The organism is Aquimarina algicola, assembly GCF_006443095.1.
Classification (GTDB): Bacteria; Bacteroidota; Bacteroidia; order Flavobacteriales; family Flavobacteriaceae; genus Aquimarina; species Aquimarina algicola.
This window is the reverse complement of the sequence record NZ_VFWZ01000007.1, coordinates 1-230,686: the sequence shown is the minus strand read 5'-3', so window position 1 is coordinate 230,686 and position 230,686 is coordinate 1. Positions and strand designations below refer to the sequence as shown.

The 230,686-nt window shown below is 31.6% G+C and carries 183 protein-coding genes, 3 tRNA genes and 2 pseudogenes (1 of these 188 cut by a window edge); 122 read left to right on the top strand and 66 right to left on the bottom strand.

The annotated features are described in order from the left end of the window. The 4 genes from FHK87_RS20065 to FHK87_RS20050 form a co-directional block, all read left to right on the top strand. Nucleotides 1-2,783: the 3' portion of a TonB-dependent receptor gene (locus FHK87_RS20065; protein ID WP_140595862.1), read on the top strand. It extends 670 nt beyond the left edge of the window; 2,783 of the gene's 3,453 nt are visible here — the last part of the coding sequence; the start codon falls outside the window, past its left edge; its stop codon occupies nucleotides 2,781-2,783. Between the two features lie 11 nt (nucleotides 2,784-2,794). After that, nucleotides 2,795-4,561 (top strand): RagB/SusD family nutrient uptake outer membrane protein, encoded by a 1,767-nt coding sequence (locus tag FHK87_RS20060; RefSeq protein WP_140595860.1) that lies wholly within the window; start codon nucleotides 2,795-2,797, stop codon nucleotides 4,559-4,561. 190 nt (nucleotides 4,562-4,751) lie between these two features. Further along, nucleotides 4,752-8,039: a VCBS repeat-containing protein gene (locus tag FHK87_RS20055; protein ID WP_226294335.1), complete on the top strand. Its 3,288-nt coding sequence runs from the start codon at nucleotides 4,752-4,754 to the stop codon at nucleotides 8,037-8,039. A 500-nt stretch (nucleotides 8,040-8,539) separates the two neighbouring features. Next, the gene (locus FHK87_RS20050) at nucleotides 8,540-8,893 is read left to right on the top strand and encodes a T9SS type A sorting domain-containing protein (RefSeq protein ID WP_140595852.1); all 354 of its coding nucleotides are present in this window, start codon (nucleotides 8,540-8,542) and stop codon (nucleotides 8,891-8,893) included. Between the two features lie 85 nt (nucleotides 8,894-8,978). On the opposite strand, the gene FHK87_RS20045 is transcribed toward FHK87_RS20050, so the two are convergent. The 12 genes from FHK87_RS20045 to FHK87_RS19990 form a co-directional block, all read right to left on the bottom strand. Further along, nucleotides 8,979-9,386, bottom strand: coding sequence for a hypothetical protein (locus FHK87_RS20045; protein WP_140595849.1), 408 nt, complete (start codon nucleotides 9,384-9,386; stop codon nucleotides 8,979-8,981). A 135-nt stretch (nucleotides 9,387-9,521) separates the two neighbouring features. Then, a complete protein-coding gene (locus FHK87_RS20040; protein ID WP_140595846.1) occupies nucleotides 9,522-10,625 on the bottom strand; it encodes a DUF3103 family protein in 1,104 nt (367 codons plus the stop codon). Between the two features lie 393 nt (nucleotides 10,626-11,018). Next, nucleotides 11,019-11,783, bottom strand: a complete 765-nt coding sequence (locus FHK87_RS20035) for a leucine-rich repeat domain-containing protein (protein WP_140595843.1) — start codon at nucleotides 11,781-11,783, stop codon at nucleotides 11,019-11,021. A gap of 349 nt (nucleotides 11,784-12,132) precedes the next feature. Then, nucleotides 12,133-12,675: an acyl-CoA thioesterase gene (locus FHK87_RS20030; protein ID WP_140595840.1), complete on the bottom strand. Its 543-nt coding sequence runs from the start codon at nucleotides 12,673-12,675 to the stop codon at nucleotides 12,133-12,135. A gap of 32 nt (nucleotides 12,676-12,707) precedes the next feature. Beyond that, nucleotides 12,708-13,076 (bottom strand): 6-phosphogluconate dehydrogenase, encoded by a 369-nt coding sequence (locus FHK87_RS20025; protein WP_140595837.1) that lies wholly within the window; start codon nucleotides 13,074-13,076, stop codon nucleotides 12,708-12,710. 39 nt (nucleotides 13,077-13,115) lie between these two features. After that, entirely contained in the window at nucleotides 13,116-14,288 is a 1,173-nt protein-coding gene (locus tag FHK87_RS20020; RefSeq protein WP_140595834.1) for a serine hydrolase domain-containing protein, read from the bottom strand. A gap of 337 nt (nucleotides 14,289-14,625) precedes the next feature. After that, the gene (locus FHK87_RS20015) at nucleotides 14,626-14,964 is read right to left on the bottom strand and encodes a hypothetical protein (protein WP_140595830.1); all 339 of its coding nucleotides are present in this window, start codon (nucleotides 14,962-14,964) and stop codon (nucleotides 14,626-14,628) included. A gap of 40 nt (nucleotides 14,965-15,004) precedes the next feature. Continuing rightward, on the bottom strand, nucleotides 15,005-16,405 hold the full coding sequence (gene rmuC, locus FHK87_RS20010) for a DNA recombination protein RmuC (RefSeq protein ID WP_140595827.1): 1,401 nt from the start codon (nucleotides 16,403-16,405) through the stop codon (nucleotides 15,005-15,007). Between the two features lie 84 nt (nucleotides 16,406-16,489). After that, nucleotides 16,490-17,191, bottom strand: coding sequence for an ABC transporter ATP-binding protein (locus tag FHK87_RS20005; protein WP_317133556.1), 702 nt, complete (start codon nucleotides 17,189-17,191; stop codon nucleotides 16,490-16,492). A 278-nt stretch (nucleotides 17,192-17,469) separates the two neighbouring features. Then, nucleotides 17,470-19,860 (bottom strand): gliding motility-associated ABC transporter substrate-binding protein GldG, encoded by a 2,391-nt coding sequence (gene gldG / locus FHK87_RS20000; RefSeq protein WP_140595819.1) that lies wholly within the window; start codon nucleotides 19,858-19,860, stop codon nucleotides 17,470-17,472. Nucleotides 19,861-19,922: 62 nt separating this feature from the next. Next, a complete protein-coding gene (locus FHK87_RS19995; protein ID WP_140595815.1) occupies nucleotides 19,923-20,216 on the bottom strand; it encodes a putative quinol monooxygenase in 294 nt (97 codons plus the stop codon). Between the two features lie 190 nt (nucleotides 20,217-20,406). Then, nucleotides 20,407-21,237 (bottom strand): SAM hydrolase/SAM-dependent halogenase family protein, encoded by an 831-nt coding sequence (locus tag FHK87_RS19990; protein ID WP_140595812.1) that lies wholly within the window; start codon nucleotides 21,235-21,237, stop codon nucleotides 20,407-20,409. A gap of 252 nt (nucleotides 21,238-21,489) precedes the next feature. Here FHK87_RS19990 and FHK87_RS19985 point away from each other — a divergent pair, with 252 nt between their 5' ends. The 4 genes from FHK87_RS19985 (at nucleotide 21,490) to FHK87_RS19970 (ending at nucleotide 26,191) form a co-directional block, all read left to right on the top strand. Beyond that, the gene (locus FHK87_RS19985) at nucleotides 21,490-22,446 is read left to right on the top strand and encodes a PhoH family protein (RefSeq protein WP_140595808.1); all 957 of its coding nucleotides are present in this window, start codon (nucleotides 21,490-21,492) and stop codon (nucleotides 22,444-22,446) included. Nucleotides 22,447-22,499: 53 nt separating this feature from the next. Then, nucleotides 22,500-23,456, top strand: coding sequence for a phosphoribosylaminoimidazolesuccinocarboxamide synthase (locus FHK87_RS19980; RefSeq protein WP_140595803.1), 957 nt, complete (start codon nucleotides 22,500-22,502; stop codon nucleotides 23,454-23,456). A 147-nt stretch (nucleotides 23,457-23,603) separates the two neighbouring features. After that, nucleotides 23,604-25,808: a PAS domain-containing sensor histidine kinase gene (locus tag FHK87_RS19975; protein WP_140595800.1), complete on the top strand. Its 2,205-nt coding sequence runs from the start codon at nucleotides 23,604-23,606 to the stop codon at nucleotides 25,806-25,808. Then, on the top strand, nucleotides 25,805-26,191 hold the full coding sequence (locus FHK87_RS19970; RefSeq protein ID WP_140595797.1) for a response regulator: 387 nt from the start codon (nucleotides 25,805-25,807) through the stop codon (nucleotides 26,189-26,191). The genes FHK87_RS19975 and FHK87_RS19970 overlap by 4 nt, the downstream gene beginning before the upstream one ends. A gap of 7 nt (nucleotides 26,192-26,198) precedes the next feature. On the opposite strand, the gene FHK87_RS19965 is transcribed toward FHK87_RS19970, so the two are convergent. The 3 genes from FHK87_RS19965 to FHK87_RS19955 all read right to left on the bottom strand — a co-directional run bounded on the left by FHK87_RS19965 (nucleotide 26,199) and on the right by FHK87_RS19955 (nucleotide 28,861). Next, a complete protein-coding gene (locus tag FHK87_RS19965) occupies nucleotides 26,199-27,308 on the bottom strand; it encodes a DEAD/DEAH box helicase (RefSeq protein ID WP_140595794.1) in 1,110 nt (369 codons plus the stop codon). A 77-nt stretch (nucleotides 27,309-27,385) separates the two neighbouring features. Continuing rightward, on the bottom strand, nucleotides 27,386-27,760 hold the full coding sequence (locus FHK87_RS19960) for a hypothetical protein (protein WP_140595791.1): 375 nt from the start codon (nucleotides 27,758-27,760) through the stop codon (nucleotides 27,386-27,388). 210 nt (nucleotides 27,761-27,970) lie between these two features. After that, nucleotides 27,971-28,861, bottom strand: a complete 891-nt coding sequence (locus tag FHK87_RS19955; protein WP_140595789.1) for a DUF72 domain-containing protein — start codon at nucleotides 28,859-28,861, stop codon at nucleotides 27,971-27,973. Nucleotides 28,862-29,218: 357 nt separating this feature from the next. Here FHK87_RS19955 and FHK87_RS19950 point away from each other — a divergent pair, with 357 nt between their 5' ends. Continuing rightward, a complete protein-coding gene (locus FHK87_RS19950) occupies nucleotides 29,219-29,626 on the top strand; it encodes a glyoxalase (RefSeq protein WP_140595786.1) in 408 nt (135 codons plus the stop codon). A gap of 93 nt (nucleotides 29,627-29,719) precedes the next feature. Here the strand turns inward: FHK87_RS19950 and FHK87_RS19945 are convergent, their stop codons facing one another. From FHK87_RS19945 to FHK87_RS19935, 3 genes are all read right to left on the bottom strand, one after another. Continuing rightward, nucleotides 29,720-29,926, bottom strand: coding sequence for a hypothetical protein (locus FHK87_RS19945; RefSeq protein ID WP_140595783.1), 207 nt, complete (start codon nucleotides 29,924-29,926; stop codon nucleotides 29,720-29,722). A gap of 146 nt (nucleotides 29,927-30,072) precedes the next feature. Continuing rightward, nucleotides 30,073-30,597, bottom strand: coding sequence for a DUF6985 domain-containing protein (locus tag FHK87_RS19940; protein WP_140595780.1), 525 nt, complete (start codon nucleotides 30,595-30,597; stop codon nucleotides 30,073-30,075). Between the two features lie 2 nt (nucleotides 30,598-30,599). Continuing rightward, nucleotides 30,600-31,256, bottom strand: a complete 657-nt coding sequence (locus FHK87_RS19935) for a suppressor of fused domain protein (protein ID WP_140595776.1) — start codon at nucleotides 31,254-31,256, stop codon at nucleotides 30,600-30,602. 309 nt (nucleotides 31,257-31,565) lie between these two features. Here FHK87_RS19935 and FHK87_RS19930 point away from each other — a divergent pair, with 309 nt between their 5' ends. Next, entirely contained in the window at nucleotides 31,566-31,970 is a 405-nt protein-coding gene (locus FHK87_RS19930) for an SRPBCC family protein (RefSeq protein ID WP_226294334.1), read from the top strand. Nucleotides 31,971-32,043: 73 nt separating this feature from the next. Continuing rightward, nucleotides 32,044-32,532 (top strand): hypothetical protein, encoded by a 489-nt coding sequence (locus FHK87_RS19925; protein ID WP_140595770.1) that lies wholly within the window; start codon nucleotides 32,044-32,046, stop codon nucleotides 32,530-32,532. Between the two features lie 21 nt (nucleotides 32,533-32,553). Here FHK87_RS19925 and FHK87_RS19920 read toward each other — a convergent pair whose 3' ends face one another. Both FHK87_RS19920 and FHK87_RS19915 read right to left on the bottom strand, forming a co-directional pair. After that, nucleotides 32,554-32,916 carry an antibiotic biosynthesis monooxygenase family protein gene (locus FHK87_RS19920; protein WP_140595768.1) on the bottom strand — a complete coding sequence of 121 codons (363 nt, stop codon included), beginning with the start codon at nucleotides 32,914-32,916 and terminating at the stop codon, nucleotides 32,554-32,556. Between the two features lie 5 nt (nucleotides 32,917-32,921). Beyond that, nucleotides 32,922-33,908, bottom strand: a complete 987-nt coding sequence (locus tag FHK87_RS19915; protein WP_140595765.1) for an alpha/beta hydrolase — start codon at nucleotides 33,906-33,908, stop codon at nucleotides 32,922-32,924. A 90-nt stretch (nucleotides 33,909-33,998) separates the two neighbouring features. Between FHK87_RS19915 and FHK87_RS19910 the strand changes: the two genes are divergently transcribed. The 18 genes from FHK87_RS19910 (at nucleotide 33,999) to FHK87_RS19830 (ending at nucleotide 52,092) form a co-directional block, all read left to right on the top strand. Next, on the top strand, nucleotides 33,999-34,697 hold the full coding sequence (locus FHK87_RS19910; protein ID WP_226294333.1) for an ArsR/SmtB family transcription factor: 699 nt from the start codon (nucleotides 33,999-34,001) through the stop codon (nucleotides 34,695-34,697). 165 nt (nucleotides 34,698-34,862) lie between these two features. Further along, on the top strand, nucleotides 34,863-35,306 hold the full coding sequence (locus tag FHK87_RS19905; RefSeq protein ID WP_140595762.1) for a GNAT family N-acetyltransferase: 444 nt from the start codon (nucleotides 34,863-34,865) through the stop codon (nucleotides 35,304-35,306). A 255-nt stretch (nucleotides 35,307-35,561) separates the two neighbouring features. Next, complete coding sequence (locus FHK87_RS19900) at nucleotides 35,562-36,629, top strand: helix-turn-helix domain-containing protein (protein ID WP_140595759.1); 1,068 nt, start codon at nucleotides 35,562-35,564, stop codon at nucleotides 36,627-36,629. A 59-nt stretch (nucleotides 36,630-36,688) separates the two neighbouring features. Next, entirely contained in the window at nucleotides 36,689-37,849 is a 1,161-nt protein-coding gene (locus FHK87_RS19895; protein WP_140595756.1) for an NAD-dependent epimerase/dehydratase family protein, read from the top strand. 401 nt (nucleotides 37,850-38,250) lie between these two features. Further along, nucleotides 38,251-39,762: a S41 family peptidase gene (locus FHK87_RS19890; protein ID WP_140595752.1), complete on the top strand. Its 1,512-nt coding sequence runs from the start codon at nucleotides 38,251-38,253 to the stop codon at nucleotides 39,760-39,762. Nucleotides 39,763-39,954: 192 nt separating this feature from the next. After that, on the top strand, nucleotides 39,955-40,563 hold the full coding sequence (locus FHK87_RS19885) for a hypothetical protein (RefSeq protein ID WP_140595749.1): 609 nt from the start codon (nucleotides 39,955-39,957) through the stop codon (nucleotides 40,561-40,563). Nucleotides 40,564-40,612: 49 nt separating this feature from the next. After that, on the top strand, nucleotides 40,613-41,344 hold the full coding sequence (locus FHK87_RS19880; RefSeq protein ID WP_140595746.1) for a YqjF family protein: 732 nt from the start codon (nucleotides 40,613-40,615) through the stop codon (nucleotides 41,342-41,344). Nucleotides 41,345-41,477: 133 nt separating this feature from the next. Then, complete coding sequence (locus tag FHK87_RS19875) at nucleotides 41,478-42,152, top strand: M24 family metallopeptidase (protein WP_140595743.1); 675 nt, start codon at nucleotides 41,478-41,480, stop codon at nucleotides 42,150-42,152. A 318-nt stretch (nucleotides 42,153-42,470) separates the two neighbouring features. Continuing rightward, nucleotides 42,471-43,163, top strand: coding sequence for a hypothetical protein (locus tag FHK87_RS19870; RefSeq protein WP_140595739.1), 693 nt, complete (start codon nucleotides 42,471-42,473; stop codon nucleotides 43,161-43,163). Nucleotides 43,164-43,191: 28 nt separating this feature from the next. Beyond that, a complete protein-coding gene (locus FHK87_RS19865; RefSeq protein WP_140595734.1) occupies nucleotides 43,192-44,307 on the top strand; it encodes an AraC family transcriptional regulator in 1,116 nt (371 codons plus the stop codon). After that, nucleotides 44,307-45,146, top strand: coding sequence for a DUF2911 domain-containing protein (locus tag FHK87_RS19860; protein ID WP_140595731.1), 840 nt, complete (start codon nucleotides 44,307-44,309; stop codon nucleotides 45,144-45,146). The genes FHK87_RS19865 and FHK87_RS19860 overlap by 1 nt, the downstream gene beginning before the upstream one ends. A gap of 194 nt (nucleotides 45,147-45,340) precedes the next feature. Beyond that, nucleotides 45,341-46,009 carry a class I SAM-dependent methyltransferase gene (locus FHK87_RS19855; protein ID WP_140595726.1) on the top strand — a complete coding sequence of 223 codons (669 nt, stop codon included), beginning with the start codon at nucleotides 45,341-45,343 and terminating at the stop codon, nucleotides 46,007-46,009. A gap of 52 nt (nucleotides 46,010-46,061) precedes the next feature. Then, nucleotides 46,062-47,420 (top strand): OmpA family protein, encoded by a 1,359-nt coding sequence (locus FHK87_RS19850; RefSeq protein ID WP_140595721.1) that lies wholly within the window; start codon nucleotides 46,062-46,064, stop codon nucleotides 47,418-47,420. Nucleotides 47,421-47,482: 62 nt separating this feature from the next. Next, nucleotides 47,483-48,331: a helix-turn-helix domain-containing protein gene (locus tag FHK87_RS19845; protein WP_140595717.1), complete on the top strand. Its 849-nt coding sequence runs from the start codon at nucleotides 47,483-47,485 to the stop codon at nucleotides 48,329-48,331. A 69-nt stretch (nucleotides 48,332-48,400) separates the two neighbouring features. Next, nucleotides 48,401-49,123, top strand: coding sequence for a metallophosphoesterase family protein (locus FHK87_RS19840; RefSeq protein WP_140595713.1), 723 nt, complete (start codon nucleotides 48,401-48,403; stop codon nucleotides 49,121-49,123). After that, nucleotides 49,113-49,319: a DUF7220 family protein gene (locus tag FHK87_RS26630; RefSeq protein ID WP_449371677.1), complete on the top strand. Its 207-nt coding sequence runs from the start codon at nucleotides 49,113-49,115 to the stop codon at nucleotides 49,317-49,319. Before FHK87_RS19840 ends, FHK87_RS26630 begins: the two co-directional genes overlap by 11 nt. A 180-nt stretch (nucleotides 49,320-49,499) precedes the next feature. Continuing rightward, entirely contained in the window at nucleotides 49,500-50,936 is a 1,437-nt protein-coding gene (locus FHK87_RS19835; RefSeq protein WP_140595710.1) for a glycoside hydrolase family 47 protein, read from the top strand. A gap of 28 nt (nucleotides 50,937-50,964) precedes the next feature. Further along, the gene (locus tag FHK87_RS19830; protein ID WP_140595706.1) at nucleotides 50,965-52,092 is read left to right on the top strand and encodes a serine hydrolase domain-containing protein; all 1,128 of its coding nucleotides are present in this window, start codon (nucleotides 50,965-50,967) and stop codon (nucleotides 52,090-52,092) included. 75 nt (nucleotides 52,093-52,167) lie between these two features. Here FHK87_RS19830 and FHK87_RS19825 read toward each other — a convergent pair whose 3' ends face one another. Continuing rightward, entirely contained in the window at nucleotides 52,168-53,604 is a 1,437-nt protein-coding gene (locus tag FHK87_RS19825) for a hypothetical protein (protein WP_140595703.1), read from the bottom strand. A 528-nt stretch (nucleotides 53,605-54,132) separates the two neighbouring features. Here FHK87_RS19825 and FHK87_RS19820 point away from each other — a divergent pair. From FHK87_RS19820 to FHK87_RS19785, 8 genes and pseudogenes are all read left to right on the top strand, one after another. After that, entirely contained in the window at nucleotides 54,133-54,552 is a 420-nt protein-coding gene (locus FHK87_RS19820; RefSeq protein ID WP_140595700.1) for an HYC_CC_PP family protein, read from the top strand. Nucleotides 54,553-54,650: 98 nt separating this feature from the next. Then, on the top strand, nucleotides 54,651-58,394 hold the full coding sequence (locus FHK87_RS19815; RefSeq protein WP_140595696.1) for an efflux RND transporter permease subunit: 3,744 nt from the start codon (nucleotides 54,651-54,653) through the stop codon (nucleotides 58,392-58,394). A gap of 15 nt (nucleotides 58,395-58,409) precedes the next feature. Next, nucleotides 58,410-59,675, top strand: coding sequence for a TolC family protein (locus tag FHK87_RS19810; protein ID WP_140595693.1), 1,266 nt, complete (start codon nucleotides 58,410-58,412; stop codon nucleotides 59,673-59,675). Nucleotides 59,676-59,688: 13 nt separating this feature from the next. Continuing rightward, on the top strand, nucleotides 59,689-60,204 hold the full coding sequence (locus FHK87_RS19805; RefSeq protein ID WP_140595688.1) for a DUF3347 domain-containing protein: 516 nt from the start codon (nucleotides 59,689-59,691) through the stop codon (nucleotides 60,202-60,204). 9 nt (nucleotides 60,205-60,213) lie between these two features. Continuing rightward, nucleotides 60,214-61,434 (top strand): annotated as a pseudogene (locus tag FHK87_RS19800) (efflux RND transporter periplasmic adaptor subunit); the annotation flags it as partial. 100 nt (nucleotides 61,435-61,534) lie between these two features. Next, nucleotides 61,535-62,074, top strand: coding sequence for an AraC family transcriptional regulator (locus tag FHK87_RS19795; protein WP_394344943.1), 540 nt, complete (start codon nucleotides 61,535-61,537; stop codon nucleotides 62,072-62,074). Nucleotides 62,075-62,175: 101 nt separating this feature from the next. Further along, entirely contained in the window at nucleotides 62,176-64,431 is a 2,256-nt protein-coding gene (locus tag FHK87_RS19790; RefSeq protein WP_140595680.1) for a heavy metal translocating P-type ATPase, read from the top strand. Nucleotides 64,432-64,443: 12 nt separating this feature from the next. Then, nucleotides 64,444-64,653: a heavy-metal-associated domain-containing protein gene (locus FHK87_RS19785; RefSeq protein ID WP_140595677.1), complete on the top strand. Its 210-nt coding sequence runs from the start codon at nucleotides 64,444-64,446 to the stop codon at nucleotides 64,651-64,653. Nucleotides 64,654-64,959: 306 nt separating this feature from the next. Here the strand turns inward: FHK87_RS19785 and FHK87_RS19780 are convergent, their stop codons facing one another. The 4 genes from FHK87_RS19780 to FHK87_RS19765 all read right to left on the bottom strand — a co-directional run bounded on the left by FHK87_RS19780 (nucleotide 64,960) and on the right by FHK87_RS19765 (nucleotide 68,258). After that, nucleotides 64,960-65,877, bottom strand: coding sequence for an AraC family transcriptional regulator (locus FHK87_RS19780; RefSeq protein WP_140595673.1), 918 nt, complete (start codon nucleotides 65,875-65,877; stop codon nucleotides 64,960-64,962). A 144-nt stretch (nucleotides 65,878-66,021) separates the two neighbouring features. Continuing rightward, nucleotides 66,022-66,327, bottom strand: coding sequence for a hypothetical protein (locus FHK87_RS19775; protein WP_140595670.1), 306 nt, complete (start codon nucleotides 66,325-66,327; stop codon nucleotides 66,022-66,024). 123 nt (nucleotides 66,328-66,450) lie between these two features. After that, nucleotides 66,451-67,179 carry a LytR/AlgR family response regulator transcription factor gene (locus FHK87_RS19770; RefSeq protein WP_140595667.1) on the bottom strand — a complete coding sequence of 243 codons (729 nt, stop codon included), beginning with the start codon at nucleotides 67,177-67,179 and terminating at the stop codon, nucleotides 66,451-66,453. Further along, entirely contained in the window at nucleotides 67,176-68,258 is a 1,083-nt protein-coding gene (locus tag FHK87_RS19765) for a sensor histidine kinase (RefSeq protein WP_140595664.1), read from the bottom strand. Before FHK87_RS19765 ends, FHK87_RS19770 begins: the two co-directional genes overlap by 4 nt. 134 nt (nucleotides 68,259-68,392) lie before the next feature. On the opposite strand from FHK87_RS19765, the gene FHK87_RS19760 reads away from it, so the two are divergent. From FHK87_RS19760 to FHK87_RS19695, 14 genes are all read left to right on the top strand, one after another. Further along, complete coding sequence (locus tag FHK87_RS19760; RefSeq protein WP_140595661.1) at nucleotides 68,393-70,666, top strand: GH92 family glycosyl hydrolase; 2,274 nt, start codon at nucleotides 68,393-68,395, stop codon at nucleotides 70,664-70,666. Between the two features lie 7 nt (nucleotides 70,667-70,673). Next, nucleotides 70,674-72,494, top strand: a complete 1,821-nt coding sequence (locus FHK87_RS19755) for a sodium:solute symporter family protein (protein ID WP_140595657.1) — start codon at nucleotides 70,674-70,676, stop codon at nucleotides 72,492-72,494. Continuing rightward, entirely contained in the window at nucleotides 72,494-73,480 is a 987-nt protein-coding gene (locus FHK87_RS19750) for a glycoside hydrolase family 130 protein (RefSeq protein ID WP_140595653.1), read from the top strand. Before FHK87_RS19755 ends, FHK87_RS19750 begins: the two co-directional genes overlap by 1 nt. Nucleotides 73,481-73,531: 51 nt before the next feature. Continuing rightward, the gene (locus tag FHK87_RS19745) at nucleotides 73,532-74,602 is read left to right on the top strand and encodes a carbohydrate-binding family 9-like protein (RefSeq protein ID WP_140595649.1); all 1,071 of its coding nucleotides are present in this window, start codon (nucleotides 73,532-73,534) and stop codon (nucleotides 74,600-74,602) included. Between the two features lies 1 nt (nucleotide 74,603). Beyond that, a complete protein-coding gene (locus FHK87_RS19740) occupies nucleotides 74,604-75,743 on the top strand; it encodes a putative glycoside hydrolase (RefSeq protein WP_140595644.1) in 1,140 nt (379 codons plus the stop codon). A 1-nt stretch (nucleotide 75,744) separates the two neighbouring features. Continuing rightward, the gene (locus tag FHK87_RS19735) at nucleotides 75,745-78,006 is read left to right on the top strand and encodes a GH92 family glycosyl hydrolase (RefSeq protein WP_140595641.1); all 2,262 of its coding nucleotides are present in this window, start codon (nucleotides 75,745-75,747) and stop codon (nucleotides 78,004-78,006) included. Nucleotides 78,007-78,008: 2 nt separating this feature from the next. After that, nucleotides 78,009-79,010, top strand: a complete 1,002-nt coding sequence (locus FHK87_RS19730; protein WP_140595638.1) for an isoaspartyl peptidase/L-asparaginase family protein — start codon at nucleotides 78,009-78,011, stop codon at nucleotides 79,008-79,010. Nucleotides 79,011-79,012: 2 nt separating this feature from the next. Then, nucleotides 79,013-81,355 (top strand): GH92 family glycosyl hydrolase, encoded by a 2,343-nt coding sequence (locus FHK87_RS19725; RefSeq protein WP_140595634.1) that lies wholly within the window; start codon nucleotides 79,013-79,015, stop codon nucleotides 81,353-81,355. 19 nt (nucleotides 81,356-81,374) lie between these two features. Further along, on the top strand, nucleotides 81,375-83,687 hold the full coding sequence (locus FHK87_RS19720) for a GH92 family glycosyl hydrolase (RefSeq protein ID WP_140595631.1): 2,313 nt from the start codon (nucleotides 81,375-81,377) through the stop codon (nucleotides 83,685-83,687). 677 nt (nucleotides 83,688-84,364) lie between these two features. After that, the gene (locus FHK87_RS19715; protein WP_140595628.1) at nucleotides 84,365-87,481 is read left to right on the top strand and encodes a SusC/RagA family TonB-linked outer membrane protein; all 3,117 of its coding nucleotides are present in this window, start codon (nucleotides 84,365-84,367) and stop codon (nucleotides 87,479-87,481) included. A 21-nt stretch (nucleotides 87,482-87,502) separates the two neighbouring features. After that, nucleotides 87,503-89,026: a SusD/RagB family nutrient-binding outer membrane lipoprotein gene (locus FHK87_RS19710; RefSeq protein ID WP_140595625.1), complete on the top strand. Its 1,524-nt coding sequence runs from the start codon at nucleotides 87,503-87,505 to the stop codon at nucleotides 89,024-89,026. 235 nt (nucleotides 89,027-89,261) lie between these two features. Beyond that, the gene (locus FHK87_RS19705) at nucleotides 89,262-90,662 is read left to right on the top strand and encodes a sugar MFS transporter (RefSeq protein ID WP_140595622.1); all 1,401 of its coding nucleotides are present in this window, start codon (nucleotides 89,262-89,264) and stop codon (nucleotides 90,660-90,662) included. 6 nt (nucleotides 90,663-90,668) lie between these two features. Continuing rightward, a complete protein-coding gene (locus tag FHK87_RS19700) occupies nucleotides 90,669-91,571 on the top strand; it encodes an ROK family protein (RefSeq protein WP_140595620.1) in 903 nt (300 codons plus the stop codon). Then, a complete protein-coding gene (locus FHK87_RS19695) occupies nucleotides 91,568-92,212 on the top strand; it encodes a copper homeostasis protein CutC (protein WP_140595617.1) in 645 nt (214 codons plus the stop codon). The genes FHK87_RS19700 and FHK87_RS19695 overlap by 4 nt, the downstream gene beginning before the upstream one ends. 135 nt (nucleotides 92,213-92,347) lie before the next feature. Here FHK87_RS19695 and FHK87_RS19690 read toward each other — a convergent pair whose 3' ends face one another. After that, nucleotides 92,348-93,457, bottom strand: coding sequence for an alkene reductase (locus FHK87_RS19690; RefSeq protein ID WP_140595614.1), 1,110 nt, complete (start codon nucleotides 93,455-93,457; stop codon nucleotides 92,348-92,350). A gap of 210 nt (nucleotides 93,458-93,667) precedes the next feature. Here FHK87_RS19690 and FHK87_RS19685 point away from each other — a divergent pair. After that, nucleotides 93,668-93,979 (top strand): annotated as a pseudogene (locus tag FHK87_RS19685) (outer membrane beta-barrel protein); the annotation flags it as partial. Nucleotides 93,980-94,084: 105 nt separating this feature from the next. Here FHK87_RS19685 and FHK87_RS19680 read toward each other — a convergent pair. After that, on the bottom strand, nucleotides 94,085-97,279 hold the full coding sequence (locus FHK87_RS19680) for an AsmA family protein (RefSeq protein ID WP_140595608.1): 3,195 nt from the start codon (nucleotides 97,277-97,279) through the stop codon (nucleotides 94,085-94,087). Between the two features lie 507 nt (nucleotides 97,280-97,786). On the opposite strand from FHK87_RS19680, the gene FHK87_RS19675 reads away from it, so the two are divergent. After that, nucleotides 97,787-98,860: a Fic family protein gene (locus FHK87_RS19675; RefSeq protein WP_140595605.1), complete on the top strand. Its 1,074-nt coding sequence runs from the start codon at nucleotides 97,787-97,789 to the stop codon at nucleotides 98,858-98,860. A gap of 75 nt (nucleotides 98,861-98,935) precedes the next feature. Here the strand turns inward: FHK87_RS19675 and FHK87_RS19670 are convergent, their stop codons facing one another. After that, nucleotides 98,936-99,262, bottom strand: coding sequence for a phosphotyrosine protein phosphatase (locus FHK87_RS19670; protein ID WP_140595602.1), 327 nt, complete (start codon nucleotides 99,260-99,262; stop codon nucleotides 98,936-98,938). A 103-nt stretch (nucleotides 99,263-99,365) separates the two neighbouring features. On the opposite strand from FHK87_RS19670, the gene FHK87_RS19665 reads away from it, so the two are divergent. The 8 genes from FHK87_RS19665 (at nucleotide 99,366) to FHK87_RS19625 (ending at nucleotide 111,515) form a co-directional block, all read left to right on the top strand. After that, nucleotides 99,366-100,160 carry a type IV toxin-antitoxin system AbiEi family antitoxin domain-containing protein gene (locus tag FHK87_RS19665; protein WP_140595599.1) on the top strand — a complete coding sequence of 265 codons (795 nt, stop codon included), beginning with the start codon at nucleotides 99,366-99,368 and terminating at the stop codon, nucleotides 100,158-100,160. A gap of 201 nt (nucleotides 100,161-100,361) precedes the next feature. Continuing rightward, a complete protein-coding gene (hsdR, locus tag FHK87_RS19655) occupies nucleotides 100,362-102,746 on the top strand; it encodes an EcoAI/FtnUII family type I restriction enzme subunit R (protein WP_140595596.1) in 2,385 nt (794 codons plus the stop codon). Nucleotide 102,747: 1 nt separating this feature from the next. Next, nucleotides 102,748-104,172, top strand: coding sequence for a class I SAM-dependent DNA methyltransferase (locus FHK87_RS19650; protein ID WP_140595593.1), 1,425 nt, complete (start codon nucleotides 102,748-102,750; stop codon nucleotides 104,170-104,172). Then, a complete protein-coding gene (locus FHK87_RS19645; protein WP_140595590.1) occupies nucleotides 104,172-106,331 on the top strand; it encodes a restriction endonuclease subunit S domain-containing protein in 2,160 nt (719 codons plus the stop codon). Before FHK87_RS19650 ends, FHK87_RS19645 begins: the two co-directional genes overlap by 1 nt. 61 nt (nucleotides 106,332-106,392) lie before the next feature. Beyond that, a complete protein-coding gene (locus tag FHK87_RS19640) occupies nucleotides 106,393-107,385 on the top strand; it encodes a hypothetical protein (protein WP_140595587.1) in 993 nt (330 codons plus the stop codon). An 82-nt stretch (nucleotides 107,386-107,467) separates the two neighbouring features. Beyond that, on the top strand, nucleotides 107,468-109,537 hold the full coding sequence (locus FHK87_RS19635; protein ID WP_140595584.1) for a DUF262 and DUF1524 domain-containing protein: 2,070 nt from the start codon (nucleotides 107,468-107,470) through the stop codon (nucleotides 109,535-109,537). Between the two features lie 902 nt (nucleotides 109,538-110,439). Then, nucleotides 110,440-110,850 carry a BfmA/BtgA family mobilization protein gene (locus tag FHK87_RS19630; RefSeq protein WP_140595581.1) on the top strand — a complete coding sequence of 137 codons (411 nt, stop codon included), beginning with the start codon at nucleotides 110,440-110,442 and terminating at the stop codon, nucleotides 110,848-110,850. After that, entirely contained in the window at nucleotides 110,850-111,515 is a 666-nt protein-coding gene (locus tag FHK87_RS19625) for a hypothetical protein (protein WP_140595578.1), read from the top strand. Before FHK87_RS19630 ends, FHK87_RS19625 begins: the two co-directional genes overlap by 1 nt. Before the next feature lie 3 nt (nucleotides 111,516-111,518). Here the strand turns inward: FHK87_RS19625 and FHK87_RS19620 are convergent, their stop codons facing one another. Next, a complete protein-coding gene (locus FHK87_RS19620) occupies nucleotides 111,519-112,739 on the bottom strand; it encodes a site-specific integrase (protein WP_140595575.1) in 1,221 nt (406 codons plus the stop codon). 230 nt (nucleotides 112,740-112,969) lie between these two features. Next, nucleotides 112,970-113,054 (bottom strand) — tRNA-Ser (locus tag FHK87_RS19615). A gap of 174 nt (nucleotides 113,055-113,228) precedes the next feature. Here FHK87_RS19615 and FHK87_RS19610 point away from each other — a divergent pair. Beyond that, nucleotides 113,229-114,290: a M28 family metallopeptidase gene (locus tag FHK87_RS19610; RefSeq protein WP_140595572.1), complete on the top strand. Its 1,062-nt coding sequence runs from the start codon at nucleotides 113,229-113,231 to the stop codon at nucleotides 114,288-114,290. A gap of 69 nt (nucleotides 114,291-114,359) precedes the next feature. Here FHK87_RS19610 and FHK87_RS19605 read toward each other — a convergent pair. The 4 genes from FHK87_RS19605 to FHK87_RS19590 form a co-directional block, all read right to left on the bottom strand. After that, nucleotides 114,360-114,435, bottom strand: a tRNA-His gene (locus tag FHK87_RS19605). 60 nt (nucleotides 114,436-114,495) lie between these two features. Next, entirely contained in the window at nucleotides 114,496-115,212 is a 717-nt protein-coding gene (gene bshB1 / locus FHK87_RS19600) for a bacillithiol biosynthesis deacetylase BshB1 (protein ID WP_140595569.1), read from the bottom strand. Between the two features lie 15 nt (nucleotides 115,213-115,227). Beyond that, nucleotides 115,228-116,388: a trans-sulfuration enzyme family protein gene (locus tag FHK87_RS19595; RefSeq protein WP_140595565.1), complete on the bottom strand. Its 1,161-nt coding sequence runs from the start codon at nucleotides 116,386-116,388 to the stop codon at nucleotides 115,228-115,230. 125 nt (nucleotides 116,389-116,513) lie between these two features. Beyond that, nucleotides 116,514-118,748, bottom strand: a complete 2,235-nt coding sequence (locus tag FHK87_RS19590; protein ID WP_140595562.1) for a tetratricopeptide repeat-containing hybrid sensor histidine kinase/response regulator — start codon at nucleotides 118,746-118,748, stop codon at nucleotides 116,514-116,516. 271 nt (nucleotides 118,749-119,019) lie between these two features. Here FHK87_RS19590 and FHK87_RS19585 point away from each other — a divergent pair, with 271 nt between their 5' ends. The 5 genes from FHK87_RS19585 to FHK87_RS19565 all read left to right on the top strand — a co-directional run bounded on the left by FHK87_RS19585 (nucleotide 119,020) and on the right by FHK87_RS19565 (nucleotide 121,270). Further along, the gene (locus FHK87_RS19585) at nucleotides 119,020-119,658 is read left to right on the top strand and encodes a peroxiredoxin (RefSeq protein WP_140595558.1); all 639 of its coding nucleotides are present in this window, start codon (nucleotides 119,020-119,022) and stop codon (nucleotides 119,656-119,658) included. Between the two features lie 73 nt (nucleotides 119,659-119,731). Continuing rightward, on the top strand, nucleotides 119,732-120,046 hold the full coding sequence (locus tag FHK87_RS19580; RefSeq protein WP_140595554.1) for a thioredoxin family protein: 315 nt from the start codon (nucleotides 119,732-119,734) through the stop codon (nucleotides 120,044-120,046). Then, the gene (locus FHK87_RS19575) at nucleotides 120,027-120,284 is read left to right on the top strand and encodes a DUF6952 family protein (protein ID WP_140595551.1); all 258 of its coding nucleotides are present in this window, start codon (nucleotides 120,027-120,029) and stop codon (nucleotides 120,282-120,284) included. The genes FHK87_RS19580 and FHK87_RS19575 overlap by 20 nt, the downstream gene beginning before the upstream one ends. A gap of 110 nt (nucleotides 120,285-120,394) precedes the next feature. Further along, nucleotides 120,395-120,895: a thiol peroxidase gene (gene tpx / locus FHK87_RS19570; RefSeq protein WP_140595546.1), complete on the top strand. Its 501-nt coding sequence runs from the start codon at nucleotides 120,395-120,397 to the stop codon at nucleotides 120,893-120,895. 15 nt (nucleotides 120,896-120,910) lie between these two features. After that, on the top strand, nucleotides 120,911-121,270 hold the full coding sequence (locus FHK87_RS19565) for a diacylglycerol kinase (protein ID WP_140595542.1): 360 nt from the start codon (nucleotides 120,911-120,913) through the stop codon (nucleotides 121,268-121,270). A 79-nt stretch (nucleotides 121,271-121,349) separates the two neighbouring features. Here FHK87_RS19565 and FHK87_RS19560 read toward each other — a convergent pair whose 3' ends face one another. Continuing rightward, on the bottom strand, nucleotides 121,350-122,489 hold the full coding sequence (locus tag FHK87_RS19560; RefSeq protein WP_140595539.1) for a hypothetical protein: 1,140 nt from the start codon (nucleotides 122,487-122,489) through the stop codon (nucleotides 121,350-121,352). A gap of 319 nt (nucleotides 122,490-122,808) precedes the next feature. Here FHK87_RS19560 and FHK87_RS19555 point away from each other — a divergent pair, with 319 nt between their 5' ends. The 4 genes from FHK87_RS19555 (at nucleotide 122,809) to ribB (ending at nucleotide 128,711) form a co-directional block, all read left to right on the top strand. Further along, nucleotides 122,809-125,283, top strand: a complete 2,475-nt coding sequence (locus FHK87_RS19555) for an FtsK/SpoIIIE family DNA translocase (protein WP_140595535.1) — start codon at nucleotides 122,809-122,811, stop codon at nucleotides 125,281-125,283. 38 nt (nucleotides 125,284-125,321) lie between these two features. Then, a complete protein-coding gene (locus FHK87_RS19550) occupies nucleotides 125,322-125,951 on the top strand; it encodes a LolA family protein (RefSeq protein ID WP_140595930.1) in 630 nt (209 codons plus the stop codon). Between the two features lie 110 nt (nucleotides 125,952-126,061). Beyond that, a complete protein-coding gene (locus tag FHK87_RS19545) occupies nucleotides 126,062-127,507 on the top strand; it encodes an LptF/LptG family permease (protein WP_140595532.1) in 1,446 nt (481 codons plus the stop codon). Nucleotides 127,508-127,556: 49 nt separating this feature from the next. Beyond that, nucleotides 127,557-128,711: a 3,4-dihydroxy-2-butanone-4-phosphate synthase gene (gene ribB / locus FHK87_RS19540; protein ID WP_140595528.1), complete on the top strand. Its 1,155-nt coding sequence runs from the start codon at nucleotides 127,557-127,559 to the stop codon at nucleotides 128,709-128,711. Between the two features lie 60 nt (nucleotides 128,712-128,771). Here the strand turns inward: ribB and FHK87_RS19535 are convergent, their stop codons facing one another. Next, nucleotides 128,772-129,962 (bottom strand): DegT/DnrJ/EryC1/StrS family aminotransferase, encoded by a 1,191-nt coding sequence (locus FHK87_RS19535; protein ID WP_140595524.1) that lies wholly within the window; start codon nucleotides 129,960-129,962, stop codon nucleotides 128,772-128,774. A gap of 140 nt (nucleotides 129,963-130,102) precedes the next feature. Beyond that, on the bottom strand, nucleotides 130,103-130,738 hold the full coding sequence (locus FHK87_RS19530) for an NAD(P)H-dependent oxidoreductase (RefSeq protein ID WP_140595521.1): 636 nt from the start codon (nucleotides 130,736-130,738) through the stop codon (nucleotides 130,103-130,105). Nucleotides 130,739-130,826: 88 nt separating this feature from the next. Here FHK87_RS19530 and FHK87_RS19525 point away from each other — a divergent pair, with 88 nt between their 5' ends. Next, entirely contained in the window at nucleotides 130,827-131,213 is a 387-nt protein-coding gene (locus FHK87_RS19525) for an acyl-CoA thioesterase (RefSeq protein WP_140595518.1), read from the top strand. 44 nt (nucleotides 131,214-131,257) lie between these two features. Here the strand turns inward: FHK87_RS19525 and nhaC are convergent, their stop codons facing one another. After that, the gene (gene nhaC / locus FHK87_RS19520) at nucleotides 131,258-132,745 is read right to left on the bottom strand and encodes a Na+/H+ antiporter NhaC (protein ID WP_140595515.1); all 1,488 of its coding nucleotides are present in this window, start codon (nucleotides 132,743-132,745) and stop codon (nucleotides 131,258-131,260) included. A 1,062-nt stretch (nucleotides 132,746-133,807) separates the two neighbouring features. Here nhaC and FHK87_RS19515 point away from each other — a divergent pair. Further along, nucleotides 133,808-134,440 (top strand): CPBP family intramembrane glutamic endopeptidase, encoded by a 633-nt coding sequence (locus FHK87_RS19515; RefSeq protein ID WP_140595510.1) that lies wholly within the window; start codon nucleotides 133,808-133,810, stop codon nucleotides 134,438-134,440. On the opposite strand, the gene FHK87_RS19510 is transcribed toward FHK87_RS19515, so the two are convergent. The 3 genes from FHK87_RS19510 to FHK87_RS19500 all read right to left on the bottom strand — a co-directional run bounded on the left by FHK87_RS19510 (nucleotide 134,437) and on the right by FHK87_RS19500 (nucleotide 136,355). After that, a complete protein-coding gene (locus FHK87_RS19510) occupies nucleotides 134,437-135,009 on the bottom strand; it encodes a non-canonical purine NTP diphosphatase (RefSeq protein WP_140595507.1) in 573 nt (190 codons plus the stop codon). The genes FHK87_RS19515 and FHK87_RS19510 overlap by 4 nt on opposite strands. A 73-nt stretch (nucleotides 135,010-135,082) precedes the next feature. Next, entirely contained in the window at nucleotides 135,083-135,607 is a 525-nt protein-coding gene (locus FHK87_RS19505) for a KdsC family phosphatase (RefSeq protein ID WP_140595505.1), read from the bottom strand. Then, nucleotides 135,591-136,355, bottom strand: a complete 765-nt coding sequence (locus tag FHK87_RS19500; protein WP_140595503.1) for a Rossmann-like and DUF2520 domain-containing protein — start codon at nucleotides 136,353-136,355, stop codon at nucleotides 135,591-135,593. The genes FHK87_RS19505 and FHK87_RS19500 overlap by 17 nt, the downstream gene beginning before the upstream one ends. A gap of 271 nt (nucleotides 136,356-136,626) precedes the next feature. Here FHK87_RS19500 and ccsA point away from each other — a divergent pair, with 271 nt between their 5' ends. After that, complete coding sequence (gene ccsA / locus FHK87_RS19495; RefSeq protein ID WP_140595501.1) at nucleotides 136,627-139,806, top strand: cytochrome c biogenesis protein CcsA; 3,180 nt, start codon at nucleotides 136,627-136,629, stop codon at nucleotides 139,804-139,806. Nucleotides 139,807-139,916: 110 nt separating this feature from the next. Here ccsA and FHK87_RS19490 read toward each other — a convergent pair whose 3' ends face one another. Further along, nucleotides 139,917-140,822: a DUF1963 domain-containing protein gene (locus tag FHK87_RS19490; RefSeq protein WP_140595499.1), complete on the bottom strand. Its 906-nt coding sequence runs from the start codon at nucleotides 140,820-140,822 to the stop codon at nucleotides 139,917-139,919. Between the two features lie 204 nt (nucleotides 140,823-141,026). Between FHK87_RS19490 and FHK87_RS19485 the strand changes: the two genes are divergently transcribed. Continuing rightward, nucleotides 141,027-141,761: a YARHG domain-containing protein gene (locus tag FHK87_RS19485; protein ID WP_140595497.1), complete on the top strand. Its 735-nt coding sequence runs from the start codon at nucleotides 141,027-141,029 to the stop codon at nucleotides 141,759-141,761. A gap of 15 nt (nucleotides 141,762-141,776) precedes the next feature. Here FHK87_RS19485 and FHK87_RS19480 read toward each other — a convergent pair whose 3' ends face one another. The 4 genes from FHK87_RS19480 to FHK87_RS19465 form a co-directional block, all read right to left on the bottom strand. Then, complete coding sequence (locus tag FHK87_RS19480) at nucleotides 141,777-142,421, bottom strand: response regulator transcription factor (RefSeq protein ID WP_140595494.1); 645 nt, start codon at nucleotides 142,419-142,421, stop codon at nucleotides 141,777-141,779. Between the two features lie 19 nt (nucleotides 142,422-142,440). Continuing rightward, the gene (locus tag FHK87_RS19475; RefSeq protein WP_140595492.1) at nucleotides 142,441-144,558 is read right to left on the bottom strand and encodes an ATP-binding protein; all 2,118 of its coding nucleotides are present in this window, start codon (nucleotides 144,556-144,558) and stop codon (nucleotides 142,441-142,443) included. A 234-nt stretch (nucleotides 144,559-144,792) separates the two neighbouring features. Then, a complete protein-coding gene (locus FHK87_RS19470; RefSeq protein ID WP_140595490.1) occupies nucleotides 144,793-145,203 on the bottom strand; it encodes a hypothetical protein in 411 nt (136 codons plus the stop codon). A 106-nt stretch (nucleotides 145,204-145,309) separates the two neighbouring features. Beyond that, the gene (locus FHK87_RS19465) at nucleotides 145,310-145,897 is read right to left on the bottom strand and encodes an outer membrane beta-barrel protein (protein WP_140595487.1); all 588 of its coding nucleotides are present in this window, start codon (nucleotides 145,895-145,897) and stop codon (nucleotides 145,310-145,312) included. 394 nt (nucleotides 145,898-146,291) lie between these two features. Here FHK87_RS19465 and FHK87_RS19460 point away from each other — a divergent pair, with 394 nt between their 5' ends. Further along, a complete protein-coding gene (locus FHK87_RS19460; RefSeq protein ID WP_140595485.1) occupies nucleotides 146,292-146,969 on the top strand; it encodes a hypothetical protein in 678 nt (225 codons plus the stop codon). A gap of 20 nt (nucleotides 146,970-146,989) precedes the next feature. Then, nucleotides 146,990-147,400 carry a hypothetical protein gene (locus FHK87_RS19455; RefSeq protein WP_140595483.1) on the top strand — a complete coding sequence of 137 codons (411 nt, stop codon included), beginning with the start codon at nucleotides 146,990-146,992 and terminating at the stop codon, nucleotides 147,398-147,400. Nucleotides 147,401-147,509: 109 nt separating this feature from the next. Here the strand turns inward: FHK87_RS19455 and FHK87_RS19450 are convergent, their stop codons facing one another. From FHK87_RS19450 to FHK87_RS19435, 4 genes are all read right to left on the bottom strand, one after another. Continuing rightward, the gene (locus FHK87_RS19450; RefSeq protein ID WP_140595480.1) at nucleotides 147,510-148,169 is read right to left on the bottom strand and encodes a peroxiredoxin-like family protein; all 660 of its coding nucleotides are present in this window, start codon (nucleotides 148,167-148,169) and stop codon (nucleotides 147,510-147,512) included. Between the two features lie 21 nt (nucleotides 148,170-148,190). Further along, complete coding sequence (locus tag FHK87_RS19445; protein ID WP_140595478.1) at nucleotides 148,191-148,799, bottom strand: cysteine hydrolase family protein; 609 nt, start codon at nucleotides 148,797-148,799, stop codon at nucleotides 148,191-148,193. A 17-nt stretch (nucleotides 148,800-148,816) separates the two neighbouring features. Beyond that, nucleotides 148,817-149,227: a nuclear transport factor 2 family protein gene (locus FHK87_RS19440; protein WP_140595476.1), complete on the bottom strand. Its 411-nt coding sequence runs from the start codon at nucleotides 149,225-149,227 to the stop codon at nucleotides 148,817-148,819. 95 nt (nucleotides 149,228-149,322) lie between these two features. Beyond that, on the bottom strand, nucleotides 149,323-150,204 hold the full coding sequence (locus tag FHK87_RS19435) for an AraC family transcriptional regulator (RefSeq protein WP_140595473.1): 882 nt from the start codon (nucleotides 150,202-150,204) through the stop codon (nucleotides 149,323-149,325). A gap of 91 nt (nucleotides 150,205-150,295) precedes the next feature. Between FHK87_RS19435 and FHK87_RS19430 the strand changes: the two genes are divergently transcribed. Further along, entirely contained in the window at nucleotides 150,296-150,640 is a 345-nt protein-coding gene (locus FHK87_RS19430) for a rhodanese-like domain-containing protein (RefSeq protein WP_140595471.1), read from the top strand. A 58-nt stretch (nucleotides 150,641-150,698) separates the two neighbouring features. Then, nucleotides 150,699-151,706, top strand: coding sequence for a Tll0287-like domain-containing protein (locus FHK87_RS19425; protein WP_140595469.1), 1,008 nt, complete (start codon nucleotides 150,699-150,701; stop codon nucleotides 151,704-151,706). A 146-nt stretch (nucleotides 151,707-151,852) separates the two neighbouring features. On the opposite strand, the gene FHK87_RS19420 is transcribed toward FHK87_RS19425, so the two are convergent. The 3 genes from FHK87_RS19420 to FHK87_RS19410 form a co-directional block, all read right to left on the bottom strand. After that, the gene (locus FHK87_RS19420) at nucleotides 151,853-152,842 is read right to left on the bottom strand and encodes an alpha/beta fold hydrolase (protein WP_140595467.1); all 990 of its coding nucleotides are present in this window, start codon (nucleotides 152,840-152,842) and stop codon (nucleotides 151,853-151,855) included. A 121-nt stretch (nucleotides 152,843-152,963) separates the two neighbouring features. Next, a complete protein-coding gene (locus FHK87_RS19415) occupies nucleotides 152,964-153,374 on the bottom strand; it encodes a nuclear transport factor 2 family protein (protein WP_226294331.1) in 411 nt (136 codons plus the stop codon). Nucleotides 153,375-153,431: 57 nt separating this feature from the next. After that, the gene (locus FHK87_RS19410) at nucleotides 153,432-153,995 is read right to left on the bottom strand and encodes a TetR/AcrR family transcriptional regulator (RefSeq protein ID WP_140595463.1); all 564 of its coding nucleotides are present in this window, start codon (nucleotides 153,993-153,995) and stop codon (nucleotides 153,432-153,434) included. 257 nt (nucleotides 153,996-154,252) lie between these two features. Between FHK87_RS19410 and FHK87_RS19405 the strand changes: the two genes are divergently transcribed. From FHK87_RS19405 to FHK87_RS19365, 9 genes are all read left to right on the top strand, one after another. After that, nucleotides 154,253-154,486 carry a YgjV family protein gene (locus FHK87_RS19405; protein ID WP_140595460.1) on the top strand — a complete coding sequence of 78 codons (234 nt, stop codon included), beginning with the start codon at nucleotides 154,253-154,255 and terminating at the stop codon, nucleotides 154,484-154,486. Between the two features lie 403 nt (nucleotides 154,487-154,889). Then, the gene (locus FHK87_RS19400; protein WP_140595458.1) at nucleotides 154,890-155,648 is read left to right on the top strand and encodes a flavodoxin family protein; all 759 of its coding nucleotides are present in this window, start codon (nucleotides 154,890-154,892) and stop codon (nucleotides 155,646-155,648) included. Nucleotides 155,649-155,695: 47 nt separating this feature from the next. Further along, on the top strand, nucleotides 155,696-156,469 hold the full coding sequence (locus tag FHK87_RS19395; RefSeq protein WP_140595456.1) for a hypothetical protein: 774 nt from the start codon (nucleotides 155,696-155,698) through the stop codon (nucleotides 156,467-156,469). Between the two features lie 45 nt (nucleotides 156,470-156,514). Continuing rightward, nucleotides 156,515-156,910 carry a DUF2721 domain-containing protein gene (locus tag FHK87_RS19390; RefSeq protein ID WP_140595454.1) on the top strand — a complete coding sequence of 132 codons (396 nt, stop codon included), beginning with the start codon at nucleotides 156,515-156,517 and terminating at the stop codon, nucleotides 156,908-156,910. Between the two features lie 629 nt (nucleotides 156,911-157,539). Next, the gene (locus FHK87_RS19385; protein ID WP_140595452.1) at nucleotides 157,540-158,118 is read left to right on the top strand and encodes a hypothetical protein; all 579 of its coding nucleotides are present in this window, start codon (nucleotides 157,540-157,542) and stop codon (nucleotides 158,116-158,118) included. Next, nucleotides 158,119-158,739 carry a hypothetical protein gene (locus tag FHK87_RS19380; RefSeq protein WP_140595449.1) on the top strand — a complete coding sequence of 207 codons (621 nt, stop codon included), beginning with the start codon at nucleotides 158,119-158,121 and terminating at the stop codon, nucleotides 158,737-158,739. Nucleotides 158,740-158,783: 44 nt separating this feature from the next. Continuing rightward, complete coding sequence (locus FHK87_RS19375; protein WP_140595448.1) at nucleotides 158,784-159,233, top strand: hypothetical protein; 450 nt, start codon at nucleotides 158,784-158,786, stop codon at nucleotides 159,231-159,233. A gap of 407 nt (nucleotides 159,234-159,640) precedes the next feature. Beyond that, a complete protein-coding gene (locus FHK87_RS19370) occupies nucleotides 159,641-160,237 on the top strand; it encodes a hypothetical protein (protein WP_140595447.1) in 597 nt (198 codons plus the stop codon). A 288-nt stretch (nucleotides 160,238-160,525) separates the two neighbouring features. Next, nucleotides 160,526-161,269 (top strand): hypothetical protein, encoded by a 744-nt coding sequence (locus tag FHK87_RS19365; protein WP_140595446.1) that lies wholly within the window; start codon nucleotides 160,526-160,528, stop codon nucleotides 161,267-161,269. 223 nt (nucleotides 161,270-161,492) lie between these two features. Here the strand turns inward: FHK87_RS19365 and FHK87_RS19360 are convergent, their stop codons facing one another. Beyond that, nucleotides 161,493-162,494: a YhdH/YhfP family quinone oxidoreductase gene (locus tag FHK87_RS19360; RefSeq protein ID WP_140595445.1), complete on the bottom strand. Its 1,002-nt coding sequence runs from the start codon at nucleotides 162,492-162,494 to the stop codon at nucleotides 161,493-161,495. Nucleotides 162,495-162,629: 135 nt separating this feature from the next. On the opposite strand from FHK87_RS19360, the gene FHK87_RS19355 reads away from it, so the two are divergent. After that, nucleotides 162,630-162,956, top strand: a complete 327-nt coding sequence (locus FHK87_RS19355; protein ID WP_140595443.1) for a winged helix-turn-helix transcriptional regulator — start codon at nucleotides 162,630-162,632, stop codon at nucleotides 162,954-162,956. 176 nt (nucleotides 162,957-163,132) lie between these two features. Here FHK87_RS19355 and FHK87_RS19350 read toward each other — a convergent pair. Beyond that, a tRNA-Arg gene (locus FHK87_RS19350) sits at nucleotides 163,133-163,206 on the bottom strand. Nucleotides 163,207-163,692: 486 nt separating this feature from the next. Here FHK87_RS19350 and FHK87_RS19345 point away from each other — a divergent pair. After that, on the top strand, nucleotides 163,693-167,376 hold the full coding sequence (locus FHK87_RS19345) for a BamA/TamA family outer membrane protein (protein ID WP_140595441.1): 3,684 nt from the start codon (nucleotides 163,693-163,695) through the stop codon (nucleotides 167,374-167,376). A 122-nt stretch (nucleotides 167,377-167,498) separates the two neighbouring features. Here the strand turns inward: FHK87_RS19345 and FHK87_RS19340 are convergent, their stop codons facing one another. Next, nucleotides 167,499-167,963: a DUF2267 domain-containing protein gene (locus FHK87_RS19340; RefSeq protein WP_140595439.1), complete on the bottom strand. Its 465-nt coding sequence runs from the start codon at nucleotides 167,961-167,963 to the stop codon at nucleotides 167,499-167,501. A gap of 766 nt (nucleotides 167,964-168,729) precedes the next feature. Here FHK87_RS19340 and FHK87_RS19335 point away from each other — a divergent pair. From FHK87_RS19335 to FHK87_RS19320, 4 genes are all read left to right on the top strand, one after another. Continuing rightward, nucleotides 168,730-171,630 carry an RICIN domain-containing protein gene (locus tag FHK87_RS19335; RefSeq protein WP_140595437.1) on the top strand — a complete coding sequence of 967 codons (2,901 nt, stop codon included), beginning with the start codon at nucleotides 168,730-168,732 and terminating at the stop codon, nucleotides 171,628-171,630. A 33-nt stretch (nucleotides 171,631-171,663) separates the two neighbouring features. Next, on the top strand, nucleotides 171,664-173,205 hold the full coding sequence (locus FHK87_RS19330) for an RICIN domain-containing protein (RefSeq protein WP_140595435.1): 1,542 nt from the start codon (nucleotides 171,664-171,666) through the stop codon (nucleotides 173,203-173,205). 32 nt (nucleotides 173,206-173,237) lie between these two features. Further along, nucleotides 173,238-175,085 carry an RICIN domain-containing protein gene (locus tag FHK87_RS19325; protein WP_140595432.1) on the top strand — a complete coding sequence of 616 codons (1,848 nt, stop codon included), beginning with the start codon at nucleotides 173,238-173,240 and terminating at the stop codon, nucleotides 175,083-175,085. Nucleotides 175,086-175,174: 89 nt separating this feature from the next. Continuing rightward, on the top strand, nucleotides 175,175-177,688 hold the full coding sequence (locus FHK87_RS19320; RefSeq protein ID WP_140595430.1) for an Ig-like domain-containing protein: 2,514 nt from the start codon (nucleotides 175,175-175,177) through the stop codon (nucleotides 177,686-177,688). 88 nt (nucleotides 177,689-177,776) lie between these two features. On the opposite strand, the gene FHK87_RS19315 is transcribed toward FHK87_RS19320, so the two are convergent. Then, nucleotides 177,777-178,340 (bottom strand): RNA polymerase sigma factor, encoded by a 564-nt coding sequence (locus tag FHK87_RS19315; protein ID WP_140595428.1) that lies wholly within the window; start codon nucleotides 178,338-178,340, stop codon nucleotides 177,777-177,779. A gap of 205 nt (nucleotides 178,341-178,545) precedes the next feature. On the opposite strand from FHK87_RS19315, the gene FHK87_RS19310 reads away from it, so the two are divergent. From FHK87_RS19310 to FHK87_RS19280, 8 genes are all read left to right on the top strand, one after another. Beyond that, a complete protein-coding gene (locus tag FHK87_RS19310; protein WP_140595426.1) occupies nucleotides 178,546-179,568 on the top strand; it encodes a FecR family protein in 1,023 nt (340 codons plus the stop codon). 189 nt (nucleotides 179,569-179,757) lie between these two features. After that, entirely contained in the window at nucleotides 179,758-183,357 is a 3,600-nt protein-coding gene (locus FHK87_RS19305) for a SusC/RagA family TonB-linked outer membrane protein (RefSeq protein ID WP_140595424.1), read from the top strand. 12 nt (nucleotides 183,358-183,369) lie between these two features. Continuing rightward, nucleotides 183,370-184,878, top strand: coding sequence for a SusD/RagB family nutrient-binding outer membrane lipoprotein (locus tag FHK87_RS19300; RefSeq protein ID WP_140595422.1), 1,509 nt, complete (start codon nucleotides 183,370-183,372; stop codon nucleotides 184,876-184,878). A gap of 211 nt (nucleotides 184,879-185,089) precedes the next feature. Beyond that, nucleotides 185,090-186,256: a metallophosphoesterase family protein gene (locus tag FHK87_RS19295; RefSeq protein WP_140595421.1), complete on the top strand. Its 1,167-nt coding sequence runs from the start codon at nucleotides 185,090-185,092 to the stop codon at nucleotides 186,254-186,256. 268 nt (nucleotides 186,257-186,524) lie between these two features. Continuing rightward, nucleotides 186,525-187,550 carry a Ca2+-dependent phosphoinositide-specific phospholipase C gene (locus tag FHK87_RS19290; RefSeq protein ID WP_140595420.1) on the top strand — a complete coding sequence of 342 codons (1,026 nt, stop codon included), beginning with the start codon at nucleotides 186,525-186,527 and terminating at the stop codon, nucleotides 187,548-187,550. A 183-nt stretch (nucleotides 187,551-187,733) separates the two neighbouring features. Then, entirely contained in the window at nucleotides 187,734-187,892 is a 159-nt protein-coding gene (locus FHK87_RS26375) for a hypothetical protein (RefSeq protein WP_226294330.1), read from the top strand. Between the two features lie 263 nt (nucleotides 187,893-188,155). Beyond that, complete coding sequence (locus tag FHK87_RS19285) at nucleotides 188,156-189,877, top strand: sigma-70 region 4 domain-containing protein (protein ID WP_140595419.1); 1,722 nt, start codon at nucleotides 188,156-188,158, stop codon at nucleotides 189,875-189,877. Nucleotides 189,878-190,073: 196 nt separating this feature from the next. Next, nucleotides 190,074-191,099 (top strand): alpha/beta fold hydrolase, encoded by a 1,026-nt coding sequence (locus FHK87_RS19280; RefSeq protein ID WP_140595418.1) that lies wholly within the window; start codon nucleotides 190,074-190,076, stop codon nucleotides 191,097-191,099. Between the two features lie 600 nt (nucleotides 191,100-191,699). Here FHK87_RS19280 and FHK87_RS19275 read toward each other — a convergent pair. Continuing rightward, nucleotides 191,700-192,095, bottom strand: a complete 396-nt coding sequence (locus tag FHK87_RS19275; protein ID WP_140595417.1) for a VOC family protein — start codon at nucleotides 192,093-192,095, stop codon at nucleotides 191,700-191,702. Between the two features lie 199 nt (nucleotides 192,096-192,294). Further along, complete coding sequence (locus FHK87_RS19270) at nucleotides 192,295-193,431, bottom strand: glycoside hydrolase family 5 protein (RefSeq protein WP_140595416.1); 1,137 nt, start codon at nucleotides 193,429-193,431, stop codon at nucleotides 192,295-192,297. Between the two features lie 673 nt (nucleotides 193,432-194,104). On the opposite strand from FHK87_RS19270, the gene FHK87_RS19265 reads away from it, so the two are divergent. Continuing rightward, complete coding sequence (locus FHK87_RS19265; protein ID WP_140595415.1) at nucleotides 194,105-195,073, top strand: lipid A-modifier LpxR family protein; 969 nt, start codon at nucleotides 194,105-194,107, stop codon at nucleotides 195,071-195,073. A 158-nt stretch (nucleotides 195,074-195,231) separates the two neighbouring features. Here FHK87_RS19265 and FHK87_RS19260 read toward each other — a convergent pair whose 3' ends face one another. The 3 genes from FHK87_RS19260 to FHK87_RS19250 all read right to left on the bottom strand — a co-directional run bounded on the left by FHK87_RS19260 (nucleotide 195,232) and on the right by FHK87_RS19250 (nucleotide 198,408). Then, entirely contained in the window at nucleotides 195,232-196,329 is a 1,098-nt protein-coding gene (locus FHK87_RS19260; RefSeq protein WP_140595414.1) for a formylglycine-generating enzyme family protein, read from the bottom strand. Between the two features lie 1,084 nt (nucleotides 196,330-197,413). Further along, the gene (locus FHK87_RS19255; RefSeq protein ID WP_140595413.1) at nucleotides 197,414-198,004 is read right to left on the bottom strand and encodes a hypothetical protein; all 591 of its coding nucleotides are present in this window, start codon (nucleotides 198,002-198,004) and stop codon (nucleotides 197,414-197,416) included. After that, a complete protein-coding gene (locus FHK87_RS19250; protein WP_140595412.1) occupies nucleotides 198,001-198,408 on the bottom strand; it encodes a lipocalin family protein in 408 nt (135 codons plus the stop codon). The genes FHK87_RS19255 and FHK87_RS19250 overlap by 4 nt, the downstream gene beginning before the upstream one ends. A gap of 146 nt (nucleotides 198,409-198,554) precedes the next feature. Here FHK87_RS19250 and FHK87_RS19245 point away from each other — a divergent pair, with 146 nt between their 5' ends. From FHK87_RS19245 to FHK87_RS19205, 9 genes are all read left to right on the top strand, one after another. Beyond that, a complete protein-coding gene (locus tag FHK87_RS19245) occupies nucleotides 198,555-199,424 on the top strand; it encodes an AraC family transcriptional regulator (RefSeq protein WP_140595411.1) in 870 nt (289 codons plus the stop codon). A 158-nt stretch (nucleotides 199,425-199,582) separates the two neighbouring features. Then, on the top strand, nucleotides 199,583-200,242 hold the full coding sequence (locus FHK87_RS19240) for a hypothetical protein (protein WP_140595410.1): 660 nt from the start codon (nucleotides 199,583-199,585) through the stop codon (nucleotides 200,240-200,242). 97 nt (nucleotides 200,243-200,339) lie between these two features. After that, a complete protein-coding gene (locus tag FHK87_RS19235) occupies nucleotides 200,340-200,615 on the top strand; it encodes a hypothetical protein (protein WP_140595409.1) in 276 nt (91 codons plus the stop codon). Nucleotides 200,616-200,728: 113 nt separating this feature from the next. Further along, nucleotides 200,729-201,541, top strand: coding sequence for a hypothetical protein (locus FHK87_RS19230; protein ID WP_140595408.1), 813 nt, complete (start codon nucleotides 200,729-200,731; stop codon nucleotides 201,539-201,541). Nucleotides 201,542-201,556: 15 nt separating this feature from the next. After that, nucleotides 201,557-202,558: a hypothetical protein gene (locus tag FHK87_RS19225; protein WP_140595407.1), complete on the top strand. Its 1,002-nt coding sequence runs from the start codon at nucleotides 201,557-201,559 to the stop codon at nucleotides 202,556-202,558. Between the two features lie 51 nt (nucleotides 202,559-202,609). Next, nucleotides 202,610-203,251 carry a hypothetical protein gene (locus tag FHK87_RS19220; protein WP_140595406.1) on the top strand — a complete coding sequence of 214 codons (642 nt, stop codon included), beginning with the start codon at nucleotides 202,610-202,612 and terminating at the stop codon, nucleotides 203,249-203,251. A 55-nt stretch (nucleotides 203,252-203,306) separates the two neighbouring features. Beyond that, nucleotides 203,307-204,467, top strand: coding sequence for a hypothetical protein (locus FHK87_RS19215; RefSeq protein ID WP_140595405.1), 1,161 nt, complete (start codon nucleotides 203,307-203,309; stop codon nucleotides 204,465-204,467). A 207-nt stretch (nucleotides 204,468-204,674) separates the two neighbouring features. Further along, a complete protein-coding gene (locus FHK87_RS19210) occupies nucleotides 204,675-205,343 on the top strand; it encodes a hypothetical protein (RefSeq protein ID WP_140595404.1) in 669 nt (222 codons plus the stop codon). 90 nt (nucleotides 205,344-205,433) lie between these two features. Further along, on the top strand, nucleotides 205,434-205,901 hold the full coding sequence (locus FHK87_RS19205; protein WP_140595403.1) for a hypothetical protein: 468 nt from the start codon (nucleotides 205,434-205,436) through the stop codon (nucleotides 205,899-205,901). A gap of 183 nt (nucleotides 205,902-206,084) precedes the next feature. Here FHK87_RS19205 and FHK87_RS19200 read toward each other — a convergent pair whose 3' ends face one another. The 3 genes from FHK87_RS19200 to FHK87_RS19190 all read right to left on the bottom strand — a co-directional run bounded on the left by FHK87_RS19200 (nucleotide 206,085) and on the right by FHK87_RS19190 (nucleotide 208,823). Then, nucleotides 206,085-206,951: a tetratricopeptide repeat protein gene (locus FHK87_RS19200; RefSeq protein ID WP_140595402.1), complete on the bottom strand. Its 867-nt coding sequence runs from the start codon at nucleotides 206,949-206,951 to the stop codon at nucleotides 206,085-206,087. Nucleotides 206,952-207,091: 140 nt separating this feature from the next. After that, nucleotides 207,092-207,793 carry a LytR/AlgR family response regulator transcription factor gene (locus FHK87_RS19195; protein WP_140595401.1) on the bottom strand — a complete coding sequence of 234 codons (702 nt, stop codon included), beginning with the start codon at nucleotides 207,791-207,793 and terminating at the stop codon, nucleotides 207,092-207,094. A gap of 1 nt (nucleotide 207,794) precedes the next feature. Beyond that, the gene (locus FHK87_RS19190) at nucleotides 207,795-208,823 is read right to left on the bottom strand and encodes a sensor histidine kinase (protein WP_140595400.1); all 1,029 of its coding nucleotides are present in this window, start codon (nucleotides 208,821-208,823) and stop codon (nucleotides 207,795-207,797) included. A 429-nt stretch (nucleotides 208,824-209,252) separates the two neighbouring features. Between FHK87_RS19190 and FHK87_RS19185 the strand changes: the two genes are divergently transcribed. The 4 genes from FHK87_RS19185 to FHK87_RS19170 all read left to right on the top strand — a co-directional run bounded on the left by FHK87_RS19185 (nucleotide 209,253) and on the right by FHK87_RS19170 (nucleotide 214,445). Beyond that, nucleotides 209,253-210,245: a Kelch repeat-containing protein gene (locus FHK87_RS19185; RefSeq protein WP_140595399.1), complete on the top strand. Its 993-nt coding sequence runs from the start codon at nucleotides 209,253-209,255 to the stop codon at nucleotides 210,243-210,245. An 18-nt stretch (nucleotides 210,246-210,263) separates the two neighbouring features. Beyond that, nucleotides 210,264-211,829: a BspA family leucine-rich repeat surface protein gene (locus tag FHK87_RS19180; RefSeq protein ID WP_140595398.1), complete on the top strand. Its 1,566-nt coding sequence runs from the start codon at nucleotides 210,264-210,266 to the stop codon at nucleotides 211,827-211,829. A gap of 498 nt (nucleotides 211,830-212,327) precedes the next feature. Beyond that, nucleotides 212,328-213,557 carry a pyridoxal phosphate-dependent aminotransferase gene (locus FHK87_RS19175; RefSeq protein WP_140595397.1) on the top strand — a complete coding sequence of 410 codons (1,230 nt, stop codon included), beginning with the start codon at nucleotides 212,328-212,330 and terminating at the stop codon, nucleotides 213,555-213,557. A 111-nt stretch (nucleotides 213,558-213,668) separates the two neighbouring features. Then, nucleotides 213,669-214,445 carry a ThiF family adenylyltransferase gene (locus FHK87_RS19170; protein ID WP_226294329.1) on the top strand — a complete coding sequence of 259 codons (777 nt, stop codon included), beginning with the start codon at nucleotides 213,669-213,671 and terminating at the stop codon, nucleotides 214,443-214,445. A gap of 169 nt (nucleotides 214,446-214,614) precedes the next feature. On the opposite strand, the gene FHK87_RS19165 is transcribed toward FHK87_RS19170, so the two are convergent. Beyond that, on the bottom strand, nucleotides 214,615-215,376 hold the full coding sequence (locus tag FHK87_RS19165) for a response regulator transcription factor (RefSeq protein ID WP_140595396.1): 762 nt from the start codon (nucleotides 215,374-215,376) through the stop codon (nucleotides 214,615-214,617). Nucleotides 215,377-215,570: 194 nt separating this feature from the next. Between FHK87_RS19165 and FHK87_RS19160 the strand changes: the two genes are divergently transcribed. The 6 genes from FHK87_RS19160 to FHK87_RS19135 form a co-directional block, all read left to right on the top strand. Then, nucleotides 215,571-216,260 carry a hypothetical protein gene (locus tag FHK87_RS19160; protein ID WP_140595395.1) on the top strand — a complete coding sequence of 230 codons (690 nt, stop codon included), beginning with the start codon at nucleotides 215,571-215,573 and terminating at the stop codon, nucleotides 216,258-216,260. A 383-nt stretch (nucleotides 216,261-216,643) separates the two neighbouring features. Then, nucleotides 216,644-217,162, top strand: a complete 519-nt coding sequence (locus FHK87_RS19155) for a UpxY family transcription antiterminator (protein ID WP_140595394.1) — start codon at nucleotides 216,644-216,646, stop codon at nucleotides 217,160-217,162. A gap of 456 nt (nucleotides 217,163-217,618) precedes the next feature. Then, on the top strand, nucleotides 217,619-218,704 hold the full coding sequence (locus FHK87_RS19150) for a bifunctional 3-deoxy-7-phosphoheptulonate synthase/chorismate mutase type II (RefSeq protein ID WP_140595393.1): 1,086 nt from the start codon (nucleotides 217,619-217,621) through the stop codon (nucleotides 218,702-218,704). 249 nt (nucleotides 218,705-218,953) lie between these two features. Next, nucleotides 218,954-219,571 (top strand): DUF2306 domain-containing protein, encoded by a 618-nt coding sequence (locus FHK87_RS19145; protein WP_140595392.1) that lies wholly within the window; start codon nucleotides 218,954-218,956, stop codon nucleotides 219,569-219,571. Between the two features lie 188 nt (nucleotides 219,572-219,759). Beyond that, a complete protein-coding gene (locus FHK87_RS19140; RefSeq protein ID WP_226294328.1) occupies nucleotides 219,760-221,838 on the top strand; it encodes a chorismate-binding protein in 2,079 nt (692 codons plus the stop codon). Between the two features lie 318 nt (nucleotides 221,839-222,156). After that, nucleotides 222,157-230,686 (top strand): SDR family NAD(P)-dependent oxidoreductase (locus FHK87_RS19135; protein WP_140595390.1); only part of this gene is annotated, 8,530 nt, incomplete at its 3' end.

Below are 230,686 nucleotides of genomic sequence, written 5' to 3'. Positions count from 1 at the left end.
GATATACAAGACAAAATACTAGAAATATTACAGGATCTGTAACAATTGTTGAATCAGAAACCGTTGCTGCTACAACACCAAATAGTATTGAACAAGCATTGCAAGGGCAAGCAGCAGGGGTAACAGTTGGAGTAGAAGGTGGTCCTGGAGGAAATGCAGCCGTTCGTATTCGAGGGTATGGAACAATAAATGGAAACGATCCCTTATATGTTATAGATGGTGTACAGACAGGGCAAGGGTTAAACGATTTGAATCCTGATGATATTGCTTCAATTCAGATATTAAAAGATGCCGCTGCTTCTTCTATTTATGGAATTGGTGCAGCAAATGGGGTAATAATTATTACTACAAAAAGTGGAAAGAAAAATAATAAAGTAACCTTTAGTTATAGTGGGCTTACAGGAGTTGATTTTATACCAAAATCAGTATTTCCTGATTTTGCTTCCCCTCAACAAATAGCAGATGCACGTTGGGCAGCCTTAAGAAATGATGGCTTAGAACTTTCTCATCCTCAGTACGGTTCAGGTAATAATCCGGTTTTGCCTGATTATACTATACCTGAAGGAGTTTCAGGTTCTGTAGATGAAAGTGCATATAGTTTCCCAAATAATAGAATCACCAGAGCAAATAAAGCAGGAACAGATTGGTTTGATGAGTTTTTTGACGCTGCTTTTGTACAGCAACACAACATTTCAGTGAATGGAGGAGGAGAAAATTCAAAATTATATGTAGGATTAGGAATCCTTGATCAAGAAGGAGTTGGTAGAGCAACCAGTTTTGAACGTTATAATTTAAGGGTTAACTCAGAACTTGATATTACAGACAAATTCAGAATCGGTGAGTCTATAAACGTTTCATATTCAGAAAGAATAGGAGTTATTGATCCTGTAGGAAGTTTTAGTAACCAAGATAACGAAGGACAGATAGCTGCATTGTATAGAAGCAACCCTTTGATTCCTGTTTTTGATGTAGGAGGTAATTATGCTGGTACTGGTTCTACAAATGGAGTAGGTAATGCTTCTAATCCTATAGGAATTGCTGATAGAAATGCAGATAACCCTACAGAAACTATACGTGCACTCGGGGCAATTTATGCAGAATTTGATCTTTTTGATGGTTTGTCGTTCAAGTCTACTTTTACTGCGGACATGAGTAGTGCTAAATTTTCATTTTTTAGACCGGTAGATGTTGAAAACGCAGCTGCGAGACAAGTTAATTTATTAAGAGAAACTTCTACGGATATTATAAATACAAACTGGTTTAATATTTTACAATATACCAAGACGCTTGCAGATGTTCATAGTATTGATGCTTTTGTAGGAACGGAGTTTAAGAAGAATAGGTTTGAACAGTTCTTTGGTCAAATTACAGACTTTTTGGTTGATACTCCCGAATTTACTTTTTTAAGTGCTGGAACAGGTACTCAAACCGTAGGTAGTGGACAATCAAAATCATCTAGTTTCTCTGTATTTGGAAAGGTAGATTACAAATATGATGATAAATATTTACTAAGTGCAACGGTTAGACGAGATGAATCTTCGTTATTCGAAGGAGGAAATCAAGATGCTGTCTTTCCTGCATTTAGTGTAGGTTGGAGAATGTCTAGCGAAAGTTTTCTTGAAGACTCTTCTTTTGTAAACAACTTACTACTTAAGTTTAGTTGGGGAGAATTAGGGAATAACTCAATTCCTGCTTTTAGAGGGGTAACTGCATTTACATCTAATCTTGATTTTTATGATTATAATGGACAAACAGGTGTATTCTTGTCAAACATTGCAGATCCAAACTTAACTTGGGAGACCACTACCACTACTAACTTAGGTATTTCTACTACATTATTAAATAATTCAATAAACTTTGATTTAGATGTATATAGAGCTGTAACTAAAGATATGCTTTTGGCTGTTCCTGTAGATCCTACTGTATTTGGAAACACTATTGGTACGATCTTTAGAAATTTTGGTGAAATGACCAATACTGGTTTTGATCTTGGGATTTCATATTCAAATAATCGTGACGCAGCATTTAAATATTCGATAGGTGTAAATGTTTCACATTATAAAAATGAGGTAGACTTTTTAGATATCGAGAATCCGGATCAAGTGATACCAAACCCTAATTTAGGTTCACAAACTAGGTTTGAAACTACTAATACTGTCGCAGGAGAGCCGATATCTTCATTTGTAGGGTTTACTTGGGAAGGTATTGATCAAGATACAGGTCGAGCAATTATTACAGGTGACTCTAGAGATATCATAGGGAATCCACACCCTGACTTTACATACGGAATCAATTTTGATGCAGAATATAAAAACTTTGACCTCTCTATGCTTTTTCAAGGGTCTCAAGGTAACGATATATATAATTTAACTAAATTCTGGACAGATTTTTCAAATTTTGAAGGTGCTAGGAGTTTAGATTATATTCAAAATTCTTGGACTCCAGAAAATAGAGGAGGTACACTTCCTGCATTTACATTAAGTGCGGACGAATCAGTTGGATCCTCATATTACATAGAAGATGGATCTTATATAAGGCTTAAAAATATAGCTGTAGGATATACCTTAGGTGAAACCATAAGTGAAAAGTTGAGAGTTGACAAAATTAGACTTTTTATACAAGGAAAAAACCTAATCACTATAACAGATTATAGCGGTTTAGATCCCGAAATTAATTTATCGAATTATACCAATCAACAACAAGCAAACCTAGAAATAGGAGTTGATAGAGGGGCATATCCGGTGTCAAGATCAGTTAATTTAGGCTTAAATGTTTCATTTTAAAAAAGACTGCGATGACAAAAATATTTAAAGTATTTACAACTAAAACATCAATACTAATACTCGGTGTTTTCTCACTAATAGCAATCACTTTTCAATCTTGTAAAGATGAGTTGGAATTACCATTGCAAGGTCAGGTAAATGAGAATGCAATTATTTATGATAATGATTGGGTTACATTACAGGTTAATGCTGCGTATGGAATGTTAGATCTTAATGTTTCGACTTCGGATCCTTGGCGTTCAGATCCTTCTCATTGGATTTATGGTGAGGTAGCCTCGGATAATGCATATAAAGGAAGTGATCCAGGAGATCAACCTATTATAGATAATGTAGAAGGATATAAGGCATTAGCTACAGAAAATAGCTATTACGGATTTTTATGGAGAGCTATTTTTGAAGGAGTTGCCAGAGCTAATGAAGCTATTAGAGGAGCTCAACTTGGTTTAGAAGAAGGTGATTTGACAGAAGAGCAATCAGTTAGACTAATTGCCGAAGGAAGGTTTCTGAGAGCACATTATCATTTTGAGGCTAAGAAAATATGGGACAATATCCCTTATGTCGATGAAACTGTAACAGAATCTACAACAAATATAGATGTTGATTCGTGGACAGCAATAGAAAATGATTTTCAATTTGCGATAGATAACCTTACTGAAGATTCTCGTTTTGATGGAGCTGCTAATAGTTGGGTTGCCAAATCTTATTTGGCTAAAGTTCACATGTATCAATTAGATTACGATGCTGCGCAGCCTTTATTGGATGATGTAATTAATGGAGGACCATATAGCTTAGCAATGAAATATTCTGATAACTTTAATGCTGCAACAAAGAATTCTAGTGAATCTATTTTTGCTATTCAGCATACAGTTAACGATGGTACATCTAATGATGATAATGGAAACTGGGGACAAGCCCTTAATTTTCCGAATGGAGCTCCTGTAGGGACTACAGGTGGTGCATGTTGCGGTTTTTTTCAGCCTTCTCAAAATTTGGTAAATGCTTATAAAACAGATGCCTCGGGATTACCATTGTTAGATACATTTAATGACGAAGATGTAACCAATGATGATGGTGTTGCTTCAGATGCTGCTTTTACTCCGTATGAAGATGAATTAGACCCAAGATTGGATTGGAAAGTAGGACGTAGAGGCATAGATTTTAATGGATGGGGAATAATGCCCGGACAAGATTGGATTCGAAATCCAGCTAATGGAGGACCATATTTGCAAAAAGTATCTGTATTTAGAGCAAGTCAATTTAATGATATATCAGTAGATGCTAATTCTGCATGGGCTCCTGCTGTAAGTTCAATAAATACTAATATCATTAGATTTGCAGAAATATTGTTGTGGAAAGCAGAAATTCTAGCAGCAAAAGGAGAAGGTGATTTAGGAGTTTCGCTTGTAGACATGGTTAGAATGCGTGCAGCAAACCCAGAAGATTTTGTAAAAGAGTTAGATGCTGATGGCAATCCAACAGATGCACCAGCTGCAAACTATGTAATTAGTCCTTATGGTTCATTTACCGGGCAAGATCAAGCGATTAAAGCTGTTGCTCATGAGTACCGTATAGAAACTGCATTAGAAGGGCATCGCTTTTTTGATTTGGTAAGAAGAAATCAAGCTATGACAGTATTAAATGCTTATCTAGCTGAGGAATCAACAAAAAGAAGCCATTTAGGAGGAGTAACATTTACTCCAAAAAGTGAACGATATCCTATTGCACAAAGTATAATAGGTGTTAGTAATGGAGAAATTAAACAAAATACCGGTTATTAATTAAGCCGTAGTAAGTTGAATTAGTTTTTGGCACTGTCTGAAAATTTGGTTTATTGGTGACTAAATATTGTAATGTATTTATAAAACCAAATAACTTTGATTTTCAGACAGTGTATTTTATATATTTAAGAATTGTTAGTAATATTATATGGTTTATTATCACATTTTATCTAGGTATATTGTATTATTTGTGTTCAGTATTTTGTTGTATAGCTGTTCTAAGGATAATGATAAGAAAGATAAGATAGTTGATACTCCTATTTTTCAAGCGTTGGAATCTTCTGTTACAGGGATTGATTTTAATAATATACTAACAGAAAATGACTCGGTTAATTATTTTACATATTCTTATCTATACATGGGTGGAGGAGTTGCTACAGGTGATATTAATAATGACGGGCTCATTGATATTTTTTTTACAGGCAATCAAGTTCCAAATAAATTATACCTCAATAAAGGAAATCTTGTATTTGAAGATATAAGTCAAAAAGCCGGTATAGAAGGTGATAAAAGATGGTATACAGGTGTTACTATGGCAGATGTTAACGCAGATGGATATTTAGATATCTATTGTTCTGTCGGAGGTAAATTCGAACCCAAACAAAATCAATTATTTATAAATAATAGAGATGGTACTTTTGTAGAAAAAGCAGAGGAGTATAATCTTGCTGATATTGGTAATAGTGTACAAGCAACATTTTTTGACTATGATAAAGATGGAGACTTAGATTTGTATGTAGCTAATTATCCACCTACTGCGTTTGATGCCCCCAATTTTTATTACAAGTTTAAAATGAAAAATATAAAAGATCATGAAACTGATCATTTATATCGTAATGATGGGAAAAATTTTACAGATGTTACCGAAGAAGCAGGAGTAAAAAGTTTTGGTCTTACATTAAGTGCTACTGTTGGAGATGTCAATAATGATGGATGGCCTGATCTTTATGTTTCAAATGATTTTAGTACACCTGATTATTTTTATATAAATAACAAAAACGGAACTTTTAAAGAAGTGGTAAAACAAGCTGTAGGACATACTGCTTTTTTTGGTATGGGAGCCGATATAGCAGATTACAATAACGACGGATATTTAGATATCTTTCAAGTTGATATGGATGCGCAAAGTAATCGTCGAAAAAAAGCAAATATGGCAAGTATGAACCCATCGCTATTTTGGAGTACCGTAAATTCAGGGTTTCATTATCAATATATGCATAATTGTTTTCAGGTGAATACCGGTATAGTTAAGAATGGAATTCCACAATTTGCAAATGTCTCTAGGATAACAGGAACTTCATCAACAGATTGGAGCTGGGGACCACTTTTTGCTGATTTTGATAATGACGGTCGTAATGATCTGTTTATTACAAATGGAACCCGAAGAGAAATTAACAATAACGATTATTTTAAAAAACTAAAAAATAAAAAAATTAATAAAGATAGTCTGTTGCAAAGAAGTCTTCTCATCCCTTCAGAAAAAATAGATAATTTTATGTTTCGTAATGTAGGAGATTTTGAATTCGAAAAAGTAAATGCCGAATGGGGAATCGAATATGAAGGTTTTTCTAATGGTGTTGCTTATGCAGATTTGGATAATGATGGTGATTTAGAAATAATTACAAATAATATAGACGATTATGCTTCAATTTTTGAAAATAAAAGTGCTGATCGACATAATTATCTGACTGTTGGTTTTTCTGGTGATAATAAAAATACTTTTGGATTAGGGAATAGGGTGTATGTAACCACAGAAACCGATACCCAAATGAAAGAGCTTACCTTAACCAGAGGGTTTCAATCTTCAGTAGCACCTGAATTACATTTTGGACTTTCTAAACTTGAAAATATAAAAGAACTAAAAGTCGTTTGGACAAATGGTAATGTTCAGGTATTAAAAGATGTAAAAGTAAATCAAAAAATTATACTTAAACAGTCTGATGCAAAAATAGACACAATACAAACTGAATCAGATCAAACTCTTTTTGCAAATCAAGAAAATAATTTTTTCCCTAAGTATAAGCATGAAGAAAATTATTTTGATGATTTTAAGACACAAGTATTGCTTCCTCATAAAATGTCTAGATTTGGTCCGGCATTGGCTGTAAAAGATGTTAATAATGACGGAAAAGATGATTATTTTGTAGGAGGAGCTGTTGGCCATTCTGCAAGCTTGTTTTTACAAACTGAAGAAGGCTTTGATAAGCAAGAGAATACTGTTTTTGAAGATGATATTGCTCATGAAGATACAGGAGCGCTATTTTTTGATGCCGATAATGATGGAGACCATGACTTATATGTAGTAAGTGGTGGATATGAATTTACCTCTACATCTCAGATGCTCCAAGATAGACTTTACATTAATGACGGTCAAGGTAATTTTACAAAATCTGATGAACAGGTACTGCCAGAAATGCTTACCAGTGGTTCGCGAGTATATCCAATAGACTTTAATAAAGACGGAAAACAAGATTTACTGGTCTTAGGTCGTCAAACTCCAGGTAATTATCCGATTCCTGCAACTACTTATTTGTTAGAAAATCAAACAGAAAAAGGAGAGGTCAAATTTATAAATGTAACCGAGAAATATGCAAAAGATTTTGTAAATCTAGGCATGGCTACAAGTGCTTTGATTACAGACTTTGATAATGATGATTGGTTAGATATCATTATAGTAGGAGAGTGGATGCCGATTAAAGTGTTTAAAAATAATAACTCATTAGGTTTTACAGATGTATCTGAAACGCTTGGATTAAATAATGATACGACAGGATGGTGGTGGAGTATAAATGAAGGAGACTTTGATAATGATGGTGATATGGATTATATCATTGGAAATAATGGTTTGAATTATAAATATACAGCTACAAAAGATGAAACTTTTGATATGTTCATTAGTGATTTTGATAAAAATAGTAAAAATGATATCGTTTTGAGTTATTATAATGACGGTAAACAATATCCTTTACGAGGTAGACAATGTTCTTCTGATCAAATACCAGCGATAAAAAATAAATTTAAGGACTATAAAAGCTTTTCTGAAGCAACGCTTGTAGATGTTTATACCAAAAAATCTCTGGAATCATCTACACATTATCAAATCAAATCTTTCGCCAGTGTGTACCTAGAGAATAAAGGGGATACATTTGCAATTAAACAACTGCCAATAGAAACCCAACTTTCTTCCATAAATCAAATTTTAGTTAATGATTTTGATAAAGATGGATTTCTAGATGTTATTTTGGCGGGTAATTTACATACGTCAGAAGTAGAAACGCCTAAAAATGATGCTGGGTATGGTCTGTTTTTGCAAGGAAATGGTAAAGGGGATTTTAATATCATTTCTGCACCAAAAAGTGGCTTGCACATATCTGGTGATGTTAAGGATATGGCTATTGTAAATACTCCAACAGATACTTATATTTTAGCAGTAAAGAATAATGATTATTTACAGTCTGTAAAAATCAACACAAAGTAAACTTTATATAATTGATTGATTATATTTTCTGTAAACCAAATTATGGTTGATTAATATTAATCGTTTATAAATAGAATTCTTGTAAATGAGTAATAAACTATTATTTATGGTTAAATAACTGATGTATATAATTAGTTTTATTGTTTGTAAACAAGTATTTATTTCCCAATTTTTTTATAAAGTACAGTTAATTTACCTCCCATTTGTGCTTTTGTTAACGTCAAATTTTAAGAAATAATAGTACATTATAGTGATTAGTTTATTAGTGTTTATAATTTATATACAGATTATAAGCACAAAATATTTTATTGAATAGATAAATAAAAAGACGAAGAACGAGATTGGGTAAGAGAACATAACGCTAAGATGTAATTTTGGTTTAATCCATATACCACCCAATGGTCTTTTGGTAAAAATACTATAAGGCAAATCTCTGTCTTCGTCTTATTTTAAAAAATAGGATATGAAGAATAAGTACAATTAGATAAAAAATGTTTGTTATGAAAAATGTAATATTAATAATTGTTGTATTAATGCTAGGTCATACAACGTATTCTCATGATTTTAGGTTTAAAAAGAAAATAGAACTGAATGAAATTACTTTTTCTTTTGAATTGCAATCTAATGCTACATCAGAATCTTTAACACTTCTGACAAATGACCGATATCAAGAACTTTTAGTAAAAGTGATAGATAAATCAGGGTTTGTAAGAATACAAAAAAGATTACATGCTGACAAAGAGATTGATGTGTCTTTTTTAAGAGAGGGGTTTTATTTAGTAAAGGTTTACCATAAAAATAATATGGCCGTACAAAGGTTTTATAAAGGAAAAGATAGATTAAACGTTAAATAGTATTTCTTAATTTTTGAATTAATACAATAAATGAGGATCATAAAACAATATTTATGATCCTCATTTATTGTATTTGTCGTTAAATTTAATTTTCTAAAAGTCCATCAGCTCTCCAATCTAAGAAAAGATCTACATCATCCTGAGACAATCTTCCAGCAGGAGGCATTACATTTCTTCCTGTGGTTTCAACTCTTCCAAAGATATCTCTGTTACTGTTGCGGTAAGCATTCACAATTTCTTGATAATTACGCATAGGAAACGTCGCTCCTTGAGTTCGTGGTTCTGTATGACATTGTATACAATGTTGATCAACTAATACTTTAATATCTCCATCAAATGTAGTTGTTTTATTAGGAATAGGATTTGTTGGATTGTCTGGATTATCAGTATTTCCTGAATCATCAGGCATCTCACCACTATCATCACTACTACTACAATTCATACAAATTAGAACAGTAAAAAGTATCATAAAAGATTTCAATATAACTTTCATAGGTCGGGGTTTTTGATCTCTAATATACAAATAGTAAAATAATTCGATAAAATATCATAATTACTATACTTATATATTCGTAATGTAAACGATAAAAAACAGCTGGGATTGTATCTTTTTATAAAGATCAACAAATTAATTACCTAGTACTGTAAATGGACTAAGATCTACCTTTGCATTTTTGGAAGCACCATAATGATTAGAATAAGACTTATTTTTTTCTATAGTGTAAAAAGAATCAATATAATCATCATCATCTGTATACCATTGTTCTGGTAAAGCATCTATAATTGCTCCTGCGATGTTTCCTAATGCATTAACCCAAGGTTGACCACTCAAAGTCCCTGTTATTTGGGTAACACCATCAATAATTATACTTATTAATTCTTGATAATTGTAATTAGAATCTTGTTCAAAAAGTTGAATATTGGCTGCTTGATATTGATACTCATCCCAAAATAACATGATTTGATTTGGATAATACGTTTCGTCTTCATCATCAAGATAATACATTGGGATGATTTTTAATTCAGGAGCGTTATTAGTATCTCTTATTCCAGATGTAATAGCATATATTTCAGCACCTCCTTTAATCCATGGCTCCTGATCGTCTTTTAAAGAAATTTTATCCAGTTTAGTTGTCTCTAAGTTTGTTTTTTGATATGATTTGAAATTTTTAAGTGTAACTGCTGTTTTAGATTGTAAACCAGCTTTTTGAAGTTTATCATTCATGTCTTCTACACGTAATTGCAAAGCATGAAAACCATTTTTTTCTATAACAATAACAGGAACTTCCGGTGGTGTTTTTGCATCAAGCTCTATCTTATTTCCTTGTAAATCAAATGCTGTAATACTTTTTAATTGCTCAGCATTGTCTGGAGCGTATGCAACTAATACTTCTTCTGGGTTAAAAGTATCAGTATTATGATGTAACCAAAACTCATAGACTTCGCGGTTGTCTGCTTTTTTACTGATTGAAGCAGAAAATAAAAAACGCATTTGTTTCTCTGAAGGAATAAGTCTAGAAAACATATCTGTAAGCGATATGGGCAAGTCACTGTTTTGTAATTGACTAAAAATATTTTGTTGATTTGTCTCTTCATTAAGAACTTTGACAAAACTAGAAGCTATTTGATCATTAGAAGGGATGTTTTCTGCCGACAATTCAGGTAAGCCTTCTTTTTTTTCACAGTTGGTAAACAACAGTACAGCCACCGCAATTAAGATAATTTTTTTCATTATGAGTAAGTTTTAAGATGTATCTCAAAAATAAAAGGTTCTATTAAAAAATGAAAATAGAATTTTGTTTAAGATACTCTCAAAAAACTAATAATCAAAATTACTCTTTATTGTAAATGACAAAAATGTGCTTATTGAATTATTAAATATACCCGTTGTGCATTTAGAAAATTAAAAGCCCAAAAGTTTTAGAAACAAGAATATGCTAATTTTAGGCCTATTGGATATATTATAAACCACCAAGTAATTAAAAACTTCTAACTCCTCTAGATATGTTTTTAAAGTAAAGTAATAAAATGACCTGAAGATTGATTTTTTGAAGTATTGATTGGTAGTGTTATGTTTAAAAATCAATCAATTGTTTTCAGGTCATTATAATTAGATAACAAAACATTAAAATTTAAAGTTCAGTTTAGAAAAACTAACTTTGATGTTTTCTTTTTCTTTTTCTTCAAATGGATTACCTGTAAGTTGAACAGGGTTTAAGTTTATTAATTTACCAAAAGAACTTGGTAACTTTGTAAGTTGATTGCCGTTTAGAAATAGTTCTGATAAGTTTACCAGATTTCCAAAGGATTCCGGTAATGCTGTAATATTATTATATCCTAAATATAATTCAGTCAATGCTGCTAGTTTTCCTATTGATTGAGGTAAACTTGTAAGCTTACTTTTATAGATATCTAATCTTTTCAGGCTTGATAGATTTCCAAAAGACTCCGGTAGACTTTCTAATTGGTTATGCCCTAGATCAATACGAGTTAATTTTTTAAGATTCCCTATGCTTTCAGGTAATTGCGTAAGTTGGTTATAGGACAAATCAATTCTTTCAAGATGCTCTAGATTACCGATTTCGTTTGGTAATGTAGTAAGTTTATTTTGTCCAATATCTAATCGTTTTAATTTCTTGAGTTTTCCAATGGCTGCAGGTAGAGTAGTAAGTTGATTTGCAGTAAGGTCCAGATGTTCTACGTTTATAAAACGACCAATGCTTTCTGGTAATTCTGTAAGTTGTTTTGCAGATAAATTTAATCGTTTTACAGCTTCTGGATGTTCTAATCCTACTTCTATAGAAGCAGCATATTCTGTTGGTGCCTGCCCTTGTATATAGTTAATGGTTATACAACATAAAACCATTAAAGTTTTAATTGATTTTATCATAGGTATTAAGATTTAAATAAGACAATCATAAAGCAGAACTACTATTTAGTATGTTATGAAAAATATAGCAGTTACTGCTTTACAATCATCAAAAGTTTATTATTTGTGTGCAAATCGTCGGTACAAATATATTTGTAGTGTCTTTATGATAAATCACTGTTTTCAGGGGTATTTTAATTTTTTGAAAAATAGTCGACTAGATTTTGAAGCAAATGATTTATATCCAGTTACTAAAAGCTAAATTCACTATAGAAAATTTTAGTTCTTTTAATAATATATTTAGTTATATAATGGGATAAGATTTATAGAAGATTTCTTCTAAGCATTGATTTTTGGAGGTGTTGTGAGGTTATAATTCTATTCTAACGTTGTATTGTTTTAAAATATCCATATGAGATTCTAGATCAAATTCGGATGCTTTGAATCTATTACGTCTTGTTGTGGCATCTTCTTTCCTAATAATGCTCCTTACAAATCGTCTTATATCAGTTTTATTAGTAAGAATTAAGCCCGGTACAGGAACGCTTTTTCCTGTATCATTTTTGGCTACCATAGTAAAATAGCTAGAATTGCAATGTTTTACTTTTCCTGTTTGGATATGTTCGGATTCGACCCGTACACCAACAACCATAGATGTATTACCAACATGATTTACAGATGCTTTTAAAGTGACTAATTCTCCAACTTCTATTGGTTTGAGAAAATCAACCTTGTCTACACTAGCCGTTACACAGTAAGTTTCTGAATGTTTTGAAGCACACGCAAATGCAATTTGATCCATGAGTGATAAAATATATCCACCATGTATTTTGCCACTAAAATTAGAATGAGACGGAAGCATTAATTCAGAAATAACAACTTGAGATTCTGTATTTATTTTATATTTTTTCATCTTATTCTAAAATTTGGATGCTGATCTTTGCATTATTTATTTCTGAAATGTGGAGATGTTTCTTCTTCTGCATCAATTATAAAGTATTTGGTATCTCCTAACCAAACTATTTTTGAAAACCGCTCTTTATATTTCAATTTTACATACCTACCTTGAAGTTCTTCTAGTTTTTTGATAATTTCTTTATTATTATCTTCTACAGAAAAGCTAAAGATTTGTGCTCCTGATATCCCTTGGCTGATTTCACCTTCCCAGGTTTTAAAAACAATTCCTTTATTACTAAATTTTATAAGTTCTCCACTGCGCGTTCCCTCGCTATAAGAAGCATAATATACAAAAGCGTACCAGATAGCAAATAGAGCAACAATAGCTGCAATAATAATAGCAAGTACTTTTTTCATTTTTAATTTATTTTATTTAAACTTTAAAATTTGGATGGTTTATAAAGCTGTATATACCTTAGATATAAACTCATTAATTTTATTTGGTTCTAACCAGCGTGTTACGATCACAAGATTTTGTTTTTGGTCAATTACGATAAAATTACCTCCAAAACCGGCTGCATAATAGATATGTTCTGGCAGTCCTGTCCATTGTCGTTTTCCTTTTTGATTTAACCACCACATAAAACCATAATTAGAATTTGCCTGAGAAGGTTTGATCGCTTCTTTTATCCAATTTTCAGAGATTAATTGTGTGTTATTCCATTTTCCGTTATTCATAAATAAAAGACCAAATCTCGCATGATCCAGAGTGTTGATAAAGAGTCCGCCTCCAGAATGACCACCACCACTTACAGACTGCATTTTGAGACCGTCTATAGGTGTCCAAGAGTTTTTATATCCATGCCATCGCCATGTAGTTGAAGCTCCAATAGGATCCATTATTTTTTCTTTCAACACTTGTGGTAAGGGTTTTCGCCATACTTGCAAAAGGGAATAAGCTAATACATTTACACGTACATCATTATATTCAAAAACAGTACCGGGAGGATGAAATTTTCTGTTTTTCCAATCATCAATTCCTCCTTCTTTTGGTGGACGATCAGCCCAATCATATCCGCCCCATAGTTGTCCGGACCAATCAGAGGATTGAGTGAGAAGGTGCCTCCATGTTATTTTTTTATTGTGGGCTCCGTCAAAAGTACGATCCCAAATTGTTTGGTATACAAAATCATCGACATCAGAAATAAGCTGTTGGTCTACTGCTAATCCTGCCATTGTAGAGAGATAACTTTTGGTTACACTAAATGTCATATCGACTCTTTTAACATCTCCCCATTTGGCGATAATATATCCATCTTTTAGTATCACACCAGCGGGAGTTCCTCTTTTTTTGGTTGGCCCCAAAATAGTGTGATATGGTTCGTGTTGAAACCCTTTTAGTATCGCTTGTCTGAGATCTCTAGAACCAGAATACTCATTTTTTTCTGCAAACTGTATAGCTTCTTGAAGTTTTTCGGTACTAATACTATAAGTCTCGGGTTTTTTTTCTTCCCAAGAACCACGCTCAGGAAAATAAAGTTGCGCACTAGCTATTTGTATAACCAATGTTGAAACTAAAAAAAATAAATGTACTCTATTTATAGAACAGATATGTTGTATACCATTCATGCCGATTGTAATTTATATTTAACCATCTTTCTAACTAATAGTAAGAAACCAATTGTAAAAAGTATAGATGCTAGAAATGATATCCCATTGATACTATATAAAAAGTAAGTATAAATTTCTGTACCCCAACTTCTTATAAAAATGGTAGATATTGTTTGTGAAATAGAGCAAAGGATAAGAATAATATTACCCAAAATAAGTAAGGTACTATCTTTTTTTGATCCAGTTTTTTTTCTATAGTAAATAGAAATAATTAAAGTGAAAATATAAGGAATGGAGGAAATAAGACCAACGAATATCATTGATAATATTTCGAAAAAGCCTGAATTTATCATATCTATTTTAATTTAGTAGTATTGATTACTTTTTTTATGATAAAGTAAAAACCAATCAAGAATAAAACAGAACCTATAAACGATATAAAGTTTATGGTTATGTTGATAAATGAAAAAACTTCATAACCTAACGCGTCTATCAACAAGTATAAAAATTGATGAATTACAGCAACAATAAAAATTAGGATATTACCAATGAGTACCATCATACCTTCTCTGGTTTTTCCTACTTTGTTGATATAATATACAGCGAGAATCACAAAGAATACTATTGGTAATGTAAAAAATAGAATTCCTGAAATTCTCATTAAAATATCTAGCATGTCAAAGTTATCGATCATATGAATTTGTATTTTGTGTTTTAAAAAATCAAGATACTAATTATTCTGTATCTTCTGTTGCTCTTTTGATAATTGCTTCGGGTAATGATTTTTTAGCTTTTGCCCCCATTTTTTTGAGTTTTTCTACGCTTGTAATCAGATTACCTCGTCCTTCTACCAACTTATTCATTGCAGCAGCATAATCTTTTTTTGCATCGTCGATCTTTTTGCCCACTCCCGTTAGATCTTTTAATAATCCCTCAAATTTATCATATAGCGCTCCGGCTTGTCGAGCGATTTCAATAGCATTACGTTGTTGTTTTTCATTATTCCACATTGTATCTATTGTACGTAGTGTTGCTAATAATGTAGAGGGGGTAACAATGACTATGTTTTTTTCGAAGGCCTGGTTATATAGCTTGTTGTCATGATTAATTGCAATAGCAAAAGCAGGCTCTATGGGAACAAACATCAATACAAAATCGGGAGATTCTATATCGTACAAGTCTTGATAGTTTTTTTGCGATAGTTGATCAATATGCCTTTTTAGTGAGGTGATATGCTCTTTTAAATAGGAAGCTTGTAGTGTCTCGTCTTCTTCATTGCTATAGCGCTCATAAGCAGTTAGTGTTACCTTGGCATCAATGATCATTTTTTTATTATCGGGAAGATAAATCACTACATCCGGCATAACACGTTGCCCATCTTCTTTTGTAAAACTTTGTTGAATAAAATATTCGCGATCTTTTTCGAGGCCTGATTTTTCGAGTACACGCTCTAAGACGAGTTCTCCCCAGTTTCCTTGCATTTTACTATCACCTTTTAGTGCTTTGGTAAGATTGGTAGCCTCCTTACTCATTTGCTCGTTGAGGTCTTTGAGTCCAAGAATCTGTTGCCTTAATGCGGCGTGATAATCGATACTTTCTTTATGTGTTTGCTCTACTTTTTTCTCAAACGTATTAATTTTTTCCTGCAAAGGGTTCAGGATACTTTTTATGTTCTCTTTATTTTGTTGTGTGAACTTATTTGATTTTTCGTCTAGAATTTTGTTGGCAAGATTTTCAAACTCTTTGGTGAATTTTTCTTGTAATTGTGTGACTTCTTCTTTTTGCTCTTTGTTTTTGAGCATAAGGTTTTCAAATTCTGTATTACGTCTGGTAAGTTCTGTATTTAAAAAATCTTTCTCTCTGCGGATATCTTCACGCTCTTTAATACTATCAGATAATTGTTTTTCTAAGGACTGTTTGTACTCGTCGTATTGCTGTTGTGTAAATTGTAATTGTTGTTGTGTTGCTTTTTGTACTTCTTCTAGTTGTAATTGTAGTTGTCGAGTACGCTCTTGATCGTTTGCGCTCTCGCTTTTATGTTGTAAAGAAGTTACATATTTACCAATAAAGAAACCTATAATAATAGCTATAAAAATTACCCCAACAGCTATAATGATTGGTGTGTATTCGGTCATGAATTTTTTATTTATTCAAAGATAAAGATAAGCAACGAAAAACCTTGATAAAGCATATTTAAGTTTTTGAAAAGAAACATCTGTTTAACTCCTTACAGAGAAACGCCTTGATTTTTCATCAAAAAGAATCAAATCTTCTGGAAATAATGAAGAAAAAGCCATGCATTGTATCAGCTCTTTTGGTCTTCCAAATTCAAAACCATTTTTGTTTAATACAATCATCTTATCGCATAATTGTATTGCAAAATCGATTTCGTGGGTAGAGAATAGAATTGTTTTTTTGGTTTCTGTAGCTAATCGTTTCAGTAACTTTAAGATATATGCTTTATGATAAATATCTAAATGTGTGGTAGGTTCATCTAGCATTATAAATGGAGTATCTTGTGCTATGGCTCTAGCAATAAGTACTTTTTGTAATTGCCCATCGCTCAATTCATAACACCTCTTGTGCGCCAAATCTGTGATATGGGTAACTTCAATAGCTTTTTCTACCTTTTCTATATCTTCTTCAGTAAGTTTACCTACCCAATTGGTATAAGGTTGTCTTCCTAAAGCAACTAACTCTTTTACCAAAAGATTTTTTGAAGTAATTTGCTCTGTAAGTACAATACTTAGTTGAGAGGCTAATTCTAACGATTTATAAGAATTTAATTCTTTATCAGACAAATATACTTTGCCATGAAGAGTAGGTTGTACACGAGAGAGTGTACGTAATAATGTTGATTTTCCGATACCATTTGCTCCAACAAGCCCTACAAGTTCTCCTTCATGTAATTTTAGATTAATATCAGTAGCTACAACGTGTAATTTTTTGTTGTTCTGATACCCAATTGATAAGTCTTCGGTTCTAATTACGGTATGTAGATTTTCAGGTTCGATAGACTTTATTTTATGATATTTCTATTTTCAAATATAGAAAATAGAATTCTAATGAGGTTATGTTTAGAATGTATTGCTTTAATTTACAATAAAATAAGGTGTTTTTATGTTGTTTTGGGTTGCTTCCAAATAAGAATGCATTGCTTCGTGTTATCTCTTATAAAAGCTAATAATTACTGCAAAGCCTATTTTTGATATTTTTTCTTTCTTATAAAAGAGAAGATAGCACCGAATATTCCCAAAGTCAAAAGGGGAACAATCATATTCATAATTTGCCACATGGTTTTGCTGGCTATTACTTTTTCTATATCCAAAAATGGAATTTTAATTACTTTGCTTCGTATTTCTATCAAGCCGGAATCATCTAATAAATAATTCACAGTATTCAATAAGAATTCTTTATTACCATATTTCAAATTGGTAGAAGGGTCAAAACCAAGCTCAAGAGGCTGACCTTTCAACGTTTTATTTTTGATAATATCGCCATCAGAAATCACAACCATTTTTGTGTTTTTACTTTGATCTATTTGTGATTCAGCTTTGAATGGTTTTATTCTTCCTTTGTATACGGATTTGAATTTTCCCTCTAATAATACTGCCAGATTTTGTTTTCCTTCTGTGTAACTGCCAATATCAGGTTTTTTTCTAATAATATTCTCAAGTCTTATTTCTTTTGGTACTCCTTCGGTTTTGGATTTTTCTGAACTTGTTAATAAAATGGTTTTTTTAATATTATTTTCTAAGGTATCGATTTGGTTAGAAAACTCAAACCGTACCGATTCTATATTTTTTACAATGGGGTGATTACTGCTATTTTTTGTGAGGGAACCATAAAACCACGGATAAGGGGTGAATTGGGAGTCGTTTCCTCTTCCTGAGGCCAAAACTAAGGGAGCAGAATATAAATCATTTACAAGAACAGGATTAACCCTTACTCCATAAGAAAATAGAGCGTCTCCTAATCTTAAATCTTGCATCACAGCAACTCCCATCCCTTCTGGATTCATAAGGCTATCGATTTCCATCGTAACAGATTCTAATAACCATAAGGATTTACCGCCACTCATGATAAACTGATCAAGTACATATTTTTCTTTTTCAGAAAAGGCTTGATTGGGTTTAGCATTGATGACCATATCAAATTTCTGTAATTCTTTGAGTGTTTTTTGCGGATTAGCGGCTACAGAATCTAGGGTAAATGCACCAACAAAATAGTAGTCTTGTAGTGTTTTAATAAAATCTGCAATGTTTCTATCTGGTAATTGCCCATTTCCCTTTAGTACAGCAATTTTATGCTTTTTTGGATTTAATAGTTTTGTGAGGCCATCTGCAAAAGCATATTCAAGTTGTTGGATCGAATTTTGAACTCTCTCTTCTGTTTTGGCACCAATTGTATTTTTTATTAAAGGTATTTTTACACTTTTGTTTTGATAACTTACGATTGCCCAAGGGACTACAGTTTCGATTTGAGTTTTTCCACTTTCTTTTACACTTACTTCCATAGGAGTTAATCCAAATTTTTGTAATTCTCCGATGGTTTGTTGACGTAGTTCTTCTTCTTTTAGAGGATTTGTAAAAATATACTGAATATTACTGTTTAGAGAATTGAACTCTTCTAATAATTGTCTGGTTTCTGATTGTAGTCGTCTAAATTCTGATGGAAATTCACCTTCTAAAAGTACATCTACAACAACAGGTGCAGATGCAGAAACCACTAGATTTTTTGTAGCATCAGATAGCGTAAATCGATGATCTTGTGTAAGGTCAAAACGATAATATGTTGTTTTGATCGCTATATTAAGGATGACTAAACCGATTAATGCAATAATTATCGGTTTTATCTTTTGTTTTAGATCAGTTTTTTTGATGTTAATGATAGTAAGGGCAATAAAAAAAATAGTAATACCTAAAAAATAAAAAATATCTCTGGTATCTAGAACCCCTAAACTCATTCGTTCATAATGCAACTGCATGCCTAATTGTTCGAGACTGTTTGTAGCAGACAGTACTCCGTAATCTGCCAGACTACTTAATCCAAAATAAAAGATGAAGCATACAAATAGAGAAATCAAAAATGCGACAATCTGATTTTTGGTAAGAGAAGAAGTATAAACCCCTATAGCGGTATGTGACGAAGCTAAAAGGAATAAAGCAACATATGATCCCACAATACTGCCTACATCAAGATTGCCTACGGGCTTACTTAATTGATGTAGCGTAATGATATAAAGTAAACTTGGGATCATCGCAATGATGATCAGAAAGAGACTTCCAAAATACTTACCAATAGTAAGTTGAATATTTGAAATAGGTTTTGTGAGAAGTGTTTCTAAAGTACCTTGTTTTTTCTCTTCGGCAAAACTTCTCATGGTAACCGCCGGGATCAAAAACAATAATATCCAAGGTGCAATTTCAAAGAAAGGAGAAAGATCAGCAAAACCACTATCTAGAATATTATATTGCCCTCTAAACACCCAAAGAAATAAACCATTAAGAATTAAAAATATAGTGACAACAAGGTATCCTACGGCAGATGAAAAAAAAGTATTGATCTCTTTTCTTATTAATGCGATCATAAAATAGAATTGAGTTTTGATTTAGAATTGTGACACTTCGAGTAGTAGTGCTGATATTAGGTTTATAAAGGATAAATCATATCTGTGCTCCATGCTTCCGGTCTTTGATTAAATTTATTTTTTGTGTTTGCCCAAACTTCTTTGAATAACGAAGAGTTTCTGTAGTTATTGAGGTGTGCCTCAGATTCCCAATGACTATAAGTGAAAAATTGACTAGTATTGTATGTATCTCTTAATAATTTGAGATGAGTACAACCTTCAAAGTTTCTGATTTTATCTTTGTTTTGATCAAAAACATCTAAGAAATTATCTACCTGATCCGGGACAAATCCCATTTTTACAATTCGTATTATCATTTTAATTTAAGCTTGCTGTAAAATCTATGTTCTTACTGTCACAAAACTACAAAGTTTTACTATTTAATTCGATGTAGTCTGATTTATATTGAATAAAGGCAAAAAATCTACACACCAAAATTTAAAAAGTATAAAAATATGTTTACTCGATAATCGAGATTTAAATGCTCCAAGGTCTATGTGAGGTTTTTTACTCAAAATTTATGGTAACGGTATCTCTATAATTCAAACCAAATAAAGTAGAAGCCCCACCAACGGTTTTTGGATTACTTTTATAGATGGCAAGCTCTAAATAGCCGGAAGAATTAAAAATAGCCAATTTTTTACCATCTTCTTCACGTTTATTTTTTTCTATATTAAAATTTATAGCATCACTATATCGTTCATATACATTGCCAAAAACGGCAGTTCTAGCAATGATTTTAAATTGTCTTCCTTTACCTATATCTTTAAAAAGCTTTTGAGTAATATTTGTAATCAGATTACCATAATTATCAATGTAAATAATACTCCCTACAATTTGTTTGCCTTCTAGATTAACAATAGGAGTGATGCCTTTGATCGTTTTAATTTCTGAGACTGTTTTACCAATAACTTCTAATGTTCCACCACGTGCAATATGACAGGCTACGGTTACAAATACATCCAATACAGGAAAATTTGATTTTACAGTATCATGGATATTGATTTCAACTGTTTTTTCCGGATTAAATTCTGAAGTAATCAAACCTATTAAGCCATTATTAGCACAGATAAAATAATGCCCATCTAGCAACACTGCAATATGTTTATTCTCTGGGGTAAACTCGCTATCAATGCCTACAATATGGATGCTTCCTTTTGGAAAGTTTTTGTAAGCATTTTGGATCACATATGCAGCCTCTGTAATATGAAAAGGAGATATCTCATGAGATATGTCTACAATTTTAGCATCAGGCAATTGGGTATAAATAGCCCCCTTAACCGCAGATACAAAATGATCTTTGAGTCCAAAATCTGTAGTTAAGGTAATTATAGACATGTGTGTTAATTGTTAATATTTTTTATAGGGAAGCATTTAAAAATATGTAAATTTGTATTCAAGTTACTTAAAGTTTTTGTCTGGATTAAGAAATAAATTAAAAATCATGATAACATTGCTTTAATATTAAACTTGATGTTTCTTGTAAATTGTTGTATTGACTATTTTTGTTTTCCCTTCAAAAACTTTAAAAAACAACATGACAAACATAGTCAATCCTAAAAAAAAATCATACTAAAATTCGTATAGCTTTTGAACGAACTTATCATTGAACTAACCGAGATCAACCCGAGAGAATTTTTCGGACTGCAGAATAGCAATATTCAATTACTCAAAAAATATTTTCCAAAATTAAAAATAGTAGCACGAGGTAGCAAGCTTAAAGTCTATGGAGACGAAGACATGCTAGAAGAGTTCGATATGAGACTCAATATGCTATTAGAACATTTTGCAAAATATAATAAACTAGATGAAAATATAATAGAGCGGGTACTTACCAGCGATAGCAAAGAAGATTATGAAACTTCTGCTAATAGTGGAGAGACACTTGTGCATGGAGTAGGAGGTAAAGTTATTAAAGCTCAAACAGCTAATCAACGTAAATTGGTTGAAAGTTGTAACAAAAATGATATGGTTTTTGCTATTGGACCCGCAGGTACAGGAAAAACATATACAGGTGTCGCACTAGCAGTACGAGCATTGAAGGAAAAACAAGTACGAAGAATTATACTTACACGGCCGGCAGTAGAAGCCGGAGAAAATCTTGGTTTTTTACCCGGAGATCTGAAAGAAAAGCTAGATCCCTACATGCAACCTCTTTATGACGCATTACGAGATATGATCCCTGCAGAAAAGCTAGATAGTTTTATCGAAAAAGGTATTATACAAATCGCTCCTATGGCGTTTATGAGAGGTAGAACACTTGACAATGCATTTGTGATTCTAGATGAAGCACAAAATACTACTCACGCCCAAATGAAAATGTTTTTGACGCGTATGGGTAAAAATGCAAAATTTATAATTACAGGAGACCCAGGACAAATCGATTTGCCAAGACGTGTAACGTCGGGCCTCAAAGAAGCTTTATTGGTTTTGAAAAATATACAGGGTATAGGAATGATTTATCTCGATGATAAAGATGTGATCAGACACCGACTGGTTAAAAAAGTAATTGCAGCTTACAAAGAAATCGAAAATAGAAATGGATAAAAATTGTTAGAAATAAAGTTTTTATATATCCGTATTTCTTCAAAAACTAATCAATGAATACTATTACAGATACCAATTATAATTTTCCGGGACAACAATCAATTTATAAAGGAAAAGTAAGAGAAGTTTATACTCTTAACAATGATTTGCTAGTCATGATCGCTACAGATAGATTATCTGCTTTTGATGTAGTAATGCCCAAAGGGATTCCGTTTAAAGGACAGATTTTAAATCAAATAGCAACAAAAATGATGAAAGCTACAGAAGATATCGTGCCTAATTGGTTGATTGCTACTCCTGATCCTAATGTAGCTGTAGGACATCAATGCGAGCCTTTTAAGGTAGAAATGGTCATAAGAGGATATTTATCAGGACATGCAGCCAGAGAATATGCTTTAGGAAAAAGAACTTTGTGCGGTGTAGCAATGCCAGAAGGAATGAAGGAGAATGACAAATTCCCTGAACCTATCATTACACCTGCAACCAAAGCAGAACAGGGAGCACATGATGAAGATATTTCTAGAGAAGAAATATTATCTAAAGGAATCGTATCTGAAAAGGACTATACAATTCTTGAAGAATATACAAGAAAGTTATTTGAAAGAGGAACAGAGATTGCTGCAAAACAAGGTTTGATTCTGGTTGATACAAAATACGAATTCGGAAAAACCAAAGAAGGTAAAATTGTGTTGATTGACGAAATTCACACACCTGATTCCTCTCGATATTTTTATGCAGACGGTTATGAAGCAAGACAACAAAAAGGAGAATCTCAAAAACAATTGTCAAAAGAATTCGTACGACAATGGTTGATTAGTAATGGATTTCAAGGGCAAGAAGGTCAAAATGTACCAGAAATGACAGATGAATATATAGAAACAGTTTCTAATCGATATATCGAATTATACGAAAACATTGTTGGTTCGACCTTCGAAAAAGCAGATGTTGTTGATATTCAGAACCGTATTGAAAACAATGTTATAACATATTTGCAAGAGTATCGCAAATAACTATTTGAAAATAATTTAAAAAAACCTTTATGCATTTTTAATGTATAGAGGTTTTTTGTTATATATTAATCACTTTTTGGGTTTGGAAAATAATTAAATAAGAATTACAAATCATTTTGTAACTTTAAGTATCATTAATCAACTTATATGCCTTTCACTCTACAACAATTTGGGATCTTATCAGAAAATACATTACTCTTCCTCTTAATACTAAAAAAAAACGGAGAAGTTGTTGCTTCAAATAACCGGTGCGAAGTATTATTTCCCTCGACAGAGATAGATACTTCGCCGATATATCTTGCTGATTATCTGATAGATGAAGATGTTCCGTTTTTTTTAGAAATGCTTTCTAAACTATCAGAAGAACAAAAAATGATTAGTGAATCGTTTAGTTTTTCGTTAGGAAATAAAGGAGTAATATCATTAAAGTTTGATTTTACCTTTCATGAAGATCAAATATATGCTGCCGGGATAGATACAACAGAAGAGTACAAAGAACATCGGGCATTATTAACGATTTCTAAATTGACAAAAACAGGAGCATGGTATTTTAATCCTAAAAATGGAGAAATGTTTTGGTCTAAAGGGTGTTACTTGATCAAAGGGTTAGATCCTGAAGTTAAGATGACAAGAGAAAAAGGAGCAAGTTTTTATCCGGAAGCCTCGAGAAAAAGAGTAGACAATTATCTTGATACACTTATTGAAACCAAAAAGCCTTATGAATATACAGAACGAATCATTACGGCAAGCGGAAGTGAAAAATGGGTAAAAGTAGTCGCACATCCTGTCTTATATAAAAATGAAGTCATTTTTGTAAATGGTACTATTGCAGATGTTACAGCACGACATAATTATATAAATAAGTTAAAGCATAGTGAAGAAACCAAGCATCTAGCCTTAAAAGGAATACAGTCTGGATTGTTTGATCATAACCTCGAAAAAAATGAAGTTTTCTACAGTTCAGATTTTAAAAAAATGTTGGGTTTACCACTAGATAAAGACTTTGTGCCTATTAGTGATTTTAGAAAAATGGTACATCCCGATGATTTAGAAAGCGCTATTAATAGACATCGAGCTAATCTTTCGAAAGAAGGAAATCATTATTATAATTATTATCGTATAAAACATCTTAGGGGAGGGTACAGGCACTATGAGGTTTATGGATTTCGTAGAAAAAATCGTGCCGGAGATACTACTAGAATGATAGGCAACCTTATTGATGTACATCAAAGAAAAATTAATGAAAGAACAATAATAGAAAGTAAAAACAGACTACAAGCAATGGTCAATAATGGGTTTGCTTATACCATATTACTTAATGATAAAGGCGAAATTCTTATGACTGATGAAAAAACACGTGAGATCATTAAGAGAGATTATCAAAAAGATCCGGTGTTTGTTACTTGTAGGTTTATTGATGTTATGCCTCTTAACTTTAAAAATACATTTGCTCATGAGTTTAACGAAGCATTAAAGGGCAATATCGTTAAAAAAGAAATAGAGCGTATAACGCATAAAGGTAATATACAATGGTTAGAATCAAAATATACTCCAATAAAAGGTCAAGATGAAAACATTAACTCTATATTAGTAAGTTTTCATGATATTACGGAGCAAAAATTAGCTGAGATTGTTATCAAAGAATCACATATCAAAGAGCAAGAGTTGAATAGCTTAAAAACAAATATATTATCAAATTTCAGCCATGAGATCCGGACACCACTCAATGGTATTATGACTGTTAGCCAGTTATTACTAGAAGAAGAAAGACCTGAAGAGAAAAAAAAGTTGTACGAATACCTTCAAGAAAGTAAAGACAGGCTCTTAGATACAATTACAAACCTTTCTAACTTTAGTGATATAGAGGCAATAAAGAAAAATCTCGATTTACAAGAAGTAGACATGAATTATACAGTAGAAACCTCTTATCGGGAACACAAACATATGGCAGAAGCCAAAAAATTGGCATATAAACTAGAACTGGATGAATCGTGTCCTCAGGTCAGTATTGATGTGGATTTGTTTAAAACAGCCATCAATAATATTATCCATAATGCAATAAAGTATACGAATACCGGAAGTATAATTATCTCAATTAATTCTGAAAATTCAAAAAATAATGTCTATATTTCTATCAAAGATACTGGTATAGGGATAGATCAAAAGAATATAAATAAGGTTTTTGATCCTTTTGTACAAGAAAGTATTGGTATAAGTCGCAAATATGAAGGTACTGGCATCGGTCTAAGTTTATCAAAGCGATATATAGAAATTTTAAGTGGAAAAATAAAAGTGAAAAGTGAGGTAGGAGAGGGAACCGAGTTTATGATTATAATTCCGAAACGCCTATGAATGTTCTTTACGTTGAAGATAATAAGATAAATGCAATGGTAATGGATAAAATGCTATCCAGGCAAAAATCTAATGTAATCATTGCAGAAAATGGTTTAGAAGCACTGAAAGTGGTAAAAGAAAGCACTCTTGATTTGATTTTAGTTGATATTAATCTAGGTCTTAATCAGATGGATGGGTGCGAATTGTTGAAGAGATTTCGAAAACTAGATATCCTTAATGGTATCCCGGTCTTTGCAGTGACTGCATATGCAATGCCTGGCGACGAGCAACGATTTTTGGATATTGGATTCGATAATTATTTTTCTAAACCTGTAAATTTTGAATCCTTATTACTTACCATTTCTAATATCAAAAATAAATTGAATCTAAAAAGTAATTAAAAAGGTCTTATCTAATCTGATGAAATCTTAAAGACAACTGTTTTTCTATTTCACGTATGGTTTTTACCTCCGGTCTCGTAACAAGAGCCAATGATAATCCTTTATTACCTGCTCTTGCTGTTCTTCCACTACGGTGCGTATAATATTCCATTTGATCCGGTAATTGATAATGAACAACAAATGCTAAATTCTTGACATCAATTCCTCTTGCAGCAACATCTGTAGAGACCAATAATTGTAACGTTTTATTTCTAAAAGCTCTCATGACCTTATCTCTTTCTTTTTGGGTCATCTCTCCTTCCAGTAATCCTACTTCATAGTTTTTTGCTTTTAACTGCTTGGATAATGTTCTGGCAGTGACTTTAGTTCTTGTAAAAATAATACCTCTATTTTCTTTCTGAGTTTTTAAGAAAAAGGCGAGTGTATCTAATTTACTACTTTCATCACCTACTACAAATTGATGTTCTATAGCTTTATTTATAGCATCGTTTTTATCAATATGGATTCTAACAGCATTTTTATTCACATGAGTATTAATAATGTCATTAAGAGATGGTGGCATTGTTGCAGAAAATAACCATATACTTTTACGTGATTTGGTCTTACTCAATATTGTATTCAAATCTTTTTTAAAACCCATACTCAACATTTCGTCAGCCTCGTCCATAATAACAGTATGTACTTTTGAAATATCTACTGTATTTCTATTCATCAGGTCGATTAATCTTCCTGGGGTAGCTACGATAATATGTGTAGGTCTTTTAAGTCTTTGGATCTGAATATCTATTTTTTCACCGCCATATACAGCTTCTGTAAAAACTTTTTCGCTGTATTTTGTGAATTTAAAAAGTTGTTTGGCTATTTGTTGTCCCAATTCTCTTGTTGGAGCAAGTATTAGCCCTTGAACATGTTTTTTTGTAGTATCTATTTTTGTAAGCAAAGGAATTCCAAATGCTGCAGTTTTTCCAGTTCCGGTTTGTGCTTTTCCTATAAAATCTATTTCAGATTCAATTAAAATAGGAATAGCTTGTTCCTGAATTTTTGTAGGTACAGTAATCCCAATCTCATTTAATCCTTTACTCAGTTTTTTGGGTACTCCTAATTCTAAGAATGTCATGGCATCTGATTTAAGATGCAAAAATAATCGAATTATCTTATCAAGTTATGTTCTATTTAGAAAATATAAGAGATGTATTAACAAGATATACTTATAAAGTAATAAAATAATTGTCTATTAAGAGTTAATCCTTTTTTATGAAAATGAGATTCATTCATACAGAAACCACCTGAACAATTAAAGTCTGTGCTTTCATCAGAGGATAAAAAGTCTAATGTTAAGGCTATATCTTCATGTTCATGATCGTGGTCATGATCTTCGTTAAAGTTACATGAGAATAAAATAGTAGTATTTGCTTGAGATATTTTATGAAATAAAATATTTTCTTTTTCAGATATAATAGTTTGCCCAAATTCCTTATCAGAATGGTGAGACGTATCGAATTGTGAATAACCAAAGTTGAAACTAAAAACAAGTAAAATTAATATTTTAGAAAGTAGATATTTTGACATAAGTTTTACATTTAAGGTTAATAAAATTATTTCTCAATTCGAAGATACATCTACGGGGCAGTTAAAATTGTTTATGATAGATGTATAAACCAAAAATATCGACGAAATGCTCAAATATACGGTTAAATGGTTTATTTAGTAAAAAATTAACATAAAAAAGTATAAAAACCTTTAATTTTTTTAAATAGTACTTGTCAAAATCTTTTTTATTTAGAATAATTTCAAATCATCAGTAATATGATTTGGTAATTTTAATTGCATGTTTAATTGATCATTTATGGCATTGATAAAATACTTTGATAATAAAGGAGATTCTTCTTCTATATTTTGGTGTACAAAAAAGTGAATATGATTAATACCTTGCATTTTCCAGGTAGTGAGTCTTTTTGTCCAATCGTCTAATCTTCTATAATCAGTTTCATGATTAGCACCTACATATCTTATAAATGCTTCGTCATTAGTAAGTCGCATGTGTAATAGATCTCTTCTGCCTGCTGTATCGGTTATAATATTTGAGATCTTGTTTTTCTCTAGTAAATCATAAAGCTCATTGGCTATGCTGGTATCATTGAACCAGTCGGTATGTCTAAACTCTACTGCTAAACGTATTTCTTTTGGCCACTTTTGGATAAACTGTATCACGCGATCAAAATTTTTTGGAGCAAAATTTCCATGCATTTGTAAAAAGATTGTTCCAAGCTTTTCTTTTAGATGTACGACATTATTTAAATATTGATCAACATAAGGTTGTACATCATCATTCAATCTTTTGAGATGAGAAATGTTTTGGACTAATTTTGGGAAAAATTTGAAATCAGCAGGAGTTTTGTCATACCATTTTTGAAATTGTTCTTCAGGAAATATTCGATAAAAAGTAGCATTAAGTTCTATGCAATTGAACTGTTTAGAATAATATTCTAATTCGTCTTTGGTACCTCTGGGATAAAAACCTTTTAAATCTTGCCGATTCCATTTGGCACAACCTACATGAACTGACAAATCATTTTTGCTATTTTGTTGTAGGACTCTCTTTGTATCCTTATGATCTTCTGGTAATTTAAAATCTATAATTTCGGGGTGTTCTACTTTTCCAAATTTCATTAATACAATTTTAAGATGATTGATTAAAAGTGTTATTTGATGGTTTATGAATGAATTTATAATAACATCACCAATTTATAAAAACATCTCGATAGTTGTTATCATATGTTCATAGATATTTGAAATTTTCTCAGTCAAGGATACACAATAGGATATAGTCGTCATCATTATGATAAAGTTATTGTTTAGTTAATATTATCCGAATTTAGAATGATTACATTAGTGTAATAGAAAAGTTACATTTGTATATCATTGTGATTTTGTAATACGTTCATTGTTTATAAGTCTTTAAAAACTCAGAGAATACTATTGTTTTTTGAATTCAGCAATTAAGTAATTTTAGTAAACTTCGTTATTATGGAAAACAGGGAATTAAATTTATTGGCCATGCGCCCAAAATTGTTAAATGTTAGAGTTTCTGATAATATGTCTAGTGATGAGCAATTTCAGAACAAAACTATTAGACCGATCGTGAAGTTACAAGCAGATCTTTTGATCGATGTTTTTAAAAACTACATAAAGAAAAGAAAAAATACTTTTTATGAATTATCTATAGAAAAGCGTTTAAAGTTTATTGAAAATGCAGTTCAGAAAGATATGAAGTTCAGAAATAGTTTAAAAGGCATGATTATAGGGCATTTTACGGTAGAGGAATATCGTACCTATACCAAAAATTCTTCAGCTTTAAATAAACGTATGATGAATATTGTAAAGGAAAGATTACAGGATAATATTCAAATGCTGGATTTTCCTCTGGCGATATAATATTGAAAAAGAATTATTAAGTCTATAAACAACAAGAGGCTATCCATTAGCCTCTTGTAACTATTATTTCTACAAATGTTTTGCTCCATTTTCTTATGCAAAACAAAAACAAGTTCCATTTATGTAGTCACCTCCACCAAGAGGACCAGTGCCACATTGCCAGGGTTGGTTACCACAACACACAAAATCTCCACCAAGAGCACAATCATTTGACCCGGTTAGCTCTCCGCCTACAATGATTTTTTGTTGGCTTTTTTGTAATTTACTTACATTGTCTAAATTTAAAATGCTTTTTAACATAACTGATAAGGTTTTAAGTTGTTATGATTAAAGTAGCTGTTTTATTTCTAAAAATATATTTATGAATAGTTAATCTATTTTTAAAAATAAAAACGTTTTAAATACTAGGAGGTATAATCATATTTTGGTTATAATATTTTTTAACGTTATTCAAATTGAGTGAGCCATGTGTCTGATTCTCCATAATGATCTAGTAGCACTCCATTTTTTAAGATTAATTCGCAACCATGTTCTTCTTCCCACTCAGGATAAAAGACTAATTTAGCATATCTGTTTTTTCGTTTTTCTACTTCATCATCTTCGATATTTATATAATTTAGGTTAGCATTTGCAAATGCATCATCTTCATTTTTGATCCCAAATTCTCTTAGGTTTGCTTCTGTTTCAGTTTCTCCATCTTTTACTTCAAATCCATATGAGGTAGCGTCACAACATTCTAAACAGTGTTTATACAATAGACTTTTCATAAGAGGTAAACTACTGGCATCAAGTTGTAATACATCATTTATGGTTTGTACCATTTTTTCTGATATGATAGGGCCTTCTACATGTTGTAAACTATAAGGGTGTGCATATAAGTTCACTGTTATTTCAGTATTAAAGAACGAAGAGAACACTTTCATTTTTGCGTCAGTCCATATGCTATTGATTAATATTTCTTCTCGAGTCATTTTTATTTACGATTTAGATCTGTAACTAGTAATGGATTATCTTTTTTCAGTTCTTCTATAAGTTGTGCTACAGCAGTTGTGGTGGGATCAGTTTTTAAGCGATCAACTTCATTACTGGTGATACCGACCATTTGTAAAAAGGAAACCTCACCATGAGGAGTGTCAATTTTACCTAATTCGGGATCAAGCGCAAATACCAAACCTGTTATTTCTGTGTCGGTATTCAAACGTATTGGACCATTTGCAGGTACAAAATGATTTTCTTCGAACCATTTTCCGCTATTCAGTACATATCGAGCAAGATTGTTCATGACTTGTACAGCCCATATGGGGTCTTCTTTATCGTCTTCAAAAGGCTTTAGTCTAAAGGTAAATTCAAATCCCCATTTACTAAATTCACCTCCAGCTTGTTCGGGGTTATAATACAATTCAGACATTCCATAACTTATAAGATGTCTGTGATATTCTTGATTTTGGGTATCATATATACTTGTACCATCTATAGGATCAGATCCTCCCGCACTATAATGCAACCCGCATAAAGGGCCATAATGTCTGGGTTCAATTTTTGGATATATATTCTCTAAGGCAGTATCGATAGATTGCCAACCTACAGCATCGTCTTGCGTGAATGTTTTTTGATATGCTTTTTTATCCATATTCAGAGTTTTGAAGAATTAAATTTAGTAACAAGATTATTATAAAATTGTTTGATAAAAATAATGCTTTATACCTAAGAATTTTCTCCCTGAAAACAGTGATTTTATATAGAATACTATATTTTTATTGTGAGAAGATTCAAAATAAGGTGATGTAGTTTATTTTTAATTCTTAATAGATTAAAGTTTATTGATAAAAAACTCATTTTTAAGTGTTTGTAAGTGTGTAAAAGGTGTTGTTTTTATATTTATTGAAGGGGATAATTAAAAAATAAATCAATTACTATATCACATTCAATTTATCATGATTTGCTAATTAATACACCGATCAAAGAAATTTATGACGCTATTACTGAGCCAAAACACTTAGTTAATTGGTGGCCTCTTCGTTGTGAAGGGAAACCTAAAGAAGGCGAAATCTATAATTTTTTCTTTGCACCCGAATATGATTGGTATGGAAAAGTCATTAAAGCAGAAAAGGAAAAGTCTTTTCATATTAAAATGATCAAATCTGATGCGGATTGGGATGCTACATCTTTTGGTTTTGAACTAGAACAAAATGATAGCAATGTTTTGGTTAATTTTTGGCATGTTGGATGGCCAGAATGTAATGCTCATTATAGAAGATCATCTTTTTGTTGGGCTATATTGCTAAATGGGTTAAAAAAATATGTAGAAAAAGGAATCATCATACCATTTGAAGAAAGGGAATAAACTATTACAGGCAATATTATTTGAAAATACGCGCTTATTGTCTAATTAGAAGCTGCATAAATCATTTACATTAATGAAAACTGATAACAATCAAACCCATAATGAAAATAATAAAACAATTACTTTTAAAAAACATGCTTATGTATCAACCGGGGTGTTGTCAATTATTATTTTTTGGATTTCATTTTTCTCAATGATTATAGGAACAAAAATGTATTTAAAAAATTGGTATGTTGTTTTATTTTGCTTCATTTTCTTCTTCACTTTTTCAATTTTTATATCTCACTATACCCTTTACTACCTAGTTATAAATCAAAAAGAAATTATTATTAAAAATTTATGTTTCTTTTGGATAAAAAAAACATACCAAATAGAAAATATAGAATCTATTTCAAAAACTTTGAAAAGAAAAGGAAGAGGAGGTTTTTATGGGATTGTGATTTATTTAAAAAAACCTCTTGAAGGGTATACTTATTACATGAATTCTTTTAAACCTAATTTTTGGAAAAATATAGAGGAGGAACTAAATAAAGCGAATATTAAATTTGAAAATAGAAGCTAGTCATTTTTAACATCAATTATATTATTTCTTGCTATGAATTGACTTGCTATCAGACGGAGCTTCTTTTCTGTTGCGTATTCCATAATCTCTTACAACATGAGCAACTCTTAAATTATAGTCTTCAAAAATATATGCTCTCCCTTTTGTTTGTGCAGTTCGATGCATGTCTATATTTCTCCATTCTTTTATAGCTTCTTCATTTTTCCAAAAAGATAAAGACAAGATTTTTTCTGGTTGAGAAATACTTTGAAACCTTTCGATAGAAATAAAACCTTTTATTTTTTCTAGCTCAGACTTCAAACCTGAAGCGATATCCAGATATTCATTTTTATAATTACTCTTAGGAATCACTTCAAAAATTACAGCAATAGATTGGCTATTCATTTTTATTATAGTTTTAGAAAATTCAATGTTTCATTGTATAGTTGGGAGCGACTTTTTTCAAGATGAAGTACATGTGTACCTTTTTTGATAACAATATATTTTTTGAAAGGTACATTTTTTATTTTCTCAAAAGCTTTGCTTGCTTCTTCTTCATTTAATACAGTATCCCATTCTCCACGGATTAATAAAGTAGAATTCTTTAGTTTTGATGGGTCAAAAAAACATTTTCCATTCCAACAATCATATAAATCCTTTTGCCAAGCAGATGGATATCGAACCGAAGCCGGATTTCTTTTGGTAGTGGTAGTATCGCTTTTCTGCCAAGCGATTTTCCATGTTGTAAATATTTCTTGTTCCAACGTCATTTGCTCTCCCTTAGGAATTTGGTTTGTGAATTCTTGCACCCTTTGTTTGGGTGTTTTATCAGTATAGAGTGTAGTAGGTTTGCTCCATGATGTTGGGCCTGTCCTTTGAATAAAAGGTGCAAATAATATCAACTTATTAATTTTTTCAGAATATATTGTTGCATAATATCCAGAAACAGTAGCTCCCCAAGAGTGACCAATAAGTTGAATCCTATTAATTTGAAGCTTTTTTAAGATAAAATCTACTGCAATATCAATATCTTGTATGATATCTCTTCCGCCACTATTATTGGCAAATTCAATACCTTTGTTGGACATGTAATCGTATCGATCAGACTTACCATATCCCAAAAAATCCAGAGCAAAAACATCATACCCGGCTTCAGAGAGTTGATCTGCCCAAGAAATTTCATTCATCCGAAATCCTGAAGCCAATGCTGATGGAAATGAAGCTCCGTGAATGAACAAGACCGCTTTATGTAAGCGATTAGATTTTGGTTTCTGATATGTGATATTTAACATTTTTCCTTTGATTCTACTATTAATCCTTATATCCTGTTGCGCCTTGATAACAAATGGCTTGATAATTATTGTTAAGAGTAAAAATGGTAAGCGTAATGTTCTCATATTTTATTTTTTTCAAAAATATGAGGAGAATACTCAAGACAGTTCAGTATAAAATGAACTATGAAATAGGATTACATCTATCTTTGTAATATGGAAATAGAAAATCAATTTTCGAAAATAGCATCCCTCATCGGAGACAAAACTCGTTCTATAATGTTATGGTATTTACTAGATGAAAAAGCATATACCGCAACAGAATTAGCTGTTGCAGCTAATATTTCAAGACAGTCAGCAAGCAATCATTTGTCTAAACTTATAGAAGCGAATATCGTATCTGTTGAAAAACAAGGACGACACCGATATTTTCAATTGGCGAATGAGCAAGTTGCCCAAGTGATTGAATCTATGGCAAGTTTAATTCCTGATCAAAAAATAGAAGTTAAGAAGAATGCCGAGGCACAAAAACTTGCTTTTGCCAGAACATGTTATGATCATCTAGCTGGTAACATTTCCATTCAAATTACAAATTCTTTATTGGAGCAAAAAATTATTGTCTTAAAAGATGATTCTTTTGAGGTTACAGATTTTGGTATAGATTGGTATAGAGAGTTGGGTATTGATATTAATAGTTTGAAAAATAAAAAACGGTCATTTGCCCACAAATGTTTGGACTGGACAGAAAGAAAGCATCATATTGCTGGTGCTTTAGGATCAGCAATGCTAGAAAAATTTTTGGAGAAAGATTGGATGAGAAAAAAACAAAATTCACGCGAAATAGTAATCACTACTCTAGGAGAAATAAAACTACTCAATGAATTAAAATTAATGATAAATAACACGGAATACTAAGTGCTATAACATTTTAAAAAATAATAAGATCAAAAAATACACCTTTCATTTTACCAATGAACGAATTAAAACCCAGTAAAATTTAAAAAACTACTACTTTTATATTTTATTTTTTAGGTGATAGGATGCGACCTGTTACTTTATTATTGATGATAGCATAAGAGAATGAAACAAAAAATAGACATAATCAATACGTCAGAGTATATAGAAGTAGTAAATGTTTGGGAAGCTTCTGTGAGAGCGACACATGACTTTTTAAAAGAAGAAGATATCGAATATTTTAAACCTTTAATTTTAAATACTTACTTGGATGCAGTCGAATTGAGATGCATTAGAAATGATACTAAAAAAATAGTAGGGTTTGTTGGTGTTGCAGAACAAAATTTAGAAATGCTCTTTATTTATCCGGATTATAGAGGACAAAAAATAGGGACATCATTATTAGATTATTCGATAGAGCACCTAAATGTGAGAAAGGTTGATGTAAATGAACAAAATGAGCAAGCAGTTGGATTTTACAAACATTATGGATTCGAGGTGATTAGTCGTTCTGAATTAGATGCCTCAGGAAAACCTTATCCTACGTTGCATATGGAATTAAAAAAGTGAAAACACATAATAAATAGTCTTAACTTTATTCTATATGTCTAAGTAATACTTGTTACAGAAATAAGCTTAATACAGATGATATAATTCTGTATTACGATTCATTTAATTTTTTTTAATAATATAATTTATCGATCATTAGTTTTTGTAGTTTTATTCTGTAACTAAAGAAAAAGTAAGTGATTATAAATACCTATCAATGTTTAACCAAATAAGAAGTGTTATTTTTCTGTTTAGATAAATTTCGTAGTAAGAAAAATGTCAAATAAACTATTAATCGTATCGGGTATTGGAGCAATTCAATGCGTTTTATTCATATTATTACTTTTAATCAAGAAAGGCAAAAAAATATCTGATATAATCTTAATGTGTTGGTTTTTTGTGTTTTTTGCACATCTTATGATTTTTATAAATAAAGAGTTGATTGCTGATAATTTAGCGACAACATTTATAAGAACCATAGGTTTTTTACATGGACCTTTATTTTATTTATATGCTAAATCATTATTCAATCTAAACTTTAATCGAATAGATTCGCTACATTTTTTACCATTTTCTTTCTTTACGGTTTTTAGTTTTTTTATTCCATCAGATATCGAATTATTTTGGAAAATTACAATTTTGATCACCAAATTAATCTCTGTTATTTTTTATACCGTTTACATACTGTTTTTGTATCATAGAAAACGTAATCAACAAAAAAATAGAAAACTTGCGAATAGAATCCACGAGCTTTCCTGGATAAGAATCATTGCTATTTTATTTTTGATTAGTATAGGGGTTAGTATTGTTAGACTTACAGTAGAGCGTATTGTGGGGGTTTCATATTTTGAAATTTGGGATTTATTACGATATATTATTCTAGTCACCGTTATTGGATTTTATGGATTAAAATATGGGATGGTTTATAAACCTGAAATACCCTATGAATCAATAGAAGATGACAAAAAATACAAGCATAGTCCACTCAAAAATGATGAAATAAAAGGATTATTAAACACCATTGATAATTTTTTTAAAGAAAATCAGATGTATCTAAAACCAGAATTTTCTCTTGATATGCTAGCCACATCTATCAAAGTTCCTAAGCATCATCTTTCTCAAGTTATCAATTCAGAAATGAAAACGACATTCTATGATCTAGTAAATACAAAAAGAATAGAATATGCAATGCTCAAAATAAAAGAGGCACATAATCTAAATATAACACTCGAGGGAATTGGCTATGAATGCGGCTTTAATTCTAAGTCTGCCTTCTTTCGCAACTTTAAGAAAAAAACAGGGAAAACACCGGGTCAGTATCAAAAAGAAATTAGTACTGATTAATTAAGCGCTTCTTTTGCTACTATTTTAATCTTTTCTTTTGCTCAAAAACATAAACCATCATGAACAAAAGAGATTTTATTAAAACTATAGGAGCCGGTACAGCATTCACACTTTTAAATCCAATAGAAGCTTTAGGCTTTACAGATTCCATAAAAAAGACCAATGGTAAAAAAGTACTAATTCTTGGCGGAAGAGGGTTTATAGGACCCACTATTGTGCAATCATTTTTGGATAATGGTTATGAGGTTACTTTGTTAAACCGAAATAAAACAAATACACATCTTTTTAAAGAATTACCATTGATCATCTGTGATCGAGAAAAAGAGAACAAAGCAGGATTGCGGGCAATAGATAAAAAATATAAAAATACGTATTGGGATGTAGTAGTAGATACATGGCAAAAATCATCAAAAGCTGTATCAGATTTTTTAGAGGAGTTTAAAGGTAATTTTGGGCATTATCACTACATATCTACAATCGCCGTTTATGACGATTGGAATAAAAAATTTATTAATGAAAATGAGGCTTTAAATCCTTTACCTAAACTTCCGAAATCAATAGCCGAAGGAATGCAACATCGTTATGCAATTCGCAAAACATTTGCAGAAGAAGCCATACAAGAACAAATAACTAACTATACGATATATCGATCGCACGGAATGAGGGATTTTAGAAGTGCTAATACTATTGATGTCGTAGACGAACCTTTCTGGCCGGTACGTTTTTATAGAGGAGGCGAAATTTTACTGCCTAATGTCAAAAATCATCATATGCAGGTTCTTGATGTCAAAAGTATGGTAGATTTTATTATACATTGTTCTAATAAGAAAACGTATGGAGCATTTAATATTGCTTGCCAACCCACAAGATTTAAAGATTATGTGTCTAGTTTGATACACGCCACCCAAAAACCCGAAAAATTGCATTGGATTGATGGAGAGTTTTTAATCGAAAACGGATTAATACCGTATAAAGTTGTTCCTTTTTGGCGACCAAAACCTATAGCAATGTATTATTTTAATGTTCAAAAAGCCATTGAAGCCGGTTTTGTACATAGGCCGCTGGTCGATATGATAAAAGATCAAATAGAGGGATACAAATACAGATATCCAAAAGACGATGTCAAGTTTGGAAAACAAGCAGATGGTAGTGTGAAATGCTATTCTTTGGATAAAGAAAAAGAGATCATACAAAAATGGCTTGCTCACCAAAAACAATAGGTTTTTAATTTTTTTTGATTTCTCGCAATAGTTCTTCAAGTTTTGGATGCTATAATCTATAACACTCTATATGATAGAATCAAATCCTAAGTGCTGCCTGTCAAATTTGATAAATAGATGTCTTACTACCATTGTAAGGCTTCAGGCGATAAATTCGACATGTCTAATTAAACGATGGTTAGGACTTCAATATCTAAATTAGCAAAGTTTTTGTGTGATATATAAAAAACGTTTATCAATACTATAGGTATTCATTGATAACTTAAAGATTCTTTTATATTTGCCATAATACGAAGATCTTGGATTGGATAATTTTATATAATTAGCACAATCTGTGTGTATCTTGGTAACATTTTGACCACTTAATCAACTTTGTTAATTATTAGAATAAACGATACTGAATGACAAAAACTGTAACCACTTTCATTTTTATGGTTTCATCTTTAATTGTCTTTGGACAAAATATAGACGGAGCTTTTTCTCAGAAGAAAATGAAAAAGGATTTGAAAATTTTTAAAGAAATTAGATTAAAAGCAAACTCTGGACTTTATAAATATCGAACAGAACAGCAAATAGACAGCATATACAATTGGGCAGAAAATAAAATTCTGGAATCGTCAACATATCTTGATTTTTATAATATTATTTGTCAGTTAACTGATTTTGAGGGGAGTCTACATAATGAAACAACCTTGCCAGAGAAGTATTTTAGAAAACTAAAAGAAGAAAACTATGGTTATTTTCCATATCCTATAAAATGGATTGAAGGTAAATGGGTTATCAATTATCAAACAGAAAAAATTCCACTTGGTTCAGAGATTCTAGAAATTAATGGAGTTCCTGTTTCTCAAGTGATTCCTAATTTATATAAGTATTACACAACTGATGGACAGAATATAACAGGAAAAAAAGTTGGAATTAGAAAATATTTTTCTGAGTACTATAGACTTCATTATGGACAAATAGAAGAATTCAATGTTATTTATAAAACAAGAGATTCTGAGATAAAGAAAAATATAATTTTAAAAAGCGTAAGCTATTCTAACTATTATAAAAACTTTGAGGGTAGATATTCAAAGCCCTATGATCAAACATATTATATTGATCTAAAAGAAAATGAAAAATACACATATAAAAAATTAGATAATTCAACAGGTATTTTAACGATTAACACCTTTAGTATGGGGAATGAAAATACCACAGAACATAAGAATTATGTTACTTTTCTTGATAGTATCTTCACCAAAATCAAAACAGAAAACTTAAAAAATCTAATTGTTGATGTTCGGATAAATAGTGGTGGGACAGACCCCAATGATGTGATCACCTATTCATACTTAACTTCTAGAGATTTTCAAGAGAGCAAACAGGCTTGGATTAGTTTTAGTAAAATCCCTCTTTTAAAATATTTTGATATTTCGGTTCCTAGTTTCTTAAGACCACTTGGTGTAGGAAAGTTTAATAGGCATTTTCAAAATAGATTTCCGATTAAAAAGAATGAAAAATACTTTATAGGAAAGAAAGAAAGTGAGATGGAAGTTAGAAAGCCTAATAAAAATACTTTTACAGGTGAAATTTATCTTTTGACGAGTCCAGAAGTAGCTTCAGCAGGCAGCTTGTTTGCATCAATGGTAGCAGGAAATAAAAATACCACTGTAATCGGCGAAGAAACAATGGGAGGGTATTACGGACATAATGGTCATACTTCTTTTGGTTATGTGCTCCCAAAATCAAAGATAATTACAGATTTCTCAATTGATAATATAGAACAAGACGTTCCAAAAAAATCTAATCAACTTTATGGTAGAGGTATTATTCCTGATCATATCGTTTCTCAAAATTATGACGACTTTTTAAACCAAAAAGACACTCAAATGAAGTTTACATTAGAGCTCATAGATAACGAAAAATAAAAGGACTAAATGAAGGTATGTGTAGTTTACATCACTCTGCAGTCAATTTTTTGAGGAATTTATTTTATCAATCATTAGTTTTTGTAGCTTTACTTTTGTATTAATATAAACGAATGTAAATACTAAAAAAGGGGTATGTACATATGGTTTTGTGGAGGATTAAAAAATAGATTACAATAAAATATGGGAGGAATGCTTCATCCTACATCAAAAGGAATAATTGATGGACGAATAATAGGTTTGAATAATTCTATTCATATTACCTCATATATTTTGAATAACGGAAGGGAAAATTTAAAAGTTCCCGATTACTACTCATCTCCTGGCGTTGAATATTATATTGGATTTGGTACTGGATATGAACTGGGACAAAAAATAAGAAAACTATTAGAACAAGATACGAGTAGTAAGATGCTCTTAAATGAGAAAATAAAATGCCTTACATTTTTATTAGAAAAACAAGAAATATGTAGAGAAGATGTGACGCAGTCATTTTTGGATAATATCAAATATTGGGATGAATTTGATATCCCTTTGAACATCATTAATGAAATAAAAATACTATTAGAAGAAAACAAAATTCAAAGATCAGTTGATAAACTATTTTCTTATTTCAAAGATAATTTTAGATTAAAACCTTTAATGCAATTTTATGAGGTTCGTAACCAACTAAAAAAAATTAGAGAACAGAAAAAGAAAAATAAAGAATATCTTATTTCCGAAAGATTAGAAAAGATAAAAGCTGAGATGTATTACTGGATAGACGGGAATAAACAAAAAATAACAAACAACAATTTGTAAAAATTTACTAAAACGCATTTTATACAAAATGTTATAGTCTATTAAAGAAATGACAATTCGTGAAATATTAAATACGACAGAACACAGGCCTTGGAATATTCCGGCTGATAGTTGGAAATTTTATCAGGAATGGAATAGAGCCATATTTCTTCATTATCAAGTTGACTTAAATGAGTTAGAAAAATTCATTCCCAACGGATTAGAAATTGACCTCATTGATGGCAAACCTTGGGTTTCAGTTGTTGCCTTCACAATGGAAAAAATAAGACCAAAAAACGTACCTTATTTTCCACCAATATCTAACTTCGACGAAATAAATATTAGGACTTATGTTACATCCAATAATAAATCAGGAGTTTATTTTTTGAGCATCGAAGGAGGAAAAAGTTTATCCTGTAAAATCGCAAAAACCATTTCAGAACTTCCATATAGGTTTTCTAAAATTAAAAGAACGAATCAAAAATATGAATCCAAAAATTCAGAGTTTAATGATGCATTGAACATTGAGTTTACTATTGGACAGGAATTGACCCAAAAAACATCATTAGACAAATGGTTGACAGAAAGATATGCACTTTTTCAAGATACAGCCAAATCCATCAATGAGTTTGAAATACATCATTTAGAATGGCCAATTAATGAAATACATTTAGATAAGCTAGAGTTAAATTATCCAAGGTTTGAAAAATTAATAAGCGAAAAACCGAATAAAATTCACTATTCTGAAGGAGTAAAAGTATTGGCTTGGGATAAAATAAGTAAAGAAAAAACAGATGTGTAATCGTAATTGCAGTGGATGCGATTACCTATTCATTTATTCAGAATTATAACAGAAGTGCTTAACTGAAAAACAGTAACTTTAACATCATAACTGTTGTTATACATCACTCAAACACTTATGAGACAAAAATTAAATGGACGTGATCAAATCAAAACTGATTAAAGTAGAACAAATAGCGATTCAATTATTTGATGAGGTAGAAAAGAGAAACTTAATTGTTGGTGGCAAAGATGAAGAGACACTAAATAAAGAGATATTCTTACTGGCAAAAGAACTATTCGGTATTGAAAAACACTGGCATAAAAGGATCGTAAGATGTGGAGAGAATACATTGTATCCATACAAAGAAAACCCTCCGAATAGGAATATTCAGAAAGATGATATATTGTTTTTTGATTTCGGACCAATCATCGAAAATTGGGAAGCAGATTTAGGACGAACATATGTATTAGGTAATGATCCGTTAAAACTGAAACTCAAAAATGATATAGAAATAGCTTGGCAAGAAACCAAAAAATGGTTTGAGCAGCAGACGACATTAAAAGCTTCAGAATTATTTGAATTTGCAGAGCATAAAGCAATCGAATACGGTTGGGAGTTCGGGGGCGAAATTGCAGGGCATTTGATAGGAGAGTTTCCGCATGAAAGCCTGGAGCCTGGTAATTATGGACTGTATATTCATCCCGAAAATCAAAATGATATTTTTGAATTAGATGATAATGGTCAAAAAAGAAATTGGATTTTAGAGATGCACTTTGTTGATAGAACAAATAAAATAGGGGCGTTTTATGAACAATTATTGACCTAGAAAAATAAAAATCCAACAATCTATACTTATAATTTGATATCAAATTAAGAAAGAGACATTCAAAAACGATTGTTTTTTATTAGTATAATTTATGACCATGTTCAGTTTGTTTTTCGAACCTCAGTTGTGTAACTGAGGTTTCAAACAACATATTACGATGTATAAAAACTGTCATGTATCAAATACACTTCATACACGTTAGCCCTTTATAATTAGGTACATGTACGGTATGCGTACGTTTCTCAGGTGCAAAAAATTGGTAGAACAAAAAGCTTCTTATTCTTTTGCAACAGTTAAACATTTAATTTCAATTTTAATATGAGAATTTTAATCCTAACAGTATATGCCTTGTCACTTTTGTGTACATCTATTACTGCACAAGAAAATGTAAAAACCTATACACTTAAAAGAGGAGAAGTACTTGATATACTTTTACTTTCTACAGTATCTAATTCAGAAACACTTTTTGATAAGTATAAAAAAACAGCTTTTCCTGTAGCGTTCGAATATAGTTATAAACCTTTGCCTGGTTTTGCAATTCGTAAACGTGTTTTTGGGAGTGCATCGCCAAGCACTTTTATTTTTGGAAAATGGGATAATAAATCAAAAAGAGAAGGCTTCTTGAATAATATCGCAAAACGGGTACCTGATTTTCATCAACAACGTAATGACTTATTTCCTCATTTTGAATTGGTATATTATGAGATGTCAAAAGACACCAAGTTTTCAATACACAAAGATCAACATACGGTCGTAACCACACTTTGGCAAAAAGACAAAAATGATTTTGAAACGCTTTTTTCGCAATGGAAAAAAGATATCGTACAATCAGGAGGTAAAGTAGTGCTTCAGCTTAAAGACGGATATTCACCAATAGGATATGAGTATAATCCTGATGTTTTGGTTATTGCAGAGTGGGAGGATGAAATTGCTTTTCAGAAATTTAAAAAAGAATATCCTTTAGAACGTTTTACAGCATTACAGGATATCCATCAATTTGTTTTAAATTAACTTACTGATCACAATAAAGTTTATCTCAATGCAAACTATACTTAATCAACTCGTATATTTTGGGTTTCTTCAGAGCCTTCTGCTACTTGTTATCTATCTATTTTCTCCAAGAAAAAGAAGACATATCAATGGGTATATGGCTTTTTTGATCCTTACTCTTTTTATAGGGTTGGCAGGTAAGGTATTGTATTCTGCCGGGGTATGGGATCAAAATTTTAGATTGATTTCTTTATCAGAAATATCAGCACTATTATTTGGTCCTACCCTTTATTTATTTTCACGATCGGTGTTAGAGAGAAAATCATATTCACACGAAGATTTATTACACTACGTGCCAGCACTATTTTATTGTGGATTTGTCCTTTTTTACTTTGTGTTACCTTCTGATACTACAATTAGTGAACGTATTGTTACAGGAGAATTAATGCGTGCAATCTATACGTGTCATGCTATCGGTTTAATTGTTAATGTAGGGTATTGGATATTAAGTTACCAGATATTTTCTACATTTCATAAACAAGTACAAAATGAGCTTTCTTATGTTTTACAAACACGTTTTATGGTTAATTTTTTATGGGTAGTAGGAGGGTGTCTTTTAATATGGGTAACATTTTTGATCATCAGTTTTATTGGAGCTGAAATGCTAGAGCGTAAGGCCCGACCATATATCTGGATTGTATTGACTCTCATTATTCTTTTTATAACTTATTACAGTATGATCTCTCCGCAGGTATTGCGTATTGCAGAAAATGTTGTATCACAAAAATACAAGCAATCAAAATTAAGCATTTCAGATCTAGAGCGCTTAAAAAAAGAGTTGGATCAACTCATGATAGATAAAAAACCGTATCTCAATCATAAATTATTAAAGGCAGAACTAGCAGAAATGCTAGGGGTAAGTAATCCTGAATTAGCCCGCTTACTTAATGAAAATATAGGAATGAATTTTTTTGAATATGTAAACTATTATCGAGTTAAAGAGTTTGTAAACCTTGCGCAGTCTAGTCGAGCAGAACAGCTTACCTTTTTTGGATTAGCACAAGAAGCAGGGTTTAATTCAAAAACCACTTTTAATAAATCATTTAAACAACTGATGGGGACTTCGCCTTCAGCATACTTTAAACAACATCAATCCTTATCTTAATGAAAACGAATAGTATTACCTTATATATTTTTTTGATCACTGCAACTGTATTTGGACAGTTAAAAACGCCTTCTCTAAGTGTTACCGGGTCTCTAGACCAAACTGTTGGATTAACAAAGATTAAAGTCGATTATTCACGCCCTAATGTAAAGGGACGAAAAGTCTTTGCCAAAGATGGGCTATTACCTTATGGCGAAATATGGCGAGTAGGTGCAAATGCAGCTACAAAAATTACATTTTCAGACGATATAAGTATCATGGGCAATGCTCTAAAAAAAGGAGAATACACCATTCTTGTGGTTCCGCAAGCTGATTCCTGGTCGCTACACTGGTATACATATGAAAGTACGAATTGGAATACTTATGTACCCAAAACTCCCTTGTTGACTTTACAATTACCAGTAGAAAAAAAACAAAAATTATTGGAAACGATGGAGATTCGTATTACAGATATCACATTTGATCAGGCAACAATAGCTATCGAATGGGAAAAAGTTAGGATTAGCATCCCGATAGAGGTTAAGACTAAAGAAAAGACACTGGCCTCTATCAAAAATACAATGAATGGTCCAAGTACAAGTGAATATTTTAGAGCTGCATTATACTTACATGAATCTAAGATTGATATACCTAAGGCACTAGAATACATACAAAAAGTTACTGCGTCTGACAAAGCCCTATTTTTTCAAGTAACTCGAGAAGCTTTAATTTTAAAAGACTTACGACAATATCAAAAAGCTGTTACGGTGGCAAAAAGAGGACTGGATTTGTCTAAAAAAGCAAAGAATAAGGATTTTATAAAACTCAACACGGATCTAATTAAAGAGTTAGATAAATAAATTATGGTTTTTTAATCATTCATCAATGATTAGATATAGACAATAATAAAGGGATATTAAATACAAAAAGGGTCACAAAAGAGACGAAATCTCATTACATTTATACCAATCATGTAAGTATATATTATTTTACATGATTGGTAATTATGTTTATGAACTCATCCTAAGTTCAATAAAAATATCCGTATAGAAAAATGAGTACAGTCGAAATATTTGAAGATCAAAGAGCCTCTAATTACAATGAATTTGTTCAAACCTGGATTCCTAATTATGATTATTTTTTAGATAAACTACCTTTACTTCTCAAAGAAACCGAAAACAAAAACCTTCTTGTTGCAGGGTGTGGAACAGGTAATGAGATCGAGAGATTTGTAAGTTCAGAAAAAGATTGGAAAATGACGGGGGTTGACCCATCGCCAGATATGATACGTCAAGCGCAACGCAAACTTGAAGATTATGAAAATGTAAATCTGATAGAAGGATTAGTAAGTGATGTAGACGAATCTCAAAAATTTGGTGCAGCAACATTATTATTAGTGTTACATTTTATGAAAGATAGTGGTGCAAAATTGAATTTACTTAAAGATATTGCCAAAAGATTAGAAAGTAATGCTCCACTCGTGATTCTTGATATTACAGGTGATAAAACACAAATCAAAGAGAATTTAAGTGTATTAAAACGATTTTTACCCGATCATTTAAGTAAAGAGGATATTGATAATCGATTATATCGAATTGAAAATAAATTACATGCAGTGTCAGAAGAAAGATTGATTGAATTATTTGTAGAAGCTGGTTTTGAAAAACCATTAAGGTTCTTTCAAACATCAATTTATATGGGGTGGATAGCAAACAAAAAATAGTATAAAATTTTTGAATCAAATCATACTAAAACATCACTAACAAAAAATATCAATGAAATTAAAAGACCTTTTAATAAGTATACTGTGTCTATGCTTTATCAATTCTATATTTGCTTCGGATCATACCTTTTCTGATAATATAAATACTCAGAATGTATCGATCAAGATACTAACAAAAGATATTAAATCAGGTCAATCTTTTTATGTAAAAGTAAGTGGTGCTGACAAAATGAAAGAAACTGCCTGGTTGGGTATTTTTAAACCAAATTTAAATCCTAAAAATGCTTCTGGTTATGAATCCTATGTATATCTAAAAGATCAAAAATCAAATGGATCAGAAATGACCGCCCCGATACAAACGGGAGAATATGAAATACGATTATATGATGCAGACCCGGGAAACTTTGTTATGTCTGTAAAATTTAATGTCGCTACAGTAAGTCCAGATCAGTATAAGATTACTGTACTCACAGATCAAATCAAAACAGCTCAAACCTTTAAAGTAAATATAACAACAACATATAAGATGAGCGCTCAATCCTGGTTAGGAATATTCAAAGCAAATCATGATCCTTCAGCAGCATCGGGATATTTATCATATAAATACATATTACAAGAGTATGGCGAAGATGTTACATTAACAGCACCAAGTGAATCTGGAGATTATGAACTAAAATTTTATTCTGCCGATCCCGGGATACTTATAGATCAAGTGCCTTTGCGAATAGGGCAACCTAACCTGCCCGGTATTGCATTCAACTTAAATAAGACATCTTATGACCCGGGAGAAGAAATTATTGTTAATTATGTTGGACATCAAGATTTGACAGAAAGCTCTTGGATAGGAGTATTTAAAGACACCAATGAAAAAAAATACAATAAGTATCTTGACTATCACTATCTGAAACCAAAAACTAAAGGACAGCTGATTTTTCAAGCACCATCGATAAAAGGTAAATATAATGTCAGAATGTTTTATGCAGAGACTGGACCTGAATTATTAACACCGGTTTCATTTGCAGTAACATCCTCTCTAGACGATACGACAATCAAAAAAACATTGAACGAAAAAGGAAAAGTCATTCTTTATGGAATATACTTTGATACGGATAGAAGTGATGTTAAAAAAGAGTCGTATCCATTACTTCAAGAAATCGCAAAGATGCTTACCTCTGATTCATCAATAAAAATCCAAATAGAAGGGCATACAGATTCGCAAGGTGATAATGCCTACAATCAAAATTTATCTCAAAAAAGAGCTGAGGCAGTTTTGGCAATATTGAGCTCACAATATAATGTAAACAAAGCCCAGTTAAAAGCCAAAGGATTTGGAGAAACCAAACCTATTGGGGATAATAATACCGCTAGTGGCAGGGCTAAAAATAGAAGAGTAGAATTAAAAAAAATCTGAAAAGGAGCGGTGAAATGTAGTTGAATAAAATTTTATTTATAAATTACAGTTTCTGATGCTGTATGGTAAAACTTGAAGAAATATCAACAAAACCTTCATTTTCTAATCAGTTAGAAAATAAGATGTTATATTCTAATCATTCTAATGATATTTCTATATCGTATACTTCTACATACACATTAAAATATGTTATAGAAGGGATAAAGCATTATAACTATAATAATGAGAATATTGAGGTTTCAAAAAATCAATATTTGATTCTGAATAACAGTAAAATTACTACAGAAGCAAAAAAAGGAACTAAAGGATTATCATTCTTTTTATCATCAGAACTCCTCAATGAGATTCTGAATTATCATACAACTAGTACCACTTCTTTTGAATTTATTGAAGCGACCCAAAAACAATCAAACAATAAAGTAAGATTGTTTCTTGAACAGATTACTTATCTATATGAGAACGATCGAATGACTTTACAACAACAAATAGAAGATCTGTTTATTAAATTATCAGAATTAATTGTTCAGGAACAGAATGCTATAGACAATAAATTTACAAGACTTAAAATAGTTAAACACGATACAAAAAGAGATTTGTATAGATCAATACTTAAAGCAGAAGAATATTTGCAGGATAATCTTGCAAGAGATATTTCTCTCGAAATACTAAGCAAAGATATAGGGATAAGCAAATATTATTTACATCGATTATTTACAGAAATCCATGGTGATACGCCTCTTAAGTATTTAACGGGAATTCGTTTGCAAAAAGCAAAAAATAAACTCAGATACTCGACAGCATCTATTTTTGAGACTGCCATTGCATGTGGTTTTGACAATACTTCTTATTTTTCTAATATATTTAAAGCACACACAGGTGTTTCTCCTTCGCAATTCAGAAAAGCCTTCTAAAAAATCAGCAAGATTCTATAAATCAATATAAAGGTGTCGGATTATTTTTGTGCTACCTAAGAGTAAAAAATGATCGAAAGAATAGCCCATATTACAGACTTACATTTAGACGAATCATTTCCTTTTAATGATCAGATATCTGCCAGAAAGAGGTTTGATGCGGTTTTAAAAAGTATAGAAAGAGAAAATATTACTCAGATTGTTTGTACAGGTGATATTGGAGAAAATGATGGAGTTCAATACTTTTTTGAGAAAATTAAAACTAAAGATATATCCATTGCTTTAGGTAATCATGATACATTCAATCAAATGTCTACATATTATACGATTGGGGTAAATCATGATTCAAAGAAAATATATAGCAGTATCGTCAAAACGTATTATAAATATATTTATTTAGACTCTTCAGCAGGGAGTATAGATGATAAACAATTGTTTTGGCTTAAAGAAGAGTTGATTTCAAGCAAACCCATTATCATTTTTGTTCATCACCCAATTATTGGCCTCAACCTAAAAGTTGATGAAATTGGAAAACTTGAAAATAGAGATCAGGTCATTGCGATCTTAAAAACAGTCAAGAATACAATTACGATTTATTGTGGACACTATCATCTAGAGAGTACTTTGAATGAAGAGAATATTACTCAATATATCACTCCAGCAGTAAGTTTTCAAATTAAAAAAGATGTCAATACAATAGAGATAGAAACTACTGTTTCTGGCTATAGAATTATTGAAATAACAAAAGATAGTATCACTTCACAAGTAAAATACATTACTTATGCAAACTAAAAAACAGTCCTTAATAGAAAGCTTGCTTAATGTAACTATCGGTTTTTGTATCACGATGATTTCACTACATTTTATTTTTCCGCTGTTGGGGATTGAAAACCATTCAGGAAAAAACTTGGTTGTCACCATTTATTTAACCCTTTTGAGCATTCTTAGAAATTATATTTTAAGACGTTATTTTAATAAAAAAAACTAACTGTGTATTATCATGCATTGAGACAAGTATTTTGTACTATAGACATTTGGTTGTATAGGATGTTTCTGTTATTGAGGTAAGAAGTAATTGGGACAATTGTAACGTATTGAATATAAAATTAATTACATTTATATTTATAAGTTACATACAAGTAAAAACCTAATTATTTTAAGAGTATATATGAAACGTCAAATTGTATCTGTATTAGTAATTGTTTTATTGGTTTGTTGTGGTAAATCTCATAAGGATGATAAGGTCAAAGAATCAAACGTTGAAGAATCAAAAGCATTTGCGTATACGGCAGAACAGGTGAAATTTGAAATGATACGATCCTGGAATGCTTACAAAGAATATGCATGGGGATATGATGTTCTTTTACCACTTTCAAAATCCGGGTATAATTGGTATGATACTTCTCTTGGGATTTCTCCTTTTGATGCTTACAGTACACTAGCCGTTATGGGACTTGATAAAGAAGCAAAAGAAATTGAAGAGTATGCAGTTTCCAAAAATTGGGATCAAGATGTTTTTGTACAGGTTTTTGAAGTAAATATTAGAATTCTAGGAGGCTTATTAGCAATTTATGACGATACAAAAAATCCCAAGATCTTAGAAAAGGCCATAGATTTTGGTGACCGATTGCTCCCGGCTTTTGATTCTCCTACAGGGATCCCTTATCACTCGGTTAATCTTAGAACAGGCAAAACTGCGGGTAATTTGGGAGAAGGTAAAGGAAATATTGTAAATACAGCACAAGCAGCAACATATCTCTTCGAATTTGGTGTTCTTAGCTACTATTCAAAAGACAGTAAATATTATCAGGCAGCCAAAAAGGCTACTTTAGCAATATTCAACAGAAAGTCTGAGATTGGTTTGCCTGGCGATTTTATAGATATAGAGACAGGGGAGTGGACAAATGATTGGTCTTACTTGCAAGCCGGTATGGACTCGTATTACGAATATTTGTTTAAAAGTAACGTACTTTTTCCTGATCCTGAAATAGAAAAAATCTGGAACTATAGTCTGGAACGAATTAATCAATATTATAGTGAAGACTATAATGACAAGCGATTTTATACCTGTGTTAATATGCATACCGGCGAGATCGTAAAAAGATCGATTTCTCTGTATGATGCCTTTTTTCCTGCAGTACAAGCATTACATGGAGATATAGAAAATGCTAAAAAAAATATGGCTACATGGGATTGGTTGTGGGATAAATACGGACTTTTACCAACACGATACATGTATGAAAAAGATTCTATTGAATATGCAAATTCTGAATTAAATCCTGAAATAATAGAGTCAGCTTATTATTTGAATCAAATTACCGGAGAGCAACAATATAAAGATATGATCAGTAAATACTGGAAAGATATAAAACTGTGTTGTCAAAATGAAGTAGCATTCAATGCCGTAGAAGATGTACGCACTAAGAAACCCAGAGATTATTTAGCAACTTATTTTTATGCAGAAACCTTAAAATACTTTTATGTGGCTGCTGTTGATAAAAGTGTCTTTAATTTTGATGATTATATTTTTAATACAGAAGCACATCCTTTTAAGAAAGATAACTTTGATAAAGAAAAAGTCGCTATATATCTAGGAATACAATAGGTATGATGATCACATAAACTGACAAATAATGAAAAACGCTCTCTATTATTCTTTTAAGTTATTACCGTTATTATTGCTATGCTTTTTAATACTAACAAGTTGTAATGACAATCCACAATCCACAACTACTAATAATAAGGCATATGAAGACATAGACACAATGGTAGCTTCTATTAAAGAGGATTTTGAAATTGTGGGACTTAATTATGCCATTCTTATAAATGGAAAATTAGTACATAAAAATACTATGGGAATTGCTAATATAGAACAACAAGTCCCAATGACAATTGATAAATTATTTGCTGTCGCTTCAATTTCTAAATTATTCAGTTCAACAGCATTACATGTTTTATTAAAAAGTAAGGGCAGAAATGTAAATGAAACTGTAGGTGATTTTTTGCCGGATCAGAATCTACCCGAATCGTGGAAAAAACTTACGCTAAAACAATTATTATCGCACACATCGGGCATACCGGATCAAATAGACTATCAGATTTATTTGGCGCCAGAGAGTGATGATTTTGTAATAAAGCAACTTTATGACAAACCTTTTTCTTCAGAACCGGGCGAAAAAAATAAATACAATGCTACTGGTTTTTTACTCATTCGTATGATTATTGAAGAATTATCAGGTCAAAATTTTGAAGTACACATGCAAGAAAAATATTTTAATGAATTTAATCTTACAAAAGCAAACTATGCCGGATTTAAACAGATAGTTTCTGATAGAGTAACAAGCTACAGAAAGGTAGAAGAAAGATTTGAGTTATTTCCATTGTCATATGCTCCACCTATGTATGCAGCGGCAGGACTCAATATAGATATAGGGGAATTAACAGTATGGTTTCAAGAAGTACTAAACGAAAGTATGCTCAGTCAAAGTGAATTGATCGATATTTGGACACCAGTCAAACTGAACAATGGAAAAAATGGGGCATTTGGATTAGGTTGGGATACCTATTCTTTAAAAAAGGGATGGTTTGCCACGGGACATGGAGGAGCAGGTATATCATCATTAAGACATTATTGGAATGCAAAATCATCAAAAACAGTAACCGTTATTTTGTTAACCAACGGAGCAAGTAATTGGATCGAGATGCCAGATGATATTAATTTGAAAATTGCCATGCGAGTACTGCCCGAAATCTCAGAATAAAATAACACGCACAATTCGATTACTGTTTGATTAGATACGATTCTAATAGGATTATTTAGAATTCAAAATATCTCTTTACGTAGTTCTGCTGGTTCGCTCAATTGATTCTTTAATACTAAGATTAGTACTCGAAGCATAAGACTCTGAATTGTTTTCTTCTAACCTTTTATACATATCAGGGTCAACTTCTTTTAGTTCTTGCATGTCTTCATAATTTTTTCCGAGGCTTGTAGCCATAAGATATGTCAAAAGTGCAGCAGAGAACATAGGATTTCCTCTAATTCTTGATAGCGGTTTGGCAAACATCAATCGGTTTGGTAAAAATCTAGCTGCTTTTCCATACAGGGTATCTTTTGGAAACATACGATCCATAGCCCACATAGTTCGTTCTCTTCTCTTGCCTGTATTGTACATCGCAAATGTAGCCAATGCTACACCTAACCCAGGAGCTATATTATCCTGAGCAAAATCTACTACAGCACGTCCCCCATGAGTTACAGCTCCCATAAGACCCGGGTCTAGACTATTATAATGTGCATATGCATTGCTGAGACTATTTCCTATTTGATGATATTTTGCATGACTAAACCCTTTGGGATCTTGATAGAAACGTATAGGTTGCATGATTTGTTCTTTACGTTGAGAGAGATAATGACTAATAAAATCAGGATGCTGCATTATAGTCCAAAGATGTGAAGGATGCACTCTATCTAGAGTAGTTTCCCCTATTTTATCACCAATTCCACTTGCAAAACCTGCTGTAGCGTTCAGAACAGGAGAGGCTAACATTGCTGCTACATCAATCCCTGCATTAAAAGCATATTTCTGAAACATCCATCTATAGCTATCGTCAGAGTGATGATCTAATTTAAAATTATCTCGGCTTATGTCTAACATGCTATTTCCTATATAATGCATTCCACTATCAATTCGGTCAGAAGCAAATCGTTTTGCTCCTCCTGCAAATTCTAAAGCAGAGGTATGCGCATTTTGTAAATGAGGCATCATCCATGGATATCGAGAGGCAAACTGTTCTTGCATAGGGACCATACTTTGCATAACATGTTGCATAGGGTTATAAGGCATTCCAGTGTCAGGATTGGTAATGCTTTTCATCATGGTATCCCAGTGCGTACTCGGAGGTACTGTCATAGCTTGTCTTATCGTGGCTCTCATACTGTCTAAAGGAGTAGTAAAAGAGGGAGTACCCCAAGAGGAAGATCCGGATTGAGACTCAGGAACACCATCCTTTGTGAACTGAATAGGAGACGAACGTTTTGAGAATCTTTGTATAGAAACTTGATTAGAAATTTTAGGTCGATTATCTTCAAATTGTACAGATGTATGAATAGCACTATTATCCGCTAGTTTTTGTAGTTTTTTCATCTGTAGCGTTACTGGTCTATGATCAGTAAATCCAAAAACAGATCCATTATTATCTTGTTTCTGAGAGACAGTAGCATGCAAAGATTGTTTTTTTTCTTTTTGCGCCTTGTGAATATAATTGGGCATAAAGGTTTAGGTTTTAAGGATATTCAATATTCTTTACATCTAATTTCAGAAATATAACGACATGAAAATTCCGGAAAACCATAATTGATTATTTTTTTAGAGAAAAGTCAAAAAAATACTCAAATTTTAATCCTAGTGATTACTGTTTTAGACGTTACATATCACTTTTGTCTATCAAACCACAATAATTGTAATAGAAACTTCTGATTTTATACATCAACTTACAAATGAAGTGGGTAAACCAACAAATCTATTATAATGCCCTGGTAACTTAAGTACCTAAACTTAGAAACGTACCGGGTTCTTTAACAAATGAAGTACCCTTATTAACAATTCTACTAAAAGCTTTAACAAATTTAGTGGGGCATCTTACTATCGAAGTACGGGGGGGGTACTTCTGAAGTACCCCCCTTTGAAAAAATTGAGAGTATTTTGAATAGGTTTTTAATAAGAATAGCGGTTATAATGTGTCGATAAAAAAGAAAAAACAGGAAGAGTTTTTAATTTTTTGTAATTTTATGCTTTAGTATGTTAGAAAAAGTACGGAAAATAGGATCATTATTATTAGCACTTATGGTGTTGACTTCGACAATGTCGTTCACAGTGAATATGCATTATTGTGGTGATACATTGGTAGACACAGTACTTTTTAAAGAAGCAAAGAGATGTGGTATGGAAGTTCAGAAACCAAATCCATCTTCTAATGCTTGTAAAATAACCCAAAAAAGCTGTTGTAGTGATCAAACTCTTATTATAGAAGGACAAAATGAATTAAAAGTAACATTTCATGATCTATCCTTTGAACAACAACTTTTTATTTCTTCTTACATCTATTCATATATCAACTTATTTGAAGGGTTAGAACAAAATATCATTCCCTTTCAAGATTACCCACCTCCTTTACTCACAAGAGATATCCTGATTCTCGATCAGACATTTTTGATTTGATATTTAACTATTAGAAAATTTATCTATACCATAGTTATGAGCTGATATAACTAATAGGTAGTGTTACAGTACTTTATACTAATATTTAATATATCATCATGCTTAATAAAAGCATCAAATTTTTAATAGAACATAAAATTATTGCCATAATCGTATTGCTATTATGTGTGGTTTGGGGGATGAGTACAGCTCCTTTTGACTGGGATATAAAGATGTTTCCCAGAAATCCGGTTTCAGTAGATGCAATTCCTGATATTGGAGAAAATCAACAAATTGTCTTTACTCAATGGGATGGGAAGTCTCCACAGGATATCGAAGATCAAATTACATATCCTTTAACAGCTTCGCTATTGGGAATCCCAGGTGTAAAAACGATACGAAGTTCTTCAATGTTTGGTTTTTCTAGTATCTATATCATTTTTGAAGAAGACATAGAGTTTTACTGGAGTCGCAGTCGAATTTTAGAAAAACTAAATGCATTACCCAAAGATATATTACCAAAAGGGGTACAGCCTACACTAGGACCAGATGCTACGGCATTGGGACAAGTATTTTGGTATACTTTAGAAGGAAGAGATAAAGAAGGAAATGTAACCGGAGGATGGGATTTACACGAATTACGCAGCATACAGGATTTCTATATAAAATATGCACTGGCTTCGGTAAATGGAGTTGCAGAAGTCCCATCAGTAGGAGGGTATGTTATGGAGTATCAAGTTGATGTACAACCCGAATTGATGAAACAATATGGTATAGATCTCAATCAGGTTGTAAAAGCGGTACAACAAAGTAATCGTGATACAGGTGCACAAACACTAGAGATTAATAGAGTAGAATATATTGTAAGAGGGTTAGGGTATATCAAATCGATAAAAGATATAGAAAATGCAGTCGTGACCTCAGAAGATTTTACATCTATTAGGATTAAAGATATAGCAAAAGTATCATTAGGTCCTGCGGCAAGAAGAGGGATTCTAGACAAAGAAGGAGCAGAAGTTGTAGGGGGAGTTGTAGTCGCCAGATACGGGGCTAATCCGATGGAAGTAATCCGTGCAGTAAAAACTAAAATCAAGGAATTGGAGTCTGGATTACCAACCAAAACACTTAGTGATGGTCGGACCTCACAATTAACAATCGTACCTTTTTATGACCGATCTGAATTGATTCAAGAAACGCTGGGGACGCTCAATCATGCCATAACACTACAAATCTTGATTACAATTCTGGTGATAATTGTTATGGTGATCAATATAAGAGCTTCGGTGTTAATATCAGGGCTTTTACCCGTAGCAGTATTACTGGTCTTTATTGCAATGAAAATTTTTGATGTAGATGCCAATATTGTAGCCCTATCAGGTATCGCTATTGCCATTGGTACAATTGTCGACGTAGGAGTAATTCTTTCGGAAAATATACTAAGGCACATAGATGAAAATCAAAAAAAACTTTCAATCGATACAGTCGTATATAATGCTACAGTAGAAGTCTCGGGAGCGATACTAACAGCTGTATTAACTACCATTATAAGTTTTATTCCTGTATTTACTATGGTAGGAGCAGAAGGAAAGTTATTTAGGCCATTAGCATTTACCAAAACTACAGCATTATTAGCGGCAATTGTGATCACGTTATTTTTTATACCTCCCTTTGCAGCTATTCTATTTAAGAAAAGAAAATATGCAATAGTACCGAAGCATATCTTTAATATACTGATGTTATGCCTTGGGGGTATTGCGGTTATTTACGGATATATTTTGGGGATTGTTTTGATTGCTTTTGGAGTAGTACACTTTATAAGAATACAAAAGAAGTTCTATTTTGCCAAAATAGCCCATGCCGAGCTATATATTTCTGTTATGGCGATAGTTTTGTTATTGGCAGAATACTGGCGACCTTTAGGAATTGGACATTCGTATGTAATCAATTTGATACTTGTAAGTGTAATCTGTTTTGGTCTGTTAGGTGGTTTTACACTTTTCAAAAAACGATATGTACGGATACTTCATTGGGCATTACATCACAAGCTACTCTTTCTGTCAATACCTTTATTAATTATCATTTGTGGAGTAGTAATTATGCTTCGTACAGGGAAAGAGTTTATGCCATCATTAGATGAAGGTTCTTTTCTTTTGATGCCCACTTCTATGCCTCATGCAGGAGTCGAAGAAAACAAACGGGTATTGCAACAATTGGATATGGGAGTAGCAAGTATACCTGAAATTGAAACTGTTGTTGGAAAATCCGGTAGAATAGCATCAGCATTAGACCCTGCACCATTATCAATGTATGAAAATGTAATTCTATACAAACCCGAATATATACTTGATGAAAATAAAAAACCACAACGTTTTAAGATAGATTCAGATGGTTTTTTTGTATTGAAAGATGGCACTCTGTTTCAAAATCAAAATAATCCGGTAGATGCAGTAATTTTTCGTAACGATCCAAAAAAAGCATTACAACTATCGCGCGAAATAGCTATAACATCAAGAGATCTGATTCCTGATGATGATGGAGAATATTTTAGAAATTGGAGACCAAAAATTAATTCTCCTAATGATATTTGGCAAGAAATTGCAAGAGTTACCAAACTACCCGGCATTACTTCTGCTCCAAAGTTACAACCCATAGAAACGCGTTTGGTCATGTTACAAACAGGGATGAGAGCCCCAATGGGAATTAAGATTAAAGGTCAAGACCTCAAAGAAATTGAAGCCTTTGGAGTACGATTAGAACAAATTTTAAAAGAAGTAAAAGGAGTTAAAACCGAAGCTGTATTTGCAGATCGTATTGTGGGTAAACCCTATGTACATATGCATATTGATAGAGAGCGATTAGTGCGCTATGGAGTCTCTATCGATCAGGTACAAGAAATACTCCAAGTAGCAATAGGAGGAAAAATAAGTACTCAAACCGTAGAAGGTAGGGAACGGTATGCGATACGTGTTCGATACCCGAGAGCATTAAGAACAACTCCCGAAGATTTAGGCAATATCTATGTACCTGTATCCAAAGGAACTTCAATACCACTTAGTGAGTTGGTTACAATAACATATAGAAAAGGTCCTCAAACTATAAAAAGTGAAGATACATTTTTAGTGGGGTATGTACTTTTTGATAAAATAGAAAATTATGCAGAGGTTGATGTGATCAAAAATGCACAAAACCTAATACAGCAAAAATTAAAAACAGGAGCACTTGTAATCCCCAAAGGATTGAATTACACATTTACCGGTACATACGAAAATCAATTACGAGCAGAAAAAACATTAAGAATAGTTATCCCTTTAGCTCTGATTATCATATTTATGATTTTATATTTTCAATTTAAATCAATTAGTACTTCTCTAATCATATTTACAAGTATTGCCGTTGCATTTGCAGGAGGGTTTATCATGATCTGGTTATATGGGCAGAGTTGGTTTTTGAACATTAATGTTTTTAATGAAAATCTTAGAGAACTCTTTCAAATCCATACCATTCACATTAGTGTAGCGGTTTGGGTGGGATTTATTGCATTATTCGGGATCGCTACAGACGATGGTGTGGTGATGACGACTTATTTGACACAAATATTTAAACGGAATACTCCTGTAACTATTGCCGATATACGTCAATCTGTTATAGAAGCAGGTCAAAAGCGTATTCGTCCTTGTTTAATGACTACAGCAACTACAATTCTTGCACTTTTGCCAATACTAACAGCCAGAGGACGGGGGAGTGATATCATGATTCCGATGGCGATACCTGCCTTTGGAGGAATGTTTATGGCGCTAATAACACTTTTTGTAGTACCTGTGCTTTATAGTTGGAAAGAAGAAAGAAAAATAAACCAAAAATAAAATATGAAAAGGTGGATGAACAATATAAAAACTGAGACGTACACGATACTTTCTTGTTTTCGTCGCAATTTGTCTTTGGTAGTATTGATTACAATATCTTTGCAATACGCTCATGCTCAGCGTTTAGATGGGTATATAAAATATGCTCAAAATAATAATCCTGAGATACAAGCACTAATACTTAATCACACAATTGCTTCAGAAAAGGTTAATGAAACTCAATTTATACCCAATACTGAGATTAGTGCAGGATATTTTGTGAGCGAACCCGAAACAAGAACAGGAGCACAAGAGATTAGACTTTCTATAAAACAAATGTTACCATGGTTTGGAACCATAACAGCACGTAAAAATTATGCAGCTTCACTTGCAGATGCACAGTATGAAGATTTGGCAATTGCTAAACGTAAATTGGCTTTATCCGTAGCTCAATCCTATTACAAATTGTTTGCAATACAGGCCCAAAAAAATGTTTTAGATAAAAATATACAACTTTTACAGACCTATGAGCAGCTTGCACTAACTTCTGTAGAAGTAGGAAAAGCATCTGCAGTAGATGTACTCCGTTTACAAATACGACAAAATGAGCTAATACAACAAAAAGAAATTTTATCACACAATAATCTTGCAGAAAAGGCACGATTTAATTACCTTTTACATAGAGAAAAAACTATGGATATAGAAGTTCCGGATACTTTGATATTACCCGATAAAGACCCGGTTCTTGAAAAGAAAAAAGTAGAAATACACCCCGAACTTATCAAGTATGATAAGTTATATGAATCTATCAACACATCTGAAACATTAAACCAAAAGAAATCAGCTCCTAATCTTGGATTCGGACTTGATTATATTGCTGTAGCAGAACGTCCCAATATGAATTTTAATGATAACGGAAAGGATATTATTATGCCAATGGTATCTTTATCAATACCCATATTTAATCATAAATTTAAATCAATAACCCGTCAAAATAAATTAAAACAAGAAGAAATATCTTCTTTAAAAGAAGAACGAAGTAATAGACTCAATACTATTTTAATTAAAGCAATTAATACAAGAAAATCGGCGAGGCTGAGTATTGATTTGCAGTTAAAAAACATAGAAAAAGCAAAAAATGGAGAAGAAATAGTCATAAAAAATTATGAAACAGGTACAATAGACTTTAATGATATTCTGGACATACAAGAATTACAATTAAAGTTTGAAATGAATCATATAGAATCTGTCAAAATGTATTATGAGCAAAGCGCTCTTATCAATTATTTAATTACACAATAAAAATTCATCAATAATGAGAACAATAATTCTAATAGTAGCATTGGTTTTAGCATTTTCCTGCAAAAATGCGACACAAAGCCCTTCTAAAGAGGTTGAAGAGCAAGTAACTACAGAACCAGAAATTCATAGCCATGCAAGGCTCGAGTTTGAAGATGATATGACAGAAATGATATTTCAGCATTATCTACACATCAAAACAGCTTTGGTTAATTCTGATGTTGAAGAAGCTCAGTTTGGAGCATCTATGTTAAAGAAAAACACAAATGACGAAAAATTAAAACAGACCGTTTCAAAAATTACAAATGCCAATGATATCGAGGCACAGCGAACTGCTTTTTCTGAAGTAACAGTATTAGTTGAAGAACTAGTAAAAAAATCATTGTCATCAGGAGAAGTATATAAACAATTTTGCCCTATGGCTTTTAATAATGAAGGAGGATATTGGTTATCGCCTGATAAAATTATTCGTAATCCTTATTTTGGTGACAAAATGCTAAAATGTGGACAAATTTCTGAAACGATTCAATAAAAATAATCAATGAACAAGAGTTTAATACAAATTAGTATTGCCTCGATTGTAGGTTTATGTATTGGATATTTGGTCTTTGGTACAGATACAAATGCTGAGGTTTCTTCTTTAGAAAAGGATCATATACATAATCAGGAAGAGTCATGGACATGTTCTATGCATCCTCAAATTGTGCAATCAGAAGAAGGAGACTGTCCGATTTGTGGTATGGATTTGACCCCTATGTCTGCAATATCTGGTACTGTACATCCAGAGGAGTTTACAATGACAAAAAATGCAGTTGCACTAGCAAATATACAGACAACAAAAGTGGGTAATAGAATTGCAAAAGGAGCATTAATATTGTCTGGAAAAATTACTGCAGATGAAAGTACCAATACGATACAAGCAAGCTATTTTACAGGAAGAATCGAGAAGCTTTTTGTAAATACTACGGGAGAACGCATTACCAAAGGTCAAAAATTAGCTGTTATTTATGCCCCCGAGTTGATTGCAGCGCAACAAGAATTGCTTACAGCAGCATCTGTAAAAGAAACTCAACCACAATTATATACAGCAGTTCGTAATAAATTAAGATTATGGAAATTATCAGATGCACAAGTCAACGCTATTGAAGAAGCAGGTCGGATACAAGAGAAATTTCCGATTTTTGCAACGGTTTCAGGTATTGTGACACATAAAATATCAGAAGAAGGGGATTATGTAAAACAAGGACAACCTCTTTTTAACGTATCAAATTTAAATACCGTTTGGGCAGAATTTGATGCATATGAGAATCAAATAAGAGTATTACAAGATGGTCAGCATATTACAATACAAACTAACGCTTATCCTGACCAAAAATTTGAAACAAAACTTACATTTATTGACCCTCAGTTAAACTCAGCGACAAGGACAGTAAAAGTAAGAGCAGTGTTAAAAAATAAAAATAATATGTTCAAACCGGGTATGTTTGTAAAAGGAAGTGTTACAAGTATAGAATCAAATACAGATCAAAACATTACGATACCTACTAGTGCAATACTGTGGACAGGTAAGCGCTCTATCGTTTATGTAAAAACAAAACCTGATCAACCTGTTTTTGAAATGAGAGAAGTTACATTAGGGAGTTCTGGTGATGATTATTATACGATTCTAGGAGGTCTTGCATTAGGAGATGAAGTGGTAACCAATGGAACATTTACTGTTGATGCGGCTGCGCAATTACAAGGCAAAAAATCAATGATGAATCAATAAATTAGTCATCAACTATTTTGAGGCAAGCCCTACAGCATTTACATCTCAATTATTGAGTAAATATAATTTGATAGTGAAAATTAATATTAAAAATATGGTATGCCCGCGTTGTATCACAGCAGTAGAGCATATCTTCAAAAAACTGAATATACATTATAGTTCTGTAAAACTAGGAGAAGTGCTTGTTGAAACCTCTTTAGATAAAATACAAATACAAGAACTCAAAACAGAGCTTGAAGAAATAGGTTTTGCATTGATTGATGATCGAAAAAGTCATTTGATTGCGCAAATGAAAAACCTTGTTATTGCCAAAATTCATCATTCAGACAAAGTATTAGAGGTTAATTGGGCAACTTATATTAGTGAGAAACTCCATTTGGATTATAAGTACCTAAGCTCTTTATTTTCTTCGGAAGAGAACATCACTTTTGAGCATTATATTATTCATCAAAAGATAGAACGTTGTAAAGAACTTATAACATACGATGAGCTCAATTTGAGTGAAATTGCATTCAAACTAAATTATAGTAGTGTTGCTTATTTGAGTACTCAATTTAAAAAAGTAACAAACATGACTCCTTCACAATTCAAAAAATCTAAATATAAAAATAGAAAACCTCTTGATGAATTTTAGATTCATATACAATCAGGATATTTTACAAATCATTAAGCCTATTTTATAAGTTTAAATCATGTGCTATTCCGAAATTTGCAGAAACGTCAAGGTGATCGGTTATGGAAGCAACCAATGTATCTAAACAAAAAGATATAATACAACAGTCTTTGATCACAAAAACATTTCCGGTTACGGGAATGTCTTGTGCAGGATGCGCCTCTAGTGTAGAATCAATTTTATCACAAACAGATGGCGTGCATAGTGCTGCTGTAAATTTTGCATCTAGTACAGTATTGGTAGACTTTGAAACTTCTACAACAGAAGAAAAACTACAACATGCATTACAGCAAGTAGGTTTTGATATCATTATTGATGTAGAAGATCCTATTGAGGTGCAGCAAGAACAACAAAAAAAACAGTATCAGGATATAAAACGCCGTACTATTTGGTCTGCTATTTTTACGGTACCCGTATTTATTTTAGGAATGTTTTATATGCATTGGGTTCCCGGAAAATGGATTTCGTTACTCTTAACTATTCCTGTATTATTTTGGTTTGGAAGAAATTTCTATAAAAATGCAATACAACAGGCAAAACATGGTAAAGCAAATATGGATACCTTGGTCGCTGTAAGCACTGGTGTAGCTTTTCTATTTAGTCTATGTAATACATTTTTTCCTAAACTTTTATCCGATAGAGGTATAGAAGCACATGTATATTATGAAGCTGCTACAGTGATCATTACTTTTATTTCTTTAGGTAAACTTTTAGAAGAAAAAGCAAAGTATCACACATCTTCTGCATTACAAAAATTAATGGGGTTACAGCCAAAAACACTTAAGATTATTGATAAAGGAGAAGAAAAAGAAATTCCTATAACCGCTGTTTTAAAAGGACAAACAATTTTGGTGCGTCCTGGAGAGAAAATTCCTGTAGATGGCACAGTAGTACAGGGTCATTCTTATGTTGATGAAAGTATGATTACTGGTGAGCCGGTGCCTGTTGCCAAACAAAAAGGAGAAAAAGTTTTTTCGGGAACGATCAATCAAAAAGGGAGTTTTCAATGTATAGCAGAAGAAATAGGAAGTAAAACGATTCTTGCTCAAATAATTCAACGTGTTCAAGAAGCTCAGGGGAGTAAAGCGCCCGTGCAAAAATTAGTTGATAAGATTGCAAGTGTATTTGTACCTGTAGTACTCATACTAGCTTTATTTACTTTTTTGATCTGGATATTCGTAGGTGGGGAACATGCGTTCACACATGCATTATCTACTTCTATAGCCGTATTGGTTATTGCATGCCCATGTGCTCTGGGATTAGCAACACCAACAGCAATTATGGTTGGTATAGGGAAAGGGGCAGAGCATAACATCCTTATCAAAGATGCAGAAAGTCTCGAGATTGCTCACAAAGTAGATACGGTGATCCTTGATAAAACCGGAACCATAACTCAAGGACAACCGGTGGTTACAGATATTGTTTGGAATAATGATGAATTGGCAGAAAAACATGAACCAATTATATACGCGATAGAATCTCGTTCTGAACATCCACTAGCAAATTCGATAATAGCGTATCTAAAAAAGGGAGAGACACTGACTACTAATATTACAAATTTTGCTAGTATTACAGGAAAAGGGGTCGAAGCAGAAACAACGTATGGAACAAAACATTATATAGGGAATGAAAAGTTTATAAAAGAACAAAATGTTTACATTCAACCTTTACTTGCGGAGCAATCAGAATCCCTAAAAAAAGAAGCAAAAACCGTAGTGTTGTATGCAAATCATAAAGAAGTACTAGCCGTTATCGGAATAGCAGATCAGATCAAAGAAAAGTCTAAAGATACCATCAAAACATTACAACGCAAAGGTATTGATGTATATATGCTTACCGGTGATCACGAAAAAACAGCGGCAACCGTAGCACAAAAAGTTGGGATCACTCATTATATAGCCAATATGTTACCTACTCAAAAATCTGATGTTGTAAAAGAACTTCAATCGCAAGGCAAAGTTGTGGCCATGGTAGGTGATGGGATTAATGATTCTGAGGCACTTGCTCAGGCAGATATTAGTATAGCAATGGGCAAAGGGTCAGATATCGCTATCGATGTTGCTAAGATTACATTGATGACCTCTGATTTAAATCTGATCCCTAAAGCATTGCTGCTTTCTACACATACAGTAAAAGGAATTAGACAGAACTTGTTTTGGGCATTTATTTATAATGTCATTGGTATTCCGATTGCGGCGGGAGTATTATATCCCATTAATGGCTTCTTGTTAGATCCTATGATTGCAGGAGCAGCTATGGCATTAAGTAGTGTTTCTGTAGTTTCAAATAGTCTTCGTTTAAAACTTTCAAAAATCTAAACAAAAAATAAAATGAATACATTACAATTCAAAACCAATATCAACTGTGGAAACTGTGTATCTAAAGTATCTCCGTTTTTAGATCAACTTCAAGGCATTAAAAATTGGAAAGTTGATACCGATCATCCAAATAAAATTTTAAGTATTGAAAGCAACGGTACTACAAGTGAAGACGTTAAAAATACACTACAAAAAATAGGATTTTTGGCAGAAGAGATGTAAAGTTAAAGTGGTTTTGATGAGCATTATTCAGAAAGCTTATTTAGAAGTATATTTTTCAAAATATTTTAATGAAAAATAATTAGAATACGGACAAAAATAGTAGTATGAGTAGAAGACTTAGAGTAGCAGTAGGTTGGATTCTAAATCATTAGAATTAATTTTTAAATAAGAAAAAGCTAAAGTTATAAGGCAACATTGAACATAAGAATGTGTTACAACATTTTTAATTGTTGCCTTACTTTTTCTAGCTTTTAAAACTTTTTGAACCGTTAGCTCTTTATGAATAATAAATACATAAGGTTAACCTTATAAAGGTTTTACAGGAATACAAATTTCTACCAAAAAGGTTTCATTTTTAGGAGTTTCAGGATATAATTCAAAAAAAGGCTTGTCATCAGGTTGATAACCACTATTGGGGAACCAACTGCCCATTAACCAATCCCATGCTTCTTGAAACTGATCTACTTTTATCGCAAAACAAGCAACGACGTATTTGGTTTTTTCGATTGTCATTTTACCAATCGGAGCTTCAACTTTGGTTTCTTTAGGGATGGTCATACTTACACTTACTCTCAGTTTAGAAGACTCTGTTACTCGTATATCATCATGATAAATGATTAAAGATTTAACATCCGGATGTTCTAGTATACCATTTGGTTCTGCCCAACTAAGCAATTTACTGTGTAGGGATTCAAATAATTTAGCATCTCCCTTGTATGGCCCTACATGCCTTACATAAGCAACAGTCATTTCAGGTAATTCTTTTACTTCGACGTTTTTTAAAATTTCCATATTGGTTTTATATTTTATGTTTTTTAGATCGTGGCTAAGGTATAACGTCGTCGATGTTGGTAATTGATCATTGTTGCGATCTATTTTACTTAAATTGCTTTTTTGTTTTCTATAAGCTGTAGCAGAAATGTTGAAGTAATTTTTAAAATTTCTAGAAAAGATAGATAAACTCGTAAAACCACAAAGAGTAGAGATGTCTGATATAGTATGGTTTGGATGATGTTTTAGAAGTGATGCAGCTCGTTCTAGTCGAAGTCTGTTTAAAAATTGAAATGGGGTTTCGCCAGTAATACCTTGAAAAATTCTTGTAAAATGAAACTTAGAAAAGTTAGCGACTTCTGCAAGTTCATCAAGGGTAAATGATTTGCTCAAGTCTTTTTCTATATAATCACAAACTGTATTAATTCTTTTGGTATATTCATTTTGAACCATAGTGACATTTTAATTTGTAAATATAAAACGTACCTAATTTTTTTCAACAAAAAAATCTTGATCTTATCATAAAAAAACCGGGTATTACGCTACATGGTAATACCCGATCGCCACTAATTTAATCTATACTCGTAACTAAAATTATTAATCTAATACAAAAACAATATTTCGTTGAGGTCCGGAAGGTGTGCCATATCGCAGAGCAATTTTTCTATCAACACTTCGATCTACAAAAGCTAGATTACCGGGAGAAATCGTAATATTTCCAGGAGTTTCTTGCCTATAAATCGATAATGGTTCAGAATTGCCTACACCAATAGCATCAAATCGTATATCGAGCGTATTTGCTTGATTATATGTTAACTTAGCTTGTGGGCTATTATTTAATAAAAAAGTAATGGTAAATTCTAAAGTATTGCTGGTCGGAATATCATTTAAATCTACAGCCATGATGTTTTCTTTTGATTTGTGATTGGTTTTATGAGCACAATACAAATGTTTTAAAAAAACATCAATAATACTATTTCATACTATTTCCCAATAAATGAAAAGAGTAGATTACATGAATAGAAGTTATGGGTTGATATCCGTTTCTCTAAAAATAACATTTTTAACTTCATTAATATAACTTCTTCCGATAGGATAGCGTATATCTGCGATTTCGATGCTATTGCCTTCTACAGCTTCTACTTTATCAATAGAAATAGTGTAAGACCGATGGATTCGAATAAACTTATCAGAAGGCAGTTCTTCTGTAAAACTACTTAGAGTTTTATGTACCATGTACTTACTGGATATGGTATTGATACGGATATAATCTCTAAGACTTTCTACTGATAAGATTTCATCGAGATATATTTTTTTAATTTTTTTCTTATCAATTTTGATAAAAATATATGCTCTTTCGTTAGTAGAAGCATGATCCTCTTTTTGTTGTAATCCTTTTATTCTAAAAGCCTTATTAACAGCCATAATAAATCGCTGAAAAGATATAGGTTTCATAAGATAATCAAGTACTTCTAACTCATAACTTTCTACGGCAAACTCTTCGTGTGCTGTTGTTATAATCGTCAGCGGTTTTTTTGCTAAACTTTTTAATAGATTTAATCCATCTAGTAAAGGCATATTGATATCTAGAAAGAGCACATCGATTTCATCTCCTTTTTCAGCCATAAAGTCAATACTTTCTACTGCATTATCAAAAGAAGTTAAGAATTCTAAACCTTTAGTCTGATCAATATAATTTTTAATGACATTGATAGCAAGAGGTTCATCATCGATTATTACACACTTTAAATTCATTGTACTTTTATTTTAAGATTAACGATATACTGATTATGCTCTGTTTTTAAGTCAAGGTGATAATCTTCTTTGTTATACCCTAGTTCGAGTCTCTTTTTTACATTTTCAATACCAATTCCTTTGGGCTGAAACCACAGTTGATCGTGATTTGTTGTACTGGGAATCGGATTCGAAATCCTGAAATATAAGAAATCATCAACAACCTTAAAATCAATATCAATATTTATCTGTCCAAGATTTTTGTTAGCTCCATGCTTAAAAGAATTTTCAATAAATGTCAATAAAAGCATGGGAGCTATTTGTTTATTTTCAATATCCCCAGATATATTAATGGAAACATTAAGCGCATCCCCATATCGAATTCGTTCTAGATCGACATAGTTTTGCAAATACATAATCTCATTTGTTAGGCTTTGTCTTTTTTGCTTGGTCTCATGTAGCAGATACCTCATTAATTCTGAAAGTTTCAGAATCGTTTTAGGAGTTTTGTCGGATTTTTCTACTGATAGTGAATAGATATTATTCAATGTGTTAAAAAAGAAATGAGGAGAAATTTGAGTTCTTAAAAACCGTAATTCGGTTTCTAGTTGCAATTTTTCTACATCAACTAATTTTTTATGCTCTCTTAACCAATCGAGTGTAACTTTTATAGCGGCGACAAATGTCATTACATATAATTCTCCCAGCATCATTTCTATTGCATAATTAAAAGTAAGTTCATTGGTAACAGCTGGGCCTTCTGGCCATACATTATGGCTCACTAAAAAATAGGTTAAGTAAAACTTTACCAATAACATCACATATAAAGAAGCAATAACCAAAATGATATACAGTATATATTTTCGTTTATACACGAATTTTGGCATTAAGAAATAAATGTTAAAATAACATAAAGTCATATGTATGGCAAATCCTAAAACTGTAGTTTTAAAGGAATAAACATAGTCGTTAAAATAGCTACCCCATCTAAAAGTTGTGAAGATAAAATATACCAACCAAAAGATAAGATGATGTTTTAAAGTAATATTATAATTATTATCAGGGGTAATATGTAAAGCTTCTTTAATTTTTTGAAACATATTTTATCCGTTTTTTTCAGACGTTTAACATAGTTACGTTGTTATTGGTCTAAATTTATTCTTTTAAAGATAAGATTTGTAAATATTTACGTTGATGTTGTTTTCCGATACTATAATAAGAAAAAAATGATGATATGAAGAATTTTTATCCTCTAATACTATTAATCATAGTATCTATGATCCCTTTTTCTTGTTCAAAAAAAGACACTCAATCAGATAGTAAAAGCATAAAACAAGCAAGTGTATCTGCATTTGTCGACCCTTTTATAGGAACAGGAGGTCATGGGCATACATATCCGGGAGCAACAGTACCTTTTGGTATGGTGCAAGTAAGTCCTGATAACGGAATTTCTGGATGGGATTGGTGTTCTGGTTACCACTATTCAGATGATATAACAATTGGATTAAGCCATCTTCATCTTAGCGGCACAGGTATAGGAGATCTTTATGATATAAGAGTTATGCCAATTTCGAAAAAAGTAAATCTTTCTACGACAGTGCAATCTAGAGATGACATTCCTTATCGTTCTCGTTATAATCATGAACAGGAAACTGCAACTCCCGGATATTATAGTATGTTTCTTGAGGATCATGCAATACATGCTGAAGTAACAGCTACTTTACGAACAGCTTTTCATAGATATACATTTAAAGAAGGAGATGATCAATCTATGATTATTGATCTTGGATACACTGTAAACTGGGATGAGACTACTGAATCAAAAATAGATGTAGAAGATAAATTTACTGTTTCGGGTTATCGATATAGTAAAGGATGGGCCAAAAATCAAAAAGTATTTTTTGTAATGAAGTTCTCCAAATCGATCAATGCACACGATCTTTATGTTGATCATAAAAAGGTGAGCAAAACCAATATAGTTGAAGGAAAAGAAACTGCAACACAATTGTTTTTTAATGAAGGATCAAATGAACAGTTAGAAGTCAAAGTAGGTATTTCTTCGGTAAGTATTCAGAATGCAAAGCAAAATATCAAAGAATACCAAGGTAGTTTTCAATTTGATACCGTAAAAAAAAATACAGAAGCAATATGGGAAAAAGCACTTTCCAAAATAAGAATTGAAACTCCTGTAGATTCACTCAAAACTATTTTTTATACGGCATTATACCATTCACAAGTAGCTCCTGTAGTGTATAGCGATACTAATGGAGATTTTAGAAAAGAAAATGATAGTATCGTTACAGCAAAAGACTATTCTGTATATTCTACACTCTCCTTATGGGATACCTTTAGAGCAGAACATCCTTTACTTCTGTTTTTGGCTCCTGATAAGGTTTCTGATATAATTAATTCTATGTTGGCATATTATGAAGACACCAAAATTTTACCTGTATGGACACTATATGCCAATGAAACGAATACCATGACAGGATACCATTCGGTTTCTGTTATTACAGAAGCATTTTTAAAAGGGATTAAAGGGTTTGATATAGAAAAAGCTTATCAAGCAATGAAAGAAACTATGAAGCAAGATGATAGGGGGCTTAAAGCCTATAAGAAATATGGGTATATTCCTTTTGATACTGTAGATGAGTCTGTAACCATCACATTAGAATATGCATATAATGATTGGTGTGTAGCACAAGTAGCCAAAGCATTGGGTAAAGAAGAAGATTATCAATACTTTATAGAAAGATCAAAAGCGTATACACATCTTTTTGATCCTGAAACAGGTTTTATGAGAGGTAAATCATCTAATGGGATAGATTGGAAAGAACCTTTCGATCCAAAATTTTCTGCACATCGTGTAAAAGCTGAATATACAGAAGGAAATGCCTGGCAACATAGTTGGTTTGTACCACATGATGTAGAACAACTGATAACGCTTCATGGTGGGGAACACAATTTTATCACAAAATTAGAACAACTATTTACAGAAGATTCTGAGATTACAGGAGATAATATCTCTGCGGATATTTCAGGACTAATAGGACAATATGCTCATGGTAATGAACCCAGTCATCATATTGCTTATATGTTTAATAAAGCAAATGCCCCTTGGAAAACACAATATTGGGTTAATACCATATTGAAAACACAGTATAATACAACTCCAAATGGTCTAAGTGGTAATGAAGATTGTGGGCAAATGTCTGCCTGGTATGTGTTTAGCGCTTTGGGGATTTATCCTATGAACCCTGCCTCTGGCATATATGAAATAGGAAGCCCAATTTTTGAGAAGAGTACAATACAATTGTCGGAAGGAAAAACTTTTACCATAAAAGCAGATAATGTTTCTGATAAAAATATATACATCCAGTCGGCTTCCTTAAACGGAAAACAATTGAATAGATCACATATTACCCATCAAGAAATAATACAGGGAGGAACACTTCATTTTGTCATGAGCGAATCTCCTAATAAAACTTGGGGTGTAAAGAAATTATAAAATATACATGAACCTTACCAATATAGATATTGCGATAATATTATGTTATATTATTGTGACCATTTTTCTTGGATTTTATGTCTCAAAAAAAGCATCAAAGAGTATAAAATCTTACTTTTTAGGAGGTAATGAGATTCCATGGTATTATTTAGGACTCTCTAATGCTTCAGGAATGTTTGATATTTCTGGTACAATGTGGGCAGTTACCGCAATGTTTGTATATGGGCTTAAAAGTGCATGGCTACCTTGGATATGGCCGGTATGGAATCAAGTATTTATTATGATTTTTCTTGCAGCATGGTTAAGAAGATCGAATGCAATGACAGGTGCGCAATGGATTACATATCGTTTTGGAACCGATATGGGAGCAAAACTATCTCATATTATTGTTACAGTCTTTGCTGTAATCAGTACTTTGGGTTTTATTGCTTATTTTTTTGAAGGGATAGGAAAATTTGCAACCATATTTTTCCCTTGGGATCTGTCCTTTCATCTGGGGATTTTAAATATTTCGTCAGAGCAAGCTTATGCGTTGATTATTATATCAATCACAACTTTATATACCTTAAAGGGAGGGATGTATAGTGTCGTTGGTACAGAGGTTATTCAATTTGTTATTATGACAATTTCATGCATTGTCATCGGGTATATTGCATTTACTACAGTAACGGCAGATCAGATACTAGCAGCAACACCACAAGGTTGGGATCATTTATTTTTTGGAAAACACCTTGATCTAGACTGGACAGGGTATATCGATCATGTAAATATAAAAATAGAAGAAGATGGTTTTTCTTTATTTGGATTTTTATTTATGATGATGATTTTTAAAGGGATTTTTGCCAGTCTCGCAGGACCTGTACCTAGCTACGATATGCAACGAGTACTCTCTACAAAAAATGAAGTAGAAGCCTCAAAAATGAGCGGTTTGACTATTGTAGTATTATCAATACCTCGTTATCTTATGATTACAGGTTTTGCTGTTTTGGGATTGGTATATCTGGGACCAGAGCTTCAACAATCTGGAACCCAAATAGATTTTGAAACCATACTCCCATTAGCAATTCAGCGTTTTGTGCCTATTGGTTTTAAGGGACTATTGCTTGCAGGACTATTAGCAGCATTTATGGGTACGTTTGCAGCATTTATTAATGCCGCTCCCGCTTATATTGTTAATGATATTTATAAAAAGTACATAAAACCTGAAGCATCCAATAAAACATATATTCGATTTAGTTATATATCTTCAATCTCTATTGTAGCCATTGGTTTGATATTTGGATTTTTTGCGTCTTCTATTAATACTCTTACTTTATGGTTAACCTCTGCATTGTATGGTGGGTATGCAGCGGCAAATGTATTAAAGTGGATTTGGTGGCGTTTTAACGCGTACGGATATTTTGGTGGGATGCTAGCAGGTCTTTTTGCAGCAACCTTAGTACCGTCATATTTTCCTGATATCCCTGATATATACTTATTTCCTTTAATCTTATTAATTTCATTTATAGGTTGTTTTTTAGGTATCGTACTGGGGAAACCTGACGATATAGAAGTGCTAAAGAATTTTTATAAGACAACAAAACCCTGGGGATTTTGGAAACCTGTTTATGAAAAGCTCAAAGAAGAAGATCCTACATTTTCGGCAAATACAGATTTTGCAAGAGATATGATGAACTGTGTGATAGGTATTATATGGCAAATGACTTTTGTATTGAGCCCTATATATCTTATTGTGAAAGATTATTATAGTTTGGCTATCGTATTATTTTTAATGGTTGTAACCTCTATAATTTTAAAATATACATGGTATAATAGACTAAAAAAATAATGAAAACAATACAAACAAATAATCAACAAATTCCTTGGCAAGACAAACCTGATACTTGTACAGATGTTGTATGGAGATACACTCAAAATCCTATTATAGAAAGAGATGCTATCCCAGCATCAAATAGTATTTTTAATAGTGCAGTAGTTCCTTTTGGTGATGGTTTTGCAGGTGTCTTTAGATGTGATAATAAAGCTGTACAGATGAATATCTATGCCGGATTTAGTAAAAATGGAATAGATTGGCAGATTAATCACGAACCGATTACCATGCAATCTGGAAATACAAATATGATTGCTTCAGATTATAAGTATGACCCCAGAGTTACTTTTATCGAAGATCGATATTGGGTAACTTGGTGCAATGGATATTATGGTCCAACTATAGGAATTGCATATACATTTGATTTTGAAGAATTTTTTCAATGTGAAAATGCCTTTTTACCCTTTAATCGTAACGGAGTCTTGCTCCCTCAGAAAATAAATGGTAAATATGCAATGCTAAGCAGGCCAAGTGATAATGGACATACTCCCTTTGGCGATATATTTATAAGTTATAGCCCAGATATGAAATACTGGGGAGAACACAGATGTGTAATGCAGGCAACCGATTTTGAAGATAGTGCATGGCAATGTACCAAAATTGGAGCAGGATCAGTACCTTTTTTAACAAAAGAAGGATGGTTGTTATTTTATCATGGAGTTATTACTACTTGTAATGGATTTAGATATGCTATGGGAGCTGCTATTCTTGATAAAGAACAACCAAGTAAAGTCAAATATCGTACACAACCTTATTTGTTATCCCCAAATGAGAGTTACGAACAAATAGGCGATGTACCCAATGTTATATTTCCTTGTGCAACGGTTCAAAATATAGAAGAAGATAAAGTAGCTATATATTACGGAGCAGCCGATACAGTTGTAGCACTGGCTTTTGGAAAAATAAGTGAGATTATAGCATTTACCAAAGAAAACTCAATGTAGTTATGTAATAGTATGATTCATTTCAAACATCCATCATCAACAAAAACATTCATGAGATATCAAATATCTTATTTGTTTTTCTTAATCATTACAATAGGTTCAGGACAAGAAGCTACTAAAAAGTCCTTGCCTAAATCATATATTTCTTATTTTACAGAGGAACCTATTATTATTGATGGAATACCAAATGAAACTTCGTGGCAAAAAGTACAAGCAACATCTGCATTTATTGATATTGAAGGTATAAAAACACCAAAGTATACTACTACAGTAAAAATGCTATGGGATTTAAAAAACATCTATTTTCTCGCAGAAATAGAAGAACCTCATGTGTGGGCTGATTTAAAACAGAGAGATACGATTATCTTTTATAATAATGACTTTGAAATTTTTATAGATCCGGATAATGACACGCATAACTATTACGAAATAGAAATTAATGCTTTGAATACAGTTTGGGACCTCTTTCTTACAAAACCATATAGAGAGAATACTCCTGTGCTCAATGATTGGAATGCCAACGGATTACAATCGGCAGTCAAGATTCATGGTACTTTAAACAATCCTAACGATATTGATAAAGGTTGGACACTAGAAGTAGCAATTCCATTCAAAGTCTTTAGAACATCATATTATGAAGATAATACACCCGGAGATCAATTTTGGAGAATAAATTTTTCAAGAGTAAATTGGGATTTTCAGTTAGAAAATAAGAAATATTATAGGAAAAAGAATCATCAAGGTAAGTTTGAACCAGAGTATAATTGGGTTTGGTCGTCTATGGGAGTTATTAATATGCACCGACCAGAGGATTGGGGATATGTTTATTTTTCTTCGAAAAAAGCTGGAGAAAAAGATATGTTTACAATCCCTAAAGATTATAAAGTAAGACAACTACTTTATGCATTATACCGAAAACAAAAGGAATATTTTGAAAAGCATAAACGTTGGGCTACCTCTTTTTCAGAATTATCCCAGAATCGTATAGAAATAGAAGGTAAAAAGATTATACACAGTATAGAAAATCACCAAACAGGATGGAATATTATTGTAGTTAGTCCTTTTACCCGTAAGGTATTTATTATTAAAGAAGATGGTAAGGTCATTCAAAAAGTAAACTAGTATGAAATTGTCTAGAATTATAATAGTATCCATTTTGTTTGTTCATATAGGTTGTAACACAGAAACAAAGAATGAAAAACAAGAAGTAATACAAGAAATAGTAAAAGAACAACCTCAAAAAGAGATCAAAACAAAAGCATTTAAATATTGGACATGGTTTACAGTAAATGACTCTTTGTCTACTGAGGATTATAAAAGAGAATTTCAAAAATATAAAGAAAATGGCATAGATGCTATTTTGATTAATACCGAAGCCAATGCCAAAAAATTAAGTGTAGTAACACCAATTGCAAAACAAGCCGGATTAGAAGTACATGCGTGGATGTTTACTATGAATCGACCAAATGATAGTATAGCATTACAACATCCCGAATGGTATTCAGTAAGCAGAGAAGGAAAATCCTGCTATGATACAAGACCATATATAGATTATTATCAATGGTTATGCCCAACTAGAAAAGAATCTCGTAATCATGTATTAAGTCTTGTAGAAAATTTAGCACAAGTCGAAGGGGTTACAAGTGTACATTTGGATTACATACGATATCCTGATATTTTTCTTCCGATAGGATTATTGCCTAAGTATAATCTTGTTCAAGATGAAGAATTGCCGGAATTTGATTTTTGTTATTGTGATGTTTGTCTAAATACATTTGAAAAACAACATCATAAAAACCCAAAAGATTTTAAAAATCCAGCTATTGACATGGAATGGAAGCAATTTAGACTTAATCAAGTTAAAAAAGTAGTTGATGATGCCTATGCCATAGCGCACAAATATGACAAAATACTTACTGCAGCTGTTTTTCCCTATCCTGAAATGTCGGATCATATGGTTCGTCAACGTTGGGATAAGTGGACTGTAGATATGGTATTGCCTATGGTATATCACAATTTTTATAATGAAGAAACAGATTGGATTGGTTATGTAACGCAACAAGGAGTGAAAGACCTAAAAGGAAAACCGGTTGAATTACATACAGGGATATATTTACCACCTATGAGTCCCGAAGAAGTCAGTATAGCCATACAATTAGCAAAAGATAATGGAGCATCAGGAGTATCATTTTTTGATGGACATGCCATTACAGATGAACAATTCAAAGCCATAAAAGCTTCCAAAAGTAATATCAGAAATTAAAATGTCTTTACAAAAAGGATTCATATATGTTATTATCGTTGTTGTTGCATTTGCTTGCAAAAAAGAGACACCAACGGCTTCTATATTGGTATCAAAAGAAGCATTAACATCTTTTGTAAATCCTTTTATTGGTACAGATGGCCCGGGTAATACCTATCCCGGTGCAACAGTTCCTTTTGGAATGGTTCAGTTAAGTCCAGATATTGGGATTCCTGGTTGGGATAGGATTGCCGGATATTTTTATCAAGATTCTATCATCACCGGTTTTTCTCATACACATTTAACAGGAACAGGAGCTGGAGATTTATACGATATTCTCGTAATGCCTACAAATAGTAAATTTTCTAAAAGGATAGAAGAAAATAATTACAAGCCTTTTTCATCCTATCAACACGATAAAGAAAAAGCATCACCTGGATATTATTCGGTAGATCTTTTAGATTATGAGATCAAAGCAGAACTGACCGCAACATCTAGAGTTGGTATCCATAGATATACATTTCCTAAAGACACTGCAACATCGATACATGTTGATTTGGGATATGCTATCAATTGGGATAAACCTACAGATACTTATATCGAAAAAATAAATGAAACAACAATCAGAGGATATAGAAAATCGACAGGTTGGGCAAAAGACCAACGTATATATTTTGTAATGCAATTTTCAAAACCATTTTTAGCGTATGAGGTCTTTACTAATGAAAAAATAGATACGCTTCCCGCACAAGGCCTAAATACCAGAATTGTTTTACATTATAATACCTCAGAAAAAGAGCAAATCATTGTCAAAACAGCACTATCAACTGCTAGTTTTGAAGGGGCTGAAGCTTCTATGGCTCAAGAAACCCAGGATTTTGACTTTGATAAATATAAAGAAGAAGCCCGCGAGATCTGGGAAAAAGAATTACAAAAAATAAAAATTACGACTACAGACCAGGATAAGAAAGCGATTTTTTATACCATGATGTATCAGTCAATGTTAGCCCCAACACTATTAAGTGATCCTTTGGGAACGTATAAAGGAGCTAATGATACAATAATGAAAGCAGAAGGATTTGAACGATACGATACATTTTCATTATGGGATACATTTCGTGCAGCACATCCGCTGTATACGATTATCCAGCAAGAACGTGTACCTGATATGATAAAATCATTGTTAGCGCATTATCAGGAGACAGGTGTATTACCTGTTTGGTCTATGCAAGGTAATGAAACGAATATGATGATTGGCTATCATGCCGTTCCAGTACTGGTAGATGCTTATTTTAAAGGATTTGATTTTGATGTAAATTTAGCTTATGAAGCCTGCAAAAAAAGTGCTATGGTCGATCAAAGGCAGATTGATAGCTATAAAAAGTTAAACTATGTCCCCGTAGATCAACATCATGAAAATTGGTCTGTTTCAAAAACAATGGAGTATGCTTATGATGATTGGTGTATTGCTATGTTTGCAAAAGATCTAGGCAAAGAAGAAGACTATAGATACTTTTTACAACGCTCTCAAAACTGGAAAAATCTATATAATGAACAAAGATCATGGATTCAACCCAAAGATACTTTAGGCAGATTTATAGAACCCTTTATCCCCAAAGTGTATTCTCCATACTATTGCGAGAGCAATGCATGGCAATATTATTGGTTTGTACCTCATGATATCAAAGGATTAATTCAAAAAACAGGAGGGAAAGAAAGATTTACTCAAAAATTAGATTCGATGTTCTCTTACGATCCTATGCCAGAGGATAAACTACCGATATTTAGTACAGGAATGATAGGGCAATATGCACATGGTAATGAACCTAGCCATCATGTAGCCTATTTATATAACTATATCGATCAACCTTCAAAAACTCAGGAGCTTATTCGTAAAATTTTAGAAGAACAATATAAGAATCAACCCAATGGACATTGTGGTAACGAAGATTGTGGACAAATGTCATCATGGTATATATTGAGTGCATTAGGGTTTTATCCAGTCAATCCCGCTCAGGGCGCATATATGATCGGAACTCCTTTTTTTGAAGAAGTAGAAATACAATTGCCTAACAACAAGGTGTTCCATATCGTTGCAAAAGGGCTTTCAGAAGAAAATAAATATATACAAAGTGTTTTGTTTAATGAAAAACCAATAGAAAATGTGTTTATAACACACAAAGAGATTAGTAATGGAGGTGTTCTTGAATTTGAAATGGGGAATACGCCAAATGATTCGTTATTTATAAATTTAGGATTACCAGAAAACAACCATATATATTAGGAATGAGAAGATATACAATACAACTATGTTTTACATTATTTCTTACCTTTTTGGGGTGTACTACCCATGAAAAAACAAAAGAGACCAAACAAGAAGTAGGAACAGCAATAGAAAAACAAAGTAGTAAGCCGATAGTGATATCCACCTGGAATCATGGTGTACCCGCCAATGAAACTGCCTGGCAAATACTTAATCAAGGCGGAACTGCACTGGATGCTGTAGAGCAAGGTGTGCGAACGGCAGAAGCCAACCCCGAAATTCAAACTGTAGGGTTAGGAGGTTTTCCTGATCGCGAAGGTAATGTAACTCTTGATGCTTGTATTATGGATCATAACAGTGATTGTGGGGCAGTATCATTTTTACAACACATCAAGCACCCTATTTCTGTAGCAAGAAAAGTAATGGAAGAAACTCCGCATATTATGTTAACAGGAGAAGGAGCCTTACAATTTGCATTAGAACAAGGGTTTAAAAAAGAAAATTTGCTTACAGAAGCCTCTAAAAAAGCTTATGAAGAATGGTTGGAAACATCAAAATATAAACCAGTTATCAATGTAGAAAATCATGATACGATTAGCATGCTAGCTCTTGATGAAAATGGTAATCTATCGGGTGCTTGTACGACTAGTGGCGCTGCATGGAAAATGCACGGTAGAGTAGGAGACTCCCCAATTATAGGAGCAGGATTATTTTTGGATAATCAGGTGGGAGCCGCAGCAGCTACAGGATTAGGAGAAGCAGTGATAAGAACTGCAGGTAGTGCTATGGTTGTAGAACTGATGCGACAAGGAAAATCCCCATACGATGCCTGTAAAGAAGTCGTAGAACGCATTTATGCCCTACATAAAAACCATAAAGATATAGAGTATCTGCAAGTTGGATTTATTGCACTAAATAAAAAAGGAGAGTACGGCTCATATTGCTTACGATCAGGGTTTAATTTTGCAGTAAAAAGTAAACTTATCGATAATCAATTGACAGATGCTGATTTCAAAATACAATAGTTATGTTGGGTAAAATTATAGTATATATAGCAGTAATTGGGATCATATATTCTTGTAACCCAAAAGAAGAAAAAAGTAGTGCTGTTGAAATAAAGAAAGAGATTTCAAGTGCTACTATCGATTATGTAAACCCTCTTATGGGTACGGATTCTTCATTTGATTTGTCAAATGGAAATACCTATCCTGCTATTGCTACCCCCTGGGGAATGAACTTCTGGACACCTATGACTTCAAAAATGGGAGATGGATGGACATATAAATATGACGAAAATAAAATAAGAGGGATTAAGCAAACACACCAACCAAGCCCATGGATCAATGATTATGCTGCATTTTCATTTATGGCAGTTACAGGAGATCTTAAGTTTCATGAAGAAGAAAGGGCTTCTTGGTTTTCTCATAAAGCAGAAACAGTTACTCCACATCACTATAAAGTATATTTGGCAGATTATGATACTACTGTAGAAGTCACCCCAACTGAAAGAGCAGCACATTTTAAGTTTACATTTCCAGAGGCAGAACGATCTTATATCATGTTAGATGCTTTTTTTAAAGGTTCTATGGTCAAGATTATTCCCGAAGAACGAAAGATTATAGGGTATTGCCAAAATAATAGTGGCGGAGTACCTGATAATTTTCATAACTATTTTGTAGTCGAACTTGATAAAGATTTTGAAGTATATCATACTTGGGGAGACAATTGGCAATTGTATGAAAACACATCTGAACAAAAAGGAGAACATGTAGGGGCAATTATAGGTTTCAAAACCAAAAAAGGAGAAGTTGTACATGCAAAGGTAGCCTCATCATTTATCAGTCCGGAACAAGCACAACTAAATTTAGACAGAGAAATTGGGAAAGACACTTTTGAACAAACGTATGCCAAAGCAAAGAACACTTGGGAAAAACAATTGAGCAGAATCAAAATAGAAGATGATAATATCGATCATATCAGAACTTTTTATTCATGTTTGTATAGAGTACTACTGTTTCCGAGAACGTTTTACGAAATAGATAAAAACGATCAAATCATACATTACAGTCCGTACAATGGTCAGGTACTTCACGGATATATGTTTACCGATAATGGTTTTTGGGATACGTTTCGAGCTGTATTTCCATTTTTCAATATGATGTATCCAGAATTGAATAGCAAGATTATGCAGGGGCTTGCCAATACCTATAAAGAATCAGGATGGCTACCAGAATGGGCAAGCCCGGGACATCGTGATTGTATGATAGGGTCTAACTCTGCACCGATTATTGCCGATGCCTACCTTAAAGGAATTAAAGATATGGATACCGATATTTTGTTTGAGGCAATGATAAAAAATGCAACAACCTCAGAGGGTAGGCCTTTGTCTAATAGGAATGTAATTCGTTCTGTAGGTAGAGAAGGAGTAGAATATTACAATACATTAGGATATGTGCCGTATGATGTAAAAATTAACGAAAACGCAGCACGAACCTTGGAGTATGCCTATGCAGACTTTACAATCGCAAAAATGGCAGAAAAATTAGGGAAACAAGATATAGCAGATACGTTTTATAAACAGTCACTAAATTATAAACACCTATTTGATCCCTCAACAAAGTTAATGCGGGGAAAAAATAAGGATGGAACTTTTCAAACTCCTTTTAATCCATTGAAATGGGGAGATGCCTTTACAGAAGGAAATAGCTTACATTACACATGGTCTGTATTTCATGATATAGAGGGGTTAATTCAGTTAATGGGAGGAAAAGAAGCATTTGAGAAACAGTTAGATGCTGTATTTACAATGCCTCCTGATTTTGATGATTCGTATTATGGATTCACCATTCATGAGATTAGAGAAATGCAGATTGTCAATATGGGCAATTATGCTCATGGTAATCAGCCTATTCAACACATGATTTATTTATATGCATATGCCAATGCAGCACACAAAACTCAGAAAAAAGTTAGAGAGGTACTTACTCGACTGTATGCTGCAACACCAGATGGCTATTGTGGTGATGAAGATAATGGGCAGACTTCGGCATGGTATGTATTTAGTGCTTTAGGATTTTACCCTGTAACACCGGGAGTCAATCAATATGTGATAGGAAGTCCTTTATTTAAAAAAGCTACACTCACTTTGGCTAATAATAATACATTAGAGATCAATGCTCCTCAGAATTCACCTGATAATGTATATATATCATCTATGCAATTAAACAAAAAAGAATACTATAATAGTTTTCTCAATTTTGAAGAAATACAAAAAGGGGGCGTGATAGATTTTACAATGGATAGTATTCCAAATAAAAATTGGGCAAGTAAGGATGAAAACATACCATATTCTTTAAGTAAACAAAAATAATAGCGCAATTCTTTTTAAAATGAAAAGCACAACTCTCTTTATCTTCTGTAGTATTCTTGTTCTTTGTTCTTGTAAAGAAACTGTCTCTCATCAAGAAATCAATAAGGACAAAACAGGTGCATCGATAGAAGAACAAAAAGTTGTAAAAGATGTGACCACATATGTAAACCCATTTATAGGGACATCAAATTTTGGAGCAACATATCCTGGGCCTATTGCAGTTCGTGGAATGGCAAGTGTTGTGCCTTTTAATGTTTCTGGGATAAAAAATCTACCATTAGAAAAAGATAGTCGATGGTTATCTACACCCTATGTACACGAAAATACTTTTTTAACAGGGTTTAGCCATGCTAACCTTAGTGGGGTAGGATGTCCTGAGTTGGGAGTTATCTTGGCAATGCCAACTACAGGAGACTTAGAAACAAATCATTTAAAATATGGGACGACATATTCTGATGAGGTTACAGAGGTAGGGTATTATTCAAATCGGTTAGATGCATACGATATTAAAGTTGAAACTACTGCAACTACAAGAGTTGGGGTTAGTACATATTCTTTTCCCAAAGGAAAATCAAATATCCTTATCAATTTAGGACTAGGTCTTACCAATGAACAAGGAGCTTCAATTAGAGTTGTTTCTCCAACAGAGATAGAAGGAGTACGTTCTGTAGGCTCATTTTGTTACTATAAACCCGAAGAAGCGTATCCTATTTATTTTGTGGCAAAGTTTTCAAAATCAGCAAAACAATTTGGCGTCTGGAAAACTCCAATGAAACAACAAGGTACAGAAACCCAATGGATGGAGACCAAAGGAATATCCTATAATGGAAGAACAAGAGTCAAAGAGGGATATACCAAACAGGTTGTAGGGGATAGTATAGGGGCATATATGCAATACTATTTTGATACCCCAACACAAGTCGAGATAAAAATTGGTATCTCTTATGTGAGTATCAAAAATGCACGAGAGAATCTAGAAAAAGAAACGTCTGGTAAAACTTTTGAGCAAATCAAAAAAGAAACCCGTAACAATTGGAATCAATACCTCTCTAGAATAGAAGTTGAAGGTAAAGAAGAAGATAAAATCAAATTTTATACCGCACTCTATCATACATTGATCCACCCTAACACGTTGAATGATTATAATGGGGAATATCCCAAAATGCGAACCAGAGAAACCTTAAAGACCAATGGAACAAGGTATACTGCATTTTCACTTTGGGACACCTATAGAAATCTACATCAACTCATGACGTTATTATATCCAAAACAGCAATCGAATATGATAAACAGTATGTTGCAGGTGTATGATGAAAGTGGGTGGTTACCCAAATGGGAATTAAATGCCACAGAAACTACAACAATGGTTGGTGATCCTGCCGGAATAATTATCACAGACTCATACATAAAAGGGATTAGAGATTTTGATATAGAAAAAGCTTACAAAGCAATGTTGAAAAGTGCAGATCAAATAGATAATAACCCTTTACGACTTGGTATTTCAGAATATTTAGAAAAAGGATATCTCACAACTAAAACCACTAGTAGTGGCACTGTTTCTATTACTCAAGAATATAATGTTGCTGATTTTGCAATAGCACAATTAGCAAAAATATTAAAGAAAGAAGAAGATTATGAGCGATTTTCACGACGATCATTATCCTATAGAAAACTTTTTAACAAAGAATACAGTGTATTACGACCCAAAAACGAAGATGGAAGCTGGTTTTCGCCTTTTGATCCCGGTACGGGGGCAAACTTTGTAAAAAATCCCGGGTTTATAGAAGGCAATGCATGGCAATATACATTTATGCTATCACATGATGTAGAGGGGGTAAAAGAAATGATGGGTGGAGATCAACCATTTATCCAACAATTACAAAAGGTATTTGATACAGGACAGTATGATATGGCAAATGAACCTGATATTGTATATCCCTTTTTGTTTAATTATGTAAAGGGCGAAGAATGGCGTACACAAAAAACAGTAGATACATTATTAAAGCAATATTATAAAAATACTCCTGATGGTTTACCTGGTAATGATGATACAGGTACAATGTCTGCATGGGCAGTATTCGCTATGGCAGGGATTTATCCGATTAGCCCTGCAACACCTGTATATACATTCTGCAAACCAAAGTTTGATACTATCAAAATTCATTTAGATTCTGAATATTACTCTAGTAAAATATTAACTATTGCAGTAGATAAGAGTGAGGAAGATAGTTTTATAAAAACTATAGAAATCGATGGTAAAATTCACAATAGTTTTTTTATTACTCATGAAAAACTGATCAATGCAAAAAATATTACTTTTTATCTCAAATAGATAAGGTATTATTTAAAACAAATTATAGCAGCAAAAAAAAATAATTCTCAAGGCTTTATAAAGTTTTGAGAATTATTTTTTTTGGACAAAACTAGGATGTAATAATGAGCAAAAGAATTACTATTTCTAAGGGATTTTTATTCATTATCAAACATCAAAATATATTGTATGTATTATATGTAAATCGATTTACTATTGAGACCTGATTTAGATCATTAGGATATTCTGTGGATTAGAGATGATTATAAGTGTTGATTAACAATTAGTTGGTTAGTGTGTTTACTTTTTAAAGAATTTCTAAAAAAGATTTATTATAACAAGTATTTTTATTGATCTCTCATTTTTTACATAAAAAAACAACATATATTTTTTTAATACTCTTTCGGACAATTTTATGCATAGATGATATATTGTAATAGTGTTTTTCTTAACATTATTATTGTTATTGTTTTGATTTTTATGTTAAAAATGTTCAAAATAAATGGACTCAAACGTTTTCATAATTACGTTCTTTGACTTTTCAGGCTTGTTATTGGTCGAATTTATTTTCTAAAAGTTAATGATATTATAAAATTTATAAAGGCTTAAAAATAGCTCTCTTATCGAATTAGAGAGAGATTAGTATTTATGACCGGGCAAACAGAAATCAATACTAAACGTAAACTAAAAAATTAAGTATGTGTAAGAAATTACTAATGACCTTACTTCTTATAACAATAAGTAGTTATATATCAGTGGGGCAGGAAATAACAGTATCGGGAAAGATTACTGAAAACAAACAGGGTACTCCTTTACCAGGAGTAAACATTTTGGTAAAAGGAACATCTACAGGAACACTTTCAGATTTTGATGGTAATTATTCGGTTACCTTTTCTCAGGAAAATGCAGTTTTGGTTTTTTCATCATTAGGTTTTGAAACCAAAGAAATTGCTGTGGGTAATCAAACAGAAATTAATGTTTCTTTATCTGAATCTACAGAAGCTTTAGGAGAGGTAATTGTTACAGCACTTGGTATAGAGCGAGATCGAAAAACGCTAGGTTTTGCAGTAACACAATTACAATCAGAGTCTATTTCAGAAGTAAGAACTCCGAGTGCTCTTAATGCATTGCAAGGAAAAGTTGCTGGGGTTAATATTACTCCTCCTTCTACAGGGGCGTCAGGCTCTAGTAGAGTTGTCATACGAGGAGCTTCTAGTATCTCGGGAACAAATCAACCACTATATGTTGTTGATGGAGTTACCATAGATAATACACAATTAGGAGAAGCCGGACCTTTTGGTGGATCAGATTTTGGTGATGGTGTATCTAGTATCAATCCTGATGATATCGAATCTGTAAGTGTACTAAAAGGAGGTGCAGCTGCCGCTTTATATGGTTCTAGAGCTTCTAATGGAGTAATTTTGATTACTACAAAAAGCGGAAAAAAACGAGAAGGACTTGGGATAGAATATAGCAGTCAGATCACTTTTGACCGTTTGCTTACAAATATTCTTGATTTTCAAGATACATACGGACAAGGAGAGGAAGGACAAGCTCCCACAACAGCAGAAGGAGGATTAGATACAGCATTTTCTTCATGGGGGCCAAGATTAGGTAGTATTCCTTCTTCTGTTCAGTTTGATGGAGTATCCAGACCTTTTGTAGATGCAGGAAATAACCTAAGAAGATTCTATGATACAGGAACAACCTTGATCAATACTCTTGCGATCTCAAAAAGTAAAGAAAACTTTAATTATAGATTTGCTCTTACAGATTTTGATAACGACGATATATTGCCAAACTCTGAAATGAATAGAAAATCAATATCTCTCAACCTAGGTTCTGTAGCTGCAGAGAAATTATCACTTAATGTAAGCGCAAGATATGTCATCGAAAAAGTAACTAATCGACCCCGAGTATCAGATGCACCAGGAAATGCAAACTTTTCTGTAGGATTATTACCTGCCAATGTTAATGTAGAAAGCTTGGCACCTGGTTTTACAGATACAGGGGTAGAACAACGGATATCGTCTAGTCCTTTTGTACAAAACCCATTTTGGGCAGCAGAACGGTTTAGAACATTTGATCGTAGAAATCGAATATTGAGTTCTGCTACGGCAAAATACCAAATTTTTGACTGGTTAGACATTACAGCAAGAGCAGGTATTGATCATTCTACAACACGTACAACACAGATCGAAGGGTTTGGTACCGCATTCACCCCACAGGGTAGTATAGAAGAAAGAGAGAATATCATTACTCAAGTAGATGCAGACCTTATTTTAGGATTTAATAAAAGTATAGGAAATGATTTCTCAATAGATGGATTTGTAGGTGTAAACAAAAACACACAACGTAGAGACTTTTTAAAACTAAGAGGAGAACGTTTTATCATTCCTTTTTTAGAAATTATAGGTAATGTAGAGAACTCCAGCAATGAAAGAGAACTTACAGAACTAGCTTTTTCCGGGATTTATGGATCGTTAGAGTTTGGTTACAAAGATTATTTATATCTTACAGTAACAGGACGTAATGATTGGTTTTCGACATTATCCGGTGAAAACAAAACGTCTCCTAATAATGATTTCTATCCTTCGGTAAGTGGTAGTTTTGTATTTTCTAATGCTTTTGAACTACCCTCATGGTTTACTTTTGGGAAAATTAGAGCAGGATATTCTGAAGTTGCAGGAGGAGCAGAAACTCCATATCAGCTGAGTTTCCCTTATAGAATTTTTGGGCAAGGGCATTTAGGACAACCTTTAGGAGAAATTGCAACAAATATTTTACCTAATCCAAGCTTGGTTCCATTTAATAAAACAGAAATAGAAGTAGGGCTTGATTTAAGTTTTTTTAATAGTAGATTTGGTATAGACCTCGCATATTATACCAATACCACCGAAAAAGATATTTTACCAGTTAATATTTCTAATACATCAGGCTTTCAACAAATCGTTTCAAATATTGGAGAATTAGAAAATACGGGAGTTGAATTATTAGTAACTGCAACACCAATTCAGTCCTCTAACTTTCAATGGGATGTAAGTTATAATTTAGGATTCAATGATAGTGAAATTATAGCAACTGACGACGAAAATAATATTCTTACAGTTGGAGATGTACGTACCTTTGATGCTAATATTAGTCAAATAGTAGGACAACCTTTTGGTGTAATTTATGGTACTGCTTATGCCAGAAATGAAAGCGGAGATATTATTTTTGATAGTCAAGGAATACCGCAAATAGATTCTGAAAGAAAAATTCTAGGAGAAGGAGTCTCGCCTTGGAACATGGGACTTACCAATACTTTTAGATATAAAAATATAACATTAAGCTTTTTGATTGATGCCAAGTTTGGAGGACAGATATACTCGGGAACAAATGCAATTGCTACTTCTGCCGGATTACACAAACGTACTTTAGAAGGGAGAGAAGGAGGACTGACGGTAAGTGGAGTAACCAATGTGACAGATGCAAACCCTAATGGAACACCATTTCAATTTACTCATGATGACTCTACTCTAGAAGCCTATTATGGCAGAATTTCAAGTATTGCTGAAGAACAAATCGAAGATGCAGATTTTATAAAACTGAGACAATTAAGTATCGGATATAAATTTCCTTCACGATTATTAAATAAAACCTTTCTAACCGATGGTTCTATCTCTCTTGTAGGAAGAAATCTGTTTTTTATTAGTAGAGATGCAGAAAATATTGATCCAGAAGCAGGCTTTAATGCTAATAATGCACAAGGGTTAGAATACTTCGGGTTACCTTCTGTTGCAAATTATGGGGTAACACTTAATTTAAAATTTTAAACATAAAAAGGTATTATCGTAATGAAAAAATATATAACAGCAATTTTAGCAGTTTTTCTATTTATTACTTCTTGTGATGATGGTTTTGAAGAACTTAATCAAGATCCCAATACTGCAAATGATTTGGTTCCCGGGCCCAAACTTACCAATGCAATTTTGAGAGCTGCGGGAGATCGTTTTGAGAACTGGAGAGGAAATCTAATTTATTCGTCAACAATGATCCAACACATGTCTGCTACAGGTGGTGTTTGGGCAGGTGATAAGTATTTGTACAATGCTCAGTGGTCTGGCGCTTGGTTTGAAAGAACCTATAATGACATGGTAAAAATTATTGAAGATGTTGTGAATCAATTAGAAACTGACCCAGATGATCAATACGCTGAAGAAATGTTGTCTATTGCAAGAATTCTTAGAGTTTTTATTTATCACAGAGTTACTGATCTTTATGGAGATGTTCCCTATAGCGAAGCAGGTAGAGGGTTTATAGACGTAAATTTGAGACCAAAATATGATCCACAAAGTGAAATTTATACAGATATGTTAAATGAACTCGAAGAGGCTACAGCAGCGCTGGGAACAGAAACTTCTCAATTTGGAGATGCAGATATCCTTTTTTCAGGAGATCAGGGAAAATGGAAACGCTTTGGGTATTCTCTAATGCTACGATTAGGATTACGTTTAATAAAAGTAGATCCAGAAGCCTCTAGACAATGGGTACAAAAAGCGATTGATGGTGGTGTAATGCAGTCTAATGATGATATTGCCTTTGTAAATCATACTGATGGGCCCGAAGGAATTAATAGAAATGGAAATGGTCAGGTATTTTTAGCTGATGATGATGTAAGACTTAGCGATACTTTTATAAATGCTTTAGAAGATGACCCAAGGTTAAGAATTTATGCAGCACTACCAAACGATGATGACGACAGAAGAACTAGTGGTAGTAATGATCCTACTTTACAAAGAGGCTTGCCTAATGGTCTGACTACAGAAACGGTTCAGGATATACCAGGAGGAGATGATATCAATAATTTTTCTGAACCCAATAGAAATCTTATTACCGGAGAAGATGATCCATATTTTTTTCAATCCTATGCAGAAGTAGAATTTATGCTTGCAGAAGCAGATATACGATGGGGGATTGCCGGAGGAGATCCAAAAGCACATTATGATGCAGGAATAACAGCAGCGATGAAACAAATGGATTTGTATGATATTGGAGATCAGAGTGTAACAGATACAGAAATTAGCGATTTTTTGACTGCAAAACCATATGATGCAGCCAATGGATTAGAGCAGGTAAATACTCAATATTGGATTGTAACATTTCTTAATGACATCGAATCTTTTGCGAATTGGAGAAGAACCGGTTTTCCTGTGCTAACACCTGTTAATTTTCCAGGAAATGTTAGTAATGGACAAATCCCCAGAAGACTTCGGTATTTTGAAAGAGAGCAAACTGCTAACCCGCAAAACTATCAAGAAGCACTCTCAAGACAAGGTCCGGATGAATTTTTTACAAGAATTTGGTGGGATGTCGAATAAAATCTCATGATCAACAACAAACGTAATATTCTTTAACTAAAGAATAATAAATCATTAGCTTCACTCTATAATATCATTCAATATTGTAGAGTGAAGTAATTTTTGATTCTATTTAATATTATTTTACTACATCAGTATAAAAGATATTTCAAAGACTTTTACCTAGCAAACAAATTAATTCTAGTATAAATAATTAAATTACATTTTAATTAAAAGCTCAAAAAGCCAATATATAATGGATACATCCAAAACTAATTATACCAAACCCTTTATAACAATAATTTTTCTATTCTTTATGTGGGGGTTTATAACAGTAATGAATGATGTACTGATCCCACATCTAAAATCTGTTTTCGAACTAAGTTATTTTCAGGCAGCACTCATTCAATTTGCTTTTTTTGGCGCTTTTTTTGTGATTTCATTACTATATTTTATTATTTCGGTGAGCCAAGGAGACCCTATTTCAAAAATTGGATATAAAAAAGGAATCATTTTAGGATTGGTATTATGTGGGATAGGGTGTTGTCTTTTTTATCCAGCAGCAACATATCAGCGATATATTATTTTTTTAGGCGCATTATTTGTTCTGGCTTCGGGAGTTACTATTCTACAGATTACAGCAAATCCTTATGCTGCTATTTTAGGAAAACCTGAAACAGCATCAAGCAGACTTAATCTTGCACAAGGTTTTAACTCTTTTGGAACTACTTTGGCTCCTATTATAGGAGCAATATTATTGTATAAAGTATTTTCTGATGGAGAAGTTACAGTAGATGCTTTAAAAATACCTTATTTAATTTACGGAGCACTCTTTTTTATATTGGCCATTATTATACAATTTATTCACCTTCCTTCTTTTGTAAATACAGATCCGATAGAAAAAGGGATTAGAGTACTCAAATTCAGGCATGTTGTATTAGGCATGTTTGCCATATTTTTTTATGTAGGAGGAGAAGTATCTATTGGAAGTTTTCTCATTAATTTTTTTGGTCTCGATGAGATTATGGGCATGGATGAAGCAGAGGGAGGAGTTTTTCTATCCTATTATTGGGGAGGAGCAATGATAGGAAGATTTCTAGGATCTGTTTCTATGGGAAGTATGGCTGATAAAACAAAAAAACACATATTAATGGCAGGTTTGTCTGCTTTGTTTTTTTTGATACTATATTTTATTACGGCAATCAAAATTGAAGCAGAAGAGTTTTCTATACAATTTCTTCCGTTTTCTAATATTTGGTTATTTATTGTTTTTTTGGTTGTTAATTATCTTGCTTTTGTTGTAGCAGGTAAACAAGCTTCAAAAGTATTAACAATATTTGCTGGGATTGTAATTATATTATTGATGATAATGCTCTTGTTTGACGGCAAAGTCGCTTTTTGGAGTGCTATAGCTATAGGAGCTTTTAATTCAATTTTATGGTCTAATATATTTACATTGGCAATAAAAGATTTAGGTAAGTATACAAGTCAGGCATCTTCATTATTAGTAATGATGATTGTAGGAGGAGCATTGATACCCTTATTACAAGGAGCAATGGCCGATTATCTTGGGATTAAATTATCTTTTATCATTCCTATGGTATGCTACCTTTATCTGGTGTTTTACGGTGTATCTGGATATAAGATTAAAAAATAAAGAAAAATGATTTTAGGAGTAGATATAGGAGGAAGTCATATCTCAGTTGCAGTAATAAATGAAAATAAACCTGATCAAATTGAGGAGCTTTATACTATGAAAGTTAATCATAAAGACGATCAAAACCTTATACTTGAAAGCTGGATATGTGCGTTAGATCTTGCAATCACTAATTTAGGAGTTGAGAAATTAAAAGGAATAGGGATTGCAATCCCGGGACCATTTGATTATATGCATGGCATTTTTCCTGATCAAGGAGAAAGTAAATTTGATACATTATCTAATGTCAATTTTAAAGAATGTATTCAAAAACAACTAAAATTGGATCCATCAATTACAATTAGGTTTTACAATGATGCAGCATGTTTTGGTATTGGAGAAGCCTGGGCGGGTGATATGGCAAAATATCATAAGTCTATAGCCATTACTTTGGGTACAGGTCTGGGGGCTACTTTTTTACTGAATGGAGTTCCTATAACTTCTGGAAAAGGAGTACCATTATATGGGGAATTATATCATTTACCTTTTGGAAATGATATCGCAGATACTCATTTTTCTACGCAATGGTTTCAAAGAAGATATAAAGAACTTACGCAAAGAGAAATAAAAGGAGTCAAAGAATTGATAATGCTAAAAGAAGAAAGAGATATTGTGGTTTCAATCTTTGAAGAGTTTTCAAGCAACCTGGCTTTATTTTTAAAACCGTGGTTAAAGGATTTTGAAGCAGAAGCATTAGTGATAGGAGGTAATATAAGTAATGCATGGCCGTATTTTTCAAAAAACTTACAACTTGTTTTGCAACAGCTAAAATTAGAAGTGCCTGTTTATAAAAGTAAGCTGCAAGAAAAAGCGGCATTAATAGGAGGAGCGAGACTGGTAGATTCTCATTTTTATCAACAATTAGGATGAAATTCTTAAAAGAAGCTTGCGTAGAAAACGTTGAACAAGCGATATTAGCAGAAAAAAAAGGTGCTGATAGAATCGAATTGTGTGCAGATTTGATATCAGGTGGCATTAGTCCTTCTTATCAAACAGTAAGAAAAGCTAAAGAAAAATTATCGATACCTGTACGAGTAATGATACGACCTAGAAAAGGAAACTTTGTGTATTCTGAAGCTGAGTTTGAAACCATGAAAGAATACATTCGGTTTTGTAAAAAAGAGAAAGTAGATGGGGTTGTCTTTGGTATTCTAAATCTTGATAATACTTTGGATATAGAAAGGATCAAAGAATTAACCGCTATTGCTTTTCCATTAGACATAGTGATACATAAAGCTATAGATGAAACACCGGATATCATCAAATCACTATATCAACTTATAGAACTCGATACAATTACAACGGTTCTGACCTCTGGTGGAAAATTATCAGCAAAAGAGGGTAGGTATACTTTAAAAGAAATGATAGCAATATCAAAAAACAAAATAGAGATTCTTCCTGCCGGATCAATAACAGATCAGAATATTTTAGAATTACATCAACTTCTGAATGCAACCTCTTACCATGGACGAAAAATAGTTGGGAATCTACAAGAAAATAACCTGCTATAGTAAGTAGAATAAGCAATTATTTTTTTATATTTTTTTCTTCCTATAAGTACATATCAATGGATAACGGACCGATAACTGATAGCATACCAAGTACGTAAGCAAGTTGTCTTTTACTTAAAGCCATTATAGTTCAGATTATTTAGAAATAGTAGTTATTGTTTCTTCTAAAAATGGGTAATCCGTATAGCCAGTATGATCACCTCCATAGAATAGATCTACATTCAGTTCATTTAAAGGAGCATTTTGTTTAAATCGTGCTACCAAGTCGGGATTTGCAATATAAAAACGACCATATGAAATCGCAGTCGCTTTACCATTTTCAATACGTTTTGCTCCAGATTCAGCAGTATAATTTCCATTGGCAATATATACTCCTTGATATAAAGACTGTAACTCCTCGATAGTAGCTTTTTGACTCTCAGATAGGTTACTAAAAGGCATTGATTCATTCACTTCCAAAAAAGCAAGTTGATATTTGTTTAATTGATCAATGACATATTTGAAAGTAGTTAGAACATCGCCTTTTCCCATATCATTATATGCACTTACAGGAGATAGTTTAACTCCTACACGATCAGAGCCCCATATGGATACAGCATCATCAAGGATTTCACCCAAAAACCGAAACCTGTTTTCTAATGATCCACCATATTCATCGGTACGATGATTTGTCTCTTCTTGTAAAAAAGTATCGATTAGAAACCCTCCGGCGGAATGAATCTCTACTCCATCAAAATCAGCCTGTAGCGCAAATTGGTTTGCTTCTGCATAATCTTGTCGTAATTGTTTGATTTCTTTGAGAGTTAATTCTCTAGGTAATGTTGGTGTTTGCATTCCTTCATAAGTCATTACTTTTTCAGTACTGGCAATAGAAGAAGGAGCAACAACCTCACAACCTTCTGGAAGAATTGATTTGTGTGCAGCACGGCCTGAGTGCCATAATTGAAGAAATATTAGTCCACCTTCTTTATGCACAGCTTCTGTCACTTTTTTCCAGGATGCTGCTTGATTTTCATTATAAATCCCCGGGCAGTTAATGCCTCCTGATCCTTTATTAATTTGAGTGGATTCAGCCATTATTACACCAGCAGTTGCTCGTTGTCGATAATATTCGATTGTCATTTCAGGATTAATGCCTCCTTCTATGGCTCTATAACGACTCATAGGAGCCATAAAAATTCTGTTTTTTGCAATGTATCGCCCTATTTTTAAAGGATTAAAAATTGATTTTATTGATTCTTTCATTGTTTTTATTTTTTTGGTGTACTACCAGGTTTAAACTGGGTATAAAATTAGTTTGAGAGCCTAAACAAACTGTTATCAATCTATAAGTAATACTAGTCAAAGTGTAACTGGACTTTACATTTTAATGATATTTTAGGTCTAGAATTCCTTTATAATTTCTCTTACGCAAAAACAAATTAGAGTCAAGAAGCTTTTGAAGATTTAAAATTTAATAGTCAGAATACTTCCATTAGGACTACTTTCGAATGGCCTAAAAATATTATTTTAAATAATTACTTCACATATCTATACAATGGTAATATAGATCCAGGTTTTGATAAGTGCGCCTATTTTTGGAATATAGATTTAGGGATGAAACTTTTTAATGATAAAGCTACCATTAGTTTACTGGCTTATGATATATTGAACCAAAGCATTAATAGTAGAAGAACAACTACAAATGATTTTATAAAAGATAGAAGAGGTACTGTATTACAACAGTATTTTATGATTAGCTTTAAATATGCTCTTAATAGATTTTAAGTGTAAAATATATAATCACATACAAGAAACGAGGGTAAGTTTTTGTAATTTATTAGTTTAGAATATTGATGATATGATTGGTAATATTTTTACAAGAGTTAAATACTACTTTTCTTTTTTCTTACCTAATGAAATCTTGTAGTCGTCTATGTTTCCTTTGATCTTTAGGTTGAGGTACTTTATTTTTTTATTAGGATCTACTTCTACAATTTCGTCTTCTTGCTGCTGACCACTGATTGTATCTTTCTTACTTCCGAATAGTTTTTGCCAAGCAGCTTTTCTCACAGTTTTCCATGGTATACGTAAATAATAATCAATATTTTGATTCTTATCATGTGTACCGGATAATTCCATATGACCTAATGTAGATTCGATCGTCATAGAAGGAATATTAATTTTTCCTTTCTTTATATCCAAACTATTTTGTAGCGTATCAAATTTTATGTTTTGCAAGTTTTTATCTCCCATATAATCTGAAAAGGCTAGCATTGGTTTGTAATTTTTTAATTTTCCGTTTAATACTTTTACATCCATTTCTATAGTAGACTGATCTAGATCTGGCACCATATCAGGATATACTCTTATTTTACCTTTAATTCTAGAAGTGAGTTTTCCTTGTAAATTTTCTGAAACGAGATGGTCTTGTCCAAAATTTTCGAATTTAAACAGTAATTTATCCAAATCAACATTATTCATAACCAAATCCGGCTGCATATAGATATGTTTTGGGTCGCTACCATTAAAATAACCATTTAATCTAATACTTCCTCCTGCAGCATCCATATCTAGTGTGTCAATATAAATGTAATGGTTAGGTGTTGTTCTTAAATCTGCTTTGATATTTTGAAGATCTATTCTATGGTAAATAAAGTGGGCGATATCTGCTTTAAATTGCATATCGGTGAATGGTAATTCGTACAGGTTGAAGGCATCTGCATGTTCTTTGATATCTTCTGTTTTTGAAGTAACAACTTCTGTTGTTTTTGGAGCACTTAAATTAAAATTAAAAAGTGCATCAAAGTCAATATAATTTGCTTTTACTTCGAGATAATTATCTCTTTTCTTTATTTGTGGATCTTTTCCTAAATAATAGTTTAAATCAAAATTAAAATTGGTAGACCCTATTTCTCCATGAAAGTCTTTTATAACCAAATGTTCTTCTTCATAATGTATATTTCCTCTAAAATTATCAAAGCGAAGAGGATGTAATTTCATTTTTGTATCTAACTTGTCTAAAGATAGATCGATAGATTGTAAAGTAGAATCTTTATAATGCATACTAGAAGTAAAATGCAATGCCAAATTATCGAAAGTTTCATGTCGATACTCTTTTGGGACATAATTTTCTCCTTTATAAGAAAAAACATCTTCTAGTCTTAACTTGTTAGAAGTAAGATTGATATCTAGATCAACATCTCCATTAAGTTGAGGTTGCATCCAAAAAGCATAATCGTGTATTAGTCCATCAAAATGAAAATCACTATCATCTATATACCCTGTAAAATCTTTTATTTCTAAATCTTGATTATCTATTAGTATATCGGCATGAAAATCGTGTAGTTTGTGAGGATAATGTTTCAAGTCTGCATTTAAACTATCGATAAAAAATTCACCTTTGGGCAAATATTTAGATTCAGTAAAATCTTTTGCAGAGGATTTAAAAGAAAGCCCTAATTTTAAATCTTTTATTTGTTCATCTAAACCGGTTTGAGTAGAGTCTTTTTTTGAAAAACCAGTTAATTGAGCAATATCTAAATGATTAGAGACAATATCTAAATGAGCTTCTACCGGAATATTAGTATGATGTACAATTGCAGGTAAATCAGAAAGAAAACCACTTATGGATAAGTCCGAATTTCCCATCAGTAGCTCAAACTGGTTTAGCGTTGCTTCTTTACCATTCATTACTAAATGCACATTCAAATCATGCAAAGGCGCGGGGAGTTCTTTGGAAACTAGGCTTAAGTCTTTTATGATTAATTCTGTAAAGTATGCCTGATTAAGTTTTTGTAATGCTTCTTCAGGGTTATCAATATCAATTATATCGTGAAAATTCATTTTCAGCGAAACTTCCCCTGAGGTATCTTGTACTTGCTCTAGTTCTAAAAAGTCAGCGATAAAATCTAAACTAAAATTCGAACTTATTTGCATGTCCACTTCTGGAGATTCAAAATTCTTGACAAAAACAGACCCTTTGAATTCTCCTTTTTCTAAAGAGGCAGTCATATCGGTTAGAGAAAATTCCATAGTACTTGCGTCTCTATTTTCTCCATTTGTAAAATGACCGTTGAATCCCATATGATCAATCTTTTTTTCTTTTGCGGTATTTTCCAAAAAGGCTTTTCCTGCTCCAAAACTGGCATTAATAAAAGGTCTGTTTCCTTTGTTAGCTGGTCCTTTAATACTAGCATTAAAATAGATTTCACCAGCATTTTTGTATTTTTCTAGAACAGGTATTATATCTGTCGGAGCAAAAGCGATAAGCATATCAAAATTAGGTTTTGTTCCTTTTATAGAGAGGTCAAGATCTACATCATTCTTTGTGTCTATAGAACCTTCTAATTCAAAATCGCCATTTTCCATTACGATACCAGAGGGTTGTATATCAATAATACCAGTATATTCATTAAATATCAGGTCTGTGTGAATTTCAAAATGCTTTTTATGGATAAAGGTTGTATCTCCGTCCTTGATTACATTTAATTCAAAATCTGTATCGATATGCCCGGCGATTATACTATCTTTTCTGCTAAACCCCCCTTTACCTGCATATATAAATTTTTCGACATCTGTATTGGTAGCTTCATCTAGTGTGTGAATGTCTAGATTTTTAAGTTTAATCTTTTTTAGATGAATGTTGGTTGAAGGTGTTTCTGTTTCAGAGGTATTCGCTAAGGAGTTTTGAATATTAGTAGTATTATTTTCATGAATAACAATATTAAAAACGCCTTCTTCAATTAATAAAGACTGAATATCATAATTTCCTTTTACAATATCCCATAGATTGAAACCTATGTATATCTCTTTTACATCCATTATAATAGGTGCATGATCTTCTTTTGTTTCAAAAACTTGCACATCATCAACTTTTATAGAGATATAAGGGAAGCTACCAAACAAGGATAATTCACTATTACCAACACTAATAAGACCTTTATGTTCTTTGTTTAGTTTTACTATTTCTCCTTTAATAATTTCAGATTGGTTACTTTGAATATATAGCAATATGCCTCCTACTAATACAGGAGGAATCAAGAGTAGTGCTAATAAAATTCGTTTCCAGAATTTTTTAATCTTCAAATTAGACGTCTTTAGGGTTAGAAAAAGTATTAGACTTTAAAAATAACGAATTAGTATTAAAAAATCTTATTTTAAAATACGATTTAGTTTTTAGGTTAACCGAATTTATTGATTAAATATTATAATTCTTATAAGTTCTTAATTGGTTAATTATGATGCTATTATGGGAATTTTTGAGAATAAATAGAATTAAAAAAGCCGATAAACATATTGCTTATCGGCTTTTGATGGATTTTCATAAATCCTCTGCGGAGAAAGAGGAACTATCCAAAATCTCAATTTTATAGCATTTACAGGGCTTAAAACAACCCTCAAAATTTACTGACACCGAATTCGCCCCTTTTTAACAAAAGTTTGTGAGTTTAGGAAAGATTATGTGTACTTGACATCATTTGAACACATTCAGTATGGTGATTTAATGAAATATGTCTATAAAATAACAAAATTTCGACATATATTTGCATTGTGTCGAAATCATCGACATACTAACCTCAATATGTCGATTGTATGTACCATCCCGAAAAACCTTATAACAATTTACCACTATTACCGCCAGCTACAGAAGTTGAGACTAAAAAAGTATTGAAGCAAGCCATCGCTTCAAATAAAATTTTAGCGGAGTTAAAAGGACGGGCAGACGAAATTCCAAATCAGTCTATGCTGGTCAATGCCATTACATTGCAAGAAGCAAAAGACAGTTCTGAAATTGAAAATATAATTACAACACAAGATAGCCTATATAAAGCTTTTTCTTCTAATATCTCAGGGACTGACGCACAAACAAAAGAAGTTTTGAGGTATAGACAAGCACTGTGGGAGGGATTTAATGATTTAAAAAACAGACCACTTTCAACAAATTCTTTCATAAAGATTGTACAAACCATTAAGGAAAATAATTCTGGAATACGTAATGCACCAGGAACAACTATATCTAGCAATAATAAGGTGCTGTACACGCCACCAACTGGAGAGGAAACGATTCGAGATTTATTGAGAAATTTGGAAAATTTTATTCACGAGGACGATACTATTGACCAACTAGTCAAGTTAGCCCTCATGCATTATCAGTTTGAGGCGATACATCCATTTTTTGACGGTAATGGTAGAACTGGCAGGGTGCTTAACATGCTTTACATTGTAGAAAAGGGATTATTAGATAAACCCATTTTATATCTCAGTAAGTTTATCATTGAAAATAAAAATGAATATTACAGACTTCTAAGAAACGTAACAGAACAGCAAGCCTGGGAAGATTGGGTGCTCTTTATGCTTAAAGGAATTGAAGAAACCTCGAGATACACACTTAATAAGATAAATGATATTAATAGTTTGATGCAGGAAACCATTGCGTTTGCAAAAACAAATTTACCAAAACGAGTGTATTCTAAGGAGTTGATTGAAATTCTATTTGAGCAGCCTTACAGTAAAGTAAAATATTTGGTTGATAATGATATTGCGAAACGCCAAACAGCTGCAGAATATCTCAATGCGTTAGAAGATATCGGCGTATTGAAATCCCAGAAAGTAGGCGTAGAAAATCTGTATCTTAATGTAAAGCTCTTTGAATTATTGAAAAGTTAAACTTGGTATAACAGTTACCATTATATTGGTAAATACCATAGTTTAGTACATAAAATTACCATTATAATGGCTATTCTAAAGCACAATTCTCTCGTCCAAAATTCTTAATAGCGCTTTGTCATAATATTGATAAACGTCAGGAATATGTAATACTGTAATCTTTGAATAATATGTTGACCCAGTATGCTTTTGAATCTGGCCAAGATGTTTTTTTTCCATCACAAAGACTTTATCTGCCCACTGTAATAAATCTTCAGTTAATTCAGTAGTGCCTTCCTTTCTACAAATTTTATTATTAGTTCCAGCACTTCGGAATTTGTGTTCGAGATACTTTTCAGCAAAGTAGTCCTCAGCTGTTATTGAGCGTTGTTTGTTAGCGGAGCAGATAAAAAGGTAGTTCATAATAGATTTTAAATGTATACAAAGCTATTTAAATATAAAATACTTTAGTAAACTTTCGAGAAAAAGGGTGATTTTTACTACCTTTCTCAAAAATTTACTAAGATTGACTTTATCAGCCTTTATTAATAATCAATTATCGCTTGAAAATTATGCATTCACTTTTGATGAAATTGCTGAGGCTTATAAAGATAAGTCCGAAACATCGGTAAACAATGATTTAAAATATGCTACTCAAAAAGGCGACATTGTTCCGCTAAGGCATCATTTCTATTTAATCATTCCGCCACGTTATTCAAGGCAAGGTAAATTACCTTTGGAACTATACGTCGATAAGCTGTTCTCTTTTTTAAAGCGTAAGTATTATGTGGGCTTATATTCTGCAGCTCGCTTTCATGGAGCGGCACACCAGCAAATTCAGAAGGATTATGTGATTCACAGTGGTTCTGCCTTTTTGGACATAAAGAAGAATGCAATTCAGATTCATTTTATAAGTACCAATAAATGGAATAAAGATAACATAGTATCCCGCAAAAGCGATTCAGGATTATTCAATATATCAAGTCCAGCCCTAACGGCTGCCGATTTACTCTATCATCAGTCAAAAATAGGTGGGCTAAACAGAGTGTTCACTGTAATAGAAGAACTCATTGAAGTTATTAATCAAGAAGACATAGCGAGATTGCTTGATTGGTATCCACATAAAAGTGTATTGCAACGTCTCGGTTTTATATTACAAGAAGTTGAAGGGGAAACAGATAAAACCGCCTGTCTTTACGAACATTTAAGTAACCTTAAATTTTATCCTACGTTATTGAGTCCAAAATCAAAAGAGAAGCCTGGTGCGGTTAGTAATCGCTGGAAAGTTGATGTGAACGTTAAAATGGAAAGTGATTTATGATTCTGAAAAATTATATCGCAAAATGTAAAGAGCAAAACCCAAATTTCACAGGAGATATGGAGGCTTTATTGAGGGCAGGTATAGAATGCAATCAAGAAAAAGCTTTTGAGTAGCTAAAGAATGAAGTAATTGCAAATATTTAAAATGAGGAAAAAGTAATACTGTGAATAGTATGAATAAATTTTTAGTAAACTAAAATAGATGAACAAAAAAGACCTATCCGAATCTGATATAAAAGCGAAATTCATTACGCCTGCAATACTGAATTCAGGTTGGGATGAGCAAACTCAAATTGGTCGAGAAATATTTTTCACGGATGGTCGAATCTATGTTAAAGGGAAACTGACCGCAAGAGGTAAAAGAAAATTTGCCGACTATATTTTATTCTACAAACCAAATGTTCCGATTGCTATCATTGAGGCAAAGGATAATAAGCATAGCATAAAAAGTGGAATACAACAAGCTCTTGGCTATGCCAATACTTTGGACATCCCCTGTGTGTTTAGCAGTAATGGAGACGGATTTTGTTTTCACGATAAAACCGCAACCGATGGAACAATTGAAAAAGAAATCGCTTTAGACGAATTCCCAAGTCCCGAAGAACTTTGGAAAAAATATAAAAAGTATAAAGGAATTGAAACAGAAGAAGTTGAGGAAATAGCAAAACAAGACTATTTTCAAGACAACTCTGGAAAGACACCAAGATATTATCAGCAAATTGCTATCAATAGAACTATTGAAGCTGTAGCCAAAGGACAGAACAGAATTTTATTGGTAATGGCTACTGGCTGCGGTAAAACATACACAGCCTTTCATCTTATTTGGAGATTATGGAAAAGTGGAGCGAAAAAGAGAATACTTTTCTTGGCAGACAGAACTGCTTTAATTGACCAAACATTCCGTAAAGACTTTGCGCCTTTTAAGGAAGCAATGACCATAATAAAAAAGAAAAAAATTGATACAGCTTACAATATTTATTTAGCGTTGTATCAAGGACTATCGGACAGCAAATCAGAAGATGCATATAAACAATTCAGCCCTGATTTTTTCGATTTGATAATTATTGACGAGTGTCATAGAGGAAGTGCAAAAGAAGATAGCAAATGGCGTGAAATTCTCGCATACTTCGATAAAGCTACTCACGTTGGTTTAACAGCCACGCCAAAAGAAACTACTGAGGTTTCAAACATTGACTACTTCGGAGAACCAATTTACACGTATTCTTTAAAACAAGGAATTGACGATGGTTTTCTAGCACCTTATAAGGTTGTAAAAGTAACTTTAGACATTGATGCCGAAGGTTGGCGACCACCAATAGGATTTTTAGACAAAAATGGAAACCCAGTAGAAGATAGAATTTACAACAGAACTGATTTTGATAAAAACATAGTTGTTGATGAACGCAGACAATCTGTGGCAAACAAAATAACGGAGTTTTTAAAGGGTTATGACCGTTTTGCAAAATCGATTGTGTTTTGCATTGATATTGAACACGCAGAAGGGATGCGAACAGAATTGGCAAACACTAATTCCGATTTATTCTCGCAGAACAATAAATATGTAATGCAAATTACAGGCGACAATGAAGAAGGCAAGCGAGAATTAGACAGTTTTATAAATCCAAGTGAACCATATCCTGTAATTGCAACGACTTCCAAATTAATGACAACAGGTGTCGATGCTCAAACGTGCAAGTTGATTGTTTTAGATAGTAATATTGGTTCAATGACTGAATTCAAACAAATAATTGGTCGAGGAACTCGAATAAATGAAGAATATGGTAAAACGTATTTTACGATTATGGATTTCCGTAATGTTACCAACTTATTTGCTGACCCTGATTTTGATGGAGACCCAGTAATGATTAAGCAAATAAATGAAGACGATGATTTAAGTGGTGTTGAAGATGAAACAACAGAAGAAATTATCACAGATATTTTAGACGGAGAAGAAATTGAATTTCCCGAAGAACCTGATTATCCTGAAATCGAAGGTGGAGGAGATATTATCAACGAACCAAGCGGAAAAATCAGGGTAAATGGAGTTCCAGTAAAAATTGTAAACGAGCGCATTCAATATCTAGGAACGGACGGGAAAATCATCACAGAAAGCTTAAAAGATTACACAAAGAACAACATTACAAAACACTACCAAACGTTAGAAAAATTCCTCACCCATTGGAACAAAGCAGAAAAGAAAGAGGCAATTATCCAAGAGTTAGAAGAACAAGGGATTTTCTTTGATGCACTAAAGGAAGAAGTAGGTAAAGATTTTGACCCATTCGATTTGATTTGCCATTTAGCGTTTGAGGCGAAACCATTAACAAGAAAGGAAAGAGCCAACAACGTTAAGAAGCGAAATTATTTTACCAAATATGGCGAAAAAGCACAAACGATTTTAAACAGTCTTTTAGATAAGTACGCAGAAGATGGCTTACTAACAATTGAAAGTACAGAAGTTTTAAAACTCGACCCATTAAATAAGTTGGGCACACCGATGGAATTGATACAAGCTTTTGGTGGGAAACAACAATATTTATCAGCATTAAAAGAATTAGAAACAGAATTATACAACAGCATAGCATAAAATGGCGAACGTAGGAGCAGTAATAACGAGCATAAGAAACATAATGCGTCAAGACAGGGGTATCTCTGGAGATGCTCAAAGATTGGAACAGTTGGGTTGGATGCTTTTTCTAAAAATAATTGACGACAAAGACCAAGAACTTGAAATCATAAAAGATAATTACGAATCTGTAATCCCTACAAAATTTCAATGGCGAAATTGGGCAACAGACGCAGAAGGTATTACAGGAGACGAATTGCTCGATTTTATTGACAGAACAACACAAAATGACAAAGGTCTTTTTGCGACATTAAGCACATTAACCAATCCCGAAAACCCAAAACGAGCAAGTATAGTTCAGCAAATTTTTGATGGCACAAATAACTTTATGAAGTCAGGTTATGAAATGCGAAAAGTAATTAATGAACTGAATAAAATTGATTTTAATAGTTCAAAGGATAAGCAAGTTTTTGGTACTATTTACGAAAGTATTTTAGTAGAATTAAGAGACGCTGGTAACAAAGGCGAATATTACACACCAAGGGCAGTTACGCGATTAATGACTGAAATGACCAATCCTAAACTGGGCGAAAAAGTATTAGACCCAGCATCGGGAACGGCTGGGTTTTTAACGGAAGCAATTGACCACGTTCGTGAGAAATATGTAAAAACGGTTGATGATGAACACATTTTGCAAAAAAGTATCACAGGTTGGGAGTTTAAGCCAGTACCCTTTGTATTAGGATTAACAAACCTGATTCTACACGAAATTGAAGTACCAGACTATCATTATATTGACAGTCTTAAAAAAGAATACAATAGTATTGGGCGAAAAGACCAGGTAGATGTTATTTTGGCAAATCCGCCATTTGGTGCAAGTATTGCCGATGGTGTGGTAACCAACTTCCCTTCTACATATCGGTGTAAAGAATCAGCAGACTTATTTGTGATTTTAATGTTACAGTTATTAAAGCCAAAAGGGCGTTGTGCTATCGTTTTACCTGATGGTTCTATTACAGGTGATGGTGTAAAAGCAAGAATAAGAGAAAAGTTATTGACCGATTGTAATTTACATACAATCATACGTTTACCACAAAGCACATTTTTCCCTGCAACAGTTAGTACTAACTTATTATTTTTTGAAAAAGGTGGTAAGACGAAAGATATTTGGTACTACGAACACAAATTACCAGAGGGGCAAAAAAGTTATAGTAAAACAAAACCGATACAATTTAACGAGTTTGAACCAATCATAAAATGGTGGAGTAATAGAAAAGAAAGTGAATTGGCTTGGAAAGTAAATATAAAGGATTTAAAAAATTGGGATTTAGATATTAAAAACCCATTTGAAGAAGTTGAAGAAATAGAATTTTCAAAAAGCGAGTTAATTGAAAAACTACAAGTGAGCCAGAAAAAAATTGCAAACCTATTAAATGAAATAAGTTAATGAGTTTGAAGTTTAGATACGTTCCGCTAACCTTTATTACAGATGAAGAACAGATAAAGGCTCAAATTAAGAATACTATAATTCTCAAATATTTTTTTGATTTAAATAATTCCACAATTAAACTTAACAAACTGATTGAAGGTACTCAATATGGATACAATGCATCTGCCTTAAAAAGTGGCACAAATAAATTTTTAAGAATAAGTGATATCACAGATGGAAAAGTAGATTGGGAATCTGTTCCATATTGTGACTGTTCGGATGAAGAAACATATTTATTAGAACAAGAAGACCTTTTAATAGCCAGAACAGGAGGAACAACTGGGAAAAGTTTTTTAATTACAAATCCCCAAAAAAAATCGGTATTCGCGGGATATTTAATTCGCATCAGGGCAAATGAAAATAGTAATCCAGAGTTTTTAAACCTATTCTTAAATAGTTATGTTTATTGGTCTCAAGTTACGTCTTTGAATAAAGGAGAATTTAGACCAAGTGTAAATGCGAGTAAATTGAAAGCTCTTTTGTTGCCAAAATGTAACGAACAAGAACAGTTAGATGCTATAAAACTATCCCAAGGTAAATCTGTAAATGGTTATAAAAAGCTAAAAAATGAAATTAATAAAGCATTACTTGATTATGAGAAATGCAAAGAAATTTCAAAAAACATAAGGAGTCAAAATGATATTGTTGGTAAACTAAAACAATCCATTTTACAAGACGCAATTCAAGGAAAACTGACAGAAGATTGGCGTAAAACTAATAAAAATATTGAGCCAGCATCTGAATTACTAAAGCAAATAAAAGCTGAAAAGGCAAAACTCATAAAAGAGAAAAAAATAAAGAAAGAAAAACCTCTGCCAAAAATTTCAAAGGAAGAAATTCCTTTTGAAATCCCTGAAAATTGGGATTGGATTAGACTTGGTAATTTATGTTCGAAAACAGGTTCAGGTAAAACACCTAGGGGCGGTAAATCAGTTTATATTCATAGTGGGATCAAATTTATACGTTCACAAAATGTTTATGATTATGGTTTAATCTTAGATAATATAGCTCATATTTCAGAATCGATACATTTGAGTATGAAGAGCACATCAGTTCAGTCAGAAGATTTACTTTTAAATATTACTGGGGGCTCGATAGGTAGGTGCTGTGTTGTATCAAAAGATTTTGATACCGCTAATATCAATCAGCACGTTGCTATCATAAGACCTATTTTTTCACGAATCAGCTACTATCTTCATAGTGTAATTTGTTCACCTTATTTTCAATCTGAAATTATCCGATGTCAAACAGGAGCTGGACGAGAAGGCTTGCCAAAAGGTAAAATGGACAACATTCTTATTCCATTTCCGTCCCAAGATGAACAAGAGGCTATTATTGAAAAAATTGACGGTTTAAAAGCAAGAAGTGAGTCATTAAAACATGAAATAGCCAAAAGCGAAACTAACGCTAAAATGCTAGTGCAAGCAGTTTTAAAAGAAGCCTTTGAAAGTAATGAAAATAAGGGAACTAAAGTCATAGCACTACCTACTTTACAAGACATAGAAGAAAAACACTTTGTCAAACGAAAGATGCTAGCTTCTTACATAATTAATAAATCTGCCAATGATGAAAAGTTCGGAGACACAAAGTTTGAAAAGTTATTGTATCTAGCGGATTACCATATTCTAAAAAGAAATTTCGGTCAAGAATATAAGCAAAAAACGGCTGGTCCTTACGACAACAAATTTACTTATGCTTTCTTTCAACAAACTATAAAGGCGGGTTGGTTTTACAAGCAAAAGTTGGGTAATATGAACAGAATTTTACCTGGTGACAAGAATAATAAATCTCAAATCAGTTATGATTTTTTCTCTAATAAGGAGCTGCAAAGGATTGGTGAATTAATCAACAAATTTATAAGCTTCGATTACAAGATTCCTGAAATTATTTCAACACTTTATGCGGTTTGGAACAATAGGATTATTAGAAAGCAGGAAATTAGCGATGAGTACATAAAACAAGATTTCTTGAATTGGGATAAAGGAAAAGCTCAATATGTTTATCCAAAAGATAGAGTTGCGCCTGCAATCAAGTGGATGAAAGAAAATGGATTTGTTCCTGATGGTTGGGGGAAAATAATCGAACCGCCTAAAAACAAGACTAAAAAGAAAAAGTAATAAAAGAAGCTTTAAGTAAGAATTGAGTGCATTCTTATCAAAATCTTATATATCAAATGTGATGAATTACGATACTGAAATAAAATTAGCCAAGGAAAAAGACGCCATCAATAGCGCAGATATATTTGATTTTAGAGGAACCCCTTTCGAATATTTATGTGATGATTTTTATAGATTTTGTAGGCAACATCTAAACGATAATTTAAAAAATTACAATATTGACCCATCCATTTTTATTTATACAGGGTATTTTGACTCTAATGCAATGGCTCAATACAAAAACGACACCTTTTCGATTCATATCAATGTGGGCTTAATCAAAAATTGCGCAGACAATTATCTACAAAATAAATCCTTTGATGAATATTTAGAAAAGCAATATTCAGATATAATTAAGAATTTTGACAACCCTATAACAGCATTGGCTTTTCAAGTAGCAACACAGTTTACGTATTATCACGAATTTGCCCATTTAATTCAATTCGAAAAAAAAAGGCAGACCATAACATTGCAAGAACGATTCGTAAAGACATCGACTTATGATAAAGTAAAGCAACATCTTGAAACCAATGCTGATACTCTTGCTTCAATTGCTATTGCAAGTCATATTCAACAGTATATCAAAAAAAGTTTTGGAGATAAAATAACTCAAGAGAATGCAGAATTTACGATTATCATCCTATGCTCTTGTTTGCTAAATCACATTGCAAATTTTTGTGACGACCTTCCTGAAATTTATTATAAAGAACATAAGCATCCACATCCATTTCTTCGACTTTTCACGGTTAATCTTAATATTATTAATTATTTAAATCAAAGCGATTTTTTCAAAGAAAAAGGAATTGACATTAAAATTAATCAAGTGTTTAAAAAGGTTTTGGATTTCTATGAAGAACTTGAACAAAACAAGATTTTTGATACTGAAATAACCGAAACTATGGCGAATGCATCTAAACAACAAAGAGAAATTGTTGAATATATGGGAGACCTAATCCAATTTGATGTAACGGACTATAATAATGCTGTTGAACAATGGAACAAAAACTTTCAATAATAAAGGTATAATTATGTTTAAAGTTCCTACCGAATCTTTTGAAAACAATGACACCATAAATTAAAAACCCTACACAGTCTTTATGAAAGCATCAGCAAAAAATTTGTTATCCATTATAAAAGAGCCTAAACAGTTCATCATTCCTATTTATCAACGCACATATAGTTGGCAATTCAAGCAATGTGCTTTATTGCTAAAAGATATACAGGAAGCATCTAAATCTGAGCAAGGACATTTTATTGGCTCTATTGTTTACTTTCAACCAGATATACATACAATTGCAGAGATAAACAAGTATTTGGTAATTGATGGACAGCAGAGACTCACAACTATTTCCTTGTTAATTGCGGCCATAGTAAAGTTCATAGAAGAAAATCCAGACTGTGAAGTAGACACCACAGCCAAAAAGCTAAAAAATTATTACTTGTTCAATGCAGAAGAAGATAATGATTTGTACTTCAAGTTATTGTTGACAAGAAGGGATAAAGAAACGCTCACCAACCTTTTAACCAATGAACCGTTACCAACAAAACATTCACAAAGAATTATTGAAAATCACGAGTATTTCTTTAAACAAATTGATAAAAGCAATATCAATAAAATATACAAAGGACTTCAAAAATTAATAGTGGTAGATGTAGCCTTAGAAAGAGACAAGGATAATCCACAATTAATATTTGAGAGTTTAAACTCAACAGGTTTAAATCTTTCACAAGCAGACCTCATTAGAAATTATATTTTGATGGGGCAAGAAGCCACCTTTCAAAAACACCTCTACGAAACCTATTGGTATCCTATGGAACAAAGTTTTGGGGAAAACATAAGTGCTTTACCTTGGTTTATGAGGGATTATTTAACAATGAAGTTGAACACCATTCCTAAAATTGGAGAAGTGTATGATACATTCAAACTGTATTTTAATAACCATAATGATAAATTAGGAACTGAAAACATTGTAAAAAGTCTTTATAAATATTCACAATACTATGTTGCTATTGCTTTACAGAAAGAAGAAGATAAAACTCTAAAATCTGTATTTAAAGAAATTACCAAATTACGAATGGATACGTCCTATCCTTTCTTATTGGCAGTTTATGGCGATTATAAAAATGAACATATTACGTTTGATGAATTTATAGAAATTCTCAATCTTACAAAAAACTATGTTTTTAGACGAGCTATTTGTGGCATACCAACCAACAGTTTGAACAAGACATTTGCGACAATTTATAAAAGCCTTAAAAGTGAAACTTATTCAGAATCTATTAAGGCAGCTTTTATGTTAATGGATGGATATAGAAGATTTCCTGATGACGCAGAATTTACAAAAGAAATTCAATTAAAAGATGTATACAATTTCAGGTCAAGAAATTATTTGTTAGAATCTTTAGAAAACTTCAAGCGTAAAGAACTGGTTAATGCCGAAAATTATACTATTGAGCACATTATACCACAAAACCCAAAAACGCCAATTGAATGGCAACAAGAATTAGGTGAAAACTGGAAACAGGTAAAAGAAAGGTATTTACACACTCTGGGCAACCTGTCTTTGACAGCCTATAATTCAGAATTGTCAGATAAACCATTTACCAGTAAAAAGACCATTACAGGAGGTTTTAATGATAGCCCATTATTCTTAAATAAATCAGTTAGAGTAGCAGATGTTTGGAATGAACAATCAATCAATAATAGAGCAGGAGAATTAGCTCAAAGAGCATTAAAAGTATGGCCATCCCCTTATTTAGATGATGATGTTTTGGATATATATAGAGCACCTGAAACAACTAGAGATACCATTCAATATTCAATAGACCAGTACGAACACTTACAAAATGATATGCTAGACCTTTATCGTTTATTTGAAAAAAGAGTCCTAAATATAGATGCTATCGCAAAAGTTGAATTTAAGAAGCTATACATAGCATTTAAGGCCCAAACTAACTTTGTTGATGTAGTACCTCAAAAATCAAAATTACGTATATCATTAAATATGGATTTCGAAAATATTAAAGACCCTAAAAATCTTTGTAGAGACATAAGTGGTTTAGGCAGATGGGGTAATGGTAATGTTGAAGTTAATTTACGTCACGCTTCAGAATTAGATGATATTATCGAATTAGTAGAACAAGCATTTGAAGAACAGCTTAATTAAAAATTTCATAAATAAAAACAACCTAATCAACTCAAAATATTCAAAAATATGAGCCGAATAGAATTTTTAATCGCCTCATAACACTAAATTTATATAGTAATTACTAACCGTTCCACCCCATTTCTCTACATTTCGAGCCCGCCTGCCAGACGGGCAGGAAAAGCTTTATTCCGAGAAAAGAGGTTCACTACACTATCTTGAACCCAGTCGCAGAAAAAGCGACAGCGTTCGCCTGGCAAAAAGATTACCACAACCTATTTCTTCACAAAGTTTAAAATTCTGCCAGAGACGAACTGCATAACCGTTCGCTCACTCACTTTTATAAGTTCTTACTCAGTCATAATTTTAGTTTCGGTTACCGAAAAGGTAACGGCGATGGCACTATGGGAAGTAAGTGAATAAAACTGAATTGAATCGCAATCTGTATCATTTTGCTACAAATGAACTTGGTAATTATTAAAGCACATAGAATTCAATACCAAAAGAAAAGGAAAACGCTCAAGATATAATAAGTAGGTGATTTCAAAAGGAAAAATATATCAAAATACATTAAATAAAACCATCTAAAATGAATATGAAAATTAGTTTATTTATATGATTGTCAGTTGTTTAAAAATAAGTAACTTCATTTTATTACTAAAAAAGTAATGGTGTTGAAAGTGCCCAAAATAGCTTTTCAACATAGGTTGAAAAGTATGAAGATCCTGAAATGAAATGAAGGAATTGTATAGCAAGAGGGTAACACGCTTCGCGATGTTACGATTATACGATTTTCGCTATAAACCCATATTTTATAGGGTCTAGCACAGTTTTTAGGCTTTTTGAGATTTAGATATAAACGCTACTTTTTACTAAAAATACTTTGTAGCCACTGTAAATAGGCAATTATTTTACTAAAAACTATGGATAAAGGATTTGAAAAAGAAAAGTTTGAAACGCTAAAGATTAAGAAGTCTGTGGCTAGTGAATTTAGAAAATTTAGTAAAATGCTCTCTAAATCGCAATCAATGACATTACTCTTAATGATGGAATTTTTTAATGAAAATGGAATTTCCCCGACGGAGCGTTTAGGACCACGGATGGAAACGATGGAAAACAGAATTTCCGTTCTAATCAAAAAGCGAATAAACGGAATGATAGCTATTATGAAAGATATTGAAAAATCGCAAACCAAACCGACCATGGCTATGATGCAAGCTCTTTTCCAGGCAGCAGAACCGCCCAAAGAAAAATTGATTTTAGAAAAAAAATATTTTGAAGAAAAGAAAGAAGTTAAATATAGAGCAACGAAGTTCATTGATAAGAATGAGTAATGAAAAAGGTCAACTACATCATTCAGCTCAACGCTGCTTTTGAGCTTTTCAATAATGACAGTAGAATTAAACAGGGTCATATCATATTGTACCTAGCATTCTTTCAGAAATGGAATCGAGAGTTCTTTAAAACGTTCATAATTATAAACAGGGAATGGATTATGGAAAAAGCGAAATTCAAATCAAAAACGACCTATCACAATTATCTTAAAGACCTTAATGACTGGGGCTATTTAAGATACTATCCATCGTATCATCCTGCCATAGGTTCAAAAGTCCAAATGTCCATTTTTTTTACCTCAGATGGTCAAAGATTGGCTAACTGCGTCCCAGAACCAGGCCAAAATCTGGTACCTTCTTATAAACATAAAACAATAGAAAACTTAAATAAACTGGCAAGGCCAAAAAATGAACAGGTTGTTTTAATTTTTTTTAAAGAAAAAAATTGGTCAGCTATGCAAGGAAAAAAATTCTATGCATATTACGAAGCCAGAGATTGGGAACTGAGCAGAGGACTTAAAATAACAAACTGGAAAACAGCTGCTAGTGATTTTGTCCAGAAAGGTCTTCAAATAAAAGAGGAAATCACTAGGCCAAATTCTGGCCAGCAAGATAATTTGCGAAAATATGATAATAGAAATAAGGACTATGGTATGCCTCTTTAATCGCTACTTAAACTTATTCCTCAAAATTTCCATATCCTTACTTACTTTCATATCCAAGATTTTAGCGTAGTGCTGAGTAGTTTTAAGATTGGTATGACCAAGCATTTTACTTACGGATTCTATGGGAACGCCATTGGTAAGTGTTACCGTTGTTGCAAAGGTATGTCGAGCTAAATGAAATGTTAGGTTTTTGGTAATACCCGCTAAAGTTGCTATCTCTTTAATGTACGCATTCATTTTCTGATTGCTTAGTACAGGTAGGACTAAATCTTTTTCTTTTAGTTGCTCATTGTCTTTGTATTTTTCAATGATGACTTTGGCAATTGGTAAAATTGGGATATTACTTCTAGTATCGGTTTTAGAGCGTTTGGTTTTTACCCATTCCTCACCATCAGTACCCAAAACGATATCACCTCTATTTATTTTTTTTACATCGGCATAAGCCAGACCTGTAAAACAGCAAAAGATAAAAATATCGCGTACTTGGTCGAGCCGTTCCATCTTGAGCTCTAGCTCGATAATCTTCTGAATTTCTTCTTCTGTTAAAAATTCACGCTCTACAATTTTAAGCTTTGCTTTCCAATGCAAAAAAGGGTCTTTATCAATCCAATCATTAGCGTGAGCAATTCGAATAATCTTTTTAAAATTGGTGATATACTTAATCGCAGAGTTGTGGGCACACTTACGAGTAGTTTTAAGATAGTACTCAAGACCTGTGATGAATTTATGGTCTACATCCTGCACAGGAATGTCATTCTTCTTGTATTTCTTCTTAATAAATTCAGCTATGTGTTTTTTACAAGTTCGATAGCGTTCGGCAGTTCCTGCGGCAAAATCTTTCCCAATAAGACTATCAACTTCATCATTATGTTCTTGAAAAATTTCAAGAAGCATCTTTTTTGTTTTGTCCTTACCGAGATATACATCGCGTAATTGCACAGCGGAGTAAGTTGTTCCGTCTCTTTGAAACTTTTGTTCTATGGTGTAGATTTTATTTCTAATTAAGTCAATCTCTCTATTTATTTCCTGATTCTCTGGTGAATTACCTAAAGCATTTTGTGACCTACTATTCCATAAATCGGTATGTACTTTTCGATTAATACTACACTCAGCCCGCTTGCCGTCTAGGGTTATGCGTAGATAGATATTGGTATATCCCTGAAGATTAGCCTTACTTTTTTTGATATAAAATAATATGGAGAGCTGAACTGACACCGAATACATTTAAAATTTACTTCAATGTAGCAAAAAATAATCAAATAGTTATATTTTTAAATAACTGAATATCAATTATTTATATGCTATTCGGTGTCAGTTGGAGATAGTTTTTAAGTGACACCGAATTAGCCCCTTTTAGGATGATATTATATGATATCAAATGAAATCATATAAAATGAAAAACCCTCTAAATCAAATGATTAGAGGGTTTTTGTTGCCTTTTGTAGGACTTTTCGCGGAGAAAGAGGGATTCGAACCCCCGGAGGTGTGACCCTCGCCGGTTTTCAAGACCGGTGCATTCGACCACTCTGCCATTTCTCCATAAATAGAATACTAATGAAGTATTCCCTGAATGCGGGTGCAAATATAAAACCTTTTTTCAATCTAAAAAGAATATTTTGAAAATAATTTAATATGTTTTTTAAACAGTTAAGTTTGTGTACTCATATGGCATGAATTATTTATCTTGTGCTTTACAAAAACTAAAATATTTACATGAAAAATATTATTATAATTGCTAGCTTGTTAATTGCTTGTTGTTGCGGGACTTCTAAAAATTCTACATCAGAAAAATCTGATCAGAATGATACAACATTAATAAGTAATACTTCTGTTGCAAAAAAATATGCAAATCGTATCACAGCAAAAGAACTTAAAGATTATTTGTATGTATTTGCAGGTGATGATTTTGAAGGGAGAGATACAGGAGAGCCTGGGCAAAAGAAAGCTGTAGAATATTTAAAAACACAGTATAAGAATATGAATATTCCTTCTCCAATGGGTGGAGATGATTATTTTCAAGAGATACCTGAGAGTTATTTTAGAGGTGGAATCAAATCATCAGAAAATGTACTTGCATATATAAAAGGGACCGAAAAACCAGATGAAATAGTAGTTATTTCTGCTCATCTTGATCATGTTGGTGTTGATGATAGTGGGAATATATATAATGGAGCAGATGATGATGGCTCTGGTACAGTGGGTTTGCTAGAGATAGCAGATGCATTTATGAAAGCTAAAAAGGATGGTGTAGGCCCTAAAAGATCTATTTTGTTTTTGCATGTTACAGGAGAAGAAAAAGGTTTGTATGGATCTAGGTTTTATACAGAAAATCCTGTTTTCCCTCTAGAAAATACTATTACAAATCTAAATATTGATATGATTGGTAGAATAGATGATGCTCATAATGAAGGAGGAAAAGAAAACTATATATATTTGATAGGAAGTGATAGGTTAAGTACAGAATTACATGCAATAAGTGAAGCTGTAAATACAAAGTATACAAAACTAGACCTAGACTATACCTATAACGATAAAAATGATCCCAATAGATTTTATTACAGAAGTGATCATTATAATTTTGCAAAACATAATATACCTATTATTTTCTATTTTAATGGTGTTCATGAAGATTATCATAAACCAACCGATACTGCTGATAAAATAGATTATGATCTTTTAGCTAAGCGTTCAAAACTTGTTTTTTATACTGCATGGGAAGTTGCCAATAGAATAGATAGACTTGTTGTAGATGGAATTGGAAAAGAGCAAGAATAATTAAAATTGAATAGTAATAGTTTTCAGAAAATAAAAAAGCCCTTTCAAAAAGGGCTTTTTTATTTTTAAGGGTGGAAGATCGGTCTCGAACCGACGACCTCCTGAACCACAATCAGGCGCTCTAACCAACTGAGCTACAACCACCATTTAATTTTATGGCTGCAAAAATAAGGCATTTCTTGGTTTCTGCAAACATTTTTTTGCATTAAATTAAATCAAAAATGGAATTAACTGCTACATAGCGTTCTACAGTAAAACCTTCTGCGTATTTTACACCAATAATTCTCCCTAAATCGGCTGCTCTATATTTTACACTATCCAAAAAGTTCTTACTCGATATAGGAGTATTAGGTTCTTTATTGTCCTTATCATAAAATTGGGAACTATATGCTAAAACACTTTCAATTTTTTTATCAATATGCTCACTAATATCAACAACAAAATCTGGATTTATATTTGCCCATTGGATATAATGATAAACATTTTTGGGCCTCCATGGTGCTTGTAGATCATTATTATAAATGGTTTCAATTTTTCTTAAACCTGACAAAAAGCAAGCGTCACTAACAAGTTTACTAGCTTTTCCATGATCAATATGTCTATCTTTTATAGCATTACAGAGTACAATTTCTGGTTGGTACTTTCTTATAATTTCAATGATTTGTAACTGGTGAGTTTTATCGTTAGTAAAAAATGCGTCTTTAAAACCCAAATTCTCCCGAATAGCAACATTTAAAATATCTGCCGCTTTTTTTGCTTCTTGATCTCTGATCTCTTGAGTACCTCTAGTACCAAGTTCACCTCGAGTAAGGTCTAAAATTCCTACTTTTTTACCTTTTTCAACTTCTTTTGCTATAGTTCCGGAGCAACTAAGTTCTACATCATCTGGGTGTGCACCAATAGCAAGAATATCTAATTTCATATGTTTTTATTATTCTTATGCTGTAACTTTTATTTTTTCTAAAGCATGTTGTATGTCATTTATTAAGTCGTCTTTTTCTTCAATACCTACACTAAATCTTAATAAACCGTCTTTGATACCCTGTATATGCCTTTCTTCTTGAGATAATAAAGCATGAGATGTAAGTGCTGGTGATAAAATCGTACTTTCTACTCCTGCTAGACTCATTGAACTTTTAATAATGTTAAGTTCTTTTTGAAAAATACTGGCATCCAGTCCTTCTTTAAGCTCAAATGATAACATACCTCCAAAGCCTTTCATTTGTTTTTTTGCAATTTCATGGTTTGGGTGAGAAGATAATCCCGGATAGTATACTTCTGCTATATCATCATGGTTTTTAAGCCATTTTGCTAGCTCTAACGCATTATAATTTTGTTGTTTTACTCTTAACCCTAGTGTTTTGATACTTCTTTCAAGCATCCAAACAGTAAAATCACTTAAACTACCACCAAAGTTTTTAGCTACCTGAAATATTTGGTCTATATTTTTTTCAGAAGATACAACTGCACCGGCTAGAATATCACTATGACCACCTAAATATTTAGTTGCAGAATGTATAACGATATCAATACCGAATAGTATGGGATTTTGATTAACTGGAGATGCAAATGTATTGTCTATAATGGTAATAATATTCTTCTCCTTAGCAATTTTGGCAATAGCTTCGATATCTATTATCGATAATAATGGATTCGAAGGAGTTTCTATATAGATAACTTTTGTATTGGGTTTAATTTTTTCTAAAAAACCTTCTGCTGTTTGAGTATCAGCATAAGAAAATTCTATATTATGCTTTTCAAATTCTTCATTAACAAGATTAGCAGTACCACCATATATAGCACGTTGTAATACAATATGGTCTCCTTTTTTTAGGAAAGCAAATAGCGTAGTGCTTATAGCAGCCATACCACTGCCAAAAATTAGTGATGCTTCTCCTTTTTCTAAAGCTGCTATTTTTTTGCCAAGTGCTTCTTGATTGGGCGTATTAAAATATCTTGGATATCTTTTTATATCAACATCTTCAAAAGCATAAGATGTAGACATATATATAGGGGATACTGCCCCTTTAAATTGTTGGTCTTTAATTTCTCCTAAATGTGTACAAATAGTATTAAAGCCTATATTTTTTGAGCTCATATGATTAATTGAATTCTTTAAGATTGAGCCTCTAAATTAAAACATTCAGAAGAAATCATATAAAAATTACATATTTATCTTATAAATATTTGTCGACATTTTAAGAATATGGGAATTGTAAAGCTTTAGACCATCTTTACTTTAGAAATGTTTTTCATAATGGTTTGAAAGAATTGTTCTGTATCATATGGCTTAATGATAACATCATTCATACCTACAGACAATGCTTGTGCTCTTACTTCTCTTTCTTCTACAGCAGTTAGCGCAATAATAGGAATATTTGTGTTAAATGTTCTAATTACTTTGGTAGCCTCAAGACCATTCATTTCAGGCATATTTATATCCATAAGTATTAGGTCAAATTTCTCTTTTCTGAGCATCTCAATTGCATTTGCTCCATTGCTGGCGATGCTACATGTATATCCTTTCTTTTTTAGGATATTTTGAGTAACTATTTGATTGATTTTATTATCATCAACAATAAGTACGTAGAAATTACTAGTCCCGATACTTATACTTTCTCCTATATTATCAGCAATGCCTTCTTCTTTTATGGCTTTTTCATAATACAAATCAAAATAAAATTCAGAACCTACAGATTCTTTACTTTTAATAAAAATTTCACTGTCGTGTAAGTGGATAAGCTTTTTAACAATAGCGAGGCCTAATCCTGTTCCTTCATATTCCTGATTCTCGTTTTTGACCTGAGCAAAATTATCAAATATGGTTTTTTGTTTACTTTTTGGGATACCAATACCATCATCTTTTACTATAAAACGTAGATTATAACTTTTATCTTTAAGATCGATACATTTTACTTCTACCCAAATGTTTCCATTTTTTGTGAATTTTAGAGCGTTACCAATTAAATTTATAAGTATTTGTGAAAGCCTAACAGAGTCACCTAACAAAGTTGTATTGATTTTTTTATCAATATTAACATGTACTTTGTTGTTATTGTTTTTTTGTTTGGTTTGAAGTGAATTGACAATTCCTTCTATTAAGGATTTAAGATCAAAAGAAACTTTTTCAAGTGTTACTTCATTGGTCTCTATTTTACTGAGTTGTAAAACGTCATTAATCAATGCTAAAAGATAATCTCCTGAAAATTTTAAAGATTCCAGATATTCACTTCTTTTTCTGTCTTCGGGATTTTCCATTAATAAAGAGGTTAACCCAATCACTCCATAAAGAGGAGTTCTTAATTCATGACTTACTGTAGAAATAAATTGTGATTTTAGAGTCGAAACTTGCTCTGCTGTTTCTTTAGCACTTTTAAGTTCTTTGTTTTTATCAATGAGATCGTTATTTAATCTTTTTTTCTGAATATTATTTCTATAAGAACTAATTAAAAAGGCTAGCGAAATAAGTATTAAAATAATACCAAGAATGATACTTCCTCGCCATTTTAATACCTCAGATTCACTTTCTTTTTTTTCGGACTCTGCTTTTTTAGCTCTTTTTTCTAAAATATCTACTTCGTATTTGATATTTGCTCTTTGCAGCTCTTTTAATTTTTTATAATCTTTTGCTTTTAAAATATTCTGAAACTGTTTTTTTTGAAATGCATATGCATTTTTGAAGTCATCTTGCTTTCTATAGAGCTCGGATTTTGTTTCATAAGCAGAAGCTAGTTCTTCATAATAGGTTGAAATTAACTCATCATTATTCTCACTATTTTTGGTTTCTCCAACAGCATATGAGATTGCATTATCTATATATTCTTCGGCTCTTTGGTAGCTACTTATATTTAAAAAGTATTTACCTAATAATCCATTTAGCTTAGTTTTATCTAGATTAGGTGATTTTTTATGAATTAATTTTCTTGCAGGCAAAAGGTATTCGTATGAGCTGTCAAAATCTTTTCTAGAAATATAATATTCTCCAAGATTAAGTAAAGGTCTGATCATTCTAGCTGTGTCTTTTAGCTTCAATGCAAACTCATAAGACTTTTGATAATACTCAACTCCTTTTTTACGAGTGAGATTATGCTTGGTATATACTCTTGCAAGATTATTGTATAAATCTGTTTCTAATACTTTGCTTTTAGAACTTTGTGCATATACGAGTGCTTTTCTGTAATTACTTCTCGCTTTGTTATCATCTTCACTTGTCTCGTAATTTTTGGCTATAATATTATATATGTAACCAAGACTTTTGTCATCATTATTATATTGAGCATTTTGTTGAGCAATTTTTGCAATTTCTAATGCTTTCTCATATTGGTATTCTTCCTGTAATCTTTCTGCCTTTTTAATATATGATTGTATACTATCAGAGACAAGGGGATTTTGGGATTGAACAGTATATGTAAATCCTATTAAAAAAAATATAATACTATGTAGAATATTATTTTTCAATCCTTTATATTATTGATTAGTCGTATGGCGAAAATACGAAAATAGATTTAAGAAGATGTAATTCACCGTAAAAAATGTGCTATTTATCCATAATTTTTGTAAGTAAAACGGGTTTTTTGTAGGATTTTTGTTGTTTTTATTTTTAGAACGAATTAGTAATTAGAAAAAACTATTATAATATAAAAAATTAAAATTGAGAGTTTCTTTTTGTTTGCAAAGCAGATGTATATTTGCACCGTAAAAAATTAAATAAACCAGTAAATTAAAAACTATGGCTTTTGTAGGGAAAAAATTTCCAAATCTTGATGTCGATGCAATGAATGATATGGGGGATACTTTTAAAATTAATGTTTTAGAAGAAGCAAAAAATAAAAACAAAAAAGTTCTTTTATTTTGGTATCCTAAAGATTTCACATTTGTATGTCCGACAGAATTACATGCTTTTCAAGAAGCTTTAGCAGAATTCGAAAAAAGAAACACTATCGTTATCGGAGCATCTTGTGACACACCAGAGGTTCATTTTGCATGGTTAAATACATCAAAAGATAATGGAGGTATCGAAGGTGTTACTTATCCAATTTTAGCAGATTCTAACAGAAATCTTTCTAGTACATTAGGAATATTAGATATTACTAATGAAACATACAATGAAGAAACTGGTGTAGTTACTGTAGAAGGTGATAATGTAACATACAGAGCTACTTATCTTATCGATGAAGAAGGTACTGTTTTTCATGAAGGAATAAACCATATGCCAGTAGGTAGAAACGTAGCAGAATTCTTAAGACTTATAGATGCTTATGCTCATGTACAGAAAAATGGTGAGGTATGTCCTGCAAACTGGGAAGAAGGAAAAGATGCAATGAATGCAAATAGAGATGGTGTAGCTTCTTATTTAGCTTCTCACTAATCTTAAAGATTTACAAACAAAGCTTTCAAAAGTATGAGCTTCTGAAAGCTTTGTTAACATTAAACTAATTTCAATGATACAGGAATTAACAGAAGATAATCTAGATCAATTAATAAAAGATAACAGCAAAGTTGTTGTGCAATACTCTGCTTCATGGTGCGGTAACTGTAGAATCATGAAGCCAAAATTCAAAAAATTGGCTGCAGAAAATACAGACATGGTTTTTGTAGTAGTAGATGCAGAAAAATATCCAGAATCACGAAAACTAGCTACAGTAGATAATTTACCTACCTTCGCTACTTTTGAAAATGGAAATTTCTCAAGTCAGGTTCAAACTAATAAATTTGATATTCTTAAAGAATTAGTAAATGAAATTACCGGTAATTAAACATCTTACAAGTTTTATCGAAGAAAATGACGAAGACTTTGTGGTAGAAACGATAGAAACGCTAGAAGCTTTAACAGAAGTTCCTTCTCTTAAAGATGAAGAATTAGACGTGATAGGAGAGTTAATATCAAATATGTATGGAGCACTAGAGGTAGACAAAATGATTAAAGATGGTGTTCCTAAAAAAGAAGCTCTAAATAATTTTATGCAAAGAGTATTAGGATCGATAGATACTTAAAAACATTAAAAAAGGCCTTCTGTAAAAGAAGGTTTTTTATTTTATATAAACTTTACATAAATTACTATTTAATCTTATTAATTTTGAATTACAAACAACAATAATTTATTATGGCATCAATTACACTAAAAGGAAACACGATACACACCAGCGGTGAATTACCTAAAGTAGGAGAGAAAGCACCAAATTTTGAACTTGTAAGTAAAGATCTTTCTACTGCCAAACTAGAGGATTATGAGGGGAATAGGGTAGTTCTTAATATTTTTCCTTCTGTTGATACGGGAGTTTGCGCAGCATCAGTCAGAGAATTTAATAAGGTAGCTGGGGATTTAGAAAATACAAAAGTATTATGTATTTCACGAGATTTACCTTTTGCACAGGACCGTTTTTGTGGAGCAGAAGGGCTTCAGAATGTAATTAACCATTCGGATTTTAAAACAGGTAAATTTGGAAAAGACTATGGATTAGATATAGTAGATGGTCCATTAGAAGGATTACACTCTAGAGCTGTTGTAGTATTAGATGAAAAAGGAATTGTATTGCATGCAGAACAAGTTCCGGAGATAACACAAGAGCCAAATTATTCTGATGCTCTTAAAGTTTTGTCTTAAGCATTTATGAGCGGCATGATCTCATTTATAAAAGGTAGGTTGCGTGGTTGTGGATACGCTTTTAAAGGGGCAATATTATTAATTAAAACTGAACCTAGTATACAGGTACAAGTTACTATTGGTATTATTATGACCTGTTTGGGGCTATATTTTAAAATATCCTCCTTTGAATGGATGTTACAAATATTTGCTATTGGATTGGTAATGAGTACAGAAGGAATGAATACTGCTATTGAAGCAATCGCAGATTTTATTCATCCTGATTTTCATAATAAAATAGGTTTTATTAAAGATATTGCAGCCGGAGCCGTATTTATTGCAGCTATCACCGCTGTGTGTATAGGAGTGTTTATTTATTGGCCCTATCTATTTTAATGCCTAAGGTAAAAAAGAAAAAGGTTTGTATCTTGAATATAAAATACAAACCTTTTTTGAATGTTTTCTTATCAATTATTTAATTGATATTTATATGTTGTGTTTTACACTTTTCAATAGTAATATTACCTCTACCTAAAACGATAAAATCGTTTTGATTATTTAAAGAGTTTTTCTTCACTTTTACAAAAAATGGATATTCATTAGCAATTACATCATTAAAATATCCTTTTTGATTTGCAGCTACTCGTATTTCTTTATAATCAGCATAACGCCCATCTTTTTGTTTTCTTTGTATAGTAACAATAATATTCTTTCCAGTGTTATTTACAAAACCAAAATTACCATAACCTTGCATACAATCTATTTTAGGTTTGGCTGTAGTACGTAAATTATTACTATAAGAATCAATGTTTGTAAAAACATCATTATTCGGGTTAAGTGATTTTTGCAGAGGTACAGAGCTCAAATTTCCCTGTTTTGGGTACCCGATAGGATTTTGATTGTTAGAATAAAAGCCATTACTAGCTTGACCTAATGAATTGCCTTGAGGCGCTACATTCGACCTTTGTAGGTTATTTGGGTATTGTGTGCTACCATTTTTTGGGTAAGTAGTATTTGGATTGGCATAATTTGATTGCCCACTATTGTATTGATAAGTAGAAGGTTGTGCATATTGATTGTTTAGAGGTTGTTGTTGATTTTGTTGATTTTGGTAATTAGAGTATTGTTGTGCATTTGAATTTTGAGGTACAGTATTTTGATACTGATTTGGAATTGGTGCTGATCTTTGAAAACTATTCTGTTGTTGAGGCGAAATACCGTTTGTATGAGGTTGTTGATTATTATAGTTACCGTTTGGTCTATAACCTTGATTTGGGACTGTAGAATTTACATAATTTCCATTCTGTGCAGCTACCACCGGATTAGGAGTTATTACACTGTTATTTTGAGGTGTACTAGGCATTACCATTTTAAAGCGCTCATCTTGCTGTTCTTTCCTAATCTTATTTTCTTTTTTTACGCTTTTTATATCCTGAGCTTTAAACATAAATGCATACCCATCCTGAGTTTGTATGGTAAGGTCTTCATTAAAATTTAATTCAGTAATCTTTCCAACAATGACACTTCCGTTTTTTAATGTAATTACATCAAGAGGTTCTTGAGAATTCATTGAAAATGAGATCATAATGACAATCAATAATAGTAACTTTTTCATGACTTTTTGTTTAATTTTATCAAATTCGACTTATGTAATTGAGTATAATTGATTGATTAATTTCTTGAATATTCTAATACATTATTAAAAATGATTATAACGACTGTAATTTTTATTTTAATAAAAAGACAATCATTTTATCCTAATTTAATGATTTGTAAGTGATTAATTAGTTAAGTGTTTGCTAAATTAATTGCTAAAAATTTTAAGAATTATCTTTGATTTTAGTGAGATCATTCTAGTATACGAGAGAAAATTTTTTTGGCATTTTTACGTTCCAATAGAGATATTCGTATTTTTGTGATAATACACCCAAAAAATGGCTAAGAAGAAAACAAGCTCAAAGAGGAAAACAACAACGACAAAAAAAACAAAAACTCCATTAAAACAACGATTTAAGCTATCTAATCAACAAAGAGTGATTTTAGGTAGTTTTCTATTTTTTTTAGGAATAGCATTGTTCTTTGCTTTTATTTCATTCTTTTTTAATTGGAAAACAGATCAAAGTGAACTGTCAGAATTTTATAATAGGGATATTTCACCTAAAAATTGGCTAAGCAAATTTGGAGCTACGGTAAGTCATTTTTTTATATTCAACGGGTTTGGTGTTTCTGCATTGGTAATTCCTGTCATGACTTCTTTAACAGGTGTTTATTTGTTTTTTGATTTAAACAAAAAAAGATTGCTAGGCTTTTGGTTTTGGGGAGCATTAGTAATGCTTTGGGTATCTGTAGTTCTTGGCTTTGTAGAAAAAGGAGGAGGGCTTCTGGCAGGAGTAGTAGGTTTTGAAATCAATGATTTTTTGCGGGATTATATAGGTTTTATAGGTACGGTTCTTTTATTAGCTTTTCTTGCAATTGTATATATAGTGGTTCGACTAAAATATACCCCAGAAAAAATTTCCCAATCATTACGATCTACTCAAAGAGATACATCAAAAACAACTAGAACATCTAAGCAAACATCAAATCAAAAAGATAAAGAAGATGCTGAACCTAAGCCTATTATAGAAGATACATCAAATCTTGTAAATAATAAGACTGATGATGTTCTTCAGGAAAAAGAGAAAAAAGAAGAAACGAAATCCTCTCCCGATACAAAAGAGATTAATTTAAATCCAACAGTAAATGACTTTTATGCTGATCCCAAAAATAGAGATGATGAAATTCCTGAAAAACTTATCATAAAATCTGAGGATAATCCCGAAGATATCGAAATGGAAGTTGAAACTACGGTAGAAGAAGAAGTCGTAGAAAATATTAGTGCAAAACTTGTTAAAGATTTTGGAGAATTTGATCCAAAATTAGAATTAGGAAATTATAAATTTCCAACAATAGATCTATTAAAAGATTATTCTGTACAAACCGGTGGTATTACAATAGATCAGGGAGAGCTAGAAGAAAACAAAAATAGAATTGTTGAGACTTTAAAAAACTACAAAATAGAAATTGCTCAGATAAAAGCTACAGTAGGTCCTACAGTTACCCTATATGAGATTGTTCCAGAAGCGGGGATTCGAATTTCTAAGATCAAAAACCTTGAAGATGATATCGCACTTTCTTTAGCGGCATTAGGAATACGAATTATAGCTCCAATACCTGGTAAAGGAACGATTGGTATTGAGGTTCCTAACAAAAAATCAACCATTGTATCTATGCGATCGGCTATTGCGTCTCCAAAATTTCAAAATGCAGAAATGGCATTACCTTTATCTTTAGGTAAAACAATTTCTAATGAGACTTTTGTGGTTGATCTAGCCAAGATGCCCCACCTTCTGATGGCAGGAGCAACAGGTCAAGGTAAATCCGTTGGACTAAATGCTATTTTAACATCGTTACTTTATAAAAAACATCCCGCAGAAGTCAAATTTGTACTTGTAGATCCTAAAAAAGTAGAACTCACACTATTTAATAAAATTGAACGTCACTATTTAGCAAAATTACCCGACGCAGAAGAAGCAATCATTACTGATAATAATAAAGTTATCAATACATTGAATTCACTTTGTATAGAAATGGATAATCGATATGATTTGCTAAAACAAGCTATGGTAAGAAATATTACCGAATATAATACAAAGTTCAAGACAAGAAAATTAAATCCCGAAAACGGACATCGATTTTTACCATATATAGTGCTTGTTGTAGATGAGTTTGCAGACCTTATTATGACAGCCGGGAAAGAAGTAGAAACACCTATAGCAAGACTTGCACAGTTGGCTAGAGCAATTGGGATACACCTTATTATTGCAACACAACGACCATCGGTAAATGTTATTACAGGTATGATCAAGGCCAATTTTCCTGCTCGTATAGCTTTTAGAGTGACCTCAAAAATAGATTCGAGAACCATACTTGATACAGGAGGAGCAGATCAATTGATCGGTAGGGGAGATATGTTGTTTACTCAAGGTAATGACATAGTAAGGATTCAATGTGCTTTTGTAGACACCCCAGAAGTTGAAAGAATAACCGAGTATATTGGTAGTCAAAAGGCATATCCCGATGCACATTTACTACCAGAATATGTTGGCGAAGAAAGTGGCACAGGTCTTGATATAGATAAAAGTGACAGAGATAAACTTTTCAATGAAGCAGCAGAAGTAATCGTTACTGCTCAACAAGGATCAGCATCTTTGCTACAGAGAAAATTGAAACTAGGATATAACCGAGCAGGTAGATTAATAGATCAATTAGAAGCAGCAGGAGTAGTTGGACCTTTTGAAGGTAGCAAAGCAAGACAAGTACTAGTACAAGACTTAGCATCACTTCATCAGCTTCTTGATAATGAATAAAAGAAATAACTAACACAATCGAAAGAAACCAATTCATGATGATAAGAAAATTTATAATCGTATTATGCATATTTAGCACTGCCATAATTAATGCTCAAAGTGCCAAAGGACTTTTAGATGAAGTTTCTAAAAAAGTAAAAAGCTATAATAACATAGCTATTAGTTTTAAATATGCGCTCAATAATCCTGCAGAAAATGTTTCTCAAGAAACAAGAGGTGATATTACATTAAAAGGAAATAAATATGTACTTAATCTAATGGGAACAGAACGCATGTATGATGGAAAAAAAGTACATGTAATCATTCCTGAAGATGAAGAAATTAATATTTCGTCTCAAACTGAAGAAGACGATGCGAGCCCCTCAAAAATGCTTACATTTTACGAAGATGGGTATACATATAAAATGGATATTGTTCAAAATGTAAACGGACGTAAAATACAATATGTAAAATTAATACCAATCGACTCAGGAAGTGATTCTAAGGAAATATTATTAGGTATAGATAAGCAGACAAAACATATTTATAAAATGATTCATAAGCAAAATAATGGTACAAATGTTACTATTACTGTGAATAGTTTTAAAACAAATCAACCGCTTTCTAAAACATTATTTGTCTTTGACGAATCAAAGTATTCAAATTATTATATCAATCGTCTCGATTAATATAATAATTTGTTAAAATATTCAATTATTAAAGAACGGATGTAACTCTTACATACGTTCTTTAGTTTTTAAATAGCGTATATTTACGGCAAAATTAGACTACGTTTATAGTGAAAATATTAGACAGATACATTCTAACCTCTTTTTTAAAGACGTTTTTTCCGCTCTTTATTATTATAATGTTTATTCTTTTATTGCAAACCATTTGGTTATTTATTTCTGAGTTGGCAGGAAAAGATCTGGATTTTTCTGTGATTGTTAAATTTTTGACATTCGCTACTCCTCGATTAATTCCTATGGTCCTACCACTTACCATATTATTAACCTCTGTAATGATTTTTGGAAATTTTGCAGAGAATTATGAGTTTGCAGCGATGAAATCTTCTGGGATTTCATTACAACGAGCAATGAGAACATTAGCAGTTTTTATGCTTTTTGTTGGATTTGGTGCGTTTTTATTCTCAAATACAGTAATCCCATCTTCAGAAAAAAGATTTATTAACTTAAGAAAAAATATTGTAAAGCTAAAACCGGCAATGGTATTGACTCCTAACCAATTTAATGACTTAGGTGATATTAATATTAAGGTTGCAGAAAAGTTTGGAGACAATGATGAATTTTTACGAGATGTAATTATCCATAAAAAGTCAGTAAACAGACAAGGAAATTTTACGGTTATAAAAGCAGTAGATGGAGAGCTACGAGGAAGTACAGATTCTGATTTGGTGACGCTTGTGCTTAATGATGGTAATTATTATGAGGAAATACAACAAAGGTCTCCACAAAAAAGAAAGAAACTTCCTTTTGCTAAAACACATTTTGAAAAATATATATTAAATGTTGATTTATCGTCTTTGGATAATGTTGATATGGATTCTCAGCAGTATAGCAAAGGATATAATATGCTTAATGTTAATGAATTAAAAAGTGAGATAGACACATTGTCAATGCAAGTTAATAATGATGTAGCATCATTAAGTTCTGATGTAAATAGAAGAGCTGGTTTTGATGGATTGAACAAAAATGTAAAGATCGATAGTGTTCGGACAGTAGAAAATGATACATTGAGTATTATAGATTATTTTGATACAAACAAAAAAATGCAGGTGTACCAAATGGCTTCTTCTAATGTTGATGGAGTGATAAGGCGATTAAATACAACTCAAAAAAATCTTGCTATCAAAAGGAGAGCACTTAATAAATATGAAATGTCATTGCATGATAAATATGCTCTTGGAATTTCTTGTGTTTTACTATTTTTTGTTGGCGCACCACTTGGAGCAATTATTCGTAAAGGAGGGTTAGGGCTGCCGATAGTGATAGGTGTTGTATTATTTTTAACGTATCATTTTATTGGTATTTTTGCGAAAAATGGGGCAGAAGAAGGAGGGGTGCCTCCACTTGTTGGTTCTTGGTTATCAACATTTATTATATTTCCACTCAGTATCTTTTTGACATATAGAGCAACTAGAGATAGAGGTGTTTTTAATGCTGATGTTTTTGTACAACCAATTCGCAATTTCTTCATAAAACGATTCGGTAAATCAAAGAAATAGATTTCTTTTTAAATATCTTTGTAAAGAAAACTACTTTAAGAAAATTTTGATGTCACAACAAACTACAGAGACGAAGCAAAAAATTAAGCTTAATACTATACAAGAAGCTATAAATGATATTAGAGAGGGAAAGGTAATCATTGTTGTTGATGATGAAGATCGAGAAAATGAGGGAGACTTTATAGCAGCAGCAGAAAGTGTTACTCCGGAGATGATTAATTTTATGGCAAAACATGGAAGAGGATTAATCTGTGCTCCCCTTACCGAAGATCGCTGTGAGGAACTTAGCTTAGAAATGATGGTGCAGAACAATACCGTATTACATGAAACTCAATTTACTGTTTCTGTTGATTTACTAGGTCATGGATGCACAACCGGAATTTCTGTTCATGATCGTGCTAAAACGATAAAAGCTTTAGTTGATGAGAATACAAAACCACATGATTTAGGAAGACCTGGACATATTTTTCCGTTAAAAGCAAAAAATGGAGGAGTTTTAAGACGTACAGGGCACACAGAAGCTTCTGTAGATTTAGCAAGATTAGCAGGATTAAAACCAGCAGGAATTCTTGTGGAGATTCTTAATGAAGATGGTACTATGGCTCGATTACCTCAATTAGTAGAAGTTGCCAAAAAGTTTGATCTTAAACTTATTTCTATAGAAGATTTGGTTGCTTATCGAATGAAACATGACTCTCTAATAGAGAAGAAAGAGGATTTTAATATCAATACAAGGTTTGGTAAATATAGATTACGAGCCTATAAGCAAACTACAAATAGTCAAATTCATATTGCTCTTACACTTGGTACATGGGATGATAATGAATCAGTACTGACAAGAGTTAATTCTACATTGTTTAATAATGATATTCTTGGTACTTTAACAAACAATGCAGACAAGAGGTTAGATGCAATGTTTCAGCGTATCAATGCAGAAGGAAAAGGAGCAATAATCTTCATTAATCAAGAAAGCCAATCTCTTAATCTTCTTAATCGATTAAAAGGGTTAAAAGAAATACAAAAAGAAAATGAAGTTGTAAAAGCTCCAAAAATAATAATGGATACCAAAGATTTTGGGATTGGAGCCCAAATTCTACACGATATTAATGTCCATAAATTAAAATTATTATCTAATTCTACTCAACAAAAACGGGTAGGGATTATTGGTTATGGATTAGAGATTATGGACTATGTAGAGTATTAGTCACTGTGAAATTGCTCTAATACTTTTAAATTTCGAAATAAAATAAATAAAAGATACTTTTTAAAGAGTATCTTTTATTATTTGTACCATTTTTTCTGCTCTTTTAGAAATCTCTTCTTCGGTCCAGCTTAATTTAATCAAGCATGAGATAGTTCTACTCATCCAAGCATCACTTGCAGGAAAAGGCTTTTTATTTTTTTGTAGTCCTTCCTGTATTTCATTAGAGAACTTAGTTAAAGACTTTTGCTCTAGTAAATGCTCCCATTTTTTATAGTAGTGCCAATTATTATCATACCAATAAAAACAAGCATCTATTTTATTTTCGGAAAACGCTTTATGTACATCTCGGGCATTGTTTTCATCAGGAAGAAAAATATTTAGAAAAGCATAACTTTCTACACCATTTTCGGGAACTTTTCTAAAACTTACTTCAGTAATAGGCTCTAAAGCATCACGAAGTATGGTATAATACTTTTTTTGTAAAGCAATGGTATCATCTAATTTTCTAAGTTGAGCAATTCCTACAGCTGCATTTAGTTCGGATAATCTATAATTATATCCAAGAAATGGGTGTGCTTCTGCGCCTCGATCTGTTCCTATATGATCATGGCCATGATCTTGATATTTATGAGCTCTATTGGCAAATATTTCAGAATCTGTAATCATTCCTCCACCTTCACCACATGTAACTGTTTTTACAAAGTCGAAAGAAAAACATCCTAAATCACCATAGCTACCAAGAGGTTTACCTTCATAAGTTCCTCCGATAGCTTGACAAGCATCTTCTAATAAAATCAGATTATGATCATCACAGATTTTCTTTAAAGCTTTTAAATCAGCCATAGAACCGCACATGTGTACAGGCATGATTGCTTTTGTTTTCTCTGTTATAGAAGCTTCTACAGCCTTTGGAGCTAAAGTTAATGTATCATCAATATCACACAAGATAGGTACAGCACCAACAGATAAAATTGCTTCAAAACTTGCTACAAAAGTAAAAGTAGGCATAATGACTTCATCTCCTGATCCTATTCCGGCACTGGCAAGGGCAACAGTCAAAGCTGCAGTTCCACTAGATACTACCTGAGCATATTTAGTCTGCATCTTTTCTGCCAAATTTTTCTCTAATTCAAAGGCTTTATAATGCCCTTTTCTCATCGAATCAAATCCATAACGCATCAAGACTCCGTTATCCAGAACATCTTGAACTTCTTTCTTTTCTTCGGTACCAAATAATTCGAATCCCGGCATAAGTAGTATGTGTTTGTATTAAAAATTATTTTCCAGCAAAAATACCTAAAAGAGTTTTTATTTAAGAGACATATTTATAGTTTTTTTAACTAAACTTTGTTTAGTTGTAAAATAGAAACTACACCAATGTGTTCCTGTAATTATGAAGATATATTCACTACCATATTCTGTACGCCTCGGCGTACTTTTTTTAACTCAGAAAACATGTCATCTTCTGCTCTATATCCTATCGGAAGAACAAGTACAGAGGTTAATCCTAAATCTTTGAGATTCAGAATTTCATCATATTTTTCAGGTATAAACCCTTCCATAGGGCAAGCATCAATTTTTTCAATCGCACAAACTGTAAGCAGGTTGCCCATTGCTAGATAGGCTTGTTTTGTTGCCCAGATTGATATTTCTTCTTTTGATTTTTGAGTAAATGATGTGATCAATTGCTCTTCAAATGGTTTTAAAATTTCTGATGGAGTATTACGTATAGATTTTACACTTTCAAAATATTTCGTTATATACTTTGCATCAATTTTATTTTCAATACAAATAACTAACAAATGAGAAGCGTCTGCTACTTGTTGCTGATTCCATGAATGTTCTGTAAGCTCTTTTTGAATTTTTTTATCCTTTATTATAAGTAATTGTAAAGGTTGTAAACCGTATGATGTAGCAGTAAGGTTAAATGCCTCAGAAATGAGATCGATTTTATCCTGCGACAGGATTTTTTGATTGTCAAATTTTTTTGTGGCATATCGCCATTGTAAACTTTCTATAATATTCATTATCTCTCTTTAATTGAGTAACAAATATAGTAGGATAAGAGTTACCTTTGAAAGCGAAAACTATAATTAAATATTATATAAGTATTGTATGAACTCTATAGATGAATTGATAAAAAAATCAGAGACAAGAATCTTTAAAGCTGTATTTCCTAATACAACAAATCACTATGAAACGTTATTTGGAGGCACCGCTTTACAGTTAATGGATGAGGTTTCTTTTATTTGTGCTACGCGTTTTAGCAGAAAAAAAGTAGTAACGATATCTACAGATAAGATCGATTTTGAAAAACCAATCCCAGAAGGAACTATTATAGAACTTGTTGCAAAAGTGGTAGAAGTAGGAAGGACAAGTTGTACTGTCAAAGTAGATATTTATAAAGAAGATATGTATAGTTATGATCGTGAAATTGCAGTGTCAGGTCATTTTAAGTTTGTAGCTATTAATAATGATAAAAAACCCATCCCAATCATATAATCAAAAAAGCCCTTTTATTACAAAGGGCTTTTCGTTTTTTATTATTATCTAGTCTCTTGTAATTGCTTAATTTTTATTCTAAATGCGGCAAATATAAGTGTCATGAAGAAGCTCAACCAATTAAAAATAGCATATATAGCATAATCTGCTACAGGTACCCCAAGCACCCCACTTTGATATGCCCCACAGGTATTATAAGGAATCAATACCGAGGTAACTGTACCTGTATCTTCAAGTGTTCTACTCAAGTTTTCTGGTGCTAATCCTTTATCCTTAAAAGCTTTTGCATACATTCTACCAGGAACTACTATTGCAAGATATTGATCAGATGCTGTAGCGTTAAGTACAACACAACTTAAGGCAGTACTGGCAAAAAGCCCAAATACAGAATCAAAAAGTCCTAATAATGCTTTGCTGATTCTCGCTAATGCACCAATTGCATCCATTACTCCACCAAATACCATTGCGCAAACAATTAACCATATTGTTCCGAGCATACCGGACATCCCACCGGATGAGAATAAATCATTTAATTCTTTGCTGGTCGTTTCTACAGCGGTATCAACAGTCATGGCTTTCATGACACCAATATAAGCAGAGTTGAATGTTAATGTCGAACTACCTGCGATTTGCATGATAATATCCGGTTGTGCAATTATCGCAGCTATAGCCCCCAGTAATGTACCGGCTAATAGTGCAATAAGTGGAGGTGTTTTTTTTACAATTAACCCAATTACAATTGCAGGAACTACAAATAACCATGGTGTAATTGTAAAAGCACTATCTATGGCTTCTAATTGACTACTTATTTCTGGTGTACCCGAAGTATCCAGAGTAAATCCTATAATTGTAAATACTAATAAGGTGATAACTATGGTCGGTACTGTTGTGTATGTCATGTATTTGATATGAGAAAACAATTCTCCACCTGCCATTGCAGGAGCTAAATTTGTGGTATCAGATAGTGGAGACATTTTATCTCCAAAATAAGCTCCGGAAATAACAGCACCTGCCGTCATCCCTAATGAAATCCCAAGTGTATCTCCTATGCCTATTAATGCAATACCGACAGTTGCAGAAGTTGTCCAGGAACTTCCCGTAGCAATAGATATGATTGCACATATAATCACACATGCAGCTAGAAAAATGGTTGGGTTAAGAATTTGTAATCCATAATAAATCATGGTAGGTATAATACCGCTTACCAGCCATGTTCCTGCAAGCGAACCTACCATTAATAATATCAGAAGAGCTCCTGTAGTAGATTTTATATTTTTAGAAATCTCTTCTATCATTTGTTTGTAAGAAACGTTGTTAAAAAAACCCACAATTGCAGCTACTGCTGCACCAAGTAGTAAAATAAATTGATTACTACCACTTAAAGCATCGTCTCCAAAGGCATAAAAAACATTATAAAAAAGCATTCCTATCAAAATGATGATAGGGATTAAAGCTTCCCAAATACTTAATTCTTTATTTTCTAATATTTTTTCATTTTGTGAAGATGATGATGTAAAGTTTTTGTTTTCCATATAGGTAAATTCAAATTTTATGGACGTAATGTTACGATATTAATAAAATTTATGCAACGTAATGATTAAGTTTAATCGTTGTTGTCTTTAAAATTAAGAGTTTAAAATGATATGTTAACTTGATTTTAAATCTACAAAAACGCTTTTAATCGATTTAAAATGCATTTAATCGATTATAATACTGTTTTTGAGTATGAATTTTGAAAAAATTATCCATTGTCATTGTACTTTTGAAATGTAAAATAGAAACAGTAAGAGAAAAATTGGAATTGTTTTTTGTTGTGATGTTTTTAGCGAATTAGTTAATCTATTTTCAGACCTAATCAGATAAGCCTCTTTCCCCAAGGAGGCTTTTTTGATTTTATAAACGAACGGATCACGTAATGAAGTAGGTAAAAGATTACTACTTCTGATATTTGGATTTTGAAATAATCATCAGGCGATTCACTGCACCAAAGTTTATGATTTATATATTTAAAATATTGTTTATAAGTTTTTTAAGTAAGGTTTCTTATAGTTTGTAGACTATTGTAAATGTATAATTATGTTAAAAAATATGTTTTTCATCGATTTTATTTGTTTTTAATCGATTTAATTGTGACTTTTGAACTGTAAAATATTTAGATATGATTAACATTAAATACTTTTACAACGTAATAAAGAAATAATTGAAAGTTTTAAAATATTGATTATCCCAATCTGAACTAAATTAACCTTTTTTTATCCCAAATTGAACTTATCCCCTACACAAATAAGCCTTTTCCCCAAAGGCTTATTTGTATTTCAATAACTTGTTGTTATATAAAAAAGTATGATATAATCCTCTGCTATGCTCCCAAGTTTGGTAATATGTTTTATACTTTTTTGAAAAAAAATGTTTTTTCAAATTCTGAAAAATAAATGTTTATGACTTCTCTCAAATTGTGAGGATTGTTTCTAACTCGAAAAAGGTCAACTTCTATCTAGTATAGTTTTAAATACCTCATGAAAAGTATAAAAATGATATTATCTGTTTATTTTTAGCATGTGATACGTCTAAAATAATATTGTAAATAGATAATTATGAAAAGTAAATTGTATAGGGGTATAGAATTATTTCTTTTTTTTGTTTTACTTCCTTTAAGTTATTTATTAGATTCTCATTTCCTTTTTAAAGTTATTCCTACATTTTTTGGGTTCATCTATATTTTGGTACTATTAAAAAGAAATCAATATCTAAAATTTTCATTACCGAGTGTAACGCTCTGGAAACCATTTTGGAAAACTACATTGATTAAGCTCTTTATTATAATTATCGTCACAACAATCTATGTTTATGGGATAGCACCAGACAAATTATTTTCAGTATTGCTAAAAAAGCCTGGATTATGGGTTATTATATTATTTGTATATACTTTTTTATCAGTATGGCCACAAGAGATTATATATAGAACCTTTTTTTATGACCGCTATGAAGATTTAATTGCAAATAATTATCTATTCATTTTTATCAATGCTATTTTATTTTCTTTGGCTCATATATTTCTTGGAAGCTTATTAGTACAAATACTGACTTTTTTAGGAGGGTTATTATTTGCATACACATATCATAAAACCAGATCTACTATTTTGGTTTCTATAGAGCACGCCATCTACGGTAATTGGTTATTTACAGTAGGTATGGGAGATATGCTCGCTTTTCCGGGTGCAGATTAAGTAGTAAGGTAAGATATGAGTTGAGCGATAGCTTTACCTCTATGACTAATTTTATTTTTTATTGATAAAGGAAGTTCTGCAAAGGTTTTTTCATAGTCTTTTGGTAAAAAAATCGGATCATATCCAAAACCTTTGTTTCCTCTTTTATTTTTGGTGATTTCTCCTTCACAAATACCTGTAAACATATGAGATGTATTATTGAGTTCTAAAGCAATTACTGTTTTGAATTGAGCATTTCTATTTTTGTGATTATCAAGTTCAAGAAGTAATTTATTCATATTTGCATCAGCATCTTTTGCCTCTCCGGCATATCTTGCAGAATATACTCCCGGTGCTCCTTGTAAAGCTTCAACTTCTAATCCTGTATCATCTGCAAAGCAGTCATACCCATATTTTTCTTTAATATAGTTGGCTTTTTGTTGCGCATTACCCTCGATAGTATTAGATGTTTCAGGAATATCTTCTTCGCAACCAATATCCCGTAAACTTAATAGTTGAATAGTTTTAGGGATTAATGCTTGTACTTCTTTTATTTTATTAAAATTATTTGTCGCAAAAACAAGTTTCATATGATTTAAGAATAAAAGTATACTTCTTTAGTGTACTTCACTGAAGTGTTATATTGAATAGCTTAGGTCTCTTTTAGGCTTCTGCATCAAAATCAGAAATCCATTTTCCCTGAACCTTCAATACTTGTTCAATTACATCTCTTACACAGCCTTTTCCACCTTTTTTATAAGACACATATTTAGAAACTTCTTTTATTTCAGCTACAGCATCTTGCGGGCATGTTGGCAAACCGATCATTTCCATTACCGGTAAATCAGGAATATCATCACCCATGTATAATACATTTTCAGGTTTGATATCGTAAATATCAAGATATTCATCAAGTTGCTCTACTTTATGATGTGCCCCCAGATATATATCTGTAATTCCTAAACCCTTTAGTCGTTGTCTAACGCCTTCGTTCTTTCCTCCAGAAATGATACAGATGTTAAACCCTTGTTGTAAAGCGGTTTTCATAGCATAACCATCTTTTACATTCATAGTTCTTAACAATTGACCATCTGTATTGATAATAACAGAACCATCAGTAAGTACTCCGTCAACATCAAAAATAAAAGTTGTAATGTGATGCAAATATTCTTTATAGCTTTTTTCCATGTTTTGATTGTATTGCTGCAGTTAGCGCTTGGTATATATTTTTATGCTCTTGATTTGATAAAGTATTCAGGTGTCTTTGTATCGTTTTGGTATCATTACGTAATGCCGGTCCGGTTTGAGCAAGATCAGGATCTATTTCAGTTATTTTTGTTGCTGTTTCTAAAATCAATGCGTGCAAAATTTCAAAAGGCACTTTTTGAGTATCACAAATGTTTTTTGCGGTAGAGAACAGGTAGTTAGTAAAATTATTAGCAAAAACAGCTGCTACGTGCAATGTGTTTCGTTGTTCTGAGGATATTTCATATACGTTTTTTGATAATGATCCGGCTACTTTTTTGAGCAAAGCCAAATCTTTTTCATGTTCTGCCTCTAGGCAAAAGGGTATAGATTCAAAATCGATATCTTTTTGCTGGCTGAACGATTGTAACGGATAAAATACCCCTCGTTTATTAGCATTGTTTAATGTATGCAAAGGAGAGCTACCAGAAGTATGAACAACTAATCGATCATTAAACATAAGTCCATCAGAAACTGTTTTGATTGCATCATCACTAACTGCTACAATATATAGATCAGCCTCTTTAAGCACTTGCAAATCATTCGTAATGTCACCTAGCTCTTGATCAGGATGCAAAAGTATACCTTTGCGATTATAGCATTGTATGACATTTATAGCCTTTATATTCATAAAAGCTTTGTATAAATGTTTAGCCACATTTCCCGAACCAAGAATGATAATTCGAATCATTCGGCAAAAATAATGAAGTTACCTCATAAATCTTCACATCTTTTCTATCAATATTCACAATATAAAGCTAAAGTACAGTAAATTATTTGGTCTTTTATTTCTAAAAACGAATCGTATGTTTTTTATATTGAGTTCATTAGTTTTTAAAAATCAATTATAGGGTTTAACAATTAATATTCTTCTGTTAAATCCTTGAAAAACATGCATAACTCATGATACTTTATCCTGTTAAAAGCGTTAAATTTGCCGCAGCAAAAAAAGAAAGAAAACTATGCAAGAAAGATTAGCTAAGATTTTATTCTCAACACGGTTAATGGCAATTTTATTTATTGTTTTTGCAGTATCGATGGGAGTTGGAACTTTTTTGGAAGATGCACATGGTACTACTGCAGCAAGAATATGGATTTATAACACTTGGTGGTTTGAAGCGATAATGATATTTTTTGCTATTAATTTCTGCGGGAATATTGTACGATTTAGGCTTTATAAAAAAGAAAAGTGGGCTACATTACTTTTGCACTTATCATTTATTCTTATCATTTTAGGAGCCTTTGTAACTCGCTATATCAGTTATGAAGGAGTAATGCCTATAAGAGAAGGAGAGACCACATCAACTTTTCTTTCGGAAAAAACGTACCTAACTATTTTTATGGATGGTGAGATTGATGGAGAACCTCGTCGTCGTATTGTTTATGAAGACCTTGAGATTGCCGAAGCGACCAATAATGACTTTACTATCCAGACAGACTATAACGGTCAACTTGTAACAATCGAATATAAAGATTTTATTATGGGTGCAGAGATGGGGCTAGTTGAATCTGAACAAGGTAAACGTTACTTAAAAATTGTAGAAGCAGGAGATGGAAACCGACATGAACACTTTCTTGAAGAGGGAGAAGTCTCTAATATTCATAATGTATTAATCGCCTTTAATAAGTCAACAAAAGGAGCAATTAATATTACGTATACTAATGAAGATGAATATTTCATAGAATCTCCATTTGAAGGTTCTTATATGCGGATGGCAGATCAAAAACAAGGTTTAGTCTTTAAAGATAGTTTACAACCATTAATGTTGCGATCATTATATCAAACTGCGGGAATGCAATTTGTAATTCCTGATCCTGTAATGCAAGGAGAATATGATATCATACCTATTAAAGAAAAGGCTAAAGGACAAGAAGACGCTTTAGTTATAAATGTAAGTACCAAAGGAGAGACAAAAGAAGTAAAATTACTAGGAGGAAAAGGGTTTAGTAATGATATGAAAAAAACCTCTTTAGGAGGACTTGAAATGTATTTTAGTTATGGATCAAAAAGACTAGAATTACCTTTTGCTTTAAAACTTAATGATTTTATTGCAGAAAAATATCCGGGAACTGAAAATATGTATAAATCCTATATGAGTAAGGTAGATATTGTAGATGGTAATGATTCTCGTCCTTATGACATTTATATGAACCATATTTTAGACCATAGAGGATATCGTTTTTTTCAAGCTTCTTTTGATCCTGATGAAAAAGGCACCATCTTGTCAGTAAATCATGATCGCTGGGGAACGTTAATTACTTATGCAGGCTATATTCTGCTATACATTGGTTTAATGCTTATTCTGTTTACCAGGGGATCACGTTTTAAAGATCTTGAGAAAATGCTTAATAAAGTAAAATCAAAGAAACAAGAATTGACAATTGGTTTAGTTATATTTATATCTACTTTTTCTTTTGCACAACAACCAGATCATGTCAATCATTTGCAAGCTGTACCGGGTAAAGCACAGTTAGACTCTGTTATTAAGGCAAACATGGTACCAAAAGAGCATGCAGCAAATTTTGGAAGTATTGTGATACAGGATGAAAGAGGAAGAATGAAGCCTGTTAATACGTTCTCTTCAGAATTGTTGCGAAAACTCAGTAAAAAAGATACTTACGAGGGATTAAATGCAGATCAGGTTTTTGTATCAATGGTAGAAAACCCATTGATTTGGTATAGTGTACCGATAATAGAATTACATAAATATAATGATAGCATCAGAAAAATTATTGGTGTTCCTAAAAAGACAAAACATATTTCTTTGATAGACCTTGTAGAACCGGATGGTTCTTATAAACTGTCACCGTATTTAGAAAAAGCCAGTAGTACTAATACACCTAGTAAATTCGAAAAAGACTTTTTAAAAACACATGAAAAATTCTATTTGCTTAACCAAGCACTTGGAGGAGGTATTTTAAGAGTTTTCCCTGTACCAGGAGATGAAGGAAACAAGTGGGTATCCATGCCTGAGTTGAATGAGCATAAATTTAGCGGAATGGATTCTGTATATACTCGTCAAATCATACCGATATACCGTCAAGCCCTACAAGAAGCCAGAAAAACTGGAGACTATAGTAAACCAGATCAATATGTTTCTAGCATTAAAAGCTTTCAGAAAAAATTTGGTGACGATGTTCTTCCATCAGATAAAAAGATTAAAGCAGAAATAGCCCTAAATAAGTATGATGTTTTTAGAACACTTTATAAATATTATGGTCTAATAGGGCTTCTACTGCTGCTCTTTGTTGTTTGGCAAATATTTAAAGATGCCAAGGCAATTAAAATACTGATTAATGCCATGATTGGCATTATAATTTTATTATTCGTAATGCATACTGCAGGATTAATAACAAGATGGTATGTATCCGGACATGCACCTTGGAGTGATGCTTATGAATCCATGATTTATGTTGCCTGGGCAACATTAGCCATCGGATTAGCCTTTGGAAAAAAGAGTACCCTTACTATAGCTGCAACGACTTTTGTAGCATCAATTATTTTATTTTATGCACATGAAAACTGGACAGATCCTGCAATTGCGAATTTACAACCAGTACTAGATTCGTATTGGGTGTTGATACATGTCTCGATAATTGTAGCTAGTTACGGTCCTTTCTTTGTAGGAGCAATTTTAGGGATTTTAGCCTTATTATTGATGATTTTGACTACGAAGTCTAATAAGAAAAAAATGAATTTAACCATAAAAGAGCTTACGATTATCAATGAAATGGCACTTACAATTGGATTAGTTATGCTTACCATAGGAAACTTTTTAGGAGGAATGTGGGCTAACGAAAGTTGGGGGAGATATTGGGGTTGGGACCCCAAAGAGACATGGGCTTTGGTTAGTATAATGGTGTATGCTTTTGTAATTCATATGCGATTAGTTCCGGGATTGAGAGGAAGATGGTGGTATAATATGGCATCTGTAATTGCTGTTTATAGTATTCTTATGACATATTTTGGAGTAAATTTCTATTTAAAAGGATTACATTCTTATGCAAGTGGCGATAAAGTTATTACTCCTAATTCAATATTTTATTCAATAGCTTTTCTTGTAATCTTAGGAGCCATTTCTTTTTGGAGAAATCAGGTACATTATAAAAAAAGTACTAGTACCGTTAGTAAAGGCGACTAGCTCTGGTGTATACTAATCATATAAAATATACCTTTTCGGTAATACTAATCTATAGTATCGAAAGGTATATTTTTTTGTGAGATCTATCTTATCAATATATTAATTGTTTTCTATGTATTTTGAACAATAGCAATAGTGTTTTTAAAATCTAGATTGGCTAGATCTTTTTGATGCATGCATAGATAAAGATGCGCACCATTCATACTAAAACCATATCCGTATTTTCCTCTCATTTCAAAAGATATTAAATTGATATAGTTTTCTCGGTCATTATTTTTCTTGTCATACTTTTTATATAGGTCACTCCATTTTTCTGCGATATAATGTTGAACTGAAAAAGGTACTCCTTGCAGAATATTGTGACTAAAGAATGTATAAAAATCATCTTCTGGAGTTGGGGGTTGTAAGCCTGCTCCTTTGGCCAATTCTATACGATGTTGCATCATTATAGCTTTGTCAAATATAATATCAGCTACTTCATCAATCCCATCTGCGTCATCTTCAGAGATATCATCTCCTAATTCATAGTTAAAGGGATATCTAGGGAGTTGATAACTATTTTTAAAGTTTATATCTCTTGGTGCTAACCTTTGTTCTAAAGGTATTTCTTCGGGTATTTTTGCTAGATTTAAATTTTCTGTGTCCGAAAAAAAATACACTTTAAAAGCATCTTTTACATCATATTCCCACATGATATCATCTGTAACCGAAGCAAAACATAATAATATTCCATGATCCGGGAACAAATTAGCTACATCATAAGGCTTGATTTCTTCAAAATTTATTTGAAAGAAAAATGCTAAAGGAGCATTGTTGGTAAGAGATTGTACGGGCCAAACAAAATCTTCTGGTACTGCAGGAGCTCCACCAAATCTAGAATTTAGTATGCTAAGATCTGATTCATTTTTATCTACAGAGAAAATGATATTTGGCATAATTGATTTAATAACATCATCAACATTATCCCATTCGTATTTTTCAATTTCTTCTATAAGTCTCTTTTTGATATCAATCATATTTTCAATTTAGTTATTGTAACAGTTGTTTTACTTTTTATTTGATAATAGTTCAGAAAAAATGAAAATATATTTTTTGCCTGTTTTAGAAACTCCTATATCTAGTAGTTTTACTGTTTTTGGTAAAAAAACATTAATAGTAATTTGTAGAATTTGATAAAATAGGTGTTATTGGTTTTTATTAAAAATGATTAATTGAACGCTATGAAAAGGCTGAATATTATTTATCTAATTATGTTTTTAGTATTGTCTTGTAATCAATCAGAAAAGGTTGTGTCAAAACAAGAGGATAAAAAAGATAATTCTGAAAAATTATTAGAAGAAGAGGAACTACGAAAAAAAAGTAAGAAAGAACTTAGATTACTTAGAAACGAGATTTTTGCCCGAAAAGGATATGTTTTTAAAAATGAAGAAATAAAAAACTTCTTTGAAAGTAAAGATTGGTATCAACCACAACCGAATAAGAAAATTGAGCTGTCAGAAATTGAACAACTCAACGTGAATTTGATTAAAAGAATAGAAAATGATAAGCTTCAATGTATTTATGTAATTGTAAAGAAAATAAAATCAGAATTTAAGAATGATAATATAGATCATTTAGACATAGATACTTCTTATATCCCATTTCTAAAAGAATTTGTTGCAGAAATCAATGTAAATGCTATTATAGATTCTGAAGAAAATGAATATTCTAAATCATACTATTTTCATAAAAATTGGGATTGGGAAGATATGGACATAGATGAATGTGAGGATGAGATATTTATACATTTTGGAATTGAAAGTAAAACGTTTATCATACAGATGAATACATGTGCGATTTATAAGGGCGAAGATGAAGGCGAAGATGATTTTGTTTCAGAACAGAATATGATATTTGAATTTAAATATGAAGCAGATTGTAGTTATCAGTTCATAAGAACAGGTGTAGCAGGTTAATATACTTTATACCTTTTAACCCTTTATATATTTCATTTTGATTGCAAATTTGGTGAGTCCTGCAAGGTTTCTAACATTTAGTTTTGCAATTAGGTTTTTACGATACCAATCAACAGTATACTTACTTAAAAAAAGTTTGTCTGCTATTTCTTGAGTAGTAAATTCTTGGGCGATTAAGGTAAGAATATCAATTTCTCGTTGATTTAATTTGATGTCTTCGCTTTGTTTCTTTTGAATATTGTTTTTTCGAATGATTGTTTTTATTTCAGAAGAGAAATATTTTTCACCTTTTAGAATAGCTTCGATAGCAGAATAAAGTTCTTTTTTCTCAGCATTTTTTGGAACATAACCATTAATATCCAAGTCAAGTAAAGAATTGACGATTTCTTGATCAGTGCCCATGCTTACCACTAATACCTTTAAATTAGGTCTTTGCTCTTTTAGCAATTTGATGAACTCTAACCCATTGAGATGTGGCATACTTATATCAGTGATAATAAGATCAATTTTTTCTTTTGAATTAATTTTGAGATACTTTATGATATGCTCTGCGTTTGTTGCAGACAAAAGTATTTGATACTTGTCTTCTGATTTGAGTATACTGATCAATCCATCTAAAAACATTTTGTGATCGTCTACTATGATTATATTATATTTCATATTGGTTTATATTTTTCAATTATGTTGGTATTTCCATGGTAACAAAAATTCCTTTTTTGAGTATTGAGTCGATATTGATTATACCATTTAAACTTTTGATTCTACTTTTTACGCTATCCAGTCCTAAACCATTATTATTTTTTCTTGGTTCAAATCCTTTTCCGTCGTCTGTATATAAGATAGTTAGTAGTTTTTGATCAATACTATTGATTTCTATCTCAATGTTTGAAGCTTCTGCATGTTTGACGGTATTTATTACGAGTTCTTGCAAAACCTTAAAGATTTCTATTTGTATTATTTCTTTGAGATTGTCTATAGAAGTTCTAGAGAAGACAGAGAGTGAAGTTTTTAGATTACTGGCATCTCCAATTTTTTCAATATAATTTTCAAAAACATCACAAAATTTATTTTTACCAAATCGTTTTGGAGCGAGATTGTGTGATAGACTTCTTGCCAGGTTATATGTTTCGTCAATTTGAATATTTATCTCTTCGACAGAAGAATCTGAAATATTGCCCAATTGTAATTTTATTGCAGCAAGGTTTCCTCCAATACTATCATGAAGTTCTTGTGCAATTCTTTTTCGTTCTTTATCCTGACCTTCTATTGAAGCTTCAATTACCTTAAGTTCTTGATCTTTTAATATAGATTGTATTTTTTGACTATTTACTTCTTGTAGTGTTTTATTTAATTTATTTTGTGTCTTTAGTTTTTGATGATATACGATAAATAATCCAATAGTTAAAAGTGATAGAGGTACAGATATATACAAGAAAAGATTACTTAATACCCTTTGTTTATTTAGTTTTATTTCTTGTATTTCTTTGTCTCTTTTAAGAATTTTAATACTGTTTTCCCTTCTGTTAGATGCATTTTTGTATTGCAATAGTCTATTTTCGTTTTCTTTTTGTTCTATTTCTTGAGTTAGTCTTAGTTTCTCTAATACTTCTTGTTGATTTGTTATAATTAAATTTCTATTTCTGTTTTCTAATTGAAGTAATTTTATTTCCCGCTCCTTTTCTCTAGTCTTATATACTATCTCAAGTTGATTTACTTCTTTCTTGTTTTGTAACTGAGTTATAGAATCTTTTAATTGATTATAAATGGATTGAAAAATAAAAGCTTTTTTATAATTGTTTTGGTCGACACCTAAATTTTTAATATTGTCATGGATAATTATTTGCAGATTTAAAAAACCATATTTTTCTGCACTTTCTAACGCCCTTAGAAACATAGATTCTGCTTTATTATAATTTTTTCTTTTTACTTGTGCTATTCCTAATTCAATGAATGACGTTAATACAATTTTTAAAAAACTATTTTTTTTGGCAATTTCAATTGCCTCTTGGTATAATTGAGATGCTTTTTCAAAGTCTCCTAATTGTACATGATTAGCAGCAAGAATGGTTAAAATATTTGCTTTAGCTTGTTCATTATCAAATTTTTGACCTAATTCTTCAGCTTTTTTAAGATATTGATTAGATAATGTAACTTTTTCTTGTTTTGAATATACTAATCCCAAATTAATATAGGAGCCAAGCATGATTTCAGGATCTTCTTTGTATTCTAAACATTTTTCAAATAGCTCTATACTTGGTTGATATTCTTCAAGTTTTGAGTATAACAAAGCAAGTCCATGAATATTATGATAGTAAAAGTTAATTTCATTAAATTTATTTGCTTCTTCGATGCCTTTTAGATACCATTTTTTACTTTCACTATATAATCCTTGGTTATAATAATTAATACCTAATATACTATAGGCATACGATCTGACTCTTGCATTAATAGAATCATTATCTATTTTAAGATCAAGACATTTTTTTGTGTAATAGATAGACGAATCTAATTTTGTCTTTCTTTGAAAGTGAAGAGCTGTAAGAATGTACAAGTTAAGCTTTCCTTTTATAGTTTTGATTTTGCTCTTTACTTTGTGTATTTTTTTTAAAAATTTAGGGTCATTAGGTGTATTGTTATAAGAGGCTCTTATTTCTGAAGTAAGTTTATCCTCTCGTGCTTCTTGTTCTACACTATCTGTAGTAGAATATAAGCTTTTGCTTTGTGATAATATGAGAAAGGGAATAAAGATTAACATACCTGTTATTCGTAATATTATTCGGCTTTGATAAACTATCATATTTAATCTTTTGGGATACTTATTATCCTATATATAAAAATACCACAATTTTGAATCTGATTCAGAAAACATCTTATAATACAATACTGCCTAAGAAACTATTTTAGTTAAAGAATTATAGAAGAAAAGAAAGATATTTGTATCAGTTTTGGTAAGTAAAATTCTGGTCATTTTTTCTTCAAAAAAAGCTTTAGTTTTCAACTATAAACTAAAGCTTTTTTGATTATTATGTTGCTACAAGTTTTGCTCTAATACTTCTATTAAAGCTTTTGAGCGGTCTTCTACCATATCTGCATTGATGTAAGCAGAATGATCAATCATTAAATTCCCATCTTTGAAGGAATAAGTACTATTGGCAGAGGCGTTATCACTTTTATCTTGGATAGTTATTTTTGAGATAGATTCTTTTAAAGCTTCTTTACCCATATCATCTGTGGTAATTGCTTTAAAAGCTTCAATAATTGGTTGAAAATAAATTTTTGGAAAAGTAGATTCCCATAGGTGAGAGTAGTCATTAGAAGATAAACTGTCCCAGTCTATTTCTAATTCGACCTCAAAACCTGCTATATCATTTATTTTGTTTAGTAAAACTTTGTAATCAACTTCTTGAAAGTTTTTGATAATTCTTTTTTCTGCTAGACCCATGTCTTTTAGTTCTTTAAAATTTATGCCCAAAAATAAATTTTCATGAACCTTTATTTACCCCTATTTTTAGTAGTATTAAACCGAAGGTAAGTTGAGTGGTCATATATTAATTCAAAGGGAATGAATATCCTATAGCAACTGCACCCGAGAATTGTTCTACTGTGGGATGAAAATAATATGAGAATGCAAAATCAAAATTATTTTCACGTCCTATCATTAATCCTAGAGTAAAAGGAATATGTACTAGAACACCACTATCTTCTTTATCCGTAAATGGTGTAAAAGTTTTGAATGTTCCGGCAGAAAGCCCAACACCAATTTCAAAATATGGAGCAACCCAAGGTATAGGAGCAAGGATTCTTGTTTTCGCTCCCAGTAAAAAAGCATTCGATCTTATTTTGTATCCTCGCTGATTTTGAAAACTATTATCGTCATCATCAGAAGATGCCAAAATAAGACCCGCATATGGTCGTATACCAAACCATTTTGATAAAGCTAATACGTACTCACCCTGAAGATAAAAGCCGTTACCGTTTAGATCAGACTCATCCGTTGTGGCATTAATCCCAAGACCTATAGATGCATTTATAAATTGACCAGTTTTGGGCTGCGATTTGACCTGACTCGAAAAAAGTAGAATAAAAATTGTGGTTGTAATAGTTGTTACAAAAGTGTTAGGTAAAAGTGTTGTCATTTTTTTGTTTGAATGTTATTATTTTCTTTAAGTAAATGTCTTATAAAGTTAAAATGTTACCCTAAATTTTTCTTTTTTTGAATCAAAAGAATATAATACCACAAAGGATTCAAAACTTTCAATTCCTATTCATCAATATAAAATGTACAGATTCCTCTATAGTTTGTAATAGTACAAAAATAACTTTAAGATGATAAGCATAGGCTTTCCTGATTTTTCAAAACCCCTGAATTCAGTGTATACAAAGCTAGAGTAACCATTTACATTTGTTTCAAAATAGATTCGATATCTAGAAACATCAAAATTATTATTTGGAGATGAAATTTTTATCTACAAAGTCAAAAGAAGATAATATCGTATTATTTGATAAATAGAAAATTATTAAACTATTAAAATGGACCAAAACTCCCTTTTTTCTTCATTAGAAGTAGCAAATCCTATTACAGTGCTTAAAAAAGTAATTGAATATAATCATCGTCTAGACGATAATCATAAACATGATATTGTTTCTATTCGTATAATTCTTGGAAATGGTAGTATAATTGAAGGACAACCAGCAAAAATAAATGAAGATACTTGCGTAATGTTGACCCATAATAATACCATCCTATTTTTTTTCTTAAACCAAATAAAAGGAATTGAAATCATAAATCCGTACAAAGCGATTCATCTTTTTACAGATGGTATGTTTTTCGATATTCAAAAAAACGATATACCAACGGCACTTCAAGTCAGTAGAACACTAAAAGAACTTCAAAAACGTATAGGTAATGGTTTTGTAGGAGAGATAAGCTCAACAATTGATATAAAAAAGCTAACTGATACCGAAAAATTTCAATTGCATCAAATTATAAATAAACTACCAAATGTAATTGCCAAAATCGCTGTTGATGAAGATGGGCGTAGTGCTATAACTAATCTCAAAGCAATTATACTTAATAAATCAGAAGCAAACTTAAGAGCTTATATCAATAATAATAATAATAGCATTATCCTTGACTTAAATCTCACAAAAAAACTACCAGAACAATTTGAAGAAGAACTTAAAAAACAGATTGAAACTATTTTATAAATTAATTAAAAACAAAAATTATGGGATTATCTGAACGTAGAGTAGCAAAAAAATTCGAAGAAGAAATATTTCCTGAATTAAAAAAGGATATAGAGCAAGCTGCCAAAAAATCATTAGAATTTGAAGTTGAATGGAAATCAATCGCTATCGATGGGATGAGCCATCTATATGAAGAGTGTTGGCCGCAAGTATATTTTGAACCTATAAAAATTGCTCTTGGAAACATTACAGTAGATGATATGGGAGCCGAAGCTATTGAAGAAAGTTTATCTAAAATAGTTATCAAAAATGAAAAAGAAACTTCTTCTCCCAGCAAATGGTGCACGTTTGAGGATAATATCTTGATTTTAGATCATAAACCGACTACAAATGTCAATCAAATTCAAGATCGTGCTGATGCCATACAAAAAATGCTAGAAGATAATTTGTAAAAGAAAATAATTAGCTTTAAAGTAAAAAAAGCTATAGCCATTATATACTGGCTGTAGCTTTTTTAAAATGAGTTATCAGGTCACTTTGACGTGTTTATAAACCAAAGAACTAAATAGATTCAGAATTTAATTGAGTCATTTTGATTAATACATCATTTGGTTCAATCCTATTCATATAGTTTTCTTCAATATAGGCCATTAGGATTTTTAAATTACGATCTACTACATAAATGGCAGGAACTGACAATTCACTTTTATAGCTATTATGAAATTCTTGTAAATCAATTCCAAAATTGGTGTATTCTCGTTTAAGATTATTATTTAATTCAAAACTGATTCCGATTTCTTTTGCTAGTTTGCCTTCTATATCTGTAAGAATAGGATATGTAATATCATTCTTTTTTGAAGTTTTAGTTGCATAAACAGGGCTCTCAGCACTTATGGCGATAATATCACCTCCAATCTTTTGGAAATCAGTTCTTAATTCTTCGTACGCTCTTAATTCAAGATTACAATAAGGACACCAGCCTCCTCTGTAAAAATTCAGGATTAAAAATTGATCCTTTACAAAGTCTCTAAGATTAATACTATTGTTATTTATATCTTTGAGTGATGTGTTAGGAATAGTATCCCCAATATTTAATGCTTTAGCTTGCAGCTTATTTGATTTCAATTCCTCTATTCCTTCTTCAATAACTCTTGCAATTGTACGAGGCATTTTATTGAAACCAGAAGCTGTGATTTGATCAAGTTTATCTTTTAGTAACATATTTTTGATGTTTACTTTAAACTATTTATTATCTAATGAGGAGTTTAGATTTTTGAGTACCTCTTTCAGATTTGTTAATTCACAAGCCCAAAAATTTAGAATGTTGTGAAGTAGAGGTTTGGTATCTTTATCTTCAAACGAAGTAAGATTACTTAATTCATCAATCAGAAATACAGGAATATCTCTGGAGAAAGCTTCATGTACAGAAAAACTAATAGCATAATTGGTACTCAATCCGCAAAGAATTACCTGTTCCTTTCCCAATTTTTTTAAGAGAGAAAATAGTTTTCCATCAAAAAAAGCTCCTGGGCGTGTTCTTGTCAAGATATGATCTTTTGCTTCTTGTTTTAATCTAGGGTCCCAATCAGTCCATTCAGAGTCCGGATCAAAATACCCTTGTTCTATTTGCGGCCAATCTGTTCTTAAGCCTGTTTGACTACCATCTTTTTTTAGTATATATGATGAATGAATCACTGGGATATCATTTTCTCTTGCAGATTTAGCTAACAAATTGATAGGAGTAATCATTGCACTAGCGTCATTAGAATAAGGACTGTCCGGTTCTGTAAAAAGTCGTTGCATGTCGATAATTAATAATGCAACTTTATCTTTTTTAAATAAAAAGTTCATAGGTCACGAAGAATTAATTATTTAGAAAGCAGGCTATCTGGTCTTGCAAAGATTACTTCTCTGGTTACTTGCCATCGATTATCTTCAAAAATAAGATCTATACTTAACACAAGATATTGATCATCTCCTGCTAGATTTACTTTTCTAGAAATTAGAACATGTGCATTGTGGTCATTTACTTGTATATGGTCAAACTTTGCCCAGGTACTAAGAGGTTTAGAACCGTTTTTAAGTTTTGTTTCAAACAATCCTTTAAAAGCGGCCTTATCAGCAATACTAACATTATCATCCAAATCTATTGTTATTACTTGAAGATTTTTGTGATAGATACGTTCTAGCGCGTCGATATCAAATGTTGTTCCTGCTTGAATCAAATCTTGTATAGACTGTTTTACGCCTTCTTTACTTATCATTTTTGAAGTGTCCATTTTTATTGTTTTTAGTTAACAAAATAAAGATGAAACAAAAGTAATTTGAGAAACAGCTATTTCTTTGTCAATACATTATTAATAATGGTCAATATCTAACCAGAATTCTTTTTTAAGTTTTTAAGAAATAGAGTAGGGGTCATTTTTTCATGTTTTTTAAAAAACCTTACAAAATTAGAAGGATCGCTAAATCCCAATGCATATGCAATTTCTTGCGATGTGAAAATATCTTCGGTTAACTTTCTTTTAATTTCTAATATGAGCCAACTATCAATAAATACTTTGGCTGTTTTATTGACCATTTCTTTGCAAAGCTCATTAAGATGTTTGTAAGATACATGAAGCATTTTTGCATAATCATGTGCATCATGAGTCTCAGTATGATGACTGGATATTAAATCTTGAAACTTCATGAAATCTTTATATCGTTGACTTTGAAATGTTTTGTGTTGATATATAGAATTTCTCTTAATTTCTAATATGAGCGATATAAATATAGACTGAATAAGCTCAGGTTTTAAATTAGGATTTGAGCTTTCCTGAAGCTTTATAAGTTTATCTAGATATGGTTTTAGTTTAGTAAGGTTTTCTTCTCCAATATGTAAGTGTGGTGTATGATATAGTTGTAAAAAGTGAAACATGTTACTTTCGCTCAATCCCTGTACAATAAAAGATTCATCAAATGATATTACAATACCTTTTACATTCAATTCTTTTTGAAAAGCATGTACCTGACCTTTCAAAGAAGGTAGTATTGTGCCCGGGTCAATAGTTTTTTCTTCAAAATCAATCATATGCTTGCTTGTTCCTTTGCAAAAAATAGTAAGACCATTAAATTGGATTCTATGTGGTTTGAACAAATTAACTTCTGAATCATGGAATCGATCATACAATTCTTGAATAGAGCATATATCAAATAAAAAAGGTTGCCTTTTTACCTTATTAAAAGGAATATTTTCTATTTGTTGTTTTTGCATTTTAAAGAAAATTAGTTGTTTGTAACATAAGTTACTGTTACTGTATATGCTCGATGTTACCTTTGATATAATATGATAATACGTATTGGTAATGGCATTATTTAGTTTTTTATTTAGCTCAAAAACAAAGGAAACAAAAAATATTAAAATTTTAAATGCAGATGACTTTAAATCATCTATTGCACAAAAAAATGTTCAATTGATTGATGTTAGAACACCAAAAGAGTATCGTTCTGGTCATATTTTCAATGCTTTGAATATTGATGTTTTAAAATCATCTACTTTTCGAATGAACGCAAAAGAGTTAAATAAAGAAGAACCGATCTATCTTTATTGTCGTTCAGGAAATAGGAGTCAAAAGGCGGCTAAAATTCTTTTAGAATTGGGGTTTGATCAAATTTATGACCTTAAAGGTGGTTATATGGCTTGGCGCTAAAATATTTTGATACATCAAAAAGCATATTCATTATTATAATAAGTAAAGTAGGCCGATAATGGTAAAAAGAAGAACCTGGATATTTATAAGCTTTATAATAATATTTGGCTGTAAAGATAAAACCACAAAAAAGTATACTGATGTACCATCAAAGGTGAAGAGTGCAAAACAAGAATTTTCGATAGCGCTATCAGGCAAAAAACTTATGGAAACACAGTGTTATGTTTGCCATAGCCCTACAGCTCCTGAAAAAGAGAATAGAATTGGGCCACCAATGATAGAAATTAAGGCAAATTATATTGATAAAAATACGACTAAAGAAGAGTTTATAAACACAATGTGGGATTTTGTAAAAGAACCTACAAAAAATAAGACAAAACTGCATCAAGCTGTTGATAAGTATGGCGTAATGCCTTATCAATCTTTTAGAAAAGAAGATATTGATAAGATCGGAGAGTACATGTATGAGTATGAAATAGAAGAACCCTCTTGGTTTGAAGAATATTGGAAAATTAACAATATAGCAAAAAACTACATTAATAGTGGTAAAAAGATACTACCATCCGGCAAAGAATATACAACAGAAGATATAGGTTTAAAATATGCTTTGGATACCAAAAAAGTATTAGGTAAAAACCTTATGGGAGCTATTCAAAAAAAAGGAACCCTTGAAGCATTGGTGTTTTGTAATGAAAGAGCTTATCCGCTTACGGATAGTATGGCAAATGCTTACAATGTTTTAATTAAAAGAGTAAGTGATAAACCAAGAAATCCAAAAAATATAGCGAATACCAGTGAATTGGATAAAATAAATACTTATAAAAAATCATTGCTAAATAGAATAAATATGAATCCCATTATAGAAAATAAAAATGGGGTTGATCATTTTTACTATCCTATTGTTACCAATAGTATGTGCTTGCAATGTCATGGTGAGCCTAAACAAAACATCAAACCTGAAGTACTTGCTGAAATAAAAAACTTATATCCAAAAGACATGGCAAAAGGATATAAAGTTAATCAATTACGTGGTATTTGGAGTATAACGTTTTTACAAAAAGAGTAGTGGGAGTATACATTAATTATACACTAACTAGATTTACTTTGAATTGTTTTTGAGATTTTGAAACCTACAGGATTCAAAGTAGATCTAGTAATGTATTAAGAAAATTTTTGTTTCAATAGTTTTTCATTATTTACAAATGAAAATACTTATTTTGATATTGTATTATTCATAAAATCTCTGATCTTTTTTATGATTTCATTTCCATCTTCTTCTAGTGCAAAATGACCTGTATCATAAATGTTATAGTCGATATTTTTGACATCTTTTTTAAAGGCTTCAGCTCCACTTTCGGGAAAGAATTCATCATTTTTACCCCAAACGATTAATAGAGGAGGTTGATTGTCTCTTAAATATTGTTGCCATTTTGGGTATAGTTTTAAGTTGTTTTGATAATCATAAAATAAATCTATGTTTACCTTATGTGCGCCGGGTCTTGAGAGCCTTAGATAATCAAGGTTCCAATTATCTGGATTTACACTTTCTTTATTACGAGTACCATGAGTATATTGCCATTCTAGTCCTTCTAATGAGAAAGCTGGTAAACATGCAGCCTCAGTTTCAGGATTTCTATCAGCCCATAATTTTCTTATACCTTCCCATGCTTCTCCAAGACCTTCTTCATATGCGTTTCCATTTTGATTAATAATGGCAGTGACTCTATCAGGATGTGTACTTGCAATTCTTAATCCGATAGGAGCACCATAATCCTGGATCATCAAGGCATAAGAGTTTATTTCTAGTTTTTCTAGAAACTGATTTATAGTAACTGCTAGATTATCAAATGTATATTCATAAGCTGATGCAGGTGGGAAATCACTGTTTCCAAATCCAGGATAATCCGGTGCGATTAAATGAAATTCATCAGATAGTTGAGTTAAAACTTTTCGGTATTGATGAGATGAAGAAGGGAAACCATGTAATAAAACTATGGTTGGGTTTTTTGTATTTCCTGATTCTCTGTAAGCAATATTGACCCCGTTGATGTCAATTTTTTTGAACTTAGTGTTTGTTATAGTTTTCATTTGTGGATTTATTTTTTTGTTATTTTGATTTGATGTACTATTATTTTTTGGAGTTTCACAAGCAGTTATTAATAGTACTAGTAATAACATGCTATTAAGGATTAATTTTTTCATTTTTCGTGTTTTAAAAATATTGTTACTCAGTGATCAATATTTTGGTTTTATGGGACTTGCCTCAAAGTTTTACATATACTTTGTTTATTGATATTCTATAGACCTGTCCCGTAGTAATTACCTATAACTTTCTATCTGATTCATTGATCTTTATATCATTGATGCTGGCATATCTTTTTTTCATAAGCCCATTGTTATCAAATTCCCAGTTTTCGTTTCCATAAGCGCGAAACCATTGACCCTCTTTATTATGGTATTCATATTCAAATCTCACAGCTATTCGGTTATCTTGAAAAGCCCATAATTCTTTTTTCAGTTTATATGCTAATTCAATTTTCCATTTGTTAGCAAGAAATTCTTGTACTTCTTGTCTTCCATTAATAAATAAATCTCTATTACGCCATTCTGTATCAATAGTATATGCTTTTGATACTGTTACAGGATCTTTACTATTCCAAGCATCTTCAGCCATTTGAACTTTTTGTATAGCGGTTTCTTTGTTAAAAGGAGGGAGAGGATGTTTTTTTTCCATGATTAAATAATTTTAGTTTATTACCGAACATTCGGTAAAATATTAATATAAATTTTTTTATGATTTCAAATACCTGTTTTCAATGTCTAATAATGTGTTCTCAAATATATCGATGTTATTCATTCCCTTGCATACAATTAAGCTTCCTTGTATTTCTATTAAGGTCTGTAATGCATTTTTATGAGACTCGTCTGGTGTTAACCCCAATGTTATACCTATTGAAGTAAAAGCATCAATCCATTCTTTCATCGCATTTGATATTTGTTGTTCAAATAACTCAAGTCCGGACTGCATTGATAAAGCTCTAAAAATACAAACTTCGCGTCCGCCATTGTAAAGAGTTCTTATTTGAGCTATCCCATCAATCAATCTATCTTTTGGAGTTTTTTCTTTGTTATTTAATGCTTGAAAGATATTAGATTTGACCCATTCATCAATATGAGCAAGAACAGCAGCAGCCATTTCTTGTTTTCCACCAGGAAACCGATGATATAGACTAGCTTTTTTTAACCCGGTAACCTCAGCAAGTTCTGCTAAACTGGCACCTTCATAACCTTTGGTTCTAAAAACCTTAGTTAAACCAGCCAAAATTTCTATATCTAATACCTTTTGTGGTCTCATAGGGCAAATTTAAAATGAATTATTGTAATTACCAAACGTTCGGTAAAAAAATATTAATTGTTACCCAATTTAATTATCGTAAATTAAAATTAATTAGATCTCAAACCGAAAACTATTACCAAAAAATAGTAATAGTTTATTTATTTATAAGAAAAAATAATTAGAAAAGAATATGTTGAGTAAATAGTATAATACCTTTGACCTGATTAAATAAACTTTTAATTATTTATAAAAAACCGACAATAAACATATAAAATATGGATCAAATAAATTGGATAGAAACACTAGGGTATATTGCTTCTTTTTTTATAGCAATGAGTATTACGATGAGTTCAATACTTAAGCTTAGAATTGTAAATCTGATCGGAGCATTTCTTTTGGGCACCTATGGAATATTAATTAACTCTATACCAATAGTATTATTAAATTATTTTATTGTGTTGACAAATATTTACTTTATCTATAAAATACTTAAAGAAAAGAAGTCATAAAGTAAAAAATAAGAATAGCTTTTCTAACATAGCTAAAGTAATTTTTGAGTTAAGATGTAAGTTTTGATTTTCGATACTGTCTAATCGAATAAGGTTGCTTAATAAAAAATCATTAGATAGTAATTTCTTTATCGCTACTCTAGGTTTTTATTAATTAACGTATTATGCCTCCAAAATTGCAGAGATAGATATTTGACTTATTTTTTTGAAATAACCTTATTATACTAAAGGCTAGACTAATAAATATCTCAAAAAATAATTTTTTAGTCTTTATCTTAAATGTTGTGTGAAGTAAACCTTTAAAACAGAATTATTCAAAATCACCAAAAAAATAATGACGGTAAAGGTTTTGATCTTTTTAAAAATAAACTAAACATAAATACGAATCATTAAAATCAAGATCATGTCAGAACAACTTCAACAAAAAATTAAGGATCATTGTAGTACAGCGCCCGCAACATATAATGATCTAAAAGTACTTTTTTTAAACTGTACGTTGAGTAGAACTCCTGTAATGTCTCATACAGAAGGACTAATAAAGGTATCACAACAAATATTTGAAGCAAATGGAGCGACTACAAAAATAATTAGACCTGTAGATTATGTACTTGCTGCCGGATTAGGAAAAGATATGTCAGAAACTCCAGAATGGGACCGTGATGATTGGCCGCAAATTCAGAAAGAAATAGACAAATGTGATATTTTAATCCTTTGTACTTCAGTTTGGTTAGGAGAAAAAACATCAGTTTGTAATCGCGTATTAGAACGTATGTATGGATATACGCATTCCTTTAATGAAAAAGGCCAATATCGAGATTATGGAAAAGTAGGAGCAACACTCATTACAGGAAATGAAGATGGTGTAAAACACTGTGCAATGAATATCTTATTTTCATTATCCCATATTGGATACACTGTACCCCCACAGGCAGATGCTGGATGGATGGGGGAGGCAGGTCCCGGACCATCTTATATGGATGAAGGTTCCAGAGGACCGGAAAATGATTTTACGAATCGAAATACGACATTCTTAACTTGGAATTGTTTGCATCTTGCAAGAATGCTTAAAGATAATGGAGGGGTCCCTGCTCATGGTAATCAACCGGATGAGTGGGAAGCAGGGTGTAAGGCAGGATTTGCAAGCCCCGAACATAAACGTTAATCAAAAGGAAGATTCACTTAAAGATCATAAGAATAACAATATAAATCATGAAAGAACAGATACATCTAGCAGCACAATATTTAGCAGCTGCGGGAATTAGTTTTGTTATACCAAAAAATGATGATAGCCATACTAATTTAGGCTTTAATGTAGATGCAAAAAGTCTGGAAACACGTCAATTATCTTCTGAAAGAGATGTTTTAGCTTTTAATTACGAGCAGTTTTCTTTAGAATGGCATTCTTTTTCAAAGAAAAAAATGTTTAAACTAGATGGAAAAACACATCAAGAAGTATTGCAATGGTTAAAAGAAACATCACTTAAGTGTATAGGTAAGAGTTATAAATATGATCTACATTATGACTTACCATATTCTATTGATGATGATTATACATTCAAACTAAAAGACATTGATGAATTAAAATATTTAAGTAGTTTAAGAATACTTATACAACAAACATTAGAGCAAATTATCAAGGATTATCATCTCGAAACAGAAATACGTGTTTGGCCACATCATTTTGACACAGGTATCTATACTGCTTTTAGAGTCAATAATAATGATACCTCTTCACAAGAATCAATCCATATTGGACTAGGGTTAGCGATACCGGATCGTCTTTGCAATAAACACTATTTTTATATAAGTGGCTATGCAAAAGACAAAGCAATAAGCACTACTAATTTTCAAAATTTAGACCAAGGAGTTTGGATAGATGATAATTTTAAAGGAGCAATATTGTCAACGGAGAAAGGTGTTTCAAAATCTGATGTTATAGAGTTCTTTCGAGAAGCTATAAAACAATTTACTCGTATTGATTAGAAGACCTCTTATTGTATAAGTCATTATTAATTAAAAAAAGAGTTTATGGAAAATTGGTATTTACCTATCACAATAATTCCGGGAATAGGATTGTTGATTTTATCTACTTCAAACCTTATGGTATCTATAAGTAATGAGATTGATACTTTGATTAATAGTGAAAATAAATTAGAAGAAATTATACATAAAAAGCTAACCCAGCTTAAATTACTAAATCGTACAATGGTATTGTTCTATATAGCGATTTCTTGCCTGGTTGTGGCAGCATTACTTAGAGGGATTAATACCAAGTTAGATATAGTATGGGATATAGCTATTTATGTGATCATTATATTGGGTATAATAATACTTTTGATTGGTCTTTTATCACTTATACAGTATTCATATAGTGCAGTAAGCATAAGGCAAGACCAATTTTTAATTAAATTCGATAAAAAGTAAAAGTATTACCATAATTAAGTAATAGATTTTTAAAAAGAAATAATTCCTTAATCCTTTATAATAAATAACGGTTCTGTTAAAGCATCAAAATATGAAAAGGGTCTAAAAACTTAGATCCTTTTTTTATATATGTTACTCACAATCAGATTCGCTAACTTCACATGTTACTCCTAAGTATAGACAAAGACTAGTAGTTGTACAAAATAAATAGAGTTGGGTTCCTTCTTTGATCGTAAGACTTTGAAACCTGAAAATAGTTTTTTTGCTTAAAATTTATATAAATGAATACTCTATTAGAATAATTTTAAATGTAAAATACTATTCTAACGTATATTTTTTAAAACCATACGCTTATTTATTCTTGAGTTGCAGAAATAGGTTCTCTATCTCACATCCTTACGTAGCCATATATCTTTACATCTCAAAACTAAAGAATATATAAAAATATGGAATTTATACAATTTCTTGAAAACAGTTTCACTAAAGGAACAAAATTCAAAATCAGAAAGAATGAAAACACTTCATATCCTTTTATTGATATGTTGAATAGAACCCTTGTATAAATGAATCACCAACAAAACTTTTCTAAGTATCTAAAATTGTATTATAAAAACTATTAATTAAAAAAAATGAAAAATATTTTAACTTTTTTACTCATTTTACTCCTATGTGCTTCATGTAATTCTATCGATTCAATAAATTTTAAAAACGGAGAGAGCGTAGAAAAATTAGAAGCAATTATGGCTGAAAACTTTAATAATGATTCTGATGTTTACAGCTTAACTTTTTCTGCAGAAACGCTAACAGGTGATTTAGAAGATATTCGTTATGATTACCAACTAAATGGGAGCTATTTTAATGAAACCTTTAACATATCTAACAAAACACTTAGTGATCCGTCCAAAAGAAACAAGATTATATACAAAAACAAAAAAAGTTTCAAAATAAAAGACGCTCCTATATCAGTGATCGCGGATAAATATCAAGAGGCTTTAAAAATATTAGAAGAACAAGAACTTCTTGAAGAGGGTACAGACTACTACCTAGATTATTTAGCGTTCAGAGCAGATAAAAAAGGAAATATATATACTGATTTTGACTTGAATTATTATATAAATAGTACAACCAGCGGACGAATGAGAACAACCAATTATGGTCAGTACAAATTTACGATGAACCCAGATAAATCACTAAAACTTAGAAACTAAATGAAAACTAAATTCTACTATACGATTTGTAACCTGTTTGTACTTGTGCTTCTTGTGAGTTGTTCTGGTAGCAGTGATACACCAACATTTACTAATATGGAAGGCATTAATGCCTTGAAAACTAAGTTGAATGACACCTTTGACAAAGACAAACAAGTAAACGGGATAGGCTTTTTAGCACAAAACACCAATGTCGATGCGATAGAGCAAATCAATATATATTTTCCTGAAAACAATAAAAATACACTTTGGTTCTACAGCTATGCAACAAGTCAATTACATAAACCTGAAGCTACACAAGAACTTAAGAACGTTCCAAAAACTAATGCACTAAGCGCGTTCAATATCGATGAGTGCCACACGTATTTTAAAGATGCTATTGCGTTAATTGAAAATGAAACAGATGAGTTTTCAAACTATCGCGTGAACAGTTATGATATGATGGTAGATCAAACCTCAGGTAAAATAAAACATGTCTTCACGCTTAATACTGATAAAAAAACGGCGAAGCGTACATTCTACGGAAGAAAAATAAACGATTACCTCTATCAATTTCAATTTGAAACAAACAAAGATGGTCAATTAGAATCTACATACGGACTAGATGTATTCGATGATTAACATAAACTACAGCATAAGAATAAAAAATAAACAAGATATTTAATATGAAAGTAACAATATATAAAGCAATAGAAAACCCATCTATAGAAGATGTAGAACAAATAATAAAAGAAAAATTAGGAGACAAATACACTTATAAATCTTCTAGAAAAGCTAGTAGTGTAGCCGGGAAAATACTGAATAGTCGTACAGAAGATACTATTACGGTTATCAAAAATGCATATCATAGATTTGTTGTAGTTGTTGATGTTGTAAAAGATCCTACTAGTGAAAGTGGAAAATGTACTCACTTTCGCTTTAGTTCGGCAGAATTAGCAGGGTGGTTAGCTTTTTTACACAAAGAAGGTGGTCTTTTAGGAGCCTTTATTATAAGGCTTATTTATGGGAGTAATGATCCTATATACGATGAGGTAAGAAATATTGTAAAGGATAATTTTAAAATAGAAGAGCAAACTGTCAATACTGGTCTTAGCGCTTTACTAGGTAGAAAATAGGGTATAAAAATAGATCAGAAATAGTAAATACCTAAACTTATTAGTTGTAATTATGGACATTCTAAAATGCTTGTATTTGATTTAATGTGCTTAAAATAAGACTGATAAGAGTCAATAATGAAAAATCAAGAAGTAAGAAAGCAAAAAATGGATTCTTACTTCTTTTATTTCGATGACCTATGTCTTGATGCTCTCGCGATTCTTAGTAGTGTCTTAGTTATTTTTAGCTAAACAAAACATTGCGTGTAGAGGAACTAAAAACCATAAGTTGGTGCAAAAATTTATATAAATAAACACTTTACTTTTTGTTCTATTTTTGATTAATAAAACCAATAAAAAATATAATGTTAAAAGTAAATAGTAGTATATGTATAATACTATTGAAACATCATTAAATGATTATAAAAATGACAAAAACTATCCTACTAATTTTACTAATACTAATGTTTGATACAACGTTTGGACAACAGAACAGTGTAAAAAATACTTTTGATTATGTTGTTCGAAACGCTTTTGGCGATCTCAATAATGATGGCTTAGAAGACAAGGCAATCATTGCAATGGATACTATTGATAATAGCAGACCATTCAAATTAGAAATCTTCTTGTCAAATCCCAATGGTGAATATCATTCGTTCTTTTCATCTACTACAATCATTGAAGCAATGTATCCTCCTGAAAAGAATGGTGCTTATAATGGGAGTCAAATTCCTGATGTAAATATTGAAGATGACAAATTGCAATTGGATTTTTATATCAAAGGAAACTCTAGATATGAATTTCAAATAAGAAAAGAACAATTTAGATTAATACACTTTACTTTTGTGCATTATGACAGCAAAAATATTACCGAAATCGCTTTCGATCTGCTTAAGAATCAATATTCAAAACAGGTTGAAATTTTGGAAACTTCAAAAATTACAGAGAAAATCGACAAAGAAGTACGTATTAGACCCTTGCCAACTCTAAAAGGATTTAAACCCTTCATCAATGAATATTATTAAATAGTATTCACATGCACCGATATTAAAGTACTTAATATTAATAAAAAATTAATTACTGAAACATAGATCAAAATACATAATTCCTTACTATTATAAAGTTACATTTTATTTGATGACCTATTTTGATATATATGCAGTAATAGATAACCAAAATAGGGTGTTCCAGACTATTAAATAAGGGTTGAACAGCCCTTGTATACAGATCTCATATCTTCTACATTTGATTTCACTTTAGAAGTATAAGTTACTTCTTTTAACCAATCGTATCATATAAAATCAATATTTAGAATGAAATCAAATCAACTTATTTTCAAAGGAATTTTGTTTGTACTATTTTCAGTTAGTATCATTTCTTGTAATAAAGAAATCACAGAAGAAGAAACATTTAATTCGAGTGATCAAAAAAATGAACTTGTAGATGAATTAGAGTCCACATTTGATATGGATGCTCGTATCGCTACTTTATATGCTTTAAAATATGCTAGAGTGATAGATCCAGAGTTTCGATTTAGTCCCAACTCTCCACAAACACCAAGATTTATTTCTGGTGAAAAAGCAAACACAATTATTGATCTCAGTAAATTACCAGTAGAAGAAGAGGAAATTGCCTTTATAAAAGAATTGATAACTCAAAAAGAAAGTAGAGCAATTGTAATCAAAGAAGTAAAAGATCGTGCAAATAACACAAGTGTTGATTTATTATATATTCCTTACCCAAAAGGAATGGATGTACCTAGTGATTTTATTTTTCAAAATGGGATATTGATTGACAGTTTTTATGTTTCAGGATTAGTAACATTACCATGGCCATTGCCTTCTGTTGGTTTAGAAGGAGCCAAGAGTTTTTGTAAGTGTACAATTATATTGAGAAATTTCAATGTTACATGTGCCACTTGCCCCGAGCTTTCTTCAAGTTTAAAATTATTATTCTCAGATTACATAAATGATGATGTAAATAATTATGACAAGATGTTGAGCAAAATTACAACTATAGAAGAAATACCTCTAGGAGGAAGCTTATTCGATTTGTAACCATATGTATTATCCTATAAAAAAGCCATTCAAATTTGAATGGCTTTTTTTGATCATGAACCAAAATACTTCAAACTTTTTGAAGAATTTTAGAGTTATACTTTCCAAAATTAATTTTTAAATTATACAGCACTTACATATCGGGTTAATAATAACCATGAGGGATTTATATAGCAGACCGATAAAGTTCGCCTAATATTTGTGCTGATTATTATCAATTATTTTATTTAGCTATTGTCAAAAGGGTTCTTCCTTTGAGCTTGCCGTTAAGCATTAATTCTATTTGATTTGGTAGCTCATTGAGCTTAATTTCATTACAGGTATTTTCTAAAAACTCAGGTTTCCATTCGTCTGCTAATTTATTCCAAACTGCAGTTCTGTATTTCATCGGATAATTTTGAGAATCGATACCGATAAGAGTAACACCTCTCAGGATAAAAGGAAAAACGGTTAAATTAATCTTTGGAGAAGCAACGTTACCACAACAGGTTACTGTTCCTATTGGATTTGTTGACTTAATTATGTTTTCTAGGATTACCCCTCCAACAGTATCTATTGCTCCAGCAAACATGGGTTTTAATAAAGGTTTCTTGTCAAAATTTTCAATCTCATTACGTGGCATAACTTTTCCTGCACCTAGTTCAAGTAAGTATTCTTTATTTGCTTCTTTGCCAGAAATTGCAATTACAGAGTATCCCAATTTGCTTAAAATTGAAACACTTAACGAACCCACTCCGCCTGTTGAGCCAGAAACTGCTATTTTTCCATCTTCGGGCTTTACTAACTCTGTAAGTCTTAGTATAGACATCCCCGCAGTTAGTCCAGCTGTGCCATATATCATAGCTTCTTTCATAGTTAGTTTTTCTGGCAATTTTAAAGCCCACTCAGAAGGAATCTGAATATATTCAGCAAAACCTCCATCAGTATTCATTCCTAAATCATAACTAGTAACAATTACTTTTTCGCCAACTTTAAATAAAGTGCTTTTTGATTTTTCTACTACTCCAACAGCATCGATCCCAGGAGTGTGGGGATAGTTCCTTGTGACTCCTTTATTTCCAGAAGCTGATAATGCATCTTTATAGTTTAGAGAACTGTAATGTACTTTAACTAAAATCTCGCCGTCGTTTAACTGACCAAACTCCATTTCTTTTACAGAACCTGTATAATTACCATCGTTCTCTTCGACTCTAAAAGCTTTAAACGTAAGATTATTTTGTTTCATCTTTATGGATTATTTTTACTTATCTTTATATAAATTTCAGAATAAATATTATAATTTTCAAGTACTTACAAAAGGTGCGCAAACGAACATTTATTTCAGTTTTTAAGATTCTCAATACTTTAAAAGGAAAAAAAAATGAAAAAAAGTTATTGCCCTATTGATACATTTATAAATGTGATAAAGGGAAAACGAAAGGCGACGATTATTTTGCACCTCTTTCAGGGCGATAAGCGATACAGTGAACTAGTAAAACTATTAACTGATATTAGTGAACGCATGCTTACAAAACAACTTAAAGAATTAGAATCAGATGGATTGATCAATCGAACCGTTTATCCCGAAGTTCCTCCAAGAGTTGAATACAGTTTGACAACATTAGGAAAAGAGATTCATCCTGCGTTAAAAGGAATGTATAAAGGAGGTATTCTTTTTGAAAAAAATATTTTTGATCTTCAAAATTGAAAATAAGAATTACTTACAGAGGATTAGTTTTAGAGTATTCATTATATAATTTCTAAAACAGGAGATAATTTTTTGGGAAGATTATACTTAAGAAATGTTCAAGAATTTAAAGCACATCTTATTTCAGGACGGAACATTATAAACAAAAAAGCCATTCAATTTTGAATGGCTTTTTGTGATCGCGACAGGATTCGAACCTGTGACCGTCTGCTTAGAAGGCAGATGCTCTATCCAGCTGAGCTACGCGACCATTATATTTTGTATGGTTACTTTATCATTTCAGCGCGGCAAATATACAATAGATTCTTGTTTTCGCAATACTATTATATGTTTTTTTCAAAACAATTTTATGTAAACATTTAATTACAGCGTTTATTTTTAAAAAATGTCTAGATTAACTAATTAACTTTTAATTATTTATGCTTAATAGGTATGCATGGGGAATTTTATAAAAAAAATATTATCTGTATAAATCAAGCTTGATTGTACACGTGATAGTATAAGACTGGTATTTTCTTTACAAAATATTATACTTCAAATTTATCATTAGATGTTCTGAATGAATGGACTTTTGATATTATTTTAAATTTTGTTAAGATATGTAACAAGACATAATTATTTACATATTTTTGATTTTGGTAAGATATTCAATTACTTTCAAAGTATCATAATTGTAGATATAAACAAATCTTTAAAGTATCAAACTTACTGTTATTTAATCAGACAAATCAACACAATGAAATTATTAAAGGTACTTTCAATCTTAACCATTTTCTTAGGTATAGGTTGCGCATCGTATGAACCACAACTTATTACAAACCCCAAACAAGAAACGACTACAAAAGAAGTAGAACACACTTTTTACATCGCAGGAGGGTATGGTAATTCTAAAACACCTCAAAATACGGCTACACTAGAACTTTTTAAAAATCACCTTTCTAAGTCTGATAAGAATAGTACTGTAATCTTTACTGGAGATAATATTTCTGGAATCAAAAAAAATACTAAGCAAGACAAAAAAATTATATTAGATCATTTAGAGGCTTTAAAAAGTTTTGAAGGAAAAACTGTTTTCTTATCAGGTATGAATGAGTGGAAAAGTAAAGATGCTGAAATGATAAAAGATATTGAAGACTTTATTCAGGAAAACAAAAAAAATGCAGATTTATTTCCTGCAAAAAGTTGTCCTATAGAACAAATAGAACTAAACGCTAAACTTGATTTGATTGTTATTAATTCTTCTTTATTGATTTCGAACTGGGATAGATTGAAAAATGTAAATAAAAGATGCGAGAGTGTTAATACAATGCGTCGTTTTTCTGAAGAATTAGAAGGTTATATTAATGATGGGCAAAATAAGAATATAATCATTGCCATGCATCATCCAATTTTAAGTAATGGTAAATACGCAGGGAACTCTACTGTAAAAGAAAATATGCTTCCACTTCCTGTTTTGGGAACTGTGATTGAAGGTATAGAAGAATTAGGAGCTTTTTCTCCAAATTTTTTAAATTTCAGACGATATAATGCGTTGCGAGTATTAGTAAGCTCTATAGCTCAAGATTCTGATCGTGTTACTGTCGTTTCTGGACATGAGCAAAGTCTTCAATACCTTACAGGAAACAGAATACAACAAATTATTAGCGGTTCTTTGGGAGAAGCAAAAGCAACAAGGCGTACAAAAGATGTAATTTCTGCTCTTGGAGGAACTCTTAATTTTGAAGGACAGTTTACCTATGGAAAAACAGGGTTTACTAAGTTAGAATACTTTACAGATGGCTCTTCAAAAGTTACTTTTATTACCGGTGATAAAGACAAAAAATACATGTTTGATGTTTTACCCGCATTTCAACAAGAAAAGAAATTTTCTGATTTTGATATTCCTAAAGAAAAAACAATTTCTCGAGCAATTATAAGTGATTCTACTAAGTTAAAAAAATCAGGTTTATACAATTTTTTCTGGGGTAAACATCATCGTAAATATTATGGAAAACCTGTAGAAGCTCCTGTAGCATTATTAGATACCTTATACGGAGGATTAACTGTTGTAAAGAAGGGAGGAGGACACCAATCGTATTCGCTTAGACTTGAAGATAAAAATGGGAAACAATATGCGATGAGATCATTGAGAAAAAGAGCACTTAGATTTCTTAAATTTATTTTGAGAGGAATTGCATATAATCAGTCTGATTTTGAAGATTCTATAGTAGAACAAGTCGTTTCAGACTTCTTTACAACCTCTCATCCCTATATGCAGTTGATTGTAGATCCTCTAGCAGAAGCAGCAAAGGTAAATCACGCAAAAACTCAGTTGTATTATATTCCAAAACAAGAGGCACTAGGATCACTTAATGAAGATTATGGAGGAGAGCTATATTATATAGAAGAACGCCCTTCTGGCGAAAACATGGATTATAGAGGATATAATCGTGTACATCCCGAACTCAAAGTTGATGATTTTGAAAGTACTACCGATGTTTTAGACAAAATCAAGAAGGATAGACATAACACAATTGAGCAACGTAGTTATATCCGAGCAAGATTATTCGATATGCTGATAGGGGATTGGGATAGACATAATGATCAATGGCGTTGGGCAGAATATCAAAAAACAGGTAAATCAAAAGAATATGCCCCAATACCTAGAGATAGAGATAATACTTTTCCAAAATATGATGGTTTGGCAGTAGTATTGTCAAGAATGTTAATACCAGATACCAGATTTTGGCAAACATACCAAGGCGACATTAAAAGTGTGAAGTGGCTTAATGCAGAAGCAAATAATTTGGATCGAGCAATTTTAAATCAGTATGGGGCAGAAATATGGAGAGAAGAAGCAACTTTTATAAAACAAGCAGTTACAGAAGAAGTGATTAATAGAGCATTCGCTCGATTGCCTGACGCTATACAAGATGATACAGCAGAACAAATTAAAAAAGCATTAAGAGAACGCCTACAACGGTTGCCTCAATACGCCTTTGAATATGGAGAGTATTTAAATAAAGTTGTAGCGATACATGGTACCAGAAATAAAGATATTGTAGAAATAGAACGTCTTCCGGAAGGAAAGACGAGAATTAAAATTCAAAACCCGTCACAAAAAGAAGCTAATGAATTTTATTATGACAGAACCTTTGATAGAACAGAAACAAAAGAGATTTGGATTTATGGACTAAATAAAAGTGATACTTTCAAAGTATCTGGAGAAGGAAACAAACAGATTAAAATTAGAATTGTAGGAGGGTATGGAGAAGATACCTATATTATTAACAATACAAACAAGCTAAAGATCTATGACTTTAGATATGAGACATCTAATTTTACAGAAGATATTCCCAAAAAGCAATTAACCAATCGATATGAAACCAACACGTTTCATTGGCGATATTTCAAAGAAAATTCAAATATTGTATTGCCACAATTAGGTTTTCGAGTAGATGATGGTTTCTTTATAGGAGCAACAGATACATACACAGTTAATGGTTTTAATGGAAGCCCATTTAGAAGGAAACATACTGTTTCTGCAAATTATTATTTCACTTTTCCTGGGATAGAGCTTAGTTATCAAGGTATTTTTGCAAATATTTTCCCAAATTGGAACTTTGAAGTAAATGGATATTTTACTAATGAGCGATTTGCTAATAATTTCTTTGGTTTTGGTAATGAGACCATCAATAATAATAATGATGATTTGGATTTTAACAGAGCCAGAACAAAACAATTAAAATTTGATGTAGGGATCAACTATCAAACATTATATCTAAAAGCATTATTCGAGTCGTATAAAGTAGAGCAAAACTCTGATAGGTTTTTTACTCCTGATAATGTAAACCCATTAGTTTTTGACAATCAAAATTATGCAGGAGCAGAAGCAGGTCTACGATATAAAAACGAAGACGCAATAGGTTTTCCTACCAAAGCACTCTATTTGTCGTTCAAAGCAGGTTTTTTGGCAAATACTGATCTAGAAGATAATAGATTTGGATATCTTGTTGGTCGAGCAGGATTTAGTCGAAAATTAATAGCTTCAGGAGATATCGTATTAAGTTCTGTCGTAGAAGGAAGAACAAATATAGGAGACGATTTCTTTTTCTATCACGGAGCTTCTATAGGAGGTAATAATGGGTTAAGAGGTTTCAGAAATGAAAGATTTACAGGTAAATCATATCTTTACCAAAGTACAGATATAAGATTACGATTGACAAAATATAAAACATCTTTTTTACCAGTAACAATAGGTGTTTATGGAGGGTTTGATTATGGTCGAGTATGGGTAGAGAATGATACTTCAAAAAAATGGAACACCTCTCAGGGAGGTGGACTATGGTTGCAAGGACTCAATCAATTTTCTTTACATGCCGGATTCTTTAATTCTAAAGAAATCAATATGCTTCAAGTTGGGTTGGGTATGGATTTTTAAAAAATATTAGAGTAAAAACATAATATTAAAGTATTTATAAACACACATTAGATTAAAAAACTAAATAAAGCATTGTTCTTTTGTGTAGATTCACATGAGCAAGTTAAAATGGGACCACAATATCATGACTTGTTAGATTGTTCAGAGATATTTTGATAAATCATATTCTTTAGGTTTTTAGGTAATCCATTTCTTATATCATCCATTTCTCCTGGAGAAATGTATTTGCGTAAGGTAAAAAAAGTAGTATTTATATAATGTTCGGCTATTTCATCAGATTCAAAATCATAAATAGCAGTAGGATTATCATACGATCTCACAAGTTGTATAAAATCATACATATGTTTTATTTTCATCTTTTTCTTTTTGGCTGACCACCCATTTACATATATTGCTTTTAGAAACATAGGTAATTGAGCAATAAGCTGTAAAGATTCTTCAAAAGAGATAAGTTCTCGTAATCCAAATAACACAGAAGACAAAACCCGCCCTGCTTTATCGATATCATGTTCTAAATTCATGTCTTTTGCATACTTTTTTATGAAAGTATTACCTTCTACAGCATATTGATTAAAATTAAGTGACATAACAAGAAATTTTTGGTTTTAATATGACTTAATTTATCGATTATATTTTTTGATTAGAATGATAAATATCATTTTTCGGACATTATTCTAATGTGACTTATTCAAAAAATATAACCAGAAGTTTTAGTGTAGATCGCTTAGGTTTAAAGTGTTAATTTTAACTTAAATAAACTAATAAATAGTTAAAATTAACATTGTTTGTTTTTTTCAAAATGTTGATATTAAAAAACTTAAAGCGTCTGCTTCGTTTTTATACAAAACCTGAAAATACTTTGTTTTTTTTAATCAATTTTGCTTTTGAAAAAGGACATGAGAATAGAAATAGTATCTCTTAATAGTAATTACATTACGGTTTTACAACGCTTATAAATTGTTAATGAAATAATTACGAGTTTAATTTATTTATTGAATTGATTTATCTTCGCAATCGAAAATATCAACCTCAACACTTAGAACCATGAAACCCCAAAAACAATCACACCAACCAAAAAAGACTTTTTCTCTCTCACAACACGACTATTGTAACCTCAACTAAACAAAGTATTTAAGGTTATATAAGGTCTACACATTCTTAATAACATTTCTATTCAGAAAGTTTTATTTGTATCAATAGCTATAGACAATAACTATGTCTATAATGTTGAATTCTTATAAAAACTTATACCTAAATAACGAATTCTAAAGATTTGTTAACGAATGCTAGATCATGCAAATCATTTTATAACAGTCAAATTATATTTCAACATTAACAAACAAAACCCTCAACATGAAAAAACTCAACGTTCAATGTAAATTGAATCATAGGATGATTCAATTTGTTTTTATGATGTTTTTTGCAACCATTAGCGCAAAAAATATTCATGTCGCAAAAAATGGTAATGATTCTAATTCAGGAACAGCTTCAAAACCTTATAAAACAATTGCTAAAGCATCTTCTGTAGCACAACCAGGAGATGTTATTATCATAGGAGAAGGAACTTATGAAGAATCTATTAGACCACAACGATCCGGTACTCCTGGCAAACCAATAGTCTATACTGCAAAAGCAGGAGAAAAAGTAATTATTTCGGCAATGCAGGCATTAAGTGGATGGAGAAAAGATTCGGGAGTAATTTATAAAGTAAAAGTCGACTGGGATTTAGGACAAGAAAACTTTGTGATGAATGGCAATACAGCAATGGATCTTGCTAGATGGCCGAATAATACCGACGGTACTCCATTTACGTTAAATTCTAGAAGAAATGATGGAGGTAGCGGTTCTAATGTTAGTAATAATGCATTTTTGACATCATCACAAATACCAAACATTAACTGGGCAGGTGGAGCAGTTTTCTTTTATGGAGACAAGCCTGGTTCCGGGTGGATCGCATGGAAAGCTTTTATCACAGGTAGCTCATCAGGAAGAGTAAACTTTAATCTTGATAAAAATCCAAATTGGATTAGAACATTTCATGCTCCTGCAGATAAGGGAGATTTTTATCTAGAAGGCGTAAAAGGAGCTTTGGATTATCAAAATGAATGGTGGTTTAACGCCAATACTAAAGAACTTTTTGTACAAATGCCAAATGGAAATGCTCCGGCTAATGGAGTCGTAAGAATGAGAAAAAGAAAAGTTACTATAGACTTATCTGTTAGAAGTTATATACAGATCAAAAATCTGGCTGTTTTTGGCGGTTCTATAGATATGCCTAATAATTCTAATAATAATGTTATTTATGGTGTTTCTTCATTTTATGGTAATCATACTATAGGAGTACAAAAAGGATTTTCTGCAAATCAACAGAGCATTCTCATGAACGGTAACAATAATGTTGTAGAAAAATGTGAAATTGCTTTTGGAGCAGCAAATGGTATAAAAGTAGGTGGTAATGGCAACAAAATTTTAAACTCGAGAATCCATGATTTTAATTATCTAGGATCTTATGATGCTCCTATCAATGCTAGAGGAGGTAGAAATACAACATTTAAAGGAAATACCATTTTTAGAGGAGGAAGAGATGGTATCCAATTCTTTAATAACAGTAGTGAGTTTGCATACAATGATGTCTATCAGGCGAACCTTATCAATGATGACTGTGCTTTATTATACACTGTAGGAGGACCTCATAATGGTGAAATTCATCATAATTGGTTTCATGATAATCAAGGAAGAGGTAAATTAAAAAAAGCTGCTGGAGTATACCTTGATAATGATGCCGAAGCTTTTTCTGTGCATCATAATGTAATTTGGAATACAGAATGGACAGGTGTACAAATCAATTGGGATGGAAAAGATATTAATGTATTCAATAATACGTTTTGGAATAATTCTGATGAAATGGGAGCTTGGCATAAAGAAGGGACTGCTTTTACAAATGTAAAAGTATGGAACAACCTTGGTTTTAAAGGAGAATGGGAACCCCAGTCTAACAAACAAAACAACATGGTAGCAAATGCGAATGCTTTTGCAAATGTTGGTGCAGGAAATTTCAGGCTAAAATCAGGAGCTACTCCTATAAACAAAGGAAGAGTCATCAATGATATTACAAATGGTTATGTGGGTTCTGCTCCAGATGTTGGGGCATATGAGTTTGGAGGAACAAATTGGGTTGCCGGAATTGACTGGAATCCCGAACTAGGACCAACAGGGCAAGGATGCTATGGGTTACCCGGAGAGTCCTGTGAGAATAATACCAATAATGATAAAATAGAGTTTGTAAATACTGCTACAAATATTCAGTCACAAAAAGAATATACATTTAGTGTAAAGTATGAAGCAAAAACAAAACGAGAAATAACAGTAGAATTTTGGTCATCTACAAGTTGGTTAGGCGGTACTACTGTGCAAGTTGAAGGAGGATCAGGAACAAAACAAATTACTTTCAGCCTCCCTAATAAACCTTCGGCAGGATCAGGATATATCTATAAAACTCATATAAAGCCTTTAGGTACAACATGGAGAGAGGCTTTAGATACAGATCAAGTTAATAATATAACAGTGACAAACCCATCTAGTCAACTTATTCAAGATGGTGCACATTATATCGTTTCTACAGCTTCTAATCAAAGATTACTTTCTAGATCATTAGAGAATCATAGTGCAAGAATGTCAGCACCACTTAATTATAATGATCAAAGATGGGTATTTAAGCATTTAGGAAATAATGTATATACAATTAAAAACTATGCCACGAATAGATTTTTAGAAGTACCCTATGCAAAATGCGAAAACCGTACAAATGTAGCTACTTGGACTGATGCTAACGATAATCATAAAAAATGGAAAGTTGTAAGTAATGGATCAGGAGTTTATGGTTTACAACCTATGCATTGTATAGACAAAGGCCTGGATAGAGAAAGAGGAGAGATAGATGCCAATGTTGTGATTTGGGAATACAGTAAAACCAACAATAATCAAAAGTGGAAAATCATACCCTTCAATGATAAAAACTTTTCTTTAGAAAATATGTGTGATATTCTTCTTTATCCTAATCCGGCCAAAAACTTTGTAAATGTAACCGGTACTATAAAAAACAAGGAGATTATTGTATATAACCTGCTGGGTAACATTATCAAAACAAAAGTGGCAACTTCTAATCAAGAAACTATAGCTACATCAGATTTGCAGTCAGGAATATATATAATTTCTATCGTAGGAGGACCAAAACTGCAAATGATCAAAGAATAATAGACCTAATCCACATAAATCAAATACAAACTCATGAAAAACCTAATAATTTTTGTGTGTATGCTCTTTATTTTTGTAAAAGCATACACACAAGATTGGCAGGGGATACCTATTCCTGCCAATCCCGGAAATGGAAAAGTCTGGCAAATACAAAACCAACATTCAGATGATTTTAATTACAATGGTAAAAACTCAACTTTCAAAAGTAAATGGTTAGATAATCATAGAGGAGGCTGGTCTGGTCCAGGCGAAACACAATTTAGTTCAAATCATTCTGATGTTACAGGAGGTAATCTCAGAATCAAAGCCGGTAGAGTTACTAATATTCCCAAAAAAACCGTGTATTGTGGTCATGTTACGACAAAAACTCCTGTCGTATATCCTGTATATACAGAAGTAAGAATGCGATGTAGTGGTATTAACTTGTCGTCAAACTTTTGGTTGTTAAGCGCAGATGATGTTAATGAAATTGATGTCACAGAGACTTATGGAGCAGAAAATGTAGCGGGAAGAAAAATGGCAACAAACTATCACATTTTTAGACGTATACCTTTTCTGGATTTAGCTAATTCGCCAAAATCTCATGATTCTGAAGGAAATGTATTTCTAAGAGATGGCTATCATAGATTTGGACTCTACTGGAAAAGTGCTACAGAATTTGAATTCTATTTTGATGGAAATTTAGTAAGAAAACTAAACAGGTCAAACGATCTGAGAGATCCTAGAAATCGCTTTTTTGATCAGGCTATGCATATTATTATGAATACAGAACTGCATACCTGGAAATCAAATGCGGGTATTAGACCATCAAATCAAGAGCTCAATAATAATAGTATTAATAAAATGTATATTGATTGGATACGTACCTATAAGCCTGTGTCTAATACTACAGGTGTTACGCAACTTATCGATAATGGAACCTATTTTATTAAATCTGCACAAAATAATCAAAGGTTATTATCACGAACCCTGGAGAATCACAGTGCAAGAATGCATGATCCCGGAAATTTTGAAGACCAACAATGGGTTTTTGATCATAAAGGTAATAATGTTTATACTATACAGAACAAAGGAACCGGTAGATTTTTAGAAGTACCTTATGCAAAATGTGGAGATGGTGTAAATGTGGCTACTTGGACAGATGCAAATGATGCTCATAAAAAATGGAAAGTTGTACGTAATGGTTCTGGAGTTTACGGATTGAAACCTATGCATTGCATCACAAAAGCTCTCGACAGACAAAGAGGCGAGATAGATGCAAATGTGCACATTTGGGGATATAGTAATACCAATTCTAATCAAAAATGGGAGATCATACCATTTAATAACAAAAGCCTTTCTATAAAAAATATCCAAAATTCTATAGTTGTATACCCAAACCCTGTCAAAGATCAAGCAACAATTACTGGCAATATACAAGGAAAAGAAATTGTAATCTATAATCTACTTGGTAATATTATAAGTATAAAAGTAGCTACATCTGATCAAGAAACAATTACAACTTCAGATTTAGACAAAGGAATATATATCATATCTGTAGCCGGAGAGATACAACTTCAAATGATCAAAAAATAATCTTAACACAAATACAAACATAAATCTCAACTATGAAACAAATCAAAACAGTATGGTATGCTATCATATTAATAGCAACCCTACAATCTTATGCACAACCTACCCCTCCCCAGGGCAAAAAATGGGAAAAAGTAGAAATACTATCAGATGAATTTGAAGGGAATTCGTTGAATACTTCAAAATGGGCAGTTAATGTATCTACTTGGATAGGAAGACCTCCGGGAATCTTTAAGACAAATGCTGTAAAAGTCAAAGATGGTAACCTGCAAATCACCAATTACAAATTGGGTTCTGCAGAAACCGTAAACGGAAATAGATATACACATGCCGGCGGGTTAGTGAGGTCTATTAATAGTACACTATATGGTTATTATGAATGTAAAATGAAGGCTAGTAGAACCTTTATGTCATCAACATTTTGGTTGATTAACCAAAGAAATGAGCTTTCTGGTTGTAATAGAAGAGTTACAGAGCTAGATATAACCGAAACTGTTGGGGTAAACTCAGGAGGAGCTAGTTGGATTAATAATACCATAAGAAGTATGAATTCTAATACACACAGTAGAAATGTACAGTGTAATAGTACCCCGGTAGGTCAAGAAGGTGGTAAAGAAGGTCTCGGAGGACAATCTTGGGAAGCTTATCATACTTACGGTGCATGGTGGAAAAATAAAAATGAGGTATTGTTTTATCTAGATGGAAAATTTGTTTACAAAATAAAACCACCATCAGATTTTAACCTTCCTATGTACTTACGTCTTGTGACCGAAACTTATGATTGGAATCCGGTTCCTAATGGTGGAGGGATGCAAGGTTCTGCTGATTCTAGAACAACATATTATGATTGGGTGAGAACATATAAACTTGTTGATGACAATGGAACGGGTAAAAATGATAAAGTAAGTTTCAAAAATGCACCAGTTTCTATTCCTTCAAAAACTAGCTATACGTTTAACATAGATTATGAAGCAAAAACAAATAGAGAAATTGTAGTAGAGTTTTGGTCTTCGACATCTTGGTTAGCAAGCAAACAGGAAATCGTTTCTGCTGGTTCTGGTACAAAATCTATCACTGTAGATTTACCCCAAGCTCCTCAACCTGGTTCAGGATATGTGTATAAAGTACATATACGCCCAACAGGAACAACATGGAGAGATGCGATAAACAGGGATCAGGTCGATAATGTAGTTGTTACAAATCCATCTACTCAATTAATAACAAATGGAGCCTACTATATAACATCTACTCAATCAAATCAGAGATTATTATCAAGAGCTCTTGAACAACATAGTGCAGTTATGCACAATCCATTGAATTATAATGACCAGGTATGGATGTTTAACCATGAAGGAAACAATGTATATACAATTAAAAACCAAGGAACTAATCGTTTTCTAGAAGTTCCTAATGCAAAATGTAGTGATGGAGTTAATGTTGCTACATGGACAAATGCTTCTGGGAATCATAAAAAATGGAAAATAGTAAGTAATGGCACTGGAGTTTATGGTCTGCAACCAATGCATTGTACCAATAAAGGTTTAGATAGAGAAAAAGGAGCCTTAAATGCTAATGTGACTATTTGGGGATATAGTAAAGCCAATAACAATCAAAAATGGAAAATCATATCATCTAATAACAAAAATCTATCTCTAGAAAACACAGATGACCTTACATTTTATCCAAATCCAACAGAAAATGTCATTAGTATCAAAGGGTTGTCAACAAATGATGTTGTAATTATTTATGATTTAATGGGAAAAATCATGAAAAAAATATCAGTAAACAGACAACAAGATACCATTGATGTTTCTGAGCTTCAATCCGGATTATATATTATTTCAATTGTTGGTAAAACTAAAATGCAATTCATTAAGAAATAAAACATCTTCAATATGATTTCTACCCCGGATTTTAGATGCTTTTTTTAAAGAATAGAATTTTAATACAAACACGATAAACATCATAAACAATGAAATTAAATTCACTTAAGTCATTTTTGTATCATCGATATTGGATATTCATACTTTTTGTTTTTAGCATGATTTTTTCGATTTCAGCTCAAAACCAAATTAGGGTAGGAGATCCCGAAGTAACTTTTGATACTTCAAAATATGATAGTCGCTACCCTCAGATGCAAGAATGGCAAAAAGCTGGAGTAAGAGGAGGAATTCCTCATGTAAAAGACATTAAAATTGTAAAAACATTAGAAGATGGCGCAAACAGTGCTGATATCAATAGAGCAATCAATGATGCATCACGAGAAAATGGACTTGTAGCTGTGTTTTTAAAAAATGGTACCTATACTATTAACAGTAAGGTGTCAATGAAATCTAATGTGTCTCTTATTGGAGAGAGTCGAGATGGGGTAAAGTGTGTTATACGAATGAATGATGGAGATGCGTTCAGCTTTTTTAAAGTAAATAAAAGTGGTATTTATACACTAACAATAGAAGGTAGCTGGGGCAAACCAAAGTACGATTGGAACTATGGTATCAATGCTAATGATGAGCTAAGAAATAATGATAATATTTCAGTGAAAATTAAAGATTCTCGAGACTGTTGGCTTGATAAAGTTAATATCTTTAATAGTGCAAGAGATCCTCTTAGAGTACCAGGTAATCATAACACATTTAGAGATCTGAATGTAGATGGTGCTCACAAAAAGTCTGGTGGTGCTCAGGGTTATTTTTTTGTTCAGGGAGCGTATAACCTTATAACTGGTTGTCGAATTACACATTTAAGACATATCTCATTACAAGGCGGAAATGTAGAGTATAATGTGGTGTATGATAATGATTTTAGACAAGAAGTAAGTTTTCATAGTGGTGACAAAGGAAATAACTTAATAGAAAATAATAGAATTACTTTACCACGAGATATGCCAAATGGTAAAGCAGATACTCCAAATGCTCCCTATAACAGTAATAGCGAACCTGATTATTTTGCAATTATGGGCCCTTGGTCTACCCAACATGATAATTCAGAAAAACCAAATTTTGTTTATAAAAACAATTGTCTGGAAGAAAATCATAATGGAGCAACTCCTTGGTCTGATTCAAAAGTATTGTATAAAGGGCCAAGAGAGGTAAAACCTAGAAATCCGGCAACAAATTTCCCGGCATTACCAGAAAGTCAAGCTCCTAAAGGAGGAACATTATACCCTGTAGTTTTAGGCACTGTAGATAATGGGAATCAAAAACCGATTGTACGTTTTATTGAACCTAATAATAACCAAGAATTTACAATTGGAGTAAATATCAAACCTGTTGTAGAAGCAATTGATAATGATGGTACGATCAGAAATGTAAAACTGTATCTAAATAATGATCTCATAGGTACGGATACCAATAAACCTTTTGAATGGGGAGGAGTAAATAGTAATGATGATGAACTAAAAGATTTGAAAGAAGGTTCATACACATTGAGAGCCGTTGCTACCAATAATGAAGGAGAAACAAATTCTTCTTCAATAACAATAAAGGTTAAGTCTTCTTCTAATGCTAATACCCCACCGGTATTAGAATTTAAATCACTAAGTGATGGAGACACATTTTCCACAGGTATAGATTTAAAACCAGTAGTAATTGCAAGTGATCAAGATGGAGCTATAGAACATGTAAAATTATATCTTAATGATGATTTTGTTCGCCAGGAATCTCGTAGCCCTTATGAATGGGGGGACAATCCGAATAGAGATGAACTACTAAAAGATTTAGAAGATGGAGAATATACACTCAAAGCCATTGCGACAGATAATGATGGAGCAGAATCAACAAAAACAATACAAATTTTTGTAGGATCAAGTACGACTCAACCCATTATACCCGTAGGAAGCATAGTATGGATAAAATCTAATCAAAACCAAAAGTATATAACTGTAGAAAGTAATCTTAAAAAGAATTTTCTTAGAGCAGATAAAGGAAGTGCAGATATAAGAGAGCAGTTTTTGGTAATAGATGCAGGTAATGGATATGTAGCATTACAATCAAAAGCAAATGATTTCTTCGTTTCTGCTGATAGAAAATTATCAAATGACATTCCTCTTGTTGCTGATAGAGAAGAGATTGGTAATTGGGAAAAATTTGAGTGGATTTCTATTTCAGATAATCAATTTGCATTAAAAGCAAAAGTCAATGACAAGTATGTACAAGCTAGAATAAGTAGTCAGGGTGCACCACTTATGGCAAGAGGATCGGTAATCAAAGGATGGGAGACATTTGTTTACGAAACAGTTTCTCAAAAGAATTCATCTCTGCAATCTGTAATTGATATCAAAGCTTTTCCTAACCCGTCTAAAGATTATATAACAATCACAGGAATAGAAACCGGTGATCAAATTATAGTACATAATCTGAATGGATATAACGTGATGAAAGCAACTGCCAAAAATGATATTGAAGTTTTAGAAACCAATACATTACCAAAAGGAGTTTATATAATTACAATTTTAGGAAAATCAAAGTTTCAGTTTATAAAAAATTAAGGAAATGAATTGATTTCTGGTAAATCATAACTAAACTAAAAGGATTATCTGTGAATTAATATTTCAGATAATCCTTTTTTTATTTTTGTTATAAATCAAGAGCGTGATTAACCAATGGCAATTTACTTTTTAAATACTTAAGGGCTCTATACATTTGTGTGTTTACGGTATGAACAGAAATATCAAGAATTTCACTAATTTCTTTATGACTGAGGTCATCATATCTACTTAGACGAAACACAGTCTTACATTGTAGAGGTAGTTCTTCAATAAAAACCTCAAGTTGTTTTTTTGTTTGTTCATAAATTAATAACTGGTCGGGTTGATCGTTGTCTTGATGAAGATTATATTCTGAAATGCTTCTTATTTTTTCGTCTTTTTTCTTATTATGTTTTATGATATTAAGACATCTATTACGTGTCGCTTTGTAGAGGTATACCTTTAGAGAAACTCTGATGTTAATTTGTTCTTTTTTAAACCACAATTGGAAAAAAACATCAGAAATCACTTCTTCGGCATCATCATTATTCAAATATGAATTTGCCAGAGCAAGGAGATGATCATAATACCTTAAAAATAAGATTTCCAAAGATTTATGATCCCCCTTTTTTAGTTTTTCCCATAAAACAATATCCTCTTGATCCCGAGTCATGGCAAATTTTTATCAAAACAAATAAATTCAAAATAGCATTATCGTTTCAAATCATTAAATAATTGTTAATAAAAGTCGTAACACTATAGATAATGAGATGTGTTAAAACATTTGTAATGTTACGTTAATATTATCAATATTATCTAATTCTTAAATCGTGTTTTTGTTGTAATAGAGACGTTTTATTTTATTGTCTTATGGGTGTATGAAAGAGCAAGAGCAATATAATTTGGTAATTAAATTTCTTAAAGGAGAAACTTCTCCCGAAGAAAATGAAAACATTAGAAATTTTCTTAAAGATGATACTAATCAGAAAGTCTATGATGAGATCGTCTTGATTTGGGAAGCGTCATATAAGAATATTCATATAGATCAAAAAAAGAAGGAAATAGAATTAAAAAAGCTTACTAATAGAATTGATCGGATACATAATAAAGAGAAAATTTCTATTGTTAGCACACACAAAAGAAAACGAACGGTACAATCTATTGCAAAAATTGCTGCCATTTTGTTGGTTTTAGTCATTCCTTTTAGTATTTATTTTAGAAATTATGTTGGTAATCCAGATATTATAGATGATCTAATTACCAAAACTACATTGCAAGGACAGCGATCATCTATTATTCTTTCTGATGGGACAAAGGTTTACCTAAATTCAAATACACAATTAACATATCCAAAAACTTTTTCTGAGAATAAAAGACAGATATCACTTGTTGGGGAGGCATATTTTGAAGTAACTAAAGATTCCAATAGGCCTTTTTTGATAAAAACAGGAAACCTAATTACAAAGGTTCTTGGAACTACTTTTAATACCAAAGCTTTTGAAGAAGATTCTATTATTAGCATATCTCTCGTAGAAGGAAAAGTAAAGATACTTGACCAAGCAAATAATGATCTGGATATTTTAGAACCTTCACAAGAGTTTGTTTACAAAAAATCTTCGAATCAATATGCAAAACAAGCTTTTGACCTTGATAAAGTTACAGCTTGGAAAAATAATATTTTGATTTTTGATGGAGAACGTCTAGACGATATTTCCAAAACACTAGAACGGTGGTATGGAGTTAAAATAATAATCAAAAACAATGCAATCAAAAAATGTAAACTAAAAGCAAAATTTGAAAATGAACCTTTGATCAATGTTCTTAATACTTTAAAATTTGCTGGAGATTTTGAATTCAAAATAAAAGATAGCATTGTAGAAATCGATGGGACCGGATGCTAAAACAAACTTTTTAAAAAAATAAAAACTTATGTAAAAAATAACAATTAATCATAAAAAAAGTGCCAGAATATGGCACTTGATCTAGAATTTTTAATCATCGAAAAGAATCTTAAGGTACTGCCATACCGATAGTAAGATTCATCAAGATGACTGTTTCAATAATTATAATTACCAAAACATCACAAAAGTATGGAAAAAAACTTAATTAAAGCATTGATCGTCATGTCAAAACATGCTTTAAAGATTTTAGTTCTGCAAACATTGTTTATTAGTGTTTCGTTTGCTAATGGGACATATTCTCAAAGTATGAACAGTATTTATTTGGATTTAAATCTTCAAAATGTAAAATTAGAAAAGGCCTTTGAGGTAATAGAACAAAAAACTGAATTTCAATTCGCATATGTAGAGTCTAATATACCACTTCATAATACGATCACAATAGAATCAAAACAAGAAAGCCTACAAGATATTTTAGGGAAAATTTCCCAACGTTTTTCTCTTAAGTTTAAGAGAATTAATGATAGAATTATTGTAAAATCTATTCCTAATAATTTTAAGACTTCATTAGAAGACACATCACAAGATCGAATAAAAGTAGAAGGTAAAATTATAGAAGAAGAATCTGGTGATGTATTGATGGGGGCAACTATACAGCTAAAAGGAACAAACACAGGTACTACTTCTGATTTTGATGGAAATTTTTCAATAACCGTACCTGTAAATAGCGTATTGATCATTTCTTATTTAGGGTATGAAAATAAAGAAGTAACTGTTACTTCAGAAGAAGTATTGACGATTCCGCTTACTATAAGTTCAAGTGCGCTTAACGAAGTAGTTGTAACAGCATTAAACATTAAAAGAGCAGAAAAAACAATAGGATATGCGACACAACGAATAGGTGGTGGAGAGCTAGAAGAATCTAACGAAACCAATTTACTAAGCACGCTCAGTGGTAAGATTGCTGGAGTACAAATTACCAATACCAGTGGAGCAATAGGCGGTTCATCTTCGATCATTCTTAGAGGAAACAAATCCATATCAGGTAAAAACCAGCCTTTGTTTGTTATCGATGGTGTACCGATTAGTAACGAAGTTCATCAAACCTCTAGAGTGTTTGGAGGGCCATCTAATCCAAATGAAAGCGGTTTTTTGGGAGAAGGCGTTGGCGGAGGAGAACAACAGGTCGATTATGGTAATGCTGCCGGTGAAATTAACCCTGCGGATATCGAGAGTGTACAGGTACTTAAAGGTGCAAATGCAGCAGCACTATATGGATCAAGAGCAGCAAATGGAGTGATATTAATAACAACCAAGAGCGGGAAAGGTCAAAAAGGATTGGGAGTAACACTTACATCCAGTATTTCGATGCAAACACCTTTAAAAACACCAAAGTTTCAAACTGAATTCGGAAAAGGAAATAATGGATTTTATGGTTATCCCGATCTTAATACAAACATAGGTAGAAATTTTGGGCCAAGATTTGACGGTCAGATTATCCCACAGTATAATCCTAATGCCCCCGGTGTACCTATCAATAGACCTTGGGTTAATAGATTAGGTGAAGACCCCATAGGAGATTTCTTAGAAGCAGGAACAACATTTATAAATGGTTTTTCTATTACTAATGGAGATGAAAAGGGGAGTTTTAGATTATCGTATACCCGATTTGATCAAGAAGGGATGGTTCCTAATACTGATTTAATCAGAAATACTGTAGGTTTTAATGCTACATACAATGCATCTCAAAAATTTACCGTTGGCGCATCTGTAAACTATATCAATAGTAAAAGTGATAATAGACCAAATATAGGTGCAAAAAGTGAATCTAATATCATTTTTACATTATTACAGCTTGGAGGAAATGAGAGTTTAGACGAATTAAGAAGAAATTATTGGGAACCTTCAAGAGTGGGAGAACAACAAGCTACATCTGATGAATCTGTAAATAATCCTTATTTTCTGGTAAATGAAAACCTCAATGGTAACCGAAGGGATCGTGTATATGGTAATATTCGTTTTAATTATAAAATAACAGACCACTTATCTCTGGATATAAAAACCGGGAGAGATTTTTATAGTGATAAGCGAACGACTAGAAAAGCATTTTCACATATCCCATATAGAAATGGTTTTTATGCAGAAGCAAATGTGTTTTTTAGAGAGGATAATACCGATTTTTTGTTAACATATAATAATAAATTAAGTTCAGATTTTTCTTTAACACTCATCGGGGGAGGTAATCATTTTAATCAAAAAATAGAAGAGATTCGAGGCAATAGCGGTGTTGATGGATTAGTGACTCCGGGCTTTTTTAATCTTTCAAATAGTGCTTCAATACCAACAGCTCAAAACTTTATCTCCAGAAAAAGGATAAACAGTTTGTATGGAGGAGCTACCATCGGTTATAAAGATTACTTATTTCTTGATCTTACAGCACGAAATGATTGGTCAAGTACTTTACCCAAAGATAATAACTCTTATTTCTATCCCTCAGCTTCTTTGAGTGCTGTGGTATCAGAGATGTTTAACCTTTCTGCATTGCGTACTGATTATTTGAAACTTAGAGCAAGTTATGCAGAGGTAGGAAATGATACCGATCCTTATCAAACGACTCCACTTACTTTTAGAGGAGGTTCTGCAGAAGGAATTTCTGTAAATAGCATATCAGGTGTTCTCAATAATAAAGACTTAATACCAGAAAATATAATTTCTAAAGAAGTAGGAGTAGAAGCAGGTTTTTTCAAAGGTAGGTTTGGTTTTGATGTCACCTATTATCAAACTGAAAATGAAGATCAAATAGCAGAAATTCCCTTGGCAACAGAATCCGGGTTTTTAGAAAGAGTTATCAATGTGCCAGCCACTATCATTAATAAAGGGGTTGAGCTATCTTTGAACGTAACCCCTCTCAAAACACCTTCATTTACGTGGGACGTAACCTTGAATTGGGCAAAAAATGAAAACGAAGTTAAAGATTTGACCATTTTGGATAGAATTACACTGGCAGAGCGTTGGATCAATCTTGATATTGTTGACGGAGGAAGTTTTGGTAATTTTTATGGAGATTATTTACTTAGAGTAGATCAAAATGGAAATTTAGGTAGAGAAGGGTTGCAAATTTTTCGCCCAGATGGTAGGTCAGAAGAATCAGATGATGTAGGAAATCTGGTTGATGAGGCAAAACCTCTATTAGGTAATGCAACACCAGATTGGATAGCAGGAATTCAAAACTCATTTACATATAAAAATATCAATCTAAGTTTCTTATTTGATATCAATAAAGGAGGAGAAGTATATTCTAGAACTTATGTGGTAGGAAATCAGTTAGGATCATTAGAAGAATCAGTAACATTACAAAGAAGAGATGATCCTGTTGCAGTACAAGGTGCAATTGATAATGGCCAAACTGTTGAATCCGGAGAACAATGGGTAGCCTTGCAAGGAGCATTGCTTGATAGTGACACAGGTGAGACCACGCCTACTACAATATATGCCCGAACGTCGAATTTTTATAGAAGATATTTTGATAATGATGCAGTAGGTACTTTTGATAGAACGTTTGTTAAATTAAGAGAACTAAAACTTACTTATAGTTTACCAAAACCTTTTTTGAAAAAAATAAAGTTGCAAGATGCAAACATTTCATTGTTTGGAAGAAACTTATTGCTTTGGGATGATGTACCTCATATTGATCCTGAAGTAGCAGGGTATAGTGGAGAATTACCGGGAGGAGAGTTTTTTGCAATTCCTTCTGCGAGAAGTATAGGAATGTCACTTAACGTAAAATTTTAAACACAAAATATAATGAAACTCATTAAAACGTTTTCATATACATGTATAACAATACTTTCTCTGCTCTTTGTAACTGGTTGTAGCGAAAGTCTTGAAGAAATCAATGTTAATCCCAACCAATCTGTAGAAAACCCTAGTATTGACTTACTTTTTGGATCAATTTTACCCGGTTTTATAAATCAGGTAACATCTTCATATAGAATACCGGGGCAATTAGCACAACAATTTGCAGTGAAAAACTCGGATGTAGGTATTTTAACCCATGATGAAGATGCAGAAAGCAGAAGATTTTGGGAAACCGTTTATTCTGAGAATAACGGTGCACTAAGGAATGCAAGTTTCCTTGCTTTTGAAGCAGAACAACAAGGACATTTGGCATACCAAGCTTTGGGTAAAATTTACAAAGTATATATCCTGAGTTATACTACAGATCTTTTTGGGGACATTCCTTATGTAAATGCTGGACAAGGATTTCGTTTAGAAGACAAATTTTTGTTTCCAGAGTATGATACACAATCTAATGTGTATCAGGTGATGCTTGCCGATCTTGAAGATGCCAACAACTTACTGATGAATTCTCCGGATAGCGAAAGCCAAAGAATCGATGAATCTAGAGATTTATTATTTGATGGAGATAAGATGGCATGGAGAAAATTTGCCAATACTTTACGCATGAGGTTATTAATGAGAATCTCTAATATCGAGATGGTGAATACTCAAATTAGAGACATTTTTGATGATCCAGTTACATATCCTCTTTTTGATAGTATAGACGATGAACCGGTGTTTTCTTATAATAATTCAGAAGATTGGCCTTTTACTTCAGAAAATCCTGATATAGAAGATGTGCGATTGTCTTCAATAGTTGTAGATATTATGAAAGGAGAAGGAGGAGATAATGCTATAAGTGATCAACAAGATCCTCGCCTGTCTGTTTTATTAAACCCTACAGCAAATTCTGTAACAGCCGGAACACCAGAATTTGTAGGTCAACCCATTGGAATTGCATCTGATACAGAAGAAAATGAAACGCGTTCTTTATTGAGTTCTGAATTTCAGAATCTTAATAAATTTTGGTTAATGACTTATGCAGAACTTCTTTTTATAAAAACAGAAGCAATACATCGCGGCTATATATCCGGAGATGCTAAAACAACTTATATCAATGGAGTAGAAGCATCTTGTAAACGATATGAAATTGATATTACATCTACAGAAAGTGTAGATTACCTAGCTAGTCTTGATGCTAATTTTGTGGGTAACGAAATCAAACAAATTGCGATCCAACGTTGGTTAGATCATATTAATAATGGTTTTGAAGGATATAGTGTTTGGCGTAGATTAAATTTTCCAGTTATAAGTCCTGGTAGAGATGCTGTAGCGACTCAAATACCAACACGTTATTTTTATTCTAGTAAAACAACAGATAAAAATCAGGCAAATGCAGATGAAGCTATTAACCGAGCACCATTAAATGGTCTTAATACTACACTTCAGAAAGTGTGGTGGGACAGTGAGTAGTGCATATTTTTTTAGATAAAAAATTATTGTTTGGGAATCTAAAGAAGAAATGGTTCTTGACCTCTTTTTTTGAATAGATAAGAGAATCTGGAATCAAATACTTTATACAATCGTTCATTAATTGTTTGTTATCCCTTTTACCTTTCAGGCTTGTTACAAAGGTTCCCGGTTTCAGGTCTGTTAGGTTTTTATTAAAAAAAACATTTTTCGAATGTCATTTTATCAACAGAAAATGCTCAGGTACATATTAGGTTTTTTGATACTGATTTCTATCTCCTGTAATCAAAGTTTAAAAAACACAAAAGAACAAACATCATCGCATGATAACAGTAAAAAAAATAGTGTTCATACAGAAAAATGGAAATTTGTTGCTTTTGGAGACTGCCGAGGACATAGTGCTGATGACCCTGTAAATGTTCCGGTTTTACAAAAACTGGTAAATGAGATTATTACACAAAAAGTAGACCTTGTAATGTTTACGGGAGATATTTGCTATGGTCATGCTAATAGAAAGGATTTGGGTGATAAAGAAGCATTAGAAGACCTTAAACGACAAATGTTACTTTTTAGAAATACAATAGCGCCCTTGTATGAAAATAATATAAAAGTATACATTGTAAGAGGCAATCACGAAGCTACTCAACGTAATCCTGATATCTCAGGAACGGCAGAGCATAGACCTATTTGGCCTAAAACTAAAAAAGTATGGGACGAAGTTTTTAGTGGTAAATACAGGATGCCTCAAAATGGGCCTGACCGAGAAAAGAATGTAACTTTTTTTGCAACGCATAAGAATGCCCTTGTGGTTGGATTAGACTTATATACAGCAAGAGATAGAAAATTAAACAAGGATGGGAGCATTCCAAAGCCTTCTACAAAAAGAGTGGATCAGCAATGGCTAGATAGTATATTAACAGTTCATAAAAAGGCACATCTGTTTTCTTTTACACATGAACCGGCTTTCAAAGTCGATCATAAAGATTGTATGCATGGTGATAATAGTTATCAATTAGACTATTCTTCTTATAGAGATCGGTTCTGGAAAAGTGTACAAAATGCAGGAGCAAAAGTATATTTTTGCGGTCATGATCATGGATATGCAATGGCGTCTGTTGTTGATACCATAAAAGCTTCGAAAGATACAATGTATCAAATTGTAGTAGGTACGGCCGGAGCAGGAAAAAGTATCAATCCGGTATACGATGGCTATAATAGTCATTATAAAATACAGCCTATAGATGAATCAAAATCATATGGTTTTGTATTGGGAGAAGTCAGAGGTAATAATGTATCTCTCACATATCGATATCTAGAAGATGATGTATTTATCAATAAAAAACCACTGTCTATCAAAGTAGATCATAAAATAAATCCCTGATCTAAAAATAGGATATGTCCATAAATCAAGTTTTTAACTCTTAAAACATATAACAATGAAAAAATTAATACTGCAACTAAGTATGCACAGAACAAACTTTCAGACTTTATTTATCTCTGTGTAATAAATAGATAATGAACTGATTAACAAAAGTTTTTAATAAACATTTTATGATTTTCGAAATCAAAAATAGTAGTGAAGAATATTAATAGTAATCGAATACAAAAAAGATCAAATTTCATTTTAACCTTAATTAAATTCTTTTATCATGAAAAAATTAAAATTTTTATTTGTTTTTGTCTCATTGATTTTGGCAAGTTGTTCAACTGATTGTTTAGATTGTGAAGAAACATCAGTACATCCTAATGTTGATGCAAAACGATTACCAACTCAGGGAAACCTAAAATATAACGAAGTGATGTTTAAAGGATCTCATAATACTTATGAGAGAAGAGAAGATATTACAGAGCAAGTAAGCTATTCGAATCCGATTTATCAAAACAATGTATTAGCAGTAGAATTAGACATTTGGAGGAATACACCAAGTGGTTCTTATAATAATAGAACTATTCCTGCAAATACATGGGTTGTAAATCATTGGCCACATCCTGGTAGAGGAGGGCGAACACTATCATCTTACTTTGCTAAATTAAAAGATTGGCATAATAGAAATAGCAATCATCTACCTGTGATGATTAAGCTAGATGTTAAAAGTTCTAATGGAGGATATCAAAACTTTCATGAACAGATCGAATGGTATTTACAACGATATCTAGGAGATAGTGAAGTGATATTCAAAGCACAAAATTTATATAAAGATTCTAATAGATCTATAAGACACAATGTGCTATACAATGATGCTTGGCCATCTCTAGATCAGTTAAGAGGAAAGTTTATTATCGTATTAACAGGTAATGGAAGTTGGATGGATCAATATGTAAGATTTAATTCTCGTTACAGATGGGCATTTGGGATGAAAAAAGAAGGTGTACCAAATCGTAGTCGTACCGAAGATGGTTTTAGAGATGCGGATAATGTGATTAATAATAATCCTAATTATGTGTTTTACAACTTTGATATTAATGATATAAAAAGAGTAAAAGATAAAGTAGGCTCAAGAGATTTTTTAAAACAATTTGCCTATAAAGGAATGATTACTAGAGTATATACAGCAAATAATGCAGATGATTGGAATTTATGTAAAACTTTAAAAATAAGTTGTATTTCTACGAATAAAATTAAGAATCATTCTTGGGCAAAAATTGATAATGATAGAATTGCGATTAAACGATAAATGCTAACATTATTATATAGTCGATACCTTATTAAAAAAATCAAAAAGAACCTTAGTTTTTTGACGTAATGACTTGTTTATGAAGTATTAAATAGGTGTTAATCGTTGTTAAATTTTAATTAGAAGCAGAATAGAATTCTTGTAAACTACGTTCAATGATGTATAATATTAAAATCATACATCATGAAAACAAATCAGAGTATTAGTAGTCACAAAAAAAGTATTTTAGTATTTGATAAGTATCAAATTATACCTAAAAATCAGCAATTAAAAGTGACTGGAAAAGGATGGAGTAATGATCGTTGTCTTGAATGCGGTTATGGCGATATCGATCTAGGTTAATTATAGATATTCTATATCTGTTTTTAGTTCTGATAAACTTTATAACAAAACTCCGAAACTTTGTTTCGGAGTTTTTTTGATTTCTTATTTTGGATATAATGAGGAACACGTATTTTTTTGCAAAACTTATTCTAAAATATAATTTATTAACACTTAATAAGATTTACTTATACAAGCATATAATCATTCAATACATTTTTTGAAATAATAATAGCTTAATAAAGTTATTAAGATAACCAGCCCCCTCTCATACCAATAACCACATGAAATTCTACTATTCTTTATTGATGCTATTTTTTATAGGTTTTAATTTAATAGCTCAACAAGAACCTCCAAAAAGTATAATATCCAAAATTGATAGTTTACAAAATGAACATAAATATGATACAACCTCATTAGGATTATCATTCCATCATAGACTCATACAAAAGTCGATAAAAGCTAATTATATAAATGGAACATTGATTTCGTACCTCAATTTGATATGGTTACATGGCACAAAACATAGACTGGATAGTGTTTTGCATTACAGTAATCAATTTGAACAGCTAGAAAAACATAACCCTAACCAAGAACTTAAATATAGTTTTCTCATTAACAATGGGACTATATTTACTTCATTTTTTGGATTAGCTGAACCAAGTTTAAATAGCTTGTTTGAAGCCTATAAGCTAGTTGATGAGAATGACAAAGCCAAAATCATAAACTTAAAATCAAAGATAGCATATGTTTATATACAAAAAGAACAATATGATTTGGCAATACAAACAATTACAGAGAGTATCAATGATACAGTTTCTCTAGGCATAAATCAAAGGAATGAGTTGCTTTCTCACTTTTCTATGGCATATCAATATAAAGAAATGCCTAAAAAAAGTACTCCTCTACTATCTCAAATGATAAAAGAATCAAAAAATGCAGGAAATAGGGTAGGAGTATTATATGCTAAATTATTTCAAACGTATAATTATTATTTAGAAAAAGAATATCAAAAATCTATAGACTCCGGTTTGAAGGTAAGACAAGAACTGAAAACCACATATCCCGATTTATTACCAACGAACTCTGAATTTTTAGCGATTTATTATAATGCTATTGGAAATACAAAAGAAGCTATTTTTTACATGAAAGAAGCTATTGCTACTTCAAATATTACTAATGAATTACCTAAATTATATAAAGACTTAGCTGATTATTATAAAAAAGAAAACAGATTAGATTCAGCACTTTACTATCTAAAGAAAGAAAGAAAGATAATGGATAGTATAAGAAACATGGAGAAAGAAATTTTTACAGACTATTATAACACTAAAATTAGTTTTATCAATCAATCACACGAAAATGATAAAATCTCTTTAGAAAAAAAAATACTTACTAATGATAGAAAGCTACTGTCTATACAATCAAAGAAACAACAATTATATATTTTCACGCTTTTGGCAGCATTAGCTCTGTTGATTTTAATTTTCATAATATATAGAAGAGATATTAAGACAAAACAAAAAATTGATGCTCTCGAAAAAAGCAGAGAACAGTTACTCAAGAATCAATTAGAGATGAAAGAACATGAGCTTTCAGTTTTTTTAATCACTCAGGCAACACAAATAGAGAAACTGACAAAAATTAAAAATACATTATTCAAAAGTATTAAAGAGAACGATACTAAAGGAATACAGAATAGCAAAAAACAATTTTCGAATTTCTTAAAATCTTCTGAATCAATAGATTTTATTACAGAGCGCTTAGAGTCTCAATATCCTAAAATATGTTATATACTACAGAGAAAACATCCGGAACTGTCTAAAAATGATATCAAACATTGTATTTTGGTAAAATTAGGGTTATCTCTAAAAGAATCAGCCTCATTATTAAATGTAACTATAAGTGCAGTCAAAGTAGCCAGACATCGAGCAAAATCAAAAATGAACATTCCAGAGAATGTTTCTCTTCAAGATTTTTTGAATGATATGGATATTACAAAATAAAGAAGTTTCACAATCATTAATTTACTTCTTTATTATTAGAGCACTTTTGATACATTGAAATTACTACATGTATATAAAACCGTATACTATTTGTAACTATAATTTTTTTGTTTTTTATATGAGATGCTTCAATTTTGTCCGGTGGATTCTTAAATCTTAAATAACACAAAAAATTAACTCTTAAACATCAAAAACCATGAAATTAATTAAACAAACCATGATACAGGTTTTAGTCATTTGTATTATGATGGTGTCATGTAATTCTACAGAAGAAGACTTTGAAACATCAGAAAGTATAGAAGAGAATTTACTAGATAATAGCACAAAAGTGAATGAAAAAATACAGGAAAACTTTATAAATGTCAATGGAGTAAAGCTTCATTATTTGGCAAAAGGAAATCCCAAAAAACCACTTTTACTTTTCATTCACGGTGCGCCCGAAAGAGCGGAAGCTTGGTTGGACTATTTAGATTTTTTTAGCAAAGACTATTATGCAGTAGCCTATACAACTCGGGGTACTTTTCCTTCTTCAATACCAAAAGCAATAGAAGCATATACAGGAGTAGAGCGAGCAAAAGATGGACATTTGTTAGCCAAAAAACTTGGATATGATGAATATAGTTTGATTACTCATGATTGGGGATGCTCAACAGGTTGGCAAATGGCTATTACTTATCCTAATGCAGTTAAAAAATTTGTTGCTATGTCTGTACCCCATCCAGGCATCTCAAGTAGAGGATATCATGAAGTGAAGGCACATAGAAAAAAGGTAGATGCTTACGTTCCACTTATTCGAAAAGGAAAATCTCCTTGGAATAGAAAAGGATCTTCAGCAAATAATTTCAAGCACTTAAGAAACATTTTATTGACAAAAAGAAGTAGAAAACATATTTCAAGTTCTCTACTACATAAGTATGAAGAAAGTTGGAAATATGATAATGGGGCTAGTATCGATGGGAACTATAATCAATATAAAGCATTAGATTTTCCTCCACAATATTTACAGCAATGTTCATTAGTACCAAGTATAATTGTAAAAACTCCAGTATTGCAAATTTATGGAGAACTAGATCGATTTACAGGGTTTCAGGTTTATGACTTACCTAATAATGATTGTTCAGTTAATATTGAGTATGTAGGATTCAAAGATGGAGACCATTGGATTCATCACGAATATAAAACTGAGATTATGGATAAGATCAGGCGCTTTTTAAAAAAATAACCAATTAATTACTGAAATTTTTGGTCCACAACATGAATATCCTCATTGCTTTAGCTTTGAGGATATTTTTTTAATGGAGTATATTTTATGGATTTGAAATCAATAAAGATTTATCTCAAAAAATAGTTAATGAACGGCATTGTTACATCGAATAAAATTAGTTTATCTGATTGGCTGTTAATTGAGTATGTTTTTTTGTATACATAATGTAAACGTTGTCAGAGTTTGTGTAATCATCTTGTAACTCCTCTTTTTTGTTTATAAACGTATTTTTAATCAAATTTGACTTGTAAATAAAACTAAATAATCAATTTGAAATAAAGAACATGTTTTAGTGTCAAAAAGGTATCCTCATTCTCTGTATAAGTTTAAGTTGAGTTTGTGAATAATTAATTAGTATAAAGAATCCGGGATGCCTTTTTTAATTTAAAGTATCATGACATTATAAATCAGAGACAGTATTGATGTTTTTCTTTGAATAAAGACTCAATTTTAGGGCAATGAGGTTCAATACGAAGAAGTCGTCTAAAAAATATATCTTTTGTATTTTTAGACGACTTTGTTAGTATCTATCAAGATTAGTTTACTTTGGTTTTACACTTAATTCGCTTTTATTGGAGTGCAAATTTCTATGAGAAAACCATTGTTATCAAGAACATACCCAACTTTTTGTCCCCATGGTTTTTCTATTAAAGGTTCAAATGGTGTAGCTCCATGATCAATAGCGTTTTGAAAATCTTTTTCAATATTTTCAGAGGTAAAAGCAAGCTCTACCCCAAAAGGTTTTGTAGCGTGTTCGATTTTTTGAAACCCATTTTTAAAATTCGAATTTCCTAATTCTATTGAAGCAAAAGAAATAGTTGTATCTCCTGAAATTAGTTCACCATAATCTGATTCTGGTGTCACAAATTTTTTTTGAAACCCAAATGCTTTCTCATAAAAGGCTATAGTTTCGATAACGTTGTCAACATAAAGAATTGTATATGCGTATTTCATATTTGTTATAAGGTTTAATTTTTTATAGCTGGTAAAATATAATTTTCTAGCATATTTTCTGGATGTTGTAATTTAATCAAACTCTCTTGAAATGGATTATTTTTGTATGTTATATTTATTTGTTTATAAATAAAATGAACCTCCACATAATCATGTAGAGGTTCTGGTATTTGACTGTATTTTTGGAGAAATTTAAATTTTACTTATCAGCTTTTATAATAGTTTCTGCAATCGAAGGAAACCTCCATGAAACACTCCATCTATTAAACAAGCCAAAATTACCACCGTCATCCCATACAACGGGTAGCAATCCTCTTTTAATTGCTCCTTCGGCATAATATTTTGTATATTCTAATCGCTCAGAAAGATTATTTCTATCTACAGTGCCCCATTCTCCAAGTATAACAGGGCGATTTTGTTCTATAATCCATTTTTGTCTTATCTTATCAAATTCTGCGTCAAGAGCTGCTTTTTCTTGTGGAGTACCCCATTGTGTTTGTCCATTTTCTTGCCCAGCAAAAGACCAAGGAAAATATGTATGTAATGAGATGATAACATTTGGGTCATTATTAGGAATCCTCAAAGTATTCATTGCGATATCTATCGTACTAGCAGCATAAGTACTTATCATAATATGTCTTTTTGCATTATTACCTCCTGTAGAACGTATCGCATTAAGGGCTGTATTGTGAAACTGATTTACTACCTCTCTTCCTTCTGGTGTTCCTCCAGACCATTCTTCAGGAGATCCTTCTAATCTATTTTCATTTAAAGTTTCAAAAATCAAGTAGTCTCCATAGTTTTTAAAACGATTTGCAATTTGTTTCCAAAGTCTTCTGAGTCTCTTTTTGGCCTTACCAGCTTCGGCATAAGTAGGTTTTAGCCAATCATTATCATGATGTACATTAAGAATAACATGCATATCGTTTGCAAATCCATAATCCACAACTGCTTGCACTCGATCCATATAATCTTTTTCTACGGTATATGGTGCTGTTTCATTTTGATGATACCCCCAGGTAACAGGAACTCTAAGTGTAGTAAAACCCATATTTTTGACTGCATCAATTACTGCTTTAGAGGGGAGTGGGTTGCCCCAAAGTGTTTTGTCTCTAGAAGTTACATCTAGACTATTTCCCAAATTCCATCCAACTCCCATTTCTTCAACAAGCTGCATAGAACTTATATTGCGAATGGTTGTTTTTCCACTTTTTGAATTTTGATCATTAATAGTATTTTTTTCGATACTACTAGAATCCCTTTCACAGGATATAAAAATACTGGTGAGTACTACACATATTATTGTATAGTTACTTAAAAAACGTTTGAGTTTCATAATAAATAAAATTTGATGAAATGAAATAAGAATACTATTTGCTGTTTCTTACTATATATCTTGGGATATACAAAAGCAAATACGATATAGCTAATTTCATTAGATTAATACGTATTGAGTTTAAGAAAATACTATTTTATGGCTTTGATTACCAGGTGTCTACCTCCTTAATGAGGAAGAGAAATGATGTCTAATTATTGTTGTAATTGGTTTTTTTAAGTGTAATATTTTGCCTTTGTGTTGGTTATGAGGGTTGCTTTTTTCATTGGTTTTAAGGTTTTATAGATCACATACTAAATAATATGTTTTAGATATATGATTGTTGCGTGTAGAAATGTATATTATTATTAGTGTTACGTTAGTTTGGTTTATTTTTTAGTAAAAATCTTAATTATTGAGGTTTTGAAAAAATATAATCGGATACATTTAGAGTACATTATTATTTTTAGAATACTTTTTGGGTACACTTTTAAGAATCTACTACTTTCTTTTGAATAAAATGTATAGAATACTTTCTTCCATTTATACTTAATATTATAAAAGTTAATAGTTTCTAAAATTTTTAATTCATTAGTTGAAATTATCAAATGTCACATTTTTAATCAGGAAATAGCCCTAAAATTGAACTCTGATTAATTGATAACATTTTAAAAAAGGGTCCAATACGTTTATTATGATAACTACAATCTTAAACCATAATATAATTAAGATAATTTGTCTTTTGTTTTTCATATCGATTTCTAATCATGTTACAGGGCAAGAGAGTAAAGATTATTATACTCATGAAATTAGTTTTGGTACGGATAATGATTTTTTTGTTTGGCATACAGATACAGACCGATTTTATACCTATGGCGTTAATGCAAATTATCGTTGGAAGGCAAAAGAAAATTCTTTTTTTACAAAACTATTTCCCAAAAATAAAGGTGTTTATCATGATATTGGGATTAATGTAGAGGCTTACACTCCGGATGTTGGCGACTTTGATATGCAAACTCCTAACAGACCTTTTGCCGGGTGGAGTTATTTTGAATATAAATTAGGATATGATTTTGATAATACATCTATAAAAACCGGAGTCGATATAGGAATATTAGGTCCTCACTCTTATGCAGGAAATCTTCAGAACTGGTTTCATAGAGAAATTACGGGTGACGCAACCCTTAATTGGGATAATCAGATAGGGGATATTTTTGGGGTAAATTTTCGGTTTGAGTACGCAAGAACCCTCAAAAGATATTCTTGGTTTGATATTTCGGCAGTGTTGAATTCTTCATTAGGAAATATATTTATATATGCAGAACCTGCTTTACTCTTTAGGTTTGGAAAATTTCAAAATATAGGAAACTCAATTGCTTTAAATAATCAAATATTAAGTGCCAAAAAAGATACTGAGTTTTTTATAGATGCTTCTTTTCGATACAAATTTTCCGGGTATAATGCCACGCTCGAAGGAGATATTTTTAACGATTCTCTATTTTCATCAGAAGTGATTAATAATTTGATATTCAACGCGTACGGAGGAGTTAATTTTGTTAAGAATCATTGGGTTCTTCAAATGAGATATTATTATGCAAATGGAGAGTTTGATAATGGACAAAACCATAGATATGTTAGTGTTGTAGCAGGTTATAGATTTTAGGATTTAAAAAAGATAATATAAGTTTTTTTTCATTTTGTTTTTAGATTGTAAGTGTTTGAGTTAATGATGTAGAGTGTTAGAATGTGTTTATATAAACATTCTATGATGTGGTTATGTTTTTTCAAAATCTCGGATTGTGCAATCCGAGATTTTTGTTTTTATTTTTTTGATTTGAGTATTTCCCACTGCTCTTGACTCATTACTCCTCTAAACCCAACATGATCCTGACTACTATCAGGACTTGAATGCATAATTGCGCTAGACCTATAACTACTACAATAGCTTGAGTGGCATAAAAAAGATCCTCCTCGGAGTATTTTTTGAGGCGTATATGGCAAGTTGGGATCAAAAGGTGTGTCTGCTCCACCAGGATTTTTTGTGATTTCTTTTTGGGCATTTTGTCTGTAATAATTTACATTATACCAATCAGATGTCCATTCCCAAACATTTCCTGCCATATCGTATAATCCAAAATCATTTGGTTGGTAATTTCCTACAGGAGAAGTAGTATAATAACCATCTTTTAAATCATTGTAATGTGGAAATGTACCTTGCCAAGTGTTACCATATTTACTTATATTTCCATCATCACCCCAAGGGTATAGTCGATTATCGTGCCCTCCGCGAGCTGCATACTCCCATTCAGCATTAGTAGGGAAACGTTTTCCTGCCCAATCGAGGTAAGCTTTTGCATCTTCCCAAGAAATTTGAACTACCGGGTGGTTATCTTTATTTTCAATAGAACTCTGTAAACCTTGAGGATTTTTCCAACTTGCTCCCTTTATCCATTTCCACCACTGACTCCAATCAAAAAGATTGTCTGTATCGATAGGTGTAAATACCATAGCACCAGCTACCAAAATAGAATCATGTGGTTTTGGTGTATCTGGGGGTAATTGTTTTTTTAATTCATTCCAATCTGGTTTTTTTTCTGCGGTAGTAACATATCCGGTAGCTTTTATAAAATCTTTAAATTGAGCATTGGTTACTTCTGTAGTATCCATCCAAAACCCTGACATAGAAACCTTATGTGATGGTTTCTCGTCTATACGTGCTTCGGGATCATTCATTAATGCTCCAATAGTAAAATTACCATTTGGAATCCATTTCATACCCGGTGGACCATCAATTTTTTGTGTAATATTTTGATGCTCAGTAGTATCAAGTTGCTCTGTTTTTTTATTTGATTTTGTGTTACAGGACAAAGCCATAAAAAGACAAACGCCTAGTATTATTATCGGTATTCGATATTTCATTTATTGTAAATTAATATCTGGTAAAATAAAAAGTTTATTTTAAATATATATGATCATATATTATAAAATATTTCCATGTAATTATATTTTATGAATTGTATCAAGAGAATCATTTTTTTGAATGAATTTAATAACAAAAAAGGAGTTATGCCTTCTGTTACTATAATATTGATAATATCATAGAATTCTAGTATCGTGTTACTATATAAGAATACTTATTACCTAACTGACTCTGAATAATTGTCAAAATAAAAATATTTCTTTCAACTGAGCGTTAATGTAGAATCTGGAAAAGTGTTTTTACAATTTATTAAAATAAAATGGCTCTAGTCTATAATTTTGATGTAGTAATAGACCCCCTATTAATATATTTATCATCAAGATTATAAAAAAGTATAAGTTTTGCTTTTACTTTACACTAGAGCCATAAATTTGTTTGATTTTTCTTTATTTCTTAAATCTTAAAAATAATCAAATAAATGATGTAGTTTTTTGATTTCGTAGAGTGAATAAATCGAAATAAATAATAAAGAGAAAAGTCAAAATTTAATTTGCCATTAGTACAATGATCAGGTTTTTCTAAAAAACAAAGTGATCAAAAGAATGAAGAATAGGTTTTTCTTTTGCTCTTAGGTAGATTCTAAATAGATAATTTCTTTTCATTACATTAAGTTAGTTAAGTTCTTACTTTTAATTTAAGATAAATTTATTTCTCAATAAATCTTAAATGTTTTGGGGTATAAAAGTAGTTTTGCGTTACAGCAAAAGTCAAAAAAATAAAACCATATCAAAGAGATTACAAGTATACATATGGAGTACATTATTAAAAATTGCATGGGTACTTTTAGGGTACATTGTTGTTTTTTTTCGTTTTTAAACGTGAAATCGTTCCATTAATCTTAAATTATTGTTTATTTATGTTAATGAAATGTAAAAATGTATTTTTTGCCTTTGGTATAGAAATTTATAATTCTTACGCGCAAAATAATTTATGTTAATAGGATATCAATTATAAAAAGAGATATAAATTTATAGATTGATTACTTCATTAATTTCATGTGTTGTATAATAATAGTAAACGAATCTAAAAATTGATTCCAACCTCGAATGCCCAACCTATTTCTGATGTATAAATTTTTGAATTTTGAATTTTTTGAAAAGACTCTATTCCAATTACAATTCCAAATTCTGACCAAGGAATTATTTTTATTCCTTGTTTAAAATCAGCACCAATATAAAAATGTGAATTTTTAGCTTGATTTATTCTTACAGTAGACTCTATACCTGGAGAAACTTCTGCGCCAAGGCCTATATACAAACCTTGAAACATTTTCAAGTATCCACTTAACCCAAATCCAAGAGCAAAAATATCTACTGATTTGTATCCTCTTTCATTCAGTATTTTATTTTCAATTTTATTTTGCCCATATGATAATGTAAAAGGTATTATTAAGTCATTATCTATATCTTCAAAACCGGTATACTGAATAGACCAGCTTTCTCGATATTTACTAAATGATTTTTTGTATGTAAGTAGATTTATCCAATTACTATCGTAATTTGTTTCAAGATTTGGTTTGATTTTTTTTCTTTCCCATATGGTTTCCTCTTGTGCAACTATAGAAAAACAAGTAAAAAAAGAAAAACAGATTACCAATGTTTGTAAATGTATCATCTTTTTTCTGCTTTGTAATGAAAATTTACACCTCTAAGTTGTCTAGTATCTAATTGTACAATAAGACTTTGTGTAGTAATTTTTTGAATTATTATCTTCAATGGTGTTTTGTCATTGATGTCAGTATATAAGTATATAGCACCTTCTTCAGAATTTAAAGACCATTTTCCTAATGTTCTCTCACTATCAAACACAGATGTGAAAGAACCATCATGGTTAAATTTGAGATAGTCTTTTAGTTCTTTTTTTGATAAAGAATAGTTTTTGTTACTAATACTGTAGTTTTTTAATTTCCAATGATTTAATATGTTTTCTCTTTGTACTTTTTGTGCATTGGCATAAAGTATAGAACCTAGCAAAAAAACAATTATACTTAATAGTAACTTGACGAGTATTGTTTTCATAATAATTTACTTTTGTGTAAAAGTATTATGGATAGGCCAAGAGTTGTTTGCTCATTTTGGACAAAATGGTTTATGATTAACTTGTCTTAAATGGATAAGAGATAACCAACAAATATGTGTTAACTTGTTTTCTTAAATTAAAGAATATGAATAATCCCACCCATTTAGATCGATATAAAAAATTACTTAGTTTACTAGATAAAAGATTTAAAGAAGAGATTACAGTACAAGAAATTGAAGACACAGTTTTTTATTCTTACAGAAATATTAATAGGATTTTTTTAGCCTTACATCAAGAAACTATCGGGCATTATCAAAAAAGATTGCGTTTAGAAAAAGCAGCAGAATATTTAAAGTTTTCTAATCAACCTATAGCAGATATTGCTTTGGATATTGGGTACAATGAGATTTCTTCATTCAGCAAAGCATTTAAAAAACATTTTAATTGTTCGCCTACTATCTTTAGAAATTCACATGAATTTAAACAAAGTATCATTCAAGAATCTATAAAAGAAATAGATATCAACACAATAGATACACCTAGTTTTACTATAGAAAAGCTACCTGATTTAAGAGTGCTTTATCTTACATATTATGGTAATTATGATAATATTAAAGCTATTGAAAATACATGGGAGCAATTAAGTATTTATGCGCTTAAAAAGAAAATACTACACGAGAGAACAGTTTTTTTAGGAGAGATTTTGGATGATGAAGAGATAACAGATAGCATAAACTGTAGATATAATGCCGCTATTTTGTTAGACGATAATGTAAATATTGAAACAAAAGGATTATTCAATATTAAAGTAATAAAAGAGCAAAAATATGCTAAGTTTATACACAAAGGAAGCCATGAATCTAGTTATGATACGTATCATAAAATATATACACATTGGCTCACAAAGATACAATTAGAACTAGCAGATCAACCAACTATAGAATTTTATATCAATGACGAAAGTGATACTCCAAAAGACGAGTTGATAACAGAAATTTACATACCAATAGTTTAGTTTGTTTCTATCTTCAATTTCTTTAAATAAATTTTGATTACGATTAGATGTTTTGAAAGTGTTTACGAAAATAAACTCTTTTAAGACATAAATACATTGGGTGTTATTCTATGTATTGATTTGGATTAGATTTATTGCAAAACAATATTTTTAGTCAAATGAATTATATAAAAATAATAGTAGTAATCAGCGTTTTGGTTTTTGTTTCTGCTTGTCATCAAGATAAAGCGATGTCTATTCATCCAATTGAAGATATTTATGCAAAAAAGAATGGAGGAATCCCTGTAAAAGGATATTACCAAATAAATAATTTTATAGATACAAAAGATAGTATCAAAAAAGTTTTCAAATTAATAGATAAGGATATTTTACCCACTTATCAAGGTAGTCAACTTATAAGAATTACAGATAAAAAAAGTAATGTAACATTCGAAGACGGTGTTGCATGGTTTGATAAAAATTCAGAATTATATCTTCATATCGTTATTGATAGTCTTAAAAATTATAAAAATGTAGTCGTAGATATAAATACAAAAATAGATGGTTACAGATTTGAAAAAGAAAATACAGTATCATATGTATTAAATCAGCACGATAAAGATCAATTCATACTCTTTCAATATGATACATTCAATCTCAAAGTTTTACAAAATTTTCTTAATATTATTACTTATGAACGCCGTAAGACAAGAGATCATTTTGACAGATGTGTATACCGATTGATCAATCAAACAACCCAAAAACCTGATTGTGAGATTATATACATCAATAATCCGGAAAAAGGGTTATATAATGTTTTTACAATTGATTTTTTATAAAAAATATCTACAATCAATATCGTTCAAATATATATCTATTCTTTGCGAATATGAATTGAGAATAAGTAACCGGCAGGATTTTATTTACTTTTAAAGTATGGAAGAATTAATGGACAAAACACAGCAGTTTATGTATAATAACCCACAGTATCCCTATCTGATTTTGGGGATAGTTTGTGCGATATTATCTTTTGGTAATTTTAAAAGAAAGAAATGGGCATTGAACTTATCTTCTTTTAGACAGCGTATGTTATATAGTTTTGTAGGCGAGAAAAGATTTCAAATAGTTCTTGCAATTTTTTATGCGATAGTAGCATTATCCAGTTTTGTAGGAAGTTATCTCTATGCGAGTGGTATAGGTTATTCAAAGTAACTTTATATCATTTACTGCTTATTCCATGATACATTAATGTAAAATACAAAATCTAGATAAAAGAGGTGTTAATAAGTAATTATGAAGAATTGATTTTAAGATAAAAGTAATATATGGGAAATAGAAGTCGATTGTTTATACAGAAAAAGGATAAAGAAATTGTCCTTTTTGAATCTAATAATTCACTACCATTTTTTTGGTTAACATTGGTAGATAAAGGAGAAGTAGTAAGAGCCTTGAAATATTGGAGAAAACTAGAAAAACTAGAACAGTATGGTGAAGAAGAAGAAATAATGGAGAGTTTGGAAGAATATTCGACTTATATAGAGATTTCTCGAAAATCACTTCTACAAAACATTACAATTGCAAAACAATTATTGTCAACTCATTTTTCAAAAGTAATTGCTTTGTATGGAGATTTTGTTGATTTTATACAGTCTAATTTGAATGAAGAAGACACATTATATATTGACATGATACAGTTTTCGTCGTTTTATGACAGTGTAGATATTTTTGAAAAAGTGATTCTACAAGAGATTGATGCAGTACATCAAAAAAAAGCCAGAAATATTACCTTTTTAGATAGCAATGACCTAATAGCTTCTGGAACAGGGTTTGTTAATTTATTATTCGTAGATTTTTCAAAGTGTGATACCTATCAGAATGCTCTGAAGAATAGAAAAAGTGCTCCTGTAAAAAATCAAGTAACATATAGCAGTAAAAGTTTGGGGATGAATTTGATACTTTTAATACTATGTCCCGTATTCAGTTGGATCACTTATAAAATGATTATGGATGATGGCTTTACTACAGGAGAAATCGTTTTGGGATTGTCTAATCTTGGATTTTATGCCGTTTCATTATTTGGGATCACCAGCCAATACAATGCGTTTAGAAGAAATATGAAGAGAAATTCTAAGAAATAACAAAAGCTATTGATAATGATAAAATACAAAATACTATTTTTTAGGCTATTAGTAATCTTTTTAAGTAGTAGTTATGCTCAGACCAAGTCATTTAGAGAAATTATTCTTAAATCAGACATCATTGCTGAAATAGCACACAAAGAATCACATCCAAACTTTATCAATAAAAGATGGGCTATATCCGATTCTGAAAGTTATAAATATCTAGATAGTATACAGGTAATTCAATATTTAATAGGAAAAAACTCTAATTTAGAAAAAGAACGAATCATTATACACGAAACAATAGATAATGCTTTTTATGAGGATTTGATAACGACTTCGCCTATTTTAATAGTAGATGAATCAGAAGGAGAAGATGGATATATTGGTAGGTCAACTTTGATATTTTGCAAAAAAGGAAAACTAACTTTTGAACTTGTTTTTTCAATAGATGTATATAAAGAAGAACTTAGTTATTTATTGACATTTATTGATTTTGTAAAAGAAACAGAGAAGATTAAATCCTTAAAAAAAAGAAGTAAGCGTTATATTGATAAGTACATCGAAGTAATTAAAAATAAGAATAATATAGCCGGCTCAGGGCCTCATTATCCAGAAGGAGAATTGTATTTTTTTGAAGATATCTTATCAACTGATTCTAGTTTTATGACATATTATGCATCCAGAGGTGTACAATTAAACGTAACAAAAAATCAAAAAGAAATACTCAAAAACTACGCATTTGAAACCAATTTGATTTTAAAAAAAGATCACCTTTTGACATTACTGTATAACGATTTTCCCGAAGAAATAAGAACGGTAACGCTTCGTAAATGTATTTTACTTTTAGAGAACAAAAAAGATTTTTATTTTAATGATTCATATATCGTTAATACGCTCAGGTTTCTTTTAAGCAAAGAAGAAAGTAAAAATCAAAAAATGGTAGATGAGTTAAATCATGTTAGTTATGCCCCAGAAATGACTGACGAAGAAAAAATAGAAATTATAAAGTCTTTGATTAAAGAGTTACAATAAATTAAAAATACTTTTTAATTGAGTTATATAACAATTAGAGCTAGAAAATAAATGAAAAAAGAAATTCTTGATAGAATACAAGCCTTAGGAGGTAATATTAGTAATATTAGAGGAACTACATTAAAAGAAGATATACAAGCGATTACTTTTAATACTGTTTTATATAGAAAACCAGAAGATACCACATGGGCAAAAGCAGAACAAACAGAACCCATTTATGGAATAGGGGAGTATGTAGATAAACACAGAGCACAATTCAAGAAAGATAAAGATACATTCTATCAAGAATTGTTGTCATATTATTATTGCCTTACCGATGAGGGACGAGGACAAACCTTTTTTCAAAATGAATTGTTTACACCATTTACAGAAGGAACACCAAGTTATGACGAGTGGAGTGGAGAGTGGAAAGAAGAAGAGTGGAAAAAAATAATCAAAGGTGAAAAAATGGAACTTATACAAATTGGTTATGATTATAGTTTTCCAGATCATTTGTACGTTTGTTTGACTGATCCTAATCCAGAAAACCCGGTAGTATATGGTACTGATCATGAAGAATTTTTTGACAAAATATCTATAGAAGGAACTTTAGAAGAATACTTTAACCGTTTTATGACACAAGATGAACTGCTAGCCATCATAAAATCGAAATTAGAAAATGAACAAACAGCTAGATTAAGCGATTTAGTATGATAATTTTAATATGAAAAATCGATATTAAAATGTAAAGGATAAATGAGACAAATACATGAATAATAAAACGTATCTTATAAATACTATACTACTCTTTTGCATGTTACTTTTTTCTATGTGTGGTAAAAAAAATGAAAAGGAAGAATCAGTAACACCTGTCATTACACAAGAAGAAAGCGAACAAAACATAGCACCTTTAGAAAAAGAAACTGTAAATAGTCAAAATTTTGATAATGAGGAGAATAAAGAAGTCGATGAAGTGGAGAAATATAGCAATCATGCCATAAAAAATATGTTGCTTGGTACTTGGAAAGCTATTCGGCAACATGGTGATATGAACAGTGACTGGGCAGAAGGAGGTGAGTGTTATATTTCATTAAGAATCGAAGAAAAAAACGATATATTTTTATATCATTTTACCTCTCACTTAAGAACGATGAGTGATACACTTTCTATTACTCATTATGATCATGAAATTGTTCTTACTTTTGAAGGAATCGAATGGGCATATCAAGATGAAAATGTAACAGATTCACCAAAACCTTCAAATATCACAGCTACTTTTAATCCATCAGAAGAACACTTTGTGATACAAAACGATGGTAATGCAATGAATGATTATAGAAAACTAGGAGAAGGCTGTGAGAAGTATTTGTTTTTTGAGAAAGAATATCCTGTGGCTCTTGAATTTTCTGAAGAGGATCAACAATTGATAGAAGGATATAGTATTCTACATGCAGAGTCGGGAGATATTAATAACGATCAAAAATTAGATTATGTTTTAGTTTTACAAAGTGACATTGTTGATGAAGATGGCCCAATGCCATTTAGTTATAATAGAAAAGTGGTACTAGTTGAACAAACCAATGCTACTCCACCATATAGAATTATGGCAACTAATGATCGTTTGATAGAGTGTTCGCAGTGTGGAGGAGCAGGAGTAGGAGATCCTTTTCAGGGAATAACCATTAAAGATGGATATTTTTCTATAGAACAACTGTTTGGAGCATGTACAAAAGATTTTTTTGTAGTTACATTCAAGTATGAAAAAGGCTCATTTTTACTCAATAGCATAGGAAAAAATACAGGGTATTGTAATCAGGTTGAAAACGGAGAAATAAAAACTTCAAGTAAAAGAAAAAAAGTTCAGGATTTTGGTAAAATTGAATTCAAGGATTTTGACTTCGGAAATATTTATAAGATGTTTAAGAATTAGTATAGCAAGTTTAATATTGATGTTCATTTTCAATAAGGTATTCTCATTATTCCTAAATTAATATTGATAAAGTAATAAGACAAGAAATACTGATTCCCTTGGTTGAGATTATGAATACCCCCCCCCTTATCATATACTCTTTAAAATCGATAAAGATGCATCATAAACTTTAGTTTTATATAACTTAATAAAGAATAGTAAAAAGTTATGAAAATCATTACATATACAAATCCTATCATTATTAATGACAGTAAAATACCCAAAAGTTACCACAAATTCATTGCAACATATGGTTATGGGACATATTGTAATATTCTAAACATATCTGAGCCTGATGATCAAGTAATTTATAGTACCTTCTCTGGTTTTGATCTTTGGGAGTTTGATGAATTGTTTCCTTCAGAAGCGCTTAGTAATGCTATTCAGTTAGGAACAAGTATAGATGGAGATATTCTTTGTTTTATTTCAGGCAAAGAAGACCGTCTTTTTATTTTACCCAGGCATGCCGAGATAATCTTGAATTTTAATAACCTTGATGATGTATTTGAGTACTATCGTAAACAATATCAGATTGATACTATCTATTTTGAACCTTGGTTCAACAGAAAAACAGAAGTATATTCTTTGATACATAACAACTCATTATTGGATATACATATGATTCATGATCAATTTATTAAGACTTTTCAATGGGATTACAGTATAGGGGAGCAACAACCAAAGTATGTTATAAAAGAGATTGGGGGATGGGTACGATTCGATTTTGTATATAAAAATTCAATAACAATAAGTTATCAAGATATACAATCTGAAGTCTATCAAACGTATTTGGATTTTATAAAAACTAAAATTGAAGTTTTAAAAAACAATGAATAAGAGCAAAACAAGTGAAATAGTATTTATTCTGTGATATAAAGGAGATAATAGTGTCAATTATTTTATAGAGAATTAATTAAATTAAAAATCATGAACTTTCTAAAAAGAATTTTTAATAAATCCAATAATCAACAAAATGATATAGAAACCCAAAAAGGTAAACTGGAGGAAGATTTATTGGAAGATGTTCTTTGGAATTTTGCAAATAAAAAATATGCCGATCTCGGAACATTTTCTCAAGCTCTTATAGCATATAATCAAAAAATAAAACCTGATCATGATTTGGATATCAAAAGGATATTTATTTCTTCTAGAAAAATAACAGTGCAATATATGTTTTGGGGAGAAGATGAAGATGGTGATGAAGATCAGATCGAAGAAAATTTTACAATCACTACAGATAATAAAAAAGGTTTTGCATTGAACGATTTTTTATTTCAAGTTCATAATCAGGTTTGTGAAAATATGGTTGATGAAGATGCAACATTCTTTCAAGGATTAATGCCTCATGATGATGATTCCGGAGTGCCATTTTTTTTCTTGAACCAAGGAAGTTAACATTTTAAAAAAGAGATGATATAATTATATATAGAAAGCGTTGATTCATAGCTATATATTTGAGCCATAGATATAAGATAGCAGAATTAACTATTATTCTGCTATCTTGATTTTATAAAAACTAAATTAAGTCAGGTATTACTTAATATAATAAGTACTATCGACCTTTTCTGAAACAGAGAATTACAGTTTAGAAGATTGTATTGAATCTAATTTTGTTTGAGCAGCTTCATACGTTTTTTTTAAACTTTCACTATTCTTATAGTACTTTCCATACTTTTTTGCTTGCTCTATAGATGTTATTGTTTTATTGTATAATCCATTTTTATAATATACAAGATGTTCATATTCTGCATAATAAATATCATTTTTGGTTTTGGCACCATGTTTTTTAGCAAGTTCCAGGTACTCTAAAGCTTTTTTGTACTGTTTTTTTTCATAACAGATGACCGACATAAACTCATAACCTTTTGGCAAGTTAGGAATCAGTTCTGTACTTTTTTTATAACATTCAAAGGCTTTATCATATTCATTATTATAGTAGTATGCCATACCCAAAGACCAAATAGCAGCAGCACTATCAGGGTAAATGTCAACCACTTTTTGAAAATATTTTTGAGCTTCTGGATAATCCTCTTTTACCAAAAGAAGGTACTCTGCTTTCATGATATCTCGTTCTGATTTTAGATTAGCTTTTTTAGATAATGTATAAGCTTTGGTAACCATTTTTTTATATTCTTCTGGATCTTGAATATAAAAACCACTCATTAGATAACCACTTGGGTAATTAGGATCTAATTCAATAATTTTTGCCGCTTTTTTTTCGAATTCATTTTTGTTGCCATAAAAATAAAAATTAGCTTCTAAATCATTAAAAAGTTGATGTACCTCGGGTACTTTTGAATCTACTGCCAAAGTAAAACCATAGGTATTTAGGTTTTTTGGAGCATATTTTTTGACAAATTCATCTTCAATTTGACGTTCTGTTTTTTGAGCTTGACAAGATAGTAGAATTAATACTACCAAAAGTGTACTTAAGTGTTTTGACATAGTATATTTTTAAATTAACTTTTAAGTAAAAATATATAGGTAATGAATGCTCTTTTTAGAAAATAGAAGATAGGAGACTAACCAATGATAAAAATAGTAAAAGTGTATAAGTACTGTTGGATATTACAAGGTTTTAGGAATCAAATATCAGTGCGTAACCAAGGTATCTTGTTAGCATAACTAGATCCAATTGGGATTTCTATAGTTCCTATTTCTACATCTTTTTGGGTAAATGCAGTTATTTTGTCGACAGCAACCATATAAGAACGATGGATACGAAGAAAAAGAGTTGAAGGAAGCTGATTTTCTATTTTACCGATATTATTTTTTACAACCAGCTTTTGATTTGTTGTATGAATTTTGACATAATCTTTCAGGCTTTCTATGTACAATATATCATCAAAAATGATTTTAATGTGTTTTTTATTGATATTAACATAGAAAAAATCATCTGTCTTTTTCAGTGTTTTTGTAGGAGAAACTTTAATTTTAGCTCTTTCATAATACCGATCAATGGCTTTTACAAACCGATCAAAAGAAATTGGCTTCAGTAAGTAATCTATAATGTCTAGATCATAACCTTCTATTGCATATTCTCTATAGGCAGTAGTTATAATAACTTTAGGCGGGTGTTGTAGAGCTTTCAGAAAATCTAATCCCTTTAGTATTGGCATTTCGATATCTAAAAATAATAAATCAATATTTTCTTTTTTCAGAATATCAAAAGCTTCGACAGCACTATAACAACTTGCAATAATCTCCAGGTTGTTTAGCTTTGCGATGTGATTTTTTAATAAATCAATAGCAGGTGATTCATCATCAACAAGTAAACATCGTATCATATCAGTCTATTTTTAAAATCAACTTTAGATTAAAGAACGAGTAAGATTCATCAATTTCAAGTTTGTGTTTTTGGGGATATAACAAATCTAATTGTCTTTTGATATTTGTAAGTCCTATCCCATTTTTATAATTATCCGGATCATTATCATGCTCAGTATCCATATTTGTATTCCAAACACAAAATATTATTTCTGAATCATATTGTTGTAATTCGATTTTTATTTTCGGTTTTATGATGTGCTCTCTTACTCCATGTTTAAAAGCATTTTCGACAATAGATAAAAGCAGTAATGGTGCTATTGATATTCTGTTTTTAGATAAATTTTCATGAAAAATTACTTGTAAACGCTCTCCATATTTAATTTGTTCTAAAGCAATATAATTTTCTATAGTATTAATCTCTTCAATTAAAGGAACAGATGGTTGTTGACTTCGGTATAAGATATAATCTAAAATTTCTGATAATTGCAAAACCATATCAGGAGCTTTGGGAGATTTGGTGATTACATAAGAGTACAAATTGTTGAGAGTATTAAATAAAAAGTGAGGATTTAATTGTGCTTTTAAGTATTTAAGTTCAGTTGCAATCTTTTCTTTTTCTAGTTGATGTATTTTTTCCCTTTCATACTCTTGCTCTTTATTGGTTTTAAAGAAATACATAAGCAAAGCAGGAAAATGAAAAGAAAACATATAATATGGAAAATCTACAAAACTGATTAACGGATATGGGCCTTCACTACAATATTTATCCAAATGATAATATCCTATCATACGGAATAAAAATACCAAGATAATGATCATGAACGCCATAGAAATTACAAAAGCAAGATATTTTCTTTGTTTTAAAAAAGCAGGAACTTGCCAATTGTTAAAACTATATGAGGCAATCATTAATAGTGGAAATTTAAGTAGTGTTGTTTCTACAGATTGCTCAAATAATTCTGAACTAGTAGAGGCAAAAACATAAAATAGAAAAACAATAATCCAAAATACAATATGTGTAAATAATGTTTTCTTGTTAAAATTCATAGCTATGAAAGATAATAAAATTATAATCTTCCTTTCTTTTGAATCGATGTTTTGTAATAAAGTATATACATATAGTTAAAAACTGTATACAAACGTATTGTTGTCGTGTTATTTCTTCTTATCCGGTGATGACCATATGATCTCTCTTTTTAGGTAGATTTTATTACATGTTACATAATTGCTAAAATCCGTTACAATGGTGTTAACCTCCATTGACACTGCGAATTACTTTTGTTTCAGATGTGTTTCGCTAAAAACTATATGTGTAACGTATAGAAAGAAAGTAAAAATCGTACAAGAGTGTTTTGAAAGTTTTTCCCCATTTTAAAATTCACTCCAATATAGACAAGCTGAAGCACATTATATACACCTTGTTTAAGTTACAAGAAATACAACTATAAAGAAAATCACCTTTTAAAAACAAAAAAAATGAGAATTATAATAGTTTCAATCTTTTTTGCAATAGCACTATTAGTATCATGTAGCTCAGATGATACCAATAAGAATAATCCAGAACCACTTAATTTAAACCTTGAGCTTACTCTCGAAACCGAACAAGACCAGATAGGTGACTTTGCTAACAATGCTATGACTGTTTTTAATGGATTTGTTTGGGCAACGGGTGGCGAAAGACCTGGTGCTGGTGTAGACTTGAGGGGAGAAGTATGGCGTAGTGCAAATGGAGTAGCATGGGAGTCAGTGGTGTTTGATGTTTTTGATGGTCGCATAAAACATACGCTTACCCTTTATGATGATAAACTATGGATGATAGGAGGTCGTAACAATGATGGTGATCATTTGAGAGAAATTTGGTCTTCTGAAGATGGGTTTACTTGGAACTTGGTAACCGATTCACCTCCATTTGGAGTGGCAGATAATCATGATACAATCATTTTCAATAATAAATTATATGTAATCACCAGAAGGTTTGAAGGTGTAGACAGAACATCAGTATGGTCGTCATCCAACGGATTAGATTGGCAATTAGAGGCAGATAATGCTTTTTCAGGCAGAGAAGAATTTAAAGCATTGGTTTTTAACGGTTCTATTTATGTAATAGGAGGTTTTTTATCAAGTGCTTTTGACCCAACGGATGAAATTTGGACCAGTAGTAATGGTAAGGATTGGTCACTAGTTGAAACCAACACCATATTTTCTGCCAGACATTCTCATACGGCAACAGTGTATAATGATATCGCATTTGTAGTTGGTGGTATAGGAACATCAGGCCTAGAAGGAAATTTATGGTATTCAGAGGATATGATAAACTGGTTTGAATATGAACCTTTGTCTTCAGATATCGGTTTGTCTGATCATAGCGCTTTAATTTTTGAGGATAAACTTTGGCTATATGGTGGATTTGAAGGCAGTGGATTTGATGGTGATATCACAGGAAAAATAAGAAGTATTCTAGAAGATTAAAAGTAAATTAAAGAAATCATGAAAACATTTTTTTTCAAGTTCAGTATAATTTTTAGTGTAACATTATTTTTTTCATGTAGTAGTGATGATGATGGAGGAACTTTGCTATTGGATGATCCAATACTTATGGTTAGCGATCTTATCGAAATCATACCCGAAAATCAAGAAGTCGCTATGGTGGTCGCACAGTTTGCTGTTACTCAAGAAAACTTAACAACGCCTTTGATTTTTGAAATTTTAAAAGTATCTCGTGCAGGGGCGGTAACGGTTAATAATCAAGGGCAGCTATTGGTAGGCGACGCCACGGCTTTTGATTTTGAACGTCGAGAAACGATTAGTGGAGAAATACAAGTGAGTTCAGGAGATTTGGTCCAAACCGCAAGTTTTACACTTAATCTAACGGACGAAGTTGAAGATGCCGTTCCTTTTATTACCCGTTGGAATTTGGTAGCAGGAGATTTGACCGTACAATTACCCCTCTATGAAGGTCTCGCAAATGATCCTACAGAATATAATTTTCTAGTAGATTGGGGAGATGGCAGTCCTGAAGGGCTTGTTACTTCGTTTGATGATCCTGATGCACAACATACATATTTCTTTGAAGGTGTTCAAACAGTTACTATTACAGGAATCCTTAAAGGGTTCAATTTTGGTGAAAATTTAACTTCTCGGAATCTTATCGTTGATGTTGCCCAATGGGGTGATGTTCAAATAGGAAATGGTGGCGGCTATTTTGCATTTTGTGAAAATTTAGTAGGCTTTAGCGCAACAGACACTCCTATTTTGAAAGAAGTGACGAATATGGATGAAATGTTCAGATTGGCGGTATCATTTACTGGAGATCTTTCTAATTGGGATGTATCCAATGTCACATCTATGAGCAGTATGTTTTTAGACGCGTTTAGTTTTGATTCTGATATTTCTGACTGGGATGTTTCTAATGTGACGACTATGGGAGGTATGTTTTTGGGAGCATTTAACTTTAACTCTGACATTTCCAATTGGGATGTTTCTAATGTGACGAATATGGCATCCATGTTTTCGGGATTCCTAGCTCCGACGCGATCGATGAAATTCAATCAAGATATCTCTAAGTGGGATGTTTCTAATGTAACTTCGATGAGCGGAATGTTTGCTGCCGCTGTTAACTTTAATCAAGACCTCTCTAATTGGGATGTTTCTAGCGTGACTACAATGAGGTCTATGTTTTTTCGTGCTAGGGATTTCAATCAAGACCTCTCTAATTGGGATGTTTCTAATGTAACTGATATGACGTTGATGTTTGCTGGGTCTACTAATATTTCCTTTGTGCCCACAATGTTTAATCAGGATATCTCTAATTGGGATGTTTCTAGTGTGATGACCATGGAAGGTATGTTTGCAGAAAATAGAGCATTTAACTCTGATATTTCTGGATGGGATGTTTCTAATGTTACTAATATGAGGATTATGTTTGAAAATGCGACCAACTTTAGTCAAAACCTCTCCAATTGGAATACAGATAATGTAACCGATTGCGAAAATTTTGCTAATGGCTCAGGTTTGTCTGCAGAACAGATCCCCATTAATGGTATTTGTTTTTAACAAAAACGTAACTGTAAAATCAAAAATAGATGAAGTGATAAAAATGCATTAGATATACTAAGAAAGGCAAGAAGGTAATATGCTATAAGACTTTATTTTAATAAAAGAACTTATAGCATTTTAGTTTTAATGTCCTTACCTATTTTGGATGCTATTACCTTTTTGGAAAATATTTTTTGATTCCTACTTTTTGACTGGTATATAAGTGATATTTAAAGTATAAATAATAAAGTTTTATATATGAACTTTATTTCAAATTTATAACTCAAAAAAATTAATAAAAAACTACACTTTTGATTAATAATATGATAATAATTTTGAAGTAGATTTGATAAAGAATCATATAACATGAAAGTTAGATATTCGAGAGATAAAATTTATATTGTAAATAAATAATTAAGATATTATTAAAGCTTTCTAATACTATGATAAAAATTAATTTAAGCCATAAACCCATTTAGGAAATTTATTTCAAATCTATTTAACATATCCTAAAAAATGCCTTTAATATCAAATAGAGCAAAAGCTATGCCCGAGTCGCCGATTCGTAAATTATCGATTCTTGCAGAAAAAGTGGTGAAGGAAGGAAAACATGTCTTTCATCTCAATATCGGTCAACCGGATATTGCTCCTCCTATAGAGGCTCTAGATGCAGTAAGAAAGCATAAACTTGAAGTTCTTGCCTACAGTGAATCAATTGGTTTTAAAAGCTTAAGAGAAAAATTAGCAAAGTACTATATCAAACAACGCATTACAGTATCTTTTGATGATATCTTGGTTACTACCGGTGCTAGTGAAGCATTACTTTTTACACTGGGTTGCATAACAGATCCCGATGATGAAATAATAGTTCAAGAGCCTTTTTATGCTAATTATTATGGTTTTTCTACACAATCTAGAATAAAAATTGTGCCTTTAACTTCTACTATTGATAATGGTTTTGCTCTATCATCAATAAAAGATTTTGAAAAATGTATTACAGACAAGACTAAAGCAATTCTTATCTGTAATCCTAGTAATCCGACCGGATATTTATATACCAAAGAAGAAATAAAAAAGCTATCAGCATTAGCGATCAAATATAATTTATTTTTGATTTCTGATGAGGTCTATAGAGAGTTTGTATATGATGATTTAGAACATTATTCTATATTACAAGAAAAATCTATTAATGATCATGCAATCGTAGTAGATTCTGTTTCTAAACGATATAGTATGTGTGGCGCTAGAATAGGATGTATTGTAAGTAAAAATAAAAGTTTTATACAAACGGCTACAAAATTTGCTCAAGCAAGATTGAGCCCTCCCACATTTGCGCAAATTGCAAGTGAAGCTGCATTAGATGCTCCTGAATCCTATTATATAGAAACAGTAGCAAAATATAAAGCAAGAAGAGATGTATTGGTTGAAGGTCTTAGACAAATTCCAGGAGTAAAAGTAGCTTTACCAAATGGAGGTTTCTATTGTATTGTAGAATTACCAATAAAAGACGCTGATCATTTTACTAAATGGCTTTTAGAAACGTTTCATGTAAATAAAGAAACTGTTATGCTTGCGCCAGCTTCTGGATTTTATTACAATCATAATAGAGGATTAAATCAGGTAAGAATAGCATATGTTCTCGATATAGAAGACCTTAAAAAAGCAATTAATATTCTTAGATTAGCTTTGGAGCAATATTCTGAAGAAGAATCACTGACTCTGTATAATTATGAGATTAACGCTTAATTTTTTGGTTCTTCTAAATTGATTTGATCATACAATAAAGAATTAAATGATTCACGATAAAAACGACCTCAGAAGTTGACTTATTTTTAGTAATCAGCTGTACATTTTGATATGAAAGAAAACCCCATGGAAAATCGATATGCCCGAAATAGAATTTATATTACCAATGATGAACAAGAAATGATTAAGAACTTTCCAATATTACTTGCAGGAGCAGGTATTGGAAGTATTATTGCTGAATGTGCTCTACGCTTTGGTTTTGAAAATATTACTATAATTGATGGAGACCAAGTTGAAAGATCTAATCTGAATCGTCAGATTTATACGGAGGAGGATATTAATCTAAACAAAGTTGAAGCCTTAAAAAAACGTTTATTATCTATTAATAAAAAAGCTAATATCACGTGTTTTGATTTTTTTTTAACTGTCGAAAATGTTAATGAAAATATCCTTGGACATAAAGCAGTAGTCAATGCCTTAGATTTTTCTTCTCAAGTCCCTTTGGTATTAGATAAAATCTGTCAAAATCAAAATATTCCTATCTTACATCCTTATAATATAGGATGGGGAAGTCTGGTTACCGTAATTACCAAAGACGGGTTATTGTTGGATGAGATATCTAGACCCGATGAAGATTTTAATGAAGTAGTTATGGTAAAATATGCCTCTAGTTATTTAAAGTTTTGGGGGAATCCACAAAAATGGATAGATGATGTAATTGAAGAATATGTTAAAGAGAAGGAAAACTTACCTCCTCCTCAGTTAGCTATAGCTTCTTGGTCAGTAGCAGCAATGTGTACACATTTGTTATTTAATATAGCCACAGGAAAAAAGTTTAAAAAGTTTCCCGAGTTTTATCTATCAAAAATAATTGATGACAATCTATAGAATAATTTATGAACTCGTTTAAACTTTTCGGATTTAAGCAAAAATTAGAAGTTTTTAGTTTTGTTACGGGCTTTTTTGAGTTGCATAGCAGAGCTACGGAAGGATAAAAAGGCAAAAACAGGGGCTAAAAAGAGCAATTTTTAGCAACTTCAAAAAGTTTAAACAAGTTCTATACTAATAGACCATTGTTTGTAGCATACGCTATAGCTTCTGAGATATTTGTTACTTCAAGTTTTGAAAATAGTTTTCTTCTATGAAATTTTACAGTATCAGGAGATACAAAAATTGTTTCTGCTATCTCGCCTATCGTATATCCTCTTATAGAATACTGAAGAATCTCTTTTTCACGACTAGTCAATTTTATTTTTTCTACAGTTTTCCAAAAACCTCTTTCAAGATTATACTCAAATATCATATTGTCACCATTCTTGACAATCTTTATATTACCAGAACTCTTTTCTGAAGAGAGTGAAACAATGCAAATAGCTTTCCATATTTTTCCCGTTTGAGTCAAGTAAACAGGGGTTAACCTTTGGTTAATAAGAATAACTTTTCCATCTGGGTTTTTTAAATGAAAATCATAAACAATTGTATAACATTTTCGTTGTTCCAGAGGGATTTTTTCAAAAAAATCAAATCCAATAGTGTTAATTTTTAAAAGTAAATCTAAATCATCTTTAGTAACGTATTTAAAATAAAATGCATAACCTAATTGTCTTACTTCTTCAGCTGTATGTCCACATAAAAATAATGGATTTTCGGAAACATATTCAAACCCCTTTTTTTCATAGTCAATTACATAAATACTTTGATAAGTAGTCCTAGCGAAAGCTTTAACAGCTTCCAAATAATTTGTAGGTTGGTATTTATCGTTTTCAGTTATGTCAATAACAGTATTGCGCGAAGAGAAAAAATCACTTTTGCTTAACATAAAGAATCGGTTTTAAGTAAGCACAAAAATAGTATTTTTTTTGAAGTTTAACATTTTTTATGTTAAAGCTGTCTGGTTTTTCAGCAAATTTAACAACTACCCTTTTAGGTAGTTTTTAGACAACAATTGGGGGACTATTATTTTGTGTAGGTTTATCTATTCTATTATGGGATACTTTTAAAAAAAAACCAACAATGTACAAACCAAAAAATTATCTGTTTAACCAGGATAAACAAACGCTAAACATTTCAAAATTAATAACTTCAGAAAACATAAAACAAGATGAACTTTTGAATATCTCGAAATTTGTAGTTACAGAAAACTTTAAATATCATAGAGATGAAATACATCCAAACGATTATGAAAATGATATAATCAGTATTTATAAAGAAGAGATTGACTATTTAGATAACTCGAAAATTTTTGCAATAAAAAATGAAGATGAAGAGATAATTGGAACAATCAGAGCCTTAAAATGGGATTATATTCATCCTTTACCAATTCAAAAGATCTTTGGTATAAATCCATTAAGTTGTATTAATAGATATTCTATAAATGAAATATGGCATATCGGAAGATTTGCAATCAAAAAAGGCTCACGTGATATAAATTTATTTAAGCAGTTAATGCTATATGCTATTAGACTTATTTGTCAACATAAAGATAATATTGCATTTGCAGAATGTGATGCAAAACTATTACGTACAATGAATCTTATTGGGATTAAGACTGAAATTGTAGGAGAATCCATAAGTTATTTAGGATCTGAAACAATCCCTGTAATTATCTCTTACAATGGATTAATTGATTTCTATAATAAGAATAAATATATGTTGAATAATGTGAGAGTTAACCAATTATCAAAAACATGTACCGTTTATTAACGTATCATTAGAATTGAATAGCGAACTACTCTGAGGTGTAGTAGTAGGTCAACTATTATAATTTAAATTTGAGAAAATAACAATAAGAAAAATTTACAGTTCACTGATTTATTGATATATACCAAATATTTTAGATAAAAAAATCACTAAAAAAGACTATCTGCTTGTCATACTTTAATTTGTTTTTTTTATGACTATGATACATCTTAAATTTTATGAATAAAAGATTTAATTATTTAAAATAGGATAGTATTATATTAATTATGGTCTGTAAACAGATTATTGTAAAAATTATATAAATCATTACCCCCTAACTTTTTTTTAATAAGAATTCCATGTGACTGGAAGTGGCGAAGCCATGTTTAAAAACTAAAAAAAGAATTATGAAAAATATGAATGGTTGGCATGTGATTTATGTTAGATCAAAACAAGAATGTAAAGTCTATAAATTATTAATAGAGAAAGAGCTAGATGCATTTTTGCCAATGACTACTGTAATACGAAAATGGAGTGATAGAAGTAAAAAACTAAGAGTTCCTTTATTCACTTCGTACGTATTTATAAATATAAATTCGAAAATGGATTTTTATAAAGCCTCAAGCATTGATGGGGTATGTACTTTTATAAAATTTGGTAAAGAATACGCACGCATCACACAATCTGAGATAGATAAGATTTCTCTATTGTTAAATACAGAAGGTGTAAAAGATTTAAAAACAGATTGTTGTATACCTAATTTAGGAAAATTAATGGAGATATCCAATGGTCCTTTACAGGGTTTAAAGTGTAGAGTAGAAAGAGTTGATGAAAATTTTAAGATACAAGTTTCTATAGACTCACTAAGACATAGTGTTTATGCTACTGTACCTTTATCATTTTTAAATCCTTTAGTTTCAGTATAAAAAACAAATAGATACTAGATCAAAAGATCGATCAATCTTACATATATAAGTAAACCCATCAAAATCATATAGAACTTTTCGGTAGTTACAAAACTAGTAGATACAATATGTCTAAGTCTTAACAGCCATTCTTTTAGTCCCTATTATGTAAAAAGAAATACTCAAGATCTATTCATTAGCAATAAAGTATGATGAAATAGATCAAAATACAATGAATATACTAAGACAAGGATATATAAGTAATTCTTTCACTTCACATATTAGAAATCTAAAAAAATAAATTTCGATTAGATGATATTTAATATTATATAATTGATTATAAGTTGCTTATGTTAAAGGTGTATTGTGTTTATGATGCATAAAAGAAAATTGAATAAGAATTGAAAAACCAATAAATAAAGGAATAAACATTTTGAAAGTTAATTAACAGCGATATCAATAAAACAAAGTACGGACATGAAAAATAAAAAAGAATTCAGGAATTGGTTAAATGGTTATAATTCAGATCATCCATTAGTAATTGCAGGTCCATGCAGTGCGGAGACTGAAGATCAGGTAATTAGAATAGCACATCAATTAAGAAATTCTGATGCTACGGTAATGAGAGCAGGTATCTGGAAACCAAGAACAAGACCCGGTAATTTTGAAGGAGTTGGTGCTCTGGGATTAAAATGGTTGCAACGTGCCAAAAATGAAACAGGAATGAAGATCGCAATAGAAGTGGCTAATCCATATCATGTAGAATTAGCTTTACAACACGAAATCGATATTCTATGGATAGGAGCAAGAAGTACAGTATCGCCTTTTATTGTACAAGAGATAGCAAATGCCTGTAAAGGAATAGATAATCCAGTATTAATCAAAAATCCTATCAATCCTGATTTAGCATTGTGGTTAGGGGCAGTAGAACGTTTTCATATGGCTGGGGTAAACAACTTAGGAGTGATTCATAGAGGGTTTTCTACATTCGAAAAAACAAGATATCGTAATATTCCAGAATGGCAAATACCTATTGATTTACAAAGTCGTTTTCCTGATTTACCGATATTTTTAGACCCATCTCACATAGCGGGAAGAAGAGATTTGATTTTTGATCTTTGTCAGATTGGTTTAGATCTTAATTTTGATGGACTTATAATAGAATCACACTATGATCCTGATAATGCATGGAGTGATGCTGCCCAGCAAATAACACCAGACATGTTAATTCAATACCTCAATTATCTTAAACTACGTAAAGAAATAGGGCAGGATAAAGTATATCAGAAAGGATTAAATAAATTAAGAACCGAAATTGATATACTAGATAATCAATTGATTGATACTTTATCAAAAAGAATGAAAATCTCGAAGAAAATAGAAAATATAAAAACAAATGAAAATTTTGGAATTTTACATTCAGAACGTTGTTGGAAAAAGACTATAGAAAAAATAATTGTTGAGAAAGAACAACCAAACTTGAACGAAGAATTTATTCTAAGAGTTTTTGAAGCAATTCATCAAAAACCAATTAATCAACATTCACAAGAAGTCGCTATTTAAATTAATCATTAGATTTTTGAATTAAGATAAGTTCTCGTTCTTAATACTAGAATATAAATTCTATACAAATACTATTTTTCCTCTCAGTTTAAAGGAAAAATCAACAGTAAAAACAAATCTATACTTTCGGATAGAATTGTCTGCAACACTTTTTAAGTAGATACTCTTATTTATAAATAACAAGATTTATAAGTAGTTTTTAGCAAGGTACTCCTTAGTCTTATCCTTTATTAACCAGAAATTTTTAAAATGATAACAAAAACAAAGAAATATAATGTAGTTCTTATATTACTCTTTATAATGTCTTTACATTTTATTTCAACCAAATTAAATTATTTTCTATTAAAAGAGGAAGTTTTTGATAGTCGCCATTGGAATGAGAAATGGTGGCTTATTGGACATCTGTTTGTTGGAATAGTTGTGTTTTTCTTGGGACCATTTTTGTTTTGGGAAGGATTTAGGAAGAAATATCTCAAATTACATAGATTATTTGGTAAAATTTATTTGATATCTATTGTTTTGGCTTCTTTTTCTGCTTCTTATATCGCTTGGACTGCATCCATAAAAATACATTTTACTTGGGCTTTTAGTCAACAAATCCTTTCTTTCACTTGGTTTGCAACTGCTTTTATGGCATATAGAGCAGTAAAACTTCATCGAATTAAACAACATAAAGAATGGGTAGTTCGTAGCTATATTGTAACATGGGGTTTTATAGTTTTTAGATGGATTGATAATTATCTTAGTGTATTAGAAATTGGAACATTTGTAGAAAGAGGACCTACGCTTATCTATACAATTCTATTTCTTTCTCTATTTTTTTACGAAATAATATTACAATGGAATAATAGAAAGCCAATAAGGTAGTATCCCTTTCTTTATGATATACTTACCATACTTCTACGTATAATTCTTATAAACAATATAATCATTTGAGTTATTGAAAACTTCGCAAAGATGCTAGGCTCAATTTTGAATAGATGAGTTCATTAAAAATAAAGCATACAGAGAAAGATAATTCAGAATATAAAAATAAAATAATTAAAAATAAAAATATGAACTTGAAAGCACTAATCATTGATAATTATGACTCATACACTCACATTTTGTCAAATTATGTTTGGGATGTGAGCGGTATTAAACCTATAATATTAAAAAATGATTCAATTACAATTGAAGATGTTAAGCTATTGGATTTTGATTGTATCATTATATCTCCGGGCCCAGGAAATCCATCAAAGGAAAAAGATATAGGGGTTTGTGAAAAAATAATAAAGGAGTATAAACACTTACCTATTCTTGGAATATGCTTAGGTCATCAATTATTAGCGCTAAAAAATGGAGCAGTAATAGACAGAATAGACAGACCTAAACATGGGCATTTAAGTAAATTAGTAATTACAAAGGAACATGAGTTATTGTCTGAAATAGATAATCATAGTGATATCATGAGATATCATTCGCTGGCCATCGACAATAATTCTAATTTGAATAATATTGAAGTTTTGGCAAAGAGTGATGATGATGATATCATAATGGCGATGAAAATAAAAGATAAGCCTCATTATGGAATTCAATATCATCCAGAATCTATTGGAACAGAAAAAGGAATAAAAATTATTGAAAATTTCTTGACCATTAGTGAATCATTTACAAATACTCAAGCAAAAAAGACACACACATTATTTTTTGATAGTCACGATTTGAATCTTTCAAATATTGACTTTTTTGATAAAACTTATAAAAAATCCGATTTCTCTTTTTGGTTAGATTCTAATCGAGAGGATAATAAAATTTCTTTAGTAGGCGAAGCAGATCAAGTACTAGCGATTAAGGATAATACATTATTTATATATGATATTATAGAGAATAGTAAACAATTAGTTAAAAAAATTGAGTGCATTGACGATCCATATGAATTTATCAGAGAAGAGCTAAATAATATTAATGTCAACTGTCCTAATAGAGAAGAGTTTCCAAGTGATTTTATGGGGGGATTAATTTCTGCTTTTACTTATGAGTCAAAAAAATATAATGGATATTATGATCATAATAAACGAAGTCAATTTAATTCTTTTTTAGATTTTGATATCTTATTGTTCAAAGTGTCATCATTTATTGTTTTGGATCCGAAGAAAGGTAAATATTGGACTGCAAGTATAAGCGAGTCTGAAGAAGACTTTCTTTTATTTGATAATAAAATCCAAAAAGAACTTGACACTAATTCAGCGGCTACACCTATCACAAACTCATTGGATGTTTTAACTGAACTTAAAAATAATGAAAACAACTGGGTAGATTCAAAAGAAGATTATATAAAAAAGATCAATGAAATTTTTGAATTACTAAGGGCAGGAGAAACATATGAGGTGTGCTTAACCAATATGTATAATATTAATGCAGAAATTGATTCTTTCTTATTGTATAAAACCTTGAGAGAAAAAAATAAAGTTGAGTATGCTGCTTATATTAAGTTTGGTGATTCTAAAATTTTATCTATGTCTCCAGAGAAATTTGTATCCCTTTCTGATGAAGGTAAAATATATTCAGACCCTATAAAAGGTACCAGAAAAAGAGGTAAGAACGAAAAAGAAGATCAAGCATTAATTACAGAAATGATAGAATGTGATAAGGTGAAATCTGAATTATTCATGATAACCGACCTAATCAGAAATGATGTTTCTAAAGTCAGTAAAAAAGGGTCTGTAAACGTACTAGACTTGAGGAAATTTGAAAAATATTCAAATGTGATTCAGCAATCATCGTTTATAGAAGCTGAAATTGACGATAATTTTGATGCAGTTGACTTGTTCAAATATTTGTTTCCAGGAGGGTCAATCACCGGTGCACCAAAATTGAGAACTTGCGAGATAATTGAATCTTTAGAAGAGTTTGATAGAGGAATTTATACCGGCTCCTTAGGATATTTTTCATATTCAGGGACAATGAGTTTTAATATATGCATTAGAACAGTAGAAATGAATTGCGAAGAGCTTAGACTTGGAGCAGGAGGAGCTATTATAATAGATTCTTGTCCAGAAAGTGAATACGAAGAAATATTATTAAAATCTAATTTTTTCTTTGATAGCTTATCAAAAGTAAATTCAGATATGCTAGAGGTCGATAAGGTTTAAAATAGTATTTCCAGAATTTCCAATCACATAAAATTACGATTTCCTTGGTCAGTCAGATTATTAAAGTCTCATCAGTTACTTCAAGGTAATCTCATAAAGCATGGGTAACTAAATACCGTATAAAATTTAGAAACAAGTTTCAAAGCATTTTGATCTCAATTATCAAGTAAACTATCAGAATAGCGTAGCGTTCCAATTTAGATTTCATAAATAATACACAGGTTAATTAAATACTATTTACGTGTGTAAATGATGCAATACACTAAGTCTAATACCAACACAAGGAACCCTCAAAATAACTTATTTTAATTAGAAATTATGAATAATAATATCAAGCATATTTTTGCTTCACTCACTTTTTATAAAAACCTATCAAAGAAGTATTCAAATAAGAAGCTGTTGTTTTTTCTGGATGATCAAGATAATTTGACGTATTTGACAGGAGAAATGTTGGCAAAGAAGGTTATGGTAATGAGTAGTACGCTTCAAAAGTTGCTTAAACCTCAGAATAAAGCTATTGTATTATTACCACAAGGCTTAGATTATATAAGCAGTATTCTGTCTTGTTTATATACGAATGTAACAGTAATACCTACATCTATAATTAGTAAAGATATAGATCCTAATGTAATAGCAGAAAAAATTATACCCATTTTTAAAGATTCAGATTCAAAATGTATAATAACCAATACAGACTTCAAAAAATTATTAGAAGGACATGATGATTTTGAATCTGCTTCTATTGTGTGTGTAGACGAATTAGAAGACAGTGCTGTAGCGTTTGAACGTCCAAGGAAATCAAAAATAGATGATATTGCTCTTATGCTTTATACTTCAGGCTCAACAGCAAAACCAAAAGGAGTGATGCTAACTCATGGTAACGTGACGAGCCAAGCGATGCAAAGTGCTAAACAATATGGTATTCAAGAAGAAAGCTGTATCGTTTCATGGATGCCTCAGTTTCATAGTTTTGGGCTGTTCTTTAATTTTATGGCACCTCTATTGAAAGGGGCTTCTAGTATTATCCTACCTCCAGATGTTTTTGTAAAAGACCCTTATAAATGGTTCGAAATTATTAGTGAATATGAAGGAACTCATACGGCTGCCCCTAATTTTGCTTTTGATTATTGTTGTTCATCCTTAGAAGTTGATAAACTAAAACAGATATCTCTACAATCACTAAAAGCAATAATTTGTGGAGGAGAACCAATCAGAAAAGAAACCTATGAGAATTTCACTATAAAGTTTCAAGAACTTGGATTGAGAGATAATATTTTCTGCCCACATTATGGTATGTCCGAAGTTGGAGCGGTAGTATCAAAAAGACCAAATACAAAAACAAATTTTCTCTCATTAGACATCAAAAGTTTAGAAAAAGGTATTATCAAATTATCTGAACAAAGTAAAACAGCTAAGTCTGTGTCTAGCTGCGGAGTTATTGATGAAGATGTTCAAATACTATGTGTTAATCCACAAACTAGTTGTATTGCTAAAGCGGATGAAGTTGGAGAAATCTGGATTAGCAGCCCATCTGTTGCAAAAGGATATTTTAATCAAAATGAAGAGACAAATAAAATCTTTAATAGAACAGTAAAGGGTTTTGAAGATATTGGTTTCTTTAGGACAGGAGATTTAGGTTTTATAAAAGAAAAACACCTATATATTATTGGTAGAGAGAAAGAAGTGATAATAATTAATGGAAAAAACTACCATCCTGTAGATTTAGAATGGGTTATTAGAAAAAAACTCCCTGATCTTACACTTCCAATATGTGTTTTCTCTTGGGAATCAAATCAACAAGAGAAAATAATTGTTGTTCAGGAAACAGAAATTTTAAATGATACTGAGTATAAAAAACTATCTCAGGAAATTTTGAATAGTGTAGCCGAATCATATATGCTTGAAATATATGAAGTCAACCTAGTTGATAAAGGAGTAATTCCAAGAACAGGAAGTGGCAAGATTCAAAGGAAAAATTGTAAGAATTTATATCGTCAAGGTAAATTATCGACACTATATAAGTACAATACAGCAACGATTAAAAAGGAAAACACAACTTCCTTGACATTGAATCAAGATTTTGAACATGAGGTTTTAACAAAGCTTAAAAAAGATGTCTTTTCTAAGATAGTTAATACAGGATCAGAAAATCTGGAAAATAATATGTCATTAGGTGAACTTGGATTAGATTCAATTCAATACATCAATATTACAAAGAGAATTGAAGATGTATTTAAAATTAAATTTACACCGGCAATGCTATTTAAATACCAGAGTATTGATAAGCTTGCAAATTACATTTCTAAACAAATAGAAAAATCAACTAACCTTGATATTCAGCAATATCAAACCCCCGAAACTGACCATAAAACGAAAATAGAACACGAAGATACAAGTATTGCTGTAATTGGTATTAGCTGTAATTTTCCTGGAGAAGCTACAAATCCACAACTATTTTGGGATAATATCGTTACAGGGAAAAACTGCATAACTGAAATATCAAAAAGTCGTCCTCAAGTTATCGAAGATTATCAAAATTCACATGGCGACCCTTCTAATTTTAAGCCAAAGTGGGGTGGTTTCATAAAAGATGTGGATCAATTTGACGCAGAATTTTTTGGCATATCTCCTTTGGAAGCAGAAAGTATGGATCCGCAACAAAGAAAAGTACTACAACTTACATGGAGTGTTATAGAAGATGGAGGATATGATCCAATTAGTTTATCGGATAGTAATATTGGTTTGTTTGTAGGAGCTCACAGTAATGATTATGCGGAGTTAATTTCAAAACAATCAAGTCTCATTGATACGTACGGCGCGTATACAGACTCGGGGCTTCATATGAGTATGATTCCCCATAGAGTATCAAGATGGTTTAACTTTCATGGTCCTAGTGAAATTATAAATACAGCATGTTCTAGCTCTTTGGTAGCGATTCATCACGCTATAGAGTCAATCAATAATGGAGAATGTAAGATGGCTATCGCCGGGGGGATTAATCTTATTCTATCATCTCGTATATACATAGCAAGTCATAAAGCAGGGATGTTATCAAAAGATGGATACTGTAAAACCTTTGATGATAAAGCCGATGGGTTTGTACGATCAGAAGGATATGGTGCTGTGTTGCTAAAACCTTATAAAGAAGCTCTAAAAGATAACGATACAATCTATGGAATTATTAAAGGTACTGCTATTAATCACGATGGTAAGTCAAACTCATTACGAGCACCTAATCTTAATGCTCAAAAACAACTGATTAAATCAGCTTATAGCGAAGCCGATATTCCAGTAGATACAATTAGTTATATAGAAACGCATGGTACAGGAACATCTTTGGGAGACCCAATTGAATTTCAGGCCCTTAATGAGGCGTTTCAAGAGGCTGGAGCCAATTTAGAGATTCCCTTTTGTGGACTTGGTGCAGTAAAAAGTAGTATTGGACATACTGAGTCTGCCGCAGGAATTGCTGGTTTTATTAAAACGATATTATCGATCAAAGAAAAAACGTTGCCTGGTATTTTGCACTTTAATAAGCTGAATAAATTTATCTCTTTAGAAAAAACTCCTTTCTATATTTTAGATAAAACTCAAGAATGGAAACAACTTAAGAACAAGAATAATGAAGAATTCCCAAGACGAGCAGGCATTAGTTCCTTTGGTTTTGGTGGGGGTAACGCTCATGTAATTGTAGAAGAACATATTCCATTAGACAAAGAAATATTAGAAGCACCGGGTCAATTCCAAAAGGTAATCATTCTTCTTTCTGCAAAGAACAAGGAACGTTTACTTGAAAGTGCATATAATTTTATTGATTACTTAGAAAAAACCCCGGACAAAGAGGTGAATTTGACAAACCTATCATATACGCTACAAGTAGGTCGTTGTCATATGGAGGAACGTATTGCATTTTTGGTAAATACAGTACAAGAATTAAAAGAAAAGATTAATTTATTTATTGAAGGAAAAGATATTCAAGATTGTTGGTACGGAAATAAATCTAAAAATAAAGATATCGCAGTTCAATTAGGAAATGATAAAGATTCTCAGGAACTAATTAATAAATGGTTTGAAAAAAATAAACTAAATCAAATAGCTCAAGGTTGGGCTCATGGAGCAAATATTCAATGGAATTCCCTGTATAAAGATAATAAACCACAAAGAATAAATCTTCCTACATATCCTTTTGCAAAAACAAGATATTGGATTCCTAATACAAATTCAAAAAAAGAATCTTTCTTTAGTAAAGAAGTAACATCAGAAATACATCCATTACTACAAAAGAACACTTCAGATTTAACCGAGCAAAGATTCAGTACAACATTTATAGGTACAGAGACTTTTCTGTCAGATCATATTATAGAAGGACAGCGTGTTTTACCAGGTGTTATCTATCTAGAAATGGCAAGAGCATCACTAGAAAATTCATCTAGAGTATTAAAAGATTCAAATACTGGAATTAGAATTAAAGAAATAACTTGGCATCAACCAATCATAGTAGATAAACAAGCGGTGGAGGTTCATGTAGCTCTTTATCCAGAAGAAAATGAAAAAATTAGTTTTGAAGTTTACACAGAAGAATTAAATGAGAACCCTGAAGCAATTTTGCATAGTCAAGGATATTTAACCGTTGAAAATATAGACCCTTTAATGTTGGATTTGGATGACATCAAAAGAGGATGTGATAATTCAATATTAAGTGACAAACAATTATATGCACGCTTCAGTAAACAGGGTATTGATTATGGTAATAGTTTTAAACGAGTAGAAAAAATCTATTTAGGTGAGGGGATCGCATTAGCAAAATTAAACTTACCAATAGATCATGAAGAAAATCTAAGCAAATTTGTACTTCATCCCGGTGTACTGGATGCTGCTCTTCATGCTTCTTCTGCTCTTTTAGACAATGATAAAAAGAATTTGGCCCTTCCATATAAAATTGAAGAACTAGAAATTCATGGTGATTGCAGCTCTAGCACTTGGGCAAAAATAGAACATTGTAACTATGATACTGAAGATAAGAAAATTAATAAATTCAATATTGTACTATGTGATGATAAGGGTAAGGTATGCGTACATATAAAAGGACTTACTATTGTAGCAGTAGAGCATAGCTTTGAATCAAATAAAAATGAGACCAAAACATTATTATTTACTCCTGATTGGAAAGAGCAGCCTGTTTTGGTTCAAGATGATAAAGTAGAGTTTGATGAACGTTTACTCATATTGATCGAACCAGATATTTCTTTAGTCAAAGAAACTGCAGCAAAACTAGAGTTAGAAGGAGTTCGTACTATTTTGTTCAACGTTCAAGAACAAGAAATAGAAAAAAAATATACAAGCTACACTTTGAGATTGTTTAAAGAACTACAAAACATTATCAAAAAAGCATCAGATAAAAGAGTTTTCATTCAAATAGTGACATCTAATCAAGGACAGCAAAAAAGTTTTAGAGGACTCACAGGAATGTTAAAAACGGCATTTCAGGAAAATCCATATTGTATTGGACAATTGATTGGGATCGATTCTTGGAATGGTTTAACAGCAAATTTACTCGATGATAATAGTCAATTACCATGGGACACATCTATTAACTATATAGAAAATAAACGCTATACGTTTGGGTGGAATTCAATACAATTGCCTATTAAAAAACAAGAACTATGGAAAACAGATGCTGTGTATCTGATTACAGGAGGAATGGGCGGACTAGGAATGTTATTTGCCGAAGAAATAATAAGTAAAACAAAAAGTTCAGTTTTAATTCTTACAGGACGTTCAGTTTTAGATGAAGAAAAGAAAGAGAAAATCCAACAACTCGAGAGAAACGGAGCAAAAGTAGCGTATTATCAAACTGACATATCTCAAAAGGAAGAAGTTGATATACTTATTCAAGGTATTATAGAACGATTTGGTACACTAAATGGAATTATCCATAGTGCGGGTATAATCCGTGATAACTATATTGTTAAAAAGATCGAAAAAGAATTAAAAGAAGTTCTGAAAGTAAAAGTAAACGGGTTGATTAATCTTGATAAAGCAAGTGAAACAATACCGCTTGATTTTTTAATTCTATTTTCATCCATTGCTGGTTGTATGGGAAATGCGGGTCAAGTAGATTATGCCTCAGGTAATTCATTTATGGATAATTATGCGGTTTATCGAAATACTCTTGTTGCTTCTCAAAAACGTTCTGGGCATACAATATCAGTAAACTGGCCTTTGTGGGAACAAGGAGGTATGCAAGTAGGGACAGATGTAGAAAGATTGATGAGAGAAAAAATGGGCATGTTGCCAATGAAGACTTTAACTGGATTAGATTCTTTGTATACTGCTTTTACTTCTGGTAAATCACAGGTATTAGTAATAGAAGGTAATGAAGAAAAAATAAATGACTTTGTACAAGAACAAACATTAGGAACATTACAGAAAAAGTCACTGAATAGAAACACCACAAAAGCTTTAGAAACTCCTAACTCAGGATTGAAAGAGGAAAAGGTAATAAACTATTTTAAAGATTTACTTTCTTCAGTGATTCGATTGCCTGCCAAACAGATAGATGCAGAATCTCCTATGGAGAAATATGGAATTGATTCTATAATGATTATGCAATTGACCAGTCGTTTGGAGAAAACCTTTGGAGTATTACCTAAAACATTATTTTTCGAATATAAAACCATTAAAGAATTAACAGGTTATTTTCTTACACATTTCAACGAGTTACTTGTAGATATACTGGAATTAGAAAAAGAAGAAGAAAAGAATATTGTTAATCATAATCCTGAAGAATACAACGAACAAAAAGCAATAAAACCTTTAAAAAGCAAAAGATCACGTTTCTTTCATGAAAAGAGTAATTCAAAAAGTGAAGAAACTTTAAAAAACGAAGACATTGCAATTATAGGGCTTGCAGGACAATATTCTAATTCTCAAGATATTCACGAATTTTGGGAAGTTCTAAAAAATGGTACTGATTGTATAACAGAAATTCCAAAAGAACGCTGGGATTCTAGTTTATATTTTGATAAAGATAAAACTGCAAAAGGCAAATCATATACAAAATGGGGAGGATTTATAGATGGAGTAGATCAATTTGATCCATTATTTTTTAATATTACTCCTCTCGAGGCAGAAATGATGGATCCGCAAGAACGATTATTTCTACAATGTGTACATAAAACAATCGAAGATGCAGGATATTCTCGTGAGAATATTGCTAACATTAAAGGAAAAGATAAAAAAGGAAATATAGGAGTATATGTTGGAGTCATGTTTCAAGAGTATCAATTATACGGAGCTCAGGAACAAGCTAAAGGTAAATCATTAGCGATATCAGGTAATATTGCTTCAATCGCGAATAGAGTATCTTATTATTATAACCTTCACGGTCCTAGTATGACTGTAGATACCATGTGTTCTTCTTCACTTTCTGCATTACATTTAGCTTGTCAAAGTATAAATAATTCCGAATGTGAATATGCAATAGCTGGTGGAGTTAATGTGTCTGTTCATCCAAATAAATATTTGTTGTTATCGCAAGGAAACTTTGCTTCGAGTAAAGGTAAATGTGAAAGTTTTGGAGAAGGAGGAGATGGATATGTACCAGGAGAGGGAGTCGGCGCCGTATTATTAAAACCACTATCCAAAGCAATAAAAGATGGTAATCATATTTATGGAACGATAAAATCAACAGCTTTAAATCATGGTGGTAAAACAAATGGATATACAGTACCGAATCCAAATGCTCAAGCCGATGTTATTGAAGAAGCATTGAATAACTCCAAAATTGATCCTAGAACAATTAATTACTTAGAAGCTCATGGTACAGGTACAAGTCTAGGAGACCCAATTGAAATTGCCGGATTAACAAAAGTTTTCAAAAAATATACCAAAGAAAATCAATTTTGTGCGATAGGTTCAGTTAAATCTAATATTGGCCATTGTGAGAGTGCCGCGGGAATGGCAGCAATCACAAAGGTATTGATGCAGATGAAATATCAAAAAATAGTTCCATCTCTTCATTCTAAGGCATTAAACCCAAATATAGATTTTCAAAATTCACCATTTGTAGTACAGCAAGAACTTACAGAATGGAAAAAAGTAAAACTTGAAAAAAACGGAAATACAAAGGACTACCCTAGAAGAGCTGGTATTTCTTCTTTTGGAGCAGGGGGATCAAATGCTCATGTAATAATTGAAGAATATATACCTACCAAAGAGAAAAATTCTAAAAATATAATTACAAAACAAGATCCAGCTATAATTCTACTTTCTGCCGCAAATAAGAGTAGATTAAAAGAACAAGTAGAAAACTTACTGAAGGCTTTAAATAAAGAACAGTTCAATGATGAGGACTTGGTAGATATAGCATACACCCTTCAGACAGGGCGCTCTGCCATGGAAGAACGAATGGCTATGACCGTTACATCGATAAGTCAATTAAAGAAGGATTTGAGTGCTTATCTTGCAGATGAAAATCATATTGAAAATATTTATCAAGGAAATATTAAAAGAGATAAATCTTTGGTAAGTGTTCTTGGATCAGATGATGATATTCAGAACGTAATAGCATCATGGATAACTAAGAAAAAATATGAAAAATTATTAGACTTATGGGTCTCAGGCCTTAATGTAGATTGGGAACTTTTGTATTCTCATGAACAGCCTAAGAGAGTGAGTTTACCAACCTATCCATTTGCTAAGGAACGTTACTGGCTTCCTATATCAGAGGCTTCTTCTTCCTTTTTGAGTAATCCGGATCAATTACATCCTTTGTTGCATAGTAATGCTTCGAGTTTATCAGAACAAAAATACAAGAGTACCTATACAGGTAGTGAGCTCTTTTTGG

What these genes read in the sequence shown, in the direction of transcription:
- FHK87_RS20060 (WP_140595860.1), top strand. Translation starts at nt 2,795, where the DNA reads ATGACAAAAATATTTAAAGTATTTACAACTAAAACATCAATACTAATA.
- FHK87_RS20050 (WP_140595852.1), top strand. Translation starts at nt 8,540, where the DNA reads ATGAAAAATGTAATATTAATAATTGTTGTATTAATGCTAGGTCATACA.
- FHK87_RS20045 (WP_140595849.1), bottom strand. Translation starts at nt 9,386, where the DNA reads ATGAAAGTTATATTGAAATCTTTTATGATACTTTTTACTGTTCTAATT.
- FHK87_RS20040 (WP_140595846.1), bottom strand. Translation starts at nt 10,625, where the DNA reads ATGAAAAAAATTATCTTAATTGCGGTGGCTGTACTGTTGTTTACCAAC.
- FHK87_RS20035 (WP_140595843.1), bottom strand. Translation starts at nt 11,783, where the DNA reads ATGATAAAATCAATTAAAACTTTAATGGTTTTATGTTGTATAACCATT.
- FHK87_RS20030 (WP_140595840.1), bottom strand. Translation starts at nt 12,675, where the DNA reads ATGAAAAAATATAAAATAAATACAGAATCTCAAGTTGTTATTTCTGAA.
- FHK87_RS20025 (WP_140595837.1), bottom strand. Translation starts at nt 13,076, where the DNA reads ATGAAAAAAGTACTTGCTATTATTATTGCAGCTATTGTTGCTCTATTT.
- FHK87_RS20020 (WP_140595834.1), bottom strand. Translation starts at nt 14,288, where the DNA reads ATGAATGGTATACAACATATCTGTTCTATAAATAGAGTACATTTATTT.
- FHK87_RS20015 (WP_140595830.1), bottom strand. Translation starts at nt 14,964, where the DNA reads ATGATCGATAACTTTGACATGCTAGATATTTTAATGAGAATTTCAGGA.
- rmuC (WP_140595827.1), bottom strand. Translation starts at nt 16,405, where the DNA reads ATGACCGAATACACACCAATCATTATAGCTGTTGGGGTAATTTTTATA.
- gldG (WP_140595819.1), bottom strand. Translation starts at nt 19,860, where the DNA reads ATGATCGCATTAATAAGAAAAGAGATCAATACTTTTTTTTCATCTGCC.
- FHK87_RS19995 (WP_140595815.1), bottom strand. Translation starts at nt 20,216, where the DNA reads ATGATAATACGAATTGTAAAAATGGGATTTGTCCCGGATCAGGTAGAT.
- FHK87_RS19990 (WP_140595812.1), bottom strand. Translation starts at nt 21,237, where the DNA reads ATGTCTATAATTACCTTAACTACAGATTTTGGACTCAAAGATCATTTT.
- FHK87_RS19980 (WP_140595803.1), top strand. Translation starts at nt 22,500, where the DNA reads ATGAATACTATTACAGATACCAATTATAATTTTCCGGGACAACAATCA.
- FHK87_RS19975 (WP_140595800.1), top strand. Translation starts at nt 23,604, where the DNA reads ATGCCTTTCACTCTACAACAATTTGGGATCTTATCAGAAAATACATTA.
- FHK87_RS19970 (WP_140595797.1), top strand. Translation starts at nt 25,805, where the DNA reads ATGAATGTTCTTTACGTTGAAGATAATAAGATAAATGCAATGGTAATG.
- FHK87_RS19965 (WP_140595794.1), bottom strand. Translation starts at nt 27,308, where the DNA reads ATGACATTCTTAGAATTAGGAGTACCCAAAAAACTGAGTAAAGGATTA.
- FHK87_RS19960 (WP_140595791.1), bottom strand. Translation starts at nt 27,760, where the DNA reads ATGTCAAAATATCTACTTTCTAAAATATTAATTTTACTTGTTTTTAGT.
- FHK87_RS19955 (WP_140595789.1), bottom strand. Translation starts at nt 28,861, where the DNA reads ATGAAATTTGGAAAAGTAGAACACCCCGAAATTATAGATTTTAAATTA.
- FHK87_RS19950 (WP_140595786.1), top strand. Translation starts at nt 29,219, where the DNA reads ATGGAAAACAGGGAATTAAATTTATTGGCCATGCGCCCAAAATTGTTA.
- FHK87_RS19945 (WP_140595783.1), bottom strand. Translation starts at nt 29,926, where the DNA reads ATGTTAAAAAGCATTTTAAATTTAGACAATGTAAGTAAATTACAAAAA.
- FHK87_RS19940 (WP_140595780.1), bottom strand. Translation starts at nt 30,597, where the DNA reads ATGACTCGAGAAGAAATATTAATCAATAGCATATGGACTGACGCAAAA.
- FHK87_RS19935 (WP_140595776.1), bottom strand. Translation starts at nt 31,256, where the DNA reads ATGGATAAAAAAGCATATCAAAAAACATTCACGCAAGACGATGCTGTA.
- FHK87_RS19925 (WP_140595770.1), top strand. Translation starts at nt 32,044, where the DNA reads ATGAAAACTGATAACAATCAAACCCATAATGAAAATAATAAAACAATT.
- FHK87_RS19920 (WP_140595768.1), bottom strand. Translation starts at nt 32,916, where the DNA reads ATGAATAGCCAATCTATTGCTGTAATTTTTGAAGTGATTCCTAAGAGT.
- FHK87_RS19915 (WP_140595765.1), bottom strand. Translation starts at nt 33,908, where the DNA reads ATGAGAACATTACGCTTACCATTTTTACTCTTAACAATAATTATCAAG.
- FHK87_RS19910 (WP_226294333.1), top strand. Translation starts at nt 33,999, where the DNA reads ATGGAAATAGAAAATCAATTTTCGAAAATAGCATCCCTCATCGGAGAC.
- FHK87_RS19905 (WP_140595762.1), top strand. Translation starts at nt 34,863, where the DNA reads ATGAAACAAAAAATAGACATAATCAATACGTCAGAGTATATAGAAGTA.
- FHK87_RS19900 (WP_140595759.1), top strand. Translation starts at nt 35,562, where the DNA reads ATGTCAAATAAACTATTAATCGTATCGGGTATTGGAGCAATTCAATGC.
- FHK87_RS19895 (WP_140595756.1), top strand. Translation starts at nt 36,689, where the DNA reads ATGAACAAAAGAGATTTTATTAAAACTATAGGAGCCGGTACAGCATTC.
- FHK87_RS19890 (WP_140595752.1), top strand. Translation starts at nt 38,251, where the DNA reads ATGACAAAAACTGTAACCACTTTCATTTTTATGGTTTCATCTTTAATT.
- FHK87_RS19885 (WP_140595749.1), top strand. Translation starts at nt 39,955, where the DNA reads ATGCTTCATCCTACATCAAAAGGAATAATTGATGGACGAATAATAGGT.
- FHK87_RS19880 (WP_140595746.1), top strand. Translation starts at nt 40,613, where the DNA reads ATGACAATTCGTGAAATATTAAATACGACAGAACACAGGCCTTGGAAT.
- FHK87_RS19875 (WP_140595743.1), top strand. Translation starts at nt 41,478, where the DNA reads ATGGACGTGATCAAATCAAAACTGATTAAAGTAGAACAAATAGCGATT.
- FHK87_RS19870 (WP_140595739.1), top strand. Translation starts at nt 42,471, where the DNA reads ATGAGAATTTTAATCCTAACAGTATATGCCTTGTCACTTTTGTGTACA.
- FHK87_RS19865 (WP_140595734.1), top strand. Translation starts at nt 43,192, where the DNA reads ATGCAAACTATACTTAATCAACTCGTATATTTTGGGTTTCTTCAGAGC.
- FHK87_RS19860 (WP_140595731.1), top strand. Translation starts at nt 44,307, where the DNA reads ATGAAAACGAATAGTATTACCTTATATATTTTTTTGATCACTGCAACT.
- FHK87_RS19855 (WP_140595726.1), top strand. Translation starts at nt 45,341, where the DNA reads ATGAGTACAGTCGAAATATTTGAAGATCAAAGAGCCTCTAATTACAAT.
- FHK87_RS19850 (WP_140595721.1), top strand. Translation starts at nt 46,062, where the DNA reads ATGAAATTAAAAGACCTTTTAATAAGTATACTGTGTCTATGCTTTATC.
- FHK87_RS19845 (WP_140595717.1), top strand. Translation starts at nt 47,483, where the DNA reads ATGGTAAAACTTGAAGAAATATCAACAAAACCTTCATTTTCTAATCAG.
- FHK87_RS19840 (WP_140595713.1), top strand. Translation starts at nt 48,401, where the DNA reads ATGATCGAAAGAATAGCCCATATTACAGACTTACATTTAGACGAATCA.
- FHK87_RS26630 (WP_449371677.1), top strand. Translation starts at nt 49,113, where the DNA reads ATGCAAACTAAAAAACAGTCCTTAATAGAAAGCTTGCTTAATGTAACT.
- FHK87_RS19835 (WP_140595710.1), top strand. Translation starts at nt 49,500, where the DNA reads ATGAAACGTCAAATTGTATCTGTATTAGTAATTGTTTTATTGGTTTGT.
- FHK87_RS19830 (WP_140595706.1), top strand. Translation starts at nt 50,965, where the DNA reads ATGAAAAACGCTCTCTATTATTCTTTTAAGTTATTACCGTTATTATTG.
- FHK87_RS19825 (WP_140595703.1), bottom strand. Translation starts at nt 53,604, where the DNA reads ATGCCCAATTATATTCACAAGGCGCAAAAAGAAAAAAAACAATCTTTG.
- FHK87_RS19820 (WP_140595700.1), top strand. Translation starts at nt 54,133, where the DNA reads ATGTTAGAAAAAGTACGGAAAATAGGATCATTATTATTAGCACTTATG.
- FHK87_RS19815 (WP_140595696.1), top strand. Translation starts at nt 54,651, where the DNA reads ATGCTTAATAAAAGCATCAAATTTTTAATAGAACATAAAATTATTGCC.
- FHK87_RS19810 (WP_140595693.1), top strand. Translation starts at nt 58,410, where the DNA reads ATGAACAATATAAAAACTGAGACGTACACGATACTTTCTTGTTTTCGT.
- FHK87_RS19805 (WP_140595688.1), top strand. Translation starts at nt 59,689, where the DNA reads ATGAGAACAATAATTCTAATAGTAGCATTGGTTTTAGCATTTTCCTGC.
- FHK87_RS19795 (WP_394344943.1), top strand. Translation starts at nt 61,535, where the DNA reads ATGGTATGCCCGCGTTGTATCACAGCAGTAGAGCATATCTTCAAAAAA.
- FHK87_RS19790 (WP_140595680.1), top strand. Translation starts at nt 62,176, where the DNA reads ATGGAAGCAACCAATGTATCTAAACAAAAAGATATAATACAACAGTCT.
- FHK87_RS19785 (WP_140595677.1), top strand. Translation starts at nt 64,444, where the DNA reads ATGAATACATTACAATTCAAAACCAATATCAACTGTGGAAACTGTGTA.
- FHK87_RS19780 (WP_140595673.1), bottom strand. Translation starts at nt 65,877, where the DNA reads ATGGTTCAAAATGAATATACCAAAAGAATTAATACAGTTTGTGATTAT.
- FHK87_RS19775 (WP_140595670.1), bottom strand. Translation starts at nt 66,327, where the DNA reads ATGGCTGTAGATTTAAATGATATTCCGACCAGCAATACTTTAGAATTT.
- FHK87_RS19770 (WP_140595667.1), bottom strand. Translation starts at nt 67,179, where the DNA reads ATGAATTTAAAGTGTGTAATAATCGATGATGAACCTCTTGCTATCAAT.
- FHK87_RS19765 (WP_140595664.1), bottom strand. Translation starts at nt 68,258, where the DNA reads ATGTTTCAAAAAATTAAAGAAGCTTTACATATTACCCCTGATAATAAT.
- FHK87_RS19760 (WP_140595661.1), top strand. Translation starts at nt 68,393, where the DNA reads ATGAAGAATTTTTATCCTCTAATACTATTAATCATAGTATCTATGATC.
- FHK87_RS19755 (WP_140595657.1), top strand. Translation starts at nt 70,674, where the DNA reads ATGAACCTTACCAATATAGATATTGCGATAATATTATGTTATATTATT.
- FHK87_RS19750 (WP_140595653.1), top strand. Translation starts at nt 72,494, where the DNA reads ATGAAAACAATACAAACAAATAATCAACAAATTCCTTGGCAAGACAAA.
- FHK87_RS19745 (WP_140595649.1), top strand. Translation starts at nt 73,532, where the DNA reads ATGAGATATCAAATATCTTATTTGTTTTTCTTAATCATTACAATAGGT.
- FHK87_RS19740 (WP_140595644.1), top strand. Translation starts at nt 74,604, where the DNA reads ATGAAATTGTCTAGAATTATAATAGTATCCATTTTGTTTGTTCATATA.
- FHK87_RS19735 (WP_140595641.1), top strand. Translation starts at nt 75,745, where the DNA reads ATGTCTTTACAAAAAGGATTCATATATGTTATTATCGTTGTTGTTGCA.
- FHK87_RS19730 (WP_140595638.1), top strand. Translation starts at nt 78,009, where the DNA reads ATGAGAAGATATACAATACAACTATGTTTTACATTATTTCTTACCTTT.
- FHK87_RS19725 (WP_140595634.1), top strand. Translation starts at nt 79,013, where the DNA reads ATGTTGGGTAAAATTATAGTATATATAGCAGTAATTGGGATCATATAT.
- FHK87_RS19720 (WP_140595631.1), top strand. Translation starts at nt 81,375, where the DNA reads ATGAAAAGCACAACTCTCTTTATCTTCTGTAGTATTCTTGTTCTTTGT.
- FHK87_RS19715 (WP_140595628.1), top strand. Translation starts at nt 84,365, where the DNA reads ATGTGTAAGAAATTACTAATGACCTTACTTCTTATAACAATAAGTAGT.
- FHK87_RS19710 (WP_140595625.1), top strand. Translation starts at nt 87,503, where the DNA reads ATGAAAAAATATATAACAGCAATTTTAGCAGTTTTTCTATTTATTACT.
- FHK87_RS19705 (WP_140595622.1), top strand. Translation starts at nt 89,262, where the DNA reads ATGGATACATCCAAAACTAATTATACCAAACCCTTTATAACAATAATT.
- FHK87_RS19700 (WP_140595620.1), top strand. Translation starts at nt 90,669, where the DNA reads ATGATTTTAGGAGTAGATATAGGAGGAAGTCATATCTCAGTTGCAGTA.
- FHK87_RS19695 (WP_140595617.1), top strand. Translation starts at nt 91,568, where the DNA reads ATGAAATTCTTAAAAGAAGCTTGCGTAGAAAACGTTGAACAAGCGATA.
- FHK87_RS19690 (WP_140595614.1), bottom strand. Translation starts at nt 93,457, where the DNA reads ATGAAAGAATCAATAAAATCAATTTTTAATCCTTTAAAAATAGGGCGA.
- FHK87_RS19675 (WP_140595605.1), top strand. Translation starts at nt 97,787, where the DNA reads ATGTACCATCCCGAAAAACCTTATAACAATTTACCACTATTACCGCCA.
- FHK87_RS19670 (WP_140595602.1), bottom strand. Translation starts at nt 99,262, where the DNA reads ATGAACTACCTTTTTATCTGCTCCGCTAACAAACAACGCTCAATAACA.
- hsdR (WP_140595596.1), top strand. Translation starts at nt 100,362, where the DNA reads ATGAACAAAAAAGACCTATCCGAATCTGATATAAAAGCGAAATTCATT.
- FHK87_RS19650 (WP_140595593.1), top strand. Translation starts at nt 102,748, where the DNA reads ATGGCGAACGTAGGAGCAGTAATAACGAGCATAAGAAACATAATGCGT.
- FHK87_RS19645 (WP_140595590.1), top strand. Translation starts at nt 104,172, where the DNA reads ATGAGTTTGAAGTTTAGATACGTTCCGCTAACCTTTATTACAGATGAA.
- FHK87_RS19640 (WP_140595587.1), top strand. Translation starts at nt 106,393, where the DNA reads ATGAATTACGATACTGAAATAAAATTAGCCAAGGAAAAAGACGCCATC.
- FHK87_RS19635 (WP_140595584.1), top strand. Translation starts at nt 107,468, where the DNA reads ATGAAAGCATCAGCAAAAAATTTGTTATCCATTATAAAAGAGCCTAAA.
- FHK87_RS19630 (WP_140595581.1), top strand. Translation starts at nt 110,440, where the DNA reads ATGGATAAAGGATTTGAAAAAGAAAAGTTTGAAACGCTAAAGATTAAG.
- FHK87_RS19625 (WP_140595578.1), top strand. Translation starts at nt 110,850, where the DNA reads ATGAAAAAGGTCAACTACATCATTCAGCTCAACGCTGCTTTTGAGCTT.
- FHK87_RS19620 (WP_140595575.1), bottom strand. Translation starts at nt 112,739, where the DNA reads ATGTATTCGGTGTCAGTTCAGCTCTCCATATTATTTTATATCAAAAAA.
- FHK87_RS19610 (WP_140595572.1), top strand. Translation starts at nt 113,229, where the DNA reads ATGAAAAATATTATTATAATTGCTAGCTTGTTAATTGCTTGTTGTTGC.
- bshB1 (WP_140595569.1), bottom strand. Translation starts at nt 115,212, where the DNA reads ATGAAATTAGATATTCTTGCTATTGGTGCACACCCAGATGATGTAGAA.
- FHK87_RS19595 (WP_140595565.1), bottom strand. Translation starts at nt 116,388, where the DNA reads ATGAGCTCAAAAAATATAGGCTTTAATACTATTTGTACACATTTAGGA.
- FHK87_RS19585 (WP_140595558.1), top strand. Translation starts at nt 119,020, where the DNA reads ATGGCTTTTGTAGGGAAAAAATTTCCAAATCTTGATGTCGATGCAATG.
- FHK87_RS19580 (WP_140595554.1), top strand. Translation starts at nt 119,732, where the DNA reads ATGATACAGGAATTAACAGAAGATAATCTAGATCAATTAATAAAAGAT.
- FHK87_RS19575 (WP_140595551.1), top strand. Translation starts at nt 120,027, where the DNA reads ATGAAATTACCGGTAATTAAACATCTTACAAGTTTTATCGAAGAAAAT.
- tpx (WP_140595546.1), top strand. Translation starts at nt 120,395, where the DNA reads ATGGCATCAATTACACTAAAAGGAAACACGATACACACCAGCGGTGAA.
- FHK87_RS19565 (WP_140595542.1), top strand. Translation starts at nt 120,911, where the DNA reads ATGATCTCATTTATAAAAGGTAGGTTGCGTGGTTGTGGATACGCTTTT.
- FHK87_RS19560 (WP_140595539.1), bottom strand. Translation starts at nt 122,489, where the DNA reads ATGAAAAAGTTACTATTATTGATTGTCATTATGATCTCATTTTCAATG.
- FHK87_RS19555 (WP_140595535.1), top strand. Translation starts at nt 122,809, where the DNA reads ATGGCTAAGAAGAAAACAAGCTCAAAGAGGAAAACAACAACGACAAAA.
- FHK87_RS19550 (WP_140595930.1), top strand. Translation starts at nt 125,322, where the DNA reads ATGATAAGAAAATTTATAATCGTATTATGCATATTTAGCACTGCCATA.
- ribB (WP_140595528.1), top strand. Translation starts at nt 127,557, where the DNA reads ATGTCACAACAAACTACAGAGACGAAGCAAAAAATTAAGCTTAATACT.
- FHK87_RS19535 (WP_140595524.1), bottom strand. Translation starts at nt 129,962, where the DNA reads ATGCCGGGATTCGAATTATTTGGTACCGAAGAAAAGAAAGAAGTTCAA.
- FHK87_RS19530 (WP_140595521.1), bottom strand. Translation starts at nt 130,738, where the DNA reads ATGAATATTATAGAAAGTTTACAATGGCGATATGCCACAAAAAAATTT.
- FHK87_RS19525 (WP_140595518.1), top strand. Translation starts at nt 130,827, where the DNA reads ATGAACTCTATAGATGAATTGATAAAAAAATCAGAGACAAGAATCTTT.
- nhaC (WP_140595515.1), bottom strand. Translation starts at nt 132,745, where the DNA reads ATGGAAAACAAAAACTTTACATCATCATCTTCACAAAATGAAAAAATA.
- FHK87_RS19515 (WP_140595510.1), top strand. Translation starts at nt 133,808, where the DNA reads ATGAAAAGTAAATTGTATAGGGGTATAGAATTATTTCTTTTTTTTGTT.
- FHK87_RS19510 (WP_140595507.1), bottom strand. Translation starts at nt 135,009, where the DNA reads ATGAAACTTGTTTTTGCGACAAATAATTTTAATAAAATAAAAGAAGTA.
- FHK87_RS19505 (WP_140595505.1), bottom strand. Translation starts at nt 135,607, where the DNA reads ATGGAAAAAAGCTATAAAGAATATTTGCATCACATTACAACTTTTATT.
- FHK87_RS19500 (WP_140595503.1), bottom strand. Translation starts at nt 136,355, where the DNA reads ATGATTCGAATTATCATTCTTGGTTCGGGAAATGTGGCTAAACATTTA.
- ccsA (WP_140595501.1), top strand. Translation starts at nt 136,627, where the DNA reads ATGCAAGAAAGATTAGCTAAGATTTTATTCTCAACACGGTTAATGGCA.
- FHK87_RS19490 (WP_140595499.1), bottom strand. Translation starts at nt 140,822, where the DNA reads ATGATTGATATCAAAAAGAGACTTATAGAAGAAATTGAAAAATACGAA.
- FHK87_RS19485 (WP_140595497.1), top strand. Translation starts at nt 141,027, where the DNA reads ATGAAAAGGCTGAATATTATTTATCTAATTATGTTTTTAGTATTGTCT.
- FHK87_RS19480 (WP_140595494.1), bottom strand. Translation starts at nt 142,421, where the DNA reads ATGAAATATAATATAATCATAGTAGACGATCACAAAATGTTTTTAGAT.
- FHK87_RS19475 (WP_140595492.1), bottom strand. Translation starts at nt 144,558, where the DNA reads ATGATAGTTTATCAAAGCCGAATAATATTACGAATAACAGGTATGTTA.
- FHK87_RS19470 (WP_140595490.1), bottom strand. Translation starts at nt 145,203, where the DNA reads ATGGGTCTAGCAGAAAAAAGAATTATCAAAAACTTTCAAGAAGTTGAT.
- FHK87_RS19465 (WP_140595487.1), bottom strand. Translation starts at nt 145,897, where the DNA reads ATGACAACACTTTTACCTAACACTTTTGTAACAACTATTACAACCACA.
- FHK87_RS19460 (WP_140595485.1), top strand. Translation starts at nt 146,292, where the DNA reads ATGGACCAAAACTCCCTTTTTTCTTCATTAGAAGTAGCAAATCCTATT.
- FHK87_RS19455 (WP_140595483.1), top strand. Translation starts at nt 146,990, where the DNA reads ATGGGATTATCTGAACGTAGAGTAGCAAAAAAATTCGAAGAAGAAATA.
- FHK87_RS19450 (WP_140595480.1), bottom strand. Translation starts at nt 148,169, where the DNA reads ATGTTACTAAAAGATAAACTTGATCAAATCACAGCTTCTGGTTTCAAT.
- FHK87_RS19445 (WP_140595478.1), bottom strand. Translation starts at nt 148,799, where the DNA reads ATGAACTTTTTATTTAAAAAAGATAAAGTTGCATTATTAATTATCGAC.
- FHK87_RS19440 (WP_140595476.1), bottom strand. Translation starts at nt 149,227, where the DNA reads ATGGACACTTCAAAAATGATAAGTAAAGAAGGCGTAAAACAGTCTATA.
- FHK87_RS19435 (WP_140595473.1), bottom strand. Translation starts at nt 150,204, where the DNA reads ATGCAAAAACAACAAATAGAAAATATTCCTTTTAATAAGGTAAAAAGG.
- FHK87_RS19430 (WP_140595471.1), top strand. Translation starts at nt 150,296, where the DNA reads ATGGCATTATTTAGTTTTTTATTTAGCTCAAAAACAAAGGAAACAAAA.
- FHK87_RS19425 (WP_140595469.1), top strand. Translation starts at nt 150,699, where the DNA reads ATGGTAAAAAGAAGAACCTGGATATTTATAAGCTTTATAATAATATTT.
- FHK87_RS19420 (WP_140595467.1), bottom strand. Translation starts at nt 152,842, where the DNA reads ATGAAAAAATTAATCCTTAATAGCATGTTATTACTAGTACTATTAATA.
- FHK87_RS19415 (WP_226294331.1), bottom strand. Translation starts at nt 153,374, where the DNA reads ATGGAAAAAAAACATCCTCTCCCTCCTTTTAACAAAGAAACCGCTATA.
- FHK87_RS19410 (WP_140595463.1), bottom strand. Translation starts at nt 153,995, where the DNA reads ATGAGACCACAAAAGGTATTAGATATAGAAATTTTGGCTGGTTTAACT.
- FHK87_RS19405 (WP_140595460.1), top strand. Translation starts at nt 154,253, where the DNA reads ATGGATCAAATAAATTGGATAGAAACACTAGGGTATATTGCTTCTTTT.
- FHK87_RS19400 (WP_140595458.1), top strand. Translation starts at nt 154,890, where the DNA reads ATGTCAGAACAACTTCAACAAAAAATTAAGGATCATTGTAGTACAGCG.
- FHK87_RS19395 (WP_140595456.1), top strand. Translation starts at nt 155,696, where the DNA reads ATGAAAGAACAGATACATCTAGCAGCACAATATTTAGCAGCTGCGGGA.
- FHK87_RS19390 (WP_140595454.1), top strand. Translation starts at nt 156,515, where the DNA reads ATGGAAAATTGGTATTTACCTATCACAATAATTCCGGGAATAGGATTG.
- FHK87_RS19385 (WP_140595452.1), top strand. Translation starts at nt 157,540, where the DNA reads ATGAAAAATATTTTAACTTTTTTACTCATTTTACTCCTATGTGCTTCA.
- FHK87_RS19380 (WP_140595449.1), top strand. Translation starts at nt 158,119, where the DNA reads ATGAAAACTAAATTCTACTATACGATTTGTAACCTGTTTGTACTTGTG.
- FHK87_RS19375 (WP_140595448.1), top strand. Translation starts at nt 158,784, where the DNA reads ATGAAAGTAACAATATATAAAGCAATAGAAAACCCATCTATAGAAGAT.
- FHK87_RS19370 (WP_140595447.1), top strand. Translation starts at nt 159,641, where the DNA reads ATGACAAAAACTATCCTACTAATTTTACTAATACTAATGTTTGATACA.
- FHK87_RS19365 (WP_140595446.1), top strand. Translation starts at nt 160,526, where the DNA reads ATGAAATCAAATCAACTTATTTTCAAAGGAATTTTGTTTGTACTATTT.
- FHK87_RS19360 (WP_140595445.1), bottom strand. Translation starts at nt 162,494, where the DNA reads ATGAAACAAAATAATCTTACGTTTAAAGCTTTTAGAGTCGAAGAGAAC.
- FHK87_RS19355 (WP_140595443.1), top strand. Translation starts at nt 162,630, where the DNA reads ATGAAAAAAAGTTATTGCCCTATTGATACATTTATAAATGTGATAAAG.
- FHK87_RS19345 (WP_140595441.1), top strand. Translation starts at nt 163,693, where the DNA reads ATGAAATTATTAAAGGTACTTTCAATCTTAACCATTTTCTTAGGTATA.
- FHK87_RS19340 (WP_140595439.1), bottom strand. Translation starts at nt 167,963, where the DNA reads ATGTCACTTAATTTTAATCAATATGCTGTAGAAGGTAATACTTTCATA.
- FHK87_RS19335 (WP_140595437.1), top strand. Translation starts at nt 168,730, where the DNA reads ATGAAAAAACTCAACGTTCAATGTAAATTGAATCATAGGATGATTCAA.
- FHK87_RS19330 (WP_140595435.1), top strand. Translation starts at nt 171,664, where the DNA reads ATGAAAAACCTAATAATTTTTGTGTGTATGCTCTTTATTTTTGTAAAA.
- FHK87_RS19325 (WP_140595432.1), top strand. Translation starts at nt 173,238, where the DNA reads ATGAAACAAATCAAAACAGTATGGTATGCTATCATATTAATAGCAACC.
- FHK87_RS19320 (WP_140595430.1), top strand. Translation starts at nt 175,175, where the DNA reads ATGAAATTAAATTCACTTAAGTCATTTTTGTATCATCGATATTGGATA.
- FHK87_RS19315 (WP_140595428.1), bottom strand. Translation starts at nt 178,340, where the DNA reads ATGACTCGGGATCAAGAGGATATTGTTTTATGGGAAAAACTAAAAAAG.
- FHK87_RS19310 (WP_140595426.1), top strand. Translation starts at nt 178,546, where the DNA reads ATGAAAGAGCAAGAGCAATATAATTTGGTAATTAAATTTCTTAAAGGA.
- FHK87_RS19305 (WP_140595424.1), top strand. Translation starts at nt 179,758, where the DNA reads ATGGAAAAAAACTTAATTAAAGCATTGATCGTCATGTCAAAACATGCT.
- FHK87_RS19300 (WP_140595422.1), top strand. Translation starts at nt 183,370, where the DNA reads ATGAAACTCATTAAAACGTTTTCATATACATGTATAACAATACTTTCT.
- FHK87_RS19295 (WP_140595421.1), top strand. Translation starts at nt 185,090, where the DNA reads ATGTCATTTTATCAACAGAAAATGCTCAGGTACATATTAGGTTTTTTG.
- FHK87_RS19290 (WP_140595420.1), top strand. Translation starts at nt 186,525, where the DNA reads ATGAAAAAATTAAAATTTTTATTTGTTTTTGTCTCATTGATTTTGGCA.
- FHK87_RS26375 (WP_226294330.1), top strand. Translation starts at nt 187,734, where the DNA reads ATGAAAACAAATCAGAGTATTAGTAGTCACAAAAAAAGTATTTTAGTA.
- FHK87_RS19285 (WP_140595419.1), top strand. Translation starts at nt 188,156, where the DNA reads ATGAAATTCTACTATTCTTTATTGATGCTATTTTTTATAGGTTTTAAT.
- FHK87_RS19280 (WP_140595418.1), top strand. Translation starts at nt 190,074, where the DNA reads ATGAAATTAATTAAACAAACCATGATACAGGTTTTAGTCATTTGTATT.
- FHK87_RS19275 (WP_140595417.1), bottom strand. Translation starts at nt 192,095, where the DNA reads ATGAAATACGCATATACAATTCTTTATGTTGACAACGTTATCGAAACT.
- FHK87_RS19270 (WP_140595416.1), bottom strand. Translation starts at nt 193,431, where the DNA reads ATGAAACTCAAACGTTTTTTAAGTAACTATACAATAATATGTGTAGTA.
- FHK87_RS19265 (WP_140595415.1), top strand. Translation starts at nt 194,105, where the DNA reads ATGATAACTACAATCTTAAACCATAATATAATTAAGATAATTTGTCTT.
- FHK87_RS19260 (WP_140595414.1), bottom strand. Translation starts at nt 196,329, where the DNA reads ATGAAATATCGAATACCGATAATAATACTAGGCGTTTGTCTTTTTATG.
- FHK87_RS19255 (WP_140595413.1), bottom strand. Translation starts at nt 198,004, where the DNA reads ATGATACATTTACAAACATTGGTAATCTGTTTTTCTTTTTTTACTTGT.
- FHK87_RS19250 (WP_140595412.1), bottom strand. Translation starts at nt 198,408, where the DNA reads ATGAAAACAATACTCGTCAAGTTACTATTAAGTATAATTGTTTTTTTG.
- FHK87_RS19245 (WP_140595411.1), top strand. Translation starts at nt 198,555, where the DNA reads ATGAATAATCCCACCCATTTAGATCGATATAAAAAATTACTTAGTTTA.
- FHK87_RS19240 (WP_140595410.1), top strand. Translation starts at nt 199,583, where the DNA reads ATGAATTATATAAAAATAATAGTAGTAATCAGCGTTTTGGTTTTTGTT.
- FHK87_RS19235 (WP_140595409.1), top strand. Translation starts at nt 200,340, where the DNA reads ATGGAAGAATTAATGGACAAAACACAGCAGTTTATGTATAATAACCCA.
- FHK87_RS19230 (WP_140595408.1), top strand. Translation starts at nt 200,729, where the DNA reads ATGGGAAATAGAAGTCGATTGTTTATACAGAAAAAGGATAAAGAAATT.
- FHK87_RS19225 (WP_140595407.1), top strand. Translation starts at nt 201,557, where the DNA reads ATGATAAAATACAAAATACTATTTTTTAGGCTATTAGTAATCTTTTTA.
- FHK87_RS19220 (WP_140595406.1), top strand. Translation starts at nt 202,610, where the DNA reads ATGAAAAAAGAAATTCTTGATAGAATACAAGCCTTAGGAGGTAATATT.
- FHK87_RS19215 (WP_140595405.1), top strand. Translation starts at nt 203,307, where the DNA reads ATGAATAATAAAACGTATCTTATAAATACTATACTACTCTTTTGCATG.
- FHK87_RS19210 (WP_140595404.1), top strand. Translation starts at nt 204,675, where the DNA reads ATGAAAATCATTACATATACAAATCCTATCATTATTAATGACAGTAAA.
- FHK87_RS19205 (WP_140595403.1), top strand. Translation starts at nt 205,434, where the DNA reads ATGAACTTTCTAAAAAGAATTTTTAATAAATCCAATAATCAACAAAAT.
- FHK87_RS19200 (WP_140595402.1), bottom strand. Translation starts at nt 206,951, where the DNA reads ATGTCAAAACACTTAAGTACACTTTTGGTAGTATTAATTCTACTATCT.
- FHK87_RS19195 (WP_140595401.1), bottom strand. Translation starts at nt 207,793, where the DNA reads ATGATACGATGTTTACTTGTTGATGATGAATCACCTGCTATTGATTTA.
- FHK87_RS19190 (WP_140595400.1), bottom strand. Translation starts at nt 208,823, where the DNA reads ATGAATTTTAACAAGAAAACATTATTTACACATATTGTATTTTGGATT.
- FHK87_RS19185 (WP_140595399.1), top strand. Translation starts at nt 209,253, where the DNA reads ATGAGAATTATAATAGTTTCAATCTTTTTTGCAATAGCACTATTAGTA.
- FHK87_RS19180 (WP_140595398.1), top strand. Translation starts at nt 210,264, where the DNA reads ATGAAAACATTTTTTTTCAAGTTCAGTATAATTTTTAGTGTAACATTA.
- FHK87_RS19175 (WP_140595397.1), top strand. Translation starts at nt 212,328, where the DNA reads ATGCCTTTAATATCAAATAGAGCAAAAGCTATGCCCGAGTCGCCGATT.
- FHK87_RS19170 (WP_226294329.1), top strand. Translation starts at nt 213,669, where the DNA reads ATGAAAGAAAACCCCATGGAAAATCGATATGCCCGAAATAGAATTTAT.
- FHK87_RS19165 (WP_140595396.1), bottom strand. Translation starts at nt 215,376, where the DNA reads ATGTTAAGCAAAAGTGATTTTTTCTCTTCGCGCAATACTGTTATTGAC.
- FHK87_RS19160 (WP_140595395.1), top strand. Translation starts at nt 215,571, where the DNA reads ATGTACAAACCAAAAAATTATCTGTTTAACCAGGATAAACAAACGCTA.
- FHK87_RS19155 (WP_140595394.1), top strand. Translation starts at nt 216,644, where the DNA reads ATGAAAAATATGAATGGTTGGCATGTGATTTATGTTAGATCAAAACAA.
- FHK87_RS19150 (WP_140595393.1), top strand. Translation starts at nt 217,619, where the DNA reads ATGAAAAATAAAAAAGAATTCAGGAATTGGTTAAATGGTTATAATTCA.
- FHK87_RS19145 (WP_140595392.1), top strand. Translation starts at nt 218,954, where the DNA reads ATGATAACAAAAACAAAGAAATATAATGTAGTTCTTATATTACTCTTT.
- FHK87_RS19140 (WP_226294328.1), top strand. Translation starts at nt 219,760, where the DNA reads ATGAACTTGAAAGCACTAATCATTGATAATTATGACTCATACACTCAC.